This window comes from Brevundimonas sp. (genome assembly GCF_013912065.1).
Taxonomy (GTDB): Bacteria; Pseudomonadota; Alphaproteobacteria; order Caulobacterales; family Caulobacteraceae; genus Brevundimonas.
Window position 1 is genome coordinate 1 of sequence record NZ_JACESA010000007.1, and the last position, 203,719, is coordinate 203,719.

At 67.1% G+C, this 203,719-nt stretch carries 201 protein-coding genes, 2 tRNA genes, 1 rRNA gene, 1 riboswitch and 1 other annotated feature; of the genes, 105 read left to right on the forward strand and 99 right to left on the reverse strand.

Annotated features, from left to right (window positions below; genetic code table 11):
- Nucleotides 1-176 precede the first annotated feature (176 nt).
- Together rrf and H2037_RS07490 are read left to right on the forward strand one after the other, a co-directional pair.
- Nucleotides 177-291: ribosomal RNA gene (rrf, locus tag H2037_RS07485) — 5S ribosomal RNA — on the forward strand.
- Nucleotides 292-389: 98 nt separating this feature from the next.
- Nucleotides 390-466 (forward strand) — tRNA-Met (locus tag H2037_RS07490).
- 88 nt (nt 467-554) lie between these two features.
- Here H2037_RS07490 and H2037_RS07495 read toward each other — a convergent pair.
- Nucleotides 555-1,457, reverse strand: a complete 903-nt coding sequence (locus H2037_RS07495; RefSeq protein ID WP_292119794.1) for a FecR domain-containing protein — start codon at nt 1,455-1,457, stop codon at nt 555-557.
- Entirely contained in the window at nt 1,454-1,939 is a 486-nt protein-coding gene (locus tag H2037_RS07500; protein WP_292119797.1) for an RNA polymerase sigma factor, read from the reverse strand. The genes H2037_RS07495 and H2037_RS07500 overlap by 4 nt, the downstream gene beginning before the upstream one ends.
- Nucleotides 1,940-2,182: 243 nt before the next feature.
- Between H2037_RS07500 and H2037_RS07505 the strand changes: the two genes are divergently transcribed.
- Nucleotides 2,183-5,239 carry a TonB-dependent receptor gene (locus tag H2037_RS07505; protein WP_292119799.1) on the forward strand — a complete coding sequence of 1,019 codons (3,057 nt, stop codon included), beginning with the start codon at nt 2,183-2,185 and terminating at the stop codon, nt 5,237-5,239.
- A gap of 109 nt (nt 5,240-5,348) precedes the next feature.
- On the opposite strand, the gene H2037_RS07510 is transcribed toward H2037_RS07505, so the two are convergent.
- Nucleotides 5,349-8,099: a TonB-dependent receptor gene (locus H2037_RS07510; protein ID WP_292119802.1), complete on the reverse strand. Its 2,751-nt coding sequence runs from the start codon at nt 8,097-8,099 to the stop codon at nt 5,349-5,351.
- Between the two features lie 220 nt (nt 8,100-8,319).
- On the opposite strand from H2037_RS07510, the gene H2037_RS07515 reads away from it, so the two are divergent.
- The 4 genes from H2037_RS07515 to H2037_RS07530 all read left to right on the forward strand — a co-directional run bounded on the left by H2037_RS07515 (nt 8,320) and on the right by H2037_RS07530 (nt 14,019).
- On the forward strand, nt 8,320-8,853 hold the full coding sequence (locus tag H2037_RS07515) for a sigma-70 family RNA polymerase sigma factor (RefSeq protein ID WP_292119806.1): 534 nt from the start codon (nt 8,320-8,322) through the stop codon (nt 8,851-8,853).
- Entirely contained in the window at nt 8,850-9,827 is a 978-nt protein-coding gene (locus tag H2037_RS07520) for a FecR domain-containing protein (RefSeq protein WP_292119808.1), read from the forward strand. Before H2037_RS07515 ends, H2037_RS07520 begins: the two co-directional genes overlap by 4 nt.
- Before the next feature lie 131 nt (nt 9,828-9,958).
- Entirely contained in the window at nt 9,959-12,883 is a 2,925-nt protein-coding gene (locus H2037_RS07525; protein WP_292119811.1) for a TonB-dependent receptor, read from the forward strand.
- A 164-nt stretch (nt 12,884-13,047) separates the two neighbouring features.
- Entirely contained in the window at nt 13,048-14,019 is a 972-nt protein-coding gene (locus tag H2037_RS07530; RefSeq protein WP_292119814.1) for a bile acid:sodium symporter family protein, read from the forward strand.
- Here H2037_RS07530 and H2037_RS07535 read toward each other — a convergent pair.
- The gene (locus H2037_RS07535) at nt 14,012-14,422 is read right to left on the reverse strand and encodes a hypothetical protein (protein ID WP_292119817.1); all 411 of its coding nucleotides are present in this window, start codon (nt 14,420-14,422) and stop codon (nt 14,012-14,014) included. The two genes, H2037_RS07530 and H2037_RS07535, sit on opposite strands and share 8 nt — an antisense overlap.
- A 91-nt stretch (nt 14,423-14,513) precedes the next feature.
- On the opposite strand from H2037_RS07535, the gene H2037_RS07540 reads away from it, so the two are divergent.
- Nucleotides 14,514-15,251, forward strand: a complete 738-nt coding sequence (locus H2037_RS07540; RefSeq protein ID WP_292119820.1) for a helix-turn-helix domain-containing protein — start codon at nt 14,514-14,516, stop codon at nt 15,249-15,251.
- Nucleotides 15,252-15,266: 15 nt separating this feature from the next.
- Here the strand turns inward: H2037_RS07540 and H2037_RS07545 are convergent, their stop codons facing one another.
- Nucleotides 15,267-16,916, reverse strand: coding sequence for an ATP-binding cassette domain-containing protein (locus tag H2037_RS07545; protein WP_292119822.1), 1,650 nt, complete (start codon nt 16,914-16,916; stop codon nt 15,267-15,269).
- The gene (gene cydD / locus H2037_RS07550) at nt 16,913-18,529 is read right to left on the reverse strand and encodes a thiol reductant ABC exporter subunit CydD (protein ID WP_292119825.1); all 1,617 of its coding nucleotides are present in this window, start codon (nt 18,527-18,529) and stop codon (nt 16,913-16,915) included. Before cydD ends, H2037_RS07545 begins: the two co-directional genes overlap by 4 nt.
- Nucleotides 18,530-18,727: 198 nt before the next feature.
- On the opposite strand from cydD, the gene H2037_RS07555 reads away from it, so the two are divergent.
- The 10 genes from H2037_RS07555 (at nt 18,728) to H2037_RS07600 (ending at nt 29,986) form a co-directional block, all read left to right on the forward strand.
- Nucleotides 18,728-20,308: a cytochrome ubiquinol oxidase subunit I gene (locus tag H2037_RS07555; protein ID WP_292120304.1), complete on the forward strand. Its 1,581-nt coding sequence runs from the start codon at nt 18,728-18,730 to the stop codon at nt 20,306-20,308.
- Nucleotides 20,309-20,334: 26 nt separating this feature from the next.
- Nucleotides 20,335-21,483, forward strand: a complete 1,149-nt coding sequence (gene cydB / locus H2037_RS07560) for a cytochrome d ubiquinol oxidase subunit II (protein ID WP_292119829.1) — start codon at nt 20,335-20,337, stop codon at nt 21,481-21,483.
- Nucleotides 21,484-21,502: 19 nt separating this feature from the next.
- Nucleotides 21,503-21,649: a cytochrome bd-I oxidase subunit CydX gene (cydX, locus tag H2037_RS07565; RefSeq protein ID WP_292119832.1), complete on the forward strand. Its 147-nt coding sequence runs from the start codon at nt 21,503-21,505 to the stop codon at nt 21,647-21,649.
- The gene (gene hemN / locus H2037_RS07570) at nt 21,636-23,039 is read left to right on the forward strand and encodes an oxygen-independent coproporphyrinogen III oxidase (RefSeq protein ID WP_292119835.1); all 1,404 of its coding nucleotides are present in this window, start codon (nt 21,636-21,638) and stop codon (nt 23,037-23,039) included. Before cydX ends, hemN begins: the two co-directional genes overlap by 14 nt.
- 123 nt (nt 23,040-23,162) lie before the next feature.
- Nucleotides 23,163-23,843 (forward strand): OmpW family outer membrane protein, encoded by a 681-nt coding sequence (locus tag H2037_RS07575; protein ID WP_292119838.1) that lies wholly within the window; start codon nt 23,163-23,165, stop codon nt 23,841-23,843.
- 145 nt (nt 23,844-23,988) lie between these two features.
- The gene (locus H2037_RS07580) at nt 23,989-24,933 is read left to right on the forward strand and encodes a DUF808 domain-containing protein (RefSeq protein ID WP_292119841.1); all 945 of its coding nucleotides are present in this window, start codon (nt 23,989-23,991) and stop codon (nt 24,931-24,933) included.
- A 72-nt stretch (nt 24,934-25,005) separates the two neighbouring features.
- Complete coding sequence (locus H2037_RS07585; RefSeq protein ID WP_292119843.1) at nt 25,006-26,703, forward strand: alkaline phosphatase family protein; 1,698 nt, start codon at nt 25,006-25,008, stop codon at nt 26,701-26,703.
- A 147-nt stretch (nt 26,704-26,850) separates the two neighbouring features.
- Nucleotides 26,851-28,296: a pyruvate kinase gene (pyk, locus tag H2037_RS07590; RefSeq protein ID WP_292119846.1), complete on the forward strand. Its 1,446-nt coding sequence runs from the start codon at nt 26,851-26,853 to the stop codon at nt 28,294-28,296.
- A 290-nt stretch (nt 28,297-28,586) separates the two neighbouring features.
- Entirely contained in the window at nt 28,587-29,624 is a 1,038-nt protein-coding gene (locus H2037_RS07595; RefSeq protein ID WP_292119849.1) for a DNA adenine methylase, read from the forward strand.
- A gap of 53 nt (nt 29,625-29,677) precedes the next feature.
- The gene (locus H2037_RS07600; RefSeq protein WP_292119852.1) at nt 29,678-29,986 is read left to right on the forward strand and encodes a hypothetical protein; all 309 of its coding nucleotides are present in this window, start codon (nt 29,678-29,680) and stop codon (nt 29,984-29,986) included.
- Between the two features lie 7 nt (nt 29,987-29,993).
- Here H2037_RS07600 and H2037_RS07605 read toward each other — a convergent pair whose 3' ends face one another.
- The 8 genes from H2037_RS07605 to H2037_RS07640 all read right to left on the reverse strand — a co-directional run bounded on the left by H2037_RS07605 (nt 29,994) and on the right by H2037_RS07640 (nt 34,840).
- A complete protein-coding gene (locus H2037_RS07605; RefSeq protein ID WP_292119855.1) occupies nt 29,994-30,635 on the reverse strand; it encodes a ribonuclease HII in 642 nt (213 codons plus the stop codon).
- Nucleotides 30,628-31,227, reverse strand: a complete 600-nt coding sequence (locus H2037_RS07610) for a DNA-3-methyladenine glycosylase I (protein WP_292119858.1) — start codon at nt 31,225-31,227, stop codon at nt 30,628-30,630. The genes H2037_RS07605 and H2037_RS07610 overlap by 8 nt, the downstream gene beginning before the upstream one ends.
- Nucleotides 31,228-31,327: 100 nt before the next feature.
- Nucleotides 31,328-32,101 carry a folate-binding protein gene (locus H2037_RS07615; protein ID WP_292120308.1) on the reverse strand — a complete coding sequence of 258 codons (774 nt, stop codon included), beginning with the start codon at nt 32,099-32,101 and terminating at the stop codon, nt 31,328-31,330.
- A gap of 55 nt (nt 32,102-32,156) precedes the next feature.
- Nucleotides 32,157-32,537: an ammonium transporter gene (locus tag H2037_RS07620; protein WP_292119862.1), complete on the reverse strand. Its 381-nt coding sequence runs from the start codon at nt 32,535-32,537 to the stop codon at nt 32,157-32,159.
- Complete coding sequence (locus tag H2037_RS07625) at nt 32,534-32,827, reverse strand: autorepressor SdpR family transcription factor (protein ID WP_292119864.1); 294 nt, start codon at nt 32,825-32,827, stop codon at nt 32,534-32,536. The genes H2037_RS07620 and H2037_RS07625 overlap by 4 nt, the downstream gene beginning before the upstream one ends.
- Nucleotides 32,828-32,908: 81 nt before the next feature.
- Nucleotides 32,909-33,835 (reverse strand): alpha/beta fold hydrolase, encoded by a 927-nt coding sequence (locus tag H2037_RS07630; RefSeq protein ID WP_292119867.1) that lies wholly within the window; start codon nt 33,833-33,835, stop codon nt 32,909-32,911.
- Between the two features lie 25 nt (nt 33,836-33,860).
- Nucleotides 33,861-34,541: an SdpI family protein gene (locus H2037_RS07635; RefSeq protein ID WP_292119869.1), complete on the reverse strand. Its 681-nt coding sequence runs from the start codon at nt 34,539-34,541 to the stop codon at nt 33,861-33,863.
- Nucleotides 34,538-34,840 carry a metalloregulator ArsR/SmtB family transcription factor gene (locus H2037_RS07640; RefSeq protein WP_292119871.1) on the reverse strand — a complete coding sequence of 101 codons (303 nt, stop codon included), beginning with the start codon at nt 34,838-34,840 and terminating at the stop codon, nt 34,538-34,540. The genes H2037_RS07635 and H2037_RS07640 overlap by 4 nt, the downstream gene beginning before the upstream one ends.
- Before the next feature lie 142 nt (nt 34,841-34,982).
- Here H2037_RS07640 and H2037_RS07645 point away from each other — a divergent pair, with 142 nt between their 5' ends.
- From H2037_RS07645 to H2037_RS07655, 3 genes are read left to right on the forward strand one after another with little or no spacing between them, the layout of a single operon-like run.
- A complete protein-coding gene (locus H2037_RS07645) occupies nt 34,983-37,139 on the forward strand; it encodes a TonB-dependent siderophore receptor (RefSeq protein ID WP_292119873.1) in 2,157 nt (718 codons plus the stop codon).
- Nucleotides 37,049-38,251 (forward strand): PepSY domain-containing protein, encoded by a 1,203-nt coding sequence (locus H2037_RS07650; protein ID WP_292119875.1) that lies wholly within the window; start codon nt 37,049-37,051, stop codon nt 38,249-38,251. Before H2037_RS07645 ends, H2037_RS07650 begins: the two co-directional genes overlap by 91 nt.
- The gene (locus H2037_RS07655) at nt 38,248-38,430 is read left to right on the forward strand and encodes a hypothetical protein (protein WP_292119877.1); all 183 of its coding nucleotides are present in this window, start codon (nt 38,248-38,250) and stop codon (nt 38,428-38,430) included. The genes H2037_RS07650 and H2037_RS07655 overlap by 4 nt, the downstream gene beginning before the upstream one ends.
- 6 nt (nt 38,431-38,436) lie before the next feature.
- On the opposite strand, the gene erpA is transcribed toward H2037_RS07655, so the two are convergent.
- Nucleotides 38,437-38,754 carry an iron-sulfur cluster insertion protein ErpA gene (gene erpA, locus H2037_RS07660; protein WP_292120311.1) on the reverse strand — a complete coding sequence of 106 codons (318 nt, stop codon included), beginning with the start codon at nt 38,752-38,754 and terminating at the stop codon, nt 38,437-38,439.
- Nucleotides 38,755-38,885: 131 nt separating this feature from the next.
- Here erpA and H2037_RS07665 point away from each other — a divergent pair, with 131 nt between their 5' ends.
- The 6 genes from H2037_RS07665 (at nt 38,886) to H2037_RS07690 (ending at nt 45,270) form a co-directional block, all read left to right on the forward strand.
- Entirely contained in the window at nt 38,886-40,076 is a 1,191-nt protein-coding gene (locus H2037_RS07665; RefSeq protein ID WP_292119879.1) for a deoxyguanosinetriphosphate triphosphohydrolase, read from the forward strand.
- A gap of 80 nt (nt 40,077-40,156) precedes the next feature.
- Nucleotides 40,157-40,909 carry an SPOR domain-containing protein gene (locus tag H2037_RS07670; RefSeq protein ID WP_292119882.1) on the forward strand — a complete coding sequence of 251 codons (753 nt, stop codon included), beginning with the start codon at nt 40,157-40,159 and terminating at the stop codon, nt 40,907-40,909.
- Nucleotides 40,906-41,955, forward strand: coding sequence for a beta-N-acetylhexosaminidase (gene nagZ, locus H2037_RS07675; RefSeq protein ID WP_292119884.1), 1,050 nt, complete (start codon nt 40,906-40,908; stop codon nt 41,953-41,955). Before H2037_RS07670 ends, nagZ begins: the two co-directional genes overlap by 4 nt.
- Complete coding sequence (locus H2037_RS07680; RefSeq protein ID WP_292119886.1) at nt 41,952-42,770, forward strand: ScpA family protein; 819 nt, start codon at nt 41,952-41,954, stop codon at nt 42,768-42,770. The genes nagZ and H2037_RS07680 overlap by 4 nt, the downstream gene beginning before the upstream one ends.
- 159 nt (nt 42,771-42,929) lie before the next feature.
- Nucleotides 42,930-43,589: an SMC-Scp complex subunit ScpB gene (scpB, locus tag H2037_RS07685; protein WP_292119889.1), complete on the forward strand. Its 660-nt coding sequence runs from the start codon at nt 42,930-42,932 to the stop codon at nt 43,587-43,589.
- A 73-nt stretch (nt 43,590-43,662) separates the two neighbouring features.
- On the forward strand, nt 43,663-45,270 hold the full coding sequence (locus H2037_RS07690) for a HAMP domain-containing sensor histidine kinase (RefSeq protein WP_292119892.1): 1,608 nt from the start codon (nt 43,663-43,665) through the stop codon (nt 45,268-45,270).
- Here the strand turns inward: H2037_RS07690 and ispH are convergent.
- Entirely contained in the window at nt 45,242-46,213 is a 972-nt protein-coding gene (ispH, locus tag H2037_RS07695) for a 4-hydroxy-3-methylbut-2-enyl diphosphate reductase (RefSeq protein WP_292119895.1), read from the reverse strand. The two genes, H2037_RS07690 and ispH, sit on opposite strands and share 29 nt — an antisense overlap.
- A 237-nt stretch (nt 46,214-46,450) precedes the next feature.
- Between ispH and H2037_RS07700 the strand changes: the two genes are divergently transcribed.
- The 5 genes from H2037_RS07700 (at nt 46,451) to H2037_RS07720 (ending at nt 49,040) form a co-directional block, all read left to right on the forward strand.
- Nucleotides 46,451-46,810 (forward strand): AtpZ/AtpI family protein, encoded by a 360-nt coding sequence (locus tag H2037_RS07700; RefSeq protein ID WP_292119898.1) that lies wholly within the window; start codon nt 46,451-46,453, stop codon nt 46,808-46,810.
- A gap of 6 nt (nt 46,811-46,816) precedes the next feature.
- Nucleotides 46,817-47,602 carry a F0F1 ATP synthase subunit A gene (locus tag H2037_RS07705; RefSeq protein WP_292119901.1) on the forward strand — a complete coding sequence of 262 codons (786 nt, stop codon included), beginning with the start codon at nt 46,817-46,819 and terminating at the stop codon, nt 47,600-47,602.
- 57 nt (nt 47,603-47,659) lie between these two features.
- Nucleotides 47,660-47,884, forward strand: coding sequence for a F0F1 ATP synthase subunit C (locus H2037_RS07710; RefSeq protein ID WP_008261286.1), 225 nt, complete (start codon nt 47,660-47,662; stop codon nt 47,882-47,884).
- A gap of 68 nt (nt 47,885-47,952) precedes the next feature.
- Entirely contained in the window at nt 47,953-48,525 is a 573-nt protein-coding gene (locus H2037_RS07715) for a hypothetical protein (RefSeq protein ID WP_292119903.1), read from the forward strand.
- Complete coding sequence (locus tag H2037_RS07720; protein WP_292119906.1) at nt 48,525-49,040, forward strand: F0F1 ATP synthase subunit B; 516 nt, start codon at nt 48,525-48,527, stop codon at nt 49,038-49,040. The genes H2037_RS07715 and H2037_RS07720 overlap by 1 nt, the downstream gene beginning before the upstream one ends.
- A gap of 77 nt (nt 49,041-49,117) precedes the next feature.
- Here the strand turns inward: H2037_RS07720 and H2037_RS07725 are convergent, their stop codons facing one another.
- From H2037_RS07725 to H2037_RS07735, 3 genes are all read right to left on the reverse strand, one after another.
- Nucleotides 49,118-49,588, reverse strand: a complete 471-nt coding sequence (locus H2037_RS07725) for a DUF6789 family protein (RefSeq protein WP_292119910.1) — start codon at nt 49,586-49,588, stop codon at nt 49,118-49,120.
- A 132-nt stretch (nt 49,589-49,720) separates the two neighbouring features.
- The gene (locus H2037_RS07730) at nt 49,721-50,125 is read right to left on the reverse strand and encodes a hypothetical protein (protein WP_292119913.1); all 405 of its coding nucleotides are present in this window, start codon (nt 50,123-50,125) and stop codon (nt 49,721-49,723) included.
- Nucleotides 50,126-50,347: 222 nt separating this feature from the next.
- Nucleotides 50,348-51,268 carry an SDR family oxidoreductase gene (locus H2037_RS07735; RefSeq protein ID WP_292119916.1) on the reverse strand — a complete coding sequence of 307 codons (921 nt, stop codon included), beginning with the start codon at nt 51,266-51,268 and terminating at the stop codon, nt 50,348-50,350.
- An 80-nt stretch (nt 51,269-51,348) separates the two neighbouring features.
- Between H2037_RS07735 and H2037_RS07740 the strand changes: the two genes are divergently transcribed.
- Entirely contained in the window at nt 51,349-51,945 is a 597-nt protein-coding gene (locus H2037_RS07740; protein WP_292119918.1) for a TetR family transcriptional regulator, read from the forward strand.
- A 218-nt stretch (nt 51,946-52,163) separates the two neighbouring features.
- Here the strand turns inward: H2037_RS07740 and gcvPB are convergent, their stop codons facing one another.
- The 4 genes from gcvPB to gcvT all read right to left on the reverse strand — a co-directional run bounded on the left by gcvPB (nt 52,164) and on the right by gcvT (nt 56,806).
- Complete coding sequence (gcvPB, locus tag H2037_RS07745; RefSeq protein ID WP_292120313.1) at nt 52,164-53,723, reverse strand: aminomethyl-transferring glycine dehydrogenase subunit GcvPB; 1,560 nt, start codon at nt 53,721-53,723, stop codon at nt 52,164-52,166.
- Between the two features lie 23 nt (nt 53,724-53,746).
- Nucleotides 53,747-55,093: an aminomethyl-transferring glycine dehydrogenase subunit GcvPA gene (gcvPA, locus tag H2037_RS07750; RefSeq protein ID WP_292119921.1), complete on the reverse strand. Its 1,347-nt coding sequence runs from the start codon at nt 55,091-55,093 to the stop codon at nt 53,747-53,749.
- Nucleotides 55,094-55,159: 66 nt separating this feature from the next.
- On the reverse strand, nt 55,160-55,525 hold the full coding sequence (gcvH, locus tag H2037_RS07755; RefSeq protein WP_292119924.1) for a glycine cleavage system protein GcvH: 366 nt from the start codon (nt 55,523-55,525) through the stop codon (nt 55,160-55,162).
- A 168-nt stretch (nt 55,526-55,693) separates the two neighbouring features.
- Nucleotides 55,694-56,806: a glycine cleavage system aminomethyltransferase GcvT gene (gene gcvT / locus H2037_RS07760; protein WP_292119927.1), complete on the reverse strand. Its 1,113-nt coding sequence runs from the start codon at nt 56,804-56,806 to the stop codon at nt 55,694-55,696.
- A gap of 144 nt (nt 56,807-56,950) precedes the next feature.
- A riboswitch (glycine riboswitch) is annotated at nt 56,951-57,048 on the reverse strand.
- A 110-nt stretch (nt 57,049-57,158) separates the two neighbouring features.
- Here gcvT and H2037_RS07765 point away from each other — a divergent pair.
- Nucleotides 57,159-58,130, forward strand: coding sequence for a class 1 fructose-bisphosphatase (locus H2037_RS07765; protein ID WP_292119930.1), 972 nt, complete (start codon nt 57,159-57,161; stop codon nt 58,128-58,130).
- Nucleotides 58,130-58,771, forward strand: a complete 642-nt coding sequence (locus H2037_RS07770; RefSeq protein ID WP_292119932.1) for a nicotinamidase — start codon at nt 58,130-58,132, stop codon at nt 58,769-58,771. Before H2037_RS07765 ends, H2037_RS07770 begins: the two co-directional genes overlap by 1 nt.
- Here the strand turns inward: H2037_RS07770 and H2037_RS07775 are convergent.
- From H2037_RS07775 to xseA, 8 genes are all read right to left on the reverse strand, one after another.
- Nucleotides 58,762-60,075 carry a type VI secretion protein ImpB gene (locus tag H2037_RS07775; RefSeq protein WP_292119935.1) on the reverse strand — a complete coding sequence of 438 codons (1,314 nt, stop codon included), beginning with the start codon at nt 60,073-60,075 and terminating at the stop codon, nt 58,762-58,764. The two genes, H2037_RS07770 and H2037_RS07775, sit on opposite strands and share 10 nt — an antisense overlap.
- Nucleotides 60,076-60,135: 60 nt before the next feature.
- Entirely contained in the window at nt 60,136-61,146 is a 1,011-nt protein-coding gene (locus H2037_RS07780; protein ID WP_292119937.1) for an adenosine deaminase, read from the reverse strand.
- A gap of 22 nt (nt 61,147-61,168) precedes the next feature.
- Nucleotides 61,169-61,984, reverse strand: a complete 816-nt coding sequence (locus H2037_RS07785; protein ID WP_292119940.1) for an NYN domain-containing protein — start codon at nt 61,982-61,984, stop codon at nt 61,169-61,171.
- Nucleotides 61,985-62,064: 80 nt separating this feature from the next.
- The gene (gene argS / locus H2037_RS07790; RefSeq protein WP_292119942.1) at nt 62,065-63,867 is read right to left on the reverse strand and encodes an arginine--tRNA ligase; all 1,803 of its coding nucleotides are present in this window, start codon (nt 63,865-63,867) and stop codon (nt 62,065-62,067) included.
- Nucleotides 63,868-64,545, reverse strand: a complete 678-nt coding sequence (locus H2037_RS07795) for a Tat pathway signal sequence domain protein (protein WP_292119945.1) — start codon at nt 64,543-64,545, stop codon at nt 63,868-63,870.
- A 64-nt stretch (nt 64,546-64,609) separates the two neighbouring features.
- Entirely contained in the window at nt 64,610-65,176 is a 567-nt protein-coding gene (locus H2037_RS07800) for a DUF3035 domain-containing protein (RefSeq protein WP_292119948.1), read from the reverse strand.
- A 72-nt stretch (nt 65,177-65,248) separates the two neighbouring features.
- On the reverse strand, nt 65,249-65,776 hold the full coding sequence (gene lspA / locus H2037_RS07805) for a signal peptidase II (protein ID WP_292119951.1): 528 nt from the start codon (nt 65,774-65,776) through the stop codon (nt 65,249-65,251).
- A gap of 57 nt (nt 65,777-65,833) precedes the next feature.
- Nucleotides 65,834-67,309, reverse strand: a complete 1,476-nt coding sequence (gene xseA / locus H2037_RS07810; RefSeq protein ID WP_292119954.1) for an exodeoxyribonuclease VII large subunit — start codon at nt 67,307-67,309, stop codon at nt 65,834-65,836.
- A 64-nt stretch (nt 67,310-67,373) separates the two neighbouring features.
- Between xseA and H2037_RS07815 the strand changes: the two genes are divergently transcribed.
- The gene (locus H2037_RS07815; RefSeq protein WP_292119956.1) at nt 67,374-67,535 is read left to right on the forward strand and encodes a hypothetical protein; all 162 of its coding nucleotides are present in this window, start codon (nt 67,374-67,376) and stop codon (nt 67,533-67,535) included.
- Between the two features lie 67 nt (nt 67,536-67,602).
- The gene (purD, locus tag H2037_RS07820; RefSeq protein ID WP_292119959.1) at nt 67,603-68,877 is read left to right on the forward strand and encodes a phosphoribosylamine--glycine ligase; all 1,275 of its coding nucleotides are present in this window, start codon (nt 67,603-67,605) and stop codon (nt 68,875-68,877) included.
- An 18-nt stretch (nt 68,878-68,895) separates the two neighbouring features.
- Here purD and H2037_RS07825 read toward each other — a convergent pair whose 3' ends face one another.
- Both H2037_RS07825 and H2037_RS07830 read right to left on the reverse strand, forming a co-directional pair.
- Nucleotides 68,896-70,374: a hypothetical protein gene (locus tag H2037_RS07825; RefSeq protein ID WP_292119962.1), complete on the reverse strand. Its 1,479-nt coding sequence runs from the start codon at nt 70,372-70,374 to the stop codon at nt 68,896-68,898.
- A 216-nt stretch (nt 70,375-70,590) separates the two neighbouring features.
- Entirely contained in the window at nt 70,591-71,280 is a 690-nt protein-coding gene (locus H2037_RS07830) for a murein L,D-transpeptidase catalytic domain-containing protein (RefSeq protein ID WP_292119965.1), read from the reverse strand.
- A gap of 114 nt (nt 71,281-71,394) precedes the next feature.
- On the opposite strand from H2037_RS07830, the gene H2037_RS07835 reads away from it, so the two are divergent.
- A complete protein-coding gene (locus H2037_RS07835) occupies nt 71,395-72,720 on the forward strand; it encodes an amidohydrolase family protein (protein ID WP_292119968.1) in 1,326 nt (441 codons plus the stop codon).
- On the opposite strand, the gene lpxK is transcribed toward H2037_RS07835, so the two are convergent.
- From lpxK to H2037_RS07855, 4 genes are read right to left on the reverse strand one after another with little or no spacing between them, the layout of a single operon-like run.
- Nucleotides 72,705-73,736 (reverse strand): tetraacyldisaccharide 4'-kinase, encoded by a 1,032-nt coding sequence (lpxK, locus tag H2037_RS07840; RefSeq protein ID WP_292119971.1) that lies wholly within the window; start codon nt 73,734-73,736, stop codon nt 72,705-72,707. The genes H2037_RS07835 and lpxK overlap by 16 nt on opposite strands.
- Nucleotides 73,733-75,037: a 3-deoxy-D-manno-octulosonic acid transferase gene (locus H2037_RS07845; protein ID WP_292119973.1), complete on the reverse strand. Its 1,305-nt coding sequence runs from the start codon at nt 75,035-75,037 to the stop codon at nt 73,733-73,735. The genes lpxK and H2037_RS07845 overlap by 4 nt, the downstream gene beginning before the upstream one ends.
- Nucleotides 75,034-75,717 carry a lysophospholipid acyltransferase family protein gene (locus tag H2037_RS07850; protein WP_292119975.1) on the reverse strand — a complete coding sequence of 228 codons (684 nt, stop codon included), beginning with the start codon at nt 75,715-75,717 and terminating at the stop codon, nt 75,034-75,036. The genes H2037_RS07845 and H2037_RS07850 overlap by 4 nt, the downstream gene beginning before the upstream one ends.
- Complete coding sequence (locus H2037_RS07855) at nt 75,714-77,552, reverse strand: ABC transporter ATP-binding protein (RefSeq protein WP_292119979.1); 1,839 nt, start codon at nt 77,550-77,552, stop codon at nt 75,714-75,716. Before H2037_RS07855 ends, H2037_RS07850 begins: the two co-directional genes overlap by 4 nt.
- Nucleotides 77,553-77,632: 80 nt before the next feature.
- On the opposite strand from H2037_RS07855, the gene H2037_RS07860 reads away from it, so the two are divergent.
- Nucleotides 77,633-78,298, forward strand: a complete 666-nt coding sequence (locus H2037_RS07860; protein WP_292119981.1) for a sulfur transferase domain-containing protein — start codon at nt 77,633-77,635, stop codon at nt 78,296-78,298.
- 3 nt (nt 78,299-78,301) lie between these two features.
- On the opposite strand, the gene H2037_RS07865 is transcribed toward H2037_RS07860, so the two are convergent.
- The 16 genes from H2037_RS07865 to folE all read right to left on the reverse strand — a co-directional run bounded on the left by H2037_RS07865 (nt 78,302) and on the right by folE (nt 92,174).
- Nucleotides 78,302-78,508: a hypothetical protein gene (locus tag H2037_RS07865; RefSeq protein ID WP_292119984.1), complete on the reverse strand. Its 207-nt coding sequence runs from the start codon at nt 78,506-78,508 to the stop codon at nt 78,302-78,304.
- 48 nt (nt 78,509-78,556) lie between these two features.
- A complete protein-coding gene (locus tag H2037_RS07870; protein WP_292119987.1) occupies nt 78,557-78,802 on the reverse strand; it encodes a DUF4170 domain-containing protein in 246 nt (81 codons plus the stop codon).
- A 91-nt stretch (nt 78,803-78,893) separates the two neighbouring features.
- Nucleotides 78,894-79,688, reverse strand: coding sequence for a 3'(2'),5'-bisphosphate nucleotidase CysQ (locus H2037_RS07875; protein ID WP_292119990.1), 795 nt, complete (start codon nt 79,686-79,688; stop codon nt 78,894-78,896).
- Nucleotides 79,685-81,040 (reverse strand): TldD/PmbA family protein, encoded by a 1,356-nt coding sequence (locus tag H2037_RS07880; RefSeq protein ID WP_292119993.1) that lies wholly within the window; start codon nt 81,038-81,040, stop codon nt 79,685-79,687. The genes H2037_RS07875 and H2037_RS07880 overlap by 4 nt, the downstream gene beginning before the upstream one ends.
- 43 nt (nt 81,041-81,083) lie before the next feature.
- Nucleotides 81,084-81,491 (reverse strand): MAPEG family protein, encoded by a 408-nt coding sequence (locus tag H2037_RS07885; RefSeq protein WP_292119996.1) that lies wholly within the window; start codon nt 81,489-81,491, stop codon nt 81,084-81,086.
- Nucleotides 81,492-81,494: 3 nt separating this feature from the next.
- Nucleotides 81,495-83,264: a M14 family metallopeptidase gene (locus tag H2037_RS07890; protein WP_292119999.1), complete on the reverse strand. Its 1,770-nt coding sequence runs from the start codon at nt 83,262-83,264 to the stop codon at nt 81,495-81,497.
- Nucleotides 83,265-83,365: 101 nt separating this feature from the next.
- On the reverse strand, nt 83,366-83,998 hold the full coding sequence (locus H2037_RS07895; protein ID WP_292120002.1) for a hypothetical protein: 633 nt from the start codon (nt 83,996-83,998) through the stop codon (nt 83,366-83,368).
- A 91-nt stretch (nt 83,999-84,089) separates the two neighbouring features.
- Nucleotides 84,090-84,557 (reverse strand): DUF1579 domain-containing protein, encoded by a 468-nt coding sequence (locus tag H2037_RS07900; protein WP_292120004.1) that lies wholly within the window; start codon nt 84,555-84,557, stop codon nt 84,090-84,092.
- Between the two features lie 66 nt (nt 84,558-84,623).
- Nucleotides 84,624-86,156 carry a UbiD family decarboxylase gene (locus H2037_RS07905; RefSeq protein WP_292120007.1) on the reverse strand — a complete coding sequence of 511 codons (1,533 nt, stop codon included), beginning with the start codon at nt 86,154-86,156 and terminating at the stop codon, nt 84,624-84,626.
- 9 nt (nt 86,157-86,165) lie between these two features.
- On the reverse strand, nt 86,166-86,828 hold the full coding sequence (locus H2037_RS07910; protein ID WP_292120009.1) for a Pr6Pr family membrane protein: 663 nt from the start codon (nt 86,826-86,828) through the stop codon (nt 86,166-86,168).
- A 21-nt stretch (nt 86,829-86,849) separates the two neighbouring features.
- Complete coding sequence (locus H2037_RS07915; RefSeq protein WP_292120012.1) at nt 86,850-87,692, reverse strand: aldo/keto reductase; 843 nt, start codon at nt 87,690-87,692, stop codon at nt 86,850-86,852.
- A 33-nt stretch (nt 87,693-87,725) separates the two neighbouring features.
- Nucleotides 87,726-88,610, reverse strand: a complete 885-nt coding sequence (locus H2037_RS07920) for an alpha/beta hydrolase (protein WP_292120015.1) — start codon at nt 88,608-88,610, stop codon at nt 87,726-87,728.
- Nucleotides 88,611-88,667: 57 nt separating this feature from the next.
- Nucleotides 88,668-89,009, reverse strand: coding sequence for an MmcQ/YjbR family DNA-binding protein (locus tag H2037_RS07925; RefSeq protein ID WP_292120018.1), 342 nt, complete (start codon nt 89,007-89,009; stop codon nt 88,668-88,670).
- 1 nt (nt 89,010) lies between these two features.
- Nucleotides 89,011-90,840: a gamma-glutamyltransferase family protein gene (locus H2037_RS07930; RefSeq protein WP_292120020.1), complete on the reverse strand. Its 1,830-nt coding sequence runs from the start codon at nt 90,838-90,840 to the stop codon at nt 89,011-89,013.
- Nucleotides 90,841-90,967: 127 nt separating this feature from the next.
- On the reverse strand, nt 90,968-91,402 hold the full coding sequence (locus H2037_RS07935; protein ID WP_292120023.1) for a biopolymer transporter ExbD: 435 nt from the start codon (nt 91,400-91,402) through the stop codon (nt 90,968-90,970).
- 157 nt (nt 91,403-91,559) lie between these two features.
- Nucleotides 91,560-92,174, reverse strand: coding sequence for a GTP cyclohydrolase I FolE (gene folE / locus H2037_RS07940; protein WP_292120026.1), 615 nt, complete (start codon nt 92,172-92,174; stop codon nt 91,560-91,562).
- Between the two features lie 132 nt (nt 92,175-92,306).
- On the opposite strand from folE, the gene cysS reads away from it, so the two are divergent.
- Nucleotides 92,307-93,716 (forward strand): cysteine--tRNA ligase, encoded by a 1,410-nt coding sequence (cysS, locus tag H2037_RS07945; RefSeq protein ID WP_292120028.1) that lies wholly within the window; start codon nt 92,307-92,309, stop codon nt 93,714-93,716.
- Between the two features lie 6 nt (nt 93,717-93,722).
- Here cysS and H2037_RS07950 read toward each other — a convergent pair whose 3' ends face one another.
- On the reverse strand, nt 93,723-94,745 hold the full coding sequence (locus H2037_RS07950; RefSeq protein ID WP_292120030.1) for a DNA topoisomerase IB: 1,023 nt from the start codon (nt 94,743-94,745) through the stop codon (nt 93,723-93,725).
- A gap of 127 nt (nt 94,746-94,872) precedes the next feature.
- Between H2037_RS07950 and rlmJ the strand changes: the two genes are divergently transcribed.
- Both rlmJ and H2037_RS07960 read left to right on the forward strand, forming a co-directional pair.
- Nucleotides 94,873-95,688, forward strand: coding sequence for a 23S rRNA (adenine(2030)-N(6))-methyltransferase RlmJ (gene rlmJ, locus H2037_RS07955; protein WP_292120033.1), 816 nt, complete (start codon nt 94,873-94,875; stop codon nt 95,686-95,688).
- Between the two features lie 29 nt (nt 95,689-95,717).
- Nucleotides 95,718-96,449 (forward strand): type 1 glutamine amidotransferase, encoded by a 732-nt coding sequence (locus H2037_RS07960; protein WP_292120036.1) that lies wholly within the window; start codon nt 95,718-95,720, stop codon nt 96,447-96,449.
- Between the two features lie 69 nt (nt 96,450-96,518).
- Here the strand turns inward: H2037_RS07960 and H2037_RS07965 are convergent, their stop codons facing one another.
- Nucleotides 96,519-96,950: a hypothetical protein gene (locus H2037_RS07965; protein WP_292120039.1), complete on the reverse strand. Its 432-nt coding sequence runs from the start codon at nt 96,948-96,950 to the stop codon at nt 96,519-96,521.
- A 61-nt stretch (nt 96,951-97,011) separates the two neighbouring features.
- Nucleotides 97,012-98,088 carry a putative sulfate exporter family transporter gene (locus H2037_RS07970; protein ID WP_292120042.1) on the reverse strand — a complete coding sequence of 359 codons (1,077 nt, stop codon included), beginning with the start codon at nt 98,086-98,088 and terminating at the stop codon, nt 97,012-97,014.
- A gap of 79 nt (nt 98,089-98,167) precedes the next feature.
- Between H2037_RS07970 and H2037_RS07975 the strand changes: the two genes are divergently transcribed.
- Nucleotides 98,168-99,043, forward strand: coding sequence for a LysR family transcriptional regulator (locus H2037_RS07975; protein WP_292120046.1), 876 nt, complete (start codon nt 98,168-98,170; stop codon nt 99,041-99,043).
- 271 nt (nt 99,044-99,314) lie between these two features.
- Here the strand turns inward: H2037_RS07975 and H2037_RS07980 are convergent, their stop codons facing one another.
- Nucleotides 99,315-99,506, reverse strand: coding sequence for a hypothetical protein (locus tag H2037_RS07980; RefSeq protein ID WP_292120049.1), 192 nt, complete (start codon nt 99,504-99,506; stop codon nt 99,315-99,317).
- Nucleotides 99,503-100,384 (reverse strand): oxygen-dependent coproporphyrinogen oxidase, encoded by an 882-nt coding sequence (hemF, locus tag H2037_RS07985; RefSeq protein ID WP_292120052.1) that lies wholly within the window; start codon nt 100,382-100,384, stop codon nt 99,503-99,505. The genes H2037_RS07980 and hemF overlap by 4 nt, the downstream gene beginning before the upstream one ends.
- A gap of 146 nt (nt 100,385-100,530) precedes the next feature.
- Between hemF and H2037_RS07990 the strand changes: the two genes are divergently transcribed.
- On the forward strand, nt 100,531-101,787 hold the full coding sequence (locus H2037_RS07990; protein ID WP_292120055.1) for a dipeptidase: 1,257 nt from the start codon (nt 100,531-100,533) through the stop codon (nt 101,785-101,787).
- Between the two features lie 45 nt (nt 101,788-101,832).
- Nucleotides 101,833-101,894, forward strand: a sequence feature (sul1 is cis-regulatory element that is thought to sense ions involved in sulfur or methionine metabolism; They are found in Alphaproteobacteria).
- 61 nt (nt 101,895-101,955) lie between these two features.
- Complete coding sequence (locus H2037_RS07995) at nt 101,956-103,431, forward strand: SulP family inorganic anion transporter (protein WP_292120058.1); 1,476 nt, start codon at nt 101,956-101,958, stop codon at nt 103,429-103,431.
- Nucleotides 103,432-103,634: 203 nt separating this feature from the next.
- Here the strand turns inward: H2037_RS07995 and H2037_RS08000 are convergent, their stop codons facing one another.
- The 4 genes from H2037_RS08000 to H2037_RS08015 form a co-directional block, all read right to left on the reverse strand.
- Complete coding sequence (locus H2037_RS08000) at nt 103,635-105,206, reverse strand: EAL domain-containing protein (RefSeq protein WP_292120060.1); 1,572 nt, start codon at nt 105,204-105,206, stop codon at nt 103,635-103,637.
- 82 nt (nt 105,207-105,288) lie between these two features.
- The gene (locus H2037_RS08005; protein WP_292120062.1) at nt 105,289-105,726 is read right to left on the reverse strand and encodes a flagellar basal-body protein FlbY; all 438 of its coding nucleotides are present in this window, start codon (nt 105,724-105,726) and stop codon (nt 105,289-105,291) included.
- Nucleotides 105,723-106,025 (reverse strand): rod-binding protein, encoded by a 303-nt coding sequence (locus tag H2037_RS08010; RefSeq protein ID WP_292120065.1) that lies wholly within the window; start codon nt 106,023-106,025, stop codon nt 105,723-105,725. The genes H2037_RS08005 and H2037_RS08010 overlap by 4 nt, the downstream gene beginning before the upstream one ends.
- A 2-nt stretch (nt 106,026-106,027) precedes the next feature.
- Nucleotides 106,028-107,146 (reverse strand): flagellar basal body P-ring protein FlgI, encoded by a 1,119-nt coding sequence (locus H2037_RS08015; RefSeq protein WP_292120068.1) that lies wholly within the window; start codon nt 107,144-107,146, stop codon nt 106,028-106,030.
- Between the two features lie 184 nt (nt 107,147-107,330).
- Here H2037_RS08015 and H2037_RS08020 point away from each other — a divergent pair, with 184 nt between their 5' ends.
- The 3 genes from H2037_RS08020 to gltX all read left to right on the forward strand — a co-directional run bounded on the left by H2037_RS08020 (nt 107,331) and on the right by gltX (nt 109,796).
- Nucleotides 107,331-107,756 (forward strand): flagellar assembly protein FliX, encoded by a 426-nt coding sequence (locus H2037_RS08020; protein ID WP_292120070.1) that lies wholly within the window; start codon nt 107,331-107,333, stop codon nt 107,754-107,756.
- A 176-nt stretch (nt 107,757-107,932) separates the two neighbouring features.
- Nucleotides 107,933-108,367 carry an RNA polymerase-binding protein DksA gene (dksA, locus tag H2037_RS08025; RefSeq protein ID WP_292120073.1) on the forward strand — a complete coding sequence of 145 codons (435 nt, stop codon included), beginning with the start codon at nt 107,933-107,935 and terminating at the stop codon, nt 108,365-108,367.
- 94 nt (nt 108,368-108,461) lie between these two features.
- Nucleotides 108,462-109,796 carry a glutamate--tRNA ligase gene (gene gltX, locus H2037_RS08030; RefSeq protein ID WP_292120075.1) on the forward strand — a complete coding sequence of 445 codons (1,335 nt, stop codon included), beginning with the start codon at nt 108,462-108,464 and terminating at the stop codon, nt 109,794-109,796.
- 27 nt (nt 109,797-109,823) lie between these two features.
- Here gltX and H2037_RS08035 read toward each other — a convergent pair whose 3' ends face one another.
- Together H2037_RS08035 and H2037_RS08040 are read right to left on the reverse strand one after the other, a co-directional pair.
- Nucleotides 109,824-110,117, reverse strand: a complete 294-nt coding sequence (locus H2037_RS08035) for a hypothetical protein (RefSeq protein WP_292120077.1) — start codon at nt 110,115-110,117, stop codon at nt 109,824-109,826.
- A 104-nt stretch (nt 110,118-110,221) separates the two neighbouring features.
- Nucleotides 110,222-110,827: a TIGR00730 family Rossman fold protein gene (locus H2037_RS08040; RefSeq protein ID WP_292120079.1), complete on the reverse strand. Its 606-nt coding sequence runs from the start codon at nt 110,825-110,827 to the stop codon at nt 110,222-110,224.
- 110 nt (nt 110,828-110,937) lie between these two features.
- On the opposite strand from H2037_RS08040, the gene H2037_RS08045 reads away from it, so the two are divergent.
- On the forward strand, nt 110,938-111,705 hold the full coding sequence (locus H2037_RS08045; RefSeq protein WP_292120080.1) for a hypothetical protein: 768 nt from the start codon (nt 110,938-110,940) through the stop codon (nt 111,703-111,705).
- A 128-nt stretch (nt 111,706-111,833) separates the two neighbouring features.
- Here H2037_RS08045 and panC read toward each other — a convergent pair whose 3' ends face one another.
- Entirely contained in the window at nt 111,834-112,694 is an 861-nt protein-coding gene (panC, locus tag H2037_RS08050; protein WP_292120083.1) for a pantoate--beta-alanine ligase, read from the reverse strand.
- A 75-nt stretch (nt 112,695-112,769) separates the two neighbouring features.
- On the opposite strand from panC, the gene H2037_RS08055 reads away from it, so the two are divergent.
- The 4 genes from H2037_RS08055 (at nt 112,770) to H2037_RS08070 (ending at nt 116,407) form a co-directional block, all read left to right on the forward strand.
- Nucleotides 112,770-113,453 (forward strand): SPOR domain-containing protein, encoded by a 684-nt coding sequence (locus H2037_RS08055; protein WP_292120085.1) that lies wholly within the window; start codon nt 112,770-112,772, stop codon nt 113,451-113,453.
- Nucleotides 113,454-113,583: 130 nt separating this feature from the next.
- On the forward strand, nt 113,584-114,420 hold the full coding sequence (locus H2037_RS08060) for a division plane positioning ATPase MipZ (protein WP_292120088.1): 837 nt from the start codon (nt 113,584-113,586) through the stop codon (nt 114,418-114,420).
- 16 nt (nt 114,421-114,436) lie between these two features.
- On the forward strand, nt 114,437-114,865 hold the full coding sequence (locus tag H2037_RS08065) for a molecular chaperone DnaJ (protein WP_292120090.1): 429 nt from the start codon (nt 114,437-114,439) through the stop codon (nt 114,863-114,865).
- Between the two features lie 141 nt (nt 114,866-115,006).
- Nucleotides 115,007-116,407, forward strand: coding sequence for a Do family serine endopeptidase (locus H2037_RS08070; RefSeq protein WP_292120314.1), 1,401 nt, complete (start codon nt 115,007-115,009; stop codon nt 116,405-116,407).
- 9 nt (nt 116,408-116,416) lie between these two features.
- Here the strand turns inward: H2037_RS08070 and H2037_RS08075 are convergent, their stop codons facing one another.
- Nucleotides 116,417-116,839, reverse strand: coding sequence for a VOC family protein (locus H2037_RS08075; RefSeq protein ID WP_292120098.1), 423 nt, complete (start codon nt 116,837-116,839; stop codon nt 116,417-116,419).
- 73 nt (nt 116,840-116,912) lie between these two features.
- Between H2037_RS08075 and H2037_RS08080 the strand changes: the two genes are divergently transcribed.
- The 4 genes from H2037_RS08080 (at nt 116,913) to H2037_RS08095 (ending at nt 120,069) form a co-directional block, all read left to right on the forward strand.
- On the forward strand, nt 116,913-118,226 hold the full coding sequence (locus H2037_RS08080) for a replication-associated recombination protein A (protein WP_292120101.1): 1,314 nt from the start codon (nt 116,913-116,915) through the stop codon (nt 118,224-118,226).
- Nucleotides 118,227-118,299: 73 nt separating this feature from the next.
- On the forward strand, nt 118,300-118,740 hold the full coding sequence (locus H2037_RS08085; protein WP_292120104.1) for a hypothetical protein: 441 nt from the start codon (nt 118,300-118,302) through the stop codon (nt 118,738-118,740).
- 42 nt (nt 118,741-118,782) lie between these two features.
- The gene (locus H2037_RS08090; RefSeq protein WP_292120107.1) at nt 118,783-119,508 is read left to right on the forward strand and encodes an RluA family pseudouridine synthase; all 726 of its coding nucleotides are present in this window, start codon (nt 118,783-118,785) and stop codon (nt 119,506-119,508) included.
- A gap of 72 nt (nt 119,509-119,580) precedes the next feature.
- Nucleotides 119,581-120,069 (forward strand): hypothetical protein, encoded by a 489-nt coding sequence (locus H2037_RS08095; RefSeq protein WP_292120110.1) that lies wholly within the window; start codon nt 119,581-119,583, stop codon nt 120,067-120,069.
- Here H2037_RS08095 and H2037_RS08100 read toward each other — a convergent pair whose 3' ends face one another.
- Complete coding sequence (locus H2037_RS08100; RefSeq protein WP_292120113.1) at nt 120,070-121,278, reverse strand: hypothetical protein; 1,209 nt, start codon at nt 121,276-121,278, stop codon at nt 120,070-120,072.
- A 142-nt stretch (nt 121,279-121,420) separates the two neighbouring features.
- On the opposite strand from H2037_RS08100, the gene crcB reads away from it, so the two are divergent.
- From crcB to H2037_RS08115, 3 genes are read left to right on the forward strand one after another with little or no spacing between them, the layout of a single operon-like run.
- A complete protein-coding gene (crcB, locus tag H2037_RS08105) occupies nt 121,421-121,816 on the forward strand; it encodes a fluoride efflux transporter CrcB (RefSeq protein WP_292120116.1) in 396 nt (131 codons plus the stop codon).
- Nucleotides 121,813-122,850 carry an RluA family pseudouridine synthase gene (locus H2037_RS08110; RefSeq protein WP_292120119.1) on the forward strand — a complete coding sequence of 346 codons (1,038 nt, stop codon included), beginning with the start codon at nt 121,813-121,815 and terminating at the stop codon, nt 122,848-122,850. The genes crcB and H2037_RS08110 overlap by 4 nt, the downstream gene beginning before the upstream one ends.
- Nucleotides 122,847-123,617, forward strand: a complete 771-nt coding sequence (locus H2037_RS08115; protein WP_292120122.1) for an ATP12 family protein — start codon at nt 122,847-122,849, stop codon at nt 123,615-123,617. Before H2037_RS08110 ends, H2037_RS08115 begins: the two co-directional genes overlap by 4 nt.
- On the opposite strand, the gene H2037_RS08120 is transcribed toward H2037_RS08115, so the two are convergent.
- Entirely contained in the window at nt 123,595-124,362 is a 768-nt protein-coding gene (locus H2037_RS08120) for a pseudouridine synthase (protein WP_292120124.1), read from the reverse strand. The genes H2037_RS08115 and H2037_RS08120 overlap by 23 nt on opposite strands.
- Nucleotides 124,363-124,728: 366 nt before the next feature.
- Here H2037_RS08120 and H2037_RS08125 point away from each other — a divergent pair, with 366 nt between their 5' ends.
- Nucleotides 124,729-125,130: a hypothetical protein gene (locus H2037_RS08125; RefSeq protein ID WP_292120127.1), complete on the forward strand. Its 402-nt coding sequence runs from the start codon at nt 124,729-124,731 to the stop codon at nt 125,128-125,130.
- On the opposite strand, the gene H2037_RS08130 is transcribed toward H2037_RS08125, so the two are convergent.
- Complete coding sequence (locus H2037_RS08130; protein ID WP_292120129.1) at nt 125,131-125,763, reverse strand: DUF938 domain-containing protein; 633 nt, start codon at nt 125,761-125,763, stop codon at nt 125,131-125,133.
- Between the two features lie 139 nt (nt 125,764-125,902).
- Here H2037_RS08130 and H2037_RS08135 point away from each other — a divergent pair, with 139 nt between their 5' ends.
- The 5 genes from H2037_RS08135 to nusG all read left to right on the forward strand — a co-directional run bounded on the left by H2037_RS08135 (nt 125,903) and on the right by nusG (nt 128,597).
- Entirely contained in the window at nt 125,903-126,037 is a 135-nt protein-coding gene (locus H2037_RS08135; RefSeq protein ID WP_292120131.1) for a hypothetical protein, read from the forward strand.
- 95 nt (nt 126,038-126,132) lie between these two features.
- Entirely contained in the window at nt 126,133-127,467 is a 1,335-nt protein-coding gene (locus tag H2037_RS08140) for a hemolysin family protein (protein WP_292120133.1), read from the forward strand.
- Between the two features lie 95 nt (nt 127,468-127,562).
- A tRNA-Trp gene (locus H2037_RS08145) sits at nt 127,563-127,638 on the forward strand.
- A gap of 70 nt (nt 127,639-127,708) precedes the next feature.
- Nucleotides 127,709-128,008, forward strand: a complete 300-nt coding sequence (gene secE / locus H2037_RS08150; protein WP_292120136.1) for a preprotein translocase subunit SecE — start codon at nt 127,709-127,711, stop codon at nt 128,006-128,008.
- 13 nt (nt 128,009-128,021) lie between these two features.
- Nucleotides 128,022-128,597 (forward strand): transcription termination/antitermination protein NusG, encoded by a 576-nt coding sequence (nusG, locus tag H2037_RS08155; protein ID WP_292120137.1) that lies wholly within the window; start codon nt 128,022-128,024, stop codon nt 128,595-128,597.
- Between the two features lie 79 nt (nt 128,598-128,676).
- Here the strand turns inward: nusG and H2037_RS08160 are convergent, their stop codons facing one another.
- Nucleotides 128,677-129,147 carry a DUF1203 domain-containing protein gene (locus H2037_RS08160; RefSeq protein ID WP_292120140.1) on the reverse strand — a complete coding sequence of 157 codons (471 nt, stop codon included), beginning with the start codon at nt 129,145-129,147 and terminating at the stop codon, nt 128,677-128,679.
- 200 nt (nt 129,148-129,347) lie between these two features.
- On the opposite strand from H2037_RS08160, the gene rplK reads away from it, so the two are divergent.
- From rplK to H2037_RS08175, 3 genes are all read left to right on the forward strand, one after another.
- Nucleotides 129,348-129,779 carry a 50S ribosomal protein L11 gene (gene rplK / locus H2037_RS08165; RefSeq protein WP_008259841.1) on the forward strand — a complete coding sequence of 144 codons (432 nt, stop codon included), beginning with the start codon at nt 129,348-129,350 and terminating at the stop codon, nt 129,777-129,779.
- 3 nt (nt 129,780-129,782) lie between these two features.
- Nucleotides 129,783-130,472: a 50S ribosomal protein L1 gene (rplA, locus tag H2037_RS08170; RefSeq protein ID WP_292120143.1), complete on the forward strand. Its 690-nt coding sequence runs from the start codon at nt 129,783-129,785 to the stop codon at nt 130,470-130,472.
- Between the two features lie 117 nt (nt 130,473-130,589).
- Nucleotides 130,590-131,129, forward strand: coding sequence for a DUF2059 domain-containing protein (locus H2037_RS08175; protein ID WP_292120146.1), 540 nt, complete (start codon nt 130,590-130,592; stop codon nt 131,127-131,129).
- A gap of 46 nt (nt 131,130-131,175) precedes the next feature.
- Here the strand turns inward: H2037_RS08175 and H2037_RS08180 are convergent, their stop codons facing one another.
- Complete coding sequence (locus H2037_RS08180) at nt 131,176-131,784, reverse strand: NAD(P)-dependent oxidoreductase (RefSeq protein ID WP_292120149.1); 609 nt, start codon at nt 131,782-131,784, stop codon at nt 131,176-131,178.
- A 54-nt stretch (nt 131,785-131,838) separates the two neighbouring features.
- On the opposite strand from H2037_RS08180, the gene H2037_RS08185 reads away from it, so the two are divergent.
- The 5 genes from H2037_RS08185 (at nt 131,839) to rplL (ending at nt 135,234) form a co-directional block, all read left to right on the forward strand.
- The gene (locus tag H2037_RS08185; protein WP_292120152.1) at nt 131,839-132,255 is read left to right on the forward strand and encodes a helix-turn-helix domain-containing protein; all 417 of its coding nucleotides are present in this window, start codon (nt 131,839-131,841) and stop codon (nt 132,253-132,255) included.
- Nucleotides 132,256-132,324: 69 nt separating this feature from the next.
- Nucleotides 132,325-133,410 (forward strand): AI-2E family transporter, encoded by a 1,086-nt coding sequence (locus H2037_RS08190; RefSeq protein WP_292120154.1) that lies wholly within the window; start codon nt 132,325-132,327, stop codon nt 133,408-133,410.
- A gap of 98 nt (nt 133,411-133,508) precedes the next feature.
- Complete coding sequence (locus H2037_RS08195; protein WP_292120156.1) at nt 133,509-133,970, forward strand: NUDIX hydrolase; 462 nt, start codon at nt 133,509-133,511, stop codon at nt 133,968-133,970.
- 302 nt (nt 133,971-134,272) lie between these two features.
- A complete protein-coding gene (gene rplJ, locus H2037_RS08200; RefSeq protein ID WP_292120159.1) occupies nt 134,273-134,788 on the forward strand; it encodes a 50S ribosomal protein L10 in 516 nt (171 codons plus the stop codon).
- 62 nt (nt 134,789-134,850) lie between these two features.
- Nucleotides 134,851-135,234, forward strand: a complete 384-nt coding sequence (gene rplL, locus H2037_RS08205; RefSeq protein ID WP_292120161.1) for a 50S ribosomal protein L7/L12 — start codon at nt 134,851-134,853, stop codon at nt 135,232-135,234.
- Between the two features lie 112 nt (nt 135,235-135,346).
- Here the strand turns inward: rplL and H2037_RS08210 are convergent, their stop codons facing one another.
- Entirely contained in the window at nt 135,347-136,258 is a 912-nt protein-coding gene (locus H2037_RS08210) for a PHB depolymerase family esterase (RefSeq protein ID WP_292120163.1), read from the reverse strand.
- A gap of 125 nt (nt 136,259-136,383) precedes the next feature.
- Here H2037_RS08210 and H2037_RS08215 point away from each other — a divergent pair, with 125 nt between their 5' ends.
- Complete coding sequence (locus H2037_RS08215; protein ID WP_292120166.1) at nt 136,384-137,064, forward strand: type 1 glutamine amidotransferase domain-containing protein; 681 nt, start codon at nt 136,384-136,386, stop codon at nt 137,062-137,064.
- Between the two features lie 267 nt (nt 137,065-137,331).
- Here the strand turns inward: H2037_RS08215 and H2037_RS08220 are convergent, their stop codons facing one another.
- The 4 genes from H2037_RS08220 to H2037_RS08235 all read right to left on the reverse strand — a co-directional run bounded on the left by H2037_RS08220 (nt 137,332) and on the right by H2037_RS08235 (nt 142,829).
- On the reverse strand, nt 137,332-139,296 hold the full coding sequence (locus H2037_RS08220; protein WP_292120168.1) for a peptidase M61: 1,965 nt from the start codon (nt 139,294-139,296) through the stop codon (nt 137,332-137,334).
- Between the two features lie 232 nt (nt 139,297-139,528).
- The gene (locus tag H2037_RS08225; protein WP_292120170.1) at nt 139,529-141,484 is read right to left on the reverse strand and encodes a peptidase M61; all 1,956 of its coding nucleotides are present in this window, start codon (nt 141,482-141,484) and stop codon (nt 139,529-139,531) included.
- A gap of 153 nt (nt 141,485-141,637) precedes the next feature.
- On the reverse strand, nt 141,638-142,123 hold the full coding sequence (locus tag H2037_RS08230) for a hypothetical protein (RefSeq protein WP_292120171.1): 486 nt from the start codon (nt 142,121-142,123) through the stop codon (nt 141,638-141,640).
- A gap of 139 nt (nt 142,124-142,262) precedes the next feature.
- Nucleotides 142,263-142,829, reverse strand: a complete 567-nt coding sequence (locus H2037_RS08235) for an FKBP-type peptidyl-prolyl cis-trans isomerase (protein WP_292120174.1) — start codon at nt 142,827-142,829, stop codon at nt 142,263-142,265.
- 501 nt (nt 142,830-143,330) lie between these two features.
- Between H2037_RS08235 and rpoB the strand changes: the two genes are divergently transcribed.
- Together rpoB and rpoC are read left to right on the forward strand one after the other, a co-directional pair.
- A complete protein-coding gene (rpoB, locus tag H2037_RS08240) occupies nt 143,331-147,446 on the forward strand; it encodes a DNA-directed RNA polymerase subunit beta (RefSeq protein ID WP_292120176.1) in 4,116 nt (1,371 codons plus the stop codon).
- Nucleotides 147,447-147,595: 149 nt separating this feature from the next.
- Complete coding sequence (rpoC, locus tag H2037_RS08245; RefSeq protein WP_292120179.1) at nt 147,596-151,792, forward strand: DNA-directed RNA polymerase subunit beta'; 4,197 nt, start codon at nt 147,596-147,598, stop codon at nt 151,790-151,792.
- Between the two features lie 68 nt (nt 151,793-151,860).
- Here rpoC and H2037_RS08250 read toward each other — a convergent pair whose 3' ends face one another.
- On the reverse strand, nt 151,861-152,670 hold the full coding sequence (locus H2037_RS08250) for a hypothetical protein (protein WP_292120182.1): 810 nt from the start codon (nt 152,668-152,670) through the stop codon (nt 151,861-151,863).
- 621 nt (nt 152,671-153,291) lie between these two features.
- Between H2037_RS08250 and rpsL the strand changes: the two genes are divergently transcribed.
- The 5 genes from rpsL (at nt 153,292) to H2037_RS08275 (ending at nt 159,671) form a co-directional block, all read left to right on the forward strand.
- Complete coding sequence (gene rpsL, locus H2037_RS08255; RefSeq protein WP_008260482.1) at nt 153,292-153,666, forward strand: 30S ribosomal protein S12; 375 nt, start codon at nt 153,292-153,294, stop codon at nt 153,664-153,666.
- 93 nt (nt 153,667-153,759) lie between these two features.
- The gene (rpsG, locus tag H2037_RS08260) at nt 153,760-154,233 is read left to right on the forward strand and encodes a 30S ribosomal protein S7 (protein ID WP_267513794.1); all 474 of its coding nucleotides are present in this window, start codon (nt 153,760-153,762) and stop codon (nt 154,231-154,233) included.
- Between the two features lie 148 nt (nt 154,234-154,381).
- Nucleotides 154,382-156,460 carry an elongation factor G gene (gene fusA / locus H2037_RS08265; protein ID WP_292120191.1) on the forward strand — a complete coding sequence of 693 codons (2,079 nt, stop codon included), beginning with the start codon at nt 154,382-154,384 and terminating at the stop codon, nt 156,458-156,460.
- Between the two features lie 107 nt (nt 156,461-156,567).
- Nucleotides 156,568-157,758: an elongation factor Tu gene (tuf, locus tag H2037_RS08270; protein WP_183194884.1), complete on the forward strand. Its 1,191-nt coding sequence runs from the start codon at nt 156,568-156,570 to the stop codon at nt 157,756-157,758.
- Between the two features lie 191 nt (nt 157,759-157,949).
- Nucleotides 157,950-159,671 (forward strand): hypothetical protein, encoded by a 1,722-nt coding sequence (locus H2037_RS08275; protein WP_292120194.1) that lies wholly within the window; start codon nt 157,950-157,952, stop codon nt 159,669-159,671.
- 31 nt (nt 159,672-159,702) lie between these two features.
- Here H2037_RS08275 and H2037_RS08280 read toward each other — a convergent pair whose 3' ends face one another.
- The 3 genes from H2037_RS08280 to H2037_RS08290 are packed head-to-tail and all read right to left on the reverse strand — an operon-like array spanning nt 159,703 to nt 164,670.
- Nucleotides 159,703-160,482, reverse strand: coding sequence for a thioredoxin domain-containing protein (locus tag H2037_RS08280; protein WP_292120196.1), 780 nt, complete (start codon nt 160,480-160,482; stop codon nt 159,703-159,705).
- Nucleotides 160,482-161,918 carry a M48 family metalloprotease gene (locus H2037_RS08285; RefSeq protein ID WP_292120199.1) on the reverse strand — a complete coding sequence of 479 codons (1,437 nt, stop codon included), beginning with the start codon at nt 161,916-161,918 and terminating at the stop codon, nt 160,482-160,484. The genes H2037_RS08280 and H2037_RS08285 overlap by 1 nt, the downstream gene beginning before the upstream one ends.
- Before the next feature lie 58 nt (nt 161,919-161,976).
- Nucleotides 161,977-164,670, reverse strand: coding sequence for a ribonuclease E/G (locus tag H2037_RS08290; RefSeq protein WP_292120202.1), 2,694 nt, complete (start codon nt 164,668-164,670; stop codon nt 161,977-161,979).
- A 510-nt stretch (nt 164,671-165,180) separates the two neighbouring features.
- Here H2037_RS08290 and H2037_RS08295 point away from each other — a divergent pair.
- Nucleotides 165,181-166,344, forward strand: coding sequence for an N-acetylmuramoyl-L-alanine amidase (locus tag H2037_RS08295; protein ID WP_292120205.1), 1,164 nt, complete (start codon nt 165,181-165,183; stop codon nt 166,342-166,344).
- A gap of 39 nt (nt 166,345-166,383) precedes the next feature.
- Nucleotides 166,384-167,061, forward strand: coding sequence for an SDR family oxidoreductase (locus tag H2037_RS08300; protein ID WP_292120207.1), 678 nt, complete (start codon nt 166,384-166,386; stop codon nt 167,059-167,061).
- A gap of 7 nt (nt 167,062-167,068) precedes the next feature.
- Here the strand turns inward: H2037_RS08300 and H2037_RS08305 are convergent, their stop codons facing one another.
- Nucleotides 167,069-167,737, reverse strand: a complete 669-nt coding sequence (locus H2037_RS08305; RefSeq protein WP_292120210.1) for a J domain-containing protein — start codon at nt 167,735-167,737, stop codon at nt 167,069-167,071.
- 45 nt (nt 167,738-167,782) lie between these two features.
- Between H2037_RS08305 and H2037_RS08310 the strand changes: the two genes are divergently transcribed.
- The 3 genes from H2037_RS08310 to H2037_RS08320 all read left to right on the forward strand — a co-directional run bounded on the left by H2037_RS08310 (nt 167,783) and on the right by H2037_RS08320 (nt 171,803).
- On the forward strand, nt 167,783-168,073 hold the full coding sequence (locus H2037_RS08310) for a BolA family protein (RefSeq protein ID WP_292120213.1): 291 nt from the start codon (nt 167,783-167,785) through the stop codon (nt 168,071-168,073).
- 97 nt (nt 168,074-168,170) lie between these two features.
- Nucleotides 168,171-169,991, forward strand: coding sequence for an ATP-binding protein (locus tag H2037_RS08315; protein ID WP_292120216.1), 1,821 nt, complete (start codon nt 168,171-168,173; stop codon nt 169,989-169,991).
- 123 nt (nt 169,992-170,114) lie between these two features.
- On the forward strand, nt 170,115-171,803 hold the full coding sequence (locus H2037_RS08320) for a cisplatin damage response ATP-dependent DNA ligase (RefSeq protein WP_292120219.1): 1,689 nt from the start codon (nt 170,115-170,117) through the stop codon (nt 171,801-171,803).
- A 6-nt stretch (nt 171,804-171,809) separates the two neighbouring features.
- Here the strand turns inward: H2037_RS08320 and H2037_RS08325 are convergent, their stop codons facing one another.
- Nucleotides 171,810-173,222: a D-alanyl-D-alanine carboxypeptidase gene (locus H2037_RS08325; RefSeq protein ID WP_292120221.1), complete on the reverse strand. Its 1,413-nt coding sequence runs from the start codon at nt 173,220-173,222 to the stop codon at nt 171,810-171,812.
- Between the two features lie 274 nt (nt 173,223-173,496).
- On the opposite strand from H2037_RS08325, the gene phaP reads away from it, so the two are divergent.
- From phaP to H2037_RS08350, 5 genes are all read left to right on the forward strand, one after another.
- Complete coding sequence (phaP, locus tag H2037_RS08330) at nt 173,497-173,979, forward strand: TIGR01841 family phasin (RefSeq protein WP_292120223.1); 483 nt, start codon at nt 173,497-173,499, stop codon at nt 173,977-173,979.
- Nucleotides 173,980-174,146: 167 nt separating this feature from the next.
- Nucleotides 174,147-174,476 (forward strand): ATP-dependent Clp protease adapter ClpS, encoded by a 330-nt coding sequence (gene clpS / locus H2037_RS08335; protein ID WP_201097917.1) that lies wholly within the window; start codon nt 174,147-174,149, stop codon nt 174,474-174,476.
- A 13-nt stretch (nt 174,477-174,489) separates the two neighbouring features.
- Complete coding sequence (gene clpA, locus H2037_RS08340; RefSeq protein ID WP_292120229.1) at nt 174,490-176,793, forward strand: ATP-dependent Clp protease ATP-binding subunit ClpA; 2,304 nt, start codon at nt 174,490-174,492, stop codon at nt 176,791-176,793.
- Between the two features lie 71 nt (nt 176,794-176,864).
- A complete protein-coding gene (locus tag H2037_RS08345) occupies nt 176,865-177,710 on the forward strand; it encodes a hypothetical protein (protein WP_292120231.1) in 846 nt (281 codons plus the stop codon).
- 31 nt (nt 177,711-177,741) lie between these two features.
- A complete protein-coding gene (locus tag H2037_RS08350; protein WP_292120234.1) occupies nt 177,742-179,421 on the forward strand; it encodes a methyltransferase domain-containing protein in 1,680 nt (559 codons plus the stop codon).
- Here H2037_RS08350 and H2037_RS08355 read toward each other — a convergent pair.
- Nucleotides 179,418-180,563, reverse strand: coding sequence for a GNAT family N-acetyltransferase (locus H2037_RS08355; protein WP_292120236.1), 1,146 nt, complete (start codon nt 180,561-180,563; stop codon nt 179,418-179,420). The two genes, H2037_RS08350 and H2037_RS08355, sit on opposite strands and share 4 nt — an antisense overlap.
- The gene (locus H2037_RS08360) at nt 180,560-181,018 is read right to left on the reverse strand and encodes a RidA family protein (protein ID WP_292120239.1); all 459 of its coding nucleotides are present in this window, start codon (nt 181,016-181,018) and stop codon (nt 180,560-180,562) included. Before H2037_RS08360 ends, H2037_RS08355 begins: the two co-directional genes overlap by 4 nt.
- Before the next feature lie 92 nt (nt 181,019-181,110).
- Between H2037_RS08360 and H2037_RS08365 the strand changes: the two genes are divergently transcribed.
- Together H2037_RS08365 and H2037_RS08370 are read left to right on the forward strand one after the other, a co-directional pair.
- Entirely contained in the window at nt 181,111-182,022 is a 912-nt protein-coding gene (locus H2037_RS08365) for a hypothetical protein (protein ID WP_292120242.1), read from the forward strand.
- A gap of 140 nt (nt 182,023-182,162) precedes the next feature.
- Nucleotides 182,163-182,390, forward strand: coding sequence for a hypothetical protein (locus H2037_RS08370; protein ID WP_292120245.1), 228 nt, complete (start codon nt 182,163-182,165; stop codon nt 182,388-182,390).
- Here H2037_RS08370 and H2037_RS08375 read toward each other — a convergent pair.
- The 3 genes from H2037_RS08375 to H2037_RS08385 are packed head-to-tail and all read right to left on the reverse strand — an operon-like array spanning nt 182,387 to nt 185,734.
- Nucleotides 182,387-183,124 (reverse strand): polysaccharide deacetylase family protein, encoded by a 738-nt coding sequence (locus H2037_RS08375; protein ID WP_292120248.1) that lies wholly within the window; start codon nt 183,122-183,124, stop codon nt 182,387-182,389. The genes H2037_RS08370 and H2037_RS08375 overlap by 4 nt on opposite strands.
- 37 nt (nt 183,125-183,161) lie before the next feature.
- Nucleotides 183,162-184,457, reverse strand: a complete 1,296-nt coding sequence (gene pncB, locus H2037_RS08380) for a nicotinate phosphoribosyltransferase (RefSeq protein WP_292120251.1) — start codon at nt 184,455-184,457, stop codon at nt 183,162-183,164.
- Nucleotides 184,458-184,465: 8 nt separating this feature from the next.
- Complete coding sequence (locus tag H2037_RS08385) at nt 184,466-185,734, reverse strand: DNA polymerase IV (protein ID WP_292120254.1); 1,269 nt, start codon at nt 185,732-185,734, stop codon at nt 184,466-184,468.
- A gap of 106 nt (nt 185,735-185,840) precedes the next feature.
- Here H2037_RS08385 and H2037_RS08390 point away from each other — a divergent pair, with 106 nt between their 5' ends.
- Nucleotides 185,841-186,206 carry a response regulator gene (locus H2037_RS08390; protein ID WP_292120317.1) on the forward strand — a complete coding sequence of 122 codons (366 nt, stop codon included), beginning with the start codon at nt 185,841-185,843 and terminating at the stop codon, nt 186,204-186,206.
- Nucleotides 186,203-187,564: a PleD family two-component system response regulator gene (locus tag H2037_RS08395; protein ID WP_292120257.1), complete on the forward strand. Its 1,362-nt coding sequence runs from the start codon at nt 186,203-186,205 to the stop codon at nt 187,562-187,564. The genes H2037_RS08390 and H2037_RS08395 overlap by 4 nt, the downstream gene beginning before the upstream one ends.
- 87 nt (nt 187,565-187,651) lie before the next feature.
- On the opposite strand, the gene rpmG is transcribed toward H2037_RS08395, so the two are convergent.
- Nucleotides 187,652-187,819 carry a 50S ribosomal protein L33 gene (gene rpmG, locus H2037_RS08400; RefSeq protein ID WP_008262536.1) on the reverse strand — a complete coding sequence of 56 codons (168 nt, stop codon included), beginning with the start codon at nt 187,817-187,819 and terminating at the stop codon, nt 187,652-187,654.
- A gap of 126 nt (nt 187,820-187,945) precedes the next feature.
- Here rpmG and H2037_RS08405 point away from each other — a divergent pair, with 126 nt between their 5' ends.
- Nucleotides 187,946-188,512: a hypothetical protein gene (locus H2037_RS08405; RefSeq protein WP_292120260.1), complete on the forward strand. Its 567-nt coding sequence runs from the start codon at nt 187,946-187,948 to the stop codon at nt 188,510-188,512.
- A gap of 3 nt (nt 188,513-188,515) precedes the next feature.
- Here H2037_RS08405 and H2037_RS08410 read toward each other — a convergent pair whose 3' ends face one another.
- The 4 genes from H2037_RS08410 to H2037_RS08425 all read right to left on the reverse strand — a co-directional run bounded on the left by H2037_RS08410 (nt 188,516) and on the right by H2037_RS08425 (nt 192,381).
- Nucleotides 188,516-189,229: an NUDIX domain-containing protein gene (locus tag H2037_RS08410; protein ID WP_292120264.1), complete on the reverse strand. Its 714-nt coding sequence runs from the start codon at nt 189,227-189,229 to the stop codon at nt 188,516-188,518.
- Nucleotides 189,230-189,368: 139 nt separating this feature from the next.
- Complete coding sequence (gene rnr / locus H2037_RS08415; protein WP_292120266.1) at nt 189,369-191,684, reverse strand: ribonuclease R; 2,316 nt, start codon at nt 191,682-191,684, stop codon at nt 189,369-189,371.
- Between the two features lie 8 nt (nt 191,685-191,692).
- Nucleotides 191,693-192,133, reverse strand: coding sequence for a type II toxin-antitoxin system VapC family toxin (locus H2037_RS08420; protein ID WP_292120269.1), 441 nt, complete (start codon nt 192,131-192,133; stop codon nt 191,693-191,695).
- The gene (locus tag H2037_RS08425) at nt 192,130-192,381 is read right to left on the reverse strand and encodes a type II toxin-antitoxin system Phd/YefM family antitoxin (protein ID WP_292120272.1); all 252 of its coding nucleotides are present in this window, start codon (nt 192,379-192,381) and stop codon (nt 192,130-192,132) included. The genes H2037_RS08420 and H2037_RS08425 overlap by 4 nt, the downstream gene beginning before the upstream one ends.
- Before the next feature lie 163 nt (nt 192,382-192,544).
- On the opposite strand from H2037_RS08425, the gene H2037_RS08430 reads away from it, so the two are divergent.
- Both H2037_RS08430 and H2037_RS08435 read left to right on the forward strand, forming a co-directional pair.
- A complete protein-coding gene (locus H2037_RS08430) occupies nt 192,545-193,945 on the forward strand; it encodes a cystathionine beta-synthase (RefSeq protein ID WP_292120274.1) in 1,401 nt (466 codons plus the stop codon).
- Nucleotides 193,946-193,950: 5 nt separating this feature from the next.
- On the forward strand, nt 193,951-195,114 hold the full coding sequence (locus H2037_RS08435) for a cystathionine gamma-synthase (RefSeq protein ID WP_292120277.1): 1,164 nt from the start codon (nt 193,951-193,953) through the stop codon (nt 195,112-195,114).
- A 2-nt stretch (nt 195,115-195,116) separates the two neighbouring features.
- Here H2037_RS08435 and H2037_RS08440 read toward each other — a convergent pair whose 3' ends face one another.
- The 4 genes from H2037_RS08440 to H2037_RS08455 form a co-directional block, all read right to left on the reverse strand.
- Complete coding sequence (locus tag H2037_RS08440; protein ID WP_292120279.1) at nt 195,117-195,371, reverse strand: hypothetical protein; 255 nt, start codon at nt 195,369-195,371, stop codon at nt 195,117-195,119.
- Nucleotides 195,372-195,462: 91 nt separating this feature from the next.
- A complete protein-coding gene (locus H2037_RS08445) occupies nt 195,463-195,675 on the reverse strand; it encodes a cold-shock protein (RefSeq protein ID WP_292120282.1) in 213 nt (70 codons plus the stop codon).
- A gap of 175 nt (nt 195,676-195,850) precedes the next feature.
- Nucleotides 195,851-196,549 (reverse strand): TorF family putative porin, encoded by a 699-nt coding sequence (locus H2037_RS08450; RefSeq protein WP_292120285.1) that lies wholly within the window; start codon nt 196,547-196,549, stop codon nt 195,851-195,853.
- 34 nt (nt 196,550-196,583) lie between these two features.
- Entirely contained in the window at nt 196,584-197,516 is a 933-nt protein-coding gene (locus tag H2037_RS08455) for a nitronate monooxygenase family protein (RefSeq protein WP_292120289.1), read from the reverse strand.
- Nucleotides 197,517-198,102: 586 nt separating this feature from the next.
- Between H2037_RS08455 and queF the strand changes: the two genes are divergently transcribed.
- Nucleotides 198,103-198,564 carry a preQ(1) synthase gene (queF, locus tag H2037_RS08460; RefSeq protein ID WP_292120321.1) on the forward strand — a complete coding sequence of 154 codons (462 nt, stop codon included), beginning with the start codon at nt 198,103-198,105 and terminating at the stop codon, nt 198,562-198,564.
- Nucleotides 198,565-198,591: 27 nt separating this feature from the next.
- On the opposite strand, the gene H2037_RS08465 is transcribed toward queF, so the two are convergent.
- Nucleotides 198,592-199,002, reverse strand: a complete 411-nt coding sequence (locus H2037_RS08465) for a BLUF domain-containing protein (protein WP_292120291.1) — start codon at nt 199,000-199,002, stop codon at nt 198,592-198,594.
- Nucleotides 199,003-199,271: 269 nt separating this feature from the next.
- Here H2037_RS08465 and H2037_RS08470 point away from each other — a divergent pair, with 269 nt between their 5' ends.
- Nucleotides 199,272-200,093, forward strand: a complete 822-nt coding sequence (locus tag H2037_RS08470; RefSeq protein WP_292120324.1) for a DUF817 domain-containing protein — start codon at nt 199,272-199,274, stop codon at nt 200,091-200,093.
- On the opposite strand, the gene H2037_RS08475 is transcribed toward H2037_RS08470, so the two are convergent.
- The gene (locus tag H2037_RS08475) at nt 200,090-200,683 is read right to left on the reverse strand and encodes a nitroreductase (protein ID WP_292120294.1); all 594 of its coding nucleotides are present in this window, start codon (nt 200,681-200,683) and stop codon (nt 200,090-200,092) included. The genes H2037_RS08470 and H2037_RS08475 overlap by 4 nt on opposite strands.
- A 45-nt stretch (nt 200,684-200,728) precedes the next feature.
- On the opposite strand from H2037_RS08475, the gene H2037_RS08480 reads away from it, so the two are divergent.
- From H2037_RS08480 to H2037_RS08490, 3 genes are all read left to right on the forward strand, one after another.
- Entirely contained in the window at nt 200,729-201,355 is a 627-nt protein-coding gene (locus H2037_RS08480) for an NUDIX hydrolase (protein WP_292120296.1), read from the forward strand.
- A 20-nt stretch (nt 201,356-201,375) separates the two neighbouring features.
- Nucleotides 201,376-202,197 carry a serine O-acetyltransferase gene (gene cysE, locus H2037_RS08485; protein ID WP_292120298.1) on the forward strand — a complete coding sequence of 274 codons (822 nt, stop codon included), beginning with the start codon at nt 201,376-201,378 and terminating at the stop codon, nt 202,195-202,197.
- A gap of 64 nt (nt 202,198-202,261) precedes the next feature.
- Nucleotides 202,262-202,471: a DUF3126 family protein gene (locus tag H2037_RS08490; RefSeq protein ID WP_008261149.1), complete on the forward strand. Its 210-nt coding sequence runs from the start codon at nt 202,262-202,264 to the stop codon at nt 202,469-202,471.
- A gap of 67 nt (nt 202,472-202,538) precedes the next feature.
- On the opposite strand, the gene H2037_RS08495 is transcribed toward H2037_RS08490, so the two are convergent.
- Nucleotides 202,539-203,312, reverse strand: a complete 774-nt coding sequence (locus tag H2037_RS08495; protein WP_292120300.1) for a LytTR family DNA-binding domain-containing protein — start codon at nt 203,310-203,312, stop codon at nt 202,539-202,541.
- Between the two features lie 109 nt (nt 203,313-203,421).
- Between H2037_RS08495 and H2037_RS08500 the strand changes: the two genes are divergently transcribed.
- The coding region (locus H2037_RS08500; RefSeq protein ID WP_292120301.1) for a hypothetical protein at nt 203,422-203,719 on the forward strand (298 nt) is incomplete at its 3' end.

A 203,719-nucleotide genomic window follows, 5' to 3' on the forward strand; every position in this document is an offset into this window, starting at 1 on the left:
CCATGAAGCTTACTGGTACTAATAATCCGATCGGTTTGATCGTTTCTCAGCAAAACTCATTCGATGATTGCTCCTTGACCGAAGCAATCCAAGACAATGTCTTCTTCATTCACGTTCAAGCTGACGCGCAAGCGCGGCTTGAGCTTGAAAATCAATCATTCTGTCCGCCTCGTTGACCCGGTGGCTATGTCGGAGGTTCCCCACCCGATCCCATTCCGAACTCGGTCGTTAAGCCCTCCAGAGCCAATGGTACTTCGTCTCAAGGCGCGGGAGAGTAGGTCGCCGCCGGGTCTACAAGGCGGACAGAATGAATGATGGGCCTATCGCGCTTCGCGCGACTTGAGGCCAGCCCTTCTCGAACCGTTCTTCCTCACGAAACTACCGTTTGCCGCGGGATGGAGCAGCCCGGTAGCTCGTCAGGCTCATAACCTGAAGGTCGTAGGTTCAAATCCTACTCCCGCACCCAAAACAACAAAAAGCCCCGCCTGGTGACAGACGGGGCTTTTTGACGTCTGGAACCCAGTCAGCCCGAGAAAGACGACGGGCCGCCAAGACTACGGCGACAGCGTCCAGAGGTCGCCGTCGCGCGCGATCGAGGTCCCATAAAGCGCCTGCAAAGCGCCCGCGAAGGCCGCGGTGTCGCCGGCCATGAAGACCCCGTCCACCGGCGTCCGGGCGAGCCTGGGATCGACGACGACCAAACGGATGCGACTGTAGCGATTCATCTCCAAAACCGCCTCCGCGAGCGCCGCGCCGTCGAAGCTGATCCGCCCCTGACGCCAGTCGGCGATCTGCTCCAGCCGAGCCGGGACGACGGAGCCGGGCAGACCCTGCTTGTCCAGCCGCACGGCCTGGCCCGGCCGCAAGATCAGGCGTGAGGTGGCCTCGCTCGCCGGGCCGACCGCGACGCCGCCCTCGATCAGATCGACCCGCGTGAAGTCCGAATGACGCCGCACGTTGAAACGGGTGCCCGTGACCCGGATGCGGGCGCCGTCGCTGAGGACGTCGAACGGCGCGGCGTCGGCGAGGTGAGCGACCGAGAAGAAGGCCTCGCCGCTATCCAGCCTTACCTCCCGGCGACCGCCGTCGAGACGGACTTCGATCCGGGTGGCGGTGTTCAACGTCACCTGGGAGCCGTCTGACAGGACAAGGGTCTCACGCTCGCCGATGCCGGTTTCATGCACGACCGCGCGACGGGACCACAGGAAGGCGCCGCCCACGGCGCCGCTCGCGGCCAGGCCAGCGCCGGTCAGCATGGCGCGACGGGACAGTCGGGGCGAGCCGGCGTCGTTGGCCGCCAGGTCGAAATCGGCCGCGTCCAGTCCGCCCAGGGCGTCCCAGACCGTTTCCACTTCGCGGGTCTCGGGCCGCGAGGACGGCGCGCCGCCCTGTTCCTCTTGCGCCAGGTCGGCGACGAAGCGGTCGGCGTCACGCGGGCGGGGGTGAAAAGGGATCACAGTTCGAACCATCCGCAGTCTTTCAGTCTATGGCGGCACCGGGCCAGGGCGTCGGCCAACAGCCGCTGGACGGTGCGCAACGGCATTCTTTGCCTTTCGGCGATCTCGGTGAGTTTCAGGCCCTCGACCCGGTGCAGCATCAGCACCATCCGTTCTTCGCGGCTTAGCGCGGCGATGGCGCGGCGGAGCAGGACGGCGTTCTGGCGCCAGCGCAACTCGTCGAAGGGAGAGGGGTCTTCCCGGGCCAAGTCTTCGGGCAGTTCGACATGATGACCGCCGGCGCGGCTCTGGCGACGGCGATGCAGGTCGCGCACCACGCTGTCCGCAGTCTTGAAGACATAGACGGCGTTGAACTCGGGCGGGGGGATTTTTTGAGAGAGGCGAAGGAGGCGGGCGTAGATGTCCTGAAGCGCGTCCTCCGCGTCGGTCGGATTGAGAAAGCGATGCAGATAGCGGCGCAGGCGGACGTCAAAGCGCGCCACGAGGCTCGCCACGGTCTCCCGGATCTTCTCACCTGCCTCCGCGCTCTTCATCGATGGGCCGACGCCGTCAAACATCAAAACTCGCTTGTCGCCTGTGTGACTATAGACGCACGGGCGTGGAAAGCCCGCCAAGAAAACCGTCAGACGGACCGGAGGCTGAAGCCCGGGCGGCCATGTCATTTTTCCATTGCAGCCTGCCCCTAAGGATCGAGGCTCTCGGGGAATATTATACGGATCGTCGTTATGGGCGGCGGCGCGCTGAACGCCTTGCTGGTCGGCCTGAGCGCGAGCGTCGTGATTTCCGTCACCGTCCCTCCTGGAGAGGTCTGGGCGTCCGGGCGTGGGACGGCATTCAATGTTCCGGCCCAGCCCCTGGACGCGGCGTTGCGCGAGTTGGCGCGGCAGGGGCGGGTGCAGATCCTGTTTCAGGCGGAAAGGGTGCAGGGACGGATGAGCCGTCCGGTTCAGGGTCGCTACGAGGTCAGGCGGGCTTTCAATCTGGCGCTTTCCGATGCGGGCTTCGAGGTGCGCCGCGTCGACGAGCGCACACTGGTCGTCCTGGCCGAGCCTGTGTCCCACACCGGCAGGGCAGGTCCCGGGCCGCAGCGGGCGACGACGCCCGAGTTGACGTCGGTGCTGGTCGTCGCGCCCCGGCTGGGCATCGACCAGGGCAGCCGGGCGTTCGACGCGGAGATGTCGGAACTGACCGCGGTTCATCGCCTTTCGCGCGCTGACATGGATCGCGAGAGCGCCCAGAACCTGTCGGAGGCGTTGGGCGGCCTGCCGGGCATGACGGTGATCAACTCAGGTCGTTCGTTCATCGGCGGGGTGGATTCCGCCTCGCGCGGCGAAGGGCTCTACGCCGCCTACAGGGGTCTGAACGCCGAATACAACCTGTCCATGATCAATGGCGTGCCCGTGGCGCAGGGCCTGCCCTATTCGCGCGGCGTGCAACTGAACCTGCTACCGCCGGGCGCCTTCGAGACCGTGGTGGTCCACAAGACCGGCCGCGCGGATCTGGATGGGGACTTCATCGGGGCGGCGCTGGATTTCCAGACGCCGCGCGCGACCGATGCCGACGGGTCGCCGTGGACGGCGCTCACCCTCGGCGGGCGCATCGAGAGCCGGGCCCGAGACTATGACGATGCGGGATTGGGCGGCGCCTTTCGAGTGGAGCATTCGCGACGGTTCGGTCCGGGCGACGCGATCAGCGTGCACGCCGCCGTCGATTACGAAGACCGCGGCTTCACCAATTCGGAACTGGGCGGGGTGATGGCGGCCCAGAATGACAGGGGATGGGCCTATGCCGTGTCCGACTCGGCGGAGGGCGGGCCGGTGGACCCGACCCGCCCTCAGGACGACCTGATATCGACCAGCCTCAATGTGGGGGTGTCGAACGGTCGGAGCCGAATCCAGAACCAGACCCTGTCGCTGGACTGGCGGGTCGACGACCAACTCGATCTTTATCTGCAGGCCACCCACGCCAAGGCCGACACGGAACAGAATTCGACCTTCACCCAGGTCGTCAGCGGACCCCAGCGCTGGATCGACGACGGGACCGGCGCCTATCGGCTTTCGGTGGACAGTCTTTCGACGCGCGTCTGGTATGAGACCAATCCCGACGTCATCACTCTATCGACCCTCAGTCTCGGCGCCCGTATGCGGTCGGGAGGTTGGCGGGTGTCGCCCTATCTGCTGGCGACACGGGGAGAAAGCGCACGGCCCGACCATATCGAGGCCTCGACCTGGATCGACCAGAGGGACGGCTACAATACCTCGACTGCGCCTCGGGCCTTCAGCGGGCTGACGGTGCGGTATGAGAACGGCCTGCCCGTGCCGCTTTGGCCGCAGGTGGTGTTCGACGACCTGAACAACGCCGGCGTCACCCTGCTGGCGCGCCGCGCCGGCCAGATGACCGAACAGTTCTCGAGCCAGGACCGCTACGGCGTCGGCACGGACGTGAGCTTCGCTCCGTCCTCGGGCGACTGGCGCAGGCTGGCGTTTGGTTTCAAGTCCGCACGAAGCGAGCGGAAACTGACCGATCGCAACTGGACCAACCTGTTCTTCGCCGACCTTTACGGCGCGGCGGGCCTAACCTGGGAAGCCTTGGGCATCGCAAAGGGCGCCTATGCCGAGGTCTTTCCCGGTCTCTACGACTGGTCCGTTCCCAAGGTCGATCATGACCGGCTGACAGCCTATTTCCGGGACAATCAGACGGACGAGAGCTTCGACACCTGCGGAGAATTGTACGTCAACAACCTCAACTGCAATGGCCAGTCGGGCAGCGAGGTCGTCAACGCCGTCTATGCCATGGCGACGCGGATGTCGGGGCGGCTGGAACTGCAGCTGGGCGCGCGATACGAGCAGACGCGGATCAGGAACACCTATTGGGCGACGCCGGACGACGCCGGCGGCGAACAGCCGGGCGACTGGGGCCACAGCCGCAGCCGGTACGATAAATTATTGCCCAGTCTGAATCTCAACTACCGCCAGGACGACGACACCGTCTGGCGGGCGGCGCTGTGGCGGGCCTACAGCCGCCCCGCCTTCATGCAGCTGGGCGGCGGGGTGCGGATCGAAACCCTGAACGGGATCACGACAGTCACGCGCGGCAATCCGGACCTGAAGGCCGTGGACGCGGTCAATATCGACCTGGCCTATCATCGGATGCTGGCCGGCGGATCGGCTCTGAGCCTGTCCGGCTACTACAAGCATTTGGACCACTATCTGTTCGAAAGCGGAGGCAGTCTGGACGTGGGCGAGGCCGTGACGATCGACGGCGCCCGGGTCGTCACGCCCCAGAACGGCGGCAGGGGCGAGGCCTATGGGCTGGAGGTCGAGTTCCTCCATGCCGTGGCCGATCCCCTGATCAAGGGCGGCGAGGTCAGCCTGCAGATCAATGTCAGCCGTCAATGGTCGAACGTCGACCTGGGCCAGGACGAACTGGGGCGCGACATGCCGATGCAGAACGCGCCCGACTGGTTGGCCAATGTGGACGCCGCCTATCGTTGGGGGCCGGTCAGCCTGTATCTGAGCTACAATTACACCGGCGCCTATCTGTCCAGCTACAATGTCCTGCGGGCCGATGGGCCGTGGGACAATCTGTGGGTCCGTCCGACGAGCCGGCTGGACGCGCGGGCGCAGTGGCGGCCGGCTCAGGACACGAGCCTGGATCTGACGGTCACCAATCTAACTGGCGAATACAGCTATTGGTCCCATATCGGGCGCGACAGCCTGGCCTTATCCGACGTCATAGATTCAGGACGTCGGGTCGTGGTTTCCATGCGTCGCGAGTTCTAGACCGACGAGGGCAGGCGACGGCCCCGTCCCCGCCGCCCTCCAGACCGCGATGCGATCTGCCCCGAACCGTTCGCGCCGACGCGGTCGAAACCGCGCCGGCGCCTATTGGTCAGAAGTCGTATTTCAGGGTCAGCAGGGTGGTGCGGCCCGAGTCAACGACGTCCGAGATGGCCAGGCTGTTCTGGCCGACGTGGGTCCAGTAGCTGTAGTCCTCGAACAGATTCGACACGGACAGGTCCATCATCACGCCGTTGCCGAACTCATAGCCGGCGTGAAGATCGGTGCGCTTCGTCGGGCGGGCCCAGATGTCCAGGCCGGCGATACGGTTGTAGGCCGTGACGGATTCGCCCGAGTAGTTGTAGTTCAGGTCCACCGTCAACGGTCCCCAGGCGTAGTTGAGCTTGAGGTTGGCCAGGACGTCCGGCGCGTTCTGCATCCGGTGCTTTTCGCCGCCGCCGATGTCGACCTCGGTCCACTGGCGGGTGTAGTTGGCGCCGGCCGCGAAGCCGGACAGCAGGCCCGGCAGCATGTCGAAGCGCTGGTACAGCTGAACCTCGAAACCACGGACATAGCCGTCTTCGCCATTGGTCGGCGAGACGATGGTCACGCGGTCGAAGGTCTCGCCGTTGTAGGTCGTGCCGCCCGAGTTGGAGCCGCCGTTCACCGTCGTCGAGCCGTTGTCGTACATGTAGTCCGACAGCTGCTTGTAATAGGCGCCGACCATGGCGTAGCCGCCCTGGCTGTTGCTCCATTCCGCCGAGGCTTCGAAGTTCCAGGACTTCAGCGTCTCCAGGTCAGGGTTGCCGCGCGTGACGGTGATGGAGCCGTCTCCGCGCGAAGTCGTCTCAGCGCCGCCGAGCTGGACCAAGGCGGGACGCATATAGGCGCGGGTGATCGAGGCCCGATAGACCGCGTCGCCCGTGGGGCGATAGTTGACGAACAGGCTGGGCAGCCATTCGTTGTATTCGGTGGAGTTGGACTCGAAGCGCTGAGCGGCCGAGTCGTTGTTCCAGTAGGTGTTCTCGATCTGCGTATGTTCGAAGCGCAGTCCGGGGATGACCTGAAGGGCGCCGAAGTCATAGTTGGCGGTGGCGTAGGCCGCCGAAACGTCCTCGTCGCCCTTCAGTGTGTTGCAGTTCAGATAGCAGAGGTCGGCCGCTGCCGCCGTCGCGTCGAAATACTGGTAGAAGTACTCAAGCAGACGATCCTGATCGACCTTCGGAGCCCGGATGTCGTAGAGACCCGGATAGACCGAGTCGAAATATTCGGTCGCCAGGCCGAGGTCGGCCCAGGTCACGCTACGGCCCAGCAGGTTGGCGAAGTGGTCGTTGGTCCAGTCGTGGCTGCTGACGCGGCGATGGCTGGCGACGTATTTCACGCCCGTCTTGAACGAGGTCAGTGCGCCGCCGTCGAACTGGCGTTCGGCGTCGAACCGCAGACCGGCCTTCTGCTGGCCCGAGAATTGTTCGGTCAGCTGGCCGGCGCGACGGGCCAGCAGGGCGGTGTTGGCGTTGTTGACCTGATCGGCCTGGGCCGCCGTCAGCAGAGGCATCGGATAGCCGTCGGCGTCATAGCCGATGAACAGGCCGCTGTAGGGGGTCTGGGCGCCGGAGTTGTAATTGTCCGACTGGTTGTTCCGCATCGAGGCCTCGATGTGGTTTGGACGGTCGTTCTTGCCTTGCGAATAGAAGACCGACGGCGACAGGGTCCATTCGCCCAGACGCTTGACCGCGCCGAGGCTTACGGTTCCGAGATCGGCGTCTTCGGGATTGGTCGTGTACCAGACGCGGTTCGAGGAACTGGTCAGGTTCAGATCATAGAAGCCGGTGGCGGTGTTCAGGACGCGCGAGCGGTTCTGAACAAACTGGACCAGGGTCGAGTTCTGCTCGGTCTCGGCGAAGGCGTAGGAGCCGCGCAGATACAGTTCCAGCGTGTCGTCGGCATGCCAGTCCAGCGAGAAATTGCCGCCGTAACGCTCGGTGTGGCCGGTCGAGACGCCGATGTTCATGCCGGTCAGGGCCAGGTTGTCTTCGGCGTCGAGGCCGTCGGGGTTCACACCCTGGCCGGAGCTGGTCGAGGAATGGAGATAGGCCCAGCCTCCGTCGTTCTGAGCGTTCATCAGGGCGGCGACCATCGAGTTGGCGTAGGACCGCTTGTCGTAGAAGCCGCTGACATACAGACCGAACTGTTCGTCGGCGCCGAAGCGACGGGCGAACTCGCCGCTGACGCCGCCGCCCAGGCCGTCTTCATCGTAGTCGCGCGCGCGGCTCTCGACCCGTCCGGAGACGGACAGCGAGCCGTAGCCGTCGGCGAAATTGAAGGCCGAGGGGGTGCGGAAATCGACGGTGCCGCCGATGGCGTCGCCGTCCATGTCTGCGGTCGAGTTCTTGTTGACGACGATCGTCTTCAGGCCCGACGGCGGCAGCAGCGACAGCTGGACCTGGCGGGAGTAGGGCATGCCCTGGGCGACGTTGACGCCGTTGATCAGGGCCAGGGTGAATTCCGAGTTCATGCCGCGCACGCCGACGAACATGCCTTCGCCGCGCGAGGCGCCGTCGACGCCGCCGAAGAAGGAGTTGCCGGTGTTGGTGACGCTGATGCCCGGCAGCAGGGCCAGGGCTTCCGCGACGTTGTGCACGGCGGTGTGTTCCAGATCGTCGGCCGACAGGACGCTGATGGCGTTGTCGCTTTCCATCTGGGTCCGCAGCGCGTCGCGGCGGGTGCCGACGACGGTGATCGCCGCCAGATCGTCGGCCTCGGCCTCGACCTGCGCCGGGGCGGCGACCTGCGCGTTGGCCTGGGCCGCGAACATGAAGGCCGCCAGCGTCATCGACGACGCCAGGAGCCGGGATTTGAACATGGATCTCTTCATTGACTTGCAGTCCCTTGAGCCGGGGCAAGGACATGCCCCCCAGCACCAAGGGACGCGGCGGACCCGCCGACGTGCCGGAATTTAACAAAGGCTTCACACAGGCGTCCCCGCGCTCGCCGTCAGACCCGGAAAGTCCATTTGCGGGCGGTCGCGGTCGTCATGGCGCTGTCGTGGTCGGACTGTAGAGGGCGGGTGAAACTTGGTGGACATGCCTCTCACATCCTCGATCGACGACATCGCCGCGTCGCTCACGCAGTTTGTCGGTCGCAGGTTGCGCGACCGGTCGCTGCGGGAGGACCTGGTTCAGGAGACGATCGCGCGTCTTCTGGCCTATAGTCGTCGGCACGAGGTCAAGGACGCGGGCGCCCTCGGACGCCGAATCGCCCGGAATCTGATCACTGACCATTTCCGCCATAACCGACGTCACCCTACGGACGCCCTGTCCGACGACCTGCCTGCGCCTACCGCCGCTGCCGAGGAGATCGTCATGCATCGCGAACGCGTCCGGGCTTTCGGGCGGGTGCTGGAAGACATGCCCCCGCTGCGGCGGGAAGTCTTCATGCGCCTGAGGCTGCATGGCGAAACGGCCGCGGAGATCTCCGCCGCATTGGGTCTGAGCGAGGCGGCCGTCGAGAAACATCTGACGCGCGCCTTGGAGCAGCTTCATCGCGAGGTTGAACGGGCGGAACGGCCGCGCCCCATGCCGCATCGGTCGGTCGACGCCCCGGGCGGGCCGCGATGAGATTGTCCCTCTCCTGGCCCTTCCGGCGGTCGGCGGCGCGCGAGGCCGCACGGAGTATCGTCCTGGACCGCGACGCGACCGGGGAAACGGCCCCTGACGCGGCTCTGGTCGAGGCCATGCGCCGCACCTTCGACGATCCCGCCCTGGTCGAGGCGCTCCGCAGTCAGGCCTCTGCTCCGGTTCGGCGATCGATGCGGCGCGCGCCAAAGACCTGGGCGGCCAATCTGTTGCGACCCGTCGTATGGGCGCCGGCGGTGATGGCGCTTGCGGTCGGTGGCGTGCTGGTCGCCCCCTATCTGGGCGAGGTCGTGGGTCTGACCTCGGTCGAGGAGGCCGCGTACGACACCGCCCGTGGCGAGACGCGCACGGTGGTCCTGGCGGACGGTTCGCGGGTCGTCCTGACCGGCGACACCCATCTGAAAGTCAGGATGGCGGGGCGGCGTCGTCAGGTCGCGCTGGACGGCGGCGAGGCCATGTTCGACGTGGCGCACGATGCGTCGCGGGTCTTCGAGGTCGAGACCAACGAGGGGCAGGTGCGCGTGCTCGGCACCCGGTTCGTGATGGGTCTGACGAACGGGAGACTGGACCTGGACGTCTATCGCGGAAGGGTCGCTCTTTCGACGGCGGCCGGCGCTCGGCTCGAGGTCGGCGCCGGGGAACGCGCCTCGGCCCGAGGGGGCGAAGTGATCCCCGGCGCCCCCTTCGCTCCGGCGGAAACGGCGTGGGAAGATGGATGGATCGAGACGGACTCCATCAGCCTGGGGGAGCTGGTCGAACGGCTGTCGCGCCGCTCGACGCGGCCGATCCGCATCCGGGAGGAGGGGCTGCGGGACCTGCGGGCCGCCGGTCGTTTCCGCCTGGACGACGCGGAAGGTCAGCTGCGTAACCTGGCTCTGGTGCACGATTTCGAGGTGCGTGCAGACCCTGATGAGATCGTCGTCTCGGCTGCTGGTTCTTCATCCGCAAGAAGATGAAACTTCGCCCTTTCGCCACTCAACAGTTGCGAAAGATTGGCAAATATTTCTGTCCGGTTATTCCCACGGCTGCGTCCTACCCCCCTGACCGTCTGCAGGGGGCAGGCGGGTCCAATGGGGATCAAGGCTCAATGAGCAAGTTCAGCACTCTCAACCGCCTCAAGGCGACGACATCCGTCATGGCCTTCGCCCTGATGACGGCCGCGGCCGGTTCCGTGATGGCCCAGACGCCCGTCGCCTCGCGCGCGCCGGTCGCGGTCTCGGCGCCCGCCGGGGATCTTTCGGCGGCCCTGGCGCAATATTCCCGCGCGTCCGGTCTGCAGGTGATCGCCGACCCGGCTCTGCTGCGGGGTCAGCGCACCCAGGGCGTGGCGGGCAATGTCACGCCGAGCCAGGCGATGGACCGTCTGCTGCGCGGCACCGGCCTGACCTGGCGGCTCAACGGCGACGCGGTGGTCATCACGCGCGGGGCCCAGCCGCGCCGCGCCGCGCCGACGACAAGCCGCCCCGCCCAGGACGCCGGGCGGCCGTTCGCCGAACTCGACGAGGTGGTCGTCACCGGAAGCTTTTCGTCCAGCCTGACGCAGGCCCTGGATGTGAAGCGCCGCGCCGACAATGTCGTGGATGTCATCACCGCCGAGGATATCGGCGAGTTTCCGAGCCAGAACATCGCCGAAGCCCTGCAGCGGGTGCCCGGCGTCTCGATCGTACGAGACCGTGGAGAGGGCCTGTTCGTGCGGGTGCGCGGCCTGGGCGCCAACTTCCAGATCACGACGCTGAACGGCCGCAGCGCCGCCGTGAACGAAAATGTCCGCGACAGCGGCCAGAGCGGGCGCCAATTCCGTTTCGACACCCTGCCTTCGGAACTGGTCGCCGGCGTCGACGTGATCAAGAGCCCCACCGCCTCGCTGGACGAGGGCGCGATCGGCGGCGTGGTCAATGTGCGGACCTTTCGCCCGCTGGACCTGAAGACCTCTCGTCTGGCGATGTCCGGCGACGTCAACTACTCGGAAAACGCCGAGGAGCTGGATCCCCGGCTGTCGACGCTCGGCTCATGGGTCAACGAAGACCGCACCCTCGGCGCCCTGCTTGCGGCGGTCTATGATCGGCGGTCGCTGCGTCAGGATCGGATCACGGGCGTGACCTGGTCCACCTATGCGGCCGGCGTGGACACAGACGGCGACGGGGTGCGCGACAGCGGCTCCATCATCTATCCGCAGGCCGTCCGTCCGACGCTGGAAACGGAGGAGCGTGAGCGTTACGGCTTCAACGCCGCCCTGCAATGGCGCCCCACCGCGACGACCGACGTCAATCTGGACGTCACCTTCACCGACCTGACGGTCAACTACGACGAACTCACCTATTCGGCCGACGCCAGTATCGCCAACGCCGTGCCGGGAACGGCGCGGGTAGAGAACGGCGCCCTGGTCGCCGGGGTCTTCACCGGCGGCTCGAGCCAGATCGGTCGCGAGGTGTCCGAACTCCATCACGACAACCTGTCGGTCGGGTTGAATATTCGTCAGGACGTCGGCGACTGGCTCCTGTCCGGCGATCTGGCCTATGCCCGCGCCGCCAGCGACACGCCGTCGCCGATCACCCGTTCGCGGGTTCTCGGACCGGTCGGCCGGATCGCGATAGAGTTGCCGCGCTCGGGCGACGGCGTCCCCTCGATCAGCTACCTTGACGCCGATCTGGCCAGTATTTCGACCCTGCCGGGCCGGCGGCTGGAATATCGCGTCAACGACACCCTGGATGAAGAAACGGCCTTCCAACTGGACCTGGCGCGGCCGGTGTCCTTCGGCGCGATCTCGAAGGTCACTTTCGGGGCCAAGTATCGGGAACGTGCGCGGGACTATAACCGCCGTGATTTCAACATCACGCGCGGCATCTCCGGCGTGTTCCTGACCTCGGACTTCTATGCGCCCTTCACCTACACCGACTTCCTGTCCAAGGTGTCGGCCGACCTGCCGCGCGTCTGGGCCGTGCCGAACCCCAGCCGCTTCCTGCAGCAATTGACCCAGGCCGATCTGGACGCCCCTCTGTCCCGCAGTGATCTGCGCAACTCCTACCAGATCGACGAGAGCATCCTGGCCGGCTACGGCATGGCCGATGTCGAGACGACCTTGTTCGGCCTTCCCCTGCGCGGCAATTTTGGCGTCCGGGTCGCCCAGACCGAACAGACCTCGTCGGGGCATGCCGACAACGGCCGCGCGGCTCTGCCGGTGTCGTTCGACAAGACCTATACGGACGTCCTGCCTTCGCTGAACCTGGTGTGGGAGCCCCGCGAGGACGTGCAACTGCGCCTCGCCGCGGCCAAGGTCATCACCCGTCCGTCGCTGTCGGACCTGGCGCCGCGCCTGACGCTGAACTCGTCCGGCACGGTGCTGACGGCGGTCGGGGGCAATCCCGAGCTCCAACCCTTCGAGGCCTGGCAGTATGATGCGGTGGCGGAATGGTATTTCTCGCCGTCCAGCGCCCTGATCGGCGGTGTCTTCTACAAGGACATCACCACCTTCTCGACGCGACGCCGGTCCAACATCGACATCGACGGCGTGACCTATGAACTGACCGCCCCGGTCAACGGCGGCACGGCCTCCATCGCGGGCGTGGAGCTGGCGTATCAGCAGCTGTTCACCTTCCTGCCGGCGCCTTTCGACGGTCTGGGCATGACCGCCAATCTGACCCTGACCACGACGGAAGCGACCTATTACGACGGGACGCGCGAGTTCCAGGACGACCTTGAAAACGTCGCCAAGGAAAGCTTCAACCTGACCGGCTTCTACGAGAAGGGCCCGTTCGCGGCGCGCCTCAGCTACTCGTGGCGCGGCGACGTCCTGCAGGAGGTCGGCACCAACGGTGTGGAGTCGGCCAACGACAAGGCCTTCGGGTCGCTGGACGGCAGCCTGACCTATAAACTGACCGATCAGCTGACGGTCTCGCTGGAGGCCATCAACCTGACGGATCAGGCGCAGGAGCAGTTCGTCGCGGACGATCGGTTCGTCGGCTACACCGACTATGGCCGCACGATCTCGGTGGGGCTGAGCGCCCGCTTCTAGTTTGTTCCCAACCCGCGCGCCGGAGACGGCGCGCGGGTTTTGGACCTGAGATCATGACGTCGCACGCCTCCGTGGTCCGGGCCTGTTCGGACCCGTTATAGGATTCGAAGCAGCGGCGACCCCGGGCTTGCCGTCCGGGCGGGACGGGGCCTAGGACCGGCTTCATGAATGCCTTGCGCCGACTGATCGACCCCTATCTCCTGATGTTGATCGGCACGGTGGTGCTGGCGGCCCTGGTTCCCGCGAGGGGCGCGGAGGCCGAGGTCGCGGAAGGGGCGGCCAAGGCGGCCATCGCCCTGTTGTTCTTCCTGTATGGGGCGCGGCTGTCGCCCGGCGCCATATGGGCGGGGCTGTCGCACTGGCGGTTGCAGGGCATGGTTCTGGCCTGCACCTTCCTGATGTTTCCGCTTCTGGGTCTGGCGGTCTTCTGGGGCGCAGGGCCGTGGCTGGCCGAGGATCTGAGGGTCGGTCTGCTCTATCTTTGCCTGCTGCCCTCGACGGTTCAGTCCTCGATCGCCTTCACCGCCATCGCACGGGGCAATGTGCCGGCCGCCCTCTGCGCGGCCTCGGTCTCCAACCTCGCCGGGGTGGTGATCACGCCGCTTCTGGTGATGCTTCTGTTGCCGGTGGGAGGCGTCGGGGTGTCGCTGTCGTCGATCGAGAGCATCGCCCTGCAGATCCTGGCGCCCTTCGTGGCGGGGCAGGCGGCACGACCGCTGATCGGCGCCTGGCTGATGCGCCACGGCCGTCTGACGTCGATGGTGGATCGAGGTTCGATCCTGCTGGTCGTCTATTCCGCCTTCAGCGCGGGCGTGGTGTCCGGCGCCTGGACCCGCCTGTCGCATCTGGACCTGGGTCTGGTGGTGGTCCTGGACGGGCTGATCCTGGCGGTCGCGCTGGGGTTCACGACCCTGGCCAGCCGCCGGCTGGGGTTCTCGCGAGAGGACGAGATCGCCATCGTCTTCTGCGGGTCGAAGAAGAGCATGGCCAGCGGCCTGCCCATGGCGGCCATTCTGTTCGTCGGCCAGAGCGTCAGTCTGATCGTCATTCCCATGCTGTTCCATCAGATCCAGCTGTTCGTCTGCGCCGTGCTGGCGCGACGGTATGCACGGTCGGCCGACGCGCCGGTCAGATGACGCGGTGGAGCACCGCGGCGTCGGCGATCTGACGCAGTATGGCTTCGAGGCCCGGCGCGTCCATGCGAGCGGACACGCCGATGGAATCGCATTCCCGACGCGCCAGTTCGCAAGCGGCGGAGACCAGGGGCTGGATCAGGTTTTCCGGCCTCAGCAGATCGAAGGCGACCAGGGTCTCGACCATCAACTGTCGCTCGCCGGCTGGATTGGTCGAGATGGAATAGGCCAGTACGGCCCGCACGCCGCTGTCCCCGACGGCCCCCAGGACTCCCCCGGCCGAGGGCGCCGAACCGACCATGGCGCGCCATGACTCCAACGCCAGGCGCGGGTCCGCCATACGGGCCAGAACATAGGTCTGATCGGCCTCGTCGCTGCGAAGGCGGCGATACTGGATTACGCTCATTCTCGCCCCCATAGACCTCACACGAAACGGCGGCCTTGATCTCCGTCAAAGGGTTTGCGTTCGATATGGCAGAGGTCGTATTCTGTCCGTCATGCTCGAGCTGCGATCCCTGCCCGCGGACTGCACGCAACGCCGCCAGGAATCGGTGTGCGACGGCTGTGGCGCGCGGGCGTTCAGCGTCTGCAGCAGTCTTGATCCCAGCGATCTGGGTCGTCTGGATGCGATCGCCGAGCGGGTGTCGCTGAAGGCGGGCGAGGCGCTGATCCGCGAGGGCGACGCAGCGGTCAATCTGTTCAACATCGCCTCGGGCTCGGTGCGAATCTACAAGCTGTTGCCGGATGGGCGGCGCCAGATCACGGGCTTTCTGTTCGCCGGCGACTTCGTCGGTCTGGCGACAGGGGACGACTACGCCTTCTCGGGCGAGGCCATCGAGGACGCGACCCTGTGCCGGTTCCGCAAGAGCGAATATCGCGCCCTGGTCCGCGAACGGCCCTCGCTGGAGGCGGCCCTGCTGGATCGCGCGAACCATGAGCTGGCGGCCGCCCAGAACCAGATGCTGCTGCTGGGCCGCAAGACGGCGCAGGAGCGGATCGCTTCCTTCCTGCTGGATTTGCCCAGCCGCGATCCGCTGCGGCCCTCGGCCGAGGATCAGGTGCGGCTGCCGATGACCCGGTCCGAGATCGCCGATTATCTGGGCCTGACCATCGAGACGGTCAGCCGGGTTCTGACCAAGCTGAAGACCACCGGCGTGATCCGCCTGCTGTCGCTCAACGAACTGCGGATCGAACAGCCCGATCGCCTGCGCGATATCGCCGAGGGCGAAGCCTAGTCCTCATCCAAGGGGTCAGGCTGGCGTCAACTCGCGCGCCGAGGTCAGACGGACCGCGCCGCCGACACTGAGACCTTCCACACGCATGACCCGGTCGCACAGTCGCGTGGGGGCCGGGCGGTGGCTGACCAGGATCAGACCCTGGTTCGCCTGTTTCAGCCGCCGATCCAAGGCCGTCAGCACCAGAGCCTCGGTCGCGGGGTCCAGGCCTTCGGTGGGTTCGTCCAGCACCAGCCAGGGCGCCGGGCGCAGATAGGCGCGGGCCAGACCCAGTCGCCGACGCTCGCCGCCCGACAGGCGCTCGCCGTTCGGCCCGACGCGGGCGTCCAAACCGGCGGGATCGGTGCGGACTCGTTCGACCAGGGCGGCGTCTTCCAGCGCCCGCCACAGGGTCTGTTCGTCGGCGGGTCCGGCGAGCAGCAGGTTGTCTCGGATCGTGCCGTCGATCAGCCGGACGTCCTGAGCCGCATAGGCGAACAGGGGGCGGCGGTCGCCGGGAGCGATGTCGGCGATGTCCAGACCGCCGAGGCGCGCTTCGTCCGGCAGGGCGTCTCGCAGCCCTACAAGCCGTTCGACCAGGGTGGTCTTGCCCGACCCGGAGGGACCGATCAGGCCCAGCCGCAACGGCGGCTCCAGGCGCGCCTCGTCGAAGGTCAGGGCCAGGGAGGCGTCGGCGGGGACCTGGGTGCGGCGAAGGCCCGGTTCAGACGCCAGGGCGTCCAGACGACGGGCGGCTTCCACGGCGGCGCCGTTCTGCTGCAGGGCGCCGACCAGACCGGCGGCGGACTCGATCCCCGTCACGGCGGCCAGCGCGGCCAGGGCCGTCATGGGCAGGTCGGCGCCGAAGGTGGCGGGAACCACCGCCGCGACGGCCAGGGCCGTGGCGACCGTCTGCCAGGCGGCCATCCAGCCGCCGGCCTGGGTCAGGGCGATCTGGGCGCGGTCGAGGACGGCGGCGGCCCGGGTCGCCTCGGAGGCCGCCCAACGGCCGAGCCCATAGGCCTTCAGTTCCGGGGAGACGGCCTCGAGCGCGGCGAGCCGGTCCTTCAGGTCGCCGGTGGCGATCTGGACGTCGCGACCGGCCGGAGCGGCGAGACGACGGGCGATGACGACGGCGCCGATCCCGCTGACACCCATGGCCAGCAGCAACATCAGGCCCGCAAGCGGGCTGGCCATGCCGGCGAGCAGGGCGGCCGAGACCGCGCCCGCCCCCAGCGCCCAGGGCGCCGAGAGCCGCACGAACAGGGTCTGGACCGCGTCCACGTCCTGGACCAGCCGGGCCGAGGCCTCGCCGGACGACAGGGCCAGGGCCTGGGCGGGCGGGGCCGAGGCCAGGGCGTCGAACAACTGGGGGCGCAGGCGGGCCAGGGCCTTCAGCGCGGCCTCGTGGCCGGCGACGCGCTCGATATAGCGGGCGGCGGTGCGCAGTATGGCCAGCAGACGGATGGTCGCGCTGGGCATCAGATAGTTGAAGGCCTGGACCGCCGCCGATCCGGCGACCCCCGCGATGGCCGCGCCGGTGATGAACCAGCCCGAGAGACCGAGCAGGCAGGTGGCGGCGACGGCGACGATCGCGCCGCCGGCCGCGGCGATACGCAGCCGGGTGCGCTGGGCCTGACGCTGGGCCGCGATCAGGGCGCCGATGCGGGCGGGATGGGCGGTCACAGCCGCACCACGCGGTCGGCCATGGCGGCGACGGCCGCGGAATGGGTGGCGATCAGGGTCGTGCGGCCGCGGGTCGCCTGGCGGATCAGGTCCAGCATGGCCTTCTCCGCTTCGGGGTCGAGATTGGCTGTGGGTTCGTCCAGCAACAGGATGGGCGCGCGTTTCAATATGGCGCGGGCCAGGCCCAGGCGACGCCGTTCGCCGCCCGACAGGCCGCCGCCGCGTTCGTCTATGGGCCGGTCCAGATCGCCGAACAGGCCCGCTTCTCCAGCGGCGACCAGGATGCGGCCGGGGCAGGCGGAAGGATCGGCCAGGCGTATGTTGTCGCCCAGGCTGCCGGGCACGACGATGGGGTTCTGGCTGGCCCAGGCGATCTGACCGGCGAAGTCGCCGGCCTCGCTGAGACGCGCCCCGCCGATCTCGACCTCGCCTGCGGTCAACGGGGACAGGCCCAGGAACAGGTGCAGCAGGCTGGACTTGCCCGAACCGCTGGCGCCGACCAAGGCCACGATCTGACCCGGACGGACCTCCAGGTCGAAGTTCTGGATCACGGGCGCGGCCTCGCCATAGGCGATGGCGACCCTGGAGAAACGGATCGCCGGGGCGGCTTCGGGCAGGATGTGGCGGTCCCGGGCCATGGGTTCGGGCGTGATCAGGGCGGGGACGGCGGACTCGGCCGCCTGACGGTCATGATAGGCCGCCGCCAGCCGTCTCAGCGGCTGATAGACCTCGGGCGCCAGGGCCAGGACGAAGAAGGCGCGCGGCAGATCCAGCGTCTCGGGCGCTGGGAAGGGCAGCAGCTTCAGCAGGTTGAAGCCGCAATAGACGGCGATCAGGGCCACAGCCAGGGCCGAGAAGAACTCCAGCACGCCGGAGGACAGGAAGGCGATCCGCATGACGCGGGCGGTGCGGCGCTCCAGTTCGTCGGAGGCGCGGGCGATCTCGGCGGTGGTGCGGGCGCGGGCGTCGAAGGCCAGGACGGCGGGCAGGGCGCGCACCCGATCGACGAACAGGCCCGACAGCCGCTCCAACGCCTGGAACTGGCGACGGCTCTCGCCCGCCGCGGCGGTGCCCGCCAGGATCATGCCGGCGATGAAGGGCAGAAGGGTGAACAGAAATATGCCGGCCGAAAAGGGGCTGGCGACGGCGGCGACCGCGATGATCAGCAGGGGCGACAGGCCGGCGGCCATCTTCAACGGCGTAAAGCGCGACATATAGCCGTCGAGGGCGCCCACCCCTTCGACCACGGCCGTCAGCCGGTCGTCGGACCGACCGCCGCGCCCGAACAGGTCGGCCAGCAGCCGGTCGCGCACATCCATCTTGATCGATCGGCCCAGGCGTCCGCCGACCACGACCGCCGCCTGACCAACGAGGCCCCGTACGATCAGGCTGACCACCGCCAGCAGCAGCCAGGGCAGGGCGGCGAGGGGGGAGGTGCCGAAGGTCGCGATCGTCATGGCCAGACCGCCCGCGAAACCGACGGCGGGCGCCACGTCGGCCACGGTCAGCAGGCCCGCCAGCATCGTCAGCCGACGCCAGGGCGCAGCGGCCTGTTTCAGCCATTGCGCGGGCGAGGGGCCCGGGGATGGGGCGGTGATCGGCGCCGATGTCATTCACGGACTCCAGCGCCGAGCTGGGCTCGCACGCCATTGGACAAACCGTCGTTGGGCGAAATGTCCAAGGACGATCAGTCCACTACGATCCCGGCCATAAGAGGGCTTTGATCGAAATCAAGGCGACCGTCCCGCCGTGGTTCTAGGGCGGATGAAACGTCGGTCGTCGTGGCCGGCGGCTTAGGAGCCCAAGCCATGATCGACCTCGCGGTCGTCGACCTATCCAGGCTGCAGTTCGCGCTGACAGCCCTTTACCACTTCCTGTTCGTGCCCCTGACCCTGGGGCTGTCCGTGATGCTGGTCATCATGGAGTCGATCTATGTGATGACCCGTCGGCCGATCTGGCGGACGATCACCCGTTTCTGGGGCACGCTGTTCGGCATCAACTTCGTGCTGGGTGTCGCGACCGGCATCACCATGGAGTTCGAGTTCGGCATGAACTGGAGCTACTACAGCCACTATGTCGGCGACATCTTCGGGGCGCCGCTGGCGATCGAAGGCCTGATGGCCTTCTTCCTTGAGGCGACCTTCGTCGGGCTGATGTTCTTCGGCTGGGAGAAGCTGAAGCCGTCGGCCCACCTGTTCGTCACCTTCATGGTGGCCCTGGGCACCAATCTGTCGGCCCTGTGGATCCTGATCGCCAACGGCTGGATGCAGAACCCGGTCGGCGCCGCCTTCAATCCGGACTCGATGCGGATGGAGGTCACGGACTTCATGGCCGTGCTGTTCAACCCGGTCGCCCAGGCCAAGTTCGTCCACACCGTCAGCGCCGGCTATGTCTGCGCCTCGGTCTTCGTGCTGGGCGTCTCGGCCTTCTATCTGCTGCGCGGCAAACATGTCGGCTTCGCCAAGCGGTCGATGACGGTGGCCTCGGCCTTCGGCCTGGCGGCGTCCATGTCGGTCGTCGTCCTCGGCGACCAGTCCGGCTACGCCCTGACCGACAACCAGAAGATGAAGCTGGCCGCGCTCGAGGCCATGTGGCGCACCGAGCCCGCTCCGGCCGGCCTGACACTGATCGGCATCCCCAGCATGAAGGATCGCGAGACCCACTACGGCGTCCACGTGCCGTGGGTCATGGGCCTGATCGCCACCCGCACCATCGATAAACCGGTGGAGGGCATCTTCGAACTGGTCGCCACGGCCGAGGACCGCATCGAATCCGGCGTCATCGCCTATGACGCCCTGGAGAAGGTCAAGGCCGACCCGACCGATCCCGTCGCCCGCGGCGTGTTCGAGACCCATCGTCGTGACCTGGGCTATGGCCTGCTGCTGAAGCGCCACGTCGCCGATCCGCGCACGGCGTCGCCCGAACTGATCAAGCAGACGGCCTGGGAGACGGTGCCGAACGTGCCGGCCCTGTTCTGGAGCTTCCGCGTGATGGCCGGCATCGGCTTCCTGATGATCGCCCTGTTCGCCACGGCCTTCGTCCTGTGCACGATGCGCAAGCACGACACCCGGTGGTTCCTGCGCCTGGCCGTCCTGGCCATCCCGCTGCCGTGGGTCGCAATCGAGTTCGGCTGGATCCTGGCCGAGTTCGGACGCCAGCCGTGGGCGGTCGAAGGCGTGCTGCCGACCTTCCTCGGCGCTTCGTCCCTGACCGTGCCCCAGCTGTGGGCCACCATCATCGGCTTCACCGCCCTGTACGGCGCCCTCGCCGTCGTCGAGGTCCGGCTGATGCTCTACGCCATCAAGAAGGGACCGTTCCACGAACAGGAGACGTTCGCCGAAACCAGCCCTGAAGCTCCCGCGCCGCGCGTTCCCGCGCCGGCCGTGGCCTGAACCAGAGAGACTTAGGACATCCGACCATGGATCTTCCCCTCGACTTCGCAACCCTGCGCCTGATCTGGTGGGCCCTCCTGGGCGTGCTGCTGATCGGGTTCGCCCTGACCGACGGTTTCGACCTGGGTGTCGGCGCCCTCCTGCCTTTCGTCGCCAAGACCGATGAAGAGCGCCGCATGGTGATCAACACCGTCGGCGCGACCTGGGAGGGCAACCAGGTGTGGTTCATCCTGGGCGGCGGCGCGATCTTCGCCGCCTGGCCCTTCGTCTACGCCGTCAGCTTCTCCGGCTTCTACCTGGCCATGTTCCTGGTATTGTCGGCCCTGATCCTGCGGCCGGTGTCGTTCAAGTACCGCTCCAAGCGGGCCTCGGCCGGCTGGCGGTCGTTCTGGGACTGGTGCCTGTTCATCGGCGGCTTCGTACCGGCCCTGGTGTTCGGCGTCGCCGTCGGCAACGTCCTGCTGGGCGCGCCCTTCCGCCTGGATAGCGACCTGCGGTCCTTCTACGACGGCAATCTGCTGGGTCTGTTCACACCCTTCAGCCTGATCGCCGGCCTGCTGTCGGTCGCCATGCTGGTGCTTCACGGCGCGGCCTGGCTGTCGATCAAGGCCGAGCATGGCCCCGTCATGGAGCGGGCGCGCATCATCGGCACGGCCGCCGGCGTCCTGGCCCTGGTCCTGTTCGCGGCGGGCGGTCTTTACATGGCCGTTGGAAACGTGGGCTACCGGATCACGGGCGTGCTGGACATCCAGGGCTTCTCCAACCCGCTGCGCACCACGGTCGAGGCCGCGCCGGGCGCCTGGCTGGACAACTACGGCCGTTATCCGTGGATGATGATCGCCCCGGTTCTGGGCTTCGTCGGCGCGGTGGTCGGTCTGACGGGCATGTGGCTTCGGTCCGCGCCCCTGGCCTTCGGCGGATCGTCGATGTCGACCGTCGGCATCATCTCGACCGTCGGCCTGTCGATGTTCCCCTTCATCCTGCCCAGCTCGATCGACCCGCAGTCCAGCCTGACGGTGTGGAACGCCTCGTCCAGCCACCTGACCCTGTTCATCATGCTGATCTGCACGGCGATCTTCCTGCCGCTGGTCCTGATCTACACGACCTGGGTCTATTCGGTGCTGTGGGGCCGGACCTCGACCGCCGCCCTCAAGACCAACCCCGACCTGTACTGAGCCCGAGGAGCATCAAGCCATGTGGTATTTTTCCTGGATCCTGGGTGTGAGCCTGGCCGGCGGCTTCGGCGTGCTGAACGGCCTGTGGCACGAGTTCCACCTGTTCGACGAGGGCGACAAGGGCCTGTCCGTCGATGCGTCGAAAGAGGGCGATGTCCCTCTCTAGCCCAACCGGCGCGCCGACGACGCGCGAGCTGATCGCCCGCTACGACGCCCACGCGCCGCGCTACACCTCCTATCCGACGGCGGCGCAGTTCACGCCCGCCGTCGGGGCCGCCGAATGGGGGGCGTGGCTGGCCGCCGCGCCCCTCGACCGCGCGGTGTCGCTCTATCTGCATATCCCCTTCTGCAAACGGCTGTGCTGGTATTGTGGCTGCAACACCCGGGCGATGAACCGGATCGGGGTCATGAGCAGCTATGTCGATCTGCTGCTGAAGGAGGCCGATCTGGTCCTGGCTCGGATCGGCGCCCGGATCGGTGAACGGGACGGCCGCCGGGTCAGGGTCGGCTCGATCCACCTGGGCGGAGGCACGCCCAACATGTTGCCGCCGCAAGAGCTGGAGCGGCTGTTCGCTGGTCTGGCGGACCGGTTCGACCTGGGCGACTGTTTCGAGATCGCCGCCGAGCTGGACCCCGAAGTCCTGACCCAGGACTGGGTCGAGGCGGCGGGTCGCATCGGTCTGAGCCGCGCCAGCCTGGGCGTCCAGGATCTTTCGCCCAGGGTTCAGGCGGCGGTGAACCGACCCGAGTCCTTCGAGACCATCCGCTGGGCGGCCGACGCCCTGCGCGCCCAGGGGGTCACGTCGCTGAACCTGGACCTGATGTACGGCCTACCGCTGCAGGCGGTGGAGAATGTGGTCACGACCGTCGCCCAGGTGGCGACCCTGCGGCCCGATCGCATCGCCCTGTTCGGCTATGCCCACGTGCCGTGGATGAAGCCACACCAGAAGCTGATCAACGAGGCCGACCTGCCAGGGCCGGAGGCGCGGTTCGCCCAAAGCCAGGCGGCGGCGCGCTATCTGGCCAACAAGGGCTGGCAGCCGATAGGCCTGGACCATTTCGCCCTGCCGCACGACTCCATGGCCGCCGCAGCGCGGGCCGGGCGTCTGCGCCGCAACTTCCAGGGCTACACCACCGATGAGGCGCCGGTCCTGATCGGACTGGGCGCGTCTTCCATCAGCCGGACGCCTCAAGGCCTGGTGCAGAACCACGCCCAGGAACGGGATTGGCGGTCGGCCGTGGCCGCCGGGGATTTGCCGGTCGCGCGGGGCGTGGCGGTCGATCCACGCGACGCCTTCGTGGGCGAGATCATCGAGCGACTGATGTGCGACTTCACCGTGGACGTGGCCGAGATCGCCCGCGAAAGAGGCCGCGACATCGCCGAGGTCGCGGCCGTCTGGCCCCGGCTGTGCCGGTTCCAGCTGGACGGACTGGTGACGATCGACGGGGCGGTCCTCACCGTGACCGATCTGGGCCGACCGTTCGTTCGCGCGGTCTGCGCGGCCTTCGATCCCGGCGCGGCGGACATCGAGAAACGCCACGCCCGCGTGGTCTGACTGGACAGATTGTCCAACCCCCGCCTGGGTTTGCGCTGGATCAAGGCCGGGGCGGGGGCGGGGGCGCATTCCCCTCTTCAAGACGCTCGGACAGGTCGCATGAGGCGACAGCGGGCGTCGGGGATGAGCAAGATGAAACTGAAAACCCTGATCCTCTCCGCCGTCGCCGCAGCAGCCTGCGCCGCGCCGGCCATGGCCCAAAGCCCAGCGAACGGGGGCCCGGCCGCCTGGGAGATGCCCAAGAAGGGCGACTGGATCATCACCGGCCGCGTGACCGATGTGTTCTCGGAAGCCGACAACGCCATCACGACCGCCGCCGGCGCCGATTCCGGCCTGAAGGTCGATGTGGGCGACAGCGTCATGCCGACCCTGGGCTTCACCTATTTCCTGACCGACCATCTGGCGGTCGAGGCGATCCTGGGCACGACCAAACATGAGATCCGCGCCCAGGGCGGCACGACCGACGTCGCCGTGCACGAGACCTGGGTCGTGCCGCCGATCGTGACCCTGCAGTATCGTCCGCTGACCGAAGGCCGGTTCAGCCCCTATGTCGGCGCCGGGATCAACTACATGCTGTTCTACAGCGGCGAGGACAAGAACGGCTTCACCGTCGATCTGGACGACGGCTTCGGCTACGCCCTGCAGGCCGGCGCCGACATCGGCATCCAGGGGCCGTGGAGCCTGAATGTCGACGTCAAGAAGGTGTGGTTCAACACCGACGCGGACGTGAACGACGGCGCGCTGAAGAGCGATGTGGATCTGGACCCGTGGGTCGTCTCCGTGGGGGTGGGCCGTAAGTTCTAAAAAACAAATCGGAAATGCGTTCGAAATGGAAGCTCCGTCGGTTCGCCGGCGGGGCTTTCGCTCTTATGCGGCGGCGCTCGACAAAACCGGCGTCGGGCCCTAGGCGAGAGACGCCGCGTGTTGCGGCGCAACTTCAGGACTTCGCATGCCTTCCGGTCTGATCGCCCTGCTCGACGACGTCGCCGGGATCGCCAAGATGGCGGCCGCCTCGATCGACGATGTGGGGGCGGCGGCGGGTAAGGCCTCGACCAAGGCGGCCGGGGTGGTGGTCGACGATGCGGCGGTGACGCCCCGCTATGTCACCGGTCTTTCGCCCAGCCGCGAGCTGCCGATCATCGGCAAGATCGCCCTTGGGTCGTTCCGCAACAAGCTGCTGTTTATCCTGCCCGCCGCCCTGTTGCTGAGCGCCTTCGCGCCCTGGGCCATAACCCCGATCCTGATGTGCGGCGGCGCCTATCTGTGTTTCGAGGGGGCCGAGAAACTGCTCGAGGCTCTTGGGCATGGCGGTCATGCCGAGGACACGCCGGTCGAGGGCGACCCAGCGACGCTGGAAAAGACGACGGTCGCGGGGGCGGTGCGAACCGACCTGATCCTGTCGGCCGAGATCATGGCCATCGCCCTGGCCGACGTCTCGGCCGAGCCGATCCTGACCCAGGCGGCGATCCTGGTCGTGGTCGGGGTGGGCATGACGGTCGTCGTCTATGGGGCTGTCGGCCTGATCGTGAAGATGGACGACATCGGCCTGCACCTGGCCGAGCGCCCCCGCGGCCGGTTTCGCGCGTTGGGACGCGGTCTGGTCAAGGCCATGCCGGTGGTGATGAACGCCCTGTCCGTCATCGGCACAGCCGCGATGCTGTGGGTCGGCGGCGGCATACTGGTTCACGGAACCCATACGCTGGGCCTGCACTGGCCGGCGGAGCCGCTGGAACATCTGGCCCATGCGGCGGGGGCGGCGGCTGGTCCTCTGGAGGGGCTGGTCGGCTGGTTCGTGACGGCCTTCGCCTCCGCCGTCATCGGCGCGGTCGTCGGCGGGGCGATCGCCCTGCTGATCCATCAGCTCGGGCGGCTGCGGGCCGCGTCCGCCCACTGAACTTCCCCCTGCTGTCACGCGATTGCAATCGGCGGCCCTTAGAGCCCAAGACCTGAAGTTCGGAGTATGCCCATGTCCCTGTCGCGCATCACGGTCGCGGCCCTGGCCGCACTTTCGCTGGGAAGCGCCGCCGCTCCGGCGATGGCGCAGCAGGCCGAGGCGCCGCAAGCCTCTCGCGACGCCCTGACGCCGCCCAGGCTGATCGTGACCATCGTGGTGGACCAGTTCAGCGCCAATCTGTTCGACCAGTATCGCGGTCGCTACACCGGCGGTCTGCGGCGGATGGCGGATCAGGGGCTGGTGTCGATCAACGGCTATCAGACCCACGGCCTGACCGAGACCTGCCCGGGCCACGCGACCGTCCTGACCGGCGTCCATCCGACCGAGGCGGGCGTTCCGGCCAATGACTGGATCGACGGCAAGACCGGCAAGGAGGTCTATTGCCTGGCCGCCCCCGCCAATCACCTGGCCCATGGACGCGACGACAGCGACAACGGCCCGGTCGGCCCGGACCAGCTGCGCGCCACCACCCTGGGCGACTGGCTGAAGGCCGTCAGCCCGGCCAGCAAGGTCTTCGCCGTCTCGGGCAAGGACCGCGGGGCGATCAATCTGGCCGGCCATCAGGGCCAGGCCTTCTGGTTCACCGACGGCTTCGGCCTGACCACCTATGTCGAGCCGGGCGAGACGGCCGAGGCCAAGCTGGCGCCGGTCGCGGACTTCAATCGCGCCTTCCGCCTGGGCATGGGCTTGGCGCCGGTCGCCTGGGATTACACGAATGACCAGTGCCGCGCCCTGGCCGGGGACTGGACCATTCGCGGCCAGACCTTCCATTCGACCCTGCCGCCGTCGGGACTGAAGTTCGACACCTCGCCCCTGCTGGACGAGCAGACGCTGTACGCCGCCGAATATCTGCTGGACAGCCAGAAGCTGGGGCAGGGCGCGGCGATTGACATGCTGGGCGTCAGCCTGTCGGCGACGGACCGGATCGGCCATATGTACGGCACACAGGGGCCGGAGATGTGCGAACAGATGCATCGGCTGGACGTGGCCCTGGGCGAGTTCCTGGACCGGCTGGCCCAGGTTCCGGGCGGCGCCCTGGTGGTGCTGACGGCCGACCACGGCGGCTCGGACTTCGTCGAGCGGCTGCACGACCACGGCTATCCCCACGCCCGCCGCGCCGATCTGGCGGCGATCCAGGGGGTGAACGACGCTCTGAAGGCCCGCTTCGACCTGGACGCCGATCCGCTTCAGGCGGGCGGCAGCGGCCTGATGGTCGCCGACGCCCAGCATCGTTCGCTGCCCGATCCGCTGCGGACCCAGGTGGCCGAGGCGGCGGTCGAACTGCTGCGCGCCCTGCCGGACGTCGCCTTCGCCGAGACCCGCGACCGGCTGCTGGCCGAGCCCCTTCCGGCGTCGAATGAGCCGGAGATGATGACCCTGCGCGAGCGGATGCGCCTGTCCACAGTGGCCGAGCGGTCGCCGGACATCCAGTTCGCCTTCGCCCAGAACGTCGTCGCCGGCGGACGGGTGGGCGGAACCTTGGCGGGACACGGCTCGCCGTTCGAATACGACCGCCGCGTGCCGATCATCTTCTGGTGGCCCGGCGCGACCGGCGAGGAACGGTTCCTGCCGATCCGCACCATCGACATCGCCCCGACCCTGGCCCATGTTATCGGGGTGGCGACGCCCAAGGTGGAGGGGCGCTGCATGGATCTGAACGGCTTCGCGGTGGCGGACTGCGCCGCTACGGAGACTACCCCGGCGCGATAAACTCCTGTTTCGCGCCCGTAAACTCGTGTTTCCCGGCGTGGGGGCGACCTTACGTCGGGGCGGTTTCGTCGGCAGAAGGGGGCGAACGACCAGACCTCTCGCTGCGAGAGGCGTCTGGCGACCCAGAAGCGAACAGGAAACGTCCCCATGAAAAGAGCCCGCCGCGCCCGCATCGTCGCGACCCTGGGTCCCGCGAGCCGGGCCCCCGGCACGGTCAAGGCCCTGGCCCAGGCCGGGGTGGACGTGTTCCGCCTGAACTTCAGCCACGGCTCGCACGAGGATCACGCCGCCGCCCTGAAGGCCGTACGCGGCGCCGAGATGGCCCTGCAGCGGCCGCTGGGCGTGCTGGCCGACCTGCAGGGGCCCAAGCTGCGGCTGGGCCGGTTCAAGGATGTCGAGATCGCGGTCAAGCCGGGCCACGCCATGCGGTTCGACCTGGACCCGACCCCCGGCGACGAGACCCGGGTGCAGATGCCGCATCCCGAGATCTTCAAGGCCCTGCGGCCGGGCATGCTGCTGCTGCTGGACGACGGCCGGGTGCGGCTGAGGGTGGGCGAACGCACGGACGAATGGGCCGATGTGACGGTCGAGAGCGGCTCCAAACTGTCGGACCGCAAGGGCGTGGCCGTGCCCGAGGCCGTCATCCCCGTCTCGGCCCTGACCCCCAAGGACCGCGAGGACCTGGCCTTCGCCCTGCGTCAGGGCGTGGACTGGGTGGCGTTGAGCTTCGTGCAGAAGCCCGAGGACATGGCCGAGCTGAAGCGGATCGTGAACGGCCAGGCCGCCTGCCTGGCCAAGATCGAGAAGCCGGCGGCCGTGGCCGATCTCGAAGCCATCCTCGACTATTGCGACGGGGTCATGGTGGCGCGCGGCGATCTGGGGGTCGAACTGGACCCCGAGGACGTGCCGGTGGCGCAGAAACAGATCGTGCGCGCGGCCCGCAATCGCGGCGTGCCGGTGATCGTGGCGACCCAGATGCTGGAATCCATGACCAGCGCCCCGGCCCCGACCCGCGCCGAGGCCACCGATGTCGCCAACGCCGTGTACGAGGGCGCCGACGCCCTGATGCTGTCGGCCGAGACGGCGTCGGGCGACTATCCGCTGGAATCGGTCGAGATGATGAGCCGGATCATCGAACGGGTCGAACGCGACCCGATGTGGCCCCAACTGATGGGCGCCGAACACGCGGGCATGGACGAGCACGACGTCGACGCCCTGGTGGCGGCGGCCGCCATGGCCGCGAATGCGCCGTCCACCGGCTGTCTGGTGGTCTTCACCACCCTGGGCGGCACGGCCCGGCGAATGGCGCGCGAGCGGCCGTTGAAGCCGATCCTGGCGCTGACGCCCAATGCCAACACGGCGCGTCGCCTGGCCCTGGTCTGGGGGCTGGAGCCGAGGCTGGGGAATCAGCCGGATTCGCTGGAGGTCGTCACCAACGACGCCGTCAACGGCGCGGTGCAGTACGGTCTGGCCGAACCGGGCCAGCGGATACTGATCCTGGCCGGGACGCCTTTCGGCGCGCCGGGCGCCGCCAACCTGCTGCGTCTGGCCCATGCGCCGGCGCCCAAGGCCAAGGGCGGCAAGAAGGGCTGAGGCGGGACGGCCGGGAATTGAACTGCACAGGCGAAAATCGGTGCAATATGCAAAAGAGTGCAATTTCGGCGAGGGCCGGCGGGCGTCTGGCGATGTCAAAGACCGAGCTCTGCTTATAACCCGATTTCCGGTCGTGCTGGGTCGATGGCCGATCTGAGAGCCAAGCCCTTGATGACATGGGGCTTATCTTTCAGAATTAGGAGGGTTGGCGGCGGTTCGCCCGTCGATGGCGAGGCGATGGCGGTCCTGCGGCGGGATCGCTACTGTAGAGCCATGAATCGGCGGCCCGGATGATCAAATATATCGGCTCCAAACGCGCCCTTCTGGGGCATGTGACCGGCGCCGTCGCGGGCGTCCTGCCGCAGGGCGGGCGCGTCTGCGACCTGTTTTCCGGCACGGCGCGGGTGGGGCACGCGCTGAAGAGACAGGGGTTTCAGGTCTGGTCGAACGACCACAACGCCTATGCCCACACTCTGGCGACGGCCTATGTTCAGGCGGACCGAGAGCGGTGGATCGACCGGGCCGGGGCGGTGCTGGCGGAGTTGCGGGGGGTGACGCCGCAAGCCGGCTGGTTCACCCAGGCCTTCTGCCGGGACGCCCGTTATTTCCATCCCGACAACGGCGCGCGGATCGACGCCGTGCGCGACCGGATCGAGGCCCTGGGGCTGGAGCCGGAACTGAAGGCCATTGTTCTGGTCAGCCTGATGGAGGCGGCCGATCGGGTCGATTCCACCGCCGGGGTGCAGATGGCCTATATGAAACAGTGGGCGGCGCGCGCGCTGAAGCCGCTGGAGCTGCGTCTGCCCGACATCCTGCCGTCCGTCGGTGCGCCGTGCCGCGCGACCCAGGGCGACGCGGTGGAGATGGCCGATCAGGTCGAGGCGGACCTCGTCTATCTGGACCCGCCGTACAATCAGCATTCCTACCTGGGCAATTATCACTGCTGGGAAAGCCTGGTGCTGTGGGATCGGCCCGAGACCTATGGGATCGCCAACAAGCGGGTGGACGTGAAGACCCGCAAGAGCGCCTTCAACAGCCGGCCCGGCATCGGTCCGGCGCTGCGGTCGGTGATCGAGCGGGTGAAGTCGCCCAATCTGATCGTCAGCTTCAACGACGAGGGCTATCTGAGCCGGGCCGACCTGGTCGAGATGCTGTCGGCGAGGGGCCATGTCCAGGTCGTCGAGATCGCCCACCCCCGCTATGTCGGCGCCCGGATCGGCATTCATAACCAGAAGGGCGAGAAGGTGGGGCAGGTGGGGCGGCTGCGGAATGTCGAACATCTGTTCGTGGTGACGGACCGGCCGGTCGAGCTGCCGGTCGCGGCCTGACGTCGAGCCGAGCTGCGCCGGGAACCCGACTCACCGGACGCCGTTGATGGAACATGCAACCGCCCGTCACACCCCTTGGCCTGCCCCCGCGCGAAGACGATTACCGCGTCCGACCCGCCGCCGAACCCAAGTCCTGGGTCACGGATGCGCCCGTCGTGGACCTGGCGGTCAAGCGCGAGGCGGTGCGAATCTACACCCATAACGCCGAACAGTTCGCCCGCCGCGAGCCCATCCCGTCCGAGGCCGTCGAAGAGGACGTGGAACCCAGTCTGAGCCCGCCGCCACACTGGATGATGATGCTGGCCGGCGCCGCGGTCGCCGCCCTGATGGGCGCGCTGCTGGGCGGGTTCATGCATATCTGAGGGGGCGCTAGGCCTCTTCCAGCAAGGCCCTGATCGGGGACCAGCCGCGTCGGTGCGCCGGGCAGGGGCCCAGTGTCTTCAGCGCCGCCTGGTGGATGGGGGCGTTGTAGCCCTTGTGACTGGCGAAGCCGTAGCCGGGGTATTCCGCGTCCAGATCGATCATCAGCCGGTCCCGCGCCGTCTTGGCCAGGATGGATGCCGCCGCGATCGACAGGGACAGACCGTCGCCGCCGACCACGGTCTGGATTTCGCACGGCAGCTTGAACCGATAGTTGCCGTCCACCAGGGCCGCCACCGGCTGGACCGCCAGTTGTTCGACAGCGCGACACATGGCCAGGCCGGTGGCGTGCAGGATGTTCAGGTCCTCGATCTCCTCCACCGAGGCGAAGCCGACGCCCCAGGCGATGGCGCGGGCCTTGATCTCGGGCTCCAGCGCGGCGCGGCGCTTTTCGGTCAGGGCCTTGGAATCGTCGATGCCGAGGGGCAGGTCGTCGGGGTTCAGGATCACCGCCGCCGCCGAGACCGGACCCGCCCAGGGACCGCGCCCCGCCTCGTCCACCCCGCAGACCGGGCCGTTGACGCGCTGGATCAGCACGGTCTCGAGCGCGAGCGTGGGGAAGGCCTTGGGATTGGACGGGGCTTTAGCCATGGCCCGCCATCGCACGAACCTGAGCATGACGGAAGCAGGTCGTCTGATGATCGTTCACCATGCCCACGGCCTGCATGAAGGCATAGACGATCACGGGGCCGCAGAAGTTGAAACCGCGCGCCTTCAACGCCTTGGCCATCGCGACTGACTGTTCGGTCTGGGTCGGGGCGTGGCGGAAGTCAGCCCACTGAGTCTGGATCGGTTCGCCGTCGACAAAGGACCAGAGCCAGTCGGAGAAGTCTTCGTCGTTGTCGCGCATCTCCAGCCAGATCTTGGCGCCTTTGACGGCGGCGTTGATCTTGGCGCGCGAGCGGATAATGCGGGCGTCGCCCAGCAGGCGCTCGATGTCGGCCTCGCCATAGCGGGCGACGATCTCGGGGTCGAAGCCGTCGAAGGCGTCGCGGATGCCCTCGCGTTTGCGCAGGATGGTGATCCAGGCGAGGCCGGCCTGGAAGCCGTCGAGCACCAGCTTTTCCCACAGGGCGCGAGGATCGCGCTCCGGCACGCCCCATTCCTGATCGTGATAGGCGATGTAGAGCGGGTCCGTGGTCCCGCACCAGCCGCAGCGGCCTTCCGCATGTGAATCGGTCATGGCGCGATGTTGCCTGTTTGTTCAGGAAGAGGAAAGGGCCGTCTCCTCCCCGCAAAGCGGGGAGGAGACGGGTTCGTGTCCGCCGCCGGGTTCTGGCCGGTCACATCCAGGCGGGGCGGCGCAGGCGCACCGGGCGGCCGTCCACGGTCAGGTCGCCGTCGATCCGGTCCACTCGCAACAGGGCCATGGCCGAGCCGTCATGGCCGGACAGAACCTCGCCCGCGCGCAGTTCGCCCTTCAACACCTCGGCCCCGAAGGCCGGCGGCGGGCCGTCGAAATCGAGCGGCATCATCCGGTTCTTGATGCTGCCCCGGCGTTTCATCCGCGAGGTGGTCTCCTGGCCGACGAAACAGCCCTTCTGGAAGTCGATGCCGTTCAGCAGGTCGAAATCGGCCTCGATCGGATAGGTCTTGTCCTGGGGGGCGTCGGCGGTCGGATCGGGGACGCCGACCGACAGGCGGTGGGCGTCGTAGTCGGCCTCGGCGGCGTCGGCCGTGGCCTCGCCATAGAGGCGGCCGCCCATCAGCGGGGTGCGGGGGTCGGGGATGAAGCCCTCGGACGTTTGAGGCCACGCGGCGAAGATGGGGCGGTCGTCGGCGGCGACCTGGACCTTGGCCCGGAGCTTGTACATCGACAGCCGCTGGACCAGGGCGTCGCGCCGGTCGGCGGCGACGTCAAGCAGGACGCCGTCGCCGTCGCCCAGGATGAACAGGTCGAACAGCAGCCGGCCGGGCGGCGACAGCAGGGCGCCGAAGCGGAGTTCGCCGTCCTTCAGCGTCTCCACGTCCTGGGTCAGCAGATTGTGCAGGAAGGGCCTGGCCTCCTCGCCCGTGACGGAGATGAGGGCGCGGGAGGAGAGGCGAGCGATGGGCATGGCGCCAAGATAGGGGGCATGGCGGGCGTCCAGAAGGCGCCCCACCGAAAATCGCCTAGGCTGTTCGCGCCGGCCTGTTCCGCAGCGACAGGCAATAGCCGATCGTCACGGCAATCCCCGTCAGGACCGCGCCGGAGCCGCCCGCCACGGCCACCGGGATCGGGGCGAAGGCCCAGAGGCCGGCATAGACCAGACCGCTCAGCACCAGGGACCAGCCGGCGACGCGCCGGGCCTGGCGAGCGCAGGCGTTGGGGACGAAGGTCTTGGGCAGTCGATTGCCCATCCAGGCGATCATCAGGCCGTTCAGCCCGACGACGACACGCGTGACCGTATCGGCGTCCAGCAAGCCCGCGTCGCGCGCCAGCTTGCCGCACAGGGCGACGGCGACGATGGCGCCGGCCCAGGCGAAGCTTCCGATCAGATCCTTTTTCATCATGCCGTCTCCTTACCGGGCTTCGACGCGTCCGCGTCGAGGCCGAATGAATGGACGAAGCCCAGCAGCGCCTCTTCGAGCACCGAGAGCTTCAGGTGATAGAGCACGGATTTCCCGACTTTTTCCGCATGAACCAGATCGGCCTCCTTCAGCACCGCGAAGTGCGCCGACATCGTCGGCTTGGAGACGTCGAACCGGTCGCTGATCTCACCCGCGCTCATGGGCCCCTCGCGCAGGAGCTGGAGCACCCGACGACGGGTGGGATCGGACAGGGCCTTGAATACCGAACTCATGATGAGACAATTAGCTAATTATCGAAATGAGTCAAGCGGTGTTCGACCGACGACCGATCGGCCTCTGTTTCGAAGAAGCCCTCAGCGCGCCTGGATGAACTTCGCCACATCCTCGACCACGCCGGGCGCGAGGGGCAGGTCGGGATTGGAATAGGCCGCCAGGTTGGCGGCCCGGTCTGCGGACGCGGTCTTCAGCACATGATTGACGCCTTCCCACAGTTTCAGCGTCGCCTGCGGATCGGCGGCCGCCAGGGCCTCGGCGTCGGCGACGCTGACCTGGATGTCTGTGGTCCCCTGGCCAATGAAGACCCGGCCGTCATAGGCGGCGATCAGGGCGGCGGGATCGAGCGACAGGAAGGAAATCAGATAGGGCTGGATTGAGGGGCGGAACAGGGCGGCGAGCGCGGGCGGGGTGTCGGCAGTGGTACGGCCGGCCTCCAGTTCGCTGAGGGCGGCGAAGGCCTGGGCCTTCATCGGCTCGGGCAGGGACGCCAGTTGCTCGCGTATCACGGCGCCGGCCGGCCGCCCGGTGCCGGACAGGAGGATCAGGCCGCAGACCTTGCCGGCGTCAGCGCCGCCTTCGACCGCCTTCAGTGCGATCAGGGCGCCTTCGCTGTGGCCGATCAGCCAGGCGCAGGGTCGCCCGGCGCGCGCTGCCGCCTCGGCCGCCCAGGCGCGAGCGTCGTTGGAATAGTCGGTGAAGCGGAGGTCCGCCTCGACCGGACCGGCGGCGGCGCTCTGGCCAATGCCGCGCTTGTCGATGCGAACCGTGGCGATCCCCTGCGCCGCCAGACCCTCGGCCAACAGCCGATAGGTCCCGGCCGAGACGCCCAGCGGATTGTTCCCGTCCCGATCCGTCGGACCGGAGCCGGGCAAGATGACCGCGACGGCGGTCGAAGCCTCAGGCTCTAGCATGGTCCCGTATAGAGGCGCGGGCTGGGCGGGCAGAACGATCTCGGTCTCTGACGGCGCGGCGGCGAGGACGGCGGCGAGGGCGAGGCTCAGCATGGTCGGGCTCCGGACGAATGATGGATCAGAGGGAGGTGCGGTCTGGATCGGCGCGCCAGACCCGCCAGCTTTCGAAAGCGGACAGGGCGGCGCTGGCGATTACGGCGCCGGTCAGCACATGCAGCGCCAAGGGCTGAGGCGCGACCGGCGCGGCGATTACGCCGGCCAGGCCCAGCAGGAAGAACAGCCGGCCGGCGAGACGGTTGGAGCGGTCCCAGGCCAGGCGGCTGCCATAGGACCAGGGCGTCCGCACCCCGACCAGCCGGTTCGGCGACACTCGGCCTACGAAGCCGCCCAGGACCAGGAAAATCAATGAAAGCCCGCCCATCAGGATCGCCCCACGATCCTCCAGCGGGGCGCCGCCCAAGCTTAGCCAGGCTATCATCAGGCCGATGGCGGCGAAGGCGAACAGCAGTATCCCCTGGCCAGTCCGCAGGCTGCGACGGCGGAAGACGTCGCCTTCCTTCGCCGCCAGGCGCGCGGCCAGGGCCAGGCCGGTCGCGGCGATGAAGCCGATCAGGGTCAGGCCGCCACACACGACGGCGAACTCGACCCGGTCGCCCCAGCGGTCCGGCTGAAGGTCCGGCCCGAAATGCAGGGGCAGGGGCGTGGTTGGCCCATTGAATCCGATGTGAAGGGCGAAGGCGGCCTGGACTGCGAAGACCGCGAGGGTCAGTTGATCCAGCAGGGAAAACCGGGGCGTCATCGGCGGGGCTCCACCACGGGCGGCGTGATCTCCGCCGTCGCGCCGGTCCCGGCGATGTCCATCAGAAAGGCCATGGCCTCCTCGACGGCCGAAATTTCCAGCCGGTAGCGGATGGTCTGGCCATCGCGCTCGGGACTGACCAGACCGGCCTCCTTCAGCGCATTCAGGTGTCCGGTGATCGTGGGCCAGGTCATGTCGAAAGCGGCGGCGATATCGCCCGACGCCAAAGGCCCTGACCGTAGCATGGCCAGGATGCGGCGGCGCACCGGATGGGACAGGGCCTTGAAAAGGGTGTTCATAGGCTGAACCCTAATTAGGGGATTGGCTAAATTCAAGCCCTTTGATCCAGCTGAGCTGTGGCGGTTTGTGCCATTGCAACCGAGTTGCAAGTGGGCGTATGCAGCCCGCACTTCATTTGCTCTTGAGAATGTGTTGCAATCCATGGTTCGTTCGACCGGTCGTCTCGCTTACGCCGCCAGCATTCTGGCCCTGATGGCCGCCGCGCCTGCGACGGCGCAGGAGACGGCGGAGCTGGACGAGATCGTCGTCACGGGTTCGCAGGTGCGGCTGGCGCCCGCCTATGCCGGCGGTCAGGTGGCGCGGGGCGGGCGGGTCGGCCTGTTCGGCGTGCAGGACACGATGGACACGCCCTTCGCCTCGACCAGCTATACCGAGACCCTGATCCGCGACCAGCAGGCCCTGAGCATCGGCGACGTGCTGCAGAACGATCCGACCGTGCGGGTGTCCAAGGGGTTCGGCAACTTCCAGGAACTGTATGTCATCCGGGGCTTCCCGATCTATTCCGACGACATGACCTACAACGGTCTCTACGGCGTCCTGCCGCGCCAGTTCGTGGCGGCTGAGCTGGTCGAGCGGGTAGAGGTGTTTCGCGGGGCCACCGCCTTCCTGAACGGCGCTGCGCCGGGCGGCAGCGGGGTGGGCGGCGCCGTGAACCTGACGCCGAAGCGCGCGCCCACTGATCCGCTGACCCGCGTAACGGCGGGCCTGTCGGGTCAGAGCGAAGTCTATCTGGCCGCAGACCTGGCCCGCCGCTTCGGCCAGAACGACCAGTACGGCGTGCGCCTGAACCTGGTCCGTCGCGACGGCGAGAGCGCGGTGGACGATCAGGACCGGGAACTGACGGTGGTCGGCCTGGGCCTGGACCGGCGCGGCGAACGGGCGCGGGTGTCGGCCGACTTCGGCTGGCAGGACAATCACATCGACGCGCCCCGTCCGACGGTGACGCCCAGCGGCGCTGTGCCCGCCGCACCTTCGGCCGACGCCAACTTCGCCCAGCCCTGGACCTATACGGACGAGCAGCAGCTGTTCGGCGCCGTCCGGGGCGAGATCGACCTGAACGACGACGTCACCGCCTGGGTCGCCTTCGGCGGTCGCAACGGCAAGGAGGATAATGTCCTGGCCAACCCGACGGCCCAGGCCGATGGGACCCTGAGCGCCTATCGGTTCGACAATGTGCGCGAGGACACGGTCTGGTCCGGCGACGTCGGGGTGCGAGCGGATCTGACGACCGGTCCGGTCGGTCACCGTCTGGTGGCCTCGGCCGCCCAGGTGCAGTTGCGATCCGAAAACGCCTACGCCTTCTCCAGCTTCTCCGGTTTCGCCAGCGACCTGTACAATCCGGTCGCAGTGACGGCCCCGACGCCCGACTTCTTCGTCGGCGGCGATCTGGACGATCCGACGGTGACGGAGCGGGTCAAGAACACCAGTTTCGCCCTGGCTGACCGCCTGTCCTTCCTGGACGGCCGACTACTGGCCACGGTGGGCGTGCGCTATCAGGAGATCGAGACGCGGTCGTATGACTATAACACCGGCGCCGTTCTGTCGGTCTACGAGAGCGATGCGACGACCCCGGCCTTCGCCCTGGTCTACAAGCCCAGCGCCACGGTCTCGCTCTACGCCAACTACGCCGAGGCCCTGATCCCCGGCCAGATCGCGCCGGCGCTGAGCGGCGCGACCCCGGTCGAGAATGCGGGCGAAGTGTTGTCGCCGTTCCGGGGCGAACAGGCCGAAGTCGGGATCAAATACGACGGCGGCGGCTTCGGCGGGACGTTCAGCGTCTTCCGCACCACCCTGCCCAGCGCCTATGTCGAGGACAATGTCTTCGCCGCCAATGGCGAGCAGGAGAACCGGGGCGTGGAGGCCAGCGTCTATGGCGAGCTTTCGCCCGGCCTGCGCCTGCTGGGCGGCGTGACCTGGCTGGACGCCGAGTTGAAGCGCACGGCGGGCGGGACGATGGACGGCAAGTCGCCCATCGGCGTGCCGGAATTCCAGGGCAATCTGAATCTCGAATGGGATGTGCCCCAGGTCGCCGGCCTGACGCTGGAAGGCCGGGTCGTCCATACGGGCGGCCAGCCGGTCAGCGCCGACAACACGGTGGAGCTGGACGCCTGGACCCGGTTCGACGCCGGTGTCCGCTACGCCTTCGAGGCTAGCGGTCGTCCGATGACGGTCCGGGCGCGGGTCGAGAACGTCGCGGACGAGGACCAGTGGGTCGCGGTCGGCGGCTATCCGGGCGCCAACTATCTGACCCTCGGCGCGCCGCGGACCCTGTCGCTGTCGATCTCGGCGGAATTCTGAGCCGGGACTGGCAGCCGTCGATGCACGCCCGAACGATCCGCGCCTGGTCCTGGACGCACAAATGGTCGAGCCTGGTCTCCACGCTCTTCCTTTTGATGCTGTGCGTTACCGGGCTGCCGCTCGTGTTCAGCCACGAGATCGAGGATGTGCTGCTGGAACAGGCCTGGACGCCGGCCGATCCTGACGGCCCGGGCCTGAACCTGGACCAGGTCCTGGCCGCCGCCCTGGCGCGGCATCCGGGCGAGGTTCCGGCCTTCATGAGTTTCGACGAAGATCGGCCGGTGGTGAACGTCACCAGCGTCGATCCGAACGGACCGGCCGGCCGCTACAGTTTCGAACCGATCGACCGGACCAGTGGCCAGGTCGCGCCGCCGGTGGCGGGGCATCCGGTGCTGGAGTTCCTGCTGCAACTCCACACCGACATGTTCCTGGGCCTGCCGGGGATGCTGTTCCTGGGGGCCATGGGGCTGATGCTGGTCACGGCGGTGGTGTCGGGGGTGGTGCTGTATGCACCTTTCATGCGCCGCCTGCCGTTCGGCACGGTCAGGGCCAGACAGTCGGCGCGGACGCGCTGGCTGGACTATCATAATCTGCTGGGGATCGTGACGGCTGCCTGGGTGCTGGTCGTCGGGCTGACGGGGGTGGTCAACACCTTGGCGACGCCGATCCTGGCCTATTGGAAAAGCACCGCCCTGAAGGAGCTGACAGCCGCCTACGAGGCGCCGGTCCCCATGGGTCAGAGGGCGTCGCTGGACGCGGCGGTCGCACGGGCAAGACAGGCCCTGCCGGGAATGAAGCTGCAGTTCGTGGCCTTTCCGGGGACCGACTATTCGACCGACCACCACTATGCCGTCTTCTTCCACGGCGACACGCCGCTGACGACCCACCTGACTACCCCGGCCCTGATCGACGCCCGTACCGGCGAGCTGGCGGCGGTGGCGCCGACGCCCTGGTATGTGAAGGCCCTGTCCTTGTCCCAGCCGCTGCATTTCGGCGACTACGGCGGCCTGGGGCTGAAGATCCTGTGGGCCCTGCTGGACCTGGCGACCATCGTCATCCTGGGCTCCGGCCTCTACCTGTGGTTGGGCAAGGGACGGCGGAAGGTCGGATGAACCGCAAGCGCCTCAGTCTCTGGGCCGTCTTCCGCGCGCCGATCCTGTTGTTCGTCCTCAGTCTCACCGGACTGATCGGCGCCTTGCTGCAGGATGGCGCATGGGACGGGGCTTATTCGGCGCTGCTGGCGTCGACCGTGGTCGTGACCGTCTGGGCCCTGATCCGGCGCCGACGGTGATCGGCGTCAGATCGAGAAGCTGACGCCGCAGCCGCAGCTGGACGCGGCGTTCGGATTGCGGACCGCGAACTGGGCGCCGGCCAGTTCGTCGACATAGGCGATCTCGGAATTCTTCAGGAAGGGGACCGAGACCGGGTCGATCAGGGCCGTCTGGCCATCCGCTTCGATGCGCAGGTCGTCGTCTTCGGCCGTCTCGACCAGTTCGAACCGGTACTGGAAGCCCGAGCAGCCGCCGCCGTCGACGGCGACGCGCAGCATCAGGGCCTTGCCCTCGGCCGCGCCCAACTTCGCCAGCCGCTTGGCGGCGCTGGCGGCCAGGACGATGCCTTCCGGCGCGCGCGAGGCGACGCTGAAGGCGGGTGTGGACGGTTCTGTGGATTGGACGGTGCTCACGCCTGTCTATATGAGGCGCGAGCGGGCGTTCGCAAAGGCCCGGATGCGTCAAAGTTGATGACTTGAGCCAGACAGACCTCTCCCCCTACGCCGAACGGGCCGACCTGACCAAGGGACGTCGCTTCTTCGAGCCGCCCAGCCGGACCCGGACCGCCTTCGCGCGCGACCGCGACCGCATCATCCACGCCACCGCCTTTCGTCGGCTGAAGGAGAAGACCCAGGTCTTCGTCGCCCATGAAGGCGATCATTACCGCACCCGCCTGACCCATTCGCTGGAGGTGGCCCAGATCGCGCGGTCGCTGGCCCATGCGCTGAGGCTGGATGACGACCTGGCCGAGACCATCGCCCTGGCCCACGACCTGGGCCACCCGCCCTTCGCCCACGCCGGCGAGGACGAGCTGGTCATACAGATGGCCGACCACGGCGGCTTCGATCACAATGTCCAGAGCTTCCGCGTCGTGACCGAGCTGGAGAACCGCTATCCGCAGTTCGATGGGCTGAACCTGAGCTGGGAGACGGTCGAGGGGGTCATCAAGCACAATGGTCCGGTGGCCCACCGGCTGGACGAGCCGGCCTGGTCGGTGGTTCGTCCGTACCGAACGGACGGGGAGGCGGGCTGGGACCTGCGGCTGGGGACGTTCGCTTCGCTGGAGGCCCAGTGCGCGGCCATCGCCGACGACATCGCCTACAACAACCACGACGTCGATGACGGGGTGCAGGCTGGGTTGATCACCCTTCAAGACCTGGATCAGGTGCCGCTGATCGGACCGATGCTGGCCGAGGTGCGGCGCGACTGGCCCGCCATCGACGACCGGATGCTGAGGATCGAGGCCGTGCGGCGGATGATCGGGGTCATGGTCGAGGACGTTCTGGCCGAGACGGCGCGGCGTCTGGAAGAGGACCGCATCGGTTCGCCCGAGGACGTGCGCACGGCGACGCGGACGCTGGTGGACTTCTCGCGACCGATGCACGCCGATCTGGCGATCCTACGCAAATTCCTGTTCGAACGGATGTACCGTCACTACCGGGTCAACCGGACACGCAGCCAGGCGCGGCGGGTGCTGTCGCAGTTGTTCGAGCTGTTCATGGCCGAGCCGGAGGTGATGCCGCCCGAATGGGGCCAGCCTGCGGCGACCGAGGACCGGACCCTGAGGGCGCGGGCTGTCTGCGACTATATCGCCGGCATGACCGACCGCTACGCCATAGAAGTCCACCAGAAACTGTTCAGCCTCGACCTGGCCCTCGATCTGTGATTCGAAAGACGGCGGAGGGGCGTTAAACTAATCGTTCGGCGCGCCGATTCGCAGCGCCGGTCAGACGGCGGAGCGCGACCATGTCTTTCGATGACGACAACCGACCGGGGCAGGGCGCCTATACGCCGCCGACCGACGACGACCTGCCGTTCCGGCGCAACAGCTATGACGCGCGCAGCGGCCGCAATGTCGGCTCTGGCGGTGGCAAGGCGCCGCCCGTGACCCTGATCGTCAGCGGCGTGGTGCTGCTGCTGCTGATCGTGGCCGTGATCTTCTTCTACCGGTCGGGCATGCGCGCCTCGACCGACGCGCCGCCAGCCGTGGGTCAGCCTGTCGGCGAGATGAAGTCGGCGGCGCCCGTCGACGCCCAGCCGGTCGATCCAGCCGCGGGCGTACGTGTGTATCGCGACGAGGCCGAGACGACCGACGCCCCCGTCACCTTCACCCCGCCGCCGGAAGCGCCTCAACCCCGCCCGGCCGCCCCGCCGACCGCCGCCCCGTCGGGGGAGGGCCTGCCGCCCGCAGCCAAGGCCCCGACGCCGGCCCCGACGCCTGCGCCCGCCGCCGCCCCTGCGGCGTCTGCCTCGACCTCGGGTTCGTCCTCGGTTCAGATCGGCGCCTTCTCGTCGACCGAGATCGCCGATCGTGAATACGCCGCGGTCGCCGGCCGGTTCGGCCAATATGCGTCCGGCGCCCAGAAACGGGTGACCGAAGTCACCTCGTCCAGCGGTTCGACCCTTTACCGCACCACCTTCACCGGCCTGTCGCGCGAGCGGGCGGTCGCCTTCTGCGACGCGCTGAAGGCCGCCGGTCGGGACTGTATCGTTCGGTGACATCCGCCGCGATCTACGGCTGCGCCGGTTATCGGCTGAGCGAGGACGAACGGGCCTTCTTCGCCGAGGCGCGGCCGTGGGGCTTCGTCCTGTTCCGGCGAAACATCGACACGCCGGAGCAGGTGCGGGCGCTCACCGACGAAATGCGGGCCGCCATCGGCGATCCCGAAGCGCCGATCCTGATCGATCAGGAGGGCGGACGGGTCCAGCGGATGGGGCCGCCGCACTGGCCCAAATACCCGCCGGGCGACGCCTATTTGAAGGCGTCGAACGACCCGATGGAGGCCCGTGAACTGACGCGGCTGGGCGCGCGGCTGATGGCGCATGACCTGAAGGAGGTCGGGATCAACGTCGATCTCGTGCCGGTGCTGGACGTGCCGGTGTCCGGCGCTCACGACATCGTCGGCGACCGCGCCTACGGTCAGGATCCGGCGACGGTGGCCATGCTGGGGCGAGCGGCGGCCGAGGGGCTGCTGGCGGGCGGGGTCCTGCCCTGTATCAAACACATGCCCGGCCATGGACGGGCCTTTGCCGACAGCCACAAGGACCTGCCGACCGTCCACGCCGATTTCGACACCCTGGACGGCTGGGATTTCGCGCCGTTCAAGGCCTTGTCGGACATGCCCTGGGCCATGACGGCGCACATCGTCTTCACCGCCGTGGACAGGAAGCGGCCCGCGACCCAGTCGAAGAAGGCGGTGAAGATGATGCGCGGGCATCTGGGCTTCGCCGGCCTGATCATGACCGACGACCTGTCGATGCAGGCGCTGAGCGGCAACCTTGGCGAGCGGGCGCATCAGTCATTGAAGGCGGGGTGCGACATCGTCCTGCACTGCAACGGCGACATGGCCGAGATGCGGGCGGTGGCCGAGGCGTCCGGCAAGCTGAAGGGCAAGGCCAGGACGCGGGCAGAGGCGGCGATGGCGCGGATCGTGCGGGCGCCCGAACCGCTGGACGTCACGGCGGCCCATGCGCGCTTCTTCCAGGCCATGAGCGGCAAGATCGACGCGGCCCAGGGCCCGGACGTGGGGGAGGCGCAGGCGTGACGGAGGCCTTCCAGCCGAACCTCGACTTCAACGCCGAGGAGGTCGAGGAGCGGGAGGCGTTCGTCGTCGATCTGGACGGCTATGAAGGGCCGCTGCACGTCCTGCTGGCCCTGGCGCGGACGCAGAAGGTCGACCTGCTGAAACTGTCGATCACCCAGTTGGCGGAACAGTATCTGGCCTTCGTGCACGAGGCGCGGCGGCGCAACTTCGCCCTGGCGGCGGACTATCTCGTGATGGCGTCCTGGCTGGCCTATCTGAAGTCGCGGCTGCTGCTGCCCCGCACCGAGAAGGGCAAGGGCGACGAACCGCCGGCCGAGGCCATGGCCGCGGCCCTGGCCTTCCGACTGCAGAAGCTGGAGGCCATGCGCAAGGCGGTCGAACAGCTGATGGCCCGGCCCCAGTTGAAGCGCGATGTCTTCACGCGGGGCGATCCCGAGGCGACGGTTATCACCCCGTCCGACCGGATCGACGCCAGCCTGTACGAGCTGATGAGCGCCTATGTGACCCAGCGTCGGCGCGAAGAATCGCGGCGCTATTCCCCCGGCCAGCGGGTCGAGGCCTTCCCGCTGGAAGCCGCGCGCGACTGGCTGCGCGAGGTCATGCCGAAACTGGCGGACTGGACCCCGCTGGACCAGGTCGCGCCCCATCGCGAGACCGAGGACGGCCCCAGCCAGGCCAGCTACACCGCCTCGACCCTGTCGGCGGGCCTGGAACTGGTGAAGGAGGGGGCGATGGAGATCCGTCAGACGGCGCCGTTTGCGGACCTCTATCTGAAACGGCGTGGAGGCGGGCATCCGCTGGAGCTGACGCCGTGAGGATTGGGCCTTTTCACTCTTCTCAGTCCGTAATCCCAAGGCCTGTCCCTGGGATCCATACGGCCGGTGTCGGGCAGGGGCGCACCCTCGGAAACACCGGGCATATGGATCCTCGCCACAAGGGCGAGGATGACGTTGTGGTGGTGCGAGGCGCGGCTCATGTCTGACCTCTCCTTCCAACCCGACGAGGGCGAGATCGAACGGCGGGTCGAGGCCCTGCTGTTCGCCGCCGCCGGACCTCTGTCGGCCGCCGAGATGGCCGCGCGCCTGCCCGAAGGCTGCGATGTGGCGCGGGCCATATCGGGCCTGCGCGCCCGCTATGAGGGGCGGGGAGTGGAGCTGGAATGCGTCGCCGACCGCTGGCGGTTCCGCACGGCGCCGGACCTGGCCTTCATGATGACCGAGGAGCGCGAGGAGCCGCGCCGCCTGTCCAGGGCGGCGCTGGAGACCCTGGCCATCATCGCCTATCACCAGCCCGTCACCCGCGCCGAGATCGAGAGCGTGCGCGGCGTCAGTCTGTCCAAGGGAACTCTGGACCTGCTGCTGGAGATGGGGTTCGTGCGGTTGCGCGGTCGGCGGCGGACGCCCGGCCGGCCGGTGACCTACGCCACGGCCGACCGGTTCCTGGAGCATTTCGGCCTGGCGACCCTGTACGATCTACCTGGCGTGCAGGAGATGAAGGCTGCGGGGCTGCTGGACCTGTCGCTGCCGGTCGGTTTCGAACTGCCGGATCCCGGCCGAAGCCTCGATATAGAAGACGAGCTAGCCCCGAGCGAAGATGAGGCGCCTGAATTCGCCCAGGACTTCGTGGGCGACTAAGGAAAAGCCCGTACGGTCTGTTTAGCAAGCCTTAGACGGTCCCCTCGTTAGGTTGAGAGAAGGGGGTGGTCGCATGAAGTTGGATTTGACCGGGTTCAGGATCATGGGCGTGCTCATGCTGGCGGTGGTCGTCGGCATGGTCGGCGTCCTCGGTATCGTCAGCAAGGGCATAGACGACCACCAGCGAAAGCTCGAGGAAGCCGTCGTCGGCGTCCGCTTGGCCCGGATCGTGGAGACCATAGGCGAAGACCTGGCGCCCACCATGGTCTGGGACGAGGCGGTGGAGGGCATGACCAGCCCGGGCGCCCCCCAGTGGTTCGACCGCTTCGTCGGCGGGCTTTTCGCCGGCCGCCACGGGCATCTCGCGACCCTGGGCTATGACACCTCCGGCCGCCTGATCCGGATGAACCATAGCGACGCCCCGCCCCACGCAAACCCGGACCATACTCTGGCCAGGGCGGTCGCCCCCCTCGTCAGCCAGATCAGGGCCGAGGCGCGAACTCGTGACCGTTCCGCCCACGGCCCGGCGGCCGTACGGGTCAAGACCGGCTTCATCAATGTCGATGGCGTCATCTATGTGGTGGGCGTCTCCACTATCGTGCGCGGCACGCCTAACGGACTGGCCCCGGAATCGGATCCGGTTGTCGCCTCCTTCAAGTCTTTCGAGGCGGAACTGGATTGGATCCGTAATCGACTGAACATACGCAGTATTCGCTTTCAGCCTGAGACAAGGACGTCGGACGGCATGGCGGGCCTGGAAATAAGAGATGCGTCGGGCGTCCCCATTGGCCAGGTCGTTTGGACGCCCGAGCGGCCCGGCTACAGAATTCTGACCCACGCCCTGCCGGTGCTGTTGCTGATGATGACGTTGTTGGCCGTCGGAAGCGGGATTCTGATGTGGCGGATGGCGACGGACATGCGTCGCCTGCGCGCATCCGAAACGGCCCTGGGCGGCGCCTTGCAGCTGGCCGAGGCGGCCAATGCGGCCAAGACACGGTTCCTGGCCAATGTCAGCCACGAACTGCGGACGCCGCTGAACGGGGTTCTGGGCATGGCGGAAGTCCTGAGCCAGGAAGCCCTGACGCCGCGACAGAGGGAGCGGCTCGAAATCCTGAAAGCCTCGGGGCATCAGCAGCTGCGGCTGATCGAGGAACTGCTGGACGTGGTCCGACTGGATGATGGCGCGGTGAAGCTAGAGAACGAAGAATTCCGCCCTGACGCATTGCTGCGCAGGCTGGTCAACGACCATGGCGGCGGAGCGACGGCCAAAGGGCTGAAGCTCAAGATCGAAACGACCGTCGACGGCGAATGGCGGGGCGACGTGGTCCATATCGAAAAGCTGCTCGCCACCCTCGTGGACAACGCCATCCGCTTCACCGCCTCGGGCGAAGTGATACTGCGTGCGCTCGATCACGACGGCCTGATCTTCGAAGTCCAGGACACCGGCGCCGGCATGACCAAGGATGAGGCCGCCCGTCTGTTCGAAGCCTTCGCTCAAGGGGATGAGAGCAGCACCCGCTCCGCCGAAGGTTTGGGGTTGGGTCTGACGGTCGCCTACGGCCTGGCGCGACTGATGGGCGGGCGGATCGAGGTGGAAAGCACGCCGGGATTCGGCAGCCTGATGCGCGTCGTTTTGCCGCTGGAGCCGGGGTTCAGGTCGTCAGCAGTCGCGGCAGCTTGAAGGTCACCGTCTCGCGGGCGCCGCCGTCCTCGGTCACCGTGGCGTCGAACCGGGCGCGAATGGCGTCGACCAGGGCCTCGATCAGCGGTTCGGGGGCTGAGGCGCCGGCGGTCACGCCCACCGTCTGAACCCCGTCGAACCAGGCCCAGTCCACCTGCGAGGCGTCGTCGACCAGGCGGGCGTCCCGGGCGCCGGCGCGCATCGCCACCTCGACCAGCCGGGCCGAGTTGGACGAGTTCTTGGACCCGACCACCAGCACCAGTTCGCAGCCCTCGCCCAAGGTCTTGACCGCTTCCTGGCGATTGGTGGTGGCGTAGCAGATGTCTTCCTTGTGGGGGTCCGGCAGTTCCGGGAAGCGGCGCTTCAGAACCTTCAGGATTCCGGCCGTATCGTCGACCGACAAGGTGGTCTGGGTCGCATAGGCCAGGGGAGCGTCGCCGGGACGTTCGAACGATTCGGCGTCGGCCTCTGTCTCGATCAGGCTGATAGCCCCCGCAGGCAGCTGACCCATGGTGCCGATCACCTCGGGGTGGCCGGCGTGGCCGATCAGGATGATGTGGCGGCCCGCGTCGTGGTGACGTTCGGCCTCGACATGGACCTTGGACACCAGGGGGCAGGTGGCGTCCAGGAACAGCAGCTCTCGCGCCTGCGCATTGGCGGGCACCGACTTGGGTACGCCGTGGGCCGAGAAGACGACCGGACGGTCGTCGGGGCATTCGTCTAGTTCCTTGACGAAGACGGCCCCCATGGATTTCAGCCGTTCGACGACATGGCGATTGTGCACGATCTCGTGGCGCACATAGACGGGCGCGCCGTATTTCTCGATCGCCCGCTCGACGATCTGGATGGCCCGGTCCACCCCGGCGCAAAAGCCGCGCGGCGTCGCCAGCCGAACCGCGATGGGACGGCGGTCGGGCGAGGGGGAGGGGACGTGCATATTCATGGCCCCAACCTAGTCGTTTGTGCTCGATATCGCCATGCGGCCCCCACGAATCTCGCGCATAGAACAGCGACGCATCGCCACGGTCAGGCGGTATTGATCTAAAATCGAGCCGGAACAAAGATTTAACATCCATTCACGACGCCTTGACCTCCCGGCCGCTCACGATTAGTTTCCGCGCCGAATTCAGACCCGCCCAGACACATTGTTTGGGCGCTGAGCGCACAGGTCCTGTCCCCTATGTCGGAATCGCGCGAAGAGGCGATCAAACGCCTCCAAGACAGCGCATCCGCATTGGAGGCGCGGACCACGGCGGAGAAATCCGCCGATCTGACCGGCCACCAGGTGGCGGGGCAGGCCTACAAGATCATCGCCGAGCTTCTCGGCGGCGTTCTGATAGGCTTGGCGTTCGGTTTCATCGCGGATTGGGTCTTTGGGACCCGCCCGTGGGGTTTGATCGGCGGGGTCCTGTTGGGCTTCGCCTTGTCGATTTACATGGCGCGTCGCACAGCCAACCGGCTGATGGCGCAGGCCAAGGCGTTAGGGACGTCGGCTCCGGCCGACCCTTACGTCGAGGCCGACGAAGACGGGGAACGATAGGGCTTCATGGCCGATCCGATTCATCAGTTTCAGATTCAGAAGGTCATCGACCTTCCTGACGTGACCCTGCCTGGGCTGGGCGTGGTCGATCTGGCGATCACCAATTCGCACATCGCCATGACGGCCGCCTTCGTCGTGATCGTCGGCTTCCTGGCCGCCGTGACATCGAACGCCCAGGTCGTCCCGGGTCGCCTGCAGGCCGCCGGCGAAGGCGTGTTCGGTCTGATCGACAACCTGGCCGATTCCATCATCGGTCATGAGGGCCGGAAGTATTTCCCGTTCGTTTTCACGATCTTCCTGCTGATCCTGGGCATGAACCTGCTGGGTCTGTTCCTGACCTTCACGGCGACGTCCCAACTGGCCATTACCGCGACCTTCGCCCTGATCACTTTCGGTCTGGTGCTGATCGTCGGCTTCGCCAAGAACGGTCTCGGCTTCTTCAAGCTGTTCTGGCCCATGGGCGCGCCGCTGCTGCTGCGCCCGATCGTCGGTCTGATCGAGTTCGTTTCCTTCATGCTCCGCCCGATCACCCTGGCGCTTCGTCTGTTCGGCAACATGCTGGGCGGCCACGTGGCGCTGAAGATCTTCGCCGGCTTCGTCGTTTCCCTGGGCCTGCTGGGTCTGGGCGGCGGCGTGGGCGTGCTGGCCTTCCCGGTGGCGGCCCTGTCGCTGGGCATGGTCGTCGCCCTGACTGCGCTGGAGTTTCTCGTGGCCTTCCTTCAGGCCTTCGTCTTCGCCGTTCTGACCTGCATCTATCTCAATGATGTGGTCAACCTGGACCACGCCCACTAAGGGCCGGACCAGTCTCTTCACCCCAACCACCAACGACTTTAATCTAGGAATACAATCATGGACGCTGAAGCCGCGAAGTACATCGGCGCTGGTCTCGCCACCCTGGGCATGATCGGTTCGGCCCTGGGCGTGGGCAACATCTTCGGTCAGTTCCTGGCCGGCGCGCTGCGCAACCCGTCGGCCGCCGCCGGCCAGGTCGGCAACCTGTTCGTGGGCGCCGCCCTCGCCGAAGCCCTGGGCATCCTGGCCTTCGTGCTCGGCATCCTGATGATCTTCGGCTGATATCAGCCGATACCGGCGCGCGGGGTTCGCCCGCGCGCCGTTTCATCTGATTCTGCAGCAGACGGTTCATGGCCAGCACCCACACCAACGACGCGCTTCCCGCTTCGGTCGAAGCGGACCTGCACGCCGAGACGGCGACCGCCGCCGAGCACGGCTCGGGCGGCCTGCCGCAATTCCAGTTCGAACACTGGGCGGGCCAGATCGGCTATCTGCTGATCCTGTTCGTCGTCCTGTACGTCCTGGTCTCCAAGGTCTTCGCGCCGCGCCTTCGCAAGGTGATGGACGAACGGGCCGACACCATTTCCACCGCCGTCGCCACCGCGCGTCAGGTCCAGGCCGAGGCCGCCGACCAGGCCGCTCAAGCCCAAGCTGAAGTCGCCAAGGCCCGCGCCGACGCCCGCGCCATGGCCGCCGCCGCCAAGGCGCGCGTGACCGAAGACGCCAACGCTCGTCAGGCCGCTGAAGAAGCCGTGGTCAACGCCCGCATCGCCGAGGCCGAGACCGCCATCGGCAAGACACGCGACGCAGCCATGGTCAATGTCGGCGTCATCGCCTCCGACGCTGCCGCCGCCATGGTCGAGCGCCTGACCGGCAAGGCCGCCAGCACGGCCGAACTGGCTACGGCCAAGGGAGCCGCCTGATGAACCTGATCTTCGAACACGGCATCTGGAGCCTTTCCAACGCCGAGATCTGGGTTGGCGTCGGCCTGCTGATCTTCTTCGGCATCCTGATCGCCGCCGGCGTGCCCAAGATCGCCGCCGCCCAACTCGACGCCAAGGGCGCCAAGATCCAGGCCGACCTGGACGAGGCCGCGCGTCTGCGCGCCGAGGCCGAGGCCCTGCTGGCCCAGATCCGCAAGGAAAAGGCCGAGGCCGAGGCCCAGGCCGCCGAGATGATGGCTCAGGCCGAGGCCGACGCCCGTCGTCTGGAAGTCGAGTCCAAGGCCAAGCTGGAAGAGACCCTGGCCCGTCGGCAGAAGATGGCCGAGACCCGCATCGCTCAAGCCGAGGCCCAGGCCTCGGCCGAGGTGAAGGCCGCCGCCGCCGATCTGGCCGCCAAGGCCGCGGAACAGATTCTGGCGGCCCGTCTCGCCAGCGGGGCCAAGGATCCGCTGGTCGACGCCGCCATCGCCCAGATCGGCGACCGGCTGAACTAGGTCGCGGTGTGCGAAGCTGAACTAAAAAAGGGCCCCGGCGTCGCTCGGGGCCCTTTTCTCGTGCCGGATCGGCCAGTTCAGTGGGCGATGGCGCCGCCGGTGAACTCCGCCGCCTGACGCTTGTCGCGGCTGACCAGTCGGGCATAGACATTGCCCAGAACGATGCCGAACACCGCGTGGGTGACCAGCAGCCAGCCGATGGTGCCGAAGCCGGCCCCGGCGGTGAAGGTCCGGTAGTTTCCGAGCATCACGATTGCTCCCATCATCACCACCCAGGCGCCGACCGCGAAGACGATGCCCTTGGTTTCCGGGGTGTCCGTCGGCAGTCGTGGACAGAGGATGGCGAACAGCGGGCCCAGGATGAATACGCCGCTGAAGACGTGAATGGCCCAGCCGACGGCCAGATTGCCGGGCATGCCGATGATATTGGCGATAACCCCCTGGAAGGGGTCGAACCAGTTGAGGAACAGGTTCGGGACTTCAAGCAAAGAAACGGCCACAGTCGCGGCGACACCCGCGACCAGACCTTTTTGTACGCGTGACATCATGACCTTGGCGCCTCCCAACGCTTTAGTGGTTCTCTGATAACGCGGGGTCAGAATACGCCTGACGGGAGGTGGCGGGGTTCACGATACTGTGGTTAGCAGCTGCGACAACGCAGGTGCGAAATCTTGGCGCAACTAGCGGAACATCTTGCGGAAATGACGCCGCAGCCCTTTTCGCGCGCGGATCAGGCGACGACGCGGTCGCTTCAGCACGACCTTTTCGGCGCGCAGGGCCTGCTGCCAGAAGACGGGGGCGAACTCGGGCTTCTTCCGCATGAGTCGGCGGAAGGGATAGACCCATTTGGGGCGGGCATACTGGGCGCGGATGAACTGGCGTTTGGCCCAGAAGGAGCTTTTCAGGATCAGCATCAGGCCGACCGCGATGACCGGAATGCCGCCGGGCCCCGGCAAGGGCGCGATCAGCATGCCCAACAGAATCACAAACACGCCGCCCGCCATCATCGCCCAGCGTTTAGCCACACGCAGCATGCGGCTGCGCGGCTTGGACGGTTGGAACAACAGAGCGGGTGCGTGGGTCACGAATGCGCCAGATGGGAAGGAGGAGGGCCTGTGACAACGGCCGCCCCGACCGCTCGATCCCATATTGGGAAAGGAAAGAGCGACCGTGGCGAGGCTGCCACAAGACCTCATGAACCTGCGTCGGTGGCCGATCCGTGTCTGTGAAATGACGCTTTGGTCATGATGCGTCTTCGGCTTTCGTCTGTTGCTCGCTGGACACGCCCTGTGCCCCATGCCCCAGCTTCATCCGTATTGAACGCCCGTCAGCTGCTCGGATTCAAGCCAGAGCCGGCGCGCTACTTCGATGTCCAAGGCCTGGGGCTCGATCTTCGCCCGACCGGGCGGTCCCTTCATCTCCTGCCAGCCTTGGGGGCCGTAATATCCGCCCGGCGCCGCGTCGGGCACGACCGCCGCCATCACGGTCGGCAGGGCCCCGTCGGCGGCGGAGTGGCTGGCGAACAGCGCCAGGACGCCGGAGGCCCAGGCGTAAAGGCCGTTGCCGTCCGCTGGGCCGTTGGCGATCAGGTCCGTGCGGGCGAAGCCGGGGTGGGCCGCAACGCTGGTCAGCCCCCATTCGTAGGCGTCGCTGCGCCGCTGCAGCTCGATGGCGAACATCAGCATGGCCAGTTTGGACTGCTGATAGACGGGCCAGGGCCTGTAGCCGGTCTGGTAATTCAGGTCGTCCAGCCGAATGCGCCCGCCGCGATGCGCCATGCTTGACAACTGCACCACCCGCGCGCCGGCCGCCGTCAACAGGGGCAGGAGGCGCCCGGTCAGGGCGAAGTGCGACAGATAGTTGGTTCCGAACTGCATCTCGAAGCCGTCGGCCGTGGTCTGGCGCCTGGGCAAGGCCATGACGCCCGCATTGTTGGCCAGGATGTCGATCGGCCGCCCGGCTGTCAGATAACGATCCGCGAAGGCCTGCACCGAGGTCAGGTCGGCCAGATCCAGCAGATCGAACCGCACGTCGGCCGACGGATGTCGGGCGCGGATCAGGCGTTCGGCCTCCACGCCCTTCTTGGGATTACGGGCGGCCAGCACGACCTCGGCGCCCCGTTCCGCCAGGACCAGGGCGGTTTCCAGTCCCAGACCGCCCGTGCCGCCGGTGATGATGACCAGCTTGCCGGTCTGGTCGGGAATATCGGCTGTCGTCCACGTCGGCATCGGGGTTATCCTGTTCCAGAAGAGAGTCGCCGGGAAAGGCGCTGGATTGCATATCTGCATCCGGTGCAAATATGCAATAAGTGCAAGATAACATTTCCTCTACCGAACCCGGCCTGCGCGAACGCAAGCGCGCGGAGACCCATGCCCGCATCCAGGCCGAGGGGATGCGTCTGTTCCTAGACAAGGGGTTCGAGGCCACCACCCTGGACGAGGTGGCGGCGGCCGCCGAGGTGTCGCGTCGCACCCTGCTGAACTATTTCGGATCGAAGGAGGAGATCGTCTTCTCGACCAAGGCCGATTTTCCGCAGTTCATCGCGGACGCCGTAGCGGCGCGCCCCGCCGCTGAACCCCTGCTGGACATGGTCGAAAACGCGCTGATCGATCTGGCGGAGCGGCACCGGTCGGATGAGGCGCGCGCCGTCGCCGCTCTGATCTGCGCCACTCCCTCGCTGCATGCCGGGGACCAGGCCAAGTACGAACGGATCGAACGCCTGCTGGCGAAGACGCTTGCGGACAAAAAGGGGCTGCCCGAGCACGACGTCGCCTGCCGCGTCGTGGCCGGCGCGGCCGTCAGCATCCTGAAGCTGGCCACCAGCGCCTGGCTGGAGAACCCCGCGCAGGAGCCGGAAATCTTCGGTCGTCAGGCCTTTGCGGCGCTGAGACGGGTGGCCGGCTAGATTGGGGCTTTAGACGTCAGCGTCGTTGACGCTTGCTCGGATTAAAGTCCGAGCGCTCTTGCTTGCCGTCATCCTCGCCATTGGGGCGAGGATCCATACTCCCGGTGTTTCCGCAGAACGCACCCTCGTCGAATACCGGACGTATGAATCCTCGGGACAAGCCCGAGGATGACGGAATCAAATGAAGCCAAGCGGCCTAAAGCCTGTCGAGTCGGGCCCTAAGCCGCCTGGTTCGAGCCTTCCGGGGCCGACCAGCGCAGCACCGGCGAGCGGGCGGCCCGGGTTTCGTCCAGGCGCTTCAGCGGGGCGTGGAAGGGCGCGCCCTTGAAGCGGTCCACGTCGCCGGCTTTCGCCGCCTCGGCCAGCAGACGCATGGCGTGGATGAAGCGATCCAGTTCGGCCTTGGACTCGGTCTCGGTCGGTTCGATCAGCATGGCGCCGTGGACGACCAGGGGGAAATACATGGTCATCGGGTGGAAACCCTCGTCGATCATCGCCTTGGCGAAATCGAGCGTGGTGATGTCCGTGCCCTTCAGCCATTCGTCGTCGAACAAGGCTTCGTGCATGCACGGGCCGTCGGGGAAGGCCGGGCTCATCAGGTCCGACAGGCGGGCCTTGATGTAGTTGGCGTTCAGGACCGCATCCTCGGCCACCTGACGCAGGCCGTCGGCGCCGTGCGACATCATGTAGGACAGGGCGCGCACATACATGCCCATCTGGCCCTGGAAGGCGCACAGGCGACCAAACGCCTGTGCGGCCTCGTCTTCCTCGCGCTCGATCAGGCGATAGCCATTGTCGTCGTGCACCACCCAAGGGGCGGGGGCGAAGGGCGCCAGGGCTTCCGACAGCACCACCGGACCGGCGCCCGGACCGCCGCCGCCGTGCGGCGTCGAGAAGGTCTTGTGCAGATTGATGTGCATGGCGTCGACGCCCAGGTCGCCGGGACGGACCCGGCCGACGATGGCGTTGAAGTTGGCGCCGTCGCAGTAGAAATAGGCGCCCGCCTCGTGCGTCAGGCGGCTGATCTCCAGGATGTCGCGCTCGAACAGGCCGCAGGTATTGGGGTTGGTGACCATGATGGCGGCGACGTCGTCGCCCAGCTTGGCGGCCAGATCAGCGACGTCCACGCGGCCGTCCTCGGTCTGGGCGACCTCGACGACGGAATAGCCGACGAAAGCGGCCGTGGCCGGGTTGGTGCCGTGGGCCGAGGTCGGCACCAGGACCTTGCGGCGCTTCTCATGCTGGCCCGAGGCCTCGTGCGCGGCGCGGATAGCCATCAGGCCGCACAGTTCACCGTGCGCTCCCGCTTTCGGAGAAAGCGCGACGGCGGGCATGCCGGTCAGGGTCTTCAGCCAATGGGCCAGAGTGTCCATCAGCTCCAGCGCGCCCTGGACCGTCGAGATCGGCTGCAGCGGGTGGATGTCCGAGAAACCGGCCAGACGCGCCATCTTCTCGTTCAGGCGCGGGTTGTGCTTCATCGTGCACGAGCCCAGCGGATAGATGGCCAGGTCGATGGCGTGGTTCTTCTGCGACAGGCGCACATAGTGGCGCATGGTCTCAGGCTCGGACAGGCCGGGCAGGCCGATCGGATCCTTGCGGACCAGGTCGCCCAGGTCCGATCCATCGGTCTTGGGTTCCGGCAGATCGACGCCGGTCTTGCCCCAGCCGTCGCCCTCGAAGATCAGGGCTTCATTCTGCAGCAGGCCCCGGCCGCCGGTCAGGGTGGCGGGCTTGGTCTGGACCGGGTTCGGGGTGGTCGGGCGGCCGACGGTGTTCATGGTGCTCATGGTCTTGTCTCCGCTCAGGCCGCCAGAACCTTGGCGAGCACGGTCGCCAGGAACTTGATGTCGTGATCCAGGGTGGTCTCGGTCGCGGCGACCAGCAGGACGTCGTCCATGCCGGCGTCCGGGGCCAGGCGACTGTAGGGCACGCCCGCCAGGATGTGATGCCCGGCCAGGGTGTCGACGACCTCGGCCGCGTTCTTGGGCAGGCGAACGGCGAACTCGTTGAAGAAGCGGTCGGTCAGGATTTCGACGCCCGGAATGGCCGCCAGGGCGTCGCGCGTGGCGACCGCCTTTTCGTGGTTCAGCAGGGCCAGCTTACGCAGGCCCGTCTCGCCCAGCAGGCTCATGTGAATAGTGAAAGCCAGGGTGCAGAGACCGGAATTGGTGCAGATATTCGACGTGGCCTTGTCGCGGCGGATATGCTGTTCGCGCGTCGACAAGGTCAGAACGAAGCCGCGCTCGCCGTCGGCGTCCACGGTTTCGCCGGTCAGGCGGCCCGGCATCTGGCGCACCAGTTTTTCGCGCGTGGCGAACAGGCCGACATAGGGGCCGCCGAAGTTCAGGGCGTTGCCGATCGACTGGCCCTCGGCCGCGACGATGTCCGCGCCCATCTCGCCGGGCGACTTCAGCAGGCCCATCGACACGGCCTCGGTGACCACGACGATCAGCAAGGCGCCGGCGGCGTGGGCCGCCTCGGCGATCCTTGTCACGTCCGTCGCCGTGCCGAAGACGTTCGGGGTCTGAACCACGACACAGGCCGTGTCGGGACCGATCTGGTCGATCACGGCGGCCTCGGCGTCCACGGCGGCGGGCAGGGCCTGGGTCTCGACGCCGACGGCGTGGACGACGGTCTCGGTGGCCTTGACGTAGTGGGGATGGACTCCGCCCGAGATCACCGCCTTGTTGCGGCGGGTCACGCGGGTCGCCATCAGCACGCCCTCGGCCATGGCGGTCGAGCCATCATAGAGCGAAGCGTTGGCCACAGGCATGCCGGTCAGGTTCGCGACCTGGGTCTGGAACTCGTACAGATACTGGAGCGTGCCCTGTGCGATTTCCGGTTGGTAGGGGGTGTAGCTGGTCAGGAATTCCGAGCGCTGGATCACGTGATCCACTGTCGCCGGGACGTGGTGCTTGTAGGCCCCCGCGCCGCAGAAGAAGGGCACAGCGCCGGCCGCGGCGTTCTTGTTCGCCATGGCCGACAGGGCGCGCTCGACCTCCAACTCGCCGGCCACGCGGGGCAGGTCCACCGGCCCGTCCAGCCGCGCCGCCTCGGGCACGTCCACGAACAGGTCGTCGATCGATTTCGCGCCGATGGCGGCGAGCATCGCCGTACGGTCGTCGGGCGTCAGGGGGAGATAACGCATGGTCTTGTCCTGGGCCGTAGAAGGCCAAAGACCCGCTGACTCTTAATCAGCGGGTCCGATGAGGGCTTAGAGGGTGGAGAGGAATTCGTCGTAGGCAGCCTGGTCCATCAGGGCGTCCAGTTCGGCGGCGTCCGACACCTTGATCTTGGCGAACCAGCCGTCGGCCTGCGGGGCGGAGTTGACGGTTTCGGGGGCGGTCGACAGGGCGTCATTGGCTTCGACCACCTCGCCCGAGACGGGGGCGTAGACGTCGGAGGCGGCCTTGACGCTCTCGACCACGGCGAAGCTGTCGCCCTTGGCGACCGTCTTGCCGACCTCAGGCACTTCCACGAACACCACGTCGCCCAGGGCGTCGGCGGCGTGCTTCGAAATGCCGACGGTGGCGATGTCGCCGTCCAGGCTGACCCACTCGTGATCCTTGGTGAATTTCATCTGTCTGTCCTCGCAAGACCCGCCCGCAGGCGGTCCGATTTTTAAACTCGTCATCCTAGGCCTTGTGCCTAGGATCCAGACTCCGGTGTCGGATGTCGTGATCCGACGGCGGGCGTCGGTGTGTATGGACCCTAGGCGCAAGGCCTAGGGTGACGAAAGGAAAGGGCGTTACGCCTTCGGCTTCCGATAATAGCGTTGCGCCACGAAGGGCGTGGCGATGACTTCGGCGGCGGCGGACTTGCCGCGCACGATGACCTTCAGGTCCGCGCCCAGTTCGGCGAAGGCCGGCGGCACATAGCCCATGGCGATATTCTTGCCGAGGGTCGGCGAGGGACCGCCCGATGTGACCTTGCCGATGATGTTTCCGTCGGCGTCGGCGATCTCGGCGCCTTCACGGGCCGGGGCGCCTTCCTTGACGACCAGGCCGACGCGGACGCGCGAGGGGCCGTCGGACAGCTCTTTCAGGATGCGGTCGGCGCCGTTGAAGTCGCCGCGGTCCTTACGCGATTTCGACAGGGCGAAGGTCAGGGCGGCTTCGACCGGGCTGGTGGTCGGATCGATGTCGTGGCCGTGCAGCGGCAGGCCGGCCTCGAGCCGCAGGCTGTCGCGGGCGCCCAGGCCGATCGGCTTGACGCGAGCGTCCTCCAGCAGACTGTTCCAGATACGCTCGGCCTGATCCGCGGGGATCGATATCTCGTAGCCGTCCTCGCCGGTGTAGCCCGAACGCGAGACGTAGCAGTCGGCGCCGAACAGCATCAGCCGCGCGCATTCCATGAAGCCCATCTCGGCCAGGATCGGCTCATGCGCCGCCATGACCTCCGCGGCTTCCGGCCCCTGGATGGCGATCAGAGCGCGGTCCAGCACCGTCAGTTTCGCATCGCCTTGCAGGTTCGCGTTCCAGAAGGCGAAGTCCTCGTCCTTGTTGCCGGCGTTGACGACGACGAACAGGCCGTCGTGGTCGGGGCGGCCGGCCATCAGGTCGTCGATGATCCCGCCGTCACGGTTCAGCAGCAGCGAGTATTTCTGCTTGCCCGCCTTCAGAATTCCATAGTCGCCGGGAACGAACCGCTCGAACTGGGCGACGGCGTCGTCGCCGGTGATCTTGCACTGGCCCATGTGCGAGACATCGAACAGGCCGGCGTGTTCGCGGGTCCAGCGGTGTTCGGCCAGCACGCCCTCATATTGAACGGGCATGTCATAGCCGCCGAAGCCGACCATGCGGGCGCCCAGCGCGCGGTGCGCGGCGTTGAGGGGCGTGGTCTTGAGGGTCTGGTCGGTCATGATTCAGGCTTTCGCGGTCGCGTGTTGTGGCGGAGCTCCGCCGTCCTCGCGCCCCCGCTGTCCTGAAGCCTGAGAGATTCCGGCGCCGATACCTGGCGCCTTGCTCCGTCGGCGCGCCCATCAAGAGCGGCTTTCCAGCGTCCGTATGCTGTCGCGGTCCGTTTGCCTGAGCGTTTCCGGGGCGGTTGCGCCTTCGGCGTCGGGGCCGGCTTACTGGTCCCGAACTCTCCCGCGAGAGCATCCGACCTAAGCCACCGACTCCGGTCGCAAGTCAAGCGTCGCAAGGCCTTGCCCCACGCCTTGGGGGCAGCCAAGAGTGGGCGACACGCCTTTAATGCACCGGAACGACCGCATGACCGCCGACCGCACCCGCCTCGACGCCCATATCGCCGCCCTGGATGTTCCCGAGGGCCTGAAGGCGGTCCTGACGGTTGTGGCCGCGACCTGCGCCCGGATCAGCGACGTCGTCGCGGGCGGCGCCCTGGCAGGCGCTCTGGGGGCCTCGGGTCAAATCAATGTCCAGGACGAGGAGCAGAAGAAGCTCGACGTCATGACCAACGACATGCTGACCGACGCCCTGTTGGCCAGCCCCGCCGTCGCCGGCGTGGCGTCGGAGGAGATGGACGAGGTTCAGCCGGCCTCGAACCCGGCCGGTGAATATCTGGTCCTGTTCGACCCGCTGGACGGTTCGTCCAACATCGACATCAATGCGATGGTGGGCACCATCGTCTCGGTGCTGAAGTCCGCCACGCCTTCGCCGACCGAGGCCGACTTCATGCAGCCGGGCCGCGATCAGGTCGCCGCCCTTTATGCGCTGTACGGCCCCCAGACCATGCTGGTCCTGACGACCGGCGCCGGGGTGAAGGGTTTCACCCTGTCGAACGACGGGGACTGGATGCTTACCCACGACGACATCGCCATCTCGCCGGACACCAAGGAGTTCGCGATCAACATGTCGAACCTGCGCCACTGGTCCGAGCCGGTGCAGACCTACGTCGGCGACCTGCTGAAGGGTGACGAAGGCCCGCGCGGCAAGAACTTCAACATGCGCTGGGTCGCGGCCATGGTCGCCGACGTTCACCGCATCCTGATGCGCGGCGGCGTCTTCCTCTATCCGTGGGACAAGCGCGAGCCCAACAAGCCAGGCAAGCTGCGCCTGATGTACGAGGGCAATCCGATGGCCTTCCTGGTCGAACAGGCCGGGGGCAAGGCGACGACGGACGGGGTGCAGCCCATTCTGGACGTCCAGCCTGAGCATCTGCATCAACGTATCCCGGTGGCTCTGGGCTCGGCCAACGAGGTCGACGCCTACGCGAGCGTCTGATGAAGATCGCGCCTGCCGACGCCCTACTGGTCATCGATCCGCAGAACGATTTCTGCGAGGGCGGCGCCCTCGCCGTTTCGGGCGGGGCGGCGATCATGCCGCTGATCAACCGGCTGGCGGAACGGTTCGACCGGGTGATCCTGACCCAGGACTGGCACACGCCGGACCAGATCAGTTTCGCCTCCAACCACCCCGGCGCCGCGCCCTTCACCGAGATCGACGTCGCCTACGGCCGCCAGATGCTGTGGCCGGACCACTGCCTGCAAGGCTCGACCGGCGCGGACTTCCATGCGGACGTCGCGCCGACGGTGCAAAAGGCGCTGGCGGTGATCCGCAAGGGCTACAACCCGGCGGTTGATTCCTATTCCGGCTTCTTCGAGAACGACCATCGGACGCCGACGGGTCTGGCCGGCATGTTACGCGACCTGGGCGTGACCCGCGTCTTCCTGGCGGGCCTTGCCTTCGACTACTGCGTCCGCTTCACTGCCGAGGGCGCGGTGCGTGAAGGCTTCGAGGCGGTGGTGATTTCAGACGCCAGCCGGGCCATAGCGCCCCAGACCGAGGCCGCGGCGCGGGAGAACTTCCGGGCGCTGGGGGTGGCGGAGATCGAGGCTTTGGCCCTGCTGAGCGCTCATTCGTAGAAGTCTTCCGCATCCGGGATGCGGGTGAAGGCGATCTTGGCGCCGATATAGTCCGGCAGGCCCACCGAGGGACCTATGCTGACGGTGTCCTTTCCATAGCGGCGATTGAGCGAATCCAGCGCGTGGGACAGCCGCAGCGAGGGCGCCTGGCCGCCCTGATCCGGACCGAGGTCGAACAACTCCGTCTCGAACGCATCGCGCGATTTCAGGCCGTGGACGCCGACGCCGACATAGCTGAGGCGCCCCGCCTCAAGCTCGGGCTCGACCTTGCGCCACAGACCGTCCAGCGCGATCAAAAGGGCGAAGGTGTCCTGGGTCGGGGGGACGGCGCAACTCAGGCCCGCGGTCTCCCAGCCACGCCCGGCGCCTTTCGGGCTTCCCTTTGGTCCCATGTCCAGGTGCAGGCTGATCCCGGCCCCGGTCAGGCCCATCCGCCGCAGACGGGCCCCGCATTTAACCAACAGGCGCCGCGCCACGGCCCGCGCCTTTTCAGGGTTCCGCATGGGCTGGGCCAGCACGTGGCTATGGCTGATGGAGGCGGGTGGTTTGGTCGGCGTCGGCTCGCTGTCCAGTCCGTGCAGACCGCGCCAGATGCGTTCCCCCTCGATACTGTTCCAGATGGCTCGGGCCTGTCTGGAACTCAGGGACCAAAGGCCGGCGGTGTCGATGACGCCCGCCGCCGCCAGCCGCGCCTGCATCCGGGAGCCTATGCCCGGATATCTGGACAAAGGCAGGTCCAGAAGCGGGCCGGGGAGTTCATGGGCCCTCAGGATGGTCAGACCGTTCGGCTTCTGCATGCCGCAGGCGGTCTTGGCCAGAAAGCGCGACGGCGCCAGACCAATCGACGAGCGCAGACATTGTCCGACGTTCTCGCGGATGCCGGCCTGTATTTTCCGCGCCAGGGCGGTGGCGTTCGCCTCCCGCCGCTCGGGCCCGATCAGTTCGCACGAACATTCGTCGATGGAGCCGATCTTCCACACCGGCACATGGCGGTCGATCTCGGCTATGATCCTCTTGTGAACCTGGACATAGAGGTCCGGTCGGGCTTCGGCGACGATCAGGCCGGGGCACAGTTCGCGAGCTTCCGACACCCGCATGCCCGTGCGAACGCCGAAGGCCTTGCTTTCATAGCTGGCGGCGATGGCCCCGGTGTATTCGCTCGGCGCCGGCCGGACGATGACCGGACGGCCCCGCCAGTCCGGGTTCATCTCCTGCTCGACGCTGGCGAAGAAGGCGTTCAGGTCGATGAACAGCCAGCGCAGGCCCGCAGCGTCGTCATGGGCCTGATTTTCCACCTGTTCCATGCTGAGAACATAGCAAGAACATCATGCAGTGGAAAGACGAGGCGGATGGACGGTGCGGCGTCAGTTCGCCGCCGCGTAGGCCTCCACCTCGGCGATCCGCTTGGCCTTATCCGCCTCGCCCAGGAACGAGCCCTCGAAACTGTTCCGGGCCATCTGCGTGACCTGCTCCCGCGTCAGGCCGACCGCCGCCGCCAGCCGGCTGTAGTTGTCGTTCACATAGCCGCCGAAATAGGACGGGTCGTCCGAGTTCAGGGTCACGTGCAGGCCCCGGCGCAGCATCTCGGGCACGGGGTGGTTCTTCAGGTCGTCGACCACGCACAGTTTCAGGTTCGACAGGGGACAGACGGTCAGGGTCATCTGTTCCCGGACCAGGCGTTCGATCAGGGCCTCGTCCTCCATCGAGCGATTGCCGTGGTCCATCCGGTCGATGTGCAGCAGGTCCAGCGCCTCGTGCACATAGGCTGGCGGGCCTTCTTCACCCGCATGGGCGCACAGTTTCAGGCCCAGATCGCGGGCGGCGGCGAAGACGCGCTGGAACTTTGACGGCGGATGGCCGACCTCCGACGAATCCAGACCTACGCCGATGAAATGATGCAGATAGGGTTTGGCCGCCTCCAGCGTCGCGAAGGCTTCTTCCTCGGTCAGATGGCGAAGGAAGCTGAGGATCAGGCCGCTCGACACGCCCAACTCCGCCTCGGCCCGGTCCATCCCCGCGATCAGCCCCTCGACCACCACGCCGAAGGCCACGCCCCGGTCGGTATGGGTCTGGGGATCGAAGAAGATCTCGGCGTGGCGGACGTTGTCGGCTGCCGCGCGCTGGAAATAGGCGAAGGCCAGATCCTCGAAATCCTGGCGGGTCAGCAGGACGGCCGCCCCGGCGTAATAGATGTCGAGGAAGTCCTGCAGGTTCGAGAAGTCATAGGCCGCCCGCACCCCCTCGACGCTGTCGTAGGGAATGGAGACGCCGTTGCGCCGCGCCAGTTCGAACATCAGTTCCGGCTCCAGCGAGCCCTCGATGTGGAGGTGCAATTCGGCCTTGGGCAGGCCGGCGATATAGACGTCGAGCGACATGAACGATCCTTCGGGAGAAGGCTCAATTCGACACCACCAGGGTCAGATGTCCAGCCCTGGTCTCATGGAGCGAGGGCGCCGGGCGGGTCGACGGGCCCGGCGGGGGATGATCCGGTGGCGGGGGCAGGGACGGCGCCGCGCTCCAGGCCAGAGGACGTTCGACCCAGCCGGCCGCCGTCTTCAGGCGATCGGGCAACATCGACTGGGCCAGCAGACTGGGTCCGATCCCGACCAGTTCGTCGGTCCAGTGGGCGATCTGGCGATTATGGACGCGGCCGGGCGGGGCGACGCTGACGATCCTCTTGTGAGGATAGCCTTCGCGCACGAAGCGCGCCGTCGCGGCGTGATCCCCATCGGTGGTCAGTAGATAGGCCGTATCGAACCGGTTCGCCGCGACGTCGGCCGCCACCGCCAGCGCCAGATTGACGTCGCTCTGCTTTTCCGTCGCCGAGCTCCAGCCGTGGCCGCAACGGCGACAGTGTTCCGGATGAACGACGAAATGGCCCATCAAACAACGCACCTTGCGGGCCCGCAGCGCCGCCTCGTAACGGAACAGGGCCTCCATCCGCGCCTTGCCCTGGGGGCGATGGGCGCTGACCCAGACGACCGAGACCAGCCGCTCCATGGGATCGACCAGTCCTCGCCCCAGGGCCTGGAGATCCAGCCATAGCCATTCCCGTCGCTGATCCAGCAGGGCGTGGAACAGGTTGAAGCCGTCGACATAGAGGATGGCGCGCCGCTTCAGGAAGGGCGGTGTAAGATCACCGGGGCCGAAGCCGCGAAGCGCGCCGTCCGCCATGCGGATCCGCCCGTGATGCTGACCGTGGGGTTTCCCCATCCGCCGCCGCTCCCTGTCCCAGTAAAGGTTAATCAGAGGAGCGAAGCGGAGTCCGCGTCTTTCAGGTCACAGAACGCCGGTCACATCCGTTCCGGCGTGTCGATGCCCAGAAGATTGAGGGCCGTCTCCAGCTGGCTCAGGGCCGCCGCCGACAGGGCTAGGCGCGAAGCCCGCGTCGCGTCGTCCGGCGCGACCAGCACAGGGCAGGCGGCGTAGAATTTGGAGAAGGACTGGGCCACGCGATAGGCGTGCTCGGCCACCAGGTGCGGCATCCGCTTGTCATAGGCGTCCGACACAGCGGTCGAGAAGGCGTCCAGCGTCATCGCCAGATCGCGTTCCGCCGGTTCCGAGATGACGATCGCACCCGGTGCGGCGTCCTGTTCGGCGGCCTTGCGCAGCAGGGATTTGATGCGGACCGACTGATACAGCAGATACGGGCCGGTCTTGCCCTCGAAGCTCATGAACCGGTCGAGGTCGAAGACATAGCTGGTGGTCCGCGCGTTCGACAGGTCGGCGAACTTCAGGGCCGCGATGGCCACCTTGTGAGCGATGGCCTCGAACTCCTGCGGCGACAGGTCGTCGCCCAGCTTGGCCTCGTGCAGACGCTCACGCGCCTTGTCGGTCGCCTGGTCGATCAGGTCGCGCAGCTTCAGCACCCCGCCGGCGCGGGTCTTGAAGGGCTTGCCGTCCTGGCCGTTCATGGTGCCGAAGCCCAGATGCTCCAGCGATCCCTCGGCGGCATAGCCGGCGAGGTAGGCGGCGCGGAACACCTGTTCGAAATGCTCGGCCTGGCGTTCGTCGACGACGTACAGGGCCAGGTCCGGCGCCAGGGCCTTCTTGCGGTCCAGGATCGTGGCTAGGTCGGTGGTGCCGTACATGGCCGAACCCTCCGAGCTGATCACCAGCAGGGGCGGGGGCGAGGGCGCCTCGATCACCGAACCGTCGGGCAGCTTCTTCTTGCGCGTCTCGCCGGGGCGAGCGACGTGGACCACCTGGGCCCCGTCGTCCTCGACAAGCAGGCCGGTCGCCTTCAGGTGGGCCAGCATTTCCGGCATCTGCGGATCGGCGTCGCTCTCGCCGTTCCACAGATCGAAATCGACCGACAGATCGCCGTATTCCCGCTTCAGCGCCTCGCGGCTGACCGCTACGAAATGGGCCCACAGGGCGCGATAGCCGGGACGGCCGTTCTGCAGTTCCGCCGTCGCCTTGCGCGCGCGGTCTCGGAATGCCGGGTCTTCCTTGGCCTTGCCGGCGGCCAGCGGGTACAGCCGGTCCAGGTCCGCCAGGGTCACGGGGCTGTCGGCCGGGAAGGGCCCGTCGCCCTCGACCATGAAGGCGTCAGCCAGCCTTTCGTCGCCACAGGCGACGATCAACAGCCCCATCTGGAAGCCCCAGTCGCCGAAATGGGCGTCGCCGGTGACGTGATCGCCCCGGAACCGGAACAGCCGCTTCAGGCTCTCGCCGATGATGGCGCTGCGCAGGTGGCCGACGTGCATCGGCTTGGCCACGTTCGGGCCGCCGTAGTCGATAACCACCTTGCGCGGGTCGGTCACGGTGGCGGCCCCCGCGTGGGCGGCGTCGGCCGCGATCTCGGCGGCGCGCTCGGCCAGGACGGCGTCGGCGATCTTCAGATTGATGAAGCCCGGCCCGGCCACCTCGACCGAGGTGAAGCGTGGATCGGCAGTCAGGCGTTCAGCGATCCTGCCGGCCAGTTCTCGCGGATTGGCCTTCAACGCCTTGGCGGCGGCCAGGGCGCCGTTCGACTGGAAGTCGGCCAGGTCCGGACGGTCGGACGGGGTCACACGGGCCAGGGCGACGTCCACGCCTTCGGCGGCGAAGGCGGCGGCGACCGCTTCGCTGAGGACGGTCTTCAGATCAGCCATTTACTCGCTCGGTGCGGAGGTTTGGGCGGCCGCGCCGGCGTTGACGCGGAAGCGGCTGCCCGAGCGGTTGAACTCGGCCATTTCCGGCGTCACGTCGAAGCCGATCAGGACCTCGAAATTGCCGCCGCTGGTGTCGATGCTCGCGCGGGGGATCACGATGCTGCGTTCTTCATGGACAGCGGCGGTGCGTTGACCGTCGAAGTCCACCGGCAGGTCGAAATATTCCTTGGCCAGGATGGCGTTGTTCCGCTCGGTCACGGCGACCCAATAACGATAGGTCTTCCGCTCGCTGGTGGCCTGCTGACCACGGCCCAGTTGGAACAGGATATCCATGTCCAGGCGGATCGGATCGGCTTCGCGATATTCGCAATCAGCCGAAACACCCTCGATCTCGCCGGTATAGCCGACGTTGGCGATGGCGGCGCGGCCGTCTTCCAGTTCGACATAGCGGGCGGCGTCGTACAGCACCTTGACGAAGGGGCAGGGGCCGGCGTTGGCGCGACGGCGCAGCGGGGCGATGCGCGGCGCGCGGCTGGCCGGCGCGTTTTCGGCGCCGTCGGCCTGCTGCCCGCTGGATCCGCGATCGCGCTGACCGGGGGACATCTGCGCCTGGGCCGTAGCCGGCAGGATGGAGGCCGCGATGGAGACGGCGGCCAGAGCGGAGAGCACGCGACGCATCAAATATCTTCCGACAGCGAGAGGACCAACGCCGTGGCAGGCGTCCTTGAAGAGTTCGGCGGGTTTACAGGCCCGGCAGCTTGAAGCCGCCGCTGCGGCGCGGCGTGATGGTGATCGCCTCCTGGCCGCCGGTCAGGGCCTGCAGTCGAGCCGCTTCGGTCGAGGCGTCGATGGTCTTCTGACCTTCGGCCGTCTGACGCACGGTCGGGGCCTGGCTCGCGGCGTCATCCTTGCGCCAGAACATCAGGCGGTTGGCGAAGCTCTCGTCCTTGTGGGCGATGTCGCCGAACTCGTCGTCGACGACGTAGCGGGCCAGGGGATCGGCCTGATCGGCGCCGGCTTGAGCCACCAGGGCCTGTTCGCCCGGCGTGCGGGTGATGGACTGACGCTGGCCCAGCAGGATCTGGCGGGCGGCGCTTTCGGGGGCCAGTTCCTGAGGGCGCGGTTGACCGGGCGCCGGCGGGCGCAGGCCGTACTCGGGCGGCACGCTGAGGGGGGCGGTGGACACGGTGACGAACTCGTCCGGCACGACCTTGGTCAGGCCGACGCCTTGCCTGAGGCTGCCACAGGCCGACACGGCGAGCGCGGCGGAGGCGGCGAGGGTCAGGACGGCGAAACTGCGAATACGCATGGGTTCAGGCTCGACTCGGCTGATGCACGAAACGCCTCTGCGGGCGTTATTGGCATAGTGAAGACGGGGTGATTACGACTTTTCGGGGGCCGCGCCAACCTTGGCGGCTCTGTCGGACAGGAAGCTGTCGATAATCAGCAGGACGACCCCGATGGTGATGGCGCTGTCGGCGATGTTGAAGACCCACGGGAAAACCCCCGTGCCGGAGAAGTCGATGAAATCGACGACATAGCCGAAACGGATCCGGTCGATCACATTCCCGAGCGCGCCGCCCATGACGAAGCCGATGGCGGTGATCAGCAGACGACGGTCCGACCGCGTCGCCCACCAGGCCAGCGCCGCCGAGACGATGATAGAGAAGATGGTCAGTCCCCAGCGCGCGCCGCCGCCGCCGAACAGGCCGAAGCTGACGCCTGTGTTCTGGACGAAGGTGAAGCGCAGGATCGGCGGCGCCACCTCGGCGAAGACATAGCCCAGCGGGATCTGGCTGACGGAGGCGACGTCGGGAAGGCCTAGGATCCAGGCCTTGGTCAGCTGGTCCAGCACGATGATCAGGAGGGCGATGCCGTAGGCGGCGAAGGCGATGCGGGGGATCTTCATGCGGCGGCGGTTAGCAGGAAGCGGCGCGGGGGCGAAGCGGAAAACGGGCGGAGGCGGTCAGAACAGGTCGCCCTGTCCCGGCGCGGGCGGTCTGACCTTCGGCGCCGGCTTGGCCGGAACGGGGGGCGCGGGCCGTGCCGATCCTTCGCCGCCGTCGATGGTCGCGTCCCGCGCGCCGTCGCCGAACACCAGCCGGACGGCCTGGCCCGCCTGCAGCGTCGCCGCCGAGGTGATCCAGGCGCCTTCGGGGTTCTCGACTCGTGCGAAGCCGGGTTTGGGCCGGCCGGGGTCCAGGGTCGCCAGCGCCCGCGCCAGGGCGTTCAGCCGATCCCGGTCGCGGGTCAGCCGACGCTCGACCGTCGGGGCGAACCGCGCGGCGACGGCGGACAGCCGGTCGCCGCGTCGCTCCACGGCTCGATCCAGCAGACCGCGCCCTAGCCGCCCGCCGACGCCGGCCAGCCGACGCTCATGCACCGCGACATTCCGCTGCAGTCCAGATCCGAGCCGGCTGGACACATGGTCCAGCCTCTGCTGCGCCAGGGCCAGCAGATCCTCCGGCCGCGCCGGCAGGCCGCGCGCCACCGCGCGCAGCCGGGTGCGCCGGTCCTCGATCAGCCGCCCGCCCGCCTGCACCATCCGCCTGTCCATGTCGGCGACGGCGTAGCGCAGGTCCGCCAGCACTGGCGTCGCCATCTCGGCCGCGCCAGTGGGCGTCGGGGCGCGCCGGTCGGAGACGAAGTCGATCAGGGTCGTATCCGTCTCGTGGCCGACGGCCGAGATGATCGGAATCCGGGCCGCCGCCACCGTGCGGGCCAGACCCTCGTCGTTGAAGCACCACAGGTCCTCGACCGACCCGCCCCCGCGCGCGACGATCAGGAGATCTGGACGGGGGATCGGGCCGTCGGACCTCATCGCATCGAAGCCGCGAATGGCGTTCGAAACCTGGCCGCACGCCGCCTCGCCCTGGACGACCACCGGCCAGACGATGACTCGGCAGGGCCAGCGTTCGGCGATCCGGTGCAGCACGTCGCGGATGACGGCGCCGGTCGGGCTGGTGATCACGCCGATCGTGGCGGGGAAGGCGGGCAGGGGCTTCTTGCGCCCCGATTCGAACAGGCCCTCGTCGCGCAGCTTGACCTTCAGCCGTTCCAACTGGGCCAGCAGGGCGCCGGCGCCGGCCGCCTCCATGCTCTCGATGACGATCTGGTATGACGAGCGCGCGGGATAGGAGGTGATCTTGCCGGTGACGATGACTTCCAGACCGGCCTCGGGCTGGACGCCCAGGCCCCGCACCGAACCCTTCCAGATCACCCCGTCGATGGCCGACTTGTCGTCCTTCAGCGTCAGATAGACATGGCCCGAGGCGTGGCGGTTCACCTTGGACACCTCGCCGCGCAGCCGCACATGGCCGAACCGCTCCTCCAGCGTCCGCTTCAGGGCGAAGGACAGTTCCGAGATCGACAGGGGCGGATTGTTGTCGCGCGCGGCGGGGGCCTCGACCGGGCCTTCGAACACATAGGAGTCGTCGCTCATCGCTCTATCCTAGCCTGCGTCGATCCGCGCGGGAACGGCCTCGATGCGGCGCCGTTCGCCTTTCATGCCTGCCGATCCCAGAGGAACCGACCCTGATCAGCGCGATCCCCGCGAGCGCGACCTGATGCGCCGTAGCGGCGCGGGCGGGGCCATGAACCCATGGCTGATCATCGGCGTGATCCTGTTGCTGGGGCTTGGCGTCTATGTAGTCTCGGCCCTTTTGTGAGCGGACCGGCGCATTAAGCCGCAGGGACGCTTGACCGGTCGCGACGACGCCGTCATTGCCCGGTCTCATGATTATTCTTCTCGTCGGATCGGGCGGGCGCGAACACGCCCTGGCCTGGAAGATCGCCCAGTCGCCGCTGGTCACGCGGCTCGTCGCCGCGCCCGGCAATCCCGGAATCGAGAAACTGTGCGAGCTGCGTCCGGTCAAGGCGGACGACGCGGAGAGTCTGACCGCCCTGGCGCGCGAGATCAAGGCGGACCTGGTCGTGGTCGGGCCGGAAGTCGCCCTGGCCGCCGGTCTCGCCGACCGTCTGGCCGCCGCGGGCATCCCCTGTTTCGGCCCCACCGCCAAGGCGGCCCAGCTGGAGGTCTCCAAGGCCTTCTCCAAGGCCTTTCTGGAGCGGCATGAAATCCCCACCGCCGGTTACGGCGTCTATGACACGGTCAAGGACGCCAAGGGCGCTCTGGACGTCTTCAAGCCTCCCTATGTGATCAAGGCCGACGGCCTGGCCGCCGGCAAGGGCGTCGCCATCAGCCCGGATCGCAACGACGCCGAGGCCGAGATCGAGCGGATGCTGGGCGGCCGGTTCGGCGCGGCCGGCGCGCGCGTCGTCATCGAGGAGTTCATGGACGGCGAGGAGGGTTCCCTCTTTGCCCTATGCGACGGCAAACAGGCCCTGCTGTTCGGCGGGGCCCAGGACCACAAGCGCGCCTTCGACGGCGACATCGGTCCCAATACCGGCGGCATGGGCGCCTATTCCCCCGCGCCCGTCTTCACCCCCGACCTCGTCCAGCAGGCCGACGAACGGATCGTCCAGCCGACCATCCGCAAGATGGCCGAGGAGGGCGCGCCGTATCGCGGCGTTCTCTATGCGGGCCTGATGGCGACGGCCGACGGTCCCAAGGTCGTCGAGTTCAACGCCCGGTTCGGCGACCCCGAATGCCAGGTGCTGATGATGCGGATGGCGGGGGACATCGTCCCCTATCTGCTGGGCTGCGCGCGTGGCGACGTCTCGGGCCTGCCTTCGCCGGCTTTCAAGCCCCAGACGGTTATCTGCGTGGTCATGGCGGCCAAGGGCTATCCGGACAGTCCGCTGGAAGGCTCGATCATCCGCGGCGTCGATCAGGATTTCGGCCCGCACGTCCAGGTCTTCCACGCCGGCACCCGACGTCGCGAAGACGGCCTGCTGTGCGCCGCCGGAGGGCGCGTCCTGAACGTCTGCGCCGAGGGCGACGACATCGCCCAGGCCCGAGAGCGCGCCTATGCGGCCATCAGGATGATCGACTGGCCAGGCGGCTTCAACCGCACCGACATCGGCTGGCGGGCGCTGGACCGGGGGTAGAGCCCAGCGCCCTTCGCTTCAGGCGACCAGACTGTCCGCGCCCCAGGCGTTCCAGCCACCGTCGGCGATCAGTTCCTCGCCCACAGAGACGCTGGCGTAGGCAAGCTGAGGAACCACGGCCATGTCGTTCACGTGGGTCAAGTCGATGTCGAGATGGTCGATGGTCAACGAGCCCGCCCCCGACTGAACCTCGGCGCCCAGTTCGACCGAAGCGAGGAACTCATCCTCGGACATGATGCCCAGACCGATCATGTAGTCGAACATGGCGTCGAGATCGATTTGCCCGGCTTTGAGATCGCTGTCCAACACAAAGGCTGTATAGGTGCCAGAGTGATACACGCTGGCCGAGAAGTCGTCGGTCACATAGCGGCCAACCAACTCCCCGAAAGGTGCGAAGTCGCCTTTGTGGACCCAGATCATCACTTCATTGGTCAGAGTAGAGGCGCCGCCGCCCTCCACGCTGGTGAGCCAGATATCGAAGGCGACATTAAAGCCCCCTGTGTTGCCGGTGTAATCGACCGAATAGTCGAGGATCAGATCTCCAATGTCCGACACCTTAACTGGGAAGACGGCGCTGACGTCTGTCGATTTCTGTCCGCCGCTCATCGGAGCCGGCCCGAAGATGATCTCCGGGAAAGCCTTGATGTTTGTGAAGGTCTCGGTCGTGAAGGGGAATGACCACTGGAAGGTGACGTCGGCGTTGGGCGCCCCAGGTGTGTAGGTGCTGGCGATCGTGTAGTCGACGCCTTGTACCATTTTGCCTGGGTTCCAAACGTTGTTCAGAACATACCAGCCATCATGAATATATACTTTGGAGGCGCCATTGAGGAGTTGTTCCCCCGGATCCGCGACAAGGGGATCCATCTTCAAGGTAAAATCAAATGCAGAAAGCGAGGACAAGGTGACGTTGGCTATTACCAGTTTCTCGCCATTGGCCAAGTTCAGTTGAACGTCAGAGCCAACTTGAACCGCGATTGATTTTACCTGCGCAAAGTTGGTGATCCCGTATCCGGTCAACTGAATGGCGTCAAAACCAGCCTTAAAGCCGTAGATCTTGTCCCAGCCATTGCCTGCTTGGATTTGGAACAGGTCAGCGCCGGCTCCGCTGACGAGTACGTCATTGCCGCCCTTGCCGTTCAAGACCGCCGACCGGCTGCCCGCAGTAATGATATTGTCCAGGCTGTTGCCGATACCTGAAGTCGAGCCGTATCCAGCAAGTGTGAGGTTCTCGACATTGGACGATAGAGTGGTGGCGCCGAGCAGATAGCTGACCACGGTGTCGATACCGCTGCTTGCATTCTCGACTACGGTGGAGCCTACGGTCCAGAGATGATAGGTGTCGTCGCCAAGTCCACCTTTGAGCGTGTCTTTGCCGGAATCGTACATCCAGTCGTTTAGACTGGTGCCGTTCAGAGTTTCGGAGCCGGCCTTTCCGCCGATCCATTTCTGTGGCGCTCCCGACACCGTCAGGGTTTTTGCTTTAGCGTTGATGTACATGCTTCACCTCCCGATAAGGCACATTTGCGCCCCGGGAGATAATATTTCGTCTCTATGGATGTTTAATGCAGTATTATCTATCAATTTTGGAAGTGAAAAAGGTTGTTGTTTCTGCAGCTGCGAGACGTGTGTACGATTTCTGACAATAAAACACTGATCTTCGTCGAGGCGTTATTGTTTTCGCGTCGAAGGTGTAAGTAGTTGTACTGGTGTGGATCAGGCCCAGGCGAACAGCAGCCGGCCTTCGCCCATCCGTTCGCGCAGCCCTGGCAGGTCGGTATGCGCCACCGAGAAACAGCCGTAGCTGCGGCCCAGCTTGCCTTCGCGCGCTAGGAAATCCGGGTCGGCGTAGTCGGCGCCATGGATGATGATGGCCCGCTCGCGCGCCTTGTCGTTGGAGTATTCCAGCCCGTCCAGCAGGACGTTCGGCCCCTGCTGACGGCCCCAGTTGGCCCCGGCGGTGGCGTAGGCGCCGACCGAGGACATGTTCGAATCCGGCGTGTTGGAAAAGCGCTCGGCGTAGCCGGAGTGGCTGGGGTCCGAACCCCGGCCGTGACAGGTGCGCAGCACCTTGACGTCGCCCCCGACCAGATCGACCTCGTACAGCCGTTCTTCCCCCGAGAATTTCTTGAAATCGACCAGATACATGCGGTCGCGTAGAGGGATTTTGCGGTGGTGGACGTCCAAGGCGGCCATCGCCCGTTCCATCAGTTCCTTTCGGACATGACCCTGCGGGTCGAGCGGCGGCGGGGTGACGCTGACGGTCTGCACGACCGGCGCCGGCGTCGGCGCCACGACCGGTGCGACCGTCGAGGCGGTCGTCAGCGGCGCTCTGCCTCCGGCGCTGGCGCAACCAGCCAGCATGGCCGATCCGCCCAGAATAAGGCCTCGTCTCGAAAGCCGCATGCGACGCCCTCGTTGCGGTTTGTTCTTGAGCCGTGTTTGTTTCAAATGGTTACGGGCGAGGCAACCTGAGCCTTGTGGGGCATTTTTGCGGCCGAGACGTCGCGGGAGGATTCGATGAAGCTTTTGGGGCTGGCGATGGCGGCGCTGATGGCGACGACCACGGCTGCGTCGGCGCAGCAAACCCCCGCTGGGGCAGGGGTTTCTCCGGCGACGACGACGACGTTCGTCGAAGCTGGGCGGCTGCTGGCCGATCCGGCGAGCGGCGTTGTGCAGCGCGGTAAAACTCTCGTGATCAGAGGGAACCAAGTCGTTGAAGTGCGCGACGGCTTCGTCGGCGACGCCTCGATGGGCAAGATTGTGGACCTTCGCGACTCCTTCGTCCTGCCCGGTCTCCTCGACAGCCATGTCCATCTGACGAGCCAGCAGAACCCCAATTCACGGCTTGAGGTGGTGACCCAGTCAGACGCGGCCAAGGCCATGGTCGGCGCCCGCTATGCGCGCCGCACCCTGATGGCCGGCTTCACCACGGTCGCCGATCTGGGCGCCAGCAACCAGGCTATTTTCGCTCTGCGCGACGCGGTGAAGAGCGGAGACGTGCCCGGTCCACGCATTATCGCGGCGGGGTCCTCCGTTTCCATTCACGGAGGCCATGGCGACGCCAACGGTTTCCGGGACGACGTCCTGCACCTGCTGTCGCCGGAAAGCGTCTGTTCGGGCGTCGAGGACTGCATGCGGGCGGTGCGGACCCAGGTCCGCTCCGGCGCCGACATCATCAAGATCAACGCGACGGGCGGCGTCCTGTCCAACACCTCCGCAGGTCTGGCCCAGCAATTCACGAATCCCGAGCTGGCGGCCATCGTCGCAAGCGCCCACCGCATGGGCCGTCAGGTCACGGCGCATGCCCACGGCGTGGACGGGATCAACGCCTTCCTGCAGGCGGGCGGGGATTCCATCGAACACGGCACCTATCTGGACGACCAGTCGATCCGACTGTTCAAACAGAACGGCGCCTGGCTGGTGCCGACCCTGCTGGCTGGGGACTTCGTGGCCCGGATCGCCTCGGGACCGAACAACTTCTTCACCCCGGCCCAGACCGCCAAGGCGCTGGAGGCCGGACCGAAGATGCTGGACATGGCGCGGCGCGCCCATGAGGGCGGCGTGAAGATCGCCTTCGGAACCGACTCCGGGGTCTCGGCCCACGGCGACAACGCCCAGGAGTTCGCGCTTCTGGTCCGCGCCGGTCTGACCCCGCTGGAGGCGATCCAGGCCGCCACCGTCGGCGCCGCCGAACATCTGCGTATCTCGAATGAGGCCGGGCGGATCGCGCCGGGCATGCCGGCCGACATCGTCGCCGTGACGGGCGATCCGCTGACCGACGTCACCGAACTGGAGCGGATGAGGTTCGTGATGAAGGGCGGGGTGGTCTACCGCGCCGACTGAAGCCGGTCCGTCCCGATCTTCTCGGCAAGGAAGGCGGCGAAAGCCGGCTCAACCTCGAACCGGGCGACGACCGGCCAGGCCGTCACGCGGGTCCGTTGATCGGGCGTCAGCCGCACCCAGTCCTTTTCCGTCGTCACCAGGCCGGCGTCGTAGATCGCCGCCCGGTCCTGCAGGAACTTGAGATCCTCGGGTCGGTAGGCCGCATGGTCGGGGAAGGGAACGAAATCGACCAGGTCGCAGCCCGCCGACTTCAGCGAGCGTTCGACTTTCCACGGTTTGGCGATACCGGCGAACCCGACCTGCGGCCCCGTCGGCGGCGCGCCTTCGGGCGTCAGCCGGGCGACGAAGACGGGCAGGTCGCCGAAGACCGCCAGCAGTTCGGGATCGGCCGTCTCGACATCGGTCGGCAGCATCACCACCACGGCGTCGGCGCGGGCCAGGCCGGCCTTCAACGGTTCGCGCATCGGACCGGACGGAAAGACCGAACCATCCCCGAACGGCCATTCGTCGCCGCGGGTCTCGCCGTCCACGACGATCAGGCTGACGCTCTTCCTCAGGGCCGGGTTCTGGTGCCCGTCGTCCAGCACCAGGGCCTGCGCCCCTCGCGCCGCCGCTGCTCGGGCCCCGGCGACTCGGTCGCGGGAAATCCAGGCGGGGGCGCCCTGCGCCAGCATCAGGGGTTCGTCGCCGACATCCGCCGCCGTGTGGACTGACGGATCGACGCGGACTGGACCTTCCAGCCGGCCGCCATAGCCGCGCGACAGACCCTGGGCCTCGATCCCCGCCGCCCGCAGCAGGCGCAGCACCTCGCGCGTCACCGGGGTCTTGCCCGATCCGCCGACGGTCAGATTGCCGACCGAGATCACCGCGCAGCCCGGATCGACCGGAATGGTCCGCGCGATCTTCCGGGCCGTGACCCCGGCCCAGATCCAGCCCAGCGGCTTCAGCAGGCTGCGGGTGACACGGGCATGGTCGCGGTCGCGCACATACCACCAGCGAGGAGTGTTCAGCTTCATCGCCCAGACCTAGCCATGGCCCGCGCGGGGGGTGTCAGCGGCGACAGGAAGGTCCACAGCCGGTCCAGATCACCGCCCGCCTCGGCCGCGGCGCGACGGGCGCGCTCGCCCATGGCCTTGGCCGCCGACGGATCGGCCAGCAGCGGCGCGATGGCGTCGGCCAGATCCCACGGCGCCTGTACCAGGATCAGACCGCCGGCCTGGGACAGGGCCGAGGTGACGGCGGCCCAGTTGGAGGCGTCAGGCCCGGTGATCGTCGGCCGCGCCAGACGCGCAGGCTCCAACGGATTATGCCCCCCGACCGGCCCCAGCCCCAGGGCCGGCGCGAACGAGCCGCCCATAACCACCACATCGGCCAGGCGCAAAAACAGGCCCATCTCGTTCAGGGTGTCGGCCAGATAGACGTCGGTGTCGCGCCCGATGGTCTCGCCCCGCGACCGCATGGCGAAGGCCACGCCCTCGCGCTGGAGGGCCGTCGCGATCTGCGGCCCGCGCTCCGGGTGACGCGGCAGCAGGATCAGACAGGCGCGCTCGGCCAGCTTGTCTAGGGCGCGGACGATGGCGATCTCTTCGCCCTCATGAGTGCTTGCGGCGACCACGACGGGCCGGTCGCCGATCGCTGCGCTCAGACGGCTGAAGGCGGCGGTGTCATGAGGCAGGGGATCGCCCGCCAGCTTCAGATTGACCAGGCCGTCGATGTGGGCGCCCAGTCGTTCCAGCCGTTCCGCCGAGGCCGCGTCCTGCGGCAGGACCAGATCGAACGCCTCCATCACCGCTCGCGCCGAGGCCGGAAACCGCGCCCAGCCGTCGACGGTCTTTTCGGTGATCCGCGCGCTGACCAGGGCCAGTTTCACTCCGCGCCGATGCGCCTCCAGCAGCATATTGGGCCAAAGTTCGCTTTCGACGAAGATGGCCAGGCCGGGCCGCCAGTGATCCAGGAACCGCGCGACCACGCCTGGCCCGTCCACTGGAGCGTACTGGTGGATCACACCCTTGGGCAGGCGGTCGGCCAGGATTCGCGCAGAGGTCACGGTGCCCGACGTCACCAGCACCGTCAGGTCCGGCCGTGTCTTCACGAACCGCTCGACCAGGGGCAACAGGGACAGGGTCTCGCCGACGCTGACGCCGTGCAGCCAGACTAGGTCGCCGTCCGGGCGTTCGACGCCGGCGAACCCCATCCGTTCATCGACGCGAACCGGGTCTTCCTTGCCCTTGGCGGCGCGGGCATCCAGCAGACGCGGCGCCAGGGGCTCCAGGGCGCGGGTCAGCAGCCGATAGGCCAGCAGGGGCAGGGGCTTCACGACTTCAGGCCCGTGATCGCATCGGCGCGCGCCTCGACGGCGTTCAGCCGCTCGGCCCAGTCCAGCCGCACATGGTCCAGGTCGTCGCCGGTCGGATAGTCGGCCACGTCCCAGACGATGGCCCCCCGGCCGAAGGGCAGGGGAATGACGGCCCGGTCCCAGCTGTTCAGCCGGATGGCCGGATTGCACGACATGCCGATGAACAGGGTCGGAACCTTCGAAATCTTGGCCATCATCGGCAGGCCCTCGGCCATCTGGCGCGCCGGACCGCGCGGCCCGTCGGGCGTGATGGCCAGGGCGCCGTCCTTCAACTGACGCAGACCGGCCCGCAGGGCCTGGGCGCCCCCCTTGTCGCGGTCGGCCTTGTCCTTGTTCGACGATGACCCCCGGATGGCCGGGAAACCCTGAAGCGCGACGGCCTTGGCGATGAACTGACCGTCGGCGGACAGCGAGATCAGGGCCTTGGCCGGCTGGGCCCGGTCCAGCGGCCAACTGGCGGGCGCCAGGCTGATGCGCGAATGCCAGAAGGCGCACAGGACGCCGCCGCCCCTGGCCCAGACATCCTCCGCCACCGTCTGGTTCTCATGGGTCCAGCGGATGGTGGCGATGCAGAACCGCATCCACTGGGCGAGGATGAAGGACAGGGCCGCCTGGACAGCCGGTATGCGCAGCGGTCTCACGCGACGGACTCGACCGACGGAGCGCCGCCGTCCAGCGACTGCTGGCGGGCCAGGCGCGCATAGAGGCCGCCCCGGGCTACCAGGGCCTCGTGCGAGCCCTGCTCGACCACCCGTCCGGCCTCGATCACATAGATGCGGTCGGCGTTGCGCACGGTCGACAGGCGGTGGGCGATCATCAGGGTGGCGCGGCCCTGCATCAACCGCTCCAGCGCCGCCTGGACCAGGGCCTCGCTCTCGGTGTCCAAGGCGCTGGTGGCCTCGTCCAGCAGCAGGATGGGGGCGTCCTTGACGAAGGCGCGGGCGATGGCGATCCGCTGGCGCTGCCCGCCCGACAGGCGCAGCCCCGCCTCGCCCGCGCGGGTGTCGTACCCCTCGGGCAGGGCGGTGATGAAGTCATGGGCGGCAGCCGAACGGGCCGCATCCTCGATCTGGGCCTGCGTCGCGCCCGGCCGGCCATACGCGATATTGGCGGCGATGGTGTCGTCGAACAGGAAGGGCTCCTGCGTCACCAGGGCGATATGGTCGCGCAGGTCGTTGATCCGCAGCGACCGCACGTCGGCGCCGTTGATCGTCACCGCCCCGCCGGTCACGTCGTAGAAGCGCGGCAAAAGGCTCAGGATCGTGCTCTTGCCGCCGCCCGACGGACCGACCAGGGCCACCGTCTCGCCCGGCGCGACCCGCAGGGACACTCCGTCCAGCGTCGGCGCCACGCCCTGTGCGGCGGGGGCATAGGCGAACGACACCTGGTCCAGCACCACCTCGACCGGCCCGGCGGCCAGGGGCGCGGCATCGGTCGCCTCGCGGATCTCCGGCTCGATGTCCAGGGCGCCGAACAGGCGCCGCGCCGCGGTGAAGCCCTCCGCCATCACCGTGGCCAGATTGGTCACCTGGCGCAGGGCCTGACCGGCGGCCAGCAGCATGCCGATGAAGGCGGCGAACCCGCCCACCGTCATCTCGCCCGACTGCGACCGCCACCCGGCATAGGCCATCACCGCCGCCACCACGACATAGGCGACCATGTCGCTGGACGGACCGGCGAAGGCGCGGGCGTTGGCTCCCTTGATGACGTGGCGCTGGCGACGGGCCACCACCTCGGCGACCCGGTCCTGCTCGGCCGCCTCGCGGTTCTCGATCTTGATCAGCCGGACCCCGTCCAGATTCTCCATCAGGGCGGTGGACAGGTTCTCGGTCTCGGCCATGGCCCCGCGCGCCGCCTTGCGGGTCTTGCGCCCGAACCGGCGCAGCACCAGGGCCACCAGGGGCACGCCCAGCAGCACGACCATGGTCAACTGCCAGTCGATGAACCCCATATAGATCAGCACCGCGATCAGGGTCAGCAGGTTCTGGGTGTAGTTGACCACGCCCGAGGTGAAGGCCTCGCGCACCATGTTCGCGTCGAACAGGACCGACGAGACGAAGCCGCCCGAATGCTGGCTGCGAAGCCGAGCCAGGTCAGCGCGGATCATGGCTCCGAACAGACGGACCTGGATGTCGCCGACGATGGTATGGCCCAGCCGGTTGACGAGGGCCGCCTGGCCAATCGCCGCCAGGGTCCGCAGCACGGCGACGGTCAGAATAGCGGTCGGGATCCAGATGATCGCCCGGTCGGGAGGAAAGCGGATCAGGCCAAACAGGCTGATCGGTTCGGTCCCGCCCAGGAACAGGCCGTTCACCGCCGGCTCCAGCAGTTTCAGCAGGGCGGCGGTCAGCAGGCCCGTGGCGGCCGCGCACAGCACCGACAGGATCAGCGATCCCTTGTGCCGGGACAGATAGTCCCGCCAGATCCGCGCCAGCAGGGCGCGCAAGGGCATGGTCTCGGAGGCGGGCGCGGTCATCGGCTCTCGGTCGGACGGCTTGCGATCCAAGTCAAGCCGACACAGGTGACGCGGCGGCTCAGTATCGCTATCTGGCGGCCATGGCGCGCTTTGATCTTTCGACCGCGATGGGCCGTTTCCGGGCGCATTGGCATTATTTCTGGGCGGACCACGCCTTTCTCAGGCTGGCGTTTTCGAACGCTCACTGGCTGGGCCCAGACCTGGTCCGCACCAACCAGCCGTCGCCGCGCCAACTGGCCTACTGGAAATCCAAGGGCGTCCGCACCGTCATCAATCTGCGCGGACAGAGGGACGAGGGCTATTACTGGCTGGAGCGCGAGGCTTGCGAACGGCTGGGCCTGACCCTGATCGACGCGCCGCTGGATTCGCGCGATCCGCCCCAGACCGACCGCATCCACCGCGCCCGCGACCTGTTCAAGACGATCCAGTATCCGGTCCTGATCCACTGCAAGTCCGGCGCGGACCGGGCGGGGATGATGGCCGTCCTCTATCGCCATTTTCACCTGGGCGAGCCGATCTCGGTCGCCATGAACCAGCTGTCGAAGAAATACCTGCACTCGCGCGAGGGCCTGACAGGCGTGCTGGACTATACGCTGGAGAAATACGTCAACGAGATCGAGCCACGGGGGATCAGCTTCATCGACTGGGTCGACAGCCCCGACTACGACCCCAAGGCGATCCGCGCCGAGTTCAAGGCCGGCTGGTGGGGCACGTTGCTGACCGAGAAATTGCTGAAGCGCGAATAGGCGTCAGCCCCAGGGACCGTTCTTGGAAACGTCGTCGCCGTTTTTGGACTTCGCTCCCAACTCGGCGTCGCGCCGCGCCTTGCGATCCGCTTCCCACTTCTTGAACCAGCGCGCATAGCCGATGTGTCCCCGCAGTGAGATGCTGAACAGGGCCAGCACCGCCAGCAGGCTGACCAGCTGGAAAATCTGTTGGGGTTCGAGGTTCATCATGACCAAGCGTCCGTTCAGGGAGCGGGTTCCCGCTCCCTTATAGCGCGATCAGGCCGCGTCGCCGCGCGGATCGATCAGCCTGTGGGCGTGCAGAATGAAATAGCGCATGTGGGCGTTGTCGACGGTGGCCTGGGCGCGGGCCTTCCAGGCCTTCTTGGCTTCGTCATAGCTGCCATAGGCGCCGACGAATTCGACCTGAGACACGTCGCGGAACACCGGCTCGTTCGGGTGGCGCAGCTCGCCGCCGATGACGAGGTGAAGCAGTTGCGCGGGGACGGAGGATTGATCGACCATCGAATGTCCTTGGGGCTGGGGAGGCGTTCGCGGGGGGCATAGGCCCAGAACGCCCAAGGATCAATGTCGAACGGGTTTTTCAGCCCCCGCCTTAGGTCGATATCGGTACGTTTTTACAGCGCCGCACGATCAGCGGATGCAGAGCCGGGGCCGCGCAGACCAGGCTGGACTGTCGGGGGTCGGGGCGGTTGAAGGCCCAGGCCCGGCCGTGGTGGTCGCTGACCTTGGCGCCGGCCTCCTCGGCGATCAGGCTGCCTGCGGCGACGTCCCAGTCCCATTTGGGCGTCAGGGCCAGGGCGGCGTCGAAGGCGCCGGCCGCCACCAGGGCCATGCGATAGGCCAGGGCGTTGCGTTTCGAAAATCGCAGCGGCGGCCAGGGCTCGTCCCAGTGCGGCCCCTCGATCATCCGCGCATCCCCCAGCACCGAGGCGTCGTCCAGGGTGTCGGCGTCCGAGGCCCGGACCAGGGCGCCGTTCCGTCGCGCCCCGCCGCCGTGCGTCGCCTCATAGGTCTCCTGCACCTCGGGGGCGTGGATGACGGCTGCGACCACGCGCCCGTCCTCGATCACGGCGATGGGCACGCACCACCAGGGTTGTCGCTTCATATAGGCGACGGTGCCGTCCACCGGATCGACCACGAAGATGCGCCGCTTCGACAGCCGATCCGGCGAATCCGCCGTCTCTTCCGACAGCCAGCCATAGTCGGGGCGGGCGGCCAGCAGACGGTCCTTCAACATGGCGTCCACCGCCAGGTCGCCGCTGGTGACGGGCGAACCGCCGATCTTGGACTCGACCCTCAGCCCCGCCGCGCGCTCGGCGACCGCCAGGGCGCCGGCGTCGAGCGCCGCCTGTCGGATCAGCTCCAGATCAGCGTTCAGGTCCATCATTTGCCGGCTATGGCCACCGCGTCGAACATCAGGCTGGGGACGTTAAACGCGCCCCGGAACTCCAGGTCCGACCCGCGCTGGATGCGCAGATAAAGCTCCGTCAGCTTGCCCGCCACCGTGACCTCGTTGACCGGATAGGCGATCTCGCCGTTCTCGAACCAGAAGCCGGACACCCCGGCGGACCAGTCGCCGGTGTTTCCGTTCAGCGACGGCCCGAACATCGATGTGATCAGCAGACCCGTCCCAGCATCGGCCATCAGCCCGGCCAGATCCCGCTCGCCCGGTTCCATATGCAGATTGTGGGTGGAGACCCCGGGCGGTCCCGCCAGGCCGCGCGACGCATGGCCGGTCGATTGCAGTCCCAATTGCCGCGCCGAGGCGCTGTTCAGCAGCCAGGTGTTCAGCATCCCGTCCTCGAACAGGGCGCGGCGCTCGACCGCGACGCCTTCATCGTCGAACGGCGTCGACCCCAGACCGCGCGGACGGAACGGGTCGTCGATCAGGGTCACGCCCTCGGCGAACACCCTCTGCCCCAGCCGGTCCTTCAGGAAGGAGGTGCCGCGCGCGATCGACGGGCCGGAAATGGCGCCGACGGCCGGCGAGATGATCTGGCCCGCCATGCGATTGTCGAAGATGACGGGAGCGGTGGTCGAGGCGATCTTGCGCGCTCCGGTGCGGGCGACCGCCCTGCGGCCTGCGGTCTCTCCGATGATCCCGGCGCCGGGCAGATCGGACAGATGGCGGGTCGACCGGCTCTCGCCCCCGCGCTCCATGGCGCCGTCCTTCTCGGCGATCACGCCGACGCCCAGCGAAAAGGCCGAGCCCTGATAGTCGCCGTCGAACCCGTGCGAGGTCGTCAGACGCCAGCGGGTGGACGACCATGACGCGTGCCCGCCCTCGGACCGGGCCACGCCCTCGACCGTCAAGGCCGCCGCTTCGGCCTCGGCCGAGACCTGTTCCAGGGCTTCGGCGCTGCGCTCGCTGGGATCGAACAGATCGAGCGCGGGGAAGGGGCCGCGCGCCAGCCGATCCTCGGGCGCGAACCCGGCGTGCGGATCTTCCGGCGCCAGTCGGGCCATGGCGACGGCCCGTTCGACCAGACGCGCGCGCGTCTCCGGCGACAGGTCCGAAGCCGAGACGGAGGCCTGGCGCTGGCCGACGAAGACCCGCAGGCCCAGGTCGCGCGATTCCTCGCGCTCGACGTCTTCCAGCTTGCCGTTGCGCACCCCGACCGACAGGGACTTGCGGTCGGCGCTGACCGCCTCGGCGGCGTCGGCGCCGGCCTTCAGCGCGGCCTGGACGATGTCATGCAGAAGTTCGGCGGAAACGGAGGCGTCGCGTGTTTCAGTCATGCCCCGATATGGCGGACCCTTTGCTGCACCGCAACCTTACGGCTCAGACGACGGCGAAGGCGATCAGGCCCACGGCGGCGATCAGCAGGGCGACCCAGGTCAGCAGCATGCCGATCACCCGGCCCAGCGAGGGCCCGGTCTGGAACAGCAGGCCCAGAGCATGGACGATCCGGCCGACCAGCAGGGTCGCACCCACCCCGTGCACCATCCAGGCCGGCGCGCCGACCGCGGCCAGCAGCAGCATGGCGATCATGCCCGGCGTCGCATATTCGGCGCAGTTGCCGAAGGCTCGGCTGGCGGCCATCAGGTCGGGGTTTCCACCGTCGCCGAACGAAACCAGATGTCTGCGGCGTCCGCTGACCACTATGCCCGACAGGACCAGCATCAGCAGGATCAGCAGTCCGCTCCACAGGGCGGCGGCCTGGATGGCCTGCATCAGGGTGGTGGTCATGGATCAGTCCTCTCGACCGATGGGATAGAGCAGATAACGGTCGTCGTAGAAGGGCGTCCGCGCATAGAACCAGGCCAACCGCCCCTGGGGATCGGCGGCGAACTCGGGCTCCGCGGCCAGTTTCGCCTCGAACTCGGCCTTCAGCGCCGGATCGGCGGCCAGCATCTTTTCGGCCAGCGGCGCAATCGCGTAGGCCTCGATATATTCGACCCGGCTCATCACCTCGGGGAACATGCCCCAGGCGAAGAAGCTCTCGCTCGACTGAGGTTCCAGCAGCAGGACGGCGATGTCGCCCAGCGGCTGATCAGTCGGCACACGCACCGAGCCGGCCGGGAAGGTCCAGGCGCGACGTTCGACCTCGACCGTCTCGACCGAGGCCTGGACATGGCCCTCGTTGGCCCGCGTGGCCAGCTTCGGATCGACCAGACGCAGCATGGACACATCGGCGACGCGAGGCGTCTCGACCGTTTCCATCGTGATCCCATGCGTCTTCAGCCGTTCGATGATGTCGGTGCGATAGCCAGGGACCCAATAGGCGGTCGGCCGCTCCAGTATCAGACCGGGCTTCGACCCATAGAAGGGCATCTGCCAGAGTTCGGGATCGGGTCGGCCCAGCCAGCGGATTTCCCGACGACCCGAGGCGGGGCTGTCGTACATCTCGTACAACATCCCCTTGAATGAGCGGGTGGAGGAAGGCGTCTCCTCGGCCTCGAAATTGGCGGGGATCTCGGCCGGGCGCAGGGCGCGGTCCTGTTCGGTCGCCGCCTTCAGGTCCGCGCCCTGGTCGGCCAGCAGGCGCAACGCCTCCTCGATGAAGACATAGGTCCCCAGCACCCGCTGCTCGTGCGGCTTCAGGCTATGGTTCTCGATCAATATGGTCGGCACATGGGCCGCCGCGCCCCAGCCGTTGGAGAACCGCTCGCCCAGACCGCCATCCGACAACCCCTTCTTCGGTTCGTCGTCGTCGATCCCGAACACCAGTTCGCCAGGGATATGGCCCTCGCGCTCCAGAGCCGCGTTCATCGCCGGCTTGAACACCGTGTCCAGCCAGGCCGAGCCGTTCGGCGACCGGCTGAACGTCCCGTCCTCGCCGTTGAAGCCGTAGGTGACGTCGTACTGGTAATCCAGGCCGTCGGTGACGTGGACGTCGACATAGAGGTCCGGCCGGTATTTCAGGATCAGGCCGCGCACCGCCTGCATCTCGGGCTGGTCCAGCTTCAGATAGTCGCGGTTCAGGTTCTGATTGGTCGCCGTGTTGCGCCAGCCCTGGATGCGCGGCCCGCGCTGGTTCGGCCGGGAATAGGCGGACGCACGCTCATGCCCGTCCACGCTCAGGATCGGGATCAGGATCAGGTTCACCCGGTCCAGCAGGGCGTCCTTGCCGTAGAAGGCGATGTCGCGCAGCACCATCATGCCCGCGTCCTTGCCGTCGATCTCGCCCGGATGGATGCCCGCCTGGATCATCAGCACCGGCTTGGCCGGATCGAACTCCGCCCCATCCTTCGAGGCAATCACCGCATAGATCGGCCGACCCTCGGGCGAGACCCCGAACTGTTCGATGCGGATCAGGTCGCTGGCCGCGTCCAGCCGGTCGAACCAGGCGCGCGTATCGACATAGTTCGGGCTGAAGTCATGCGCCGGATCCGCCTCGAACGCCGTGATCCAGGGATCGTTCGCATCGCGCAACAGGGCTTTCGACGCCCCGTCCCACGCAGGCGCGGGCGGCAGGAAGGCCTGGTCCCAGGGGGCGGTGTTGGTAAGCGACTGGGACATGGCGGGGCTCACGCTACAGACAAGGGCGGCGACCAGGGCCGAAACCAGGAGAGGGGACTGCATGGGCTTTCGTGAGCCGATTGGCGCCGCGTGACAAGTTTTCAGCTGCCGCCGCCCAGGGCCGGCGCCCATCCGCCAGCCTGCACCAGCAGGGCGGCCGAGTTGGCCACGTTCCAAAGATTGTAGAGCAGCACTGCGATCAGCGCGCCGACCGCCACCTTGCGCCAGGGCGCGAAGGCCGCAGTCGCCGTGCCTATGACGAAAATCGAGACTCCGGCCCACAGTCGCACCGAACCGGCGAGCCGCGCGAACTCGGAATTAAGCTGGGCCAGGATGATTAGGCCCATGGCGACGATCAGGTTGGCCGCCAGGATGCAGCCGAACACCATCCGCCGATGCGTCCAGAAATGGTGGTCGAGGTCGATCCGTTCATCGCCGCCTTCGGCCGATACGCGGGGGAAGGTCACGCTGGCGGCGACGTAGAAGGTCGCGGCCACGCTCAGCGAGATCAGCAGCACGAAGCTGTTGAACGGCGCGCCGCGAAAGATGACCCAGGCCTGATTCCAGAAGGTGACGATGTCGATGGCCACGAACAGCGCCAGCATCGGCGTCAACCAGCCGAAGCGTATCCGCTGCTTCTCATGCAGCACGCGCGCGAACCCGCCGACCAGTTCGGCGACCGAAAGGCCCAGCAGCAGACCATAGAAGCTGAAGAAAAACTCGAACGCGCTCATTGGCCCCCCGGATGAGTCGTGGGACTAACCTATTGCCCGATCCACAGCTTGTCGCCGCCAAATGAACCGCGCGCGATTGCTCAGTCGACTCTCAAGCCGTTCGCCGAAATTTCATGGCCCAGTTCAGCTCCCAGGTTCGCCCGTCGTCGTAAGAGAAATGCTGCGCCCAATGCGGCGTGTCCGTGTTCACGCGCGACCACTCGAAGCGGGCGAGGATTGGCCGCTCGCCGTCCAGATCGGGCCCTTCCAGGCGGCAGCCGTCGTCGTGAAATCGGCCGACGACCGGCGGGCTCAACCGGCCGTCGCGGTCGCTGATCCAATAGATCGACCATTCTCCGGTCGTCAGATCGAGGGTCCGCAGCGCCACGCCGCGCCAGCCGCGCTCGGAACAGTCGTGTTGCTCTACGTTGGTGATCCCGCCCATGCGCGGCTCTGTGAACGCCGTCCCGTGGGAGACGTCCCAGTCATCTGAGCCGACGCCCCGGCTCGTCAGTCTGCGGTGCTCGACCTCCCAGTGTCCGAACAGGAAGTCGAAGTCATGAATGGGCGAACGGGTCATGGCGGCTGCTCCAGCTATTCCGCCGTCCTACAGCGCTCTGCTGCCAGCTGCTGTCAGCATTGTCGATCACCGCCGCCAGATCGGCCTCTCGTCGCCTGGCAGACCCAGCCGGCCCCACAGGTCGTTCACCCGCTCGATCACCGCCTCGTCCATGCGGATCTCCTCGCCCCATTCGCGCCTGGTCTCGGGCGGCCATTTGTCTGTGGCGTCCAGGCCGATCTTCGATCCCAGGCCGCTCTCGGGCGAGGCGAAATCCAGATAGTCGATCGGGGTGCTCTCGATCACCGTGATATCGCGCGCCGGGTCCATCTTGGTCGAGATGGCCCACATGACGTCCTTCCAGTCGCGGGCGTCGATGTCGTCGTCCACGACGATGACCCATTTGGTGTACATGAACTGGCGCAGATAGCTCCAGACGCCCAGCATCACCCGCTTGGCGTGGCCCGGATAGGCCTTCTTCATCGACACCACGGCGATCCGGTAGCTGCACCCTTCAGGCGGCAGCCAGAAGTCGACGATCTCCGGGAACTGCTGGCGCAGCAGCGGAATGAAGACCTCGTTCAGGGCTTCCCCCAGCACCGACGGCTCGTCGGGCGGCCGGCCGGTGAAGGTGGTCAGATAGATGGGGGCCCGGCGCATGGTGATCGCGCTGACCTTGAAGACCGGGAATTTCTCGACCGAGTTATAATAGCCGGTGTGGTCGCCGTACGGCCCTTCGTCCTCGAACTCGTCCAGCAGGACGTGGCCCTCCAGCACGATCTCGGCCTGGGCCGGCACCATCAGCGGCACGGTCTTGCACGGGACCAGTTCGGCCTTGGCGCCCCGCATCAGGCCGGCGAACTGATATTCCGACAGGGTGTCCGGCACCGGCGTCACCGCCGCCAGTATGGTCCCCGGATCGGCGCCCAGGACCACGGCGCAGGGCAGGGGCTCCTTCGGCCGCGCCTTCTTGTGACGGGCATAGTGTTGCGCTCCGCCGCGATGGGCCAGCCAGCGCATGATGGCCTTGTCCTTGCCCAGGACCTGCATCCGATAGATGCCCAGGTTGAAGTCGTCCTCGCGATCCTCGCTCGGCCCCTTGGTCACGACCAGTCCCCAGGTGATCAGGGGCGCCGGCTCGCCGGGCCAGCAAGACTGGACGGGCAGGGCGGTCAGGTCGATCTGGTCGCCCTTCAGCACCACCTCCTGCACCGGCGCCTTCTTCACCGTCTTGGGCCGCATCGACATGACCGTCTGCGCCAGCGGCAGCATCTCCATGGCGTCTCCCAGACCGCGCGGCGGCGTCGGATTGCGCAGGAAGGCCAGCAGTTCGCCGACCTCGCGCAGCTCGCCCGCCGTCGTCCGCGCCTTGCCCTCCAGCGTCACCCCCATGGCGACCCGTTTCACCGTGCCGAACAGATTGGCCAGACAGGGAATGGGGCTGATCGACCCGTCCGGCATGACGGGCTTCTCGAACAGCACCGCCGGCCCGCCGTTCCTCAGCAGCCGGGTCTGGATCTCGGTCATCTCCAGCACGGTGGAGACGGGTTCGGACACCCGGACCAGCTCGCCCTGGGCTTCCAGCTGGTCGATGAAGTCACGCAGGGATTTGTAGGCCATCCGCTCCGCCTAAAGCGCTGCGCTCGCCCTGTCACCTGTCCCGCGCCTGAAGATACGGTCCAGTCCCACCAGCGCCAACCCGACCAGCAGGAAGAAGACCAGCAGTCCGGCGAAGATCGCCAGCACCCGGCCCAGGCCCAGGGCGTCCACATCGACGAACCCATAGGGCCACCAGTGGGTCGCCAACCCGTGCGCCAGGGTCCAACCGGCAAAGGCCAGCGGAAAGGCCAGCCATTTCACTGGATCGATCCAGCGCAGCCGACCCTTGGGCGTGAACCACAGCCAATCCAGCAGGAAGGCCGCGGGCATCACGTAGTGCAGCACCAGATTGACCCCTAGCGTCAGCCCTTCCGGCTTCCAGTAGGGGGCGATCATGAAATGGTACACGACGCCGACGACGACGATATACATCGCCAGGGCCGCGCGCACGCCCTCGCCGGCGGTCCACCGGGCGATCCGTCGATCCGCCCGCACCAGAGGGCCGGTGAAGGCCAGGGCGACCAGGATATTGGTCAGTATGGTGAAAAAGCTGAAATACTGGACCGTCCGGCCCAGCACGCCCCAACCCTCGGCCGGCGCGACCAGAAGCAGATATTGCAGCCCCAGCGCCGCCCAGCCGATCACGGCGAAGGCAGCGCGCCACAGACGCGGTCGGTCCCGTTCACGCAACATGCGCCGCCCCTCCGTCGCCGATCAGGCGGCGGCCTTGTCCCATTCATAAGCGTCGTCCAGCCACGGCCCCAGCCGCTCGCCGCGATCCAGGGCGCCCATCCGCTGCATTTCCTCGCCTGACAGTTCGAAGTCGAAGATGTCGAAATTCTCTCTCGCGCGGCTTTCCTTCGTCGTGCGCGGAATGGCGATGATCCGGTTCTGGATCAGCCAGCGCAGCGTGACCTGGCCGTTCGTCTTGCCGTGGGCCTGGGCGATCTCGGAAATCGTGACGTCGTCGGCGATCTTGCCTTGGGCCAGCGGCGACCAGGCGGTGATCGATGACCCCAGTTCAGCCGCCGTCGCCGTCAGCTGATCGACGCCCAGATAGGGGTGATGCTCGACCTGATTGGTCAGCAGCCGCGCCTTCGACACGGCCTGAGCCTGACGGAACTCCTTCGACGGGAAGTTCGAAAGGCCGATCGAACGGGTCAGCCCCTCGTCCTTCGCGGCGTTCAGCGCCCCCAGGGTTTCTTCGAAGCTCGGCGTCGGCTTGGGCCAGTGCAGCAGCAGCAGGTCCGGCGTCGTTCCCAGGCTCTCGGCCGATTCCTTGGCTTGTTTCAGCAGGGCGTCATGGGTGAAATGCTCGACCCAGATCTTGGTGGTCAGGAAGATGTCCTCGCGCACCACGCCCGAATCGACGATGCCTTCGCCGACCGCCTTCTCGTTCTTGTAGATCCAGGCGGTGTCGATGTGGCGATAGCCGATCCGCAGCGCCTCGGCGACCATCCGCCGCGCGTCCGCCGGTTCCAGCTGCCAGGTGCCGAAGCCGAGCAGGGGGATTTCAATTCCATCGACGGTGAGGGTGGGCTGATCGCCGTAGGTCATGGAAGAATCCTTCATTCTCGGGGGACCGCAAAGTTAGGCGCCGGGGGCGGCCTTCGAAACCCCTGCGTCGAACCAATCCAGAATTTCCTGCCACAGCGGCTCCAGCCCCTTGCGAAAGGCGCCCTCGTGGCCGATGCGCCGCGCGCCATAGTCGGCGGCGCGACGAATGACGATCTCGGACGGCGCATTGGGATAGGCTTTCAGCAGCGTGGTCCCGGTCCCAGGCGTGGCGATGGGATCGTCCGGAAAGATCCAGGACCGGATGGGCGCGCGCACCTCGGCGAACTGCTGCGGGTCCAGCGCGCCCTCGGCCAGTTCGTCCAGGAAATAGGCCGGCTTCAGGCACCACCGTTTCCAGGTCTCGAACACGCCGCGCGGCAGGTCCGTCCCCCGCCACAGCTTCCCGCCGCGTATATAGCCGTGGCGGCGCAGATGGGCCGGACCGAACCCGAACCAGAAGAACAGCTCCATCGGATTGTAGGAGCGGTGGTGTCCGCCCCACCAGCCCGTGCCGACCGAGACGAAGGCATGGCCGGCGATCTCGGCCTGGTTCGGCATGAAGCCGGCGAAATGGCCGCCGACGCTGTGGCCGACGTGGAAGACCGGCAGGCCCGGCGCCGCTTTCTTCAACGCCTTCAGCGCCGCCGGCATGTCCAGCCGCCCCCAGTCGGGATAGTCCATTTCCATCGCCGCCAGATCCTCGGGCCGCGAACCGCCGATGCCGCGGTAGTCATAGGTCAGGACCACGCAGCCCCGCTCGGCCATCCAGCGCGCGAACCGCGCATAGAAGCCGCGCGGAAAGCCGGTCCCGGCCGAGACCAGCACCGCTCGGCGCGGCGCCGCTCCCCGGAACAGGGTCGCTTCCAGCGGCCAGCCGTCCCTGGCCTTAACGACCAGATCCTCGACGCCCATAGCCATGTCGTTTCCGTCCGTTTCTATTATGGACGGACCTTGCCTTGTTTCCGTGGCGTAAGGTCAAGCCGCGTCGTGGGCCTTGACGATCCGCTTCGGCGCGACCTTGCGCCAGCGCCGCTCCAGCATGGCCTTCAGCCACGCCGGATCGACCGTGGCGATCCGCGCCAGCACCAGCGGATAATCGCGATGGTGGTCGGTGAAATGGAAGGTGGCGGGATCCATCTCGATCAGCAGGTCGCGTTCGTCGCGGTTATCCAGATGCACGACGATGCTGTCGTCCAGCTTCGGCCAGAACCAGGTCAGGAACTTCCCCGCCACCTTGAATGACGGCTCTCCATAGGAGACCCCGTCCTCGACGCCGGGAAAGGACAGCAACAGGGCGCGGACGTCATCGTGGGTCATGTCAGTATGCCAGAGCGATCCCGTCCTTGCGCATCTCGGTCGCCGCGCCATAGGTCCAGCGCCCGCCGGGGTTCATCTGTTTCATCACGTTCTGATAGCCGCCGAAACCGCCGTCCGGTTCGCCCAGGGTCCAGCCCATGGCCCGCAACTGGGCCTTGGTCGCGTCGGGCACGCCGCTCTCAAGATGCAGCACCCCCGTCCCCTCCTGCGGCTGGCCGGTCGGTTCGGACGAGCCGTAGTGCTGCCAGCGCGGGGCGTCGCCCGCCGCCTGGGGCTCCAGCCCATAGTCGACCATGTTGATGATGATCTGGGCCTGGCCCTGGGGCTGCATGGCGCCGCCCATGACGCCGAACGCCATCCACGGCTCGCCGTCCTTGACCGCGAAACCGGGGATGATGGTCTGGAACGGCCGCTTGCCGGGCGCATAGATGTTGGGATGTCCGTCGGTCAGGGCGAACAGTTCGCCGCGATCCTGGAACATGAAGCCCAGCGGTTCCGAGCCATTGTCCGGCGCCAGGCCCGAGCCCATACCGCGATAGTTGGACTGGATCCAGCTGACCATCATGCCGTCGCTGTCGGCGACGCTGAAATAGGTGGTGTCGCCGTGGTGCGGGGCGTCGCCGGGCATGACCCGGTCCATGACCCGGTCCGGTTGGATCAGTTTCGCCCGTTCGGCGGCATAGGGTTTCGAGTTCAGCCATTCGACCGGGGTCTTGGAGAATCGGTCGTCGGCGAACCAGCGCGCCCGGTCCTCGAACGCCAGCCGCTTGGCCTCGGCCTGGACGTGCAGCGAGGCGGCGGACTGGAAGCCCATGGATTTCAGGTCGAACTGTTCGCAGATGTTCAGGATCTGGTTGGTCGACAGGCCTTGCGTATTCGGACCCAGGCCGAAGACGTCCACCCCGCGATAATTGGTCTGGATCGGCTCGACCCATTCCGTGTGGTGGGCGGCCATGTCGGCGCGGGTCATCCAGCCGCCGATCCGTTTGAAATAGGCCTCGATCTGGTCGGCGATCGGACCGTCGTAGAAGGCGTCGCGCCCACCCTCGGCGATCATCCGCAGGGTCTTGCCCAGGAAGGGGTTGGCGAAGACCTCGCCCACCTTGGGCGTCGACCCGCCGGCGGCCCATATACGCTTGCGGTTGTCGTTTTCCTCGATCGGGATCCGGCCCCGGTCGAAGGCCGCCATATTGCGTTCCAGGTAGTAGGCGATGACCTGCGGTACGGGGACGCCCTGTTCGCACAACTCGGCGACCGGCAGCAGCACATCCTTCCACGGCAGCTTGCCATAGCGCTGGTGCGCGCTCCACCAGGCGTCCACCGTGCCCGGGACGTTCACTGTCACCGCGCCATAGCGCGGCAGATAGCCGTCGATGGCCTTGGACCGCGCGGTTTCCAGGCTCAGGCCCCGCGGACTGGCGCCGGACCCGTTCAACCCGACGACCTTCTTCTGCTTCGGGTCCCACAGCATGCAATAGGCGTCGCCGCCGATGCCGTTGGCCACCGGCTCCAGGAAGCCCAGGGCCGCGTTGATGGCGATGGCGGCGTCAATGGCCGAGCCGCCGCGCCTCAGGGTGTCGATCCCGATCAGGCTGGCGGCGGGATGCGCCGTCGCCGCCGCTCCATTCGCGCCCCAGACGGTCGACCGTCCCATGAATTTCGGCCCCGTGATTCGGTCGCCGATGCCGATCTCGGCATAGGGGTCGACGGGCCGGGCCGGCGCGGGGGCCGCCTCGGTCGGCTTGGCGGTCGGAGACGACTGACGCGCTTGAACGGCCGTCGCCGCCAAGGCTCCCGCAGGCAAGGCGGACAGGAAGGTGCGACGACGCATGGGCGGACTCCTCGAACGACCGGTCCGCCATCAAGGCCGCCCCGGCGCGCGGGGGCAAGCCTTGCGACAAAGAAAAAGGCCGCGTCCCTTTCGGAACGCGGCCCTGATTCTGGATAGAACCTCGGTCCTATTCGATGTCTTCGTTCAGCAGGCCGACCTTGAAGAAGCCGTTCTCCTGCATCTTGTTCATGACTTCCATGAACTGGGAATATTTCACTTCCGGCTGGGCGCGCACGAAGACGCGCTCTTCCTGGCAGGAACCGCCGCCCAGGGCGGTGCAGACGTCGGCGGCCAGATTGTCGATCGAGGTCTGCTTCTCGGCGATGAACAGCTGACCGGTGTCCTGGATGGTGATGTACACCGGCTCTTTTTCTTCGGTCGGGTTGGTGGGCGGCTGCGCCGGCGGCAGGTCGAGGCGGATCGACACGGTCGCCATGGGCGCGGCGACCATGAAGATGATCATGAGCACCAGCAGAATGTCGATGAACGGCGTGATGTTGATGTCAGCCGTTTGTTCGATCGTGTGCTTGTCCCCGCCGGAACCGCCGATCTTCGCAGCCATGCTTCGTCTCCGTTACTCGCCGGCCGCGATCCGCGCCGACATTCCCTATGGATCGCCCGAGAGCTTGATCGGTTCTTGGCGTCCCGATGCGCGCTTGTAAAGCGGTTCTAAACGTTCTGGCGTTCCGGAACGTCAATTACCCGCGACAGGCGAGGGCTCAGGCCTTCGCCAGCTTCAGAAAACGGTCCATCAGGGCCGGATCGTCCTTGAAGGCGCCGGTGAAACGGGTGGTGATGGTCGAAACGTGCCGGTGGTGCACCCCGCGCGTGGTCATGCACTGATGTTCGGCGTCCACCAGCACCGCCACGCCGCGCGGCTGCAGGTGCGATTCGATGGCGTCGATGATGTCGTTGGTCAGGGTTTCCTGATTCTGCAGCCGCCGGGCGAAGATCTCGACCACCCGCGCCAGCTTGGAGATGCCGACCACCTTCTCGCCGGGCAGATAGGCGACATAGGCCTTGCCCAGGAAGGGGGCCATGTGGTGCTCGCAGTGGCTCTCCACCTCGATGTCGCGCAGGATGACCATGTCGTCATAGCCGGTCACGTCCTCGAAGGTGCGCGACAGCTCCTTGGCCGCGTCGGCCTCATAGCCGTCGAACCATTCCCCGTAAGCGTCCACCACCCGTTTGGGCGTGTCGATCAGGCCCGGCCGGTCCGGATTGTCGCCGGCCCAGGCGATCAGGGTCCGCACGGCCTCCAGCGCCTGTTCGCGGCTGGGACGCTGCACACTTTCGTCGCTGACGAGGACGGGCTTGGCGGGGATGACGCTCATGAAACTCGATTTTCCGGCCGGGGCGGGCGGGTCGCCCGGTTTACCTTCTACAATCCGTCGGGACTGTATATCAGGCCGCTATATGGGACGGACCCTCCGTCCCGCAAGAAAACCCGCTGAAGACTCTCTCCCATGCCGCTGCACATCCATGACACCCTGCGCCGTGAAAAGCGCGCGTTCGAACCCCGCGATCCGAACCGGGTGACCCTCTATGTCTGCGGCCCGACGGTCTATGACTACGCGCATATCGGCAACGCCCGCCCGCCGGTGGTGTTCGACGTCCTCGTCCGGCTGCTGCGTCGGACCTATGGGGCGGACAAGGTTCTCTACGCCCGCAACGTCACCGACGTGGACGACAAGATCAATCAGAAGGCCGCGCGCGAGGGCGTGCCCATCGGCGAGGTCACGGCCCGCTACGAGGCCGCCTACCTGGCCGACATGGGCCTGCTGAACGTCTCGCCGCCCGACATCGCGCCGCACGTCACCGACTATATCCCGGCCATCGTCGACCAGATCCAGGCCATCGTCGACGCCGGCTGCGCCTATGCGGCGGAAGGTCATGTCCTGTTCGACGTCTCGTCCTACAAGGCCTACGGCGCCCTGTCGGGCCGGAACCTGGACGACATGATCGCCGGCGCCCGGGTCGAGGTCGCCCCCTACAAGAAGAACCCACACGACTTCGTCCTGTGGAAACCGTCCAAGCCGGACGAGCCGTCCTGGCCGTCGCCCTGGGGCGAGGGGCGTCCCGGTTGGCACATCGAATGCTCGGCCATGATCGAACAGACCCTGGGCCTGCCGATCGACATCCACGGCGGCGGCATCGACCTGGTCTTCCCCCACCACGAAAACGAGATCGCCCAGGGAGTCTGCGCCCACGGCCATGCGCATGGCGAAGACGCGCATGAGGAATACGCCCGCTACTGGATGCACAACGGCTTCCTGACCGTGGACGCCGAGAAGATGTCCAAGTCCATCGGCAATGTCCTGCTGCTGCACGACCTGGTCCAGGCCATGCCGGGCGAGGTCGTCCGCTGGGCGCTGCTGTCGGCCCACTATCGTCAGCCGCTGGACTGGAACCAGGGCCTGCTGGATCAGTCGAAGAAGTCGCTGGACCGGCTGTACGGCGCCCTGCACCGATCCAGCGGTGTCGAGGTTCTGGATCTCGATCCGCCTTTCGATTTCCTGAAATCCATTGAGGACGACCTGAACACCCCCGGCGCCATGGCCAGCCTGTTCGCCCTGTCCAGCGAGATCGAGCGCGGCATGACCGCCGGTGATCTGGACGCTGTGGCTCAGGCCCGCGCCCGCCTGATCGCCTGCGCCTCCATCCTCGGCGTGCTTCAGTCCGACCCGGCCGCCTGGCTGGAAGGCGACGTCTCCGACGCCCTGCGCGTCGAGGTCGAAGCCCTGCTGGAGCAACGAGCCGCCGCCCGCGCCGCCAAGGACTGGCCCGAGGCCGACCGCATCCGCGACCGCCTCAACGAACTGAACGTCGTCGTCATGGACGGCCCCGACGGCGCCACCTGGCGGATGAAGGGCTAGGGGTCATCACCCGGCGATCAACAACCGGATCAACGCCTTCTCGAACCCCTTGGCGTCCGGTCCCGGAAGGGCGGTCTTCAGTTCGCCGCTCTCGTACAGGGCCATCACCTTCGGATGGACATAGGAGGCGCGGCAAACCGTCGGCGTATTGCCCAGCAGGCCCGCCACCGCCTTGACGCAGACGGTGATCTTGCGTTTCGCGTCGGTGGGCGAGGTCGGCGGCTCCATCTCCCGCAGAGCCCGCGCGGCCGACACCGTCCCGGCCCAGGTGCGGAAATCCTTGGCCGAGAACTGCTCGCCCATGGCCGCGCGGATATAGGCGTTCACATCGTCCGAGGTTACCGGGCACAGGTCGCCGTCGGCCGTGCGATATTTGAACAGATGCTGGCCCGGCAGGTCCTCCAGCGCCCGCACCACCCGCGCCAGCCGCCGGTCGCGGATGCTGACCCGGTGATCCTTGCCGCTCTTGCCCCGGAACTCGAACGTCAGGGCCGCCCCGTCCACCTCCAGATGCCGCTTGTTCAGGGTGGTCAGCCCATAGCTGCGGTTTTCCTTGGCGTAGGCGGCGTTGCCGACCCGGATCAGGGTGATCTCCAGCAGGCGCACGGCCGTCGCCAGCACCTTGGCTTTCACCGGCCCCCTCAGGTTCAGGTCATGCTCGACCTGGGCGCGCAACTTGGGCAGGGCGCGGGAAAAGGCCGGCAGCTTGTCGAACTTGGTCTCGGACCGGGCCGCGCTCCAGTCGTTGTGATAGCGATACTGTTTGCGCCCCTTCACGTCCCGGCCCGTCGCCTGGATATGGCCGTTGGCCCTGGGGCAGATCCAGACGTCGGTCCAGGCGGGCGGAATGGCCAGGGCGCGGATACGGTCCAGCACCTTGGGATCCTTGATCGCCTGCCCCTTGGCGTCGCGATAGGACCACCCCTTGCCGGCCCGGCGGCGGCGGATGCCGGCCTGTTCGTCGCTGCACCAGCTCAGACCCTGCGGAACCTCGACGGCCGTCTCGAAGCCCTGCGATCCGTCCGCCATGGCCGCTGCCCTTTTCAAAGGTCTTTCAGCCACTTGCCTCAGACCCGCACCGAACGCGGCGCGACGGTTCCGGGTTCCGGTGACGGGTTCCGCTTGACCCCGCGCCCCCGCCGCGACACGAGGCGGGATGAATTATCGCCACAGCTTCCACGCCGGAAACTTCGCCGACCTGGTCAAACACGCCCTGGTCCTGTGGCTGGTCCAGACGCTTCAGGCGCGTGGCCCCCTGACCGTGCTCGACACCCACGCCGGGGCGGGCCTGTACGATCTGTCGGGCGACGCGGCCCGGTCCAAGGAGGCCGAGGCCGGGGTGGCGCGGCTGATGACGGCCCAGGGCCGGCCCCCGCTGCTGGACGCCCTGGCTGAGCGGGTCGCGGCGACCAATCCCGACGGCGGCGCCCGCTTCTATCCCGGTTCGCCCCTGCTGATCGCCGACGCCCTGGGGGCGGGTGGCCGCTATGTCGGCTTCGAGCTGAACCCGCCCGTCCGCGCCCTGTTGGACCAGGCCCTGGCCGACCGCCCGAACGCCCAGGCGCGCGAGGGCGACGGCTACGCCCTGGCGGCGGCCGAGGCCGCGCGGCTCAAGGCCCCCCTGATCCTGATCGACCCCCCGTTCGAAAAGCCCGACGACTATGTCCGCTCCGCCGAGACGGCCCTGACGGTCATCCAGCGCGATCCGACCGCGACCGTGGCGATCTGGACCCCGCTGAAGGATCTGGAGACCTTCGACGCCTTCACCCGGCGGCTGGAGGGCAGGGCCGGTCCGACCCTGGTGGCCGAGGCCCGCCTGCGCCCCCTGACCAATCCGATGAAAATGAACGGCTGCGCCCTGGTGATCGTCAATCCGCCGCCGGGCGCCGAGGCGGCGGCGCAACAGGTCTGCGCCTGGGTCGCCAACAGCCTGGGCGATCCGGGCGGCAAGGCTGAAATCTGGTCCTTCTGATCGGCGCGCGCCGCCCCTATGTTGATCCCATGACCCGTATCGCCATTCTCGAAACCGGCCATCCTCCCGATGATCTGAAGGACAGTTTCGACGACTACCCCGCCCGGTTCCGCGCCCTGTTGGGTGAAAACGTCCCCACCACCCGGTTCGACGTCCAGTCGGGCCATCTGCCGTCCGACCCGACCGCCTTCCAGGGGGTGATCGTCACCGGCTCGGCCGCCGGCGTCTATGACGACCTGCCGTGGATTCCCCAGCTGATCGACTGGCTGCGCGACGCGCGAGGCCGGACCCGGCTCGTCGGCATCTGTTTCGGTCATCAGGTCCTGGCCCACGCCTTCGGCGGGGCGGTCGAGAAGTCGGACAAGGGCTGGGGCGTCGGCCTGCACCGCTACGACGTCCACGGGACCGAGCCCTGGATGCACCCCCGCGCCCGCACCCTCGCCATTCCGGTCTCGCATCAGGACCAGGTGACGGCCATATCGCCCGACGCCCGCGTCATCGCCTCCAGCGGATTCACCCCCTACGCCGGTCTGGCCTGGGGTCAGGACGCCATGTCCTTCCAGTGCCACCCGGAGTTTCAGCCCGAATACGCCGCCGCCCTGGTTCAGGTCCGGCGCGGCTCGCGCATCCCCGAACCCCTGGCCGACGCCGCCCTCGACAGCCTGAACCGCCCCAACGACCGCGCCGTCCTCACCGCCTGGATCCGCGCCTTCCTGCTGCTGACCCCGCCCCCGGTGGAAGAGCAGGGCAGCGGAATTTGATCTTCTTATCGATCTGAACGTCTGAGGTCAGCGCGTGAACCAACACGCGCTTCAAACCCATTGCGGATGTCAGGCCGACATCGTCTGGGCCGTTTCGTAGGCTTGGAGCATTTCACTTTCCCGGTTCGTCGGGCCGATGTCGATGATAGCGACATGCTCCAAGCGCACGGTGGGGTGATGTGCGGTGAAACCGGCGAACCAGAACGTCTCTGTGAGCGGTTCGTCGTCATGCCATGTCGTCATTACAAACAGGTCGTCTGGGATGTCGTCGAGGTCAACTACAGAGAGATTCGCCCAATCGACGCTATCGTCCCACGAACTGCACTCTACCCCCCAAGCCATCATGTAGCGGCAGCCTGACTTGACGAGCCACTCGCTTACCCGGCTCTGCCAGTCGTCGGACACAGCGTTTTCAAGCACGAGGACGGCTCGAAACGGTCCGGCCTCTCCCATCAAAGGGAGCTCCGCTTCAGGCGGCAAATGGACGTAGCTCACAGACATGCCACCTCCCAGTATCATGCAACCGGTCAGGCTTTCCACAGACCGTCGGCGTGTAGGTGATCTAAACCCCCAGCACCGCGATCAACCCCAGGCTCATCCCCACCAGCGCCGCCAGCGACAGCACCACGGCCGCCACCACCCGCCCGCCGGCTCGCGCCACCGCCCGTATGTCGGTCTGCAGCCCCAGGGCCGCCATGGCCGCCACCGTCAGCAGGCCGGACGCCCCCGCCATCGGCGCCAGCGCCGCCTGCGGGATCAGGTCCAGGTTCCTCAGCGCGATCATCGCCAGAAAGCCGACGATGAACCACGGCAGCAGCCGGTGCAGACCCGGCCCCTTCGCCCCCGCCGCCCGCTCCCGGAAAATCACCGACAGGACCAGAATCACCGGCCCCAGCATCAGCACCCGCGCCAGCTTGACCACCGTGCCCGTCTGGGTCGCCACCGCCCCGAGCGGCGCGGCGGCCGCCAGCACCTGCGGCACGGCGTATACGGTCAGCCCCGCCAGGGCGCCGAACTGCAGCCCGCTCATCGACATCAGTCCGCCTAGCAGCGGCAGGGTCAGCACGACCACCACCCCCAGCACGGCCGTGAAGGCGATGGAGGCCGCCACCTCTTCCCCATCGGCGTCGATCACCGGGGCCACGGCGGCGATGGCGGAGTTGCCGCAGATGGCGTTGCCGCACGCGACCAGCAGGGCCATGCGCGGGTTCAATCCGAGCAGACGCCCGATCCCGAACCCGGCCAATATGGCGGCGGCCACCAGGGCGAGGATCCCGGCCACGAAACCCAACCCCAGCGACGACAGGGTCGCCGCACTGACCGAGGCGCCCAGCAGGACCACCGCGACCTCCAGCAGGATCTTGGCGCTGAAATCGATCCCGACCCTGAACCGGGCGTCGGGCGCCCAGACCGTCCGCACCCCCGCGCCTAGCAGTATGGCCAGGACCAGGGGCTCCAGCCAGGCCTTGCCCATCGCCTCGTGTTCAAGACCGCCCAGCCCGACCGCCGCCAGGGCGACCATCAGGCTCATCATCAGGCCGGGCCAGACCGCGCGGCCGAACGCCGCCAGCCGCTCGCTCAGCCTCACGGGGCGGGGCAGGGGCGGCGTCAAAACGACGGCAGGGGCGGCGGTCTTCATGGTCCAGCTTGGTGCGCCGGGCCTCGACCGGCGTCCAACGGATTGTTATGGTCATTTCAATCCGATTTTGAGATCGATTATGACCCTGGAACGCCTCCGCATCTTCGTCGCCGTCGCCGAGCGCCAGCATGTGACGGCGGCGGCGCGGGCGCTGAACCTGACCCAGTCGGCGGTGTCCAACGCCATCGCGGCGCTTGAGGCCGAGCACGACGTCCATCTGTTCGACCGGGTCGGGCGGGGCGTCGTGCTGAATTCGACGGGCGAGGCCTTCCTGCCCGAGGCCCGGGCGGTCCTGGCTAGGGCGGCGGCGGCCGAGGCGGCGCTGGCGGACATGAGCGCCCTGCGGCGCGGCCGTCTGGCGGTCTTCGCCAGCCAGACCATCGCCTCCTACTGGCTGCCGCGTCGCCTGGTGGCCTTCCACGCCGCCCATCCGGGCATCGAACTGGACGTCCAGATCGGCAATACGCGCGAGGCCGCCGCCGCTGTCCTGGCCGGCGCCGCCGAGATCGGCCTGGTCGAAGGGACTGTGGACGAAACCGCGCTGGAACAGAGCCGGATCGGCTCGGACCGCCTCGCCGTCGTGGTCACGCCCGATCATCCCTGGGCGGGGCTGCGCCGGCTGTCGGCGCACGACCTGGCCTCATCGCCCTGGGTGCTGCGCGAACACGGCTCGGGCACCCGTTCGACGCTGGAAGAGGCGGTGCGTCAGGCTGGGGTCGATCCCGCCGACCTGCCTGTCGCCATGACCCTGCCGTCGAACGAAGCCGTCCTCGCGGCGGCCGAGGCCGGGGCCGGCGCCACCGCCCTGTCCGAAAGCGTCGCCTACGCCTCGGTCGCCGCCGGCCGTCTGGTCAGCGTGGCCTTCGCCCTGCCGGAACGCCCCTTCCGCCTGCTGCGCCACGCCGAACGCTATCGCAGCCGCGCGGGGGACGCCTTTATCGCAGCGATGGGCTGAGAGGGGGAGGGATTTGCCCTCCTAATTCCATGCAACCGCCCTTTGAATTATCGGGTGATTTCAGAAAATCCCGACCATCGACCCAACACGCCTCCCAGCGGGATTAGAATGCGTATCGGGTCTTTGAAAATCGAAGCAAAAGAAGGCGCGCGAAATTGCACTCTTTTGCATATTGCACTGTTTTCGGGCTGTGCAAGTGCAATTTGGGGGCGCGGTTTCAAGGGCGGGTGCACGCCCGAGTTTCAGACTATTCAGACTGTCTTTTTTTCGCTCAGAGCCCGAACCGTGGAAACACGAACCGCTCCAGCAACAGGGACGCCGCGAAATAGAAGCCGATCACCACGAACAGCGTCAGCGGGATATCCGGCTGTTTCGCCAGGGTCAGATAGACGCCGTACAGCACCCCGAACAGCACCGAGGTCGCCAGCGGGCGCAGCAGGATTTTCGCGAGGGGGGATTTCACGGCCATTTCACCATCGGGGGCATGGAGCTGAGGATCGAATCGACGTTGCCGCCGGTCTTTAGGCCGAACATCGTGCCACGATCGTACAGCAGGTTGAACTCCACGTATCGGCCGCGCCGCACCAGCTGCTCCTCGCGCTCCTCGATCGTCCAGGGCTCGGCCATCCGGCCCGCCACGATCCTCGGATAGACGTCCAGGAAGGCCAGGCCCACGTCGCGGGTGAAGGCGAAGTCCCGGTCGTGGTCGCCGCTGTCGTGGTGGTCGTAGAAGATCCCGCCGGTGCCGCGCGGCTCCTGCCGATGCGGCAGGTAGAAATACTCGTCGCACCACGCCTTGTATTTCGCGTGCCACTCCGGGTCATGGGCGTCGCAGGCGGCCTTCATCGCGGCATGGAAGGCCAGGGTGTCCGGGTGATCCTGCCGCCGATCCGCCGCCAGCACCGGCGTCAGGTCGCCCCCGCCGCCGAACCAGCTCTGGGTCGTGGCGATGAAGCGGGTGTTCATGTGGACGGCCGGCACACGCGGGCTGACCGGATGGCAGATCAGGCTGATCCCGGTGGCGAAGAAGCGGGGATCCTCGGCCGCGCCGGGCACGGTCTTGGCGTAGTCGGCTGGGAATGTTCCGTGCACGGTCGAAACGTGCACGCCGACCTTCTCGAACAGCCGCCCGTGCATCATCCCCATCACCCCGCCGCCGCCTTCGGGCCGGGTCCAGGGCGTCCGCACGAACCGCCCCGGCTCCCCCGGAAACAGATCCTCCGGAGCCGCATCCTCCAGCGCCTCGAACGCCGCATGGATACGGTCGCGCAGATGCTCGAACCAGGCGCGGGTCTCGACCTTCTTCAGGTCGAGCGGATCGGAATAGGCGGCGTCGCTCATGCGCCTCTCCTAGCCCCTCGTCCCCCGACCGGGAAACCTCTTCCTTCTCCCCTTGCGGGAGAAGGTGGGCCCGAAGGGCTCGGATGAGGGGTTGTCTGCCGCCTTGCGTCTGTCAGTGTGCGCTCCGAAAATCAGGGAGCCGCATCATGATCCGCCATCTGCTCGCCGGGGCCGCCGTCGCCGCCTTCGCCACCGCCGCGAACGCCCACGCCCCGGCCCAATCGGCTAACGAGGCCCGCGTGATGGAGATCCTGAAGACCACCCCCCTGATCGACGGCCATAACGACCTGCCCTGGGCCCTGCGCCAGAAGTACGGCAACGACGTCTACGCCGTGGACCTGACCACCGACCTGGAAGCCACGACCCCGCTTCACACCGACATCGCCCGCCTGCGCGCCGGCGGCGTCGGCGGCCAGTTCTGGTCGGTCTATGTCCCCGCCAGCCTGACGCCGCTGGAGGCGGTCGAGGAGACCTTCGAACAGATCGACACGGCCAAACGGATCATCGCCGCCCACCCGGACGTCTTCGGCCTGGCCACGACGGCGGACGAGGTCGAGGCGGTCTTCGCCTCGGGCCGCATCGCCAGCCTGATCGGCATGGAGGGCGGCTATTCGATCGACGATTCCCTGGCCCTGCTGCGCGAGTTCCATCGCGCCGGCGCCCGCTACATGACCCTGACCCATTCCAAGACCACGACCTGGGCCGACAGCGCGACCGACGCCCCGAAATGGGGCGGGCTGAACCCGTTCGGCGAGGCTGTGGTCAAGGAGATGAACCGCCTGGGCATGATGGTGGACCTCAGCCACGTGTCCGAGGACACCATGCTGGACGCCATGCGGGTGTCCGACGCCCCGGTCATCTTCTCCCACTCCTCGGCGCGGGCGATCACGGCCCATCCGCGCAACGTGCCCGACCGGGTGCTGCGGATGATGCCGGAAGACGGCGGGATCGTGATGATCAATCTAGCCCCCGGCTTCGTCTCCGAACGGGTCCGCGCCTGGAACGCCGACCGCGCGGGCGAGGAGGAGCGGCTGAAGACCCTGAACCCCGGCGATCCAACCGCCGTCGAGTCCGGCCTGACGGCCTGGAACCAGGCCCACCCCACGCCGCAGGCGACCCAGGCCGACGTGGTCGCCCATATCCAGCACGTGCGTCAGGTCGCGGGGATCGACCACGTCGGCCTGGGCGCCGACTTCGACGGCATCGGCAGCCTTCCCGAAGGCATGACCGGCGTCGACGCCTATCCCCGCATCCTGGCGGCCCTGATGGACGCCGGCTGGACCGAGGCCGACATCCGCAAGATCGCCGGCGAGAATCTGCTGCGGGTCATGCGCGCCGTCGAGGCGACGGCCGCCGCCAAGGCCGATGAGAGACCGTCGCTGGCGAGACTCACCGCCTCATAGGCGGCTTGCCTTTCGGGCCGGGACCGGGCATCAGGCGGCCCTCACCTCGGACCCGGCCTGTTTGAAGCGTCGGGTGGCTATCCCGGCCGCCGATCCGCCGGGAAACCCGCCGCAGACGATCCATGGCCGTGCGCCCAGGTCGGTGTCGGCAGACCCCAGCTGAACCTCATGTCCCTCATCGCCTCCGCGCGCCAGCAGTGGCTCGCCAATCCTCGTCGCGACCTGCTGGCGGGCACCGTCGTCGCCCTGGCTCTGATCCCCGAGGCCATCGCCTTTTCGATCATCGCCGGGGTCGATCCGGCCGTCGGTCTGTACGCCAGCGTCGTCATCGCGGTGACCATCGCCTTCGTCGGCGGGCGTCCGGCCATGATCTCGGCCGCCACTGGGGCCATGGCCCTGCTGATGGTCGGCCTGGTCCGCGACCACGGCCTGGAATATCTGTTCGCCGCCTCGCTGCTGTGCGGCGTCTTCCAGATCGTCATCGGCCTGCTGAAGCTGGGCCGCTATATCCGCTATGTCTCCAAGTCGGTGATGACGGGTTTCGTCAACGCCCTGGCCATCCTAATCTTCCTGGCCCAGATGCCCGAACTGATCGGCGCAGGCCTGCCGACCTACGCCCTGGTGGCGGCGGCCCTGGCGGTCATCTACGGCTTCCCGCGCCTGACCAGGGCCGTGCCGTCGCCCCTGGTCGCCATCGTCCTGATCAGCGCCTTCGTCATGATCACGGGCCTCGACGTCCGCACCGTCGGCGACATGGGCCAGATGCCGTCGACCCTTCCGGTCTTCCACCTGCCGGCGGTCCCCCTGACCTGGCAGACGCTGACGATCATCGCCCCGGTCTCGGCCACCCTGGCCTTCGTCGGCCTGCTGGAAAGCCTGCTGACCGCCAATCTGCTGGACGACGTCACCGACACTCCATCCGACAAGGACCGCGAGACGCGCGGCCAGGGCATCGCCAACATCCTGTCGCCCCTGTTCGGCGGCATGGCCGGCTGCGCCATGATCGGCCAGTCGATGATCAATGTGACCTCCGGGGCGCGCGGGCGGCTGTCGACCCTGTGGGCCGGCCTGTTCCTGCTGTTCCTGATCCTGGTGCTGCGCGACTGGGTGGCGCGCATCCCGATGGCGGCCTTGGTGGCGGTCATGATCATGGTCTCGATCGGCACCTTCGACTGGGGATCGGTGCTGAAGATCCGCGCCGTCCCCTTCCAGTCGTCCCTGGTGATGATCGCCACCACCGTGACGGTGGTCGTCACCCATGACCTGTCCAAGGGGGTGATGCTGGGGGTGCTGCTGTCGGCGGTCTTCTTCATGCGCAAGGTCGCCAAGACCCTGACGGTGCGCGAGATCGAGGTGCCCGAGCCCGGCGCCGTTCGCTACGTCGTCCAGGGTCAGCTCTTCTTCGGATCCGCCGGCCTGTTCGCCGCCAGCTTCGAGCACCACGGTCATCCGACGCGGGTCGAGATCGACATGGCCGACGCCCATCTGTGGGACGTCACCGGCGCGGCGGCTCTGGACAAGGTGATCGCCCGTTACCGGCGACAGGGCGCCGAGGTGATCGTGTCAGGCCTGAAGACCGCCAGTCCCGCGCTCGCCAGTTCCGGACATCCGGGCCAGGCCTCCGCTGCGCCCGGTCACGCCTGAGTTCCGCTGAAACTAGAAGGCCAGGGCCGCGCTGACGTACGCCACGCCGGACACCATGGCCCACACCGCCACGCCCGCAGCGACCATCGCCAGAACCTTTCCGCACTTCGCCATAATCAACCCTCCGAATGATCAGCACCCCGACAACGCGGGTATGTAGATTCGGATGCGGACGGAAAGCGGCGGCCGCTGATTTCGGCGGCTCAGCCCCAGGCTTCGACGGCGCCGCGACGACGTACGGGGGCCGCGCTGGCCAGCTGGGTGCGGGGTTCGGCCTCGGCGCGGCCGAACAACCAGCCCTGACCATATTCGACGCCCAGGGTCTTCAGTTCCCCCACGACGGATTCGGTCTCGATCATCTCGGCGATGGTCTCGAGCTTCAGCGAACGGCTCAGCTCGACGATGTTGCGCACCAGGTTGCGGACCACGTCGTCGGTCTCGAGATCCTGGATCAGGGCGCCGTCGATCTTGACGGCGTCGACCGACAGCTTGCGCAGATAGTCGTAGGAGGCGGCGCCGGAGCCGAAGTCGTCGATACAGACCTTGATGCCCGCATCCCGCAGGGCGGCCAGGCGCCGGTTGGCCGCCTCGATGTCCGCCAGGGCCGAGGTCTCGGTGATCTCGACGATCAGCCGCTTGCGCTCGGTCGGAGACCCCGCGGTCAACTGCAACAGCTGCTCGACATAGGTGTCGTCGCCCAACGAGGCGCCGGACACATTGATCGCCATCTTCAGCAGACCGGCGCCGGGCGCGCGCATCCGCTTCAGCACCTTCTCGGCGACGGCCAGATCGAAGGATTCGATCAGGTCCAGTTCCTCGGCCATGCGGATGGCGTTGGCGGGACCGCTGTTGGAGTTGAAGCGGGCCAGGGCTTCGAAATGGTGGACCGAGCGCGTGCCGAGGTGAACGATCGGCTGGTAATGGACCTGGAACTCGCGCGACTTGACCACGCTGCGGAAGGCCTCTGCATCGCGGAAGGTGCGTTTCAGCGACTCGGAGAAGGCGATCTGCGGATTGGCGAGGCCGTCGTCCTTCAGGCAGCCTTCGATGGCGAACCGCATGGCCCGCAGCACGCAAAGACTGTCCGCGCCCTCGGGCACAGTGGAATGGAAGGATTCGGCGTCCAGATGGACGCCCTCGGCCCGACCGGCCTCGACCACCTCGGCGGCCAGGTCGCGCATATCGCTGCTGGGGCGCAGCAGGGCGAAACGCTCCGGCGTGATCTGCGCGGCCGAAGAGCCCTGGGCCGCGGCCGATTGAAGCGTGGCCTCGATGCGGCGGTGCACCTTTTCGGCGACTTCGCCCGCCAGGTCTTCCAGGCCACGAATATCGAGGAACGCCAGGGACAGGCCCGGCGCGACATCGACCACGCGCACGGCGTCGGCCAGGAAGGTTTCTGCGTCGACCAGGGGGGCGGTCTCGATGTCCGCCACCGCGATGGCAGGGCCCTCGTACGCGATGGAACAGGAGATGGACGGGGCCAGCTGGGGCAGGATGAAGGCGCGAAGCGAAGCGCGCCGCACCCGGTCCGGTCCAGCCATGACCAGAATCTGCGTGGCAGGGCTGCGGGCGCCCGGCTTGGCGGCCAGCAGGGCGTGCAGGACGGCGTCGCCCTCATGAAGAAGGGACGCGAGCGGTTTGCCGGTCCACAGGGCGCCGACGTCCGATCCTGGCTTGGGACCGGCGCCGAGCGCGAATGCGACCCGACCTTCGGCGTCAATTTCGACCAACGCATCGGAGGATGCGAAGGCCAGACCGAGAAGGCGAGCAGTCATCGACATGCCGACAGCATGCATGGCGGCGCTTAAAAAATCGGCAACAAGGAATAGGACTCTGCGCCGGAATGATATTCCGGGCTCAGGCCTTGCGGTTGAAGGCCACCGCGCGGCCGTCGCCCAGCGCGGCGCGGCCGTCGGCGGCATAGGCCGAGGCCGGGGTTCGGGCGGCCGCGACCTCGTGGGCGATGGCGCGGACCAGTCCTTCGGAAATCTTGCGGGCGGCCTCGACCGCGCTGGCGTGCCGGGACAGGACGGCCTCAAAGGCGCGCGTGGCCTCGATCAGCGCCGTCCGGTCGGCCGCCGGAGCGGCCGCCAGAAGCTTGGGATCGGCCTTCACATGACCGGAATCGCGGCGATAGAGATTGGCCATCTCCTGGGTCTCGGCCAGGCTGGCTGCGACCGCCTGGGGACGGCCTTCCTGGAAGGCGCGCGTCTCGACGGCCAGACGTTCGGTCAGGCGACGGGTCAGGTCGAGCAGTTGGCGCGTCCGCGCGCCGGCGAGTTCCGATTCGCTCATTGGGCCGTCTCCTGCATCTTCAGCATCTCGTTCATCACCGGCGCAGCCAGGCCGATGCCGCCCGCCGAGACGGTCTTCTTGGCTATTTCGTCCAGCATGAAGCTGCGCCAGGTCGCCTCGGCCTGGCCGCCGCCGAACAGCCCGTCCGTGGACAGGCCTTCGAACATCGGCTTCAGCATCTGGGAAATGAAGGAGGCCTCGAAGGCTTCGGCGGTCTGCTTGATCTTGTCGCCGGACGCGCCCGTCGCGGGGGTCGGGACGGGGCGGGTCAGGTCGGGCGAGACGGTCAGGTCGCTCATGATCACATGACCTCGATGTCGGCCTGCAGCGCGCCGGACGCCTTGATGGCCTGCAGGATGCTGATCATGTCGCGCGGGCTAACGCCGAGGGCGTTCAGGCCGTTGACCACAGTGGACAGGCTGGTCCCGCCGCCGACGAACCGCATCTGGGTGCCCAGATCTTCCTCCACGCTGACCTGGGTATTGGGAACGACCACGGTCTCTCCCCCCCGGCTGAAGGGAGTGGGCTGGCTGGCGAAGGGTTGTTCGTCGACCGATATGGTCAGATTGCCCTGGGCGATGGCCACGCGAGAGATACGTACGGCGTCGCCCATGACGATGACCCCGTTGACCTCGTCGATGATCACCTTGGCAGGCGAATCGACCGTGACGGGCAGGTTTTCCACACGGCTGATGAAGCCCGCCATGCCCAGTTGACCGGGCGCGCGCAGGGCGACGACGGTGCCGTTCTCGGCCAGGGCCGAACCCGGATAGGCAGCGTTGACGGCGGCGGCGACCCGCTGGGCCGTCGTGAAATCGGGGTTGCGCAGGTTCAGGCGAACCTCGTTCATATTGGCCATCTCGAAGCCGGTTTCGCGCTCGACCGAGGCGCCCGAGGCGATCCGGCCGGCCGTCGGCACGCCGCGCGTGACCGAAGAGCCCGACCCGCCCGAGGCCGAGACGGAGCCGGTCTGCACCGACCCCTGAGCAACCGCATAGACCTGACCGTCGGCGCCTTGCAGGCTGGTGACGACCAGCGATCCGCCCAACAGGCTCTTGGCGTCGCACATGGACGAGACATTGACGTCGATGCGCGAGCCGGGCGTGGCGAAGGCCGGCAGTTCGGCCGAGACCATGACCGCGGCCATGTTCTTGGTGTTGGCGTTGGCGCCGCGGATATTGACGCCCAGACGCTCGGTCATGCCTTCCAGAGACTGGCGGGTGAAGGGGCAGTTGCGCAGCGAGTCGCCGGTGCCGTTCAGGCCCATGACCATGCCGTAGCCGACCAACTGGTTGCCCCGCACGCCCTCGACCGCCGCGATGTCCTTGATTCGCGACTGGGCGAGAGCGGGGGATGCGACGGCGCCCAGCGCGGCGACGACGGCGATAGGCGTGGCGAGGCGGGCAAGCAAATTCTGCATCGGTCGGACGTCCCAGACGGCGTTTCATTCATCCTGTTGCGAGGATCGTGCCGGTCCATAAGTTCATGAAAACGCTAGGGTCGGTGGATCCGCCGCTTTCATGTGGCGGCAAGTTTTGCCCAGGCGTTAACCAAACAGTCATTCCGTTCGCCAAGGATGAACTCATGAGCCGGAGCATCCGCCGATGAAGGTCACAGGGACCACAGGGGCCAGCGCCCCGACAGGCGGCAAGGCCGCGCGCTCTTCCAGCGGATTCTCGCTGGGCCAGACCGGCTCGGCGGCCGCGCCGAGCGCATCCTCCGCCAGCGTCGCGACATCAGGCGTCGGCGACGTTTCGGCGCTGATGGCGCTTCAAGGGATCGAAGGACCGCTGGAAAAACGCCGGCGCGCCGTCAAGCGCGGCGCGGGCCTGCTGGACCGGCTGGACGAGATCAAGATGGCGCTGCTGTCCGGAGACGCCGACGAGGCGGCGCTGGAGCGACTCGCACGGACGTTGCGCGAGGAGCGGCCCGATGACGGGGACGCCGGCCTGAACGCGCTGCTGGATCAGATCGACCTGCGAGCGTCGGTGGAACTGGCCAAGGCCGAGTTGCGTCGCGGCGACGCCTGACGTCGAAAACGCCGATATTTCAAAATATAGCGGTTAGACTGCGCGCCAAATGTCACGCGGCGGCAGGGCTTCGCCTATTCGCGATCACGGAATCGCGAACGCCGTTGCCGCGACTCTTAAGGCTGACTATACGGCCCATACGCCACAGGGGGGCGTGCTTAGAGAGCGTGAGTGCGATGAACGCTTTGGCGTCCGTTGTGTCCGACGAAACCGGTCTTTATCGGCCGTCTGACGATGAGCCGTTCATGAGTGAACGGCAGCTTGCCTATTTCAAGAAAAAGCTGCTGGCCTGGAAGGACGAAATCCTTCGCGAGTCCAAGGGCACGGTCGTCAATCTGAAGGCCGAGACCGAAAACCATCCTGACCTGGTCGACCGGGCCTCGTCGGAATCGGATCGCGCGCTCGAGTTGCGCACCCGCGATCGCCAGCGCAAGTTGATCTCCAAGATCGACGACGCCCTGCGTCGGATCGAGGACGGCTCCTACGGCTATTGCGAGGACACTGGCGAGCCGATCGGTCTGGGGCGTCTTGAAGCCCGCCCGACGGCGACCCTGTCGGTCGAGGCCCAGGAACGCCACGAGCGCCGCGAACGCGTCCACCGCGACGACTGATCCTCGTTTCTGAGGCCCAGGAAGCGGGTCGGCCTTGACTTCACGGGGTTGCGGCGCGACCTAGCCGCCTCGCTTTCGAGGTCGTTGATCCCCCATGTCCGTCAAGGTTCGTTTCGCCCCGTCGCCGACGGGAAAGCTGCACGTCGGCAATGTCCGCACCGCCCTGGTGAACTGGCTGTTCGCGAAGGGGCAGGGCGGGTCCTTCGTGCTGCGTATCGACGACACCGACCTGGCTCGTTCGACGCCGGAGTTCGAACAGGGGATCGAGGACGATCTGGCCTGGCTGGGTCTGACCTGGGACGAGCGCTACAACCAATCCAAGCGGTTCGACCGCTACGAGGAGGCCGCCGCCCGCCTGAAGGCGTCGGGGCGGCTATATCCGGCCTATGAGACCGCCGACGAACTGGATCGCCGCCGCAAGGTGCAACTGTCGCGCGGCCTGCCGCCCATCTACGACCGCGCCGCCCTGGAGCTGACCGACGAACAGAAGGCCGCCTACGAGGCCGAGGGCCGCCGCCCGCACTGGCGTTTCAAGCTGGAAGGCAAGCGCGTCGCCTGGGAAGACCTGGCGCGCGGCCATGCCGAGGTCGATACCGCCTCGATGTCCGACCCCGTCCTGATCCGCGAGGACGGCCTGTTCCTCTACACCCTGCCTTCGGTGGTCGACGACATCGACATGGCCATCACCCACATCATCCGGGGCGAGGATCACGTCACCAACACCGGCGCCCAGATCGAGATATTCGAGGCTCTGGAGGCGGCCGTTCCGGGCTTCGCCCACATGCCCCTGCTGGTCGGCGCCGACGGGGCCGCCCTGTCCAAGCGGCTGGGCTCGCTGTCGATCAGCGACATGCGCGACCAGGGCTATGAGCCCATCGCCATCACCAGCCACCTGGGCCGGATCGGCACCTCGGATCCGCTGGAAGTCGCCGAGTCGGTCCAGGCCCTGGGCGCCGGCTTCGCCTTCGCCAAGATGGGCCGGTCGCCGGCGCGTTACGATACGGCGGATCTTGATCGCCTGAACGCCCAGTCCCTGCATGTCATGGACTATGCGACCGCCAAGCCCCGCCTCCAGGTCCTGGACGCCGACATGGGCGAGACCTTCTGGGCCGTGGTGCGCGGCAATCTGAACAAGTTCGCCGATGTTGTTGAAATGGTGAAGATCGTCCGCGGTCCGGTCCAGCCGGTGATCGAGGACGCCGCCTTTATCGAAGCTGCTGCCCAATTGCTGCCTGAGGTGATCGACGAGACCGCCTGGTCGGCCTGGACCAACGCCGTCAAGGCCGAGACCGGGGCCAAGGGCAAGGCCCTGTTCATGCCGTTGCGCCTGGCCCTGACGGGACAGGCGCATGGGCCGGACATGGCGGCCATGGCGCCGCTGATCGGTCGTGAGACCATCCAGCGGCGGCTGAAAGGCGAGGCGGCCTGATCCCCTGAAGGGGCCGCCCCGGCCGGGTCAGGCGTTGCAGGCGGCCAGTTCGTCGGCGCTGAGCTCGGTTCCCTTGTAGGAGAATTCGGTCACGGCGCCGAACTTCTGGACCACGCGACGGCAGGCGCGCGTCGCCGGTTGTTCCGTCCCGCCCGCGGCGGTGCAGGTCGCGCCTTCGCCCAGGCCCCCGCCGCCACCCGCCTGACGCTGGCCGATCCCGCCAAGGCGCCGACCCGCGCCACCATCATCGACGGGGCCCGCTGGTCCTGCGAAGGCGGGGGCGGTAGCGAACAGGGCGGCGGCGATGAGCAGGACGCGCATGAGCAAGTCTCCGAATTGCAGAACGGCGTCGTGCCGTCGCGCCAATGTCAGTTTTCCATAAAAACTGTCAAGCGTGACCGTTAGGATTTATTAGCAGCGATCACCTAGCGACGATCATAGCTTCGCGCCACGTCGCCGCCGCCGACCTGAATCAGATCCATCGCCTCTTCCACCGAACTGGCCACGGTCCAGGCGTCGAGGAAGGCGGCGGGGGTCATGCCCTCGTCCACGCTGTGGCGCATCAGCGCGAAGAAGCCTTCCCAGAACCCGTTCAGATTGAGGAAGACGACCGGCTTCTGATGCAGATCCAGCCGTTTCCACGACAGCAGTTCGACCACTTCTTCCAGGGTGCCGATCCCGCCGGGCGCGACGACGAAGGCGTCGGACTGGTCGTACATCAGCTGTTTGCGCTCGTGCATCGAGGTCACGATAACGGTCTCGACCTCGTCGAACAGCCGCTCGCGGCTGCGCAGGAAGGCGGGCATGATGCCGACGACCCGCCCGCCCGCTTCATGGGCGCCGCGCGCCGAGGCGCCCATCAGGCCCACGCCGCCGCCGCCATAGACAAGCCGCCAGCCGGCTTCGGCCGTCGCCTTGCCGAAGGCGCGGGCCGCCTCGGTGTAGGTCGGGTCGGCGCGGTCGGACGAGCCGCAGAACAGGCAGACGGAGGGACCGTCGAAGGGCTGGATCGAAACGGGGGGCAGGGACATGGGGCCTCGAACTGAAGGAAAGCACGGACGGCCATGGCCAAACCGGCGGCGGTCGAGCTAACAGATTCCCGAGCCGCTACGGCGTCAGCCATATAGTGTCGGGACGAAGGATGAAACGTCGGATCATCGCCAGAGCCACCGTATCCGCCACCCTTGTCGCGGCCCTGTCCGTGAGTCTCTGCGCCAGTCTGGCGGGGTGCTCGAGAGGCGGCGAGGGAGAGGCCCGGCCTGCGGACGCCTTGGAGACGTCCTCCTGGGCCCAGCCTCCGCTGATCGAAGCCGCGATGCGTGACGGGCCGATGGTCGTCGTGCGGGGGCGGGCCGGTCCCGACGCCCGGGTGGTTCTGCGCGGAGCGGACGGCGCCGCCGTGGCGGTCGGCGCCGATGCGTCCGGTCGGTTCGAGCTTCGCGTCCCTGCCACGTCGGGGGACATCCGGCTGACGCCCGAGGTTCAGGTCGGAGAAGACGCCGCCCCTTCGCCCGAGACACTCGTCCTCATCCGGGGTGGGGCGGGACCGATCGCCTTGATCGCAGCGGGCGAGCCGACGGTGCGCCTGGACGGCCAGGGGATGCTGGACGCCGTCGATTCCGACGGATCGGCCGTCATCGTCTCGGGCCTCGCCGCCGGGACGGCGCCGACCGTCCTGATCGACGGGGTTCGCGCGGTCGTTGTCGAGGCAAGCGGAGGACGCTGGCGCGCGACGGCGCCGGGCGGCGCGCCGGCCGTGATCGAGGTCGGCGGCGTGCGGTTCGAATTTCCTGGCTTCGGCGCCCAGTCCGACTTCACGCCCGTCCGCGCAGGTCAGGGGTGGCGGCTGACCTGGCCGACCGGCCCCAGCGGGCGTCAGACGACCTGGTTGCCGGATCGCGCCCCTTAGGCCGGATTGCGCCTTAGGACTGTGTTAACCGAAGCGGTGGATGGACGATGTTGTCCCTTTTTGGGACGCACCATCACCGAACCTTCTTCAAGCCCGGCGTTCGCGTCGGGCCTTTTTTTGCGCCTCGCTCAGACGGCCATATTGTCGATCAGCCGGGTCTTGCCCAACCAGGCCGCCACCAGGATGCGGGCCGGGGCGTCGACGACCCCGTCGCGGAACGGCGACAGGTCCTCGGCGTGGCGAACCGCGACATAGTCGATCCGTTCGAACCCGGCTTTCAGAATGGCGGCATAGGCTTCGCGCTCCACGCCCGGCAGCGGTCGGCCCGCCGCGGCGCCGGCGGCGGCCTCGGCCAGAATCTGGTTCAGGCGCCGGGCGACGGCCAGTTCGGCTTCGGACAGATAGTCGTTGCGCGAGGACAGGGCGAGCCCGGCCTCGTCTCGCTGGGTCGGGGCGCCGACGATGTCGATCGGCAGGTCCAGGTCGCGGACGAAACGCCGGATGACCATCAGCTGCTGATAGTCCTTCTCGCCGAAGACAGCGACGTCCGGCTGGACCTGGTTGAACAGTTTGGTGACGATCAGGGCGACCCCGCCGAACATCTGGGGCCGGAAGTCGCCCTCCAGGCCAAGGGCCGGTCCTGCAATGGTTATGCTGGTGGCGAAGCCTTCAGGGTACATGGCCTCCGGCGTCGGGGCGAACATCAGGTGGCAGCCGGCGCCGGCTAGCAGGCGGGCGTCTTCTTCCTGGCGGCGGGGATAGCGGGCCAGGTCCTCGGTCGGGGCGAATTGGGTCGGATTGACGAAGTTGGAGGCCAAGACCCGGTCCGCCCGACGCCCGGCCTCGCGCACCAGGGTCAGGTGGCCTTCGTGCAGCGCGCCCATGGTCGGAACCAGGGCGACGCTCAAGCCTTGTCGTTTCCAGTCGCCGACCGTGGCGCGAAGATCCGTCACGGCGCGGACGACAGGGAGGGGGGCGGACGCGGACATGGTGAAGCGGTTAACCCTGTGGCTTAAGCGTGTCGATGCACCAGACTTCAAACCCTGGCGACTAGGGTGGTGCTTATGACGCCAGCAGAAGCGACCCGTCCAGTTCTGATCGTCCTCGCCCTGACCCTCGCGGGTTGCGGGGCGATCGAGGGCGATCGTCACCGATTCCAGACGATGGCGGACCATGTCGCCGCGATCGACATCCCGATGAATCCCCAGGCCGACCGACCCGGCGATCCCCAGCCTCGCCGGACGGCTGAGGCGCAGGGGCTGAGGCCCCTCAAATTCTCGCCCGTGAAGGTCGCGGTGATGAGCCCACACGAAATGTGGGATGCGCGTGAAGGCCTGATCGGCGCGGCGAAGGCGGACGAAGACGGGACGAGCGGGCTGCGGGACGCCGTCGTGCGGATGGCGGAACCGGCCGTCGCGCCTCTTCTGCCAGGGCCTGCGCCGAAGGTTGTCGAGACGGTCGCCGCTGCGGCCGAACAGCCGAGGTTGCGTCCGGCGGTGATCCGGTCGGGCGGGGAAGGGCGGATGATCCAGCTGGGGGCCTATTCCAGTGAAGCCGGCGCGCGGGCGGCCTGGAATCGGCTGAAGGCCGGCGACGCTCTGTCCAGCCTGTCGCCTGTGTTCGAGACCATCCATGTCGACGGCCGGATGCTGACCCGTCTGAAGGTCGGTCCGATCCCGGCCGAGGCGGCGTCCGCCCTGTGCGCGGCCGCCCAGGTGGCGGATCCCTGGTGCCGACGGGCGGGCTGAACCGCCTCGGCCTGAAGTCCACAGTTTAAGCGTTAACACTGCGTTGACCTTTGACGCCGGTACGTCGAGTCTCGGTCGTCCCAAGGCCGCGCAAGTCTGAGTCGCGTCGGCCGCCAGAGAGGTCTCCCTCATGACGCAGCCTCACGTGATCGTCCTCGGCAACGAGAAAGGCGGGGCGGGCAAATCCACCCTGGCGATCCATATCGTCACCGGCCTGCTGCATGCGGGCCGCACCGTCGCGATCATCGATCTGGACCTGCGCCAGCGGTCGATGCAGCGGTTCTTCACCAACCGGCTGACCTGGCTGGCGGCGAACCAGCAGCAACTGCCCCAGCCCTTCATGCCCGACATGGGCGACGGCAAGGCCCTGGCCAAGGCCGGGGTGGACGAGCAGATCGCCGTCTTCGACCGCGCCTTCAACGAGGCCGTGTCGGCCGGCGTGGACGCCATCCTGATCGACACCCCCGGCGGCGACACGGCCGTGTCGGCCGCGGCCCATGCGCGGGCCGACCAGATTGTCACCCCGATGAACGACAGTTTCGTCGACTTCGACCTGCTGGGCGAGGTCGATCCGGTGTCGCTGGAACTGCTGAAACCCTCGATCTATTCCGAGAGCGTCTGGGAGGCCCGCAAGCTTCGGGCGATCAGCCAGGGCCGCCATGCGACCATCGACTGGCTGGTCGTCACCAATCGCCTGGCCGTAGCCGAGGCGCGCAACCGCAAACGGCTGGAAGAGCGGATGAACAAGCTGGCCAAACGGGTCGGCTTCCGCGTTGGGCCGGGCCTGCGCGACCGGGTCATCTATCGCGAACTCTTCCCCTTCGGCCTGACGGTCGCCGACCTGTCCAACGAGGTGCGGCCGGTGGCGGTGTCGCTGGCCCACGTCGCGGCGCGCCAGGAACTGCGCAATCTGATGAAGGCCATGGGTCTGGAACAGGCGCTGAGCCCTCTGGACGTGGCGGCCTGAAAGGCCGGATGAGGCCATGATCCTGATCTGGCTGGCGCTGGCGGCGATCGCCGTCTGGGCGCTCGTGCGGCTGGGCCGTCAGACCGAGCGGCGAGGGCGAGCCCACTGGCGCGTCACCGCGACCCTGCTGGGATCGGTGCTGTTGGCCGGGGGCGCGCTGTCGGCGTTTCGGGGCGCCTGGCTCTGGGCTGCGGTGCTCGCGGCGGCGGGACTTTATCTGGCCTGGTCCTCTCGCATGCGACAGGTTGTCCGATCCGAACCGATCAGCGAGGCCGACGCCCGCGCCGTCCTGGGCGTCGGCCCCGGCGCGACCGAAGCCGAGATCCGCGCCGCCTGGAAGAAGGCGATGGGGCGGGCGCATCCCGACACGGGGGGCACAGAAGGGCTTGCGACCCGGGTCAATGCGGCCCGCGACCGACTGTTGAGGAAGACCGGACGCGACTGAGCCCGTTGGGCCGAGACGGGCCATGGCGCCAGGACCTCGCCTGGAGCGTAAACAAGGTTGAGCCGCCCTGTCGCGGCCTTGATCCGGCCCAAAAAGACGTGCGGTATTGCAGGGCTTGAAGCCTGAAATTCTCGGATGAAGATGAAGACCCGACCGATCGTGCTCGCCGCCGCCCTGGCCCTGTCGGCCTGCGGCAATCCCACCAATTCCAAGGCCCAGGAGGGCGAGTTCGCCCAGCCGACGCGGACCGCCCCCGCCGACGCGGCGGGGATGAAGTCCAGCTTCGCCCCGGTGGTCCGTTCGGCCGCCCCGGCCGTGGTCAATATCTCGGCTCGCAGCGTGCAGCGGGTCCAGGTGGACCCCTTCTTCCAGTTCTTCGGCGGCGGCATCCCCCAGGCGCGGGTGGCTGAATCGGTCGGATCGGGCGTCATCGTCCGTTCGGACGGGATCGTCGTGACGAACAACCACGTCATCGACGGCGCCCAGCAGATCAAGGTCGTGCTGAACGACCGGCGCGAGTTCCCCGCCACCGTCATTCTGGCCGACGCGCGCAGCGACATCGCCGTGCTACGGCTCGAGAACGTCAGCGACCGTCTGCCGGTCCTCGCCATCGACGATCAGGAAGAACAGCAGGTCGGGGATCTGGTCCTGGCCATCGGCAATCCGTTCGGCGTGGGCCAGACGGTGACAAACGGCATCATCTCGGCCCTGAACCGGACCGAGACCGGCATTTCCGACAGCGGCTCCTTCATCCAGACCGACGCGGCCATCAACCCCGGCAATTCCGGCGGGGCGCTGGTCGACATGGACGGCGACCTGATCGGCATCAACACCGCCATCTTCTCGCGGTCCGGCTCCTCGGCTGGGGTCGGGTTCGCCGTGCCGGCCATCATGGTCAAGCGCGTGGTGGAATCGGCCCTGGGCGGCGCCAAGACCGTGGTCCGGCCCTGGCTGGGCGTGAAGGGCGACACCGTCACCGGCGAGATCGCCGGCAGCCTGGGCCTGTCCCGACCCCAGGGGCTGGTGGTCACGGACGTCTATGCCGACGGTCCGGCCGCCCGCGCGGGCATTCGCCAGGGCGACGTCATCACCGCCGTCGACGGGCAGGAGATCAACGACCAGGGCGGGCTGAACTATCGCGTCGGGTCAAGAAATCCGAACGATCAGGTCCAGGTCGCCATCCTGCGCGACGGCCGGCCGGAGACATTGAATGCTCGGGTCCAGACCCTGCCCGGCGACGCCGATCCGGATCAGGGCGTCCTGATCCAGTCTGGTCCTTTCGCCGGCGCCGAGGTCGTGGCCCTGAATCCGGCCCTGGCCGACCGGCTGGGGGGCGACCCGTTCGCGACCGGCGTCATCGTCACCGGAGTATCGGGGCGCGGCTATGCCGCCCGTGCCGGTTTCCGCCAGAACGATCTGATCGTCAGCATCAACGGCCGCCCCATGGCCACCGGGCGCGATGTCGAGGCCGCCGGCGCGCGCGGCCCCTGGGAGGTGGTCGTCAATCGCGGCGGACGTCAGATCCGGGGCGTGCTCAGATAGGAGCGGACCTCAGCCCTTGATCGGTCCGCCGATGGACCAGGTGTGTCCGAAGGGATCGCGCAGGACGCCGTAGCGGTCGCCCCAGAACTGGTCCGCCATGTCCATCACAGGCTCGGCGCCGCCCACGGTCATCGCGCGGGTCCACCAGGCGTCGGGGTCCACGACTTGCAGGTGCAGGGTGACGCCGGCGGGGCGGACGTCCTGACTACCGGTGTATTCGGGGAATTCGTCGTTCAGCATGACGCTGGCGCCGTTGATCTTCAGGTGGGCGTGCATCACCCGCTCGCCGTCGTCGGCCAGACGGCGGTCCAGCACCTCAGCCCCGAAGGCGATGATGTAGAAATCGATCGCCGCCGAGGCTCCGCGCGACGGAATGGTCAGGTGCGGCGTCACGCCGGTGTTCGGGCCTTGGTCGGGATGGGCGTCGGTCATGATCGATCTCTATGGCTGAAGCCCATACTAACGGATGAAAACCGCTTTAGGCACGACTACATAGGTCGCAATCATGAGTGATCTGTTCGAAGCCTCCGGCATATTGCCCCCCGACGCCCCCCTGGCGGACCGTTTGCGCCCGCGCACGCTGGACCAGGTGGTGGGCCAGGACCATCTGCTGGGGGCCGGCGGGCCGATCCGGCGGATGATCGAGGCCGGGCGGCTGGGCTCGATGATCCTGTGGGGCCCACCCGGCACCGGCAAGACCACCATCGCCCGGCTGCTGGCCCAGGCGGCCGGCTATGAGTATCAGGCGATCAGCGCCGTCTTCTCAGGCGTGGCCGACCTGAAGAAGGCGTTCGAGGCGGCGCGGATGCGGCGGGCGGCGGGTCAGAGCACCCTGCTGTTCGTCGACGAGATTCATCGCTTCAACCGCGCCCAGCAGGACGGTTTCCTGCCCTTCGTCGAGGCGGGGGTCGTCACCCTGGTCGGGGCCACGACCGAGAATCCCAGTTTCGAGCTGAACGGGGCGCTGCTGTCGCGGTCGCAGGTCTATGTTCTGAAGCGGCTGGACGACGCGGCGCTGGATCAATTGTTGATCCGGGCCGAGGCTCATATGGAGCAAACCCTGCCGCTGACGCCCGAGGCGCGGCAGGCGATGCTGGCCCTGGCGGACGGCGACGGCCGTTATCTGCTGACCATGTCCGAAGTGCTGTTCGACCTTCCGGATGGCGAACTTCTGGACGTTCAGGGGCTGGCCGGGGTGCTGCAACGCCGGGCTCCCGCCTATGACAAGAGCAGAGAAGAACACTACAATCTCATATCCGCCCTACATAAATCCGTTCGGGGATCGGACCCGGACGCGGCCCTGTACTGGCTGGCGCGGATGCTGAAAGGGGGCGAGGACCCGCTCTATCTGGCGCGGCGGATCGTGCGGATGGCGGTTGAGGACATCGGCGAGGCGGACCCGCTGTCGATCCTGGTCGCCAACGCCGCCAAGGACACATACGATTTCCTGGGCAGTCCCGAGGGCGAACTGGCCCTGGCCCAGGCCGTGGTGCATCTGGCGACGGCGCCCAAGTCTGTGGGGGTGTACGAAGCCTTCAACGCGGCCAAAAAGGCGGCCTATGAGACCGGCTCGCTGATGCCGCCCGCCCATATTCGCAACGCGCCCACGAAGCTGATGAAACAACTGGGCTACGGCAAGGGCTACCAGTACGACCCGGATACGCCCGAAGGCTTCTCCGGCGCGAACTTCTTCCCCGACGAGATGGAGCGCCGCACCTTCTACCAACCCAAGGGCGAGGGGCACGAGGAGAAGGTCAAGGCGCGGCTGGAGCGGTGGGCCGAGATGCGGGCGCGGATGCAGGTCGAGGGCGGCGACTGACTGAACGGCGTTCATTGTGGGGTGGGGGGAACGGGCCTAGTCTCCGCCAATCCGAAATCCTTGGGAGGGGACGATGATCGAGACTGTGAAGACGCCGTGGCACCTGTGGCTGGTCGGCGTGCTGTCGCTACTTTGGAACGGCTTCGGCGCGTTTGACTTCATCCAGACCACGACGCGCGGCGAAGCCTATATGCGCGAGATGGGCTTCGGTCCTGAGATGATCGCCTATTACAACGCCATGCCAAGCTGGATGTACGGGCCGTGGATTCTCGGCGTCTGGGGCGCGGTGATCGGTTCGATCCTGCTGCTGGTTCGAAGCCGCTGGGCGGTGACCGCCTTCGCCGCCTCGCTGCTGGGGGCGGCGGTCAGCCTGATCTATTCGAAACTGATCGATCCGCCGCCGGTGTCGCCCGAAATGGCGGCCATGGCCGTGATGCCCTGGGTCATCCTGCTGATCGCCGCCTTCCTGGCCTGGTACGCCTGGTTCATGGCCAAGCGGGGCGTGCTGCGCTGATTTCCGGCTGACCGGGGCGGCGGGCGAGGTTAGAAGCGGCGGATGACCACCCGCCAGCCCGTCGTCCTGTCCGAGGACGAGATCGCCGCCGTCCGTTCGTGGGTGATCCACGAGGACGCCCATGTCATCGCCTTTTCCAAGCCGTCCGGCCTGTCCAGCCAGGGCGGGCGGATCAAGGCCCATACGCTGGACGACCTGCTGTGGGCCTTCGCCCGGTCGAACGGCAAGCGGCCGGAGCTGGTGCATAGGCTGGACCGCGACACCTCGGGGGTGATCCTGGCCGCCAAGACCAAGCCGGCGGCGGGCTTCCTGGGCAAGGCGCTGCAGATGCGGCGGTTCCGGAAACAGTATCTGGCCCTGCTGTCGGCGGCGCCCGAGCCGGCGTCGGGGACCATCGACGCTCCGCTGCGGCGCGAGGAGATCGGGCGCGAATCCTATATGCGGGTCGTGGCCTTCGACGCGCCGGGCGCGCAGGGTTCGCAGAGCCGCTATCGGACCCTGGCGTCCGGGCCGGAAGGGGCGGTGGTCGAGCTGGAGCCCCTGACGGGGCGGATGCACCAGTTGCGGGTCCACATGGCCCATCTGGGGCGGCCTCTGATCGGCGACGTGCGGTATGGCGGAGCCCTGACCACGCCTGTCGGACCGGCGCCGCGTCTGATGCTTCATGCCGCCAAGCTGAGCTTTCCCCACCCCGAGGGCGGAACCACGACGATCGAGGCGGCGCCGCCCGAGGACTTCGCCAAATTGCGCCAGGCCCTCGGCCTTTAGGGGGCCTAGGCCAGGTCTGGACGGAACGGCCGGGGCGGAGCAACGCTATGCTCCATAAAGGGAGACATCGTCATGAAACGCCTCGTCCTTCTCGGTCTCGCCGCCACGGCCCTGTCCTTGAGCGCCTGCGCCAGCCTGGCGCCCTATGGCGCGCAGCGGGCGCCGGGCGGACAGGGCTATTCCGAGCAGAGGATCGAATCCAACCGCTATCGCGTGACCTATAACGGCGTCGGGGCTCCGGGCGCCGTGGCGGATTTCGCCCTGCTGCGGGCTGCCGATCTGACGACCGAACAGGGCTATGACTGGTTCGAAGTGACCCAGAGCTGGACCGACGGGCGGCCTGGCGGCGCGGGCGGAGTGCGGCCCAGCGTCTCGATCGGCGGCGGCTCCAGCCGCTACGGCGGCTATTCGGCCTCGGGCGTCGGCGTCGGTCTTGGCTTGAACTTCAGCGGGCCGAGCCCGACCTCGACCTCGCTGGAAGTGGTCCTGGGGCGCGGTCAGAAACCCGACCGGCCCTACGCCTATGACGCCCGGGCGGTCCAGGCCTCCATCCCGCGCTGATCAGCGTCCGCGCGTCAGGGCGCGGTATTCGACCAGCCGTTCCTTGTCGCGGCGCACCTGGTCGCCGACGGTATTGTCCACGTCCAGAGAAGCGTAGCGAACCCAGCTGTCGGCGCCGAGCTTCTCCTGAATGGCGTCGGTCGGCGTCTGCCAGCGGAAATAGGACACCCAAGTCACCCCGCCGGCCAGGATGACGGCGACGATCTGCAGGATGCGGAAGCCGATCTCGTTGGCGGCCGGGGCGGGCCAGAAGGCGAAGAAGATCACCCAGACGAACAGCACCAGCGGCGTCGTGATCCGTCCGAACCAGCGCATCCAGTAGCGTTCGCGGCGCACACGCCACAGCTCCATCTGGATGAACTTCTCCAGATATTCCATCCGGGCGCCGATCCACATGACCAGGCGGGTCAGATAGAGGGCGCGCTGGCCCCAGGCCTTGCCGTCCATCTGGTAGGTGGTCTCGGCCTGGTCCGACAGGGCGCGGGCGTTGGTGAACAGGTTCTGCAGCTCACGGGTCCGCTGCACGATCTCGCGCGACAACTCGTAGGAGTCGTTTTCCAGCCGGAACCGGTACTGGATGAACAGGATGGCCGAGACGCCGTAGAAAAGGCCGGCCGCAGCCAACATGCTCAACACGGCCAGGCCCAGGCCGGCCGGTTGACCGCCCCCCCAATCGGCGAACAGGGTGGGCCCCATCTCGGCCAGGACGGCGAAGCCGATCAGCGCCAGCACCTGGGTCAGCCGCTTGACGCCGACATGGACGCACAGGGCGCTGAAAATGCGCCGGCCATAGGCGTGCACCCGGCCCCGGATGTCGCGATCGGCGCTGAACCGCTCCTCGATCTGGCGTGCGAACAGGACGTGGAAACGATCGGGCTTTTTCTCGTCTTCCCAGAACGGGAAGATATCGAGCGGCTGGTTGAAATACTCATCGATATTGGCGGAGATCCGCGCGATCGACGCCTCGTCCAGGGTGAAATAGTCGCTTTCCTGGATCGGGCGCAGCACCCCGTCGTCGGAGACGGCGGGGGTCTCTACCGGAGTCGGGTTCGGCGGCGGCGCGCGGGGCGTCTCCGACGCCATGACGGGCGCCATCACCGGAGTCATGAGGGGGGCCTCGGCGACAGGTTCCGGCGCGGGTTCCGCAGCGGGCTGCGGCGACGTCATCGTCGGCGCGACCACTGGGCTGTGGCTGTCATCTTGCGACATGGCGTGGCTTTCCCGACCGGCTGACGGCTGTTGTTGGATATCGCTGTTAACCCTACCACGGGCAAGTGAAGTTTCGGTCAGACGGGTGCGAATGGTCTCGATGCTTCGCTTTCGGCGCCGGCGGCGTATATAGCGCCGGATCATGACACGGTTTCTTCTCGTCGCCGCCGGCGGAGCCCTGGGCTCCATGGCCCGGTTCGGCCTCGGCCTTCTGGCCGCCCGACTAGCGCCGAACGCCTCTTGGCCTTTGGGGACTTTCTCGGCCAACGGCCTGGGCGGTCTGGCCATGGGCTTGCTGGTCGGATGGCTGGCCTTCCGGGGCGGGGCGCATCAGGAATCCATTCGCCTGTTCGCGGCCGTAGGCCTGCTGGGCGGGTTCACCACCTTCTCCTCCTATTCGCTGGAGGCGGTGATGATGATCGAACGGCGCGACTATGCGCTCGCCGCGACCTATGTGGTCGGTTCGGTGGTCCTGGCCGTCGTCGCCCTTTTCATCGGCCTGGCCATCGCCCGCCGCGCCTTCGGAGCCCCCCTTTGACCGATCAGCCGTCCAGCCCCGACACTTCCGGCGATGCGCCCAAGCGTGAAGTCCTGACCATCTATGTGGCCGAGGACGAGGACGGCATCCGCCTGGACCGCTGGTTCCGCCGGCGTTGGCCGCATCTGTCGAACATCCAGGTGCAGAAGATGGCCCGCAGCGGCCAGATCCGCGTCGACGGCGCCCGGATCAAGCCCGAGGGCCGGCTGACCGCCGGCGCCGCCGTGCGCGTGCCGCCGATCCCCGAGGACACCTCGCGCCAGGCCGGGGACGTCCACACCCTGTCGGAACGCGACATCGCCTTCGCCAAGTCGTTGGTCCTGTACGAAGACGACATGGTCATCGCCATCAACAAACCGCACGGCCTGGCCGTCCAGGGCGGCACCAAGACCAGCCGTCACGTCGACCGTCTGCTGTCGGCCTGGGGCGAGGGGCTGGAGCGGCCGCGCCTGGTCCACCGGCTGGACCGCGACACCTCGGGCGTCCTGCTGCTGGGCAAAGGCCCCGAGGCGGCCAAGCGGCTGGCCGGCGCCTTCGCGCGACGTCAGGCCAAGAAGACCTATTGGGCCATCGTCATCGGCAATCCGAAACCCTATTCGGGCCAGATCGACATGCCGCTGAAGAAGACCGGCATCAACGACTTCGAGATGATGCGCCCGGCCGAGCGCAAGGATCCGAAGGCCGAGCCGGCCGAGACGGCCTTCAGCACCGTTTCGCGCGCCTCGCACCGGGCCGCCTGGATGGCTCTGCGGCCCTTCACCGGCCGGACCCACCAGCTGCGCGCCCATATGGCCGGGATCGGGCATCCGATCCTGGGCGATCCCAAATACGGCGACGAGAAATCCAAGGAACTGTCTGGCCCGCTGAAGCTCCAGCTCCACGCCCGCAGCATCGAACTGGATCACCCGCGCGGCGGCGTGCTGAAGGTCACCGCCCCCCTGAGCCCCGAAATGAAAGCCGGCTTCGCCCACTTCGGCTTCTCCGAGGACGAGGCCGAGGACGATCCCTTCCTGGGCGTGAAGAGGATAAGATGAGCCATATTCCCCCGCTCGATCCCATGGTCGCCGCCCGCAAGGGATTTCGTGAGACCGAGGAGACGGTGCGCCGCTTCTGGAAGGACGTCTCGGTCGGTTCGCATGCCGACGGCGGCTGGGCCGTGCTGCTGGACGGCCGCACGCCCAAGACGCCGGCCAAGGCGCCTCTGGTCCTGCCGACCGAGGCCGCTGCACAGCTGGTCGCCGACGAATGGGCGGCGCAGGGCGAGGTGGTCGAGCCCGCGACCATGCCGGCGACGCGCCTGGCCTCGACCGCCATCGACCGGATCGGCCAGGCGCGCGAGCCGGTGGCCGACGAGATCGCCGCCTATGCCGGGTCGGACGTGGTTTGTTATCTGGCCGAACATCCGACGCCTCTGGTCGAGCGACAGCACGCCGAATGGGGGCCGTGGCGCGACTGGGCCGCGCGCGAGATGGGCGTAGCGCTGGAGTCCGTCGCCGGGATCGTCCACCGACCGCAGTCGGCTGAGGCGATCGCGCGGGTCAGGGCCCACGCCCTGTCGCTGGACGACTTCCGCCTGACCGGCCTCGCCACCGCCGTACCCCTGCTGGGATCGGCGGTCCTGGCCCTGGCGGTGGAGCAGGGGACGCTGTCGGGCGAGGCGGCCTTCGACCTGTCGCGGATCGACGAAGCCTTCCAGGAAGACCAGTGGGGCGTGGACGCCGAGGCCGCCGAACGCACCGCCGCCCGTCGGGCCGAGGCGGTCCTGCTGGACCAGTGGTTCAGGACGCTGACGCCGCGATAAGGGCCGCGCGCTCTTCGGCTGTCAGGTGCCGCCAGCGGCCCTCGGGCAGGTCGCCGATCTCTAGCGGGCCGATGCGGATGCGGTACAGGTCCACGACCTCCAGCCCGACCAGTTCGCACATGCGGCGGATCTGGCGATACTTGCCCTCGGTCAGGATGAAACGCAGGCGTTGCGGTTCGATCTGGGTGACGCGCGCGGGCTTCAGCGGCTTATCGTTCAGCACCAGGCCGTGGCGCAGCCGGCTGAGCTTGCCCTCGGTGATCACGCCCTCGACGACGACCAGATACTCTTTGTCCAGCTCGGACGCCGGGCCGATCACCGCCTTGGCCACCACGCCGTCGGACGACAGCAGCAGCAGGCCACGCGAATCCTCGTCCAGCCGACCGATGGGGGGCAGGGAGGCGTCGCGCGCCGGGGTCTCGCCCTCGCCGATCCGGTTGGGCGTCTTCAACAGGCGCACGGCGGGAATCTTGCCCGGATCGGGCTGGCCGGAGACGAAGCCGACCGGCTTGTGCAGCACCAGGGTCATGCCCGTGGCCAGGGCCGCCTGGGCCGTGTCGTTCAGGGTCAGCGTCTGACCTTGCTCGATCTTGCGGCCGGCGTCGCTGATGGTCTCGCCATCGATCGACACCAGCCCTTGGGCGATCAGGGTGTCGGCCTCGCGCCGCGAACATACGCCGGTCTGGCCCAGCCATTTGTTAACGCGAACCGGTTCGTCGCCGTCATAGGTGCGGGTGAAGGCCATGGGAATCCGTCGCTCAGTCGATGCCGCTGTCTAGGGCCGGGCAGGCGGGCGAGCAAGCGAGCCGAAGCCGCAAGGATCACCGGGGTCGACGCTCTCGGCCGCCAAGGTTGATCCAGCCGGGATTTTCACTATATCTGCGGCCATTCCACAAACGATCCAGAGTGCGGGACGGCGCGAGTCGGACCCGTTGATTTTTATTTTTCTGATCGTTCGTGTCGCTGGTTCGGCGGCGCCTGTCGCCGGATCTGGATCATTATTGAAACCCTCGAAGGAGACGTCTTGTACGCTCAACGCAAATCTTCCGCTGGCCCCCGTCGCACTGGTTACAACCGTCCCGTCCCCACCCGGCTGCGCATGGGGCTGGTGATGCGACGTGATATGGAATTCGGCGAACTGGGCGACGTCGAAGGGGCGCTGCGGGCTGAAGGCGTGGGCCTGGCGCCGATCTCGACCGGCGACGCCAGCCTGATGGCCGGCGGCGTGACCGTCCTGGCCACGGCGACAGCGACCGACATCGTCGAAGGCCGGCTGAAGGGCCTGGTCGTGCCGGGCGGTTCGCAGGACGAGACGGCGCTGGCCGCCGTGCGGTCGCTGATCGATCTGGCGCGCGCCCAGGCCTTGCCGGTGATCGCCTTCGCCGACGGCGTGGCGGTGGCGGCGGCCAGCTTCGGCGTCGAGGCCGAAGGCCAGGCCGCCCTGTTCAAGGACGGCAAGGCCGTTCTGCTGGACGACCGGGCCGCCCTGTCGGCCGCCGTGGCCGCCCTCTGATCAGGCGCGTCTGAACAGAAGCGTCAGATTGTTCGCCGGCATCTGGACCCGACGCGTAGCCGCAAGGCCATGCGACCGGGCCAGGGCCTCGATAGTCTCGCGCTCGCGCAGACCCCAGGCCGGGTTCCGCGCCTTGAGGCTTTCGTCGAAGGCGGCGTTCGACGCCGCCAGCGGGATCTCCGCCTCGCGATAGGGGCCGTAGAAGACCAGAAGACCGCCGGGGCGTCGCAGGACGCGGCCGGCCAGATCCATCAGCCCCTCGGTCGCCGACCAGGGGCTGATGTGCGTCATGTTCGCACAATAGACGACGTCGAAGGGTCCGTCGGGCCAAGTCGCGGGATCGCTCGCGTCCAGAGCCAGAGCGGGCCGCAGATTCGCCGGGCCGTCGCGTCGCCAGGCCGCGATGCTGTCGCGGGCTTCCGGGCTGGGATCGCTGGGGATCCATTCCAGATCGGGCAAGCCCGCGGCGAAGGCCAGGGCGTGCTCGCCCGAACCTGCGGCGATCTCCAGCACCCGGCCCCGCGCCGGAAGATGCGCCTTCAGGACAACGAGAATCGCCGCGGCGTTGCGTTGCGCCGCCGGTGACGACAGGGCGCCCTCGGGCAGGGCGGCGATGGGATCCAAGGTTTGCACCCGCCCTTGATACCTGTCCTGACGGGACGAGGGGAGGGTGGCCGATCCCGTTTTTTCGCCTCCAGGGGGCAGGGGGTTGAACGTGAGGTTAAGTCATCGTTTAAGTCGGGCATCGACGTTAAGCGATTGGTAACCAAAGATGCGGCGCGCGCTTCGTATAGGCCTGTTCATCGGCACCGTTCTGGGCATGAGCGCCTGCGCCTCGTCCTACGACGCCGACGGCCGCCCCGTTTCGGGCGCCTATGGCTCCGTCGAAGCGGGCCGGGCGGGCTGATTTTCAAGGAAATCGTGGCGTAAGCCGCGATCATCGCCTAGTATCCCCGCGCGGACGCCGGATGTCGCGCCGCGTCGGTCCCCTAAACCCCCTAGATGTTACTCATCGCTATTGTCGTCGTTCTGCTCCTGGTGGTGCTCAACGGCTTGTTCGCCATGACTGAATTGGCGGTCGTCTCCTCACGGAGGTCCAAACTCCAGAGCCGGGCGGAGAAGGGGGACCGCGGCGCGCGCAAGGCGCTGAAACTGTCCGAAGAACCGACGCAGTTCCTGTCGGCGGTCCAGGTCGGCATAACCCTGATCGGGATTCTGGCGGGCGCCTATGGCCAGGCGACCATCGCGGGAGAGCTGGATCGGATCCTGGAAGCGGCGTTTCCGGCCGTACGGGCCTATACCGAAATCTTTTCGACGGCCCTGGTGGTCGTCTGCATCACCTATGTGTCGTTGATCGTCGGCGAACTGGTGCCCAAGCGGCTGGCGCTGATCTTCCCCGAGACCATCGCCTCCAAGATGGCCCAGCCGATCTCCAGCATGGCGCTGGTGATGAAGCCTTTCGTGCTGCTGCTCACGGCCTCGACCTCGGGCATTCTGAAACTGCTGGGCGTCAAGGATCGCGACGGGTCGGACGTCACCCAGGAGGAAGTGGCCACCATACTGGCGGAGGGCACTTCGGCCGGCCTGATCGAACCGGAAGAACAGGTGATGATCGAGGAGATCCTGCGCCTGGGCGACCGTCCGGTGCGTGTGGCCATGACGCCGCGCCATGAGGTCTTCTGGATCGCTCTGGACGACACCGAGGCGGTCCTGAACGACGAGATCCGCACCTGCCCCTATTCGCGCATCGTCGTCGCCCGCGAGAGCGACGTCGATAATCCGCTGGGCGTGGTGCACAAGAAGGACCTGCTGGACGCCCTGCTGACCGACGGCAAGTTCGATATCGAAGCCCTGGTCGCCGAGCCGGCCTTCATCCCGCAGTCGACCTCGGTGCTGAAGGCGCTGGAGATCCTGAAGGGGTCGCGCATCCACATGGCCTTCATCGTCGACGAATACGGCGCCTTTGAAGGCGTGGTCACGGCGACCGATATCCTGGAGATGATCGCCGGCGACTTCGACGAGGGTCACGACGAGGAACAGGCCTGGGTCCATCAGCGCGCCGACGGCAGCTGGCTGGTCGACGGTCAGACCGACCTGGACGACCTAGCCGACACCCTGGGCGAGGACTTCGGCGAGCACGACGGCTTCCATACCGTCGCCGGTCTGATCCTGCACCAGCTGTCGCGCGTGCCGGACGAGGGCGAGGTGCTGCAGGTCGGTCGGTTCGAGGTCGAGGTCGTCGACATGGACGACCGCCGAATCGACAAGCTGATCTTCAAGGAAGTGGTGAAGGCCCAGGAAGAGCGGGACGCCGTCGCGGCGCATCTTGAAGACTAGGTGGAAGTGTCACATCGCCCTTGAAATAGCGGGCGACGTCGGGCATACGCCCCCCTCTGGCGAACGCGCGGACCCAAGGGTCGGCGCGATTGTCTAGGAGTTTAGCTCAGCTGGTAGAGCACCGGTCTCCAAAACCGGGGGTCGTGGGTTCGAGTCCCCCAACTCCTGCCAATCCCCCCTGTCGCTTCCGGATGGGATTCCCCATCTGGGGCGACAGGAACAATTGTGTGAAGAGCAACTGATGGCCAAGGCCAAATCTCCCGGCAAGCGGCCTCAGGCCGGCGCAAAGCCCCAGGCCGTCGCGGCCGGCGCCACCGTCACGGTCGATCCGACCGAGCCCAAGAAGCCCCGCACCAGCCCGGCCCAGTTCTTCAGCCAGGTTCGCGCCGAGTCCCGCAAGATCGTGTGGCCCAGCCGCAAGGAGACCTGGATCACCTCGGTGATGGTCTTCATCATGGTGGTCATCGCCGCGATCTTCTTCTGGGTGGTCGATTCCCTTCTGGGTATCGCCTTCCGCTACATCATCGCTCTCGGATCCTGAGAAAGACGCGCCCATGACCGATGCAGCGCCGGCAAAGCCCGCAAATCCGCGCCACAAGTGGTATATCGTCAACGCCTACTCGAACTTCGAGAAGAAGGTGGCCGAGCAGCTGCGCGACCAGGCTAAGCAGCAGGGCCTGGAAGACGCCTTCTCCGAGATCCTGGTTCCGACCGAGGACGTCGTCGAGATCCGTCGCGGCCGCAAGGTGAACTCCGAGCGCAAATTCTTCCCGGGCTACGTCCTGGTGAAGATGGAAATGACCGACCAGGCCTATCACCTGGTTAAGAACACGCCGAAGGTCACCGGCTTCCTGGGCGCCGCCGGCGGCACCAAGCCCCTGCCGGTCTCCGAGCGTGAAGTTCAGAACATCATCGGCCAGGTGGAAGAAGGCGTCGAACGTCCGAAGCCCACCATCCGCTTCGACATCGGCGAGAAGGTCAAGGTCATCGACGGCCCCTTCGCCAGCTTCGACGGTTCGGTCGAGAGCGTGGACGAGGAACAGGCCCGCCTGCGCGTCGCCGTCTCGATCTTCGGCCGCGCCACACCGGTCGAGCTGGAATACGCCCAGGTGGAGAAGGTCACGGACTGATCCGTCGATCCCGGTCTCCCGCGATAATACAAGGCCGCCCCGCTTCGAGCGGGGCGGCCTTTTGCATTCCGGATTGAGGTTAGGCCCGAACGGCCGCCGCCAGATAGCAGCCACGGCGTGCGGTGTGGATGTGGATCACCGCCGCTTCCGGACGGGCGAACCAGGCCCGCAGCCGAGCGTCAAGCTCGGCGCCCTCGACCACCTCGGCGTCAGTCATTAACCAGTCGGCGTCATAGAGCCGGACCGACAGCAGACGGCGGGTCAGCTGGTCCGGCAATTCGCCGGGTTCGGGATGCGCCTCGACCGCCGCCTCGCGCACGAATACGGGGCCGTCGGCCCGGTAGGGGCTGGCCGGCGCGTCCAGGTGACGGAAGTTGGTCAGCACCAGACGCTCGCCCGGCTCAGCGTCGGTCAGGCTGACGCGACACGGGGCGCTTCGGGGGGGCTCCGCGACCATGCGGCGCGCACCGACCGCGTGAAGGGCCTCCTCGGTTAGATCGAACAACGATTGGAACGAAGCCAGCGGCAGGGGTTGGATACAATAGGTCATTGGACAGCCTTCTGTGATGCCGCCGGGTACCGCGCCCACCTCCCGCCGTCTGGCGGTTTCCGGTCCTGGTTGCCTTCCCTTTGCCTGTCCGCTATACGCGCGCCTCCCGCATTGCGGGACAAATCCGTGGGAGGCAGCCATGCCGCACCACGGCTCACCGGCCCTGCGTTCATTCGTCGGGTCATTCATAGGAGAGACCAATGGCCAAGAAGATTCTCGGCTATATCAAGCTGCAAGTGCCGGCCGGTTCGGCCACGCCTTCGCCCCCGATCGGCCCGGCTCTGGGTCAACGCGGCGTGAACATCATGGGCTTCTGCAAGGAGTTCAACGCGCGGACCGAGAAGGAAGCCAAGGGCACCCCGCTTCCGACCGTCATCACCGTCTATCAGGACAAGTCGTTCACCTTCATCACCAAGACGCCGCCGGCGACCTGGTACCTGAAGCAGGCCACGGGCCTGAAGTCGGGTTCGAAGCTGGTCGGCCGTGAAGTCGCCGGCAAGATCACGCAGGCGCAACTGCGCGAGATCGCCGAAAAGAAGATGAAGGATCTGAACGCCAACGACCTCGACGCGGCGGCCAAGATCATCGAAGGCTCCGCCCGCGCGATGGGCCTCGAAGTGGTGGAGGGCTAAACCATGGCCAAGCAAACCAAGGCTCAAAAGGCCCGCACCGGCGACACCCAGGCCCTGATGGCCTATGCTGACGCCATCAAGCTGGTGAAGGACAACGCCAAGTCGAAGTTCGACGAGTCGATCGAGATCGCCGTCAACCTGGGCGTCGATCCGCGTCACGCCGACCAACAGGTCCGTGGCGTCGTCAACCTGCCGTCGGGCACCGGCCGTGACGTCCGCGTCGCCGTCTTCGCCAAGGACGCCAAGGCCGCCGAAGCCACCGCAGCCGGCGCCGAACACGTGGGCGCCGAAGATCTGTACGAAAAGATCGCCGGCGGCTTCATGGAGTTCGACCGCGTGATCGCATCGCCGGACATGATGGCCCTGGTCGGCCGTCTGGGTAAGGTGCTGGGCCCGCGCGGCCTGATGCCGAACCCGAAGGTCGGCACCGTGACCCCGAACGTGGCCCAGGCCGTCAAGGACGCCAAGGGCGGCGCCGTCGAGTTCCGCGTCGAGAAGGCGGGCATCGTCCACGCCGGCATCGGCAAGGTCTCGTTCACGCAGGACGCCCTGGAAGCCAACGTCAAGGCCATCGTGGACGCCCTGGTGCGTTCCAAGCCGTCGGGCGCCAAGGGCACCTATGTGAAGCGCATCAGCCTGTCCTCGACGATGGGCCCGGGCTTCAAGGTCGACCCGGCCTCGCTGGGCGCCTAAGCCGTCCAGGTCGAAAGACAATCGGTACCGAAGAACGGCGGGGAGCGATCCCCGCCGTTTTTTCTTGTCTGGACCCCGGCCGCCCGGCAGGGTGTCGGTTCCAACTGGGGGTTTAGGATGAGACACGTCTTTGGTGGGCTGATGCTGGCCCTGACCTTGTTCCTCGCGCCCGCCGCCCTGGCCGAGGCGCGCGACGACGGCCCGGAACGGCTGGCTCTGGCCAACAAGTTCATCTCCCTGATGCAGGGCGAGGAACTCGGCGCCGCACTGGGACAGATGACGGCGATGATGTTGCCGGCCGAGCTGGAGGGCATGTCGGAAGAGGAGGCGGCCGAGTTCCGCGAGGTCATGGGAGAAATGACGGCTCGGATGATGCCGCGCATGTTCGCCGCCATGGCGCCGATCTACGCCGACACCTTCACCCTGGAAGAGCTTCAGGGGCTGGTGGATTTCTACCAGAGCGACATCGGCCGCTCCATGGTGACCAAGAGCTACCAGGCCGCGCCGCGTCTGGCCGAGGCGATCCAGGCGATCATGCCCGAGATCATGGCCGACATGGGCAATGTGCTTTGTGATCGGTTCGAATGCACGGCCGAACAGCGCCGTGAGATGAAGGCGGCCATGGCCCAGGCGACGCGCGCGCGATCGGGCCAGTGATCCTCAGATGGCGGCGGCGGGAATCGGCCCGCCGCCTGGCCGGTTCTCAGTAGGCGGCCGTGAACCGGGCGCGAGGGTGATCGTGCGCCTCCAGCTCGTCCACCATGGCGATGGCGTAGTCGGCGAAGCTGATCCGGCTCTCGCCTTTTTCGTCGACGATCAGTTGGTCGGTCCCGGTGCGGTAGTGTCCCAGGCGCGGGCCTTCCTCGAGGAGGGCGGCGGGCGAGAAGAAGGTCCAGTCGATATCGGTCTCGAGGCGCAGGGCGTCGAGGAAGTCGATCCCACCCTGGGCGAAGGCTTTCCATTCCTGAGGGAAGTCGGGCGTGTCGATCAGGCGGACGCCGGGCGCCACTTCCAGACTGGCCGCTCCGCCCGTCACCAGCAGGCGAGGGACGTCGGCGATCTTGAGCGCGGTCAGCAGGGTCTGGGCGGGCACGTCGAAATGCAGGGCGCTGACGACGACATCGACGCCCTTGATCAGGTCGGCCAGGGCGTCGGCGTTCGAGGCGTCGCCGGCGACCGGGGCGACACCAGAAGCGACGGGAATGGCCTCGGGCTTGCGGGCGATGGCGACGACGGCGTGACCGCGCGCGGCCAGTTCCTTAGTGATTTCCGAGCCGGCGCGGCCGCTGGCGCCGAGGACTGCGACTTTCATGGATGATCTCCTATAGGTTTCCAATAGTGACCAGGTGCGCTAGGGATATCGACCATGCAAGACGGCACCTTTTCCCCACCTGGTCACCCGCTGGAAACCTGGACGCGCGGCGATGTCTTCTCGGCCGCCTGTCCGACGCGCCAGTTGCTGGACCGGATCGCCGACAAATGGAGCACCCTGATCCTGATCGTGCTCGGTGACGGCCCGCTTCGGTTCAACGCCCTGAAGAACCGGATCGACGGCGTGTCGCAGAAGATGCTGAGCCAGACGCTGAAGTCCCTGGAGCGCGACGGACTGGTGTCCCGCTCGGTCGTGCCGACCGTGCCGGTATCGGTGACCTATGCGATCACGCCCCTGGGGCGGACGCTGATGGCGGCCATGCAGCCCATGGTCGACTGGGCCGAGACGCGGATGGGCGAGGTCGAGGCGGCCCAGGCGGGTTACGACCGACGATCATCGGACCCCTACTAAGTCTTTTCCGCCATCCGGCGAACGGCGCCATCGGGATCGCGTTGTCATCGTGACCTTAAGGGGAGCGAGATGTTCGGTTCGGGAAGATCTGTGGACGAAGGCCAGGCGAAGGACGGGGGAGGCGATCCCTGGAAGGGACGGCTGGCGTTCGGCGCCGTCATTCTGGTGGCGGCCTATTTCGCCGTTCAGTTGATCGTGAGTCTGCATACGCTGTGGCTGCTGATCTTCGGAGCCATTCTGTCGGCGGTGGTGTTGCGGGCCCTGGCCGATCCCATAGTCCGCTGGTTCAAGCTGCCCGACGTGCTGGCGGTCTTCCTGTCCCTGCTGATCGTGGTGGCGGTGCTGGGCGGGATACTGACCCTGTTCGGAACCCAGATCACGGAACAGATCGTGGCCCTGGTCGCCGTCCTGCCGCAGGGGTGGGAGCGGGTTCGGTCGTGGATCGAGGCCCAACCCTATGCGGCCCAACTGCTGAACCAGCTTCAGAGCCTGACAGGGCAAACCGGGCAGGCGCTGCAAATGGCCCAGAAATTCGCCCTGGGTTTCGCCTCGGGGGCCACCACCCTGGTCCTGGTCGTGGTCGCCGGGGTGTTTCTGGCCATCGAGCCCGGCAAGTCGCGTGAGGGCCTGCTGTCCCTGGCGCCGATCGATCGCCGGCCGCGTCTGCGGGAGGTGCTGAACAGTTGCGGTCGGGCGCTGAAGGGCTGGCTGAAGGCGCAACTGTTCTCGATGGTGCTGGTCGGAGCCCTGACCGGCGTGGGCCTGGCCCTGATCGGAGTTCCCTCGGCCGTGGGTCTGGGCCTGCTGACCGGGCTGGGGCAGTTCGTGCCCATCGTCGGGCCGATCGTCTCCACCGTGCCGGCAGTGCTGGTGGCGGCTACACAGGGGTGGGAGACGGCCCTGATGACCCTGGCCCTCTATGTCTTCGTGTCCCAGCTGGAAGCCAATTTCATCACGCCGATGGTGCAGAAGAACGTCGCCAATCTTCCGGTCGTGCTGGGCATCTTCGCGGTGGTGGGAATCGGCGCCCTGTTCGGGCCGCTTGGGATAGTGTTCGCCACGCCTCTGGCCCTGGTGCTGCATACGATCGTGACCATGCTCTATCGTCAGGACGTGCTGGGGGACGCCGACGCCAAGGCGCCGGGCCAACCTTGACGCCGGTCGGGCGGTTCAGCCGCTTGACGGCGCGCGCGCGATGCCGTTTGGGAGGGCGCGCGGTCGTGGGGGCCGTCTTGGCGCAACGGGACTGACGGATGGGCACCGGAACCAAACGCACAGCGCGATCCGAGACGCGTCAGGTGGCCGCCCTGCCGTGGCGGATCGACGACGGCGAGCACCGTATCCTGATGATAACCTCGCGCGAGACGCGACGCTGGGTCATCCCCAAGGGCGGCCGGATGATCGGAAAGACCGACCCCGAGGCCGCCGTGCAGGAGGCGCTGGAGGAGGCGGGGGTGAAGGGCGAGATCGACGATCAGGCGATCGGCGTCTTTCGCTACGCCAAGACCCTGAAGGACGGCGGGCTGCGTCGCTGCGTAGTCTCGGTCTATTCGCTCCAGGTCCTGATCCAGCTGGGTCACTGGCCCGAGGCCCATCAGCGCGAGCGGCGCTGGATGACCCCGGCCGAGGCCGCGGACCTGGTGCACGAGCCCGATCTGGCCGCCCTTATCCGCGAATTCGCCGCCGGCCTGCCTAGCGAGGAACTGCCGGCTTGATTTCCGGCGGCGGCGGCTGTAAGAGCGCCGCTTCCCGTCGAAGGTTCGCCCTTTGACGGTCCTGTCCGAGAACTTCGGGGCGTGGGGGTCACCCAGGCCGTAACTGTCAGAGAGCCCTCTGACGCCGTGGGGAGATGGGGACGCGACCTTGCCGCTGTCAGCCCGCATTCCGGGACGGACGCCGTCAGACGCATCCTTCGGACAATACGACCGGCCTGAACGCTGTGCAGCGATGCGCGGCGCTTTGGTCAATCCGTCGTCGGGAATAAGCCCGGCGGCGAATGCCAAGACTGGAGACCGCAATGGACCGCGCTCAAAAAGCCGAGTCGATCGAAACGCTCAAGGGCGTATTCGCCGACGCCGGCTCCGTGGTCGTGACCCACAACCTGGGTCTGACCGTTGCGGAAATGGAAGACCTGCGTGGCCGCCTTCGCAAAGAAGGCGCCGCGTTCAAGGTGGTCAAGAACCGCCTGGCGCTGAAGGCGCTCGAAGCCCAAGACGGCAGCGACTACCACGGCCTGTTCAAGGGTCCCGTGGGCATCGCCTATGCCGAGAACCCCGGTACGGCCGCCAAGGTCGCCACCGAGTTCGCTAAGACCAATGATCGTTTCAAGATCGTCGGCGGCTTCATGGGCGAAACCGTCGTCGACGTGAAGGGCGTGGAAGTTCTTTCCAAGCTCCCGACCCTCGACGAAGTCCGCAGCCAACTCATCGGCCTGCTCAATGCGCCCGCGACCAAGATCGCCGGCGTGCTGCAAGCACCCGCCGGTCAGCTGGCTCGCGTGTTCAACGCCTACGCCACCAAGGAAGCCGCGTAAGCGGCCCCGCCTTTCATCTCTGCATCACTCTCTAAAACCAATCCTCCGAAGGAAAACTGACAATGGCTGACCTCGCCAAGATCGTCGAAGACCTGTCCGCTCTGACCGTTCTCGAAGCTGCTGAACTGTCGAAGCTGCTTGAAGAAAAGTGGGGCGTCAGCGCCGCTGCTCCCGTCGCCATGGCCATGCCGGCCGGTGGTGGCGCCGCTCCGGCTGAAGCCGCCGAAGAGCAAACCGAGTTCACCGTCGTCCTGCTGGACGGTGGCGACAAGAAGATCAACGTGATCAAGGAAGTCCGTGGCGTGCGTTCGGACCTGGGTCTGAAGGAAGCCAAGGACCTGGTCGAAGGCGCTCCGCAGAACGTCGTCGAGAACGTCTCCAAGCAAAACGCCGACGAAGTCGCCAAGAAGCTGACGGAAGCCGGCGCCAAGGTCCAGATCAAGTAAGATCTGACTTTCGGCATTTGCTGAATATCGGAAAGGCCCGGCGGGAAACCGCCGGGCCTTTTCTTTTTGGGCCTGCCGCGCTTCGCGCTACTTGAGGCCGATGGTGCTGGCGTCAGGTCTGCGGCCTCGATCGTGCGGCGAAGAAGGTCCACATGGCTTCGTTGTCGGCGACCCAGCTGTGGCCGCCGTCGCGGGTGATGCGACCGATGACATCCGCGCCGTCGCGGCAGTCCGTGTAGCCTTCCTCATAGACCTGGGCGGCGATCCAGACGGTCGGCCGAAGGCCGGCGCAGCCGTTCAACTGGGCCCAGCGCTGCTCGGCCGCGTGCATCGTGTAGCTCCAGTAGGGGGCGCCGCCGCCCTGGATCGGATTGGTCGTATCGGCGTCGCCGGCGAAGGCGATGACCGGCATGGGGAGTGACGGCCTGCAGGTGGCGGGATCGGGCCTGTCCGCCGCATCCTTGCGCGGGTTGCCGGCGCGAAGCCCGACGACGGGGGCGATGGCGGCGAAGCGGTCGGCGGCGACGCAGCCCAGCCAGGACGTCATCCGGCCGCCGCCTGACAGGCCTGTGGCGTAGACCTGGCCTTCATCGACGCAGCCCTGGGCCGCGAGTTCGTCGATCACCTCGACCAGGAAGGCGACGTCGTCGGCGTCGTCGGGGCCGGGGATCTTGCCGGCGGTGGTCGGCACGCCCGGCACGTTCCAGACGAAGCCCCGCTCGACCGGAATGCCGGCGTCGGGGGCGACGACGATGAAGCCGTGGCGGTCGGCGGTCTGGGCCAGTCCCGAGGCGGCCAGAATCCCGGCGCCGGTTCCGCCGCTGCCGTGCAGGACGAAAACCAGGGGCGCGGGCAGGGACGCGTCGAAACCGCGCGGGACATGGATCTGGACCGTGCGGCGGCTGTGGCCCATGGCTACGGTCCGGGTCGCGCCCGGTTCGGCGAGGGTGCAGGCCGCCTGGGCGACCTGACTGAATCCCAGAAGGCCGATCCCGACCGCCAAAGCCCCGATCCAACGTCTCATGCCGCGCGTCTCCCTGTGGTTTGGGACAGGGTGGGGGGATTTCGTCGGGAGCGCCAGAGAGGAAGCGTGGGCTTGGCGGGATCGGTCCGGCTTCCCATCTGTTAAGCCTGAAAAGGAGCCTCCAGATGAAGATATTGATCGTGCTGACGTCCCATGACGAACTCGGGGATACGGGCAGGAAGACGGGCTTCTGGCTGGAGGAGTTCGCGGCGCCCTATTACGCGCTGAACGACGCCGGGGCCGAGATAGTGCTGGCCTCGCCCAAGGGCGGTCAGCCGCCGCTGGATCCCAAGAGCGACGATCCCGACGCCCAGACCGACGACACCCGTCGCTTCAAGGATGATCCCGAAGCCCAGGCCGCCCTGGCCTCGACCGTTCTCCTGTCGTCGGTGAAGGCGGATGATTTCGACGCCGTCTTCTATCCGGGCGGACACGGCCCGCTGTGGGACCTGGCCAATGACGCCGACTCCATCGCCCTGATCGAGGCCTTCGCCAAGGCGGACAAGCCGACCGGCTTCGTCTGCCATGCGCCGGGGGTGCTGCGGTCCGTCAACGCCGCCAACGGCCAGCCGCTGGTGCACGGCCGCAAGGTGACGGGCTTCACCAACAGCGAGGAAGAGGCCGTGGGCCTGACCGCCGTGGTGCCCTTCCTGGTCGAGAATGTCCTGAGCGCCAACGGCGGCGACTATTCGAACGGGCCGGACTGGGGGTCGTATGTGGTGGTCGACGGCAAGCTGGTGACGGGCCAGAATCCGGCGTCGTCGCGCGAGGCGGCGGCGGCGCTGCTGGAACTGATCGAGGGGTAGGCGGGCGGTGGTGACGTGGTGAAGAGCCCCTCCGTCACGGCGCTGAAGGAGCGCCGCGCCACCTCCCCGCGGAGCGGGGAGGAGACAGGGTGCGCGGTTCCTGTCTCCTCCCCATTTATGGGGAGGTGGCTCGGAGCGGAGCGGAGAGACGGAGGGGTTCTGGACGGCGCACGGGCGGTGGTGATGGGTTGAAGAACCCCTCCGTCACGGCGCGAAGGCGCGCCGCGCCACCTCCCCGCCGAGCGGGGAGGAGACCGTGCGTCGGCCTCAGCGCCGACGCGGCGCGAGGATGTCGGATAGACGGTCGGGGGTTCCCTGGATGCGTTCCAGGCGCGGGTAGCGCAGGCCGTCGCGGTAGTCGAAGGCGACGGTGCGGAAGCGGTCGCCGGACTTGATCAGCAGTTCCAGAGGCGATCCGTCCTTGGCGGCGGTCACGGCGTCGCGCAGGGCCTCCGCCGAGCCGGCCTTGCCGTTGACGGCTGTCAGGCTCCAGCCGGCGCCGATTCCCTGTTCGAAGGCGGGGCCGCCCCAGCGGACATTGGCGATCTTGTCGCCGCTGAGGGTGAAGCCCAGCGAATACTGGAAGTCGTTGGCCCAGCCGGTGCTGACGGCCTTTTCGGCGTCCGAGGGCTTGTCCGTATAGGTCAGGCGCCAACCGCCGCGCTCGAGCCCCGCCAGGGGCGCGCGGGCGTCGGGGCCGACGGCGTCCAGACGCTCGCGCAGGAAGTCGGCCCAGTCGTGCGGATGGACGGCGTTCAGGGCCGCCGCCACCTGATCGAAGGTGTAGCCCTGGGGCGTCCAAGAGCAGTCGTCGTGGCCGAAGAAGGCCTTGGCGAAGTCGTCGAGCGACTTGCGGCCGTCGGTCTCGGCCCGGATCAGGGTGTCGGCGTCCAGCCAGATCAGCAGGCTCTCACGGTAGTAGTCGCCCGTGCCCCGCATCCACGAGGGGAACTGACCGGGCACGCGGTAGCCGAGCAGATTGTGGTTGTTCGTGTCCTGAAGCGCGCGCCACTGACGGCCGGGCTGGTTATCGTAGAAGGCCGCGACATTGGCCAGGGTGGCCAGGGCCACTTCCTTGGAATGCAGGCCGGCGCGGGCGGCCAGGACGTCGCCCCAGTATTCGGTCTGGCCCTCATAGACCCACAGCAGGGTGTTTTGGGTGGGTACGTTGTGGTTGGCGGTCAGTTCGTCGGCGGGCCGCATGAACTTGCCGTTCCAGGAGTGGGCGTATTCGTGGGGCAGCAGGCCCCGGTCGCCGGCGCTCTTGGACCAATCGGTGAAGAACTCGGGCTTGCCGGTGTTCTCCGAGCTGCGGTGATGCTCAAGCCCGATGCCGCCCATCTGGTCGGTCAGGGCGAACAGGAACTCGTAGTTGTCGAAGTGGCGGGCGCCGAACAGGCGGTCGGCCTGGAGCACCATGTTCTCATAGAGCTTCAGCTGGTCGTCGGTGGCGGCGAGACCCTTCTCCTCGTCGGCCAGGAGGTTCAGGTGCACACGGTCGCCGACGGGGTCGATGTCGATACGGCGATAGTGGGCGCCGGCGAAGATCGGGCTGTCGATCAGGGTGTAGAGGTCGGTCGTCTCGAACGCGGCCACGTCGCCGTCGCGCGCCTCGGTCGTCAGGGCCGTGCCGTATTTCCAGCCGGCGGGCAGGACGATGGACGGAGCGACCTGGATCTGGCGGCTGTAGTAGCCGGCGGGATAGAGGATGGCCTTCTCCCACTGCAGATTGACCATGTCCTGGGTCATCAGGACGCGCCAGTTCGAGCTGTCCGGCTGGGTCAGCTGCTGGAACTGGACCTCGATCTCGGTCACGCCGGCCGGGATGTCGAGGTGGAAGGCGTAGGGGTCGAGGGTGTCGCGCAGCCATTCCAGGCGCTGGCCGTTCGCGGTGACGGTGACGCCGGACAGCAGCTGGATCGGGCCGGTGGCGGCGTGGTTGCCCGGCAGATATTTCGGATAGAGCAGGGTCAGCGGGCCGGGGCCGGCGACCGGGATGGTCTGGCGGACGCGGATGATGCGGCGGTCGAGGTCGGTGATGTCGGCGCGGTACTGGATGACGCCGGGGTAGGGCCGGTCCTGGGGCGCGGGGATGGCCGGCTGGGCGCGGGGCAGGGCCAGGGCCGCGTCGCGGGCATCGACCACCACGGGGGTGGAGGTCTGGGCCATGGCCGGGGCGGCGGCGGCGGTCAGCAGGACGAGGCAGGCGGCGGTCAGGCGGGTACGCGGCATCGATACATCCGAACTTGAGGGCAGGGACGCACCGTCGAGGGCGGGGGGCGCGGCGTCAAGGTCTCGTCCGGTGATGCGGCGAAGAGCCCCTCCGTCACGGCGCGAAGGGGCGCCGCGCCACCTCCCCGCGGAGCGGGGAGGAGACAGGGTGGGTGCGGGTTGGTTGTCTCCTCCCCATGAAATGGGGAGGTGGCTCGGAGCGAAGCGGAGAGACGGAGGGGCTCTGCCGGCGTCAGCGGCGGCGGGGCGTCAGGATGTCGCCGAGACGGTCGGGGGTTCCCGCGATGCGTTCGAGGCGCGGGTAGCGCAGGCCGTCGTGGTAGTCGAGGACGACGGTTCGGAACTGGTCGCCGTCCTTGACGATCAGGGTGACGGGGATGGCCGGGTCCTTGGCGGCGGTGACGGCCTCGGCCAGGCGGTCGGGGGCGGCGGCGCGGCCGGAGACGGCGACGATCTCCATGCCCGAGGCCAGGCCGGCCTTGAAGGCGGGGCTGCCCCACTGGATGCTGCGAATCCTGTTTCCCTCGCCGGTCTGGAGCCCCAGCGAATAGGTGAAGTCGTTGCGCTTCAGCTCGCCGTACAGGGTCTTCTGATAGGCGGTGGGGGTCTCGCCATAGGTCAGGCGCCAGCCGCCGCGCGTCAGGCCGTCCAGCGGCGCACGGGCGTCGGGACCGTCGGCGTCCAGGCGCGTTCGCAGGAAGGTCGCCCAGTCGTTCGCGACCACCCCGTTCAGGGCCGCGACCACGTCGTCGAACGTATAGGGGGCCGGGGCGTAGTCGCCGTCCTGAACGCCGTAGAAGGCCTTGGCGAAGTCGTCGAGCGACTTGCGGCCGTTGGTCTTCTCCCGGATCGTCGTATCGACGTCGAGCCAGATCAGCTGGCCCTCGGAATAATAGTCCTCGTCGCGCTGCCACGACAGCCAGGCCTTGGGTTGGCGCTGGCTGATGATCGGGTCGTTGGTGGTGTCCTGAAGGGCGCGCCACTGGCGGCCGACACGGGCGTCGAAGGTCGCGGCCGTCATGGCCAGGGACTCCATCGCCTGTTCCTTAGTCAACAGGCCCGAGCGGGCGGCGATCACCTGGCCGTAATACTGGGTCTGGCCCTCATAGACCCACAGCAGGCTGTTCTGCATCGGGCTGTTGAAGTTGGGCACATACTGGTCGGCGGGGCGGCGCCATTTTCCGTCCCAGGAGTGGTTCATCTCGTGGCTGAGCAGGTCGCGGTCGGCGAGGTGCGTGTCCCAACCGGTGAAGAAGGCCGGATCGACCGAGTTCTCGGAACTGCGGTGATGCTCCAGACCGATGCCGCCCAGCTTGTCGGTCATGGCGATCAGGAAGTCGTAATGGTCGAAGTGGCGCGCGCCGTACAGGCGGTCCATCTGGTCGACCAGATTGCGCAGGATCTGGATCTGGTCGTCCGTGGCCTCCAGGCTCTTGGCCTCGTCGGCGACGATATTGGCGCGGACCGGCGAACGGCCGCCGGGGTTCAGGTCGATCTGGCGATAGTGGAGGCCGGCGAAGACCGGGCTGTCGACCAGGACTTCCAGATTGACGGGCTTGAAGGTCTGGACGTCGCCGGATTTGCTCTCGGGCTCCAGGGCCGTGCCGAAGTTCCAGCCGGCGGGGAAGGTGACGGTCGGCTGGACGGTGATGTTCCGCGACCAGTGGCCGGCGGGATAGAGCAGCATCTTCTCCCACTGGATGTTCAGCATCTCGGGCGTCATAGTCACCCGGCCCTGATTGTCGGCGGTCGGCGACAGGTGCTGCATGACGATCTTCAGCTCGGTCGCGCCGGCCGGGACGGTCAGGTGGTAGGCGAAGGGGGACAGGGTGTCGCGCACCCATTCCACCCTTTGGCCGTCTGCGCTGATCTCGATCCCCGCCAGCTGGGTGATCGGACCGACCGGGCCGTGATTGCCCGGCAGCCATTCGGGGAAGAAGAGGGTCATCGGACCCGACTGGGCGACCGGGATCGTCTCTGTGATGGCGAAGATGTGCTGGGTCAGGTTGGTCGCGTCGATGTCCAGCCGGATCACGCCGGGATAGGCGACGTCGCGGACGGCGGGGATGGCCGGCTGGGGCGCGGGCAGGGCCGGGGGATAGGTCGAGGCGACCTGGGCCAGGGCCGCCGGGGCGGCGGAGACGAGCAGCAGGGCGAGGCCGGCGGCGCTCAGGCGGGATTGAATCATCGACACGAACTCTCAAGCCACGGGGAGAGCGCGACAGTCCGCCGCAGGGGCGAGGGCGTCAAGTCTGGGCGCTGTCGTCCGATGTCGGGGACGCCCAAATTGAACCTGCACACCTCGAAAACAGTGCAATATGCAAAAGAGTGCAATTTGGGATCAGTCCTCCTCCATGGGGCGAAGAGGCGGAATCCTGGGGATGAAATGGGCGGTTTCCGCCTTTTCCGCCCAGCGGGCATAGGCCTTCAGCAACGAACGGTCGCTGTCGACCATCTGGACCAGCTCACCGTGCAGCCGCGTCCATCCGCGCGCCTCGATCAGCTTGCCGTCGCGCATCGCTCGCGTGGCGTTGGACCAGGCCAGGCGGGCCATGTCCGAGGAATTGCACGGCAGGCCAGCGTCCATGAAGGCCAGGTCCTCCTCGTCCAGAGGGACGAAGACTTCGCCGTGCGGCTGATCCGACAGGCGCCAGCCCTCGGTTCGGGCGCGCCAGCGGAAGGTCGAAACGCTGAGCCCATGGCGCTCGCACACTTCGGCGGCCGAGCCGCCGGCGAGATAGTCGGCGCGCGCGGCGGACCAGACGGCGGGGGATCGGCGCGTCCAGGGCGCCGGGGCGGAGACGGGGTCTGAGAGATCATCGGTCATGCCCGAGATCATGCGCGCGCCGCCAACCCAGGCTGGCTGGGAGACGAATCTTCAGACCAAGTCTCGGAAAGGGCAGAGGTTTGACTTCAGAATTGGGTGATCAAGCCCGGTCCAGTCCCCCTAATTCGCCCCTCTCCGATCAGCCCGCCGGCGTCACGTCCAGCAGTTCGACCGAGAAACGCAGGGTCGAGTTGGGCGGCAGTTCGTCGCCGCCGACCCAGCGCGAGCCGTAGCCGAGCGAGGCGGGGATGACGAACTCGTAGATCTCGCCGACGTGCATCAGGGCGACGCCCTCGGTCCAGCCCTTGATGACGCGGTTCAGCGGGAATTCGGCGGGCTGGTTGCGAGCGTAAGAGCTGTCGAACTCGCGCCCGTCGATGAAGGTGCCGCGGTAGTGGACCTTGACCGTATCGGTCGCCGAGGGCTGGGCGCCCTTGGGGTGGGCCTTGCCGACGCGGCGGTATTGCAGGCCGCTGGCGGTGGTGGTCCAGCCGCGACGGGCGCCGTTCCAGGCGAGATAGGCGGTGTTGCCGGCGTCCCAGGCCTGTTGCGGGGACAGGGGCGTGTGGCCCTCGACCTGGCCCTCGACCTGGGCGGCGGCGCGGGCGGCGGCCGAGGCGGTCTCGGCGTAGGTGACGGGCTCGCCGCGCGTGGCGCAGGCGGCGAGGGACAGGGCGGCGAGGGCGGCGAGGGCGATGCGAGTCATATGGCGACGCTAGAACAGGGCGGGGAGGGCGGCAACGGGATTGGGGAGGATTGGTGATGCGGTGGAGAGCCCCTCCGTCACGGCGCTGAAGAAGCGCCGCGCCACCTCCCCGCAGAGCGGGGAGGAGACAGGTGTGCGGTTGCTGTCTCCTCCCCATTTATGGGGAGGTGGCTCGAAGCGGAGCGGAGAGACGGAGGGGTTCTGGACGGCGGAAAAAGGTTCCGCGGGGGGCTTTATTTCGCCGTCGAAGCGAGTATATATCCGCTTTCCGCAACACTCCTAAAGAGTCTGCGCGCAAGCGCCGAGGCCCGGTCCGTCGCCCTCCGACCGGAGCGAAGGCGCGGCTCCTTCCCCAGGGAGCCGGTATATTTCAGGCGTCCTGGCCCGGCGACGGGCCGAGGGTGGACGCCGAAAACCTGGCTGCGGACGCGGAGACGCGCGCCGTGGCCGCTGCATTTCACGCGCGATTTCCCCCGGATCGTGCGCCATGGGAAACACTGAATGACTGACGTCGCCCACGATCTCGCCATCAACGGTCAGGTCGCCACCGCCACTTCGTTCACCGGCAAGAAGCGTATCCGCAAATCCTTCGGGCGTATCCCCGAAGCGGTGGCGATGCCGAACCTGATCGAGGTTCAGCGCGCCTCCTACGAACAGTTCCTGCAGCGCGAGGTCCGTCCGGGCCAGCGCAAGGAGCAGGGCATCGAGGCGGTGTTCAAGTCGGTCTTCCCGATCAAGGACTTCAACGAGCGCGCCATCCTGGAATACGTCTCGTACGAGTTCGAGGATCCGAAGTACGACGTCGAGGAATGCATCCAGCGCGACATGACCTATGCCGCGCCGCTGAAGGTCAAGCTGCGGCTGATCGTCTTTGAGACCGACGAGGAAACGGGCGCCCGTTCGGTCAAGGACATCAAGGAGCAGGACGTCTATATGGGCGACATCCCGCTCATGACGGACAAAGGCACCTTCATCGTCAACGGCACTGAGCGGGTGATCGTGTCGCAGATGCACCGGTCGCCGGGCGTCTTCTTCGACCACGACAAGGGCAAGACCCACAGCTCGGGCAAGCTGCTGTTCGCCGCCCGCGTGATCCCGTACCGCGGCTCGTGGCTCGACTTCGAGTTCGACGCCAAGGACGTGGTCTATGTCCGCATCGACCGCCGCCGCAAGCTGCCGGCCACGACCTTCCTGATGGGTCTGGGCATGGACGGCGAAGAAATCCTGAAGACCTTCTACGAGACCGTGCCTTACGAAAAGCGCGGCGAGGGTTGGGTCACGCCGTATAAGGCCGAGCGCTGGCGCGGGGTGAAGCCCGAGTTCGATCTGGTCGACGCCGACACCGGCGAAGTGATCGCCCAGGCCGGTCAGAAGATCAGCGCCCGCGCCGCCAAGAAGCTGGGCGACACCACGACGTCGCTGTCGCTGGCCGCCGACGCCCTGGTCACCAAATATCTGGCCAATGACGCCGTCAACTTCGAGACCGGCGAGATCTTCGCCGAGGCCGGCGACGAGCTGGACGCCCCGACCATCGAAGTGCTGGAGCAAAACGGCTTCACCACCATCGAAGTGCTGGACATCGACCATGTCACGGTCGGCGCCTACATGCGCAACACCCTGCGGGTGGACAAGAACGACAACCGCGAGGACGCCCTGTTCGACGTCTATCGCGTGATGCGTCCGGGCGAGCCGCCGACCCCGGAAGCCGCCGAAGCCATGTTCAACTCGCTGTTCTTCGACAGCGAACGCTACGACCTGTCGGCCGTCGGCCGGGTCAAGATGAACATGCGCCTGGAGACCCCCGAGGTTTCCGACGAGATCCGCGTCCTGCGCAAGGACGACGTGCTGAAGGTGCTGCAGATCTTGGTCGGCCTGAAGGACGGCCGCGGCGAGATCGACGACATCGACAACCTGGGCAACCGCCGCGTCCGTTCGGTCGGCGAACTGCTGGAGAACCAGTACCGCGTCGGCCTGCTGCGGATGGAGCGCGCCATCAAGGAGCGCATGTCCTCGGTCGATATCGACACGGTCATGCCGCACGACCTGATCAACGCCAAGCCGGCCGCCGCCGCGGTGCGCGAGTTCTTCGGTTCGTCGCAGCTGTCGCAGTTCATGGACCAGACGAACCCGCTGTCGGAAATCACCCACAAGCGTCGCCTTTCGGCGCTTGGCCCGGGCGGTCTGACGCGGGAGCGCGCGGGCTTCGAAGTCCGCGACGTCCACCCGACCCACTACGGCCGCATCTGCCCGATCGAAACGCCGGAAGGCCCGAACATCGGCCTGATCAACTCGCTGGCCACCCACGCGCGCGTCAACAAGTACGGCTTCATCGAGAGCCCGTACCGTCGCGTGAAGGACGGCCAGGCCCAGGGCGAGGTGGTCTACATCTCGGCCATGGAAGAGTCGAAATACACGATCGCCCAGGCCAATATCGAACTGAAGGACGGCATGATCGTCGAGGACCTGGTCCCCGGCCGGATCAACGGTGAATCCCAGCTCCTGAACAAGGACGCCGTGGACATGATGGACGTGTCGCCGAAACAGGTCGTTTCGGTCGCCGCCGCCCTGATCCCCTTCCTGGAAAACGATGACGCCAACCGCGCACTGATGGGCGCGAACATGCAACGTCAGGCCGTGCCGCTGGTGCAGTCGGATGCGCCGCTGGTCGGCACCGGGATGGAAGCGGTCGTGGCCGTGGACTCCGGCGCCGTCGTGGTCGCCCGTCGTGAAGGCGTCGTCGAACAGATCGACGGCACCCGGATCGTCGTGCGCGCCACCGGCGACGTGGACGCCGCCCGTTCGGGCGTCGACATCTATCGTCTGTCTAAGTTCCAGCGTTCGAACCAGTCGACCTGCATCAACCAGCGCCCGATCGTGCGCGTGGGCGACGCGGTCAAGGCCGGCGACGTGATCGCCGACGGCCCGTCGACGGACCTGGGCGAACTGGCCCTGGGCCGCAACGCCCTCGTCGCCTTCATGCCCTGGAACGGCTACAACTTCGAAGACTCCATCCTGATCTCGGAGCGCATCGTGCGCGACGACGTCTTCACCTCCATCCACCTCGAGGAATTCGAAGTGATGGCGCGTGACACGAAGTTGGGCCCCGAAGAAATCACCCGCGACATCCCCAACGTCGGCGAGGAAGCCCTGCGCAACCTCGACGAAGCGGGCATCGTGGCCATCGGCGCCGAAGTCCAGCCGGGCGACATCCTGGTCGGCAAGGTGACGCCGAAGGGCGAAAGCCCGATGACCCCGGAAGAGAAGCTGCTGCGCGCCATCTTCGGCGAGAAGGCTTCGGACGTGCGCGACACCAGCCTGCGCCTGCCGCCCGGCGTCGCCGGCACGATCGTGGACGTTCGCGTCTTCAACCGTCACGGCGTCGACAAGGACGAGCGCGCCATGGCGATCGAACGCGCCGAGATCGAACGTCTGGGCAAGGACCGCGACGACGAGCTCAAGATCCTGGAGCGCAACGTCTATGGCCGCCTGAAGCCGCTGATCCTGGGCAAGAACGCCGTGTCGGGGCCCAAGGGCATCGGTCGCGGTGAACTGACCGAAGAGAAGCTGGCCGAGGTCAGCCGTGGTCTGTGGTGGCAGATCGCCCTGGACGACGAGAAGGCCATGGGCGAGCTGGAGGCGATGAAGCGCCAGTTCGAAGACGCTCGCAAGCAACTGGACCGTCGTTTCGAAGACAAGGTCGAGAAGCTGCAACGCGGCGACGAACTGCCCCCCGGCGTGATGAAGATGGTCAAGGTCTTCGTGGCCGTGAAGCGCAAGCTTCAGCCCGGCGACAAGATGGCCGGCCGTCACGGCAACAAGGGCGTCATCTCCAAGATCCTGCCGATCGAGGACATGCCGCACCTGGAAGACGGCACCCACGTCGACGTCGTTCTGAACCCGCTGGGCGTGCCGTCGCGCATGAACATCGGTCAGATCTTCGAAACCCACCTGGGTTGGGCCGCCGCCGGTCTGGGCAAGCAGATCTCCGGTCTACTGGAAGCCTGGCAGCAGGGCGGTCAGAAGCAGGCGCTGATCGATCGTCTGACCCATATCTACGGCCCGGAAACCCCGTTGCCGCAGGATGAGGAAGAACTGATCGAACTGGCGAAGAACCTGTCCAAGGGCGTGCCCTTCGCGACCCCGGTCTTCGACGGCGCGCACATCGGCGACATCGAACGCCTGCTGGAAGAGGCGGGGCTGAACAAGTCGGCCCAGTCGATCCTGTACGACGGCCAGACCGGCGAGCAGTTCAAGCGTCCGGTCACGGTCGGCTACATCTACATGCTGAAGCTGCACCACCTGGTCGACGACAAGATCCACGCCCGCTCCATCGGCCCGTACTCGCTGGTCACCCAGCAGCCGCTGGGCGGCAAAGCGCAGTTCGGCGGTCAGCGCTTCGGGGAAATGGAGGTCTGGGCTCTGGAAGCCTACGGCGCCGCCTACACCCTGCAGGAGATGCTGACGGTGAAGTCCGACGACGTGGCCGGCCGGACCAAGGTCTACGAGGCCATCGTCCGCGGCGACGACAGCTTCGAGGCCGGCATTCCCGAGAGCTTCAACGTGCTCATCAAGGAAATGCGTTCGCTGGGTCTGAACGTGGAGCTGGAGAACAGCTGAGGCGCGTAGCGCCTCAGAGTGGCGAGTAATGAGTGGCGAGTGGCGAGTGAAGAAATTCAGCGCCGTGATCCCCCTTCTTACTCGCCACTCACCACTCGCCACTCGCCACTAAGTTTTTCGCGGTCTCCGACCGCAGCAAGGAACCCAAGATGAACCAGGAAGTCCTGAACATCTTCAACCCGGTCCCGGTCACCCCGACCTTCGACCAGATCAAGATCGCCCTGGCCTCGCCGGAGAAGATCCGGTCGTGGTCGTTCGGCGAGATCAAGAAGCCGGAAACCATCAACTACCGCACGTTCAAGCCCGAGCGTGACGGCCTGTTCTGCGCCCGTATCTTTGGCCCGACCAAGGACTACGAATGCCTGTGCGGCAAGTACAAGCGCATGAAGTACAAGGGCATCATCTGCGAGAAGTGCGGCGTCGAAGTCACGCTGGCTCGCGTTCGCCGCGAGCGCATGGGTCACATCGACCTGGCCGCCCCGGTCGCCCACATCTGGTTCCTGAAGTCGCTGCCGTCGCGCATCTCGCTGATGCTGGACATGGCGCTGAAGGACGTCGAGCGCGTCCTGTATTTCGAGAACTACATCGTCACCGAGCCGGGCCTGACCCCGCTGAAGCAGAACCAGCTGCTGACGGAAGACGAGTTCTATCGCTACCAGGAAGAATACGGCGACGACGGCTTCACCGCCGAGATCGGCGCCGAGGCCGTCCGCAACCTGCTGATGGGCATCGACCTGCACGCCGAGGCTGAAAAGCACCGCGGCGAGCTGGCGGACAGCCCGTCGGAAATGAAGGCCAAGAAGGCGTCCAAGCGCCTGAAGCTGATCGAGGCCTTCCTGGAATCGGGCAACAAGCCCGAGTGGATGATCCTGACCATCGTGCCGGTCATCCCGCCGGAACTGCGCCCGCTGGTGCCGCTGGACGGCGGTCGTTTTGCGACCTCCGACCTGAACGACCTGTACCGCCGCGTGATCAACCGGAACAACCGTCTGAAGCGCCTGATGGAGCTGCGGGCGCCGGACATCATCATCCGCAACGAAAAGCGGATGCTGCAGGAATCGGTTGACGCCCTGTTCGACAACGGCCGTCGCGGCCGCGTGATCACGGGCGCCAACAAGCGTCCGCTGAAGTCGCTGGCCGACATGCTGAAGGGCAAACAGGGCCGCTTCCGTCAGAACCTTCTGGGCAAGCGCGTCGACTATTCGGGCCGTTCGGTCATCACCGTCGGTCCAGAACTGAAGCTGCACGAGTGCGGCCTGCCCAAGAAGATGGCGCTGGAGCTGTTCAAGCCCTTCATCTACGCGCGCCTGGACGCCAAGGGCCTGTCGGGCACCGTCAAGCAATCCAAGCGTATGGTCGAGCGCGAACAGCCCGCCGTCTGGGACATCCTGGACGAGGTCATCCGCGAGCACCCGGTCCTGCTGAACCGCGCGCCGACGCTTCACCGTCTGGGCATCCAGGCGTTCGAGCCCAAGCTGATCGAGGGCAAGGCCATCCGCCTGCACCCGCTGGTCTGCACCGCCTTCAACGCCGACTTCGACGGCGACCAGATGGCTGTTCACGTCCCGCTGTCGCTGGAGGCGCAACTCGAAGCGCGCGTCCTGATGATGTCGACCAACAACATCCTGTCGCCCGCCAACGGCAAGCCGATCATCGTGCCGTCGCAGGACATCGTCCTGGGTCTGTACTATCTGTCGCTGGTCAAGGACGGCGAGCCGGGTGAAGGCAAGCTGTTCGCCAACATGGGCGAGATCGACGCCGCGCTGGACGCCAAGGTCGTCACCCTGCACAGCCGCATCAAGGCGCGCTGGACGGAACAGGACGCCGAAGGCAAGGAGGTGACCAAGGTCATCGACACGACGCCGGGCCGGATGAAGCTGGCGGCCCTGCTGCCGCGCAACCCGAACGTCGGCTATCGCCTGCTCGAAAAGAACCTGACCAAGAAGGAAATCGGCAATCTGATCGACGTGGTCTATCGCCACTGCGGTCAGAAGGCGACGGTCATCTTCGCCGACCAGATGATGGGCCTGGGCTTCCGCGAGGCCGCCAAGGCGGGCATCTCCTTCGGCAAGGACGACATCGTCATTCCGGCGAAGAAGGCCGAGCTGGTCGCCGAAACCCGCACCCAGGTCGAGGAGTACGAACAACAGTACGCCGACGGCCTGATCACGCGCGGCGAGAAGTACAACAAGGTCGTCGACGCCTGGGCCAAGGCCACGGACCGGATCGCCGACGCCATGATGGGCGAGATCGCGCAGCCGCGCGTTCTGATCGAGGGTGAGAACCCCGACATCAACTCGGTCTTCATGATGGCCAACTCCGGCGCCCGGGGTTCGCAGGCGCAGATGAAGCAACTGGGCGGCATGCGCGGCCTGATGGCCAAGCCGTCCGGCGAGATCATCGAGACGCCGATCACCTCGAACTTCAAGGAAGGCCTGACCGTCCTTGAATACTTCAACTCCACCCACGGCGCCCGTAAGGGTCTGGCCGACACCGCGCTGAAGACCGCCAACTCCGGCTATCTGACGCGTCGTCTGGTCGACGTGGCGCAGGACTCGATCGTCACCGAAATCGACTGCGGCTCGACCCGCGGCATCACGCTGCGCGCGGTGATGGAGGGCGGCGACGTCCTGGTCTCGCTGGGTCAGCGCATCCTGGGTCGCTATGCGGCCGAGGACATCAAGGAGCCGGGCACCGATAACGTCCTGTTCCCCGCCGACACCTATCTGGTGGAAGAAGTGGTCGAGGCGGTCGACGCCGCCGGCGTCCAGTCGGTCAAGGTCCGTTCGGCCCTGACCTGCGAGGCGGAAGCCGGCATCTGCGCCAACTGCTACGGCCGTGACCTGGCGCGCGGCACCAACGTCAACATCGGCGAAGCGGTCGGCGTCATCGCCGCCCAGTCGATCGGCGAGCCGGGCACCCAGCTGACGATGCGGACCTTCCACATCGGCGGCACGGCCCAGGTGGCGGAAACCTCCTTCATGGAGGCGACCAACGCCGGTGTGGCCCGCGTCGCCGGCCCGACCGTCGTCGCGGCCCACGGGGACCTGGTGGCCATGAGCCGCAACGTCACCGTGACCGTGGTCGTCGACGGCAAGGACCGCGAAACGCACAAGGCCCCGTACGGCGCCCGGATCCGGGTCAAGGACGGCGGCGAGGTGAAGCGCGGCCAACGCCTGGCCGAGTGGGACCCCTACACCACCCCGATCCTGACGGAAGTCGGCGGCGTCGTGCGCTTTGAAGACCTGGTCGAAGGTCTGTCGGTCAAGGAAGAAACCGACGAAGCGACGGGCATCGCCCAGCGCGTCGTCAGCGACTGGCGCGCCAGCCCGCGTGGTTCCGACCTGCGTCCGGCCATGGGCGTCACCCTGGGCGACGCCTACGCCAAGCTGGCCTCGGGCTCTGACGCCCGTTACCTGCTGCCCGTGGGCGCGGTTCTGTCCGTGTCGAACGGCGACGAGGTCAAGCCGGGCGAGATCATCGCCCGCGTCCCGACCGAAGGCGCCAAGACCCGCGACATCACCGGCGGTCTGCCGCGCGTCGCCGAACTGTTCGAAGCCCGTCGTCCGAAGGACTGCGCCGTCATCGCCGAGATGGATGGCCGCGTCGAATTCGGTCGCGACTACAAGAACAAGCGCCGCATCAAGATCACGCCGGAAGTCAACGCCGACGGCGTGCAGGGCGAACCGGTCGAGTTCCTGATCCCCAAGGGCAAGCATATCTCCGTCCACGACGGCGATCTGATCCAGAAGGGCGACTACATCATCGACGGCAACCCGGATCCGCACGACCTGCTGCGCATCCAGGGCGTCGAGGCGCTGGCCGAGTATCTGGTGAACGAAGTGCAGGAGGTCTATCGACTGCAAGGCGTGCCGATCAACGACAAGCACATCGAAGTCATCGTGCGTCAGATGCTGCAGAAGGTGGAAGTCCTGGATTCGGGTGAAACCACCCTGATCCGCGGCGACACCGTCGAAGTGGCCGAAGCCGTTCTGGAAAACCAGAAGGTCGAGAAGCGTGGCGGCCGCCTGGCCACCACCCAGCCCGTCCTGCTGGGCATCACCAAGGCGTCGCTGCAGACCCGCAGCTTCATCTCGGCGGCGTCCTTCCAGGAGACCACCCGCGTCCTCACCGACGCCTCGGTCCACGGCAAGAAGGACATGCTGGAAGGCCTGAAGGAAAACGTCATCGTCGGCCGCCTGATCCCGGCCGGTACGGGCGCCTATCTGCGGGCCCTGCAGAAGATCGCCAACGAGCGGGACGCGGAACTGACCCAGGCCCGCGAAGACTCGATCGAGCCGCTGCCGGCCGAACTGCAACTGGAGTTGGAGAGCAGCGAAGGCTGATCTCCGGTTTCGAAGACACTGAATGAACAGGGGCGGCGCCGGCGACGGGGCCGCCCTTTTTCTGTTCGCTAGTCCTCCCAAGGCTCCATCGGTGCAGAGGCGCCGGGCGTCAGGGGTACGCCGCCGGCGCGATGGCCGTCGCGCCGGGTCTGGGCGTTGCGGCTGGAGTCCGGCGCAAGGGAGGGGTTGAGGTGGGCGCCCGCGCAGCCCGTGCCGAAGTTGGAGCCGACGCAGTCCGCCGGGCCGACCACGCCGACGCCGCCGGACAGAGGTCGGCGTCGGGCCTCCCATTCGGCCAGACGTCGCGCGCCCTGGCGAGCGAAGGCCGCGTCGCGTCCGGGGTTGCCGCTGCCGCTGATCGGGGCGGCGTTCTCGCCCCGTCGGGCGGTTTCCTGGCTGCAATGTCGACGCTCCGCCTCGTTCAGCAGATCGGGCGAGGTGCAGCCGACGATCCCCTGGCGCAGGCTCCGGGCCATGGCGTCGGCCCGATTGGCGGGATCGACACGCCAGACGTCCGGGGGCGGCGGCGCTCCCTCGGGCGTCGGCGCGGCGAGGCGGGGACGAAGCGGGGCGGGGCGGGCGGTCGCCTGGGGCGCGGAAGCTGATGCGGACCGGGCGACCGGGACGTTCGACGCGGCGGCGGCCGGCGCGACGTCCGGCGTCGCCACGGTCGGCACGCGGGGCCGTTCGTCGGGCAGCAGGGGACGGGGTTCGATATCCAGATAGATCAGCGGCGGCTCGGCGACGATATCGCGCTCATCGACGCCCAGGGCCGTGTAGGAGAGGGCGGCGATCAGGGCGGCGTTCAAAGCGACGGACGCCGTCGCCAAGCCGGCCTTGCGCCTCAGCCCGGCCTTGACGCCGGAGGAGACGATCACGCGCCCCGTCGTCCGCGTCGCCGCTCCCTTGGCCCCCTGGCTCCCCATGTCGTGTTCATCCTCCGCCGGGATCAAGCTGGGCTGCAAGCATGGCTGCTTTCAGGCGCGGGTTTGACTTGTTCGCGTCAGGCCTGTGTGACGGCGTCGCCATGGGGGAGGTATCCGTCTTGCCTCCTCGTGTCGTTCGGGAGAACTCGAGATCGCAGAACGCGACATCAAGCGGATGGGGCTGCCAGCGCCACCCTTCTACGGGGAGAATGGAGGGTTTTCTGGGCGTTCTGGAAGATCTCTCCAGGAACTGAGGGCGCAAGCGGTCGTCCAACTTGACCTGAGCCCCCATCGCGCGTAGAAGCCGCCCACTTTCGAGGCGTGGCCGGTTCGCCGGTCGCCGAGATCGTGACAATTGAACGGACGGCCTGTGCGCCGCCGGAACGCCCAAAGCGCGCGTTCCGGCCCTTTGTGTTTTCCGGTTCGCCGGAGCGAACCGGGGGCTGTTTGCGGTCACGACATCGGCCTCGATGACAACCCGGGCGAGGGAATGGTCCCTCGTTCACAAAAGAAGGCGTGGGGCGCCTCGGTCGAAAGACACACGCCCCCCAATAGAAGTCGAGACCAGTCTCAATGCCCACGATCAACCAGCTGATCCGCAAGCCGCGCAAGCCCAAGCCCACCCGTAACAAGGTGCCGGCCCTGGAGGGTTCGCCCCAGCGTCGCGGCGTCTGCACCCGCGTGTACACCACGACCCCGAAGAAGCCGAACTCGGCTCTGCGTAAGGTCGCCAAGGTCCGTCTGGCCAAGAACGGCTACGAAGCCGTTTGCTACATCCCCGGCGAAGGCCACAACCTTCAAGAGCACTCAGTCGTGCTGATCCGCGGCGGCCGCGTGAAGGACTTGCCCGGCGTTCGCTACCACATCCTGCGCGGCGTGCTCGACACGCAAGGCGTCAAGGACCGCAAGCAGCGCCGTTCGCACTACGGCGCCAAGCGTCCGAAGTAAGCCGGTCGCGAGACCTATCGCTTCCGGGCCGTCGCGCCCGGAGGCCTTTTCGAGATCTTCCCGGCGACCGTCGGGACCCAAGAGGAATAACCCATGTCGCGTCGTCACCGCGCCCAGAAGCGTGAAGTTCTGCCGGATCCCAAGTTCGGGGACCTGATCGTCACCAAGTTCATGAACTACGTCATGTACGAAGGTAAGAAGGCCGTCGCCGAAAACATCGTTTACGGCGCCTTCGACATCCTGGCGGACAAGAAGAAGGAGCAGACCGCGGTCGAGACCTTCCACACCGCCCTGGACAACGTCGCCCCGTCGGTCGAAGTCCGCTCGCGTCGCGTCGGCGGCGCCACCTATCAGGTGCCGGTCGAAGTCCGTCCGGACCGTCGTCGCGCCCTGGCCATCCGCTGGCTGGTCAACGCCGCCCGCAAGCGTGGCGAGAACACCATGACCGAGAAGCTGGCCGCCGAGCTGCTGGACGCCTCGAACAACCGCGGCACCGCGGTCAAGAAGCGCGAAGACACCCACAAGATGGCCGAGGCGAACCGCGCCTTCAGCCACTATCGCTGGTAACGTCTTAAAACCGTCTCCCTTTCGAAGGTATGGGGCGGTTCCTATCTAAGACTATCCGGCGCGGGCGGTTTGAGCTAAATCGCCCGCGCCGTCATATCCGACATTTCGTAGGGCGCGTTCGCGTCCGAAGCCCTCAAGGGACGCTCTAATGCCCCGCACGCATAACATCGAAGACTACCGCAACTTCGGCATCATGGCCCACATCGACGCGGGCAAGACGACGACGACCGAGCGGATCCTGTATTACACGGGCAAGTCCCACAAGATCGGCGAAGTCCACGACGGCGCCGCCACCATGGACTGGATGGACCAGGAGCAGGAACGCGGCATCACCATCACGTCGGCCGCGACGACCGCCTTCTGGAAAGAAAAGCGCCTCAACATCATCGACACCCCCGGCCACGTGGACTTCACCATCGAAGTCGAGCGTTCGCTGCGCGTGCTTGACGGCGCCGTGGCGGTGCTGGACGGCAACGCCGGCGTCGAGCCGCAGACCGAGACCGTCTGGCGCCAGGCCGACAAGTACCGCGTGCCGCGCATCGTCTTCGTCAACAAGATGGACAAGATCGGCGCCGACTTCGACAAGTCGGTCGAGTCGATCCGCGACCGTCTGGGCGCCAAGGCCGTGCCGATCCAGTTCCCGATCGGCGCCGAATCCAATCTGTCGGGCCTGGTCGACCTGGTCCGCATGAAGGCCGTGGTCTGGGACAACGACGCCCTGGGCGCGAACTTCCGCGACGAGGAAATCCCCGCTGACCTGGCCGACAAGGCCGCCGAAGCCCGCCAGTACCTGATCGACAACGCGGTCGAACTGGATGACGAGGCGATGGAAGCCTATCTCGAAGGCGCCGAGCCTTCGGAAGAAGTCATCAAGAAGTGCATCCGCAAGGCCGTGCTGACCGGCGCCTTCTATCCGATCCTGTGCGGCTCGGCCTTCAAGAACAAGGGCGTGCAGACGCTGCTGGACGCCGTCGTCGACTATCTGCCGTCGCCGATCGACATCCCGCCGACCCCGGGCATCGACTACAAGACCGAAGAGCCGGTCGTGCGTCGCGCCTCGGACGAAGAGCCCCTGTCGGTCCTGGCCTTCAAGATCATGGACGACCCCTTCGTCGGCTCGCTGACCTTCTGCCGCCTGTACTCGGGCAAGATGGAAACGGGCATGGGCCTGCTGAACTCGACCCGCGACAAGAAGGAACGCGTCGGCCGCATGCTGCTGATGCACTCCAACAACCGCGAGGACATCAAGGAAGCCTACGCCGGCGACATCGTCGCCCTGGCCGGCCTGAAGGACACCCGCACCGGCGACACCCTGTGCGACCCGATCAAGTCGCCCGTCATCCTGGAGCGGATGGAATTCCCGGCGCCGGTCATCGAGATCGCCGTCGAGCCCAAGACCAAGGCCGACCAGGAAAAGCTGGGCGTCGCCCTGGCCAAGCTGGCTTCGGAAGATCCGTCCTTCACCGTCTCGACCGACCACGAGTCGGGCCAGACCATCCTGAAGGGCATGGGCGAGCTTCACCTGGACATCAAGATCGACATCCTGAAGCGCACCTACAAGGTCGAGGCCACCATCGGCGCGCCGCAGGTCGCCTATCGTGAATCGATCAGCCGCAAGGTCGAGATCGACTACACCCACAAGAAGCAGACCGGCGGTACGGGCCAGTTCGCCCGCGTCAAGCTGGTGTTCGAGCCGGGCGAGCCGGGTTCGGACTTCCAGTTCGAGTCGGCCATCGTCGGCGGCGCGGTGCCCAAGGAATATATCCCGGGCGTCGAAAAGGGCCTGAAGTCGGCCAAGGACAACGGCCTGCTGGCCGGTTTCCCGGTCATCGACGTCAAGGCGACCCTGATCGACGGCGCCTACCACGACGTCGACTCCTCGGTCCTGGCCTTCGAAATCGCCTCGCGCGCCGCCTTCCGCGAACTGCGCGAAAAGGGCGGACCGAAGCTGCTCGAGCCGATCATGGCGGTCGAGGTCGTGACCCCCGAGGAATACCTCGGCTCGGTCATCGGCGACCTGAACGGCCGTCGCGGCATGATCCAGGGTCAGGACATGCGCGGCAACGCCACCGTCGTGAACGCCTTCGTGCCGCTGGCCAACATGTTCGGCTATGTGAACACCCTGCGCGGCATGTCTCAGGGCCGCGCCCAGTTCACCATGCAGTACGACCACTACGAGCCGGTGCCGCAGCACGTCGCCGACGAAGTGATCAAGAAGTACGCCTAAGCTTTCCCTTTCGGAAAAGCGGACCTACAAGCGCCCGATCTCAAGATCGGGCGCCTTAACCCCCAAACTGCAGGAACCCCCGGTTCGGGGACCTTAGGAGCTAGAGAATGGCCAAGGAAAAGTTCGAACGCACGAAGCCGCACTGCAACATCGGCACGATCGGTCACGTTGACCACGGCAAGACGACGCTGACGGCGGCGATCACGATGACGCTGGCGAAGGCCGGCGGCGCGAAGGCGATGGCCTATGCGGACATCGACGCTGCGCCGGAAGAGAAGGCGCGCGGCATCACGATCAACACGGCGCACGTGGAATATGAGACGGCCAACCGTCACTACGCCCACGTCGACTGCCCCGGCCACGCCGACTATGTGAAGAACATGATCACCGGCGCGGCGCAGATGGACGGCGCGATCCTGGTGGTTTCGGCCGCCGACGGCCCGATGCCGCAAACGCGCGAGCACATCCTGCTGGCCCGTCAGGTCGGCGTGCCGGCCCTGGTGGTCTTCATGAACAAGGTCGACCTGGTCGACGATGAAGAACTGCTGGAACTGGTCGAGATGGAAGTGCGCGAGCTGCTCTCGTCGTACCAGTTCCCGGGCGACGATATTCCGATCACCAAGGGTTCGGCCAAGGCCGCGACCGACGGCGTGAACCCGGAAATCGGCGAACAGCGCGTTCTGGCCCTGATGGAAACCGTCGACGCCTATATCCCGCAGCCGGAACGTCCGGTCGACCTGCCCTTCCTGATGCCGGTCGAAGACGTCTTCTCGATCTCGGGCCGCGGCACCGTGGTCACGGGCCGCGTCGAAAAGGGCATCGTCAAGGTCGGTGAAGAAGTCGAGATCGTCGGCATCCGCCCGGTCCAGAAGACGACCTGCACCGGCGTCGAAATGTTCCGCAAGCTGCTGGACCAAGGTCAGGCGGGCGACAACGTCGGCGTTCTGCTGCGCGGCACCAAGCGTGAAGACGTCGAGCGCGGTCAGGTTCTGTGCAAGCCGGGTTCGATCACCCCGCACACCAAGTTCCTGGCTGAAGCCTATATCCTGACCAAGGAAGAAGGCGGTCGTCACACCCCGTTCTTCACGAACTATCGTCCGCAGTTTTACTTCCGCACCACGGACGTGACCGGCATCGTTCACCTGAAGGAAGGCGTCGAAATGATCATGCCCGGCGACAACGCCGAGCTGAACGTCGAACTGATCACCCCGATCGCCATGGACCAGGGCCTGCGCTTCGCCATCCGTGAAGGCGGCCGCACCGTCGGCGCCGGCGTCGTCGCCAAGATCATCGAGTAATCGAAGGTCTCTCTTGTTTGGCCTAACGCGCTCACGCGCGGCTTGAGGCCGATCAGTGTATGCGTAACAGAACGGCCCCGGAGGAAACTCCGGGGCCGTTTTGCTGTGCGAGCTTTTGTCCGCGAGAGGGGGCGGTCTTGGCGGTTCCGGGTTTTCAACGCATTATGGCGCTTGGCGACGGGGGAGCTTCCATGAACAAGGCCATTCTCGCCGCGACCGCCTGTGTCGCCTGTCTGATCGCGCCGATCGCGGTGGCGGACGCCACGGCGACGGGGGCGACCCTGGCCCTGCTCGAAAATCCGCAGGTCTGTGGGCGGCCCGAGACGGCCGGAGATGTCCAGCCGACGGCGGACATGGTCATGGTTCCCGGGTTCGGGACGGACGGCTTCCCGGTCGATACGACCAACCCCGAGGCCCAGGCCTGGTTCGACCACGGGGTGCGGCTGCGTTGGGCCTTCGAACATACGGAATCGGTGCGCGCCTTCCGCAAGGCGCGGCGGCTGGATCCGGATTGCGGCATGTGCGCCTGGGGAGAGGCCTGGGCCATGGGGCCGAACCTTAACGGGGGCGGGACCGACGAGCTCTCGATCGCCACGGGCCTGAGGGTCGCGCGCGAAGCCCGGCGTCTGGCGCGCGACGCCACGCCGATGCAGCGCCAGATGATCGACGCCTTGATCCAGCGCTACTCCGGCAAGGAAAGCAGTCGCGCCATGCGTTTCGCCCGCGCCATGGATCGGATCGCCAAGCGCAATCCCGACGACGTCTCGGTCGGCAATATCGCCGCCGACGCCTGGATGCTGCAGCCGCAGGGCGACTGGTGGGACGAGAACGGCAAGGCGGCCGATCCGGCGGTGACCCGCGCCATGGAGATTCTGGAACATAGTCTGGCGGTCAAGCCGGATAATCCGGGCGCCATCCATCTGTATATCCACCTGACCGAATGGTCCGACGATCCGCACCGGGCCCTGGCCTATGGCGAACGGCTGGCCCGGCTGGCGCCGGCCGCCAGCCACTTGGTGCATATGCCGTCGCACACCTTCTACCGGGTGGGGCGGTACAAGGACGCGATGATGTCCAATGTCCAGGCCGTGGCCCTGGACAAAGCCTATGATCGGCTGGCCAGCCCGCCCGGCGGCGTGAAGGCGATGAGGCTGCACGCCCACAATATCCATTTCGGCATGGGCGGCGCCCTGATGGCCGGCGGGGCCGAGAAGGGACTGGAGCTGGCCGACTGGTATATGGCCGCCTATCCGGGTCTGATGGCCGCACCGAGAGCCGGAGAGGAGGGGTTCATCGTCTACCGCCAGATCATGGCCGCCGACGCCTATGCCCTCTACGGCCGGTTCGGGACCGCCGCCCAGGTCGCCGCTCTGGCCGAGCCGGACGCGGGACGGCCGTTGATGCGAACGGGCTGGCGCTATGCGCGGGGCGAGGCGGCGGCGCGACGGGGCGATTCTTCTGCCGTGCGTCTTGAGGCGCAGGCCATAGCCGACCTGTTGGCGCAGGATGGTTTCAAGGGCGAGATGGCGGATCGCCAGAAGGGGTTCGCCGAGCTGTTCCAGAAGGTGCTGGAGGGTCGGGCGGCCATGATCGACGGCGATTATCAGGCCGCCGTCGCCGCCTATGGCCGGGCCGCCGCGATCCAGGCGATGAACCCCGAGGGCGGAGATCCGCCGCTGATCTGGTATCCGACCCGCCGCAGCCTGGCCGCCGCCTTGCTGGCATCAGGGGACGCCGCCGGGGCCAAGGTCAAGATCGAGGAACTGCTGAAGGACTGGCCCAACGACCCCTACAGCTATTACGTCCTGTACCGGGCCGAACTGGCGCGGGGCGACGAGGCGGCCGCGAACGAAGCCTTGCGTCGCGCCGGGGTGGAATGGATCGGCGGGCCGATGAGCCTGGCGGAGGCGTAGGGTTCGATACGGCCAGGCGGGCGCGCGGCGTCTATTTTTTCGCCGCCTCGATCATGCGGTCGATTTCCGCCGGGTCGATGCTGGCGGCGGCCTTGCCGTTGACGAAGAAGGTCGGGGTGCCCTGGAGCTTCAGCGCTGCGGCCGTGGTGTGGATGTCGGCGATGTGGCGCGTGGTTTCGGGCGAGACCAGGGTCGCCTTGGCGCGGGCCATGTCGACGCCGTGCTGGGCGAGGATCCGGTCGATGGACTCGACCGTCAGGGCGCGCTCGGTCATCAGGGCGTCGTAGACCTCAAGATATTTGCCCTGCTGATGCGCGGCCAGGGCGGCGCGGGCGGCGTACTGGGACGCCACGTCCTCGCCGCGATCCAGGATCGGCCAATCCTTGAAGACGAAACGGACGTCGGGGTGCGCGGCCATCAGGTCGCGGAACTGGGGAGCCACGGCCTTGCAGCCGGGGCAGCGGAAGTCGAAGAATTCGATCACCGTCACCTTGGCGTCGGCGGGGCCGAAGGCCGGATCGCGGCGGTCGGGGGCCAGTAGGGCGGCGTTGGACGATGCGGCCGCATTGGTCTCGTCGACGCGGGCCTGACCCTCCTTGGCCTGAAGAGCCAGGCTGACCTCCTGAAGGACCTCGGGATGTTCCAGCAGATAGGCGCGGACATTGTCGCCGGAGCCGCCGGTGACATAGGGGGCGGCGGCCAGCCCCAGGGCGACGACCGAGACGCCCAGGGCCAGATAACCGGCGAGCGCGCCCGAGAAGCGGACAGGACGAACGGGCGCAGTTTCGGGCGCGGGGGCTTCGTCGGTCATCAGGGCTCTCGGTAAGGCAGGACGGGCGGAGGGGGCAGGTTCAGCATTCCAGGCTTGCGCGTGGATTCGCGGCGGTCGAGGTCCAGCAGATCGTCCGGCGTGGCCCCGGACGCAAGCACGATGTCCACGGCCCGGCGCCATTCGATCGAACTGGGATCCAGCATGCTGCGTGCGCGTAGGGCGAACATGGTCGCCTCGCGCGCCTGACCGGCGGCGAAATAATATTCGGCCGTGGCCAGACGGGCCTCGCCTTCCTTGCCCTGGGCGCCAAAGGCCTGGCCCAGAAGTCGCCAGGCCATGGTGTTGTCCTGCTCGGCCACGAGGGCATGTTTCAACTGGTTCACGGCCTCGTCGAGGTTCTGGGGATCGTCGGTTCCGATCAGGGCGTGGGCCAGGTTGATGCGCAGCAGGGGGGCGTCCGGGGCCAGGCGAACGGCCTCGCGGTGGGCGGTCACGGCCTCGGCGGGACGACCTTCCTCGAAGAAGATCTGGCCCTTCAGTTCGGCGAAATAGGGGTTTTCGGGATCCTCTGCGATCAGGGCGTCGACGGCCGCCAGGGCCTTGGCCGTCTGGCCGTCGCGGTACCAGGCGATGGCGCGGGCGTAGCGGCCGGGCAGGGAGGCGTCGGTCGAGGGATAGGCGCGAAGGGTGGTGTTCGGCGAATCCATGAAGGCGTGGATCTTGGCCAGGATCAGCGCGTGCTGGGCCATCCGTTCGGGGCTGTCGCGATGGTCGTAGTGGGACTGGTCCTGAACGAAGCGGCGCATTGACTCGATGCGCTGCGAAGAAAGGGGGTGGCTGCGGAAATAGGGATAGCGGCGGGCGTCGGAGAAGACTTCCTGCGAACGGAAATTCTCGAAGAAGGAGACCAGGCCCGCGCCGGACTCACCGGCGCCTTCCAGGGCGCGGGCGCCGGTCAGGTCGGCCTCGCCCTCCTGGCTCTGCATATATTGCAGCGCGCCAATGGCGCCGAAATACTGACTGGAGCCCAGCAGGGCCACGCCCGCGTCCGGCGCGCCGGCGGCTATAGCCAGGGCGCCCAGGGCCATGGTCATGAACATCGGCTGTTTGCCGGCGTTCTGGGCCCCGTCGCGCAGGGTGTGGCGGTTCTTGATGTGGCCCGCCTCGTGCGCCATCACGCCCAGAAGCTCGTTGGGATTGCGGGTGCGCAGGATCAGGCCGGTGTTGACGCCCATGATCCGGCCTCGCGTGGCGAAGGCGTTCAGCTCGTTGTCATTGACCAGCAGGACTTCGACATCGGCCGGATTCAACCCCATGGAGACGAAGACGGGATCAGCCCAGTCGCGGATGATGCCCTCGATCTCGGTATCCCGGATCAGGCTTTGCGCCGACGCCTGGCCGGCGGCGGCGAGGAGCGCAAGCCCCGCCGCCGCCGCGGTCAGAAATCTAGATGCAGATCGGGGAAGCCACGTCATGGCGTACTCCAATAGCGACTGGCCCCCGCCTGCATCCTGACAATCTAATCGTGACCGATCAGCGGCGCCACCACCCGCGCTTGGGCTTTTCGGGCGGTGCGACGATCTGGTTCGGATCCTCGGCGATGATCGCCTCGACGTCGATCTCGGGCGTCGGGGCGACGAACGGCTCGGACGGGGGAGGCGGGGCCAGTTGTTCGACCGGGGCGGCCTCGGCCTGTTCGGCCGCCTGTGCCTCCTGCGGCGTGACGTCCATTTCGACCGGCGCGGCTTCGCTTGCGGGCTCGTCTGCGTCCGGCTGGGCCTCAGCCGACGCCTCGACCTCTGCGGGGGCGTCTTCGGAAACATTGCCCTCGGCTGTCTTCGACTTGCGGCGAACGCGACGACGCTGGGGCTCGGGCGCCACGGCGGGGGCGTCGGCCTCGATGACAGCCGCCGGTTCGGCGTCTTCAGTCACGGGCGTCGCGGGCGAGGCGTCAGCCGGTGCGGTTTCGTCGGCGTCGCGGGTCTCGGCGTTGATCTCCTGGCTGGAGTCGCCGCCACGGCCGCGACCGCGACGACGACGACGGCGCGAACGGCCGCCTTCCTCTCCGGAGTCATCAGAGGCCACGGCGTTCAGGCCTTCGGTCTCGGCGCCGGCCGCGACGGGACGGTCAGCCCGTTCCGGACGCTCGGCGCGCGGTTCGGGACGGGCTGGGTTCAGCGGGTCGAACCAGACATAGGGATCGTCCAGCGACGGGGTGCGGCCGCGCACCCAGGTATAGACGTCACGCTCGCCGTCCTCGCGGACACGGCGACCGCCGCGACGGCCCCGGCGGCGGCGACGGCCGTTCTCGTCTTCTTCGTCGTCCGAAGCGTCGTCAGGGCTGAGCGCATCGGACGATTCCGCCGTATCGGTGGGCTCTTCGTCGCGACGACCGCCGCGACGGCGGCGACGGTTGCGCCCGCGACCGCCGGATTCGGCGCGCTCGGCGCGTTCGCGCGGTTCGTCGTCGTCGGTGTCCTCGCGTTCCAGCGAGTCCTCGTCTTCGTCGTCCTCGTCGTCGCCGACGATTTCCTCGTCTTCGTCCTCATCCTCGTCGTCGTAGAGGGAGGCGTCGAAATCGTCGTCGAGATTGGGCGTTTCGATCTCGGGCGCGACGAAGTCCTCGTTCGTCTCGGTCCGGTCGATGTGGTGTTCGCCCTGGCCCAGGCTGTCGTCGATCTGGACGATGACGTTCAGGCCGCGACGTTCCAGCAGCGACTGCAGATAGGCGCGCTTGTGGTTCAGGATGTACAGGCCGACGGCGGTGCAGACCTTCAGCACCACGACCCCGGCGCCGTTCTTGCCGGCCTCGATGTCGACCGCGCGCAGGGTCATCAGGGCGGCGGATTCGGCCGAGCGGATGCGGCCCGTGCCCTGGCAGTGCGGGCAGGCCTCGGTGGCGCCCTCGATCACGCCCAGGCGACGGCGCTGGCGGCTGATCTCCATCAGGCCGAACGGCGAGATGCGGCCCATCTGGATGCGGGCGCGGTCAGCGGACAGGGCGTCCTTCAGGACCTTTTCGACGGCGCGGTTGTTCTTGCCCTCGTCCATGTCGATGAAGTCGATGACGACCAGGCCGGCGAGGTCGCGCAGGCGCAACTGGCGGGCGGCCTCGACCGCCGCCTCCATATTGGTCTTGAACGCCGTCTGTTCGACGTTGCGTTCCTTGGTGGCGCGACCGGAGTTGACGTCGATGGCTACCAGGGCCTCGGTCTGGTTGATCACCAGATAGCCGCCGGACTTCAGCGGCACGACCGGCTGGTGGATCTGGGTCAGCAGTTCCTCGATGCCGTTGGCCGCGAACAGGGGCCGCGAGCCGCGATACAGGTGAACCTTCTTAGCCTGGGCCGGCATCAGCACGCGCATGAAGTCGCGCGCTTCCTTGAAGCCTTCGACGCCCTCGACCTGGATGCCGTCGAAGTCCTTGTCGAACATGTCGCGCACGGCGCGGCGGACCAGGTTTTCCTCCTCGTAGATCACCGAGGGGGCGTGGGAGTTCAGCGTGGTCTCGCGGATCGTCTCCCACAGGCGCAGCAGATACTGGTAGTCGCGCTTGATCTCGGCCTTGGTGCGCTTGGCGCCGGCCGTGCGGATGATCAGACCCATGCCCTTGGGCACTTCCAGGGCCGCGACGGCGCTCTTCAGGCGGCGACGGTCGGAGGTGTTGGTGATCTTGCGGCTGATGCCGCCGCCTTTGCCCGTATTAGGCATCAGGACGCAGTAACGGCCGGCCAGCGACAGCCATGTGGTCAGGGCCGCGCCCTTGGCGCCGCGTTCGTCCTTGACGACCTGGACCAGCAGGATCTGACGACGCTTGATGACGTCCTGGATCTTGTAGCGACGCATCAGGCGGCGCTTCAGACGCTCCTCGTCAGCCAGGGCGGCTTCGGGATCGGCGTCGTCGTCGGTCGATTCACGACCCAGATCGTCATCGTCCTCATCGTCGTGCGCCTCGGCCATGATGGCTTCGCGGTCGGCGACCGGGATCTGGTAATAGTCCGGGTGGATTTCGTTGAAGGCCAGGAAGCCGTGGCGGTTGCCGCCGTATTCGATGAACGCAGCCTGCAGGCTGGGCTCTACGCGTGTGACCTTGGCGAGGTAGATGTTGCCGCGAAGCTGACGCTTCGCACGGGATTCGAAATCGAATTCCTCAATCTGGCGTCCATCCACGATGGCGACCCGGGTCTCCTCGGGATGCGCCGCATCGATCAGCATTGTCTTTGACATCAATAGTCTCTCTCTGGCGCGCACTGGCCGACCGTCCCGGAACACCGGGCAGGGTCATGGCGGCTCGCCGAATGGGGGTAGGGGCCGGGGCACGCGACATCCCCTCGCCGAGAACGGCGAAGCAGGCTTGGTCAAGCCGTTGGGGAAGGCAGGCGGAAAGGCCCATGGGGGTCGTCGGTCCTGAACCGGGCGCGCCAATCCCTCGGGAAGGCCGCGTCCCTGGTCCGCTCTTCGAACCATCGGCGGCGCCGGGGCGGTTCTCGGATTGGTGAAAGTCATCGCCGCGAGGAGGGCGCGCCGGGATTCGCATAAGACGAAAAGGCGCGATCATTTCGCGAGCGGTACACAGCATAGTCACGCCGCACGCGAATTAAAAGGTGTTCGGCCTTAACCCCCTGAATACGAGCCTCTGGCATGATGAGGTTCAAGTTCGCGTAGGATGGGTTCGACGTCGTTATGGGCGGTCGCATTTTGACAGGTCTGGGGCGCTGGGGCGCGAGGGAATGGGCGATGACCGCCCTGGCCTTCGTCGTCATCTGCACGGTCGTCCTGTTTGCGACGCGTGGATTCGCCTGGGGCGCCCAGGGCGATGTCATCGGCGTGCGCTTCGGCGCCGACGGCGATCGGACACGCGTGGTCATCGACCTGGACAAGTCGACCCAGGGGCGGGTCATCGATACGGGCGCTGACGGACGGGTCACCCTGGCCCTGACCGGCGTGGCGCCCGGCCGCGGCCTGAACGGCGGCGGTTCGGGTCTGGTTCGGTCCTATCAGGTTTCCGCCGCCGGCGGCGCCTCGCGGCTTCAACTGGAGCTGGCGCGCGGCAGCGAGATCGAACGTCGCTTCCTGCTGCCCCCCGGCGACGGGGTGGCTCATTATCGTTATGTGGTGGATCTGAAGGCGACCGGCGCCGCACGGCCCGCGTCGCGCCCGGTCCCCGCACCGACGCCGCGCCGCGCCGAACGTCCGCTGGTCGTCATCGACGCCGGTCATGGCGGTCGCGATCCCGGCGCCGGCGGCTCCAGCGTCAGCGAAAGCCAGGTCACCCTGGCTGCCGCCCTGGCCCTTAAGGCCGAACTGGAGCGCACGGGCCGCTATCGCGTTCGGCTGACGCGCGAAACCAACACCTATGTCGACCTGTACCGCCGCGTCGCGATCGCGCGTCAGGCCGACGCCGACCTGTTCATCTCGCTGCATGCCGACGCCGGTTCCGATCCGGCCTTGCGCGGGGCGAGCGTCTATACCCTGTCCGAACAGGGCGCCGGCCGGGCGGTGCGCGAGTTCACGCGGACCGATAACTGGCACCGCGAACTGCATCTGCCGGGCCGCGACCCGTCGGTGGACCGTATCCTGCTGGACATGACACAGCGGGCCACCCAGAACCGCTCGGCCCAGTTCGCGCGCGTGTTGCTGACCTCTCTGGAGGGCTCGGACCATACGCTGCTGCGCCGCAGCCACCGCGACGCCGGCCTTGCCGTCTTGCTGGCGCCCGACGTACCGGCCGTGCTGCTGGAGATGGGCTTCATCACCAATCCCGAGGACGAGCGGCTGCTGACCGACGAGCGCGCCCGTCGCCGTCTGATGAAGTCGGTCGCGGACGGGATCGACCGCTATTTCCGCGAACCTTCAGCGCCGCTGATGACCGCGTCGAACGATGGGGCCGGGCAGCCCTGAGCCTCGGCAACCTAAGCGCGGCCGGATGGTTCTGCTGACATGAAGAAAGCCATCGTCACCGGCGGGGCGGGCCTTATCGGCTCCGGCGTCTGCAAGACCCTCGTTGATCAGGGGTGGGAGGTCGCTTCCTTCGACCTGAAGGCCGGCGAGGCGGGGACACGTCACATCCTGTGCGACCTGAGCGACGAAGCCTCCGTCACTCGAGCGTTCCAGGAACTAGGCTGGTCCGAACTGGATCTGTTGGTCAACAACGGCGGGATCGCCAATCCGTACAACGGCCCCCTGGCCGACCTGTCCCTGGCTGACTGGCGGCGAACGGTGGACAGCCACCTAACCGGCGCCTTTCTGATGACCCGCGCCGCCATCCCGATGCTGCGCGACGGGGGCGGCGTCATCAACATGGCCTCGACCCGCGCCTTCATGTCCGAACCCGAGACCGAAGCCTATGCGGCCTCCAAGGGCGCGATCGTCGCCCTGACCCATGCCCTGGCGGTCAGCCTGGGGCCGAAGCTGCGCGTCAATGCGATCGCGCCGGGATGGATATCCGGGGACGAGGATCTGCGCCCGATCGACCATGGACAGCATCCGGTAGGCCGCGTGGGACGAGTCGAGGACATCGCCGACGCCGTCGTCTATCTGGCGCAGGCCCGTTTCATTACGGGTCAGGTGTTGACGGTCGACGGCGGCATGAGCCGCAAGATGATCTACGCAGACTGACGGACGCTCAGGCCAGGCCGGCCTTCTTCAGCGTTTTCCAGGCCTTGATCACACGTTGCAGCTTGGCTTCGGCGCCGCGGTCGCCGCCGTTGGTGTCGGGGTGGAAGCGTTTCAGCATCTCGTGATACCGCGCCTTGACCCTGGTCTTGTCGGCGCCGGGTTCCAGATCCAGATCGGCCAGGGCCGCGCGTTCCAGCTTGCCGACGCGGCGGTCTTCCGTCGGTGATTGCGGGGTCTGGTCGCCGCGACGGCCGAACAAGCCGAAGCTGTCGCGCCAGGATCCGGCGCCGGTGGTGTTGGCGGTGCCCATTTTGGCGGAGAAGGCGGCGGCTTCGCGGGTGAACTTGCCGGCCTTCATTTCCCAGGTCGGACGACCGCCGGTCATGGCCTCGTTTTCCTGGGCGGCGCGGACCTCGCCCTCGCTCATGCCGGCGTAGAAGTTCCAGCCCTTATTGTACTCGCCAGCGTGGGCCTGGCAGAATTCATAGAAGTCGTTCAGCCGTTCGCGCGACTTGGGCGCCTTGGCGGTCGCGGCCTTGCGGCAGTCGGGCCACTGGCACGGCTTCTCGCCAGGCTTGAGGTGCAGGACGTCCGCCTGAGCGGCTTCCTCCTCGGCCTTCGGCGGCTTCACCCGAATGTCGGTGAATCGCGGCTTGTATTGAAAGGAGGCGGACATCACCCGAAGTGTAGTCCGGAATCAGACCTCTTCAAGGAAACGATCATGTCAGACGGCCCCGTGGCGGCGATTATCCGTGAAAAACTCGAAACCGCGCTGTCGCCGCAACGGCTGGAGATCGAAGACGACAGCGGACGGCACGCCGGCCACCACCATGAAGGCGGCATGGACGCCAAGCCCGGCGGGGAGAGTCACTTCAATCTGTTGATCGTTTCATCGGCCTTTGAAGGGCAGTCGCGGGTTCTGCGACAGCGGGCGGTCAACGAATTGCTGCGGGAAGAACTGGCAGGGCCCATTCACGCCCTGTCGATCAAGGCCCTAGCGCCCGGCGAGTAATTCACAGCGTAGGATTGCAAGAAAAAACCACCGTTCACTCCGTCTTAGAACCTTCGCCCTAGCGTCACGCGATCAAACAGGGTGGGGGCGCGGGCATATGGTGGAATCTGACGGAGTTGCGAAGGCCTTTCCCGGGGACCGCCGTGCGGGCGACCCGGCCCAGGCCCTGACGGCGATCCTGCAGACCCAGTATTTGCGTTATCTGATCATCGCCAGCTGGGCGATCGGTCTGCTGGGCACAGTGGCGTGGTGGAAGGCGGTCCTGTGGTTCATCGTCACCCTGGCCGCCGGCTCCATTCGAGGCGCGGTCGAGCGCAGGCTCAGCCACCGGGTTGATGTGGGCTGGGGCATGGTCTTCCCCGCCGTGGCCACCGCCACGACCGCCGCATGGGCCGCAGCGCCGCTGATCGCCTGGTTTTCGAACAGGGCTTTCGGCCAACCCCTGGCCGTCGCGCTGATCATTTCCGGATTCGTGCTGGTGTTCGCCCAGTTGCGCAGTTCGCCCCGCCAAGCCGTCATTATCTCCTCGCCTTATGGCGTGGCGGCCGGCGTCATCCTGATCAGTCTCTGGGGAACACCTGAGTTCTGGTCGATGCTCGGCATCGTGCCGTTTGTCGTCGCTGGCCTGCTGGTCCTGGTCATGATGACCATGCTGCGCGAGCAGAGGATCGAGGTCTTCCAGGCGCATCAGGCCCATCTGATCGAGGAGCTGGAAACCGCCCGGGACAAGGCGAACGCCGCCAACGACGCCAAATCGAATTTCCTGGGCGTGATCTCGCACGAGCTTCGCACGCCAATGAACGGCGTTCTCGGCGCCGCCCAGCTGCTGAGCGCCACGCGACTGGAAGGGGCCCAGCGCGAATATCTGTCGATCATCCGAAATTCGGGCGACAATCTGCTGTCGCTGCTGAACGACATTCTCGACATGACCAAGATCGAGGCCGGCAAGATGACTTTCGAGGTCGTCGATGTCGTGGTCGCCGACCTGCATCGGCGGATTTCCGGCCCCTTCGAAGCCCAGGCCGAGGCCAAGGGTCTGACGTTCATTTCGACCTTCGAGGGGGAAGTCCCGTGCGTTGTCAGGGGGGATCCGCTGCGGGTCTGCCAGGTCGTGCAGAACCTGTTGTCAAACGCGGTGAAATTCACCGACAGCGGTAATGTTCACTATGTGGTGCGCGGCCGGCGCATTTCAGACAAGCGGGTCGGTTTCGAGTTTTCGGTGACCGACAGCGGTGCCGGTATTTCGCCCCAGGATCTGGACCGACTGTTCCAGCCCTTCACCCAGGTCGACGCCTCGTCGACGCGTCGTTTCGGCGGCACGGGCCTGGGGCTGACCATCGCGCGACGCATGGCCAATATCATGGGGGGCGACATCACCGTCGTCTCGACCCTGGGTCAGGGGTCCTGCTTCACCTTGACGGTGGAGGCCGAGGTCGTGGAATGGGCCCGCCCGGTCACGGCCGAAGTGGTCGAGACCGAGGTGGCGAGCGGCGAAAGCCTGCGGGTGCTGGTGGTGGAGGATCATCCGGTCAACCGCATGATCCTGGAGGCCTGGATGAGCACGGCGTCGCATGTGGCCACGACGGCCGAGAACGGCCAGTTGTCGGTCGAGGCGGCCAACGACCAGCAGTTCGACCTGATCATCATGGACGTCAATATGCCCGTGATGGACGGCCTGACGGCGACCCGCAAGATTCGGGAAGGGCAGGGGCCAAACGCCGGGACGCCGATCGTCGTCCTGTCCGCCTCGGCGCGGACCGAGGACCACCAGGCCGGTCTGGATGCGGGGGCGGACGCCTATCTGACCAAGCCCATCGACTTCGGCGCCCTGGCCGAAATGATGAGCCGCGTTCCGGGCGGACGCGAAGCCGTGTCGCGGTCGACGCCGACGAAGGCTGATCGGTCCGTAGCCGCCTGATTGAGGCAAGACGGGCGCTGGGCTGGACGGCTGACCTGATGACGAACGCCCCGGAGGGAAACCTCCGGGGCGTTTTTCGTTTTGGGCTGACGGCGACGCCCGACGCGCCCAGAATGGATAGTCATGCGCGCCTTCGCCGAACTTCTTGACCGTCTGTCGTTGACCGCGTCGCGCAACGCCAAGCTGGTTCTGGTCCGAGACTATCTGAGGGCGACGCCCGATCCTGATCGCGGCTGGGCCCTGGCGGCCCTGACCGGCGACCTTAGCTTTGACGCGGCCAAGCCGGCCATGATCCGCAAGGCGGTCGAGGCGCGGGTCGATGGGGTGCTGTTCGGCTGGTCCTACGACTATGTCGGCGACCTGGCGGAGACGGTCGCCCTGATCTGGCCCGCCACGCCGGACCGTCGGCCCAATCGCGAGCCTGAACTGGCCGAGGTGGTCGAAGCGCTGCGAACCGCCAGCCGGAACGAGGTGAGGGGGCTGCTGGAAGGCTGGCTTGATGCGCTGGAGCCCAAGGGACGGTGGGCGCTGCTGAAGCTGATGACCGGGGGGCTGCGCGTGGGCCTGTCGGCCCGACTGGCCAAGACGGCGGCGGCGATGATGCGGCCCGAGACGCACAGATCTCCGCCGTCCGTGGATGCGCTGGAGACGATCACGCCGCTGGACCCGGTCGATGTCTCGGCCATCGAGGAGGTCTGGCACGCGGTATCGCCGCCTTACAGCGACTTGTTCGCCTGGTTGGAGGGGCGCGCCGAACGACCCAGTCCCGATGCGCCGGGGCGGTTCCGGCCCGTGATGCTGGCTGTCGCTGTGGATGAGGCGGTCGACCTTCCGAAGATGGATCCCGCTGACTACGCCGCCGAATGGAAATGGGACGGGATTCGGGTTCAGGCGGTGGTCGAGGGCGGCGTGCGAAAACTGTGGTCCCGCACTGGAGACGAGATTTCGGGCGCCTTTCCCGACGTGATGGAGGCTCTGGCGTTCGAGGGGGCGCTGGACGGCGAACTGGTGGTCTGGCGCGACGGTGAGATCGCGCCTTTCGGCGATCTGCAGCAGAGGCTGAACCGCAAGACCGTCGACGCCAAGTCCCTGGCGACCTTTCCGGCGGCGGTGGTCGCCTATGATATCCTGGCGGACGAGGGCGGCGACTTGAGGGAGTGGCCTTTGAGCGAAAGACGTGCGAGGCTGGAAGCGCTGGTCGAAGGTCATCGGGGATCGCGACTACATCTGTCTCCCCTGGTCGATTATGCGGACTGGGACGTTCTGGCCCGGCTGCGGGCCGACCCGCCGGTCGGGGCGGCGGCCGAGGGCCTGATGCTGAAACGCTGGGACAGTCCCTATCTGGCGGGACGGCCAAAGGGACCCTGGTTCAAGTGGAAACGGGACCCGCACGTCATCGACGCCGTGCTGATGTACGCCCAGCGCGGACACGGCAAACGGTCCAGCTTCTATTCGGACTACACCTTCGGCGTCTGGACCCTGGAAGGGGCTCTGACGCCGGTGGGCAAGGCCTATTTCGGCTTCACCGACGAGGAACTGAAGCAACTCGACAAGTTCGTGCGTGACCACACGGTGGACCGGTTCGGGCCGGTCCGATCCGTGCGGGCCGAGCGCGATTTCGGTCTGGTGCTCGAGATCGCCTTCGAGGGGCTGCAGCGTTCGACCCGGCACAAGTCCGGCGTGGCCATGCGATTTCCCCGCGTCAGCCGTATTCGCTGGGACAAACCGGCGCGCGAGGCCGACACCCTGGACGACGTTATGGATCTGCTGGCCGCCATCGAGGGCGGGGGCGGCCGGATCGCCAAGGTCTAGACTGTCTTAGTCCGGGCGAACGACCATACAGGTGACGCGACGTTCCGACAGGGCGTCGCAGGCGGCTTTCGCGGCGTCCTCGGTCAGGCCCGTGAAGCGCGATCGGTACCAGTCTCCGGCGGTCTGGACGTTGCGTTCGGCGCTGGCGAACTGGCTGCGGAAGCGGCGGTTGACCTCGGTCAACCAGTCCGTGGCGACTTTTTCATCCTTGAAGGCGCCGACCTGAACGGCCCAGCGTCCGGTTGGACGGGTAGCGCGGGCCGGTTCGCGGGCGGGCGGGGGCGCGGCGCGGCGGGCGGGTGCGCCGTTCAGCGAGGCGGTGAGATTGGCGGGCGCGCGCTGGGCCTGCGCCGTCGTCTCGGCCGCTGCCCGTTCAGAGGGCGAGGGAGTTATCCGGGTAGGCAGGGCCGCCGGCGCAGGTGCGGACGTATAGGCGACCGCAGTGGATTCGCCGCCCATTGCGTCTTCGTCGTCGGTTCCCAGCGAGGCGTAGGCGACCGGTGCGCTGGGCGACAGGGCCTCGGAGCCGACGCCGAAGCCGCGCTGTTCGAAGAAGGTCTGGGCGATCTGGATCGTCTCGCCCTGCGAGCGGCGGCGTTCGACCTCGAAGCCGGTGTCCATCAGTTCGGCGACGTGAGCGTTGCGGCTGGCGCTGGAGCGTCCGCCCAGGACGATGGTGATCAGGCGGCGGCCGTCGCGCACGGCCGAGGCGGCCAGGTTATAGCCCGAGGCGTTGGTGTAGCCGGTCTTCATGCCGTCATAGCCGTTTCCGCTCGGCAGCAGCCCGTTGGTGTTGCGATAGTTCCGCCCGTTGTAGGCCCAGTCGTGCAGGCCGAAATAGCTGTAGTATTGGGGGAAATCACGCATGATGGCCCGGGCCAGTATGGCCTGGTCCCGCGCCGACGTCAGCTGGCGCGCATCGGGCAGGCCGTTGGCGGTGGCGTAGCGGGTCTGGGTCATCCCCAGCTGTTCCGCCTTCAGCGTCATCAGATTGGTGAAACGGGCTTCCGAGCCGCCGACATGTTCGGCGATGGCGACGGCCATGTCGTTGGCCGAGCGCACGGCGGTGGCGCGCATGGCGTCGTCGAGGGTGATGGTCTGACCCGCCGCCAGCCCCAGTTTCGACGGCGGCTGTGAGGCGGCGCGCGGCGAGATCGTCAGGACGTCGTCGACATCGACCTTGCCCTGGGACAGGGCCTCGAAGGTCAGATAGAGGGTCATCATCTTGGTCAGGGACGCCGGATAGCGACGGCTGTCGGCATGGCGCGCGAACAGGACCTCGCCCGAGGCCGCGTCGATCACAATGGCGGCGTAGCGGCTGTTTTCCTGCGACTGAGCCTCGATCGGCCTGACGTTCGCGCCCAGCAGCAGCGAAAGCGCGAGAACGGCGAAAAGGCCACGGCGGAAGAAAGCGATCATGGGCGGTTACGACCCTCTGTGAGCAGGGTGCGACAGGCCCCCCGGCCGACGCGACTGAATGACTAGCATAGGAAGCGTGGGTTTCATGGTGGTTAACCGCCCGTCAACGGGAATTTGAAGCGCCGAACCCGGTTATCGGCCGCGACATATTGTGCAACGCACAAAAAACTTGAAATCCCTTCGCGCCTGCAGCATAACTTGGGCCTGCGAGTTCTCCTCGCGCTTGAATTTCCGCCGTGCCTTTCCCCCAGACCTGCAACCCGGAGACATGATCATGGCCGATACCGCAGAAACCGTGAAGAAGACCGTCGAACAGAACGCCGCCAAGGCCCAGGCTCAGGTCCAGGCCCAGGCCGCCGATTTCCAGGCCGCCGGCGCCAAGGCGCTCCGCGAAGGCATCGACAAGTCGGTCGCCTCGCTCAGCGAACTGAACGCCCACGGCAAGAAGAACCTGGACGCCATGGTCGAGTCGGCCACCGTCGCCCAGAAGGGCGCCGAGGCGCTGTCGCAACAGGCGCTCGGCTTCGCCAAAACCAACTGGGAAGAGAGCGTCGCCGCCAGCAAGGAACTGTCGACCGCTCGTTCGGTGCAGGAGTTCTTCGAACTCCAGACGAACTGGGCCAAGAAGTCGATGGAACGCTATATGGCCGAACTGACCCGCACGAACGAGATCGTCACCTCGACCGTGAAGGATAGCCTGAAGCCCATCAACGAGCGCGTCACCGCCTCGGTCGAGACCTTCCAGGCCACGCGCTGAGCGCGGCGACCACGAACGGACAGGAAAGGCCCCGGGGGAAGCTCCGGGGTCTTTTTCGTTCTGGATCCAAGGTTTGCGGTTCACGAAACCTGTGACTGGACGCCGCTTCAATTCAGGCCATCATTCCCTATCTGATAGCCAAGACGACTCCCGATTACGGAACACGAATGCCCATACAAAGGCCCGGTGAAACCGGGGGCGGTCAAGGCACCGCCACCGTCACCGAAACAAAGCCGAAGCTTCAGAAGCCCTCGCTCTATCGGGTGCTGATTCTGAACGACGATTATTCGCCGATGGAATTCGTCGTCTATGTGCTCGAGCGGTTCTTCCAGAAGAGCCGGGAAGAAGCCACCCGCATCATGCTGCATGTGCATCAGCATGGCGTGGGGGTGTGCGGCGTCTTCACCTATGAGGTCGCCGAGACCAAGGTCGCGCAGGTCATCGAAACCGCGCGCCGCCACCAGCACCCGCTGCAATGCACGATGGAAAAGGACTGAGAGGAGCCTCCCGATGCCTTCATTTTCCCGTCCTCTCGAAGAAACCCTGCACCGCGCCGTCGGCTACGCCAACGAGCGCAGGCATGAGTATGCGACGCTCGAGCACCTGCTGCTCGCGCTGATCGACGATCCCGACGCCACCGGCGTGATGCGGGCCTGCAATGTCGATCTGACCGCGCTGAAGGCGGCGCTGACCCTCTATGTCGACAACGACCTCGCCGCCCTGGCCACGGCCGACGGCGAGGACGCCAAGCCGACCGCCGGCTTCCAGCGCGTGATCCAGCGCGCGGTGATCCATGTCCAATCGTCGGGCCGCGAGGAAGTGTCCGGCGCGAACGTGCTGGTCGCGATCTTCTCCGAACGCGAGAGCCACGCCGCCTACTTCCTGCAGGAGCAGGACATGACCCGTTACGACGCGGTCAACTTCATCGCCCACGGCATCGCCAAGAAGGCGGGCGCCGGCGAGACCCGTCCGGCCAAGGGCGCTTCGCCCGAGGAGACGGAGGACCAGTCGGCCGTCAAGTCGGGCGGCGAGGCGCTGGAAGCCTATTGCGTCGACCTCAACGAGAAGTCGCGTCAGGGCAAGGTCGATCCGCTGATCGGGCGCCAGGCCGAGGTCGAGCGCTCGATCCAGATCCTGTGCCGCCGGACCAAAAACAACCCGCTGCTGGTCGGCGATCCCGGCGTCGGCAAGACCGCCATCGCCGAGGGCCTGGCCCGCAAGATCGTCAACGGCGAAGTGCCTGACGTCCTGAAGGACGCCACCATCTATTCGCTCGACATGGGCGCCTTGCTGGCCGGCACCCGCTATCGCGGCGACTTCGAGGAGCGGCTGAAACAGGTCGTCAAGGAGCTGGAGAGCCACGACAACGCCGTGCTCTTCATCGACGAGATCCACACGGTGATCGGCGCCGGCGCGACCTCGGGCGGGGCGATGGACGCCTCCAACCTGCTGAAGCCGGCCCTGGCCTCGGGCTCGCTGCGCTGCATGGGTTCGACGACCTACAAGGAATATCGCCAGCACTTTGAGAAGGACCGCGCCCTGGTGCGTCGCTTCCAGAAGATCGACGTCAACGAGCCGACGGTCGAGGATACGGTGAAGATCCTGAAGGGTCTGAAGACTTACTACGAGCAGCACCACAAGGTCCGCTACACCGACAGCGCCATCCGCACCGCGGTCGAGCTTTCGGCTCGCTACATGACCGACCGTAAACTGCCGGACAAGGCGATCGACGTGATCGACGAGGCCGGGGCGTCGCAGATGCTGCTGACCGAATCCAAGCGCAAGAAGGTGATCGGCCAGAAGGAGGTCGAGACGGTCATCGCCAAGATGGCCCGCATCCCGGCCAAGTCGGTGTCCAAGTCCGACACCGAGAGCCTGCGTGAGCTGCAGGTCGATCTGAACCGCGTCGTCTTCGGCCAGGAACAGGCGATCGAACAGGTCTCGGCGGCGATGAAGCTGGCGCGGGCGGGTCTGCGTGACCCGAACAAGCCGATCGGCAGCTTCCTGTTCAGCGGCCCGACCGGCGTCGGCAAGACCGAAGTCGCCAAGCAACTCGCCGCCACCCTGGGCATCGAGATGCAGCGGTTCGACATGTCGGAATATATGGAGCGCCATACGGTCAGCCGACTGATCGGCGCCCCTCCCGGCTATGTCGGCCACGACCAGGGCGGTCTGCTGACCGACGCCGTGGATCAGCATCCGCACGCCGTCATCCTGCTGGACGAGATCGAGAAGGCGCACCCGGACGTCTACAACATCCTGCTGCAGGTGATGGACAACGGCATGCTGACCGACGCGGTCGGCAAGAAGGTGGACTTCAGGAACGTCATCCTGATCATGACCACCAACGCCGGGGCGGCTGACAACGCCCGCGCCTCCATCGGCTTCGGCCGGGGCAAGGTCGAGGGCGAGGACGACAAGGCCATCCAGCGCCTGTTTGCGCCGGAGTTCAGGAACCGCCTGGACGCCATCGTGGCCTTCAAGCCGCTGGGCGCCGACACGATCCGCTCGGTGGTGACCAAGTTCGTGCTGCAGCTGGAGGCCCAGCTGGCGGACCGCAACATCACCATCGAACTGACCGACGAGGCGGCCGACTGGCTGGCCAAGAACGGCTTCGACGAACTGTACGGCGCGCGTCCTCTGGCGCGGGTCATTCAGGACTCGATCAAGAAGCCTCTGGCCGACGACATCCTGTTCGGGCGTCTGACGCGCGGCGGACACGTCAAGGTCCAGCTGAAGGACGGCAAGATCGACTTCGACGTCAAGAGCACCGGCGGGGCGCCGGCGAAGGCCGAGGAAGAAGAGACGGCCTGATCAGGTCGGATCGGGGCCCGGACGGAGACGTCCGGGCCCTTTTTCATGCCGGAACGTCAGGGGAGGACGACATGACGCGCATCCTGTTGCAGACCACGATCCCGTCCGTCGAGGACGACTGGCATGTGGGCCGGTTCTCGCGACTGACGGCCTTTCTCGGCGATCTGCCGGGCGTCGAAGTGACGGCGCGGGACCGCGCCACGCCGGGCGGGACGACCGATCCCGTGCTGGGCCGGCTGGAGGACAGCGACTTCGACCAGTTGTGGCTGTTCGCGGTCGATGTCGGCGACGGGCTGAACGCCGAGGAGTGCGCGGCGATCGCAGCCTTCCGCGCGCGGGGCGGCGGACTGATGATCACCCGCGACCACATGGACCTGGGCAGCAGCGTCTGCACCCTGGGCGGGGTCGGCGACGCCCATTATTTCCATACCAGCAGTCAGGATCCCGATCCGGCCCGCAACCGGCGCGACGATGTGGCGACCGGCCATATCGACTTCCCCAACTATCACTCCGGCCCCAATGGCGACTGGCAGACGATCGAGGCGGTGGGCGAGCCGCATCCCCTGTTGCGTGACGTGGACGGCGGACTGCTGACGCGTCTGCCGGCTCATCCGCACGAGGGCGGGGTGGGGGCGCCGTCGAACCAATCCGACGCCCGGGTCATAGCCACTGGCGTCAGCGCGATCACCGGGCGGCCCTTCAACATCGCGGTGGCCTTCGAGGGCGACGAGGGAAGGGGGCGAGGCCTGGCGCAGAGCACCTTCCATCATTTCGCCGACTACAACTGGGACCCGCGCGACGGTTCGCCCAGCTTCGTCGACGAGCCGCCGGGCCGGGGCATGATCGACGACCCCGAGGCGCTGCGGCAGACGCAGCGGTATATGAGCAATCTGGCCGCCTGGCTGACGCCGCGCTGACAGCCGGGCGCCGGCCGGGCATAGTGGGGCGATGACGCTGGACGCCCTGGATCAATCATCGGACGCCGACGCCCTGGTCGCGGCGGCGGAGCGGCGGCTGGGCGCGGGGGACCTGAACGGCGCCTTCACGGCGCTGAAGGCCTGCCTGAAGCAATATCCCGACCATGGGCCGGCGACGGCGGCCATGGGGCTCTTCCTGGCGGACCACGGCGACCCGGCGACCGCCACCCACCTGTTGAGCCGCGCCATGGCGGCGGCGCCTGTCGGAGAATCGCGAGGACGCGTGGCGGCGGGGCTGGCGCATCTGCTGAGCCGGCTTTCGCCCAGCAGTTGGGCCCCGCAACTGGACGCGGACCTGTGCGCGTGTCTCGCCGATCCGGCGGTGGAGCCGCAGACGCTGGCGCGGGTGACGGCCGAGGCCCTGTTGTTGAAACAACCGGCTTTCGACGGGTCGGGGGAAGCGTTGGAAGCCATGGGGCGGGATCCGCTTTGGCTGGCTTTCCTGTCGCGCTGCCTGAACGTCAGCGCGGCGATGGAGGCGCGGCTGGACGCCGTACGGGCGGCCGTGGTCGAAACGGAGGACGCCGAGGACGAGAGCCGCGCGGCCCTGATCTGCGCTCTGGCGCTGAGCGGATTCGCGTCCGAATATGCAGCGCCGGTGATCGAGACCGAGGGCGTCACGGCGATCCTGTTCCGACCGCCCAGTCCGGCCGAGGCGGCGGCCCTGGGTGAAGGCGAGATGCAGGCCCTGCTGGTCCGACGCACGATCGAGGAGCCCGCACGTGAACGGGCTTTGGCCGAGGGCGCGCCGTCCTTGACGCCCGACGCCGACACCGATGCGGTGTCCAATGCCGTGCGCGACCAGTACGAGGCCAATCCCTATCCCTGCTGGACCGCGCCGCCCGCGCCGGAACCGAGGGTTCTGGGCGATGTGATCGCGGGCCTGCCTGGCCTTGACCACGGCGCCTTCCGTCAGTGCGCGCGGACGGTTCTGACGGCCGGTTGCGGCACAGGTTTCGAGCCGATCGACCTGGCGCGGATGGACCCGTCGCTGTCGATCACGGCCATGGACCTCAGCCGGGCCAGCCTGGCCTACGGGATGCGGGTGGCGGAGGATCTGGGCCTGACCGGAGTTCGGTTCGTCCAGGGCGATATCCTGGCGCTGGACCGGGTCGAGGCGCGTTTCGATGTCGTCACCAGCACCGGGGTGATCCACCATATGGCGCAGCCGGACCAGGGGTTGGCGCGGCTGGCCGGGGTGCTGCGGCCGGGCGGGGTGGTGCGGCTGGGTCTGTACAGCGAGAGGGGACGGGCGCTGGTGCGGCTGGCCCACGACCTGATCCGGCAAAAGGGCTGGACGCCCGTCGACGCCGACATCCGGGCGTTCCGGGCTCATGTCTTGGCCCTGTTGGAGGCGGAGCCGCTGGCGGCGCTGAGGCAGAGCGACGATTTCTACAGCCTCAGCGGATGCCGCGACCTGGTCTTCCATGTGCAGGAGCACGCGTACAGGCCCCCAGAACTGGAGGAACTGGTCACGGGGGCGGGGTTGCGGCTGGTCGGATTCGACGCCCCGGCCGAGGCCCAGACGGCGTTCCGCGCCGCATTCGGGCGGGCCGATCCGCTGGATCTGACCCTATGGGACCGGCTGGAGCAGAGGCAGCCGAACCTGTTCGCCGGCATGTATCATCTGTGGGCGCAGAAGCCGGCTTAGGTCGTCTTGTAAGGCGACAGGTTTTCGGTCATCGCCGCCATTTCGGCCGCCATCGCCGGGCGTTCTCCGTCCAGATAGCGGGCGACCGGTTCGCGCAGGGCCGGGTCGGCGATAAAATGAGCGGAATAGACCGGGGAGGGCAGATAGCCTCGCGCGATCTTGTGCTCGCCCTGGGCGCCGGCCTCGACGCGGGACAGGCCGCGGGCGATGGCGAATTCGATGGCCTGATAATAGCAGAGCTCGAAATGCAGGAAGGGCACATCCTCCAGCGCGCCCCACTGGCGGCCGTACAGGGCGTCGCGGCCGATGAAGTTCAGGGCGCCGGCGATGGGCGCGCCGTCCCGAAACGCCATGACCAGTGCGATCCGGTCCGCCATCGTCTCGCCCACCATCGAGAAGAAGGCGCGGGTCAGATAGGGGCGGCCCCATTTGCGGTCGCCGGTGTCCATGTAGAAGCGGAAGAAGGCGTCCCAGTGATCTTCCAGTATGTCGGCGCCGGTCAGGACGCGGATGTCCAGATCGGCCCGGGCGTCGCGCCGCTCTCGCCGGATGGTCTTGCGGCGATTGGACGACAGGGCGGCGAGGAAGTCGTCGAAGGTCTGATGGTCGGCGTTGCGCCAGATGTACTGGATGTCCTGGCGCGGCAGCAGGCCCGCCTCGGCCATGGCCGACCATTCAGCCTCGGTCGGGAAGTTGACGTGCAGGGACGAGACGCCCAGCCGCTCGACCAGGGTGAGGGCCCCTTGGATCAGGGCCTGGCGCACCGTGGCGGCGTCGGTATCGGGATGGTGCAGGAAGCGTGGGCCGGTCGCCGGGGTGAAGGGCACGGCGCCCAGCAGCTTGGGATAATAGCGGCCGCCGGCGCGCTGATAGGCGTCGGCCCAGCTGTGGTCGAAGACATACTCGCCCTGGCTGTGGCCCTTCAGATAGAGGGGCATGACGCCCAGGACGGCGTCATTTTCGTCCCGCAGGGCCAGGTGGCGCGGTCCCCAGCCCTGCTGCGGCGTCGCGCTGCCCGAGGCCTCGCAGGCGTGCAGGAAGTCGTAGGAGACGAACGGATCGCCGGTGGGATGCGCGCACGCATCCCAGGCCTCGCGGCCGATGTCGGCGATCGCGTCGTGGACCGTGAGCGTGAAGGTCAACGGATCTCCAGGATGGCGTCGACCTCGACGGCGAAGCCGAGGGGCAGTTTGTACACGCCCACAGCCGAACGGGCATGGCGGCCGGCGTCGCCGAACACCTCGACCATCAGGTCCGAACAGCCGTTGATCACGGCGGGAATGGCTTCGAAATCCGGTCCGGCCTGGACGAAGCCGCCCAGTTTCACGATCCGAACGACCCGTTCCAGGTCGCCGTCGCAGGCGGCCTTGATCTGGGCCAGCAGATTGATCCCGCACAGGCGCGCGGCGGCGTTGGCCTGTTCCGGCGTCACATCGACTCCGACCGTGCCTTTGACTCCGCCCGAGGCGTCGTTCGACAGCTGGCCCGAGATATGGACCACGGCGCCCGTCTGGACGAAGGGCACATAGTTGGCCACCGCCTTGGCGGGTTCCGGCAGGGTGATGCCGAGTTCGGCGATGCGGGCTTCGATGCTCATGGGGGCTCCTTGATCTGGTTGGCGGTTTAGCGCGGCGCAAGGGCGGCGTCACCCATCGGCCGGTCTTAAGTCTTCGCCAATCGGGCCGTGGCATGCTGCGGCCCATGGATCTGCACCTGACCCCCGACGTCGCGGCCTTCCAGGCCGTATTGGCCCGCCTCTCGGTCGAGGACCGCGCCCGCGTCGATGCGGTGCTGGAGCCCGCGGCGATCAAGGCCGCCCAGGTCGCGCCGCATTGGGATTTCGAAATGCCGGCCAAGGCGGTGGACGCCGTTCTGGGCGAAGGCGCATCGGATGAGGTCAGGCGTGGTCTGATCGCGGCCTGGACCCTGCGGCTGCCCGACCGGGTTGCGGCGATGGGCCTGCCGGTCGAGGTCCTGGCTCTCTATCCCTATTGGATCGAACAACTGGCGGACTTCCTGACCAGGGCCGAGGGCGACTACGATTTCGACCACTGGTCCAAGGACGTCCGTTTCTCGCTGGCGCTGAGCGTGCCGGCCGCCAAGAGCCAGGTCATCGATCTCAGCTCGCCGGTCGGTCCGGGGCAGATCGTCAAACATGTGCGCGAAGGTTGGGGCTTTGGCCCGCTGTTCCGCTATCTGGCGGCCGGGGCGAAACGGGCGCCCTGGCTGGAGGTCCATACCGAGAGCCGCTGGCTGCGAGGCTTCAACGAGGACGGCTGGAACGAGGCCTGGGCCACGGCGGCGGAACTCTGTCGATTGCGGCCCGAGCTGGCGGGGATGATCGGCTCCAGCTGGTTCTATGACCCGCCCCTGACCGAGATCAGCCCGCGCCTGGCGCATCTGCGGCTCAATCCGCTGAAGGGCGGCGCCTTCATGGTTCATCAGGGGCCGGGCGAGATCCACACCGAAAGGGCCGGGACAGCCTCGGCCTCCCGCAAGGCGCTGATCGACAGCGGGGAATACACCGCCCGATCCTGGCTGATGATCTGGCCGCGCAAGGAACTGATCGCCTGGGCGGATCGTCGCAAGGCGGCGGGTTGATCGCCTTTGTGATCTCGATGTTCGAGCGCCCGATTATCGCGTAGGATCATCTCGTTTTCCGAAGTCGGAGCGGCGATATGATCACTGTGGCGAAACGGGCAGGCGGGCGTCACCCGCTCCGTATCATCGGTTGGAGCCTGGTGGGTTTGATCTTGCTGGCGCCCCTGGTCGCGATGCAGTTCACGCGCGAGGTCGCCTGGACGGCCTCGGACTTCCTGTTCGCCGGCGTGCTGCTGATCGGCGGCGGGGTTCTGATCGAACTGGCCGTCAGACGGGTGACGAACCGCCTGGTGGCGATCCTGATCTGCGCCGCCGTGGTGTTGAGCGTCCTGTTGATCTGGGCCGACGGCGCGGTCGGCGTCTTCTAGGCCGCCAGCCGCCACGCCGCCGCGACGGGCTGGATATCCAGGTCGGCGGCCTTGGCCAGACGGATCAGTCTGTCGATGTCTTCTGGCCGGCAGCCATAGGGAGTGGGCGCGTCGCCGACGTCGTGGCCGTAGGCGATCAGCCAGCCTTTGGACGCCGCCGTATCCGCCACCAGCTTCTCCAGGTCGTAGCCGGGCAGGCGACGGCTCTCCAGCCCGATGGCCTGGAGCAGATTGCGGTCCGCGCGGCCGCCGTTGATCCCGTCGCGCACGCCGCGTCCGCACAGGAAGCGACCATCGATCACCGACTTGGCCCCCAGGGCGCAGTCGCCGAACGGATAGGCGAAGGTCAGCATCTCGTAGCCGTCCAGCCGTTCGGCCACCCAGGCGGCGTTGCGGGCCAGGCTGGCGTCCAGTTCGGCCGGCGACAGGGTCAGGGTCGAGACGTGATCATAGGTGTGGCAGCCGACCTCGTGCCCGGCTTCGTGCAGGGCTTGCAGGTGTTCGGTCTCGAACTGCGGCAGGTCCAGATTACGCCCGCCCGCCAGGCCGCCGCAGACATAATAGGTGGCCTTGACCCCGTGTTCGGCCAGGACAGGGCCGGCCTCGGTCCAGGCGGACATCGGGATGTCGTCGAACGACAGGCTCAGGATTCCACGCGCCGGCTGGACCGTCTCGGCGCGGACATCGAGATAGCGGCCGGCGCGGCGGCGCATCTTGTCGAGAAAGGCGTTCATCGCGTTCTTGTGACGCAGATGGGCTTAAGGCCGGGTTTCACACCATGACGGGCTGGGCCGTCAGACCGCGCACGCCGAAGACGCGGCGATAGCGTTCCACCTCGGCCGGATCGCCGACGGCCTTTTCCGGATTATCCGACAGTTTGACGGCGGGCCGCCCCCCGGCCTCGACCACCTTGCAGACCAGGGAGATGGGCTCCAACTCCGGCGCCGGGGCGGGGGAACAGTCGCGGAAGTCGTTGGTCAGATTGGTGCCCCAGCCGAAGCTGAGACGGGCGCGACCGTGGAAATGGGCGTGGGTCGCCTCGATGCCGTCGATGTCCAGGCCGTCCGAGAAGATCAGCCGCTTTTCCTTCGGATCGCGACCGCGTTCACGCCACCAGTCGATCAGCCGTTCGCCGGCCGGGATGGGCGGGGCCGAGTCGGGCCTGAAACCCGTCCAGTCGGCGACCCAGTCGGGGGCCTGATCCAGGAAGGCCTCGGTGCCGAAGGCGTCGGGCAGGACGATCAGCAGATTGCCGGCATAGTGGCGGCGCCATTCGTCCAGCACCGTATAGGGCGTCCGGGCCAGGGTCGCGTCGTCGGGCGCCAGGGCGGCCAGAACCATGGGCAACTCATGGCCGTTGGTGCCGATCGCCTCCAGATCATTCTCCATGGCGTGCAGGACATTGGAGGTGCCGATGAAGGCGTCCCCCAGCCCTTCCTTCAGCGCCTGGATGCACCAGCGTTGCCACAAGAAGCCGTGTCGACGGCGGGTGCCGAAGTCGGACAGGGCCAGGTCGGGCAGACGCCGCAGTCGCTCGACCTTGGACCACAGCCGGGTCTTGGCGCGCGAATAGAGGACATCCAGCTCGAACCGGCCCAGGCGGCGCAGACCGGCGCGGCACCTCAGCTCGTTCATGATGGCCAGGGCCGGGATTTCCCACAGGGTGACGTCGGCCCAGGCGCCGGAGAAGGTCAGGACGTACTGGCCATCCTGCACAGACAGGTCGTAGTCGGGCAGGCGGTAGTCGGTCAGCCAGGCGATGAAGTCGGGCGAGAAGATCTGTTTGACGCCATAGAAGCTGTTGCCCGCCAGCCAGACCAGTTCCTTGTTGGTGAAGCGCAGGCTGCGGGCGTGGTCCAGTTGCTCGCGCAGGATGGCGACGTCGATCTCGTCGGCGAGGCGGACGGACTTGGTGCGGTTGATGACCTGGAAGGTCACCGGCACGTCCCGATGCTCGCGCCAGATCATCTGCAGCATCAGCAGCTTGTAGAAGTCGGTGTCCAGAAGGCTGCGGACGATCGGGTCCAGGCGAAAGCCGTGGTCGTAGGCGCGTTTAGCGAGATCCATGGGACTTCTTAGGTTTTCAACGCCCGTCCCGCCACCACGGCGTTCTTGCCGAACTTTTCGCGCAGGGCGTCGATAGCCCGTTCGGTTTTTAACACGCGGGTTTCATTGGTCTGGAATAGGCCGGCGGGGGCGTCTTCGGCGTCCTGGACGTCGGCCATGCCGATGCCGATCAGTCGGTAGGGCGGGCCCAGTTCGGGTTTAAGCAGATCGCGGCCCGCGGCGAACAGGGCGCGGGCGGTCTGGACCGGTTCGGCCAGGCTGACGCGGCGGGTCACGATCTTGAAGTCGGTGCGGCGCAGTTTCAGCACCAGGACACGGCTGGCGACGCCGTCGCGCCGGGCCTTGGACGCCAGCTTCTCGCACAGGGGCCAGAGTTCGGCCTCCAGCGCCTCGGCCGTGGTCAGGTCTTCGTTGAAAGTGGTCTCGGCGCTCATTCCCTTGCGGTCGCGTTCGGGGTTCACGGCGCGGGCGTCGCGAGCATGGGAGAGGTCGTGCAGACGCAGGCCCGATTCGCCGTAGCGCTTGACCAGGTCGCGGACGTCGGCGCGGGCCAGATCGCCGATGGCAGCGTAACCGTCGCTGCGTAGCGCCTTGCCGAACACCGGGCCGACGCCCGGCAGGGCGGTGACGGGACGCGGGGCCAACAGAGCCTGGGCGTTTGCGGCGCCGACGACGGAAAACCCGCGCGGCTTGTCCATCTCGGACGCCATCTTGGCCAGAAAGCGATTGGGGGCTAGTCCGATGGAGACGGTCAGGCCGGTCTCGTCCTCGATCTGTTTCTGGAAACGGATCAGCTGCAGGGCGGGCGGGCCGCCGTTCAGCCGTTCGGTGCCCGACAGATCGACCCAGGCCTCGTCCAGCGACAAAGGCTGGATCAGCGGCGTCAACCGGCCCAGGGCGCCGAGGATGCGTTCGGATTCGAAGACGTATTTGGCGAAGTCGGGCTTGATGACCACGGCCTCGGGACAGGCCTTAAGCGCCTTGAACATCGGCATGGCGCTGCCGACGCCATACTGGCGCGCCACATAGCAGGCAGTGGAGACCACGCCCCGCTTGCCGCCGCCGACGATGACCGGCCGGTCGCGCAATTCCGGCCGGTCGCGCTTCTCGACCGAGGCGTAGAAGGCGTCGCAATCCATGTGAGCGATGGAAAGCTGATCCAGTTCGGGATCCGCGACGATGCGGCGTGATCCGCACGACGGACAGCGGCGGTCTGGCGGCCCGGCGGGGTCTGCGCCGGTCCACAGGCAGTCGCGACAGACGGCCTTTATGGCCACGCTTAAGGTCTCCGTAACCTTGGCTTCACCCCAACTTAAGACTGGGCGTCCAATATTCCACCCTACGAGGCGTCCCGTTTTCGACGGACGCACAGGTCAGGTGATGATGTCCAAGAAAGTCCTCATCGTCGAGGATAACGAGCTGAACATGAAGCTTTTTCATGATCTGCTCGATTCTCAGGGTTACGAGACGCTGCAGACCCGTGAGGGGCTGCAGGCGCTGGCCCTGGCGCGCGCGCATCACCCCGACCTGATCCTCATGGATATTCAGCTACCCGAGATTTCCGGCCTTGAAGTCACCAAGTGGCTGAAGGACGACGAGGAACTGAGCCATATTCCCGTCATCGCCGTGACCGCCTTCGCCATGAAGGGTGACGAGGAGCGTATCCGCCAGGGCGGGTGCGAGGCCTATATCTCCAAACCGATCTCGGTCATGCACTTCCTCGACACGATCCGGCAGCACCTGGGATGAGCGCGCGGATTCTCGTCGTCGACGATGTGGACGTGAATGTTCGTCTGCTCGAGGCCAAGCTGACGATCGAATATTACGACGTTCTGACCTGCAGCAACGGCGCGACCGCCCTGACGCTTGCGGCTGAGCACCAGCCGGACCTGATCCTGCTCGACGTCATGATGCCCGGCATGGACGGGTTCGAGACCTGTCGCCTGCTGAAGGCGCGGGCGGAGACGCGGCATATTCCGGTGGTGCTGGTGACGGCGCTGGACGGACGCGAGGATCGTATTCGTGGACTGGAAGCGGGGGCCGACGACTTCCTGACCAAGCCCATCGACGACGTGGTCCTGTTCGCCCGCGTCAAGTCGCTGACGCGGCTGAAACAGGTGATGGACGAACTGCGCGAGCGCGAGGAAAGCAGCCGGCGCATGGGGGTGGAAGGCGAGGGCGCCGCGCGGCTGCGCAGCGAGGGCGGCCGCGTGCTGATCGTCGACGACGACGCCGGTCAGGCCCAGAAGATCGTCGCGGAACTGGGTCGCGAGCACCGCGTCGCCATCGAGACGGACCTCGAGGCGGCGATGACCGCAGCCAAGGGGCCGCTGGATCTGATCATCGTCAATGTGGCGGCCCAGAGTTTCGACGGGTTGAGGGTCGTGGCCATGGCCAAGTCGGGCGACGCGCGTCGCGCCCCGATCCTGGCCGTCGTCGAGCCGGCCGAGCGGCCGCGCATGGTCAAGGCGCTGGAGCTGGGCGCCACCGACATCCTGCCGCGCCCGATCGACCCGGAAGAACTATCGGCGCGGGTCCGCACCCAGATTCGCCGCAAGCGTTACACCGACTTCCTGCGCCAGAAGCTGGACAGCAGCCTGGAGATGGCCGTCACCGACGCCCTGACTGGCCTGCATAACCGCCGCTACATGACCGGGCAGCTGCAGGCCCTCGTCGGCCGCGCCGCGCATGGCGGGTCGTCGGTGGCCCTGCTGGTGCTGGACATCGACCATTTCAAGTTGGTCAACGACGGCTTCGGCCATGACGCCGGCGACGAGGTGCTGGCTGAATTCGCCGTTCGCCTGGCCACCAACGTCCGCGCCGTGGATCTGCCGTGCCGGATGGGCGGGGAGGAATTCGTCGTGGTGATGCCGGGCGCCAGTCTGGAAGACGCCCAGATGGTGGCGGAGCGGATTCGCCGGGACGTGGCCTCGGCGCCCTTCCGGGTCATGGGCGGCAAGGAGCAGCTGACCATCACCATCTCGATCGGGGTCGCCGCCACCACCGGCGAGGGCGACACGCCCGAAAGCCTGCTGAAGCGAGCCGACGAAGGGGTCTACGAGGCCAAGGCCAGCGGCCGGAACAAGGTCGTCGCCAGGGCGGCCTGAGGCGGTACTCACACCTGACGCCAGACAAGCAGAAACGCCCGGCTGACGACCAGCCGGGCGTTTCGTATTCGTCAGCCGATCAAGTGGTTACTTGATCTTGCCTTCCTTGAAGTCGACGTGCTTGCGCACGACCGGGTCGTACTTCTTGACGACCATCTTCTCGGTCATGGTGCGGGCGTTCTTCTTGGTGACATAGAAGAAGCCGGTGTCGGCCGTGGAGTTCAGGCGGATCTTGATGGAAGCCGGTTTGGCCATCGGAATTACCTCTGCGACGGCGAAAGCCGCTTAAAATAAGAGGCGCGGAACATACTCAGCCGCGCTCCAAAGTCAACGGGCGCGATGTCACCTTGATGCGGTGCGGCGCATATATAGTCTGGGCGTATGAAAATCGCATCCTTGCTGGCCGCAGCGGCCCTGGCTTCCTTGTCGTCCGCCGGCGCAGCGGCTGCGGCCCCGGCTCGGGAGCAGGACGTGTTCCTTGCGCGGTTGAACGCCCTCTGCGGCCAGCGATTCGAAGGCCGGGTCGTCACGACCGACGCCGCCGACGCCCGGTTCGCCAGCGAGCGGCTGATCATGCACGTCCGCGACTGTTCGCCGGACGAGGTTCGGATCCCCTTCGCAGTAGGCGAGGACCGGTCGCGGACCTGGGTGGTGACCAGGACAGACGCAGGCCTGCGGCTGAAGCATGATCACCGGCATGAGGACGGCACGACCGACGTGTTGCACTGGTACGGGGGCGATACGACGAGCGGCGGCACGGCCGAACGGCAGGACTTCCCGGTCGACGCCGAATCGATCGCCCTGTTCAACGCCAACGACGCGGCGGTCTCGACCACCAATGTCTGGGCGATGGAGGTCCATCCGGATCGGATGTTCGCCTATGAACTGCGCCGACCGAACCGGCATTTCCGCGTCGAGTTCGACCTGACCAAGCCGGTCGCCGAATAGGGTTCAGTCCCTGTGGTCCACGACATGTCGGCCGCGCACCATCCGCACGAAGGGCAGGGGACGGTCGGGGTGTTCAAACCGCTCGGCCAGTTCTCCCAGGACGAACCGGGTGATGGCGGGTAGGTCCAGCGTGCGGGCCTCGTCCAGCGGCAGCCAGGCGATCTCATCCAGTTCGCCCGAACCGGCGGTCGGTTCCGGCGTCAGCAGGGCCTCGGCCGAAGCCATGAAGAAACGGGCGTCGAACCGGCGGGTACGCCCGGGCGGGGTGATGGCGCGGGCGATGTAGGACAGAGCCGCCAGATCGGGCAGGGCGCCCGCCTGCCGATAGTCGCGCCACGGCCCGGCGACGCTGGCCGACGGCGCAGGCCGCCCCAGGATCAGGCCGGTCTCCTCAAAGGTCTCACGCACCGCCGTCAGGGCCAGGGCGCGGGCGCGGTTGCCGGGAACCTCGGCCTCCAGCCGTCGCGCGACGTCTGAGGCCAGCGCACCGGTCGAGGCGGCGTTAAAGTCGGCCCGGTCGATGCGCCCGCCGGGAAAAACCCATTTCGACGCCATGAATACATGGCCGGGCGCCCGCCGCCCCATCAGCACCTCAGGCCGCGCCTCGCCCCGCGTCAGGATCAAGGTCGCCGCATCCTTGGGCCGCTGGGCGCCGCCGATGCGCGGGGCGTCGGCGAGGTCCTGTGCGGCGTCGAACGGTGGCGCTCGGTCTTTCATTCCGCTCATCCCGGCGAAAGCCGGGACCCAGACCTTTGGGCGATAGGCGCCGAGGGTGACGCCTGGGCTTCCATCCCGATTTTCGGTGCGAACGAAAGCACTGGGTCACGGCTTTCGCCGGGATGAGCGGAAATAGAGGTCACTTCCGCTTGCCCTTCCGCACGCCCTTCAGTCCGCCCGACGGCTTGGGGCCGTTGCGAGGCTTGGGACCTCCCGGCCGCCCCTTGCCGCGCATCGGCGGGCCGTCGCCGCCGCGTCCGCGTATTCCATAGCGGGGCGCCGGGGCGCTGGGATCGCGCGGTTCGGGTTCGCTGAGCATTTCGAACACCAGGCCGCCGGTGACGGGCGTGGCCTCCATCAGCTTGACCTCGACCTTGCGGCCCAGGGTGAACCGCTTGCCGGTGCGTTCGCCCACCAGGGCGTGGGCGCGGTCGTCGTGGGCGAAATATTCGCTGCCCAGGGTCGAGACGGGGACCAGGCCGTCGGCGCCGGTCTCGTCCAGGCGGATGAACAGGCCGAACCGGGTCACGCCGGTGATGCGGCCGGTGAAGGTCGCCCCGACCCGGTCCTCAAGGAAGGCGGCGATATAGCGGTCCATGGCGTCGCGCTCGGCGGCCATGGAGCGGCGCTCGGTCATGGTAACGCCCTCGGCGATGGCCGGCAGTTCGGCGATCTCGCGGTCCGTCAGTCCGTCCTTGCCGAAGCCCAGAGCCCGGATCAGTCCGCGGTGGACGATCAGGTCGGAATAGCGCCGGATCGGCGAGGTGAAGTGGGCGTACCGATCCAGGTTCAGACCGAAGTGGCCGACATTGTCCGGCGAATAGATGGCCTGCATCTGGGTGCGCAGAACCACCTCGTTGACCACGTCGGCGTATTCGCCGTCGCGCGTCTCGTCGAGCAGCTTGTTGAACCGTTTGGTCGTGCCCGGCTCGCCCTTGTTCCACGGCTTGCCGATGGTGGACAGGAAGTCGGCCAGGTTGAAGATCTTCTCCTGGCTGGGGGCGTCGTGGACGCGATAGATCAGCGGCGTCTTCTTCTGCTCCAGCGTCTCGGCGGCGCAGACATTGGCCTGGATCATCATCTCCTCGATCAGCCGGTGCGCCTCCAGCGAGGCGCGCTTCTCGATCGAGGCGATGCCGCCATCCGGGGCCATGCGAATCCGCCGCTCGGCCGATTCGATCTGCAGCGGGCTACGCTTCAGCCGACCCTTCAGCATGGCGCGATAGGCGTTCCACAGCGGATAAAGGATGGCCTCCATGATCGGGCCGGTCGCGTCGTCAGTTTGCCCATCGATGGCGGACTGCGCCTGTTCGTAGCTGAGCTTGGCGTGGGACCGCATCAGGCCGCGCACGAACTTATGGCCTGTCTTTCGGCCGTCCTTGTCGAACACCATGCGCACGGCCAGGCAGGCGCGGTTCTCGCCCTCCTTCAGGCTGCACAGGCCGTTGGACAGCACCTCCGGCAGCATCGGCTCGACGCGGTCGGGGAAATAGGTGGAGTTGCCCTTGTCGCGCGCCTCGCGGTCCAGATGGGTTCCGGGGCGGACATAGGCGGCCACGTCGGCGATGGCGACCCAGACGATCCAACCGCCTTCGTTCTTGGGGTCGTCGTCGCGGGCGGCATAGACGGCGTCGTCGTGGTCGCGCGCATCGGCGGGGTCGATGGTGATGAAGGGCACCTCGCGCAGGTCCTCGCGGCCCTTCAGCGTCGGCAGGGCCTGATCCTCGGCCTCGCGCTCGACGGCCTCGGAGAAGCCGGTCGGCACCCCGTGGGCGTGGATGGCGATCAGGGAGGCGGCGCGGGGATCATCCTCCTTGCCGATATGTTCCAGGATCTTGCCGCGCTTGGGGCCGAACCGCTGCTCGCCCTTTTCGATGGCGGCCAGGACCAGGTCGCCGTCACGCAGGTCGCCGGATTGTGCCTGGGGCACCAGCAGCACGTCCTTGGACCGGCGATCGACCGGCTCGACGCGGGTCTCGCGCGCGGACTTGCGGATCACGCCCAGGACACGGTTGGTCCCGGCGTCCAGCCTCTTGATCAGTCGGGCCTCCCAGCCGTCGTCCCCGCGCTGGAACTTGACCAGCAGGCGGTCGCCCAGGCCGGGGGCGGGGCCTGGTTTGCCCTTGTCGGGCATCAGCAGGGCACGCGGCGCGTCGGCGCTGGCTTCGACCAGACGGACATACAGTTCGCCGTCGCCGTCGCGCTCGATCACATCGGCCACGCCCACGGGGGGCAGGGCGCCGGCTTCGGAAAAGCCCTTGCGGCCGCGTTTGCCCAGCTTTCCTTCTTCTTCAAGCTCGCGGATCATTTCGCGCAGGGCCCGGCGGTCGCCGCCCTTCAGGCCGAAGTGACGGGCGATATCGGTCTTCTCGGCCGATCCGGCCTCGCGCAGGAAGGCGAGGAGGGTGTCTTTGTCAGGCAGACCGGCGGGCGGCCTCTGGGTAGATTTGGTCATTATGTCTTTCAGACTGCCGAAGACTCGGCAGGATTGATACAGGGCAGGCCGACCGCTTGGGCGGCGGCCGCCAGATTGTTGTCGAGCGTGATCAGCCGCGCCTCGATGCGGCGGCAGATCGCGATGTGAAGCGCGTCCGGCGCGCGCAGTTTCAGATCGAACTGACGGACCAGAGCAGTCGCCTCTCGGACGTCGTCGCTCTCGACTTCGATCGGCGTCGTCGTCGCGTCGATCCAGTCGTCCAGGTCGTGCAGGACGGCGTCAGCGTCCTTGACCGTCAGTTTGCGCATCCGCACCAGACGCGAGACGGCGGATGACACTTCTGCGACGACGAAGTCGCTGATCTGAAGTGTACGCTCACCGTCGGCCATGAAGACGATCACGGCTTCGCTGTGTGGTTCGGCCATCAGATAGGGCACCACGACGCTGGCGTCGAAGTAGTCGATCACTCGGCAGGCTCTTCATACATGCCGTTGATCAGCTCGACCGAAGTCATGTCCAGAGGCGGGCGCGACAGGCGGCGGTCGGCGATCTCCAGCAGCTTGGCCTTACGCTCGTCCGGCGTCAGGGTCGGCAGTGAACGAATCTCGGCGACCGGCTTGCCGTGGCGGGTGATGATGACCTTCTCGCCTTCGATGGCCTTGTCGAGCAATCGAGGCAGGCTGTTCTTGGCTTCCGCGACGCTGTAGGCGGCCATGATTGATCTCCGAATATGGCCATAAATATAGCCATTCTTGCGCTCTGTCGCCAGTCATGCCCCTGAGCCGCGTCGGGAACCGTCGGCGCCGGTCAAATCTTGCATGAGTTGACCGAGAGAGGCCGGGGCTTCAGCTTCCGGCCAACCGCGAATGGAGTCTTCGATGTCGCTACACGCCCCCGCCCTGAGCGCGACCGTCCGGTCGCCGCTGGATCTGATCGGCAAGACGCCGATGGTGGAGGTGACGAAGATCGACACCGGCAAGTGCCGGCTGCTGCTCAAGCTGGAGTCCCAGAACCCCGGCGGCTCGATCAAGGACCGGATCGCGGTCGAGATGCTGGATGCGGCCGAGAAGGAAGGCTGGCTGAAGGAAGGCGGAACCATCGTCGAGGCGACAGCAGGCAATACCGGCCTGGCCCTGACTCTGGTCGGCCGGGCGCGGGGCTATAAGGTGCTGCTGGTCATTCCGGACAAGATGTCGAAGGAAAAGATCCAGCATCTCAGGGCCATGGGCGCCGATGTTCGCCTGACCCGTTCGGACGTGCCGCACGGGCATCCGGAATATTACACCGACATGGCCGAGCGTCTGTCTCAGGCCATTCCCGGCGCCTATTACGTCAATCAGTTCGCCAACCACTCGAACGCCGACGCTCATGTGAAGACCACGGGTCCCGAGATCTGGGAGCAGACGGGCGGCGACATCGACGCCTTCGTTGCGGGCATCGGCTCGGGCGGGACGATCACCGGCGTGGCGCGCTACCTGAAGAGTATGGGCTCGAAGGCCCAGATCATCTTGGCCGATCCGGTCGGATCGACCCTGGCGGGCATCGTCAACGACGGCGTGCCGGGGCCGGACGGCAGCTATACCGTCGAGGGCATCGGCCAGAACTTCGTGCCCGATACGGCGGACATGAGTCTGATCGACAAGGCCTATTCGATCCCCGACGCCGAGGCGATCGCCACGGCGCGCGAACTGCTGCTGAAGGAAGGCATTCTGGCCGGCTCTTCGTCGGGCACCCTGATCGCCACGGCCCTGCGCTGGTGCCGCGAGCAGACCGAGGCCAGGACCTGCGTCACCTTCGTCTGCGACACGGGGGCGAAGTATCTGTCCAAGGTTTATAACGACGCCTGGCTGGCCGATCAGGGCTTGGGCGAGCGGGAGATCCACGGCGACCTGTCGGACCTGATCAACCGCAAGTACGAGAAGGGCGACGTGGTTGTCGCCGGGCCGGGCGACACCCTGGACACCGCCTTCAAGCGGATGAAGGGCGCCGACGTGTCACAGCTGCCGATCATCGAGGACGGACGCCTGGTGGGCATTCTGGACGAGAGCGACCTGATCCATGTGATGAACACCGACGAGATCACCCGCCAGGAACGGTTCGCCAAACCCGTCGCCTCGGCCATGACCCGCCACCTGGACACGGTTCAGGTCAATGAGCCGCTGGACGCCCTGATCCCCCTGTTCGACCGCGACCGGGTGGCGATCGTGCTGGACGGCGAGACCTTCGTCGGTCTGATCACCCGCACCGACCTGATCAATCATCTCAGCCTGAACCGGTAGAGCCCATGGCCGACAACAAGAACAGCCAGGGTTTCTCGACCCGCGCCATCCACGCCGGCCAGAGGCCCGACCCGACGACTGGGGCGGTGATGACGCCGATCTACGCCACCTCGACCTATGCCCAGGAGAGCCCGGGCGTGAACAAGGGGTATGAGTATGCGCGGGGCAAGAACCCGACGCGCGAGGCGTTCGAGGCCTGCGTCGCCGATCTGGAGGGCGGGACCCACGGGTTCGGCTTCGCCTCGGGCATGGCGGCGACCTCGACGGCGCTGGAGCTGCTGGACGCCGGCGACCATGTGGTGACCGGCGACGACCTGTACGGCGGGTCGTGGCGGCTGTTCGAGCGGGTGCGGCGTCGTTCGATGGGGCTGGACTTCGCCTATGTTGACCTGAGCGATCTGGCGGCGGTCGAGGCGGCGATCACGCCCAAGACCCGGATGCTGTGGGTCGAGACACCGACCAATCCGATGATGAAGCTGGCCGACATCGCCGCCCTGTCGAAGCTGGCCAAGGCGCGGGGCCTGCTGCTGATCGTCGACAACACCTTCGCCACCCCCTTCTGCCAGCAGCCGCTGAGCCTAGGGGCTGACGTGGTCATGCACTCGGCGACCAAGTATCTGAACGGCCATTCGGACATCATCGGCGGGGTGCTGGTCACCGGCGACGCCGACCTGGCGAGCCGGATCAAGTTCCTGCAGAACTCGGTCGGCGGAGTGATGGGGCCGTTCGACGCCTTCCTGGCCAACCGGGGGCTGAAGACCCTGGCGCTGAGGATGAAGGCGCACTGCGAGAACGCCCTTGCGGTGGCGCGGTGGCTGGAGACGCGGGCGGGGGTGGCCAAGGTCATCTATCCCGGCCTGATCGCCCATCCGCAGCATGCGCTGGCGGCGCAACAGATGCATGGCGGCTACGGCGGCATGGTGACGGTGGTGCTGGACGGCGACCTGGAGCGCACCAAACGGGTGCTGGAGCGGGTGCAGGTCTTTACGCTGGCGGAGTCGCTGGGCGGGGTCGAGAGCCTGGTGAACCACCCGGCCATCATGACCCACGCGAGCGTGCCCAAGGAGGTCCGCGAGGCCGGGGGCGTCACCGACAGCCTGATCCGGCTGTCGGTCGGGGTCGAGGACGTCGAGGATCTGATCGCCGATCTGGATCAGGCGATCGGCTGATCTCAGCCCGGCAGGGCGGTCTGGTGGCCGGTGACGGGGGGGAGCTTCTTCTTGGGGGCGGCGCGCTTGACCGGGGCCTTGGCGGGCTTGGGCAGGGCGGCGCGGCGGGCCAGTTCGTCGTCGATGACCGGCAGGATGTCGCTGGCGGCCATCACCTGGGTCGAGGCGCCGTGTTCGACCAGACGCGCGGCGTTGGCGCGCAGGGTGGCGAGGTCGGCGTCGGTCATCGAGGGGATCATGTCGGCGAGCGGGGTCATGCGGGCGGTCCTGTACGGGAAGTGGCATAGGAGCCGACGCGCGAGGCGTCGGCCCTTCTGCAGAAAGAGCGAAGTTGGGCCGAAGCCCGAGCTATTCCGCGGCGGTCAGGCGACCGGCGGATTCCTTGCCGGAGCGCTGGTCGCGTTCGACTTCGTAGCCGACCTTCTGGCCTTCGTTCAGCGAGCCGAGGCTCGAGGTTTCGACGGCCGAGGCGTGGACGAAGACGTCCTTGCCGCCGTCATCGGGGGCGATGAAGCCGTAGCCCTTGGTGGGGTTGTACCATTTAACAGTGCCGGTAGCCATTTGGAGACCTCCGTCTGGCGTTGACCGCAGGGAGGGATCCCTGGACGGCCTGTCGGGTCTGAATGGGATCGGCGTTTGGACCTCGGTGCGTCATGCAAAGGGAGCAGCGGCGTTACGCAGAGAGATCGACGCCTTTCATGTGGGGACTGCCCGGCGTCTGCGCAAGGGGCGGGGATCAGAAGGCGTAGGCGAGGCGGGCCACGACGGCGTCCTCGTACTCTTCTCCGAACGCCGCGGCGTCGGTGTCGTGGTAGCGCAGGTCGAGGTCGAGAGCGTCAGTGAGGGCGTAGGTCACCCCCGCGTTCCAGCCGGTGTAGTCGGGGCCGCCGTCCTGTTCGCGGCGGCCGAGCGCGGCGGAGCCGTCGAGGCGGGGCGTGAAGGCCCAACCGATCTCGGCCTCGACCCAGACGTAGGATTGGGCCGGGCCGGGGGCGTCGGGGGCGTACTGGACCAGCAGGGCGGCCTGGGCGGGACCGATCGCCCGGCCGACCTCGGCGCTCAACTCCACACCGTCGGCGTCATAGCCGGCGTCGACGTCCAGGCGGCGCTTGTAGGCCAGGCTGAGGTCGAAGGCGTAGCCATAGGCCTCGGGCCGATAGCCGACGATCCAGTCGGTCTCGATGTTCGAACCGCCCGCCTGGATGGTCTGGAAGCCCGGCGAGACGTAGATCAGGCCGCTGTCGCTCTCCCAGGCGGCATAGGCGGAGACATAGGCGTCATTGCCCGACTTGGACGCGCCCTTGGAGCGGTTGTCCGTCCCGGCCTCGACCTCGAAACCCCAGACGCCGCCGGGACCAGCAGCCCGGGCCGGGGCGGGAGTGACGGCGGTCAGGGCAAGGAGGGCGCAGGCGGCGAGCGAGGGTATGCGGATCATGCGGGCTCCAACGCGCGGAATGCGCGAAGGAGCCTTAGACGGTTGCGACCTTGGCTGAAAACTGTTCCGTGGCCTGAGCGAACTCTTGTCGCAGGCGAGCGACCAGTTCGGCGACGGGCAGGACGTCGTGAATGGCGCCCGCACCCTGGCCGGCGGACCAGACGGTCTTCCAGGCCTTGGCCTCGTCGCCCATGTCCAGCTTGTGCTCAGGCAGGTGTTTCGGATCGATTCCGTTGTCAATCAACGACTTGGTCATGAAGTTGGCGGGGATGCCGGACACCGCCGGGGTGTGGACGATGTCGGTCGAGCCGCTGTCGATCACCATCTGCTTGTAGGCGGGGTCGGCCAGGGCCTCGGTCGTGTTGATGAAGCGGGTGCCCATATAGGCGAAGTCGGCGCCCAGCATCAGGGCGGCCGCCACGTCCTGGCCGGTGGACAGGGCGCCGGACAGGATGATGGTCCCGTCGAAGAAGCTGCGGACCTCGTTGACCAGGGCGAAGGGGTTGATGATCCCCGCATGGCCGCCGGCGCCGTTGGCGACCAGGATCAGACCGTCGACGCCCGCCTCGGCCGCCTTGCGGGCATGACGGATGTTGGCGATGTCGTGGAAGACCACGCCGCCGTAGCCGTGGACCGCATCGACCACGTCGCGCACGGCGCCGAGCGAGGTGATGATCAGCGGCACCTTCTCCTCGACCGAGACCATCATGTCGGCCATCAGCCGGGGATTGGTCGGGTGGACGATGTGGTTGACGCCGAAGGCGGCGGCCTGGGGAGTCAGCCGGCCCTTGATCTCTTGAATCCAGTCCCGATAGCCCTCGGTCGTGCGCTGGTTCAGCGACGGGAAGGTGCCGATGACGCCGGCGTTGCAGGCCTCGACCACCAGATCCGGGCCGGACACCAGGAACATCGGCGAAGCGATCACCGGAAGGGTGAGGCCTTTTTGCAGCGAAGCGGAAATGGCCACGGGCGTCTCCTAGAGTTTCGTTTCGCTACGCTTAGCGGGCTGTCGCGGGGGAAGGCAATCGGGGAGATTTCAGACCCGGCGGCGAAAAAACAGGGTCTGAATAGTCTGAATCGGGGACGGCGGAATTGCACTTGCACAGGCGAAAACGAGTGCAATGTGCAATGGAGTGCAATTTCGATGTCGAAATTGGACGGCTAAAAAACAGTCCAACGAGTCCAAGTGAGTCCAACATCCACGCCCTCCCTTTCGAAGCGGATGATTATAGGGGCGTTTTCGGGGGCGGTGGTCGATTGTCGGTCGGGCGGTCAGGGCGTTGAACGGGCGAGAAAAAATCTCGGGAATTAGGAGGGCTGGCCTCCTTCCGTCCCTTCTCCCGGGGGAGAGGGCGGCCTGCGGGGCCGGTGAGGAACCGGCGGCGGGCCAACGGGCGCCCTCGTAACCTTCACCCTTTGGCTGCTTCGCGCCGCCCTTCGGGTCGCGCAAAAGACGATTGCTCCGCTCGTGCGCTCAAGCCCTCTCCCGACGGGAGAGGGAAGGGCGGTCCGAGAGGATTTTCTTATTCGCCGCGAACGCCTAAATGGCGCGTATGACCCACTACACCGAAGGCCTCAGCCAGCTGGGCGCCCAGACGGCCGCCCCGACCAGCCCCGAGACCGCCGTGCTGGAGCGGGTGCCGAACCCCCATGCCGATACGCTTTACCTGGCCCGGTTCACGGCGCCCGAGTTCACCAGCCTTTGCCCGGTGACGGGCCAGCCCGACTTCGCCCATATCGTCATCGACTATGCGCCGGGCGACTGGCTGGTCGAAAGCAAGAGCCTGAAACTGTACCTGACCAGTTTCCGCAACCACGGCGCCTTCCACGAGGACTGCACGGTGGCCATCGGCAGGAAGCTGGCGGACCTGTTGCAGCCGAAATGGCTGCGGATCGGCGGATACTGGTACCCGCGCGGGGGAATCCCGATCGACGTCTTCTGGCAGACGGGCGTGGCGCCGGAGGGGCTGTGGCTGCCGGATCAGGGCGTGCCGACGTATCGCGGGCGGGGGTAAGACCAGCGCCCGCCGCCCTACGAGGTCCTAGACCGCCTGTTGCTGAACCAATGCGAGCATCCGGTCGGCGGCCTCCTGGGGGGCGGTGGAGGAGAGGTGGATGATCTGGTCCATCTCGGTCTTATGGTCGGGCGAAATTCGGGCGGCGACCATGGTCCACTGGCCGAACTGGCGGTGGTCGGCCGTGTTTCGACACAGGATCTGAATGTCGCGATGCCGGCCATCGCGCTGCAGCCGGTCCAGGGTTCGGTTCAGGTCCTGCTGGGCGCCTTCCAGCACCTGAAGAAAGCGGCCGCCATTGACGAGAAGGGCGCCGGTCAGGTCGTCGCGCCGATTGTTCCGGTCGGAAGTGGCCAGGATGTCAGCGAGTGAGATAAGCGCGGGATCAGGGTTTGTGGACTCGCTGATATAGATCACGCGCTCTAGTGCCAGATTCATTTACGCCCTCTAGATAGTCCCCAAAAAGCGTCCCTGAACGGCAAAGGTTCCTCTGTTGGTTTTTGGACACTAGGCGGCGCGCGAGAGCGCGAACCTGTCGCGAACTCGCCTTCAGCCATCACGCGGCGGATGGATTTCGCCTTCGGCGCCGCTGGGTTCCGGGTCTACGCTGCGCTTCGCCCGGAATGACGAAAGGGAAATGCGTGAACGAGGAAGTTTCGGGGGCCTCCAGCCGCCTTCCGCTCGAAGCCTGGGGCCGTCGTCTTCTCGTGCGGGCCGAGGTCTGGGCTGACGCGGCAAGACCGCGTCGCTACGCCTACGAATTCCTCTGGTTCGGGTTGAAACAGGGGTGGGCGTGTCTGTTCGGGGGGCTGATGCTGGCGCTGATCCTCGGCACTTGGCTGATCTGGCGCGAGGATGCAGTCGTGTCGCGTTACGATTTCCTGGTCGTGGGCGCTGTGCTGATCCAGGCGGCGATGCTGGCGCTGAAGCTGGAGACCTGGGAGGAAGCGCGGGTGATCTTCCTGTTCCATGTGGCGGGGACGATCATGGAGCTGTTCAAGACGGCGCACGGGTCCTGGGTCTATCCGGAGGACAGTCTGCTGCGGATCGGCGCCGTGCCGCTGTTCTCGGGCTTCATGTATGCGGCGGTGGGCAGTTATATCGCGCGGGTGCAGCGGATCTTCCATATCCGGGTGCGGGCCTATCCGCCGCTGTGGACGACCTGGCTTCTGGCGGCGGCCATATACGTCAACTTCTTCGCCCACCACTGGCTGCCGGACGTGCGGATCGCCCTGTTCGCGGCGACGGTGCTGCTGTTCGGGCGGGGCTGGTTCTATTTCACCGCGGACCGGAGGCGGCGGTCGATGCCGTTGCTGCTGGGGTTCGGGCTGGTGGCCCTGTTCATCTGGTTCGCCGAGAACCTGGGCACCCTGGGCCGGGCCTGGTCCTACCCGGGGCAGGCGGGGGAGTGGGAGATGGTGTCGCTGAGCAAGCTGGGGGCCTGGTTCCTGCTGATGATCATCTCGGTGGTGCTGGTGTCGCTGGTGCACCGGCCGGAGGCGGAGCCCGCGCAGACCAGGGCAGGCTAGGGCAGGCGCGTGACCTTGGTCGCCATGTCCGGACGGGGGCGTTCCAGGGCGGGCTCGCTGAGGGTTCCGATATGGATGAAGCCGGCGACGGCCTCGTCCTCGGTCAGGCCGAACAGGGCCGCTGCCTGGGGGTCGTAGCTGTACCAGTCGGTGATCCAGCTGGACGAATAGCCGAAGGCGCCGGCCGCGTGCTCCAGGTTCATGCAGACCGCGCCGGCCGAGAGCTGTTGCTCCCAGATCGGCTTGGCGTCCGGGACGGGGGTCGAGACGACCAGGATGGTGACGGGGGCGGCGGTCAGCTTGGCCAGGACGGCCTGGTCCTTGGCCGGCTTGTCGCGAAGCTCGGCCAGGACGGCCAGCTTCTCGGCGATCGCGGCGCGGGTGGTCGGGCCCAGGACGACGAACCGCCAGGGGAACAGCTTGCCGTGGTCGGGGGTGCGCGCGCCCAGGGTCAGGATCTGGTCCAGTTCGGCCTCGGTCGGGCCGGGGCCGGTCAGGGCCTGGGCCGGGGCGGAGCGGCGCATGGCCAGACGGTCGCGCAGTTCCTGGGACGGGACGGGCGCGGGCAGGGGGGCGTTGAGCTCGGTCATGCGGTCTAGCTAGGCTTTCGACGGGGCATCCGCCATATCTGGGGCATGAGCAATTCCGACGAACCGAAATGGGCCGCCGGCCTGGTCAAGCCGCCGGCCTGGCGCGGCGAGACGGAGGAGACGGTGTTCGAGAACCCCTGGATGCGGCTGAGCCGGCACCGGGTGATCGCGCCGACGGGCAATCCGGCCGACTATACTGTGATGCGGCCCAAGTCCGTCGCCACCGGGGTGCTGCCGATCCATGACGACGGGACGGTGGTCCTGGTGGGCCAGCAGAGGTTCGCACTGGCCAACTATTCGTGGGAAATGCCCGAAGGCGGCGCGCCCCTGGATGAGGACCCGTTCGACGGGGTCCGGCGCGAACTGGCCGAGGAGGCGGGGCTGGCGGCGGCGTCATGGGCGCCGGCCCTGACGATGGAGCTGTCGAACTCGATCACGACCGAACTGGCCCACACCTGGATCGCCTGGGATCTTAGCCCCGTGCCGGTGGCGCCGGACCCGACCGAGGTGATCGCGGTGGCGCGGGTTCCGTTCGGCGATCTTCTGGACGAGATCGGCCGGGGCACGGTGAAGGACGCGATGACGGTGGCGACGGCCTACAAGGCCTATCATATGGCGCGGAACGGCGAACTGCCCGAGGCGCTGGCGCAGGCCATGCGGGGGCGGGTATGATGTCGCCAAAGGAGCCCGGCATGGCCAAGCTTGAAGTCGTCGCGGAAACCGACAGTATCTGGCGCCAATTGCGCGCCTCGGCCGAGGCCGCCTCGCGCGAGGAGCCCCAGCTGGGCTCGCAGATGAACGCGGTGATCCTGTCGCACGACGACCTGGCCGGCGCGCTCAGCTTCCAGATCGCGCGCAAGCTGGCCGACGGGGAAATGAGCGCCATGTCGGTGCGCGAGGTCTGTCTGTCGGCCTTCATTGCCGATCCGGCCATGGTCGCGGCGGCCGAGGCGGATCTGCAGGCGGTGGCCGAGCGGGATCCGGCGATCCGCAACCTGCTGCAGCCCTTCCTGTATTTCAAAGGCTTCCAGGCGCTTCAGGCCTGGCGCGTGGCCCATTGGCTGTGGGGGCAGGGGCGCGAGACCCTGGCCTTCCACTTCCAGAGCCGGATCTCCGAACTGTTCCAGCTGGACATCCACCCGGCGGCGCGGCTGGGCAAGGGGCTGTTCCTCGACCACGGCACCGGCATCGTCATCGGCGAGACGGCGGTGGTGGGGGACGACGTCTCGATGTTGCACAACGTCACCCTGGGCGGCACGGGGGCCGAACGCGGCGACCGCCACCCCAAGATCGGCAAGGGCGTCCTGCTGGGCGCCGGAGCCAAGGTGCTGGGCAATATCCACGTCGGCGACTACGCCAAGGTGGCCTCGGGCTCGGTGGTGCTGAAGGACGTGCCGTCGGGCTGCACCGTGGCGGGCGTGCCGGCGCGGCTGGTCAACTGCCCGACCGGGGCCGAGCCGGCGCGGACCATGGACCATACGCTGGCGGACGTGGTGTACGACTTCGTGATCTGACGGGTTCCCCTCAAGGCCCGATGTCTCTAGGGTCCGCGGCCAATCCAAGACTATGAGGCCACCCGTGAAAGACACCGACCTGAAGCGTATCGAGGCTCACCTCAAGCGCACCTTCAACACCGGCGGCATCATCGTGAAGGCCCGGCCCAAGCAGAACGACTCGGCCGAAGTCTATGTCGGCGACGAGTTCATCGGCATCGTCTTCGAGGACGAGGACGAAGAGGGTTCGTTCATGTTCGAAATGGCGATCCTGGCCGAAGACCTGCCGGAATAAGATTTTGTCCCAGGCGTGATCGCCCGGCCTCGACCGGGCGATCACGTCACGACGGCGGGTGGAGCTTTTAGAGCCAGCCCGCCTCTTTCAGCGCGGGGCCATGGGTCCGGCTGACCGGCGCCGTCAGGCCGCCGACAAGGCGCACCTCGCCCGCGCCGCGCCGCCAGCGCACCGCCTCCACCGCATCGGCCGCCACCCACCACGAGCGATGGATGCGCCATCCGTGCGCCCGCGCCAGTTCGTCCAGCGCGTCGGCGAACCGCAGGGCGATCAGTTCCGCGCCCGCATCGGTGTGGACCCTCAGATAATGGTCGTGCGCCTCGATGGCGATCAGCCGGGCGCCGCGCCGTCTGGCCGAAAGCCTACGCCGGAACGCCGTCTCGGCCTCGGGCAGGGGCGGGACGACGAGAGTGCGGGTCTCGACGCGGACGGGCAGGCGGCGCCACACCAGGGCGCGGACCGCCATGGCCGCCAGCATGATGGGCCAGACCTGCCAGAGCAGCGGAAGATAGATCGACCAGCGATGCTCTGAGAACATCAGGTGCTGGGTCACGACGACGAACAGCGTCACCAGCGGCGTGGCGAGGGCCGAGGTCGCGAAAACGCGTCTCCACAGGATGGGCAGGCGCCGGCCCAGGCCTTCGTCCACCGCGACCGCGATCAGTCCGCCGCCCAGCATGCAGATCATCCAGTAGGCATAGCGGGCCGCGATGGGCGTATCGTCCGAGTCGAAGGGGCCGAGAAACCCGAGCAGCAGCCCCATGACGGCGAGCATGACGGCGTCGACGGCCCAGCGCCGCGCCGTCGTCGCCCCGGTGATGGTCTTGCCCCTGTGACCCATGCCGTCCCCGTTCGCGCACCCACGGCGCCGTTCGCGAAGTCGGGCCTAGCGAGCCGCCGTCCGACCGGCAATGGCGTTTGCCGAGACCCCACCCCTGATCGGACAACCCATGACGCAATCCTGGCTCGCCGCCGCCCTGACCCTGATCCTCTCCGTCGCCGCCTTTCCCGCGACAGCCCAGGCGCCGGGAGCCGACGTCGAGGCGCGGCCCGATCCGACTGTGCTCTGTCATGTCGGCGTCTATCGGCTGGACGACGGGAGCTGGGTGGATGTCGCGCCGCTGCCGGACGAGGGGCTACGGTGGCGTCGACTGGACGGGTCCACGGCCAGGATGGTTCTGGACGCCCAGGGTTATTGGATCAGCACACTCGGTTTCACGGCTCGCATCGAAGGTCCGCAGCCGCAGC

What these genes read in the sequence shown, in the direction of transcription:
- H2037_RS08125 (WP_292120127.1), top strand. Translation starts at nt 124,729, where the DNA reads ATGCGACGTGATATGGAATTCGGCGAACTGGGCGACGTCGAAGGGGCG.
- H2037_RS07515 (WP_292119806.1), top strand. Translation starts at nt 8,320, where the DNA reads ATGCCTCTCACATCCTCGATCGACGACATCGCCGCGTCGCTCACGCAG.
- H2037_RS07605 (WP_292119855.1), bottom strand. Translation starts at nt 30,635, where the DNA reads ATGGCTAAAGCCCCGTCCAATCCCAAGGCCTTCCCCACGCTCGCGCTC.
- gltX (WP_292120075.1), top strand. Translation starts at nt 108,462, where the DNA reads ATGTCCGTCAAGGTTCGTTTCGCCCCGTCGCCGACGGGAAAGCTGCAC.
- H2037_RS07815 (WP_292119956.1), top strand. Translation starts at nt 67,374, where the DNA reads ATGCCTGCCGATCCCAGAGGAACCGACCCTGATCAGCGCGATCCCCGC.
- panC (WP_292120083.1), bottom strand. Translation starts at nt 112,694, where the DNA reads ATGTCCGCGTCCGCCCCCCTCCCTGTCGTCCGCGCCGTGACGGATCTT.
- H2037_RS08015 (WP_292120068.1), bottom strand. Translation starts at nt 107,146, where the DNA reads ATGCAGAATTTGCTTGCCCGCCTCGCCACGCCTATCGCCGTCGTCGCC.
- H2037_RS07540 (WP_292119820.1), top strand. Translation starts at nt 14,514, where the DNA reads ATGCTCGAGCTGCGATCCCTGCCCGCGGACTGCACGCAACGCCGCCAG.
- H2037_RS07780 (WP_292119937.1), bottom strand. Translation starts at nt 61,146, where the DNA reads ATGTCGCTCGACGTCTATATCGCCGGCCTGCCCAAGGCCGAATTGCAC.
- H2037_RS08095 (WP_292120110.1), top strand. Translation starts at nt 119,581, where the DNA reads ATGAAACGCCTCGTCCTTCTCGGTCTCGCCGCCACGGCCCTGTCCTTG.
- secE (WP_292120136.1), top strand. Translation starts at nt 127,709, where the DNA reads ATGGCCAAGGCCAAATCTCCCGGCAAGCGGCCTCAGGCCGGCGCAAAG.
- H2037_RS08310 (WP_292120213.1), top strand. Translation starts at nt 167,783, where the DNA reads ATGTCAGACGGCCCCGTGGCGGCGATTATCCGTGAAAAACTCGAAACC.
- H2037_RS07625 (WP_292119864.1), bottom strand. Translation starts at nt 32,827, where the DNA reads ATGAGTTCGGTATTCAAGGCCCTGTCCGATCCCACCCGTCGTCGGGTG.
- rpsL (WP_008260482.1), top strand. Translation starts at nt 153,292, where the DNA reads ATGCCCACGATCAACCAGCTGATCCGCAAGCCGCGCAAGCCCAAGCCC.
- H2037_RS08210 (WP_292120163.1), bottom strand. Translation starts at nt 136,258, where the DNA reads ATGAGACGTTGGATCGGGGCTTTGGCGGTCGGGATCGGCCTTCTGGGA.
- H2037_RS07860 (WP_292119981.1), top strand. Translation starts at nt 77,633, where the DNA reads ATGGCGCGCTTTGATCTTTCGACCGCGATGGGCCGTTTCCGGGCGCAT.
- hemF (WP_292120052.1), bottom strand. Translation starts at nt 100,384, where the DNA reads ATGAGCGACGCCGCCTATTCCGATCCGCTCGACCTGAAGAAGGTCGAG.
- H2037_RS08000 (WP_292120060.1), bottom strand. Translation starts at nt 105,206, where the DNA reads ATGACTGCTCGCCTTCTCGGTCTGGCCTTCGCATCCTCCGATGCGTTG.
- phaP (WP_292120223.1), top strand. Translation starts at nt 173,497, where the DNA reads ATGGCCGATACCGCAGAAACCGTGAAGAAGACCGTCGAACAGAACGCC.
- clpS (WP_201097917.1), top strand. Translation starts at nt 174,147, where the DNA reads ATGCCCATACAAAGGCCCGGTGAAACCGGGGGCGGTCAAGGCACCGCC.
- H2037_RS08440 (WP_292120279.1), bottom strand. Translation starts at nt 195,371, where the DNA reads ATGACCCCGCTCGCCGACATGATCCCCTCGATGACCGACGCCGACCTC.
- H2037_RS07990 (WP_292120055.1), top strand. Translation starts at nt 100,531, where the DNA reads ATGATCCGCCATCTGCTCGCCGGGGCCGCCGTCGCCGCCTTCGCCACC.
- H2037_RS07885 (WP_292119996.1), bottom strand. Translation starts at nt 81,491, where the DNA reads ATGACCACCACCCTGATGCAGGCCATCCAGGCCGCCGCCCTGTGGAGC.
- H2037_RS07795 (WP_292119945.1), bottom strand. Translation starts at nt 64,545, where the DNA reads ATGCGTCGCGTGCTCTCCGCTCTGGCCGCCGTCTCCATCGCGGCCTCC.
- rplJ (WP_292120159.1), top strand. Translation starts at nt 134,273, where the DNA reads ATGGACCGCGCTCAAAAAGCCGAGTCGATCGAAACGCTCAAGGGCGTA.
- H2037_RS08430 (WP_292120274.1), top strand. Translation starts at nt 192,545, where the DNA reads ATGTCGCTACACGCCCCCGCCCTGAGCGCGACCGTCCGGTCGCCGCTG.
- H2037_RS08365 (WP_292120242.1), top strand. Translation starts at nt 181,111, where the DNA reads ATGCTGCGGCCCATGGATCTGCACCTGACCCCCGACGTCGCGGCCTTC.
- cysE (WP_292120298.1), top strand. Translation starts at nt 201,376, where the DNA reads ATGGCCAAGCTTGAAGTCGTCGCGGAAACCGACAGTATCTGGCGCCAA.
- H2037_RS08410 (WP_292120264.1), bottom strand. Translation starts at nt 189,229, where the DNA reads ATGAAAGACCGAGCGCCACCGTTCGACGCCGCACAGGACCTCGCCGAC.
- cydD (WP_292119825.1), bottom strand. Translation starts at nt 18,529, where the DNA reads ATGACATCGGCGCCGATCACCGCCCCATCCCCGGGCCCCTCGCCCGCG.
- H2037_RS08225 (WP_292120170.1), bottom strand. Translation starts at nt 141,484, where the DNA reads ATGATTCAATCCCGCCTGAGCGCCGCCGGCCTCGCCCTGCTGCTCGTC.
- H2037_RS08005 (WP_292120062.1), bottom strand. Translation starts at nt 105,726, where the DNA reads ATGAGCGAATCGGAACTCGCCGGCGCGCGGACGCGCCAACTGCTCGAC.
- hemN (WP_292119835.1), top strand. Translation starts at nt 21,636, where the DNA reads ATGTCCCTCTCTAGCCCAACCGGCGCGCCGACGACGCGCGAGCTGATC.
- pncB (WP_292120251.1), bottom strand. Translation starts at nt 184,457, where the DNA reads ATGGATCTCGCTAAACGCGCCTACGACCACGGCTTTCGCCTGGACCCG.
- H2037_RS08070 (WP_292120314.1), top strand. Translation starts at nt 115,007, where the DNA reads ATGAAGACCCGACCGATCGTGCTCGCCGCCGCCCTGGCCCTGTCGGCC.
- H2037_RS08185 (WP_292120152.1), top strand. Translation starts at nt 131,839, where the DNA reads ATGCAAGACGGCACCTTTTCCCCACCTGGTCACCCGCTGGAAACCTGG.
- H2037_RS08405 (WP_292120260.1), top strand. Translation starts at nt 187,946, where the DNA reads ATGAAAATCGCATCCTTGCTGGCCGCAGCGGCCCTGGCTTCCTTGTCG.
- H2037_RS08305 (WP_292120210.1), bottom strand. Translation starts at nt 167,737, where the DNA reads ATGTCCGCCTCCTTTCAATACAAGCCGCGATTCACCGACATTCGGGTG.
- H2037_RS08230 (WP_292120171.1), bottom strand. Translation starts at nt 142,123, where the DNA reads ATGACCGATGATCTCTCAGACCCCGTCTCCGCCCCGGCGCCCTGGACG.
- H2037_RS07865 (WP_292119984.1), bottom strand. Translation starts at nt 78,508, where the DNA reads ATGATGAACCTCGAACCCCAACAGATTTTCCAGCTGGTCAGCCTGCTG.
- folE (WP_292120026.1), bottom strand. Translation starts at nt 92,174, where the DNA reads ATGAGCGTCATCCCCGCCAAGCCCGTCCTCGTCAGCGACGAAAGTGTG.
- dksA (WP_292120073.1), top strand. Translation starts at nt 107,933, where the DNA reads ATGAACGCTTTGGCGTCCGTTGTGTCCGACGAAACCGGTCTTTATCGG.
- lspA (WP_292119951.1), bottom strand. Translation starts at nt 65,776, where the DNA reads ATGAAGATCCCCCGCATCGCCTTCGCCGCCTACGGCATCGCCCTCCTG.
- H2037_RS07705 (WP_292119901.1), top strand. Translation starts at nt 46,817, where the DNA reads ATGGCCGATCCGATTCATCAGTTTCAGATTCAGAAGGTCATCGACCTT.
- H2037_RS07535 (WP_292119817.1), bottom strand. Translation starts at nt 14,422, where the DNA reads ATGAGCGTAATCCAGTATCGCCGCCTTCGCAGCGACGAGGCCGATCAG.
- H2037_RS08495 (WP_292120300.1), bottom strand. Translation starts at nt 203,312, where the DNA reads ATGGGTCACAGGGGCAAGACCATCACCGGGGCGACGACGGCGCGGCGC.
- scpB (WP_292119889.1), top strand. Translation starts at nt 42,930, where the DNA reads ATGTCTGACCTCTCCTTCCAACCCGACGAGGGCGAGATCGAACGGCGG.
- H2037_RS08295 (WP_292120205.1), top strand. Translation starts at nt 165,181, where the DNA reads ATGACCGCCCTGGCCTTCGTCGTCATCTGCACGGTCGTCCTGTTTGCG.
- H2037_RS08300 (WP_292120207.1), top strand. Translation starts at nt 166,384, where the DNA reads ATGAAGAAAGCCATCGTCACCGGCGGGGCGGGCCTTATCGGCTCCGGC.
- H2037_RS07800 (WP_292119948.1), bottom strand. Translation starts at nt 65,176, where the DNA reads ATGCGTATTCGCAGTTTCGCCGTCCTGACCCTCGCCGCCTCCGCCGCG.
- H2037_RS08075 (WP_292120098.1), bottom strand. Translation starts at nt 116,839, where the DNA reads ATGACCGACGCCCATCCCGACCAAGGCCCGAACACCGGCGTGACGCCG.
- xseA (WP_292119954.1), bottom strand. Translation starts at nt 67,309, where the DNA reads ATGAGCGACGACTCCTATGTGTTCGAAGGCCCGGTCGAGGCCCCCGCC.
- H2037_RS08100 (WP_292120113.1), bottom strand. Translation starts at nt 121,278, where the DNA reads ATGTCGCAAGATGACAGCCACAGCCCAGTGGTCGCGCCGACGATGACG.
- H2037_RS07770 (WP_292119932.1), top strand. Translation starts at nt 58,130, where the DNA reads ATGAAGATCGCGCCTGCCGACGCCCTACTGGTCATCGATCCGCAGAAC.
- H2037_RS07910 (WP_292120009.1), bottom strand. Translation starts at nt 86,828, where the DNA reads ATGTTGCGTGAACGGGACCGACCGCGTCTGTGGCGCGCTGCCTTCGCC.
- H2037_RS07630 (WP_292119867.1), bottom strand. Translation starts at nt 33,835, where the DNA reads ATGCTGAGCCTCGCCCTCGCCGCCGTCCTCGCCGCCGCGCCGTCAGAG.
- H2037_RS07580 (WP_292119841.1), top strand. Translation starts at nt 23,989, where the DNA reads ATGCCTTCCGGTCTGATCGCCCTGCTCGACGACGTCGCCGGGATCGCC.
- H2037_RS07930 (WP_292120020.1), bottom strand. Translation starts at nt 90,840, where the DNA reads ATGCGTCGTCGCACCTTCCTGTCCGCCTTGCCTGCGGGAGCCTTGGCG.
- gcvPA (WP_292119921.1), bottom strand. Translation starts at nt 55,093, where the DNA reads ATGCGTTATCTCCCCCTGACGCCCGACGACCGTACGGCGATGCTCGCC.
- H2037_RS08280 (WP_292120196.1), bottom strand. Translation starts at nt 160,482, where the DNA reads ATGACCGACGAAGCCCCCGCGCCCGAAACTGCGCCCGTTCGTCCTGTC.
- H2037_RS08285 (WP_292120199.1), bottom strand. Translation starts at nt 161,918, where the DNA reads ATGACGTGGCTTCCCCGATCTGCATCTAGATTTCTGACCGCGGCGGCG.
- H2037_RS07635 (WP_292119869.1), bottom strand. Translation starts at nt 34,541, where the DNA reads ATGACGCCCCGGTTTTCCCTGCTGGATCAACTGACCCTCGCGGTCTTC.
- H2037_RS07725 (WP_292119910.1), bottom strand. Translation starts at nt 49,588, where the DNA reads ATGATGTCACGCGTACAAAAAGGTCTGGTCGCGGGTGTCGCCGCGACT.
- H2037_RS07575 (WP_292119838.1), top strand. Translation starts at nt 23,163, where the DNA reads ATGAGCAAGATGAAACTGAAAACCCTGATCCTCTCCGCCGTCGCCGCA.
- H2037_RS08275 (WP_292120194.1), top strand. Translation starts at nt 157,950, where the DNA reads ATGAACAAGGCCATTCTCGCCGCGACCGCCTGTGTCGCCTGTCTGATC.
- H2037_RS08395 (WP_292120257.1), top strand. Translation starts at nt 186,203, where the DNA reads ATGAGCGCGCGGATTCTCGTCGTCGACGATGTGGACGTGAATGTTCGT.
- H2037_RS08325 (WP_292120221.1), bottom strand. Translation starts at nt 173,222, where the DNA reads ATGATCGCTTTCTTCCGCCGTGGCCTTTTCGCCGTTCTCGCGCTTTCG.
- gcvPB (WP_292120313.1), bottom strand. Translation starts at nt 53,723, where the DNA reads ATGAACACCGTCGGCCGCCCGACCACCCCGAACCCGGTCCAGACCAAG.
- rpmG (WP_008262536.1), bottom strand. Translation starts at nt 187,819, where the DNA reads ATGGCCAAACCGGCTTCCATCAAGATCCGCCTGAACTCCACGGCCGAC.
- fusA (WP_292120191.1), top strand. Translation starts at nt 154,382, where the DNA reads ATGCCCCGCACGCATAACATCGAAGACTACCGCAACTTCGGCATCATG.
- H2037_RS07505 (WP_292119799.1), top strand. Translation starts at nt 2,183, where the DNA reads ATGGGCGGCGGCGCGCTGAACGCCTTGCTGGTCGGCCTGAGCGCGAGC.
- H2037_RS08390 (WP_292120317.1), top strand. Translation starts at nt 185,841, where the DNA reads ATGTCCAAGAAAGTCCTCATCGTCGAGGATAACGAGCTGAACATGAAG.
- H2037_RS07920 (WP_292120015.1), bottom strand. Translation starts at nt 88,610, where the DNA reads ATGGCTATGGGCGTCGAGGATCTGGTCGTTAAGGCCAGGGACGGCTGG.
- H2037_RS08345 (WP_292120231.1), top strand. Translation starts at nt 176,865, where the DNA reads ATGACGCGCATCCTGTTGCAGACCACGATCCCGTCCGTCGAGGACGAC.
- rpoB (WP_292120176.1), top strand. Translation starts at nt 143,331, where the DNA reads ATGACTGACGTCGCCCACGATCTCGCCATCAACGGTCAGGTCGCCACC.
- H2037_RS07530 (WP_292119814.1), top strand. Translation starts at nt 13,048, where the DNA reads ATGAATGCCTTGCGCCGACTGATCGACCCCTATCTCCTGATGTTGATC.
- H2037_RS08085 (WP_292120104.1), top strand. Translation starts at nt 118,300, where the DNA reads ATGATCGAGACTGTGAAGACGCCGTGGCACCTGTGGCTGGTCGGCGTG.
- H2037_RS07525 (WP_292119811.1), top strand. Translation starts at nt 9,959, where the DNA reads ATGAGCAAGTTCAGCACTCTCAACCGCCTCAAGGCGACGACATCCGTC.
- H2037_RS07775 (WP_292119935.1), bottom strand. Translation starts at nt 60,075, where the DNA reads ATGGAACAGGTGGAAAATCAGGCCCATGACGACGCTGCGGGCCTGCGC.
- H2037_RS08320 (WP_292120219.1), top strand. Translation starts at nt 170,115, where the DNA reads ATGCGCGCCTTCGCCGAACTTCTTGACCGTCTGTCGTTGACCGCGTCG.
- gcvT (WP_292119927.1), bottom strand. Translation starts at nt 56,806, where the DNA reads ATGACCGACCAGACCCTCAAGACCACGCCCCTCAACGCCGCGCACCGC.
- H2037_RS07835 (WP_292119968.1), top strand. Translation starts at nt 71,395, where the DNA reads ATGAAGCTTTTGGGGCTGGCGATGGCGGCGCTGATGGCGACGACCACG.
- H2037_RS08090 (WP_292120107.1), top strand. Translation starts at nt 118,783, where the DNA reads ATGACCACCCGCCAGCCCGTCGTCCTGTCCGAGGACGAGATCGCCGCC.
- crcB (WP_292120116.1), top strand. Translation starts at nt 121,421, where the DNA reads ATGACACGGTTTCTTCTCGTCGCCGCCGGCGGAGCCCTGGGCTCCATG.
- H2037_RS07890 (WP_292119999.1), bottom strand. Translation starts at nt 83,264, where the DNA reads ATGTCCCAGTCGCTTACCAACACCGCCCCCTGGGACCAGGCCTTCCTG.
- H2037_RS07620 (WP_292119862.1), bottom strand. Translation starts at nt 32,537, where the DNA reads ATGATGAAAAAGGATCTGATCGGAAGCTTCGCCTGGGCCGGCGCCATC.
- H2037_RS08480 (WP_292120296.1), top strand. Translation starts at nt 200,729, where the DNA reads ATGAGCAATTCCGACGAACCGAAATGGGCCGCCGGCCTGGTCAAGCCG.
- H2037_RS08060 (WP_292120088.1), top strand. Translation starts at nt 113,584, where the DNA reads ATGACGCAGCCTCACGTGATCGTCCTCGGCAACGAGAAAGGCGGGGCG.
- rplL (WP_292120161.1), top strand. Translation starts at nt 134,851, where the DNA reads ATGGCTGACCTCGCCAAGATCGTCGAAGACCTGTCCGCTCTGACCGTT.
- H2037_RS07785 (WP_292119940.1), bottom strand. Translation starts at nt 61,984, where the DNA reads ATGGGGAAACCCCACGGTCAGCATCACGGGCGGATCCGCATGGCGGAC.
- H2037_RS07615 (WP_292120308.1), bottom strand. Translation starts at nt 32,101, where the DNA reads ATGCCCATCGCTCGCCTCTCCTCCCGCGCCCTCATCTCCGTCACGGGC.
- H2037_RS08190 (WP_292120154.1), top strand. Translation starts at nt 132,325, where the DNA reads ATGTTCGGTTCGGGAAGATCTGTGGACGAAGGCCAGGCGAAGGACGGG.
- H2037_RS08435 (WP_292120277.1), top strand. Translation starts at nt 193,951, where the DNA reads ATGGCCGACAACAAGAACAGCCAGGGTTTCTCGACCCGCGCCATCCAC.
- H2037_RS07640 (WP_292119871.1), bottom strand. Translation starts at nt 34,840, where the DNA reads ATGAACACCCTTTTCAAGGCCCTGTCCCATCCGGTGCGCCGCCGCATC.
- queF (WP_292120321.1), top strand. Translation starts at nt 198,103, where the DNA reads ATGACCCACTACACCGAAGGCCTCAGCCAGCTGGGCGCCCAGACGGCC.
- H2037_RS08445 (WP_292120282.1), bottom strand. Translation starts at nt 195,675, where the DNA reads ATGGCTACCGGCACTGTTAAATGGTACAACCCCACCAAGGGCTACGGC.
- argS (WP_292119942.1), bottom strand. Translation starts at nt 63,867, where the DNA reads ATGGCTGATCTGAAGACCGTCCTCAGCGAAGCGGTCGCCGCCGCCTTC.
- purD (WP_292119959.1), top strand. Translation starts at nt 67,603, where the DNA reads ATGATTATTCTTCTCGTCGGATCGGGCGGGCGCGAACACGCCCTGGCC.
- H2037_RS08065 (WP_292120090.1), top strand. Translation starts at nt 114,437, where the DNA reads ATGATCCTGATCTGGCTGGCGCTGGCGGCGATCGCCGTCTGGGCGCTC.
- H2037_RS07520 (WP_292119808.1), top strand. Translation starts at nt 8,850, where the DNA reads ATGAGATTGTCCCTCTCCTGGCCCTTCCGGCGGTCGGCGGCGCGCGAG.
- rnr (WP_292120266.1), bottom strand. Translation starts at nt 191,684, where the DNA reads ATGACCAAATCTACCCAGAGGCCGCCCGCCGGTCTGCCTGACAAAGAC.
- pyk (WP_292119846.1), top strand. Translation starts at nt 26,851, where the DNA reads ATGAAAAGAGCCCGCCGCGCCCGCATCGTCGCGACCCTGGGTCCCGCG.
- H2037_RS08425 (WP_292120272.1), bottom strand. Translation starts at nt 192,381, where the DNA reads ATGGCCGCCTACAGCGTCGCGGAAGCCAAGAACAGCCTGCCTCGATTG.
- H2037_RS07895 (WP_292120002.1), bottom strand. Translation starts at nt 83,998, where the DNA reads ATGAGCGCGTTCGAGTTTTTCTTCAGCTTCTATGGTCTGCTGCTGGGC.
- H2037_RS08040 (WP_292120079.1), bottom strand. Translation starts at nt 110,827, where the DNA reads ATGTCCCTGCCCCCCGTTTCGATCCAGCCCTTCGACGGTCCCTCCGTC.
- H2037_RS07925 (WP_292120018.1), bottom strand. Translation starts at nt 89,009, where the DNA reads ATGACCCACGATGACGTCCGCGCCCTGTTGCTGTCCTTTCCCGGCGTC.
- nusG (WP_292120137.1), top strand. Translation starts at nt 128,022, where the DNA reads ATGACCGATGCAGCGCCGGCAAAGCCCGCAAATCCGCGCCACAAGTGG.
- H2037_RS07765 (WP_292119930.1), top strand. Translation starts at nt 57,159, where the DNA reads ATGACCGCCGACCGCACCCGCCTCGACGCCCATATCGCCGCCCTGGAT.
- H2037_RS07585 (WP_292119843.1), top strand. Translation starts at nt 25,006, where the DNA reads ATGTCCCTGTCGCGCATCACGGTCGCGGCCCTGGCCGCACTTTCGCTG.
- rplA (WP_292120143.1), top strand. Translation starts at nt 129,783, where the DNA reads ATGGCCAAGCAAACCAAGGCTCAAAAGGCCCGCACCGGCGACACCCAG.
- H2037_RS08045 (WP_292120080.1), top strand. Translation starts at nt 110,938, where the DNA reads ATGAAACGTCGGATCATCGCCAGAGCCACCGTATCCGCCACCCTTGTC.
- H2037_RS08180 (WP_292120149.1), bottom strand. Translation starts at nt 131,784, where the DNA reads ATGAAAGTCGCAGTCCTCGGCGCCAGCGGCCGCGCCGGCTCGGAAATC.
- H2037_RS08215 (WP_292120166.1), top strand. Translation starts at nt 136,384, where the DNA reads ATGAAGATATTGATCGTGCTGACGTCCCATGACGAACTCGGGGATACG.
- H2037_RS08175 (WP_292120146.1), top strand. Translation starts at nt 130,590, where the DNA reads ATGAGACACGTCTTTGGTGGGCTGATGCTGGCCCTGACCTTGTTCCTC.
- tuf (WP_183194884.1), top strand. Translation starts at nt 156,568, where the DNA reads ATGGCCAAGGAAAAGTTCGAACGCACGAAGCCGCACTGCAACATCGGC.
- H2037_RS08035 (WP_292120077.1), bottom strand. Translation starts at nt 110,117, where the DNA reads ATGCGCGTCCTGCTCATCGCCGCCGCCCTGTTCGCTACCGCCCCCGCC.
- H2037_RS07915 (WP_292120012.1), bottom strand. Translation starts at nt 87,692, where the DNA reads ATGACCTACGGCGATCAGCCCACCCTCACCGTCGATGGAATTGAAATC.
- H2037_RS07870 (WP_292119987.1), bottom strand. Translation starts at nt 78,802, where the DNA reads ATGGTCGATCAATCCTCCGTCCCCGCGCAACTGCTTCACCTCGTCATC.
- H2037_RS08120 (WP_292120124.1), bottom strand. Translation starts at nt 124,362, where the DNA reads ATGGCCTTCACCCGCACCTATGACGGCGACGAACCGGTTCGCGTTAAC.
- H2037_RS07875 (WP_292119990.1), bottom strand. Translation starts at nt 79,688, where the DNA reads ATGATGGACCTGAACGCTGATCTGGAGCTGATCCGACAGGCGGCGCTC.
- H2037_RS07855 (WP_292119979.1), bottom strand. Translation starts at nt 77,552, where the DNA reads ATGACCGCGCCCGCCTCCGAGACCATGCCCTTGCGCGCCCTGCTGGCG.
- ispH (WP_292119895.1), bottom strand. Translation starts at nt 46,213, where the DNA reads ATGAATATGCACGTCCCCTCCCCCTCGCCCGACCGCCGTCCCATCGCG.
- H2037_RS07995 (WP_292120058.1), top strand. Translation starts at nt 101,956, where the DNA reads ATGTCCCTCATCGCCTCCGCGCGCCAGCAGTGGCTCGCCAATCCTCGT.
- H2037_RS07700 (WP_292119898.1), top strand. Translation starts at nt 46,451, where the DNA reads ATGTCGGAATCGCGCGAAGAGGCGATCAAACGCCTCCAAGACAGCGCA.
- H2037_RS08135 (WP_292120131.1), top strand. Translation starts at nt 125,903, where the DNA reads ATGCGGCGCGCGCTTCGTATAGGCCTGTTCATCGGCACCGTTCTGGGC.
- H2037_RS08080 (WP_292120101.1), top strand. Translation starts at nt 116,913, where the DNA reads ATGAGTGATCTGTTCGAAGCCTCCGGCATATTGCCCCCCGACGCCCCC.
- H2037_RS07970 (WP_292120042.1), bottom strand. Translation starts at nt 98,088, where the DNA reads ATGAAGACCGCCGCCCCTGCCGTCGTTTTGACGCCGCCCCTGCCCCGC.
- cydX (WP_292119832.1), top strand. Translation starts at nt 21,503, where the DNA reads ATGTGGTATTTTTCCTGGATCCTGGGTGTGAGCCTGGCCGGCGGCTTC.
- rplK (WP_008259841.1), top strand. Translation starts at nt 129,348, where the DNA reads ATGGCCAAGAAGATTCTCGGCTATATCAAGCTGCAAGTGCCGGCCGGT.
- H2037_RS08020 (WP_292120070.1), top strand. Translation starts at nt 107,331, where the DNA reads ATGAAGGTCACAGGGACCACAGGGGCCAGCGCCCCGACAGGCGGCAAG.
- H2037_RS08235 (WP_292120174.1), bottom strand. Translation starts at nt 142,829, where the DNA reads ATGACTCGCATCGCCCTCGCCGCCCTCGCCGCCCTGTCCCTCGCCGCC.
- H2037_RS08010 (WP_292120065.1), bottom strand. Translation starts at nt 106,025, where the DNA reads ATGAGCGACCTGACCGTCTCGCCCGACCTGACCCGCCCCGTCCCGACC.
- H2037_RS08115 (WP_292120122.1), top strand. Translation starts at nt 122,847, where the DNA reads ATGAGCCATATTCCCCCGCTCGATCCCATGGTCGCCGCCCGCAAGGGA.
- H2037_RS08360 (WP_292120239.1), bottom strand. Translation starts at nt 181,018, where the DNA reads ATGAGCATCGAAGCCCGCATCGCCGAACTCGGCATCACCCTGCCGGAA.
- H2037_RS08375 (WP_292120248.1), bottom strand. Translation starts at nt 183,124, where the DNA reads ATGAACGCCTTTCTCGACAAGATGCGCCGCCGCGCCGGCCGCTATCTC.
- clpA (WP_292120229.1), top strand. Translation starts at nt 174,490, where the DNA reads ATGCCTTCATTTTCCCGTCCTCTCGAAGAAACCCTGCACCGCGCCGTC.
- cysS (WP_292120028.1), top strand. Translation starts at nt 92,307, where the DNA reads ATGCCGCTGCACATCCATGACACCCTGCGCCGTGAAAAGCGCGCGTTC.
- H2037_RS07710 (WP_008261286.1), top strand. Translation starts at nt 47,660, where the DNA reads ATGGACGCTGAAGCCGCGAAGTACATCGGCGCTGGTCTCGCCACCCTG.
- rpsG (WP_267513794.1), top strand. Translation starts at nt 153,760, where the DNA reads ATGTCGCGTCGTCACCGCGCCCAGAAGCGTGAAGTTCTGCCGGATCCC.
- H2037_RS07825 (WP_292119962.1), bottom strand. Translation starts at nt 70,374, where the DNA reads ATGTACATCAACGCTAAAGCAAAAACCCTGACGGTGTCGGGAGCGCCA.
- H2037_RS07905 (WP_292120007.1), bottom strand. Translation starts at nt 86,156, where the DNA reads ATGGCCTACAAATCCCTGCGTGACTTCATCGACCAGCTGGAAGCCCAG.
- H2037_RS07975 (WP_292120046.1), top strand. Translation starts at nt 98,168, where the DNA reads ATGACCCTGGAACGCCTCCGCATCTTCGTCGCCGTCGCCGAGCGCCAG.
- H2037_RS08350 (WP_292120234.1), top strand. Translation starts at nt 177,742, where the DNA reads ATGACGCTGGACGCCCTGGATCAATCATCGGACGCCGACGCCCTGGTC.
- H2037_RS08055 (WP_292120085.1), top strand. Translation starts at nt 112,770, where the DNA reads ATGACGCCAGCAGAAGCGACCCGTCCAGTTCTGATCGTCCTCGCCCTG.
- H2037_RS08220 (WP_292120168.1), bottom strand. Translation starts at nt 139,296, where the DNA reads ATGCCGCGTACCCGCCTGACCGCCGCCTGCCTCGTCCTGCTGACCGCC.
- H2037_RS08160 (WP_292120140.1), bottom strand. Translation starts at nt 129,147, where the DNA reads ATGACCTATTGTATCCAACCCCTGCCGCTGGCTTCGTTCCAATCGTTG.
- H2037_RS07880 (WP_292119993.1), bottom strand. Translation starts at nt 81,040, where the DNA reads ATGACTGAAACACGCGACGCCTCCGTTTCCGCCGAACTTCTGCATGAC.
- H2037_RS07830 (WP_292119965.1), bottom strand. Translation starts at nt 71,280, where the DNA reads ATGCGGCTTTCGAGACGAGGCCTTATTCTGGGCGGATCGGCCATGCTG.
- H2037_RS07690 (WP_292119892.1), top strand. Translation starts at nt 43,663, where the DNA reads ATGAAGTTGGATTTGACCGGGTTCAGGATCATGGGCGTGCTCATGCTG.
- H2037_RS07645 (WP_292119873.1), top strand. Translation starts at nt 34,983, where the DNA reads ATGGTTCGTTCGACCGGTCGTCTCGCTTACGCCGCCAGCATTCTGGCC.
- H2037_RS07510 (WP_292119802.1), bottom strand. Translation starts at nt 8,099, where the DNA reads ATGTTCAAATCCCGGCTCCTGGCGTCGTCGATGACGCTGGCGGCCTTC.
- H2037_RS07965 (WP_292120039.1), bottom strand. Translation starts at nt 96,950, where the DNA reads ATGTCTGTGAGCTACGTCCATTTGCCGCCTGAAGCGGAGCTCCCTTTG.
- H2037_RS07715 (WP_292119903.1), top strand. Translation starts at nt 47,953, where the DNA reads ATGGCCAGCACCCACACCAACGACGCGCTTCCCGCTTCGGTCGAAGCG.
- H2037_RS08465 (WP_292120291.1), bottom strand. Translation starts at nt 199,002, where the DNA reads ATGAATCTGGCACTAGAGCGCGTGATCTATATCAGCGAGTCCACAAAC.
- H2037_RS07610 (WP_292119858.1), bottom strand. Translation starts at nt 31,227, where the DNA reads ATGACCGATTCACATGCGGAAGGCCGCTGCGGCTGGTGCGGGACCACG.
- H2037_RS07600 (WP_292119852.1), top strand. Translation starts at nt 29,678, where the DNA reads ATGCAACCGCCCGTCACACCCCTTGGCCTGCCCCCGCGCGAAGACGAT.
- H2037_RS07950 (WP_292120030.1), bottom strand. Translation starts at nt 94,745, where the DNA reads ATGGCGGACGGATCGCAGGGCTTCGAGACGGCCGTCGAGGTTCCGCAG.
- H2037_RS08450 (WP_292120285.1), bottom strand. Translation starts at nt 196,549, where the DNA reads ATGATCCGCATACCCTCGCTCGCCGCCTGCGCCCTCCTTGCCCTGACC.
- lpxK (WP_292119971.1), bottom strand. Translation starts at nt 73,736, where the DNA reads ATGAAGCTGAACACTCCTCGCTGGTGGTATGTGCGCGACCGCGACCAT.
- H2037_RS08140 (WP_292120133.1), top strand. Translation starts at nt 126,133, where the DNA reads ATGTTACTCATCGCTATTGTCGTCGTTCTGCTCCTGGTGGTGCTCAAC.
- H2037_RS07720 (WP_292119906.1), top strand. Translation starts at nt 48,525, where the DNA reads ATGAACCTGATCTTCGAACACGGCATCTGGAGCCTTTCCAACGCCGAG.
- H2037_RS07595 (WP_292119849.1), top strand. Translation starts at nt 28,587, where the DNA reads ATGATCAAATATATCGGCTCCAAACGCGCCCTTCTGGGGCATGTGACC.
- gcvH (WP_292119924.1), bottom strand. Translation starts at nt 55,525, where the DNA reads ATGAAATTCACCAAGGATCACGAGTGGGTCAGCCTGGACGGCGACATC.
- H2037_RS08195 (WP_292120156.1), top strand. Translation starts at nt 133,509, where the DNA reads ATGGGCACCGGAACCAAACGCACAGCGCGATCCGAGACGCGTCAGGTG.
- H2037_RS07655 (WP_292119877.1), top strand. Translation starts at nt 38,248, where the DNA reads ATGAACCGCAAGCGCCTCAGTCTCTGGGCCGTCTTCCGCGCGCCGATC.
- rlmJ (WP_292120033.1), top strand. Translation starts at nt 94,873, where the DNA reads ATGAATTATCGCCACAGCTTCCACGCCGGAAACTTCGCCGACCTGGTC.
- rpoC (WP_292120179.1), top strand. Translation starts at nt 147,596, where the DNA reads ATGAACCAGGAAGTCCTGAACATCTTCAACCCGGTCCCGGTCACCCCG.
- H2037_RS07960 (WP_292120036.1), top strand. Translation starts at nt 95,718, where the DNA reads ATGACCCGTATCGCCATTCTCGAAACCGGCCATCCTCCCGATGATCTG.
- H2037_RS07735 (WP_292119916.1), bottom strand. Translation starts at nt 51,268, where the DNA reads ATGCCGACGTGGACGACAGCCGATATTCCCGACCAGACCGGCAAGCTG.
- cydB (WP_292119829.1), top strand. Translation starts at nt 20,335, where the DNA reads ATGGATCTTCCCCTCGACTTCGCAACCCTGCGCCTGATCTGGTGGGCC.
- H2037_RS08475 (WP_292120294.1), bottom strand. Translation starts at nt 200,683, where the DNA reads ATGACCGAGCTCAACGCCCCCCTGCCCGCGCCCGTCCCGTCCCAGGAA.
- H2037_RS07935 (WP_292120023.1), bottom strand. Translation starts at nt 91,402, where the DNA reads ATGGCTGCGAAGATCGGCGGTTCCGGCGGGGACAAGCACACGATCGAA.
- H2037_RS08290 (WP_292120202.1), bottom strand. Translation starts at nt 164,670, where the DNA reads ATGTCAAAGACAATGCTGATCGATGCGGCGCATCCCGAGGAGACCCGG.
- H2037_RS07670 (WP_292119882.1), top strand. Translation starts at nt 40,157, where the DNA reads ATGTCTTTCGATGACGACAACCGACCGGGGCAGGGCGCCTATACGCCG.
- H2037_RS08315 (WP_292120216.1), top strand. Translation starts at nt 168,171, where the DNA reads ATGGTGGAATCTGACGGAGTTGCGAAGGCCTTTCCCGGGGACCGCCGT.
- H2037_RS07900 (WP_292120004.1), bottom strand. Translation starts at nt 84,557, where the DNA reads ATGACCCGTTCGCCCATTCATGACTTCGACTTCCTGTTCGGACACTGG.